Origin of the sequence: Limibacillus sp. MBR-115 (genome assembly GCF_040549425.1) — a bacterium.
Lineage (GTDB): Bacteria > Pseudomonadota > Alphaproteobacteria > Kiloniellales > CECT-8803 > Limibacillus > Limibacillus halophilus.
The window spans coordinates 1-188,150 of the sequence record NZ_JBEPTJ010000007.1 but is presented as its reverse complement, the minus strand read 5'-3'; the positions used below and the strand labels follow the sequence as shown (position 1 = coordinate 188,150).

Sequence of the window (188,150 nt, the reverse complement as noted above, 5' to 3'; positions counted from 1 at the left end):
CCGGTCTCCTGATCACCACCGAAGCGATGGTGGCGGAGAAGCCGGAGAAGAAGGAAGCCGGCGGCGGCATGCCCGACATGGGCGGCATGGGCGGCATGGGTGGCATGGGCTTCTAAAGCCTGTTACCCAAGTCTCGAAAAATGGCGAGGGGCTGTGGTGTATCACCGCGGCCCCTTTTGCTTTAACCGAACCGCCAGAGCAATGAGCCCTCGCGCTTTAGCCAGCGGCGTTGTGCCTGATGGTCCGGCACCAACTCCGAGACCAACCGCCAAAAGCTGGGTGAATGATCGTGATGGCGCAGATGGGCCACCTCGTGAGCGATAACGTAATCCAGCACCGCTTCCGGCGCCATGATCAGCCGCCAGGAGAAGGACAGAGCGCCGCTGGTTGAGCAGGACCCCCAGCGACTACGCGTATCGCGGACCGTGACCCGCGTCACCTTTTCACCGATTTTGCCCGCCAGTGCTTCCGACCTTGTACGGCATACCTTTCTTGCCTCCCCCTTGAGATAGTCGGTCAGGCGGCGTTGCAGATGCTCCGGCTTTCCGGTGACGAACACCACCTGCTCCTCACGCCATACCCCGCCGCGTGCGTCAGGACGATGCTCTATTCTATGCAGGTCTCCCAGAATGGGGATCGCCGCGCCGTGCGTGAAGGGAGTGAGAGGCGGAAGCTTATGCAGGCGCCCGGCGATCCAGCCTTCGTGCCGTTCCAGAAAATCAATTGCCGTTCGGTTGCTGGTTCCTCTGGGAATCGTAAGGGCAACGCCGCCGTCGGCGGGATCGACCCGCAAGATCAAGCGCCGGGCCCGGGTATCCCGGCGCACTTTGAGCGTCAAACGACGGCCGTCGATCTCAAGCGACTCGGGCAGGCTGGATTTCCACAACATGGCTTAACTTGAAAACCCGTGCCGGACTTGGCAAGCCCCTAAGCTTTGGCGGTCAGGCGCTTCTCCAAATCCAGCAACGCCTCTTTTCGCGGCAGGCCCCAACGGTAGCCCCCCAGACCGCCGTCGGTGCGCAAGGCGCGATGACAGGGGATCAACAGGGATACCGGGTTCGTCGCGCAGGCGCGGCCAACGGCACGTTGCCCCTGGGGCAGGCCCAGGCGCTCGGCAATCTCCCGGTAAGTTCTGGTTTCGCCCGCAGGAATTGCCAGCAATTCCTGCCAGACCCGGCGCTGAAAAGCCGTTGCCCGCAAGTCCAATGGCAGGTCCACATGTGGTAGGGAGCCCGCGAGGTATTCCAGGATGTCGTTAACTGCGGGTGCCAGCAAGGCGTCGTCCCGCTCGATCCTCGCCGCCGCCGGAAACTCGGCATGCAGTTCGCTTTCCAAGGTCCGGTCCTTACCAAAGGCCAGGAAGCAGACGCCCTTGGCCGTGGCCGCAACCAGCAGCCGCCCAAAGGGGCAGTCGGCCAGTGTGTAAACGATTTCGGCGCCCTTGCCGCCCTGTGCGTAGGATGCGGGCGTCATGCCGAGGTGCTGTGCCGCGCGCTCATAGACGCGGCTGGAGGAGCCATAGCCGGCCCCATAAGTTGCTCCGGCCACGCCCGCACCCTGGCGCAGCTCGTTGCGCAGGCGCTCGCCTCGCTTGGCGTCCTGATATTCCCGTGGGCTGATCCCCATGTGTTTCTTGAAAAGCCGTTGCAGATGCCAAGGCGACAGGGCCACGGCTTCGGCCAACTCCGCCAAGCTGACGCCCTCTTCAGTGCGCTCATCTATCAGCATCGCCGCTGCCCGTACCGCTGCCAGCCCGCGATTCTCATTCTTCATTCGCTGCTGTCCCGACATTGCCAAGGTTTCCTCGTATGATTGAAGCACAAAATCCGTACTCCATCCCATAGCGGCTTTGGCATTGAGACTTCTATCCGAAGCTTGTTCTTACACGGCTTCATTCGAAGTGCCGGAATCAGTTCTTCACGACCTCCGCCAGGGCATCGGCCATTTCCTGCGCGCTGGTGCCATGGGTGAATAGTCGAATGAAGCGGCCTTGAGGGTCGAGAAAAACGAAGGCGCTGGTATGGTCCATCAGATAGTCGCTCGCCCCTTCCTCGGTTACCTTCTTGGCATAGATGCGGTAGTCGGCGGTTACACCTGCGATCTCCTCCGAACTGCCGGTTAGGCCGACAAGGCGTGGGTGAAAGAAATCAACGTAGGTGTTCAGCACCTCGACCGTGTCGCGCTCGGGGTCAACCGTGATGAACAGGGGCTGAATGGCGGCTGCTTTCTTTGGCGCTTCCGATTCCAGGCGATCCAAAGCCTGCGTCATGACCGATAGACTGGTCGGGCAGACGTCGGGGCAGAAGGTGTAACCGAAGTAGATAAGCAGATAGCGCCCAGCATAGGTATCGTTTGTCACCCTGGCGCCGTCATCGTTGGTCAAGGTGAAGGGGCCGCCGTAGCTGCCTTGCGCACCGGTTGCGTTAGAATCGAACTGCGCCTGATTGATCGCGGGCTTGGGCTGCAGGTAGAGATACGACGCGATGCCGAGCGCCAGGATCGCCAACCCTGCTCCAAAGATGATCGCGGCCCGTGCCAAAGGATTCTGCGGCATTGTTAGTGCTCCTTCCTGAGTTATCTCAGAACTGCTTGACGCCGTTTGCGTATCCGCGAGGGTCGTGATTGGTGGTAACGACGCGCCAGGACTCGGGTCCAGTCTCCCCTTCGGCCCAGTGCTCGATTCGTGTAAGCGAACAGTTTTCGATGGTGAAACCCAAAGCCCGCTCCGGGTCTAGTCCCAAAGCCAAGGCGAGGGCGGCGCGGATCGTGCCGCCATGGGCAAACACCACGATATGTCTGCCGCTATGTTGGCGTGAAAGGTCGGTAATCGCAGCCGATACACGGTTCATGAGATCGACGAAGGATTCGCCGCCCGGCGGGCAAGTGGCGGCTGGAGCCAGCCAGAAGCGGTGGGCTTCGCGCTCAGGACGGGTACGCAGCTCATCATGGCGCAATCCCTGCCAGTCACCAAAATGCTGTTCCGCGAAGGATGCCACGACCTCAGCGACGGGCAGCGGCGAGCTGCGGTATGGAGCGACGGCTTCCATGGTGTCGCGCGTGCGCCGAAGGTTGCTCGTGATCCAGAGCGCGTCTTGCGGCAGCAACTGGGCCAGTCCTTTGAAGGGCGCAGTTTCGCTGCAGTCAGCGGGGTGATCGGTTTGTCCATAAATACGCCCGTCGTTGCAGGTAACCGGTGCATGGCGAATCCACCACCAATGTGTCGCGTTGCTCATTTCGTCTTTTTCCGTGTCTTCGTCATTGCAGCCTCACGACATAAGGACTGTCAGGCCAAGGAGCAAGGTGATCTCGCCGACCTGTTGCGTTGCGCCAAGGACGTCGCCGGTATAGCCGCCGATCTGCCGCAGGGCGAGGGTGCGCATCGCTGCCGCCGCAGTGGCCGCAAGCGACAGCAATATCAAAGCATTTCCAAACCCAGCCAAGACGAGTGTCACGAGTGCGCCAAGGATCAATGCGGCGACGACAACCCGCCTTTCGGGTTCCAGGTGGTAGGCGCCGAGGCCACTGCTGCGCGCCTGGGGTGTAACCGCCATGATACCCGGAATCAGGGCGCGCGAAGCAGCATGTGCCAGAGGCAGGGCGACCCAAGCAATGCCCGCCGGTATGAGCACGGAAAGAGCAGCAGCACGTAGGCCGATGGATAGGAACAGGGCCGCGGCGCCATAGGTGCCGGTGCGGCTGTCCTTCATGATCTCCAGCTTGCGGTCCCTTTGGAAGGCGCCTCCGAAGCCATCGGCTACGTCGGTCAAGCCGTCTTCGTGGAGGCAGCCGGTGAGCAGCATGCTCGCGCCAACCGCAAGAAGGCCGCAAACGAGAGGCGGAAGGCCCAGGGTCCAACCAAGAACTCCAGCGCCGGCAGCGATCATGCCGACGAGGCCACCGACCAGCGGCGCGGCGCGCAAGGCGCGGGTCATAGCTTCCGGCGTGATCTCACCAGGCTGCGCTAAGGGGATCCGGGTGAAGAAAATGATGGAGAGCTTCAGGTCGCAAAGCCAGTCGGATAAAAAGGCGCGTAAGGCCGCTTCGGTTTGCCGCATGTGTCCAACTTGCTCCTTACCCGTCATCCTTGAAGGGTGCCTCCTAAACATGACCGCGGGGAGTGCACCCACGTCGGAAAGGCTTGTCCTTGCGCTCTAGTGGCGAGTATCACTGGCCAGCGCCTGCGGCAAGTCATCTTCTGTCGCAGAACTTGGAGGAGACCCTATGAGTCCGAATCAACCACCCGTCAGCTTCGATGAGATACGGGCTTTGCTCAAAGAGCTGCCGGGACCCGACGAGGCGGCGGCCGATCTGGCGCTCGCCCGGCAGGAACAGTTGACGAAACCGAGTGGTTCGCTGGGGCGACTGGAGGAAATTGCCGTCTGGTTGGCGCGTTGGCAGGGGCGTGCGAGCCCGGGTATGGAGCGGCCCCGCACCGCGGTGTTTGTCGCCAATCACGGAATAGCGGCGAAGGGCGTTTCAGCCTATCCCCAGGAAGTAACGCAGCAGATGGTCCAGAATTTCGTGCACGGTGGCGCGGCTGTGAACCAGCTCTGTAGTGTCGCCGATGCCGATCTGCGGGTCTACGAGATGGCTTTGGAAAAGCCGACCGGTGATATCAGCGAAGGCCCAGCGATGCTCGAAGACGACTGCGCGCGGGCAATTGCCTATGGTTTGATGGCAGTTGAAGAGGGGTTCGATGCTATGGCGCTTGGCGAGATGGGCATCGGCAACACCACCGCGGCCTCGGCGGTTTGCCTTGCGCTGTTTGGCGGCGCGGCAGGCGACTGGGTCGGGCGCGGGACCGGCCTGGACGATGCGGGTCTAAAGCGGAAAACAGCGTTGGTGGAACAGGCTGTAGCGGTCAATCGCGACCGGTTGAGCGACCCATTGAGCATTCTTTGCGCGCTTGGCGGGCAAGAGTTGGCTGCCATCGTCGGGGCTATCCTGGCGGCACGCTTGGCGCGCACGCCGATCCTGCTTGATGGCTTCGTCAGCACGGCGGCCGCTGCGATCGTCCATAAACTGGTACCGGGCGGCCTCAATCACTGTCTGGTCGCGCATCGCTCGGCAGAACATGCCCACGGGCGTCTAGTGGAGGAATTGGGTAAAGCACCCCTTCTCGACCTCGACATGCGCTTGGGCGAAGGCTCTGGCGCGACGCTGGCGTTCCTGCTGCTGAAAGCTGCTGTCGCCTGCCACAACGGCATGGCGACTTTCGATCAAGCCGCAGTAAGCCGTCGTAGCCGTGACAACTGAGATTTGCGATGGCTGAGGACGGCATCAGGCTCGGAGAGAAGAAGCGGCAAGGCATTGTCTTGTTCGAACCCGGCGGCCCAGGCTCCAGCCGGGTGAGGCTGCGAACCCTGGTGACGATACGCTGGATCGCCGTCGCCGGGCAGGCTGTCGCCTTGGCTGCCGCGCATTGGGGCCTGGGGCTACCGCTTCCGTTGGTTCCGTCGTTACTGGTCGTTGCGGTCTCCGTCGCGCTCAACCTTCTGATCCTTGAATATCGGCCCCGCGGCCTGTGGTTGGGGGACCGGGAAGCCGCAGTCTACCTGGGATACGACCTCTTACAGCTTGCAGTGCTCCTGGCCCTGACGGGCGGCCTTACCAATCCGTTCTCGATCCTTATCATGGCGCCGATCACGGTGTCGGCCTCCTTGCTTTCGCGGGTTAGCACACTGGCTTTGGCAGGCTTGGGTCTGGTCTGTGTCACCCTGCTTGCCGTTTATTATATTCCCCTGTCATGGGACAGGTTGGGCTTGACCTTCGGACCGCTTTACTTGTGGGGCCTGTGGGCATCGCTGGTCATCACGATCCTGTTCATCGCCGCCTACGTCTATTCCATGGCATCGGAGGCGAGTCGTATGTCGGCCGCTTTGCGCGCTTCTGATCTCGCGTTGGCCAGGGAGCAGCAACTTTCAGCCGTCGGCGCGTTGGCCGCCGCCGCCGCCCATGAGCTGGGCACGCCGCTTGGCACCATCGCGGTGGTAGCCAAGGAATTGCAGAACGAGGTTGGGAAGGACAGCGCCTGGGCCGACGACCTCCGTTTACTAAAGGAAGAAAGCGATCGTTGCCGCGACATATTAGCGCAGTTGGTCGCCCGTCCGGACTCCGACGGAGGTTCTCCTTTTCACCGACTGCCGCTTGAAGGGCTGATCGAAGCGGCTGCAACACCCTACCGGTTGGAAGGAAAAAAGTTACTCGTGACTTGTAATCCGCCGACCGGGCAAACGGACCTCGATCAGCCCGAGGTGCCACGCACGGCGGTCCTGCTTCAAGGCCTCGGCTTGCTCCTTCAGAATGGCCTGCAATTCGCAGAAAGTCTGGTCGAAGTGGAAATCAGCTGGGATTCCGAGACGGTCGTGCTGATCATCCATGACGATGGACCGGGCTTCAATCCGGCGGTGCTGGAACGGCTCGGCCAGCCGTATGTCGGCGAGGGTCGGAAACGTCGCAATACAGCCTCCCAGCCCATGGGGTTGGGTATTTTTATCACGCATGCCTTGTTGGCCAGAACAGGTGCTCGTCTGCTTTTCGGCAATCATCCCGAGGGGGGAGGGATAGTTGAGATTCGCTGGGATCGTGCCACATTAGAAGAGTCGGACCAGATGGCTACGGGGAATCATGATTGATGAACGAAGATAGTTCCGCCCTTCACATTGACCTTTCCACCTCCTTCGAGACAGCGCAGGCTGGCGTCGAACGGAGCCTGCTGATCTGCGACGATGATGATCGGTTCGCGCAGCGCCTTGCCAGGGCCATGGAGCGACGCGGCTTTATCGTGAGCATTGCGACCAGCGTTTCGGAAGGTGTGCGCATTGCAAGGTATCATCCCCCCGCTTTCGCAGTTGTCGATTTGCGGCTGCAGGACGGGAGCGGGCTCGATGTGGTCCAGGCCCTTCACGACGCGCGGGAGAACGCCCGCGTTGTGGTGCTGACAGGTTACGGCAACATCGCGACCGCCGTGGCGGCCGTGAAGGTCGGCGCAGTGGATTATCTCCCGAAGCCGGCGGATGCGGACCAAGTTGAAGCAACGCTGCTGGCGGGCGAGGAGGGACTGCCGCCGCCGCCCGAGAACCCCATGAGCGCGGACCGTGTTCGTTGGGAACATATCCAGCGGGTCTACGAACTTTGCGGCCGTAACGTTTCGGAAACCGCACGCCGCTTGCGCATGCACCGACGCACGTTGCAGCGGATCCTGGCGAAGTACGCGCCGCGCGACTGAGTTCGGACTGCTGAAAAAGTGGTCACCGCAGCACCGTCGTTTTATCGTCATAATGCCGTTTTAATCTTGCGCTAGGGTGCATCCCGTCATCAACGGGAGGGACAAGTGACGCAAGCCGGCAGACCAAATCTTGCGACCGGCCTTGCGGCCGCACCGAGCGGTCGCTTGGTCTATGCCATCGGTGACTGCCATGGCTGCCTGGACCTGCTTTTATCTCTTGAGAGCAAAATCGTTGCCGACGCCTCCGGCAAGGCCAGCACGTCGAAAATCATTGTTTACCTGGGTGACTACATAGATCGCGGCCCTGATTCCGCATCGGTTCTGGATCACCTGGTCGCAGGCCCACCACCCGGGTTTGAGGCGGCCTATCTGCTCGGCAACCACGAAGAGATGCTGTTGCAGTTCCTGTACGGCAGCGAGGAGCGCGCGCTTCTTTGGCTACTTAACGGCGGCAAACAAACCCTGATCAGCTATGGTCTGGACTTAACGGGGCTGGAGGCGGAGGGTGCGCTGGAAACACTGCGTTCGGAGCTAAGAGCCAGGATACCGGGCAGCCATCTGGTGTTCCTGGAGAATCTCAAACTCACGCATGAAGAAGGTGATTTTCTTTTTGTTCATGCCGGACTGCGGCCTGGAGTCAGCCTGCCGGCACAACGCCGCGAAGACATGCTTTGGGTACGGGATGCATTCCTCAAGTCTTCACAGAATTTTGGCCGCATCGTCGTCCATGGGCATACACCGGACAACGAGCCTGTCGAGCGCCCAAACCGCATTGGGATTGATACCGGTGCGGTCTATAGCGGAACGCTGACGGCCCTGGCGCTGGAGGGGACTGCCCGGCATTACATCCAGGTTCATTCTTCCGAGATGCCGGGCACAAAGCACGGTTACCCGAAGGCGTAGGCATCCAGGGCCAGAATGGCCCGGTCATAGGAACGATGCAGGACTTCACCGTGCGTTTTTCCCGTTGGTCCTTCTCCGGCGCCCAAAGCGACATGAAGCGGCAGAAGGTGCTCTTCGGTCGGGTGATTGCGAGCGGCATGCGGAGCTTTCTCGCGGTAGTCCTCGATTGCATCGTTGTCGCCTGATGTTACCCGTTCGGCCATCCAGTCGGCGAAATCGGAAACCCAAGCGGGTACCGGTGCATCGGGGGCTTGGCCGCGAAAGCTGCCGAGGTCGTGGGTCAGACTACCTGAACCGAGAATCAGAATGCCTTCGTCGCGTAGCGGCGCCAGGAGACGTCCCAACGCACGGTGGTGGGCAGGGCCCTTGTGGGTCTGAACCGATAGCTGAGTTACCGGGATATCGGCTTCCGGATAGGCCAGAAGCAGTGGTACCCAGGCGCCGTGGTCGAGCCCGCGGCTTTCGTCCAGCGTTGTCGGAAGACCACCCGCCTTGAGCAAGTCTGCGGTCCGCTGGGCCAAGGAAGGGGAACCTGCAGCCGGATAAGTCAATTCGTAAAGCTGCCGCGGAAAGCCATAAAAATCGTGAATCGTGTCGGGTGCCGTCGCCAGGCTGACGGCGGCTTTGTCGGTTTCCCAGTGGGCTGAGATGACAAGAATACCCTCGGGCCGGGGCAGCGATGCAGCAAGACCTTCCAGGAAGCGGTGGCCGGGGGCGTCTTTCTCCACGGCCAGCATTGGTGAGCCATGCGAGACAAAGAGAGCAGGCATCGGGGTGGGTTTTAGGGGCATTTAAACGGTCCTCATCGGGCTTTACTAGCTCCCCTCATGTGGGGGTGGGTAGGCATTCAGGGCAAGCCCCTTGAACACATCAGCCCGATCAAATCCCGCCGCGCGGATCGAGGGCCTGCAACAGACGTTGCCCGGCAGTGCGCGCAAAACGCAAAGTGAGCGCTTTGCGGCGAGCGGGCGCCAGGGAAGTTTCCGGCGCCTCGCGAATGACGGCTGCTGTGTAGCGGTCGGCGATGATTAGACCCGGTTCATCGGGCAGGACATCGCGGGGGAAATCCTCGGGTACCGCGAAAAAGAACAGGTCGCAAAACTCAAGATATTCCTGCCATTTTCCGTCGCTTCGGAAGTCTGCGAGCGAGGATTTGATTTCGACAACGGCAATGCGGCCTTTTTCGTCCAGGGCCATGATATCCACCCGGCGTCCGGTTTTTAAAACGACTTCGAACAAGCAGGACCACCCCAGGTCAGTGAGCGCTCGTCCGACACCGCGCGCCAGGCGATGTCCCGGGGCCATTGCGGCAAGCTCGTTATCAACATCGTTCTCGTTCATTTCTGGTCCTGGATCACGTGGTTCGTCGCCGGCTTTGAACGAAATGCTAGCACGAAGGGCGGCAGGGTTGCGCCCCTTGGCAAGCGACTGCCATGCTATCGCCTCGACAGATCTGAGATTCCGGAGGTAGGCATGGTTAGGCGCATCACAGTAGCTCTTTTGCTGTTCCTCGTAACTTTTCCATCCGTTGCGGGCGCGCAAGGCCAGGCCATCCTGTCCTATCTCGATCGTTTCCACCCGGTCCTGGCCGCCAACGGCATGGTGGCGACGCAAGAAGCCCTGGCCAGCGAGGTCGGGCGTCAGATATTGCGTGATGGCGGCAATGCCGTCGATGCTGCCGTCGCGGTCGGGTTCGCTTTGGCAGTGACGCTGCCACGGGCGGGAAACCTAGGCGGCGGCGGTTTTATGATGATCCATCATGCCGGAACGGGCGAAACCGTAGCGCTGGATTATCGGGAAATGGCGCCGGCAGCGGCCACGCGCGACCTGTTCCTGGATGCCGAAGGTGAAGTGGACGAGAAGCGCTCCCGGTTCAGCCATCAGTCGGCAGGTGTCCCGGGTACGGTGGCTGGCATGGCGGCGGCACTGGAACGCTACGGCACGATGAGTCTTGCTCAAGTCATGACGCCCGCCATCCGCCTCGCCGCGGAGGGCATCCTGGTCAGCCAGGATTTGTCTGATTCCTTGAAGCAGTCTGCCGAGCGGCTGCAGCAGTTTCCAGCGGCCGCGAAGGTCTTCTTCAAGGCAGATGGCAGGCCCTACGAGCCCGGAGACCGCCTGATCCAGAGCGATCTTGCCCATAGTTTAAGCCTGATCGCCGAGCAGGGGCCTGAGGCCTTTTATGGCGGCGAAGTTGCCCGGCTGATCACGGCTGAAATGGAACGTCACGGCGGCCTGATCACGCCCGCGGATCTGCGTGCCTACAAGGCCATTTTCCGTGACCCTGTGCGCGGTACCTATCGGGGCTACGAGATCGCTTCCATGCCACCGCCTTCGTCGGGCGGCGTTCATCTTGTGCAGATGCTGAACATTCTGGAAGGGTACCCGATTGGCGAACTGGGCAGCAATTCAGCGCTGACAATTCACCTTATGGCCGAAGCAATGCGGCTGGCCTACGCCGACCGCAGCAAGTACTTGGGGGATCCGGACTATAGCGATGTGCCGGTTGCCGGTCTTATCTCGAAAACCTATGCGGAGTCGCTGCGGGAGACCATCGACAGCTTTAAAGCGCGGCCTTCCGAGGAGGTGTTGCCCGGAAATCCCTTGCCATACGAAAGCAACGAGACAACCCATTACTCGGTAATGGACAGGGCGGGAAACCTTGTCTCCAACACCTACACGATCAATTTCAGTTACGGCAGCGGCATCATGGTTGAGGGCACCGGCATACTGCTCAACAACGAGATGGATGATTTTTCCGCCAAACCGGGCATACCAAACGCCTATGGGCTGCTTGGCGGTGAAGCCAACGCCATAGAACCCGGAAAACGACCGTTGTCTTCGATGACGCCGACTTTGGTCTTCAAGGATGGGCGGCCCTGGTTGGCGACGGGCAGTCCGGGGGGCAGCCGTATCATCACCACGACCCTGCAAGTCCTGCTCAATGTGATCGATCACGAGATGAACATCGCCGAGGCGACGGCCGCACCGCGCGTACACCATCAGTGGTGGCCGGACGAACTGCGGGTGGAGCCAGGTCTATCCCCCGACACCATGGCGCTTTTGCGCGCGCGCGGCCATGATGTGGTCGTCAAGCCGACGATGGGATCGACGCAGTCCATCATGGTTACCGAGGACGGTATCACCGGTGCGTCCGACCCACGCCGTCCGGGTGCGTTGACAATCGGGTATTGATCATTCCAACCCGCGGCCTTGCCGTCATCGAACCAAGTTGTTAGGAACAAGATCATGCAGCAGCCGGTCCGTATCGCCCCTTCGATCCTTTCCGCCGATTTCGCCAAGCTTGGCGAAGAGGTTCGCGCGATCGATGCTGCCGGTGCCGACTACGTTCATGTCGATGTGATGGACGGGCATTTTGTTCCGAACATAACCATTGGTCCTAACGTCGTTGAAGCGTTGCGTGCCCATTCGACCAAGGTGTTTGACGTTCATCTGATGATCTCGCCGGTCGATCCATACGTTGAAGCCTTCGCCAAAGCAGGCGCCGACATCATCACCGTGCACCCAGAAGCCGGGCCGCATGTCCATCGGACGCTGCAACTTATCCGCTCGCTGGGTAAGAAAGCCGGTCTGTCGCTCAATCCCGGAACGCCCGCGGCGGCCGTGGAGCCGCTGCTCGACCTCGTGGACTTGGTTTTGGTGATGAGCGTCAATCCGGGTTTCGGCGGGCAGAAGTTCATTCCCGGTGCGTTGGATAAGCTGCGCACCTTGAGGGCTCTGATAGACGACAGCGGGCGGGCGATAGACTTGCAGGTCGATGGTGGGATCAATCCGGAAACCGCCGCTCAAGCCATCGCTGCCGGCGCTGACGTGCTAGTGGCAGGCACGGCGACATTTCAGGGTGGACCCGAAGCCTATGCAGGCAACATCGCCGCTTTGCGGGGGGCCGTCACGGGCCGCCAGAGCTAGACTCGAGGCAAGCGGTGGCCTCCATCGATCCCACAGCGGGTACGCACGAAACCCCCGACAAGAAGCGCTCGATGATTGAGAGGCGGCGCTCTCTACCGTTGTCGCATCGTTTGATGCGTTTACGCTATGCGCTGGAGCGCCTTCGCTGCCGCTTACCTCTGCCTCAAATGCCCCTGCCGGCCTGTCGCGGTACCGCGTTGGTTTTACAGCCTGGCGACAGCTGGCCCGGTGAGGCGGCGCGCGGACGCGATCTGTTGCAAGGGCAGTTTCGCTTCGCGGGTCGCACGATCGATTTACCTGAACCCCTTTGGGAGCCTGCCGGCGCAAGCGACGCGTGGCTGGCCGCGCTGCATGGCTTTTCCTGGCTGCGCGACCTGCGATCAGCGGGTGGCGACGGGGCTCGACGGCTGGCGCGTGACCTGACCCGGGACTGGTTGGAGCGTTACGGCGAACTTTGGAGCGCGCCCGCTTGGGAACCTTCGGTTCTGGCCCGGCGCATTCTCGCCTGCCTGACGCAGTACGAATACTTTGCCGCAACTGCGGAACCGGCCTTGCAGAGTGCGCTGATCGAGTCCTTGGGCCGCCAAGCGCGTTGCCTGCAGCGGCAGCTACCCGCCGGACTGGTCGGCGTTGATCTGCTGGCGGCGATAAAAGCGATATTGTTCGCGGCTTTTTGCCTACCGGGGGGCAAGGCTTTGCGGGTGCGGGGCGAAACTTTGCTGTTGCGTGAGCTGCGCCGGCAGATATCCGACGATGGCGGACAGATAGAGCGCTGCCCGTCCCGTTTAGCCGGGATGCTGCGTGATCTTATTGACCTCAGGGCGCTTTATTCCGCGGCGGAGGAGCCTGCGCCTGAGGAACTGGAGCAGGCGATGCTGCGTGTTGCGCCACTCCTGAAATCCCTGCGCCACGGTGATGGGACGCTGGCTCTTTTCAATGGCAGCCGCGAAGAGGAATCCTGGTACATCGATCTCCTGCTCCAGCGCTCGGCAATGCGGGGCAAGTCGGCCGCCTCGGCGGGTCGATCCAATGCCAGAGCCGCGCCACAGGCAGGATTCCATCGCTTGCAATCGGGCCGTAGTCTTCTGCTGGTTGATGGTGCCGCGCCGCCGCCGCCGGGCTTCGACGAGCAAGCGCACGCCGGCACGCTTTCCTTCGAGATGAGCGTCGGGCGCGAGCATTTGATTGTGAATTGCGGCGGCCATGCCAATCATACCGATCTGAACCAACTGCTGCGCGGGACCGCCGCCCATTCGACCCTTTCGATCAACGACATAAACTCCAGTGTTGTTCTGTCGGGTGGGGGCTTGGGTTATCGGCCCGGCGACGTGAGTTGCCGTCGCGAGGAGTCCGAAGGAAATGTCTGGCTCGAAATGAGTCATGACGGTTACGCCAAGCGCCTGGGTCTTTTGCACCAGCGGCGGCTTTTTCTGGCGTCTGGAGGCGATGACCTGCGCGGCGAAGATCGTGTGGCGGCTTTGCCCGGCCGGCAAAGCCGCCCGAACGCCGATACCGCCGTCTTGCGCTTTCATCTGCACCCCGACGTGGCCGCGACTCAGTTGCAGGGGGGTAACGTATTGCTCCGCCTGAAACGCGGTGGTGGTTGGCGGTTTCGGCAGACGGGCGGAGAGTTGACTTTGGAGCCGAGTCTTTACAGCGGTTCGGGTGAAGGCCCACCCCGGCAATGTGAGCAGATCGTGATCCGGGCGCCGCTCTCTGGGAAGAAGAGCGTCGTCAAATGGAGCCTGAAGCGCGAGCAGAAACCTTCATAGCTGCCCCCGCCTTTGTCTTGAATGAGCCGATCAGAAACAACCGTCCGGCATGTTCATGGAGCGCCGCGCGTTCTTGGTTTCCATCAGATAGTAACGCCCGCCCGAAAAGCGTGGGCAGTCACGTCCCAACCCGCGCCTGACAAGTACGTCTGCAAGGTCGAGGCCCCCGCGCACGTAGCAAAAACCGCGAAGCGGCTCCGGGCCCTCCTCCTGAATTAGCAGGCACCAGACGTATTCACCTTGCGTCAAACTGTGCAGCAGGTCTTGCGCCTGCCCGTGCTCCGGCCGCCCGCGGGTTGGTGGCAGGATGCCGGCAAGCTGAACCCGCCGCTCGGCGAACTGGAGCGTGTTGGCGTCGACGACGCCGGTAACCTTGCCGCTGAGTATGGGGTCGTAGGCTTCGGCCGAGAGAGAGCTGCCCGGATCAACCAGGAGCAATAAGCAAGCCAGTCCACAAGTCCGTAAGATCCGCATGGGCGCCGCGCCTCCGGTCTCCGGTTCGCTCTCGGTTGAATTATACCTTAAAAAGTAGACGCGGTCGGTAACGGCTTAGAGAGAGCCCGCCACCCGCAGCAAGACCGCGCCAACGGCTACCAGCAGAGCAGCCGCCATCCGCCGTGGGCCAAAGCCCTCGCCCAGCAGAAGCGCGCCGATCCCTGCGGCGATGACGACCGAGGTTTCCCGGAGCGCTACCACATGAGCCATGGGGGCCACGCTCATCGCCCAGATGACGATGCCGTAGGCCAAGCCGGAGATGATGCCGCCAAAAAGTCCGCGCTTCCAATAGGGGCGGAAGGCCGAGAGCTGCCACTTGCGTCGGTGCAGCGCATAGAGCGTCAGGGGAAAGTGCTCCAATGCGAAAAGCCAGGCAATATAGCTGATCGCGGTTTCCGCGCTGCGTCCGCCCATGCCGTCGACCAGGGAGTATCCGCCGATGGTAAGACCCGTCAGCAAGGCCAGATAGACCGGCCGCCGATCCCCGGCCAGAGGATCGCCGAACCGCCAGGCCAGGGAAATGAGACCGATGGACAGGATGAACAGCCCCACCATCTCCAACGGGCTCAGACTCTCGCCGACCAGCAGGAAACCGCCGACCGCCACCAACAGCGGCGCGGAGCCGCGCGCGATGGGGTAGACCTGACTGAGGTCGCCCAGCTTGTAGGCGTTGATCAGCGCCCAGTAGTAAATGCTGTGGATCGCGGTCGATGCGGCAATGAAGCCGAAGGATTCCCACGGCGGCACGGGCAGGAACGGTAAAGCCAGGGCCACGAAGGGTGCATGGGAGAAGATGACCAGCGCCTGGACGACCAGCTTGTCGCCGCCGGATTTCACGATGGCGTTCCAGGTGGCGTGCATGACCGCCGCCAACAGCACCAAAAGGTAGATTGTCGTGAGATCGATGCTTGATTCACTCATCGCCAGGGCGCTCGCGCCGTTCAGGCGGGCAAGCCGAGGAGTGCGCGGGCAAAGGCGCGCGCCTCGAAGGGCCGCAGGTCATCAGCGCTCTCACCGACGCCCACGGCGTGGACCGGCAACGCGAATTTCTCGGCCAATGCGACCAGGACGCCGCCGCGGGCGCTGCCGTCCAGCTTGGTCACCACAAGGCCGCTGACCTCCACCAGTTCCTTGAAGGTCGCAACCTGCAGCAGCGCGTTTTGCCCTGTGGTGGCGTCCAACACCAGCAACACCTCGTGCGGCGCGCTCTCGTCGATCTTCCGCAGGACACGGATCACCTTCTGTAGTTCGGCCATCAGGTCTGTCTTGTTGTGGAGCCGACCGGCCGTGTCGATCAGCAACAGGTCTGCGGCCTCTTCTCTCGCCTGTTTCAGGGCATCGAATGCCAAGCCTGCGGCGTCGGCGCCGGTCTGGCGCGCCACGACCGGACAGCCGGTCCGTTGACCCCAGATTTGCAGCTGCTCGACCGCCGCGGCGCGGAAGGTGTCCCCCGCCGCCAGGATCACGCGCTTGCCGTCCTTGCGGTAGAGCGTTGCCAGCTTGCCGATGGTCGTGGTTTTGCCCGAGCCGTTGACGCCGACCACCAGCACGACGTGCGGCTTGTGGGTGGGGTCGGGAACCAGAGGGCGGGCGACCGGCTCCAGAATCCCGGCGATCTGCTCGGCCAGGGCGCTGCGTACCTCCTCCGGGCTCACTTCCTTGTCGAAGCGGGTGCGTGCCAACTCCGCCGTCACCTTGGCGGCGGTCGCCACGCCCAGATCGCCTTGGATCAACAGCTCTTCAAGCTGTTCCAGCGCATCGTCATCGAGCTTGCGCTTGGTGAAAATGCCGGTGATGCCGTCGCCCAGCTTGCTGGAGGATCGCTTCAGTCCCGACGTTAGTTTTGAAAACCATCCGCCCTTCTTCTCGGCCCCCACTTCGCTCACGCGGCTTTCCCTTCAAGTTGCTGTCCGTTGCGGGCGGTGATGCGGGCCGCAACGATGCCGCCGACCCTTTTGCCCAGAGGGCCGGTCATCGCAACCGGCGCGAAGTGTTCGCTGCGCCCAAGACCGTCCTTTTCGATCAGCACGCTGGCCTCGCTGCCGATGCGGCTGTCGAGGAAGCGCTTCACCTGACGCTCGCCAAGTTCGCGCAAACGCAGGGCCCGCTCCTTGCGCAGCGGCTTGGCTACCTGAGGCATGCGCGCGGCGGGTGTGCCGGGGCGCTCGGAATAGGGGAAGACGTGCAGCCAGGTCACGTCGCAGGCCTCCACGATGCGCAGCGAATTGGCGAACATCGCCTCGGTTTCAGTCGGGAAACCGGCGATGATGTCGGCGCCGAAAACCACGTCCGGCCGCGCCGCGCGCGCTTCGGCGCAGACCCGCTCCACGTCGCGCGCCAGATGGCGGCGCTTCATGCGCTTCAGGATCATGTCATCGCCCGCCTGCAGCGACAGGTGGAGATGCGGCATGAAGCGCGGCTCTTCCGCCAGAAGGCGCAGGATATCCGGGTCCAACTCGACCGGATCGACCGAGGAGAGCCGCAAGCGTTTAAGGTCCGGTACGTTGGCCAACAGGCGACGGCAGAGCTGGCCGAGTGTCGGCTGGCCCGGCAGGTCCTGGCCGTAGCCGGTGATGTCGACGCCGGTGAAAACCACTTCGGCCACGCCGTTTTCCACCAGCAGCTGAATCTGCCGCACGATCTCGCCCATCGGCACCGAGCGGTTGTTGCCGCGCCCAAAGGGGATGATGCAGAAGGTGCAGCGGTGGTCGCAGCCCTGCTGCACCTGGATGAAGGCGCGGGTGTGGCCCTCGAAGCCCTCGATCAGGTGGCTCGCGGTTTCGCGCGCCTGCATGATGTCGCTGACCAGCAGCGGCTCGGTCGCTTGCGGGCCGAAGGCATCCGGCTCCAGCTTCTCCAGATTGCCCAACACCCGATCGACCTCCGGCATGGCGGCATAGCGCGCCGGGTCGATCTGGGCCGAGCAGCCGGTGACGATGATCTGCGCCTGCGGGTTCTCGCGGCGCGCGCGGCGGATCGCCTGACGCGCCTGCCGTTCTGCCTCCAGCGTCACCGCGCAGGTATTGACGATGACCGCATCGCCCAGGCCCGAGGCCTCGGCATGGCCGCGCATCACCTCGGACTCATAGGCGTTAAGGCGGCACCCGAAGGTCAGGATCTGCGTGGGATTTGCGCCCGAGGATTTTGCTGCGTTCGACGTCATGGGCCTATTCGGCTGCCCCCTTGATGGCTTTGTCGTCAGCCGCCAGCAGCGCCGGATCAAGGGTGCCTGCAAAGGCCGTGGCCGTCGGGCCGGTCATCAGCACATGGCCGTCGGCCTCGCGCCACTCCATCTCCAGCGTGCCGCCGTCCAGCAACAGGGTCGCGCGGCGGCCCGTCAGGCCGCGCCGCACGGCGGCGACCATGGCTGCGCAAGCGCCCGACCCGCAAGCCAGCGTCAGGCCCGACCCGCGTTCCCAGACTCTCAGGCGCAGGCGATCCGGACCCACGGCTTGCATCACGCCGATGTTGGCGCGCTCGGGGAACAGCGGATGAGTCTCCAGTTTCGGCCCGACCGCGGTGATGGGCAGGGTCTCGATGCCGTCCTCGACGATGAAGACCGCATGGGGGTTGCCCATGCTGACGCCGACCGGGTCGGACAGTGGCCCCTCGGCGATGCCCAGGTTCAGGGTGTCGCGTTCCTCGGCCAGCGGAATGTCGCGCCAGCCCAGCCGCGCCGGGCCCATGTCCACCGTCACCCGCTCGGGCGAGGCGGCCTCGGCGCGCAGCAAACCCGCATCGGTTTCGATGACGCTGTCGGGTCGCCCGGTCTCGCGGGCCAGCAGCAGGCCGACGCAGCGCGTGGCGTTGCCGCAGGCGCCCGAAGGCGAGGCGTCGGCGTTCAGGATGCGCATATAGAGGTCCGCCGCCCGGTCGCGCGGCGGCTCCAGCACGATCAGCTGGTCACAGCCCACGCCGCGATGGCGGTCGGCGATGGCGCGTGCCTGGGCGGGCGTCGGCTCGAAAGGCTCCTTGCGGGCATCGATGATGACGAAGTCATTGCCCAGGCCGTGCATTTTGATGAAAGGACGGCCTGTCATGGTCGCCTATATAGTGCCGAAGCCCCGACTGAGTAAATCCCCGTGTCTTCGACACCGTGGCTTTGTTAGCCCTCGTTCAACGGTGCGGGTAAGGCCGCGCATGGCCCGCTGCTAGCAGCAGACAACCCAGGTCGCGCCCATCGGGCAGCCGCGCCTGTCCGACGATACGGCCCGCATATTTGCCATGTCTGAGGGCATACAGCGCAATGTTTCCGTCACTAGTGGCCAGAAGATCGACCAGGAAATCCCGCGCCGCTTGTCCCTCGGGTTGTCTCTGCTCGGGGGCGTCGATCCCGGCCAACCGCAAAGTGACCGTCATCCGCAAGCCGGGCCAAAGCCGCGCTTCGACCTTGAGGCTATCCCCGTCGATCACTCTCAGCACCCGCGCCGGGACAGGTCCCGGCAGAACCTCCGCCGACAACGCCGTTACCATGCTGACGAGGAGGAAGGGGAGGAGAAGTGGAATCCAGAATCTCATTTTCTATGTGTATTGCAGTGGATAAATCAGCTTCAAAATGAGTATTTCATGGAAAACTATAGCTGTGAATGAAATATTCATGAGGATTCTCCATTATCACTCGGTGGAGTATAGAGTCGCCTGCCCGAAAGATGTTCCTCATGGAACTTGGAGCACTCATCGGCGCACGCATCCGCGAAACACGAAAAACCAGGGGCTTGACCCAGGAGGAATTGGCGGAGCGTATCGACAAGGCCGCCAGCACGATCTCAGAGTTCGAGCGGGGTAACATCATGCCCCACCTCTCAACTCTCTATGCAATGGCTGCCGCGCTGAACGTCGAACCGGGCGATCTCCTGCCAGCGCTCACCGATGACGATCCCGAACGGGCTAAAGCGATTGCCAGCGCTTTAGCAATTCTTCGCAATCTAGAGGGCCGATCATTCGATCAAGCAATTTCCGTTTTGAAAGTTCTTTGACAAAAAAGAGATTGTATATTTTTTCTCAATTAAGTAGACATACTTTTTTACTGAGAAATATTCAGAATACTAAGTAATTAATTTAAATCGGCTGATCGCTCTAGCTGCGTCTATTACAATTTTATCATATGGTCCGAAAGGACCAAAATAATGCTTTATCCAACCAAGTGTTACATCTTCAGCTGTCAGGCCCCCATGTTGTTTAGAACCCGAAAGAAGGAACCGCCAAAATTTAGTAAAAGACTTTTGGCTTTCGGAATTCAAAAGGCTCTGTATATCTTCAATCTTCAATTCACCTGTTTCAGCTTTCCTGAACTTACTAGGGTCCAAATGACGAAGTGCGCAAAGCGGTACATAGAGATCAGGAACCGATAGTTTAGTTCCCTTTAGAACCCTTTTGGCTAGGCTAATTTGCCCCGCCAGTCGCTCAATGGACCTCAAAGTGAGTAAGTTTTTTCGTGCAATCTTATCGAGCAACTTACGGCATTCCAGATCATCTTGGGTGTCTTCGCCCAAATTGAGATTTTGCCAAATCGCATCAATGTAGCGTGTTGCCGCGGTGTCACCGTAATCTTTTGCGCTTGGACTAGGTAATGTAATCCTCAGGTGGAAAAATTTCTCAAGATATGCACGAGCGTCAGTATCACTGCCATAGGCTCCCCTGACAGATGCTTCCAGTTGATGCATATGGGTTATAAGGAGAAAGACGACATTCTTGACGGAAAAAATATGCTTAATCTTTTCTAACATATCGAGAGAGAAATTTGGGCGGCAGCGATCTAGTTCATCGACGATAATCACTAAAGGATGTTTTCGGCGATCAGGTCCTACATCAGTCTTGTCTGTTTCGGATGAGGCAGCGGAATTTGAACCAAGTTCACTTGCAAGTCTGTGTAGATCATCCTTGAACTGATGAATCATTCTACGCTCATCAGATGCTTGTTTAAGCCGACTTTCGATAGCGTCAATTGCGCTGCGCTCTATTTCGTCACTAGCCGCTTTAATAGTGGTTTTGATCGTTTTGCTAGACTCTTCGATTAATTTTTGATCTAGGATGCCAACAGTTGCCACTTTTATTGCAGCGCCAACGCCTATAGGTGCGAGTGCGAGGGTGGCATGCACGGCAGACTTGGCGAAGTTTGAAACGAGTTTCTTGGCGCCTTTCGGCGACCTTTTTAATATCGTGTCCGCTGCAAGTTTTAGCTCAATCGTTAGTGCTAGAAACGCGTCATTGTAATGGTCGTTGGCAAACGCATCAAATTCAATCACAGGGGTGTTGCTGTTCCTCAACAACCCTGCCCATTGTTGTGCAAATGTGGATTTTCCACTTCCCCATGGGCCATCAAGAACGATGACTAGCGGACCATCACTGGATTGGACAACATTGGCTAGTTGCTGACCAAATTCTCTATAACCGAAAAGATCATTCTTATCTGTGAATCCTTCTTTTTCACCGATTTCTAGCGGGTCCGGCACCAGTTTCATTTGACGGCTCTTATAAGTAAATCCAAGGCGCTCGAATGTTTTTCAACCTAAAGCCGAGAAAAATCAACTATGTTCTCGCTCGATGGAAGGTTGGCGGAAGCAAGCTTCAGACACCACCCGCAGTAGCGGCAGATACCTCACAATTACTGCTAGTACTCGGCATCACCTTGCTATCAATCGACGAACTTCGGGAAAATGCTCTCAGGTGTGGGTAGGGTGATCGCCATGCCTTCGTCGTCCTCCAGCGTCATCCTCTCGTCTTCAAGGCGTTCCAGGACGATTTGGATGGCAACGGCAACAGTGTGGTCGGGCCACTCGCTGACAACATCGAAGTCTGGCGGCGTGAGCGTGCATTCCAGCGACGCACCCCACAGCCCGGCGCGACGATCTTCTTCCGGATACGCCTGTGGTTCCCCAATGACCAGATGAAACGGCGCACGTTCGCCATTCTCGCTAACGGTGAAGCCAGTGATTTGCACGCGGGTCATTCCTCGGGCTTCTTTTCTCTCTGTGGGCGGGTCTCTTGCCACTCCCGGTCCAGGTCGTCGAAGAAGGTTTCTAGCTCCTGGTCGATTTCCGCCTGCTCTTTGGGCGGCAGGTCATCAAAGCAGATGTAGGTAGGGTCGTAGTCGCAGGGGTGTGGTGGCTCAATGCGCTGTCCCTCGGCGTCTTCCAGAGTGGAAGCGCGGGTGCGTAGGCAAGCGCGCAACGTCGCCGCGGCCAGGGCAAGTGCGCCTTCTGCTGTTTCGTATGTGCAAGGGCATTTGAAGTCACCAAAAATTCGATAGCAGATTAAATGGCAACGAAAATCGCCGTTTTCCAGCTGCTCAGGAACGGTGGTCTGGAAGGTAAAGGAAAGGCGACGCCCAGATCGGGTCCGAACAAAGCAATCCAGATGAATCGATTTTGCGGTTGTCATAGAGACACCGGCGATGAGGATGCCACCGGCGTCATAGGCCACGCCCAAAGTCGTTCGTTTTTATGACCAGTTCGGCCACCTCCTCCTCGGAGGGCCAATCGGGTACGAAGTCCTGTGGTTTTGGCATCGGATAGCGATGTCCCGCTTCATCAAAGAGCGTTTTGCCCCGCAAGACCTCACGCAGGAAGCAACAGGCCAGTGCTAGCCTGTGTGCGTTGCTCGTCCCAATAACGCGCATCGGGATTTTCCCCGTGTAAGGCTGACAGTCAATCAAGCCATAAGCACTGACACCGTCCTCAGCGTCCGGCTGCCGCAATACAAAGCAAAAGCTATTGCGTTCGTCATTCTCATCCAGGGTGAAGCCAGTAATTTTCATTCGTCCTCGATGACCTCGTCCAGACCGACCGGTTCTTCGATTGGGAAAGTTGGGTCGAAATCTCTGGGAGATGGGAGCTCTATCTGTTGCCCCAAAGCGTCAACAAAAGGCTGCCCAATGCCTTTGAGGAAGGATTGAGCACAAAGAACTGTTGCTGCCACTGCCTCCTCTGCACAGTGGCCTTCGACGAGATAGGGTTTTGTCATTAGAGGCGAGCAAAGAAGGTCACAGCCAAACCGTTCAGCATCGATCTCGAAAGGTTCACCCGTCGTGATGGTTAAGGGGGAACGGCCATTATCCTGCCCCACCGAATAACCTTTGAACTCAAGCCTGGTAGTCATTATCCAGTTCCATCAAACATTCGACGGTTCAGGGTTTGCGGAAGTAATTGGCTTCCTTGACGATACGCGCTCTTTCTTCACGAGTTGGAAAACTAGGATCGATAGATTCTGGAGACGGCAATTGGAATGGTGCGCCAGTATTATCCTCCAATGAGATGCCAAATCTCTCTAACAGCACTTGCAGCATCATGCAGGAATTCGCGTGAGCGCTGAGGTCGCCGTCTTCATCAAATTCAATTGGTGAGGTCAAAAGCGCAGGGCACTCGATCCTGTAAAGCCTTTCGTCGGCATCGTTTGAACCGAGAGAAAAGAGCGCCATCGTGCAGTTAAAGCGCAATCCGTCTTTTTTTCTTACGCCCGTAACTTTGTATTCCATTACGATTCTCATTTGAACATTCCCCTGTTGAATGGTGGGTCCATACCCCGTTCGGCAAGGCAATCAGAGTAAACAAGCATGGCTTGTCCTCTACAGGCTCGTTTTGACCTAGTGGTTGGAAACGACTCGCATTCATCCAAAAGTTGGTCGCGTAACCTATCGCATTCTTTTATGTGTTCCGCCTTTTCTTGCCTTCTTTCCCGCTCTTCCGGTGTTTCTTCGGGAGGCACTTCTCCGTCCTCGGATTGGCTGGGCATCTGGGAGCCGGGAGCCTCTTCGGGGGTCGGATCATGGATTCTGGAAGTATTTGATGCCCTCAGGCATCGCTATCCTTATCGCGCTGAGTTGGGTTGGCTAGTTCTTCCTCGGTGGGATAGCCGGGGTCGAATTCTTGCGGCCGCGGGAGTTCTACTGGCATGTTGGATGCATCGACCAATGTACACCCCATTGTTTTTAAGCGTTTGTGGAGAATCATAATTGCGTGCGCTGCAGCTTCGGCGACGCTGTCGCCCGCGTAAATCGGCATCTTGCCAAAGAAGGCCTGATCACAAACAAGACTGACTTCCTGTAATCCATCCTCTCCAGTTCGTGGATTTGCGATAGCGATGCGACAGGGTTCATGGCTGCCAGAGCCGTCGGTAATGAAACAATCTAACCTGAAGATCGTGTTCATTTAAAAAACTCCAAATCAAAGGGTGGTTCGATGGAACTATTGCTTGTACATGCTCCTAATCGGGCTTCGGCCCGACTGAAACACCTTGCCCTCTGAACACTCGTTGCCAGCCTACGGCATGATTGATTTTCCCTATTGAATCTTTCTGTGCAACGCTCTTCCCGTTCTTCTGGCGTTTCTGTTTCTTGACCATTCTCCGGTGTTTCGGCTTCCGGTGCTTCTCCATCCTCGGATTGGCTGGGCATCTGGGTGCCGGGAGCCTCTTCGGGGTTTGGCACAGGAATGGGCGGTCGGGCTTTGGGCTTTTCAGGGTTCGGTCGGGGACGGCTGAAACCGCCGCCGCCGAAAAAGTTGGGTCCAAGTTCGGGCCAGATAATGCGATTGTCTCCAGGCTTTTCGCCCGGAGCGGCGTTTGCCTCTTGAATCGCACCGGCATCCTTCGTCCGGGGGGCCTGCTGGGTCTTGGCTTGAGTCTGGGGCGTGAGGCGGACCGGGTTGGAGGTTGGGCGCGGGCCGGTCGTGTTTCGGCCCTGGACGCGCGCGGGGTCAAAGGCCACGCTGACGCCAGCGTCGGCTTCCGGTTGGAAGGAGAAACCGCTGTCTTCAAAGGCGCGCTGCATGGCCTGGCTGCCACCCTGTTCGCCGCGCACGGCGCGCTTGGCGCTATCGAGTGCGGCGCCGGTCATGCGGAAGCCGAGATCGGCCGGACTCATGGGTTCGAATTTGCTTTTGCCGCCCGCTTCCAGAAAGCCGATCTGGGAGGGACTGATGGGGGAGAGGCGTTGCTGCTCCTCGGCGAAGAGTCCGATCTGCTCTTCTGGCCGCAGGCGCGCAACCCGGGAGGGGTCGGTTAGACGCATGGCGATCCACATTCCTTTATTTTTCAACAAGCAAGATAGGAATATAGTTGATCAACCAGGAAAAATGGTGAACAATAGGGTATTATTTTGTAACCGCGTGGTGGGCCCTGTGCTATCGGCGCGGTGCCGCCCTTTCAGGCGCGTGCCAGCCTCTCCAGCCGCCCTCTTGACCTGCCGGTCTCCCGCGCGTAAGTTCCGCGCCAATCACCGTCAGGACCATTCGTCTTTGCGGTTCCAAGGAGCCCCACCAGCCTGCGAGTTTCGCACACTGGTGCGAAACCGCTTTTGCGTTGGTCCCTGGGGAGTTTCGCACACTGGTGCGAAACCGCTTTTGCGTTGGTCCCTGGGTTTGGATGAGGAATTAAAGGCGGCCCGAGGGTCGCCCGGGAGTTGTGATGTTCGAGAGCCTGCAAGAACGCCTGAGCGGAGTCTTCGATCGCCTGACGCGCCGTGGCGCGCTGAGCGAGGAAGACGTCTCCGTCGCGCTGCGCGAGGTGCGCGTGGCGCTGCTGGAGGCCGACGTGGCGCTGCCGGTGGTCAAGGACTTCGTCGCCGCCGTCAAGGAAAAGGCGGTCGGCCAGGAAGTCTTGCGCTCGGTCACGCCGGGCCAGCAGGTCGTCAAGATCGTCCACGACGAACTGGTCGCCATGCTGGGCGGTGTGGCGGAGGACGAGGGCGCGCAGGCCGGACAGCCCTTCGAACTGCGCGGCCTGGGCCTCAACCTGAACGTGACGCCGCCCGCGTCGATCCTGATGGTGGGCCTGCAGGGCTCGGGTAAAACCACGACCACGGCCAAGATCGCCAAACGCCTTGCCGAGCGCGAGAAGAAGAAGGTCCTGATGGCCTCCCTCGACGTGCGCCGTCCGGCCGCCCAGGAACAGCTTGCGCTGCTGGGCATCCAGGCGGGCATCGCGACCTTGCCGATCGTGCCGGGCGAGACGCCGGTGAAGATCGCCAAGCGGGCGCTGCAGACCGGCGCGCTGGAAGGCTACGACGTGGTGATGCTGGACACCGCCGGGCGTCTGGCCATCGACGAGGCGCTGATGGCCGAGGTTGCGGCGGTGCGCGACGCGACCAAGCCATCGGAGACGCTGCTGGTCGCCGACGCGATGACCGGCCAGGACGCAGTCAACGTGGCCACGGCCTTCAAGGACAAGGTCGGGCTGTCGGGCATCGTGCTGACGCGGGTCGACGGCGATGCGCGCGGCGGCGCGGCGCTCTCGATGCGTGCGGTGACGGGTTGCCCGATCAAGCTGTTGGGTACCGGCGAGCAGATCGACAAGCTGGAGACCTTCCACGCCGACCGTATCGCGGGGCGTATCCTGGGCATGGGCGACGTGGTCTCGCTGGTCGAGAAGGCTGCCGAGACCATCGAACAGGACGAGGCCGAGAAGCTCGCCAAGAAGATGCAGTCGGGCAAGTTCGACTTGGACGATCTGGCCAGCCAGCTCAAGCAGTTGCTGAAGATGGGCGGGCTGTCCGGGCTGATGGGGATGTTGCCGGGCGTCGGCAAGATCAAGAACCAGATGAAGGACGCCAAGATCGACGATTCCATGATCAAGCGGCAGTTGGCGATCCTCTCCTCGATGACCAAGGAGGAGCGCCGCCGCCCCGAGATTATCAAGGCGAGCCGAAAGGTGCGCATTTCAAAGGGCGCGGGCGCCACGGTGCAGGAAGTCAACAAGCTGATGAAGCAGCACCAGGAAGCCGCGCGCATGATGAAACAGGTCAAGAAGATGGGCAAAAAGGGAATGATGCGCCACGGACTGCCGGGAATGATGCCGGGCAAGGGGCCGAAAGGCGGCGGCTTCCCGGGCTTCTAGCCCTGGGACCTGGTAAGCGCCCGAATGACGACAGCAGAAACACGCGACCAGAAGACAAGAACCACTTTTTTACAAACTGAATCGACTTAGAACGTCAACGAAAGGAACAACCATGTCTCTCAAGATTCGTCTCGCTCGCGGCGGCGCCAAGAAGCGCCCCTTCTACCACATCGTCGTGGCCGACTCGCGCTCTCCGCGCGATGGCCGCTTCATCGAGCGCGTCGGCAGCTACAACCCGATGCTGGCCAAGGATCACGCCGAGCGCGTGGTGATGAAGGAAGAGCGCATCACCTATTGGCTGGGCGTCGGCGCTCAGCCGACCGACCGGGTGGCCCGCTTCCTTTCCACCAAGGGCATGTTCGAGCGTAAGATTCCACAGCAGACCTTGAAGAGCCAAGCCAGCGCCAAGACCCTGGAGCGCCTCGCCGAGCGCGAGGAGACCAAGAAGGCCGCCGAGGAAGCCAAGCAGGCTGCTGAAGAAGAGGCCAAGCAGGCCGCCGCCGCTGCTGCCGAAGCTCCCGCCGAGGAAGCCCCGGCTGAAGAGGCTGCTGCCGAAGCTCCCGCCGAGGAGGCCCCGGCTGAAGAAGCTGCTGCCGAGGCGCCCGCCGAGGAAGAGACCAAGGCCTGAGGGTCGAGGACTCTTTAGCGGGTCGAGGTGCCGGGTATGGCTGCGCCGGAAAATAGCGCCGACAAGCGGGTCTGCCTGGGCGTCATCGTCGCCGTGCACGGGGTGCGCGGTTTGGTGAAGGTAAAACCCTTCACCGAGACGCCCGAGGCGCTGACCGCCTATGGACCCCTGGGCGATGCCGCCGGAGTGCGCTCCTGGCAGGCAACGCTCAAGGGACTCCAAAAGGGCAATGCGTTGTTGGCCTTGTCCGGCGTGGAAACTCGCGAGGCGGCTGAGGCGCTGAAGGGCTTGGAGCTCTACGTGCCCCGCGACAGCCTGCCGGAGCCCGACGAAGAGGAGGTCTTCTATCACGACGACCTCTTGGGGCTGGCGGTGGAAGACGGCGAAGGGCAGGTACTGGGGCAGGTTCTGTCGGTGCAGAACTTTGGGGCAGGCGATCTGCTGGAGGTGGGCGAACCCGGTGAACGTAGCCGCTTCATCCCCTTCACGCAGGCCGTGGTGCCGACGGTGGATATCGCGTCGGGGCGTCTGGTGGTCGACCTGCCGGAGGAAACCTGAGATTTTGCACCGTCATGGGACGGGGCCGATAATTGGGCTGGACGAAGGGGGCGCGAAAAGGCATAACACCGGCCTTCCGAGGCCCGGTGGGCCCCCGGTGGTCCCGTAGGACGCTCCTTGAAGGGCGGTCTTGCGGGTAAAGGAGCGAGGCGGATATGAGCGCTGCGGAGGTGGAACCGACAGTTCCCTGGATGGCGACAGTCCTGACGCTTTTTCCGGAAAGCTTTCCGGGGCCGCTCGGGATCAGCCTTGCGGGCAAGGCTCTGGAAGAAGGGCGCTGGAATCTGGAAGTGCTGGACATTCGCGACTTTGCGCGCGATAAGCACCGCACCGTGGATGACACGCCCTATGGCGGGGGTGCAGGCATGGTCATGCGCTCCGATGTTGTGGACGATGCGATCGAGGCGAGTTCGGCCAGTCCGGGACCGCTATTGTATCTCAGTCCGCGCGGACGCCTCCTGACGCAGGAGCGTGTTCGCGAACTGGCCTCCGGGCCGGGAGCGCGGCTTCTCTGCGGCCGCTACGAGGGTATCGATCAGCGCGTCCTGGATGCGCGTGGGGTCGAGGAGATAAGTGTCGGCGACTACATTCTCTCCGGCGGAGAGATGGCGGCGCTGGTTTTGATGGATGCCGTGGTGCGCCTCTTGCCCGGTGTGATGGGCAATGATGACAGCGCCGGCGAGGAATCCTTCGAGCGGGGACTTCTTGAGTACCCGCACTACACGAGGCCTCCGGAGTGGCGGGGGCAGACGGTGCCGGAAGTCTTACTTTCCGGGCACCATGAGAAAATCCGGCGTTGGCGTTTGGCCGAGGCGGAGGCGATTACCCGGAAACGGCGACCCGATCTTTGGGTGGCCTACCGGGCGGAACGAAAGCAAGGGGCCGACTAGGCCAGGGTTGATAAAGATTGAGCGGTATGGTCGTCGGGGTAGGTCCGTCGGATGACCCGCTGCCGCCCAGAAAGGACTAAAGTCATGAACGTGATCCAGCAGCTTGAGCAGGAGCAGATTGCCAAGCTCAGCGACGGCAAGGCGATCCCCGAGTTCACGCCGGGCGACACCGTCCGCGTCAATGTGCGCGTGGTCGAAGGCAACCGCGAGCGTGTGCAGGCCTTCGAAGGCGTCTGCATCGCCCGCAAGAACCGCGGCATCAATTCTTCCTTCACCGTGCGCAAGATTTCCTACGGCGAAGGTGTTGAGCGTGTTTTCCCGCTCTACAGCCCGCGAATTGATTCGGTTGAGTTGGTGCGCCGCGGCGACGTGCGACGTGCCAAGCTTTACTACCTGCGTGGCCGCCGTGGTAAGTCCGCCCGTATCGCCGAAGCGACGACCGGTGTGGCTGCCAAGGCCGCTCAGGCCGATCGCGAAGTCGCACAGGCCAAGAAAGAAGCCCAGAAGCAGGCTTCCGCAGCCAAGGCCGCCGCGAAGAGCTAAAAGCCCTTCCATCGGCAGACTAAGCACAAAAAAAGCCGCCGGAGCGATCTCGCCCCGGCGGCTTTTTTGCATGGGCCAGCGATTTTTGCATGGGAGGGTCCGGGCGTTGGGGTAGCCCTTCCTCTTTGCCTTTTGGCCGCTTGGCGCTATGCTCCCGCCGCTTTCGCGCGATATCTCCGATCTCGGGAGAAGTCGCGGCGTCATCATAGTTCGAGGAATCGCAACAGCCATGAGTCAGCCCAAGACCCTTTTCGACAAAATCTGGGACAGCCATCTCGTCCAGCGTGACGACGACGGAACCTGTCTCATTTACATCGATCGCCACCTGGTCCACGAAGTGACCAGCCCGCAGGCTTTCGAGGGGTTGCGGCTCGCCGGGCGCAAAGTTCGGCGGCCCGATTCCACGCTGGCGGTCGCCGATCACAATATTCCGACAAGCAATCGCGCCCAGGGCATCGAAGACGAAGAAAGTCGCATCCAGGTCGAAACGCTGGAGAAGAATTGCCGCGACTTCGGCGTCCCGTATTTCGAGGTAATGGACGTGCGCCAGGGCATCGTCCACATTATCGGGCCGGAACAGGGTTTCACGCTGCCGGGCATGACCATAGTCTGCGGTGATTCCCATACCTCGACCCACGGCGCATTCGGATCATTGGCCTTCGGCATCGGCACCTCCGAGGTGGAGCATGTGCTTGCGACCCAGACCTTGATCCAAAAGCCCGCCAAGAACATGCGAATCACCGTGCGGGGCACCCCGCCCAAAGGCACCACGGCCAAGGACCTGATCCTGGCCATTATCGGCAAGATCGGTACTGCCGGCGGTACGGGCCACGTCGTCGAGTATGCGGGCGACGCCATCATGGCCCTGTCGATGGAAGGTCGTATGACCATCTGCAACATGTCCATCGAGGCTGGTGCGCGCGCCGGTCTGATCGCTCCGGACGAGAAGACCTTCGAGTATATCAAGGGCCGCCCCATGGCGCCCAAGGGTGCGGCTTGGGAGCAAGCCGTCGCCTACTGGCGGACCCTGCCGTCAGACGCAGGCGCTGCTTATGACAAGGAAGTCGTGCTGAAGGCCGAGGATATCGTGCCGCAGGTCACCTGGGGCACCAGTCCCCAGGACGTGCTGCCGATTACCGCCAGGGTTCCCGATCCGATGGCCGAGAGCGACGAAAGTCGTCGCGGCTCGATCGAGCGCTCGCTGGAGTACATGGGCCTCAAACCGGGGCAGCCCTTGACCGACGTTACGGTCGACAAGGTCTTCATCGGATCCTGCACGAATGGTCGCATCGAAGATCTTCGCGCCGTCGCCGAAGTGGCCAAGGGCCGCAAGGTCGCTCAGGGCGTGTATGCCATGGTCGTGCCGGGTTCCGGACTGGTGAAGGATCAAGCGGAAGCCGAAGGGTTGGATACAATCCTGATCGAAGCCGGGTTCGACTGGCGCGAGCCGGGTTGCTCCATGTGTCTGGCCATGAACGCGGATAAGCTGCAGCCGGGTGAGCGTTGCGCCTCGACCTCGAACCGCAACTTCGAAGGCCGTCAGGGCCGCGGCGGGCGCACCCATCTGGTCAGCCCCGTCATGGCCGCCGCTGCCGCGATCACCGGGCATCTGGCCGACGTACGCGAGTTGCTGGATTGAACGGCGAGACCGAAAAGGAGAGATAAGAGCAATGCAAAAGTTCGATAAGATCACCGCCACCGCTGCGCCGTTGCCCATCGTCAACGTCGACACGGATATGATCATCCCCAAACAATTCCTGAAAACGATTCAGCGGACGGGCCTGAAGAAGGGTCTGTTCTATGAATTGCGGACAGATGAGAAGGGCAACCCCAAGGACTTCGTGCTGGATAAGGAGCCCTGGACCGATGCTGGCGTGCTGGTCGCCGGCGCGAACTTCGGTTGCGGCTCCTCACGTGAGCATGCGCCCTGGGCCTTGCTGGACGCCGGTATCCGCGTGGTGATTGCCGCCTCTTTTGCCGACATTTTCTACAACAACTGCTTCAAGAACGGCATCCTGCCGATTACCCTGCCGCAAGCCCAGGTCAATCAGTTGATGGCCGACGCCAACCAGGGCGCCAGCTTGTCCATCGACCTTGAGGCGCAGTCGATCACGCGTCCCAACGGCGAGACTGTTGCTTTCGAGGTCGAGCCCTTCCGCAAGCATTGCCTGCTGAACGGCCTGGATGACATCGGTCTGACCCTGCAGAAGGAGGCGGCTGTCGATCGATTCGAGGATACTCAGCGCCTGGGTGCACCCTGGCTTTATCGAGAGAGCGCCTGAACTGGATTTGGGGCGCAATCGCCCGCCGCGCGTTTTGCATACTGCACGAAAATGATTGGGAGACGAACCGAACATGGCCGCCAACAAGAAGCTATTGATCCTGCCGGGTGACGGCATCGGTCCCGAGGTGATGGGGCAGGTTCAACTGGTCATCGACTGGATGGATAAGCGTCGGGCGGTCACGTTCGATGTTGAGACGGGCCTCGTTGGTGGCGCGGCTATCGATGCCGAAGGTAGTCCCCTGGCGGATGCGACAATGGAGAAAGCATCCAATGCGGATGCCGTTCTGTTGGGCGCCGTGGGCGGCCCGAAGTGGGACGAGCTCCCCTTCGAGCAGAAGCCGGAACGGGGGTTGTTGCGGCTGCGCAAAGAAATGGAACTTTATGCCAATCTCCGCCCGGCGCTTGTGTTCGACGCCTTGGTCGAGGCATCGACCCTGAAACCCGAGGTCGTCAAGGGCCTGGATATCATGATCGTGCGCGAGTTGACCGGCGGTATTTACTTTGGCGAGCCGCGCGGCATCGAGGATCTGCCGGACGGGCAGCGCCGCGGCATCAACACCCAGGTTTACACGACCAACGAAATTCGCCGGGTGGCGGCCGTGGCCTTCGAGTTGGCGCGCAAGCGCGGCAAGCGGGTCACCTCCTGCGAGAAAGCCAACGTCATGGAGTCCGGCGTGCTCTGGCGCCAGGAAGTGCAGAAGCTGCATGACGAGTCCTTCCAGGATGTAGCACTGTCGCACATGTACGCGGACAACGCGGCCATGCAACTGGTGCGAAACCCAAAGCAGTTCGACGTGATCGTCACGGACAACCTCTTCGGCGACATTCTCTCCGACGAGGCGGCGATGCTGACCGGTTCGCTGGGTATGTTGCCCTCGGCTTCGCTGGGCGATCCCGACAAACATGGCCGTCGTCAGGCGCTCTATGAGCCGGTGCATGGCTCGGCTCCGGACATCGCGGGCCAGGATCTGGCCAATCCCATTGCCTCGCTCCTGTCCTTCGCCATGGCGCTGCGTTACACCTTTGATCTGGCGGAAGATGCCGATCTTATCGAGCAGGCGGTGCAGCGCGTGTTGGCCGGCGGCTTGCGTACGGCCGACATCATGAGCCCGGGCGCGGCCAAGGTCTCGACCGTCACGATGGGGCAGGCGATTCTGCGCCAGCTCGATCAGATGGCGGCCTAGGTAATGCAGTCAAAGGCTCGCAGGTCGAAAAAACGTTGACCGGCGAGCCTCGCGGCCTTAGTTATTCGCATCTGCTGAAGCTAAATTCGAGGGTAGAACGGTGCTTGTCGGGGTTTGTTGGAGCGTGGTGAAGGGTCAGGAAGGTGCTTACGCGCCTTGCCGTGGCGCTGTCATGCCGAAAACAACGACCACGAAAAGCAAAACCACCACCGGAAAGGCGGTGGCCTGACCGTTCTTGTGACGCCCGCGAATAGCAGCAGCACGATGAAGAACGTAGGGGCCACCGGAAACGGGAGGCCCCTTAGCTTTTTGGTGACTCAAGACCCGACGGTCTCTTTGTGTCGGTAATATCGTCAAGGTCTCTGGTCGATGCCCAGGCGCACATACTCCTGTTCCAGGCGCCCGGTCATCCAGAGGAAGAACATGCGGAAGTCGCTTAGGAGCGACCAGAGCGGGTAGGTGAAGGTGGCAGGCTTGTTGCGCTCGACGAAAGCGTGACCGATCCAGGCAAAAGTGTAGCCGCTGACGAGGGCTGCGACCAGCAGCCACCAGGTCTGGGTCGCCAGGGCAAGAAAAACCAGGCAAAGCCCCAGGGCCGTGCCGATAAAATGCAGCCTGCGGGACCGGGCGCTTTGGTGTTCTGACAGATAGTAGGGCCAGAACGCCGCATAGTTTTGAAGTTTCTCCGCCAAAGGCCATTTCCTTGTGCTGGGCGGTGGCAAGCCATTAATCAGGCGTCGAACCGTAAGGTAGGCGCAGCAATTGAAGTTTAAACCCTAGGACGAGGTGAATAGAAGACCATGGGTTACAGAGTAGCAGTCGTCGGTGCGACGGGTAACGTTGGCCGTGAAATCATTCAAACGCTGGCCGACCGTGAGTTCCCGGTCGACGAGCTCATCGCCTTGGCAAGCGAGCGGTCCGTGGGCCGCGAGGTTTCTTTCGGCGAAGACGAGGTGGTGAAGGTCCAGGATCTCGCCAAGTTCGACTTTCAGGGCGTGGATTTGGTTCTGTCCTCACCCGGTGCGAAAGTCTCCGCGGTCTATTCCCCCAAAGCCGCGGCCGCCGGCGCGGTGGTCATCGACAACACATCACATTTCCGGGTTGATCCGGACGTGCCGTTGATTGTGCCCGAGGTGAATCGGGAAGCCATCGCGGGCTATACCGCAAAAGGCATCATCGCCAACCCGAACTGTTCGACCATTCAGATGGTCGTCGCGCTAAAGCCTCTGCACGACCTCCAGCGCATTCGCCGCGTGGTGGTTTCCACTTACCAGTCCACCTCTGGCGGCGGTAAGGAATCGATGGACGAATTGTTCAATCAGACGCGCGGCATTTACATGAACGAGCCAATCCGGCCGAAGCGGTTCACCAAGCAGATCGCCTTCAATGTAATTCCGCATATCGACGTTTTCATGGACGACGGCTCGACCAAGGAAGAGTGGAAGATGACCGTCGAGACGAAGAAAATCCTCGACCCGGGCATCAAGGTGCATGCGACCTGTGTGCGCGTGCCGGTATTCGTTGGGCACGCCGAAGCCGTCAACGTCGAGTTCGAGGGGCCGGTTGACGAGGACGAAATTCGTGCAGCATTGCGTGCCGCGCCGGGCATCTCGCTGGTCGACCACAGGCAGGACGAGGGCTACGTGACACCGGTAGAATCCGCCGGATCGGACCCGGTCTACGTGAGTCGCGTGCGGATGGATCCGACAGTCGACAACGCGGTCTCCTTGTGGGTGGTTTCCGACAATCTGCGCAAGGGCGCCGCACTCAACACGGTGCAGATCGCCGAGTGCCTGGTAGAAGATTATCTGAGCTGAGGACACGGTGGCTTGTCGGACGCAGTGATCATCCGTGACGGGCGCCCCGGCGATGCCGGGGCGCTCGCCCGTTTGGCCAATGCCTTGAGTGTGCACGAGGGCCTGGGCGCTGCGGTTTTTACCGAGGCCGGCGTACGGCGTGATTTCTTTGCGGCAGACGGGCGGCTTTCCTGCATTGTGGCCGAAACGCCATCCGGCGAGGTCGTTGGGTACCTCCTGTATCAGGACCTGTACAACACCGACCGTGCCGGTTGGGGTCTCTTCATGCTGGACCTCTATGTCGATGACGGATTACGCGGGAAAGGCGTTGGGCGAGCCCTGGTCGCACGTCTTGCGGCAAAGGCTGTGAAGCGCAAGGCCGTGTCCATCTGGTGGGGCGTGATGTCGGCGAACGGCGGCGCACGGGATTTTTATCGCATCCTGGGTGCAACCGACGACGACGCACGACTGCTGGGCATCGAGGGCGGGGATCTACAGCGTCTGGCCGCCGAGGATTCTTAACCTTCCTGCTCGACGAACTTGATGGCCTGAGTTGCCAGGCGCAGAACCTGCGGCCGGTGCGGCGGGTTGGCGAGGAAGCGTGCCAATGCTGCCAACAGGGTGTCGCGCCAGGGCGCTTGTGGTGCGGCGGCGACCTCCTCTTTGATGGCGGTCGATAGCTTCACCACATGAGCCGTGACGATGGGTTCGGGATTGCCGTGATCGAACAGCGTCTTGAAGGCGCCGTCCAGGAAGGCTTTTCCGTCCTTGGGTGCCCATTCCCGCTCCAGCGGCTCATTGCTAACCGCGCCGGCGTTGCGTCCGACGAAACAGGCGAGTTGCAAAAGGACAGCAGGCCAGAGATCGGGATTGCGTTCAGCGAGGTTCCGTCCGGCGTTGGCGAAGGTTATGGCATGCGTGAAGCTGAGCCAGGTTTTTGATTCCGAGGGCTTCAGATCAACCCGCCTTTCCAAGCTGAGATCAAAATGCAGGAAGTTATAGGCCGCCGCGCCCAGTAACGCCTCGTATAGCGCGTGCGTCTTTCCCGATGATTCCAGGGCACGCCTCAGCGCTTGCTTAACGCCGAGGCCGCGAAAATCCTCTGAGGACACCGGAGTCCGACCCGCGCCGTCCCATGCCTCCAGCGCGGGCTTGTAGGCGCGAAACTCGGGGATCAAATCCTCGCGCCAAGCCTCGCATAGAGCGCGCGTCAAAAGCAGCGCCAGCGGTTCCAGGGCGTCGTGTCCCAGTCGCTCCAACAAGCGGCCGGTCTTGTAGGTATAAATCGCCGAGTGACCAAAATCGGCATAATGATGGAGCGCGGCACGGGCGAAGGCTGGTTCCATATCCGGCCAGCCAAGGCCCTGCGCCAAAGCGCCGCGGACTAAGCGACTCGCTGCCTCGTCGTTGCTGGCAAGGATTGCCTGTTCAAGGCTTGCGGCGTCGAACGGCTCTGCTTCTTGGGCAAAGGGCCGGGGTGCCTCGCTCAAACTGTCGTCGATCAGGTGATCGACGATCTCCACCAACGGGACCAGACGTTCGGCGGACGTGCGGGCGTAGTCGGCCCTCAAGGCCAGCCAGTCGTTGGCGGCGGCCTGGGCGTGAGACATGCCATAGGCAAAGCGCGGCGCCGTTTCGCGGATGGCACGGGTGACGGCTGAAAGCGGGTTGCCGCCAGCGTTCTCCAGTCGCGCAATCTCGCGGGCGATGCGACCGCGGTCACGTCGGCGAAGGGCATCCGTGAGCGCGGATAGCGCCTCGGAGATTCGTTGCTCCGCTGGTGGATCGCTGAGGTCGAGGAGAATCTCACCGCTTTCGGTTTTGACGGGATAGACGCGCACGCGATCGCCTTCCTCCGTACTCCCGTCGCGCAGGTTGAAGCGCCAGGAATGCCAGTTACAGGTCAAGCGGCAACCGGTGCCATCCGGACCGTCGTCCAGCGACCCTTCCATCAGCGGATAACCCTCGTGCGGGCAGCGGTTGCTACAGGCGAAAACTCCACTCGATGTGTGGAAGATCGCCACTTGCTTACCCTCATGGCGCAGCAGAAACCGGCCTTTTTCCTTCAGTGTTTCCAAGCTGGTTGCGCGAACCCAACTCCGCTCCATCACTCCACTCCCAACAGCGGTCCACTCGTTCATCGTTGTTAGTTTCGATCAGGCACTTGAATTATTCAAGAAAAATCTTTAGAAAATAAGAATGGCTGAAACCAACAACTATAAATCCCGCCGCCAGATCCTGGATATCCTGAAGCAGGAGGGCGAAAAGACCGCCGAGGAGCTTGGGGAGCGCTTAGGCGTGACAGCGATGGCGGTGCGCCAGCATCTCTATGACCTGGAAGCGGAAAGCCTGGTGCGGCACGAGGCCCGGCCGGCCGGCCGTGGGAGACCGCGCAAATGGTGGTGCCTCACCCCGGCGGCGGATCGCTTCTTTCCCGATGGTCATGCAGAGCTCACGACCGGTTTGCTGGGAGCCATGCGTGAAGCCTTCGGCGACGAGGGCCTGGAGCGCCTTCTGGCGGTTCGCCGCGCCGGGTTGATCGAGACCTATGCGAAGGTCGTCGCGCCACATGACGCTTTGGAGAACAGGCTGGCTGCGCTTGCGGCGGAACGTTCGCGCGAGGGCTATATGGCTGAGGTCATGCCACACCCGCAGGGCGGTTGGCTGCTGGTTGAGAACCACTGCCCAATTTGCACGGCAGCAAGTGCTTGCAGCGGGCTTTGCCGTATCGAACTCGAGGCCTTTCGCGCGGTGTTGGGCCAGAGCACCCAGGTGGCGCGCGAGGATCACATCTTGGCGGGCGCCCGACGCTGCGCTTACCGGGTTGTCGGCGACGATTGATCGCTTTCCTTCGTCCGCATCAACCGCTATCAAGTCGCTCCATGGAGAAACGGACATCATCGCCAGAAGGCCCACAGGCCCGCTATCAGCGCTGGCTTGCGGAAGGTGCTGTCAAACCGGACAGCGCGCAGGCGGCCGCCGCCGAGAAACTCCAGGCGTTACACGAGGCTTTGCAGGGTTACCGTCCGTCTTCTTCGAACGGCAAGGGTTTGCTCGCACGCTTGGGTTTTGCAAGCCGGAAGTCATCCGGCGAAGTGCCCTTGGGGCTGTATCTCTTCGGCCCGGTAGGCCGTGGCAAGTCGATGCTGATGGACCTTTTTCATGAAACCGCGCCGGTAAGGCTGAAACGCCGGGTTCATTTTCATGCCTTCATGCAGGAGGTGCACGACGAACTTTACGCCTGGCGGCAAGAGACCAAGGGACAGGAAACCGATCCCTTGCCGCGACTAGCAGCGGCACTCGCCGAACGGGTCCATCTGCTGTGTTTCGATGAATTCCACGTCGTCAACATTGCCGACGCGATGATTCTCGGCCGTTTGTTCGAGGCGCTTTTCGACGCTGGTGTCGTGGTCGTGGCCACCTCCAACTGGCCCCCGGAGAGACTCTACGAAGGGGGCCTGCAGCGTGATCGCTTCCTGCCTTTCATCGAACTGTTGCAGGAGCGTACCGATGCGTTCGATTTGGGTGAAGGGCTGGACTACCGGATTGCGCGCTTGCGCGATATGCCGACATACCACACGCCTCTGGGCGAGCGGTCGTCGGCGGCATTGGACCGCGCGTTCGAGCGCCTGACCGACGGCGCCCAGCCCCACGCCGGATCCGTCAAGGTGAAGGGGCGGGAAATCCCGGTCTCGAGGTGCGCGCGCGGCGTCGCTCGCTTCACCTTCGAGGAGTTGTGCGCCAAACCGCTAGGTGCCGGGGATTATCTATCCCTAGCGCGGCATTTTCACTCCTTCATACTGTCGGACATCCCGGCGCTTGGCCCGGACAGGCGCAACGAGGCACGGCGCTTCATGACCCTCGTCGATGCGCTTTACGAGCACCATTGCAATTTGATTGTTTCGGCAGCGGCCTTGCCGGAAAGCCTCTATCCCGAAGGCGACGGCACCTTTGAGTTCCAGCGCACCGTCAGCAGATTGCAGGAGATGCAATCCAAGGACTACATCGCCAAACCGCATCTGGCCGCGCGCGAGCGGCAACGGCCGAATGCCGATGGCTCCGCTCCCATCGAGGCCAAGCTCAATGAGGCCAAACCCACAGCCGCGACAGAGTGAAGCTCCAGACGAAGGTGATGCCGATCGCCACGATCTTGGCCAACCAGGCCGGCATGATGAGTGCCGCGAGCCAAATCGAAGCCGAAGCCAGCAAGAGCGCCGACCCGGCGGTCAAAAGATAGCGCAGGAACTGTCCTTTCATGTCGCTTTCGCCGGCGACCCGGGCGAAAGTCCAGTTGCGATTCAGTATAAAACCGACCGAAAAGGCGGCAAGCCAAGCAAGCAGATTGGCTAGCAACAGGGCGTACCCGAGTTGATAGAACAGCAAATTGAAGAGTGCGAAGTCGACCGCGGTATTGATGCAACCGACCGCGATGAAGCGTTTGGCGCGTTGCCCGTCGGCAAGTTTTTTGATCAGGGCCGTTGCGCCTTGCGTCATGGTTTGAACATCCCTCAGACTGCTGTCCGTTCCTAAACAAGAAAATGCCCGGACGCCACAAAGGAATTGGCAAAGCGCGCGCGGTCGGGGAACGATTTGCTTTTCCGCGATCCGCACCGGGGGTATGATCCCGCCATGCTTTTGTCCGTTGTCGTTCCCGCTTTTAACGAAGAAGAAGTGCTGTCGGCGTTCCACGAACGGCTGATCGCGGTTCTGGGCGCCCTGCCGAGTGAATATGAAATTCTCTACGTCAATGACGGTAGCCGTGACGCGACCCTGGAAATCTTGGGGAAAATTCGCAAACAGACACCACAGGCAGCCATCATCGATCTGTCCCGAAACTTCGGTAAGGAGGCCGCGATGACGGCCGGCTTCGATCTGGCCAAGGGCGACGCAGTGGTGGTGATCGATGCCGACCTCCAGGATCCGCCGGAGTTGATCCAGGACTTCTTCAAAGCCTGGAACGACGAAGGTTTCGATGTGGTTTACGCTCGTCGTCGGACGCGTTCGGGCGAAAGCTGGTTGAAGCGCACGACAGCGACGGCGTTCTACTGGACGATGAGCAAACTTAGCCAGGTCGAGATTCCCCGCGACACCGGCGATTTCCGCCTTATGAGCAGACGGGCGGTCGAGTCCCTCAAGCAATTGCGCGAACAGCATCGTTTCATGAAGGGACTGTTTGCCTGGGTCGGCTACCCGGCAAAGGAAATTCTCTACGACCGCGATCCGCGTTTCAAAGGTGTGACGAAGTGGAACTACCTGAAGCTCTGGAACTTCAGTCTCGAGGGTATCACCGGCTTCACCATCGCGCCGCTCAAGGTCGCGACCTATCTTGGTCTGGTGATATCCGCCGTGGCGGCCGTTTATGGCACCATCATCATCCTGCAAACCTTGATCCAAGGATCGGACGTCCCCGGCTATCCGTCCCTCATGTCGGTTATTTTGTTTCTTGGCGGCGTCCAGCTCTTCTTCCTGGGGCTGATCGGGGAATACCTGGGCCGCGTGTTCAATGAAAGCAAACGCCGACCTCTTTACATCGTGAAAGACTATCAAGCCGCCCGGTCCAGCGACTCCTGACCTGCGGTGCCGATCTTGCTTCACCGTTTCCCGGGGGAAACGTGAGGCTTGCGGGTCGTGTCGCTTTAAACCGACCCATTCGAGGCATATTGCGCCTTGCTCTTGCAGTGCAGCATGATTCGCGCTACCAACGCCCCGTCATATCTAGCAAGGGCCTGCCGGGAGTGCGTAACCGCGGCGATCTGGCGACCCGCTTACTCAAGAGGGAATAGAAAGAATGGCTCGCACCAAGATTGCCTTGATCGGCTCAGGCCAGATCGGCGGTACATTGGCTCTTCTTGCCGGCTTGAAGGAATTGGGTGATGTCGTGCTTTTCGACATCGCGGAAGGCATTCCGGACGGCAAGGCACTTGATTTGGCGCAGGCTGCGCCGGTCGAGGGCTACGATGCCAAACTCTCCGGGACCAGCGATTATGCGGGTATCGCCGGGGCGGATGTCGTTATCGTCACTGCGGGCGTGCCCCGTAAGCCCGGCATGAGCCGAGATGATCTCCTGGGTATCAACCTCAAGGTCATGGAATCCGTCGGCAAAGGGATTCGCGAAAACTGTCCCGATGCTTTCGTTATCTGCATAACGAACCCGCTGGACGCCATGGTTTGGGCGCTGCGGGAGGCTTCGGGTCTGCCGCACGCGAAGGTCGTCGGAATGGCCGGTGTGCTGGATTCCGCACGTTTCAGGCATTTCCTCGCAGACGAGATGAACGTTTCGGTCCAGGACGTATCCGCCTTCGTGCTGGGCGGTCATGGCGACACCATGGTGCCGACCGTGCGCTACACCACGGTTGCGGGCATTCCGCTGCCCGATCTGGTCAAGATGGGCTGGATCACGCAAGAGCGTGTGGACGCGATTGTCGATCGTACACGCAATGGCGGAGCGGAGATCGTCGGCCTGCTGAAGACCGGTTCGGCTTTCTACGCGCCCGCTTCTTCGGCCATCGCAATGGCGGAGAGCTATCTGCGGGACAAGAAGCGGGTTCTACCCTGCGCGGCCTACCTCTCCGGGCAATACGGCGTGGATGACCTTTACGTGGGCGTGCCGGTCGTGATCGGTGAGGGCGGTGTCGAGCGTATCGTTGAGCTTGAGTTGACGGCGGAGGAGCAGGAAATGTTCTCCAAGTCCGTCACGGCCGTTCAAGGATTGGTCGAGGCGTGTAAGAAACTTGGTTTCAAGGGCGGCGCCTAAGGCGCCGTTTCCTTGCCGTCAGCGTGTCCGGCCGGGTTCGGTTGCGCTATGGCAAGGGCTTGTTAAAGTGAGCCGTCACGGGTACGCGCGGCTGACCGGAACGCATGGCGTGCCAACAAACCTTTCGATTAACGGGAAGAGACAGGCAGCATCCCGATGAACATACATGAATATCAGGCCAAGAGCCTTTTGAAGAAGTATGGAGTGGCGGTACCGCGTGGCGGTGTGGCCTTTACCCCTGAAGAGGCCGTGAAGACAGCGACCGAGCTGGGGGGGCCGATTTGGGTCGTGAAGTCGCAGATTCATGCCGGCGGTCGTGGCGCCGGTCGCTTCAAGAACGATCCGGACGGGAAAGGCGGCGTCCGTGTCGTTAAGTCCGTTGACGAGGTGCGCGACAACGCTGGCAAGATGCTGGGCGAGGTTTTGGTCACCAAGCAGACCGGGCCGGCGGGCAAGGAGGTCAAGCGCCTCTACATCGAGGAAGGTTGCGACATCGCGCGCGAGCTTTACCTCAGCCTGTTGATTGACCGCGCCACCAGCCGCATCACCATCATGGCCTCCACCGAGGGCGGCATGGAGATCGAAGAGGTTGCTGCGGAAAATCCCGAGAAAATCCTGAAGGAAGCCATCGACCCGGCAACCGGTCTGATGCCATTCCATGCCCGTAAGATCGCATTCGGCCTGGGACTGAAGGGCAAGCAGGTGAATTCGGCGGTCAAGTTCCTGATGGCCATGTACAAGGCTTTCACCGATCTGGATGCCTCAATCGTGGAAGTCAATCCGCTGGTCATCACCGGTGACGATCAGGTGCTGGCGCTGGATGCCAAGATGAACTTCGACGACAACGCACTGTTCCGGCACGCCGATGTGGCGGAAATGCGCGACGAGGACGAAGAAGACCCGATGGAACTCGAGGCCCAGCGTCACGAGCTCAACTACATCAAGCTCGATGGCAGCATCGGCTGCATGGTCAACGGTGCGGGTCTGGCGATGGCCACGATGGACATCATCAAGCTCTACGGCGGATCACCCGCAAACTTCCTGGATGTCGGTGGCGGTGCGACCAAGGAGCGTGTCACGGCGGCCTTCAAGATCATCCTGTCGGACGAGAACGTCGAGGGCATCCTGGTGAACATCTTCGGCGGCATTATGCGCTGTGATGTGATCGCAGAGGGTGTGGTGGCGGCGGCCCGTGAGGTCAGCTTGCATGTGCCCCTGGTTGTTCGTCTGGAGGGCACCAATGTCGAACTCGGTAAGAAAATTCTGGAAGAATCCGGCCTGCCGATCGTGTCCGCCAATGATCTTGGGGACGCGGCGGACAAGGTGGTCAAGGCCGTGAAGGAGGCAGCATAATGGCGGTTCTCGTCGATAAGAACACGAAGGTTATCTGCCAGGGCTTCACCGGCGCCCAGGGGACCTTCCATTCGGAGCAAGCCATTGCCTATGGCACCAAGATGGTGGGTGGTGTGACCCCCGGCAAAGGCGGCAGCAAGCATCTTGACCTGCCGGTCTTCGACACCGTGGCGGAAGCTGTTGCCGTCACCGGCGCCAATGCCAGTGTGATCTACGTCCCGCCGCCTTTTGCAGCGGACGCCATTCTGGAAGCAGTAGATGCCGGTGTCGATTTGGCGGTCTGCATCACCGAGGGTATTCCGGTCACGGATATGGTGCGCGTTAAGCGCGCGCTGGTCGGTTCCGGAACGCGGTTGGTTGGCCCGAATTGCCCCGGTGTCATCACGCCGGACGAATGCAAGATCGGCATTATGCCGGGCCACATTCATAAGCGTGGCAAGATCGGCATCGTTTCCAGGTCCGGCACGCTGACCTACGAGGCCGTTGCTCAGACGACGGCTGCCGGATTGGGACAGTCGACCTGCATCGGCATCGGCGGCGATCCGGTCAACGGCACGAACTTCATTGACTGTCTGGAATTGTTCCTGGCGGACGAGGAAACCCAAGGCATCATCATGATCGGTGAAATCGGCGGTACGGCGGAAGAAGATGCCGCGGATTTCGTGCGCCAGTCGAAGGTCAAGAAGCCTATCGTCGGCTTCATTGCCGGTGTTACGGCGCCTCCCGGGCGACGGATGGGCCATGCGGGCGCCATCATTTCCGGCGGCAAGGGCGGCGCGGATGACAAGATTGCGGCGATGCAATCGGCCGGGTTCCTCGTTGCGGACTCGCCCGCGGCGCTTGGTCGCACTATGGTTGAGGCTATGAAGGGCTGAGTTTTCTTGATTTGGAAGCTCTGAACGGAAGCCGGAACGCAACAGCAGGAGGCGGTGCGGTCACGTCTCTACAAATGGTCTGACGCCGCTCTCGCTCTCTACTCGGGCGAAGAGCGGCGCCGGTCCCTTGGCGGGCCGCGGCGAAGTTGAAGATGGGACAAACGAACCACGACCAGACCTATTACGGACCGAATGCGCGGGAGCTGGCGGCGCTTTTCACGCAGTTCCAGCGCGACCCTTCTTCGGTCGAGCCTTCGTGGCGGGAAATCTTTTCCGAACTGACGGACGATGCAGCCGGGCTGCTGAGCAGTCTATCCGGCCAGAGTGGCAACGGTGCTGCAGCGGTTGATGCGACCGGCGAGCCCGGGCCGGAGACATTCAAGACGTCGTGCGACGGTAGCGGAAATGCGTCGGTTCAGGCGGTTGCCGCCGGAATTTCGCAAGGCCGGGAACTGACCGCCGATCACGTTCGCTCGGCAACACTCGATTCCATTCGCGCCTTGATGCTAATCCGTGCCTATCGGGTTCGCGGGCACCTTGAGGCTGATCTTGATCCATTAGGGCTTGTGGAGCGCAGCAGCCATCCTGAACTGGACCCGGCGTCCTATGGATTTACCGAGAGTGACTGGGACCGTCCGATCTTCCTGAACAATGTCCTTGGGATGGAAACCGGCACGCTTCGACAGCTTATCAAGGCCGTCCGTGCGACTTACTGCGGTAAGATCGGTGTCGAGTTCATGCATATCCAGGACCCGGACCAGAAAGCCTGGATTCAACAGCGCATCGAACAGGCCCGGAACCAGACCGACTTTACCGACAAGGGCAAGATCGCAATCCTGGAGCGGTTGGTGGCCGCCGAGATTTTCGAGCAGTTCCTGAACAAGAAATATACCGGCACGAAACGCTTTGGACTGGATGGTGGCGAGGCCATGATTCCCTGTCTTGAGCAAATTCTGAAGCGTGGCGGGCAGCTTGGCCTGAAGGAAGTGGTGCTTGGCATGCCGCACCGCGGACGGCTCAACATGCTCGCCAACTTTATGGGCAAGCCCTTCCAGGCGATCTTTTCCGAGTTTCAGGGCGGCGCGAGCCACCCCGAGCAAGTCGGTGGCTCGGGCGACGTCAAGTACCATCTCGGCACCTCGTCGGATCGCGAGTTCGACGGCAATCAGGTCCACCTGTCGCTCACCGCTAATCCATCTCATCTTGAAGCCGTGAACCCGGTCGTGGTCGGCAAAGTGCGGGCGAAGCAGGAGCAGTTGGGTGATAAGGACCGCACCCAGGTCATGGCTTTGCTGTTGCACGGCGACGCGGCCTTCGCGGGTCAGGGGTTGGTGCCGGAAACGCTGGATCTGTCAGAGCTGAAGGGCTACCGGATCGGCGGCACCATTCATTTTGTGGTCAATAACCAGATTGGCTTCACGACCAACCCGGTCAATGCGCGTTCGGGGCCTTATTGCTCCGAGGTCGCGAAGATCATTCAGGCACCCATATTCCATGTGAATGGCGACGACCCGGAAGCGGTCGTCCACGTCGCCCGTATAGCCACCGAATTCCGCCAGCAGTTCAAAAAGGATGTCGTCATCGACATGTTCTGCTACCGGCGTTTCGGGCACAACGAAGGTGACGAGCCCGCTTTCACGCAGCCGTTGATGTATCGCGCGATCAACAAGCACATGACCGTGCGGCAGATCTATGCGAAGCAGCTTATGGATGAAGGGCTGCTGAACCAAGCGGCCGCCGATAAGATGGTCACAGACTTCGAGGCAGTGCTCGAAAAGGAATTCGAGGTTGCCAACAGCTACAAGCCGAACAAGGCCGATTGGTTGGAAGGCGCCTGGGCGGGAATGAAGTCGCTCCAAGGGTTCTCGGCTCATCGCGGCCAAACGGCGGTTGAACTCGAAACCTTGCGTGAGATCGGCAAGGCGCTGACCACGGTGCCGGACGATTTCAACATCAACCGCAAGATCGCGCGCCAGCTCGATGCCAAGTGGAAGGCTATCAGCAGCGGCAAGGGCATTGACTGGGCGACGGCGGAGGCCTTGGCCTTCGGGAGTCTGCTGCTGGAAGGCGCGCCGGTTCGGCTATCCGGCCAGGATTGCAATCGCGGCACTTTCTCGCAGCGTCATGCGTCCCTGATCGATCAGGAAACAGAATTCCGCTATGTGATGATGAACCACATACGCGAGAAACAGGCCAAGGCCGAGATCGTGGACAGCCCCTTGTCCGAAGCGGCGGTGCTGGGTTTCGAATACGGCTTCTCGCTGGCCGAACCGCGGGCCCTGGTGCTCTGGGAAGCGCAGTTCGGCGACTTCGTCAACGGCGCGCAGATCATCATCGATCAGTTCATAACCTCGGGCGAAAGCAAGTGGCTGCGCATGTCCGGTATCGTCATGCTGTTGCCGCATGGCTACGAAGGTCAGGGGCCGGAGCATTCCTCCGCCCGCATGGAGCGGTTCCTGCAGCTTTGCGCGGAAGACAACATTCAGGTCGCCAACTGCACGACGCCGGCGAACTACTTCCACATCCTGCGCCGCCAGATTCAGCGCGATTTCCGCAAGCCGCTCGTCATCATGACGCCCAAGTCGCTATTGCGGCACAAGAAGTGCGTGTCGGATTTGGATATGTTTGGGCCCGGAAGTTCGTTCCACCGGGTGCTGCATGAGGACACGCCCCCGTCGAAACCAAAGAACGTCAAACAGGTTGTGCTTTGCTCCGGTAAGGTCTTTTACGATCTGCTGGAGGCTCGGGACGCCCAGAAGATCAAGGATGTCCACATCCTGCGTCTGGAGCAGATCTACCCCTTCCCTGTGGACGCCTTGGCGGAAGAGCTGGAGCCCTACAAGCACTGCGAGTTGGTCTGGTGCCAGGAGGAGCCCCGCAATATGGGCGGCTGGAACTTCGTGGCCGAATTCATCGAAGAAGTCGCGGAGCTCGTGGGCTTCAAGAATTCGCGGCCGCGCTACGCGGGGCGTCGTTCGGCGGCTTCTCCCGCGACCGGTTCGGCGAAGCGCCACGCCGCCGAGCAGGAATCTCTGGTCGAAGATGCTTTGACTATTGGCAAGGTTCGTGAGGGCCGGATCGGCACGCGACGGCGCATTGACGATGAAAAAGACAAAGGCAACGCTGCAAAGTGAAAAAAAGGGGTGCGCCGCTGCGACCCCCTCGAACTGAAAAGAGAGACGAGACATAGGCATGGCCAGTGAGATCAAGGTGCCCACATTGGGCGAGTCCGTGAGTGAGGCGACAATTGCACAATGGCTGAAGAAGCCAGGCGATGCGGTCGCCGCCGACGAGCCGATCGTGGAGCTGGAGACCGACAAGGTAACACTTGAGGTCAACGCACCAGCAGCGGGTGTCCTGGCCGAAATTCTCGCCGAAGAGGGCGCGAACGTCGAAGTGGGGGCACTTCTGGGCAGGATCGACGAAAATGCAAGCGCCGCGACGCCAAAGAAGGCCGCTGCGCAGGACAAGGCCCCCGCACCTGCGAAGAAGGAGGCCGACCCGGCCAAGGAAGAGTCTGCCTCCGTCCCGGTTGCCGCGGCGCCGGCCGTGTCTGGCGAGACCGTGGAGGTTACGGTCCCAACCTTGGGTGAGTCTGTTACCGAAGCGACCATTGCCAAGTGGCTGAAAGCCGAAGGCGAGGCAGTTGCCGCGGACGAGGCCCTGGTCGAACTGGAAACCGATAAGGTGACCCTGGAGGTCAACGCTCCCCAGGCCGGTGTCCTGAGCGCCATAAAGGCAAAGGAAGGCGATACGGTTGAGGTCGGCGCTTTGTTGGCCTCCATCTCCGCCGGTGCCGCGCCGGGTAAAAGCGAAGCGCCGGCGGCTGCGAAAGCGGCGCAGGCCGAGCCCAAGGCGGATTCCAAGGCGGACTCCAAGGCCGACTCCTCTGGGACCGCAGCGCCCGCAAAGTCCAAATCGCTTGACCCCGCCGCGTTGGCGGGTGGTGGCAAGATCACCAAGGAAGCTCTTATCCGCTACTTTGAAGAAACCACGCCTCCCAGTGCGATGACGCTGTCGCCGGCAGTTGCCAACCTGATCGCGGAAAAGGGGCTGGATCCCAACCGCATTCAGGGTACAGGGCCGCAGGGCCGGATCACCAAGGAAGACGTGCAGGATTTCCTGGATGGCAAGCAGCCGGCGCAAGCTCCCGTTCAGACGGCGCCCGAGGTTCCGGCGGCGGCTGCAGCCGCTGCACCCGCGCCGGCTCCGGCCGCCAGAGCGGCAGAGTCCAGGCAGGAGCGGGTGCGCATGCCCAAGTTGCGCCAGACCATCGCCCGGCGCTTGAAGGAAGCACAGAACACAGCGGCGATTCTGACGACTTTCAACGAAGCGGACATGGGCGCGATCATGGCCCTTCGCGCGCAACACAAGGAAGCCTTCGAGAAAAAACACGGCGTGAAGCTCGGATTCATGTCGTTCTTCGTGAAGGCGGTTGTCGCGGCGCTCAAGGACATTCCCTCGGTCAATGCGCAGATCGACGGTGAAGAGATGGTCTACAACAACTACTACGATATCGGCGTTGCGGTCTCGACTCCGAACGGCCTGATGGTTCCGGTACTGCGTGATGCCGACAGTCTGTCCTTCGCGGGCGTGGAAGCGGGTATTGCCGATCTCGGCAAGCGGGCGCGCGACGGTAAGCTCAGCATGGACGAAATGCAGGGCGGCACCTTCACCATCACCAACGGCGGCACTTTCGGGTCGCTTTTGTCGACGCCGATCTTGAACCGCCCGCAATCGGGTATTCTCGGCATGCACAAAATTCAGGAGCGGCCGATGGCGGTCAACGGCGAGGTCGTGGTGCGGCCGATGATGTACCTCGCCCATTCCTACGATCACCGGATGATCGACGGCCGCGAGGCCGTGACCTTCCTGGTCAAGGTCAAGGAAGCCCTGGAAGATCCCCAGCGCCTGTTGCTGGACCTGTAGGGGGTCACGACCGGCGAGAAGTTGATGGGCTGTCGAGGTCGACTGATATAGCCGACCGAGCGTTTGCTTTTTTTGGCCTAACGTAATTGAATGAAAATCGATACGTAAAACGGATGTGCGGCAACGTCCGGACGTTTGGGAGGGTGGAAATGTCAGAAGGCAGCAATGACCGTAGGGTCAATAAGAATTCACGCATCGTTCGGCTGAAGGTCAGCGACGGTTCGGTCATAAAGGGCCGCATTTTCCTCGATGCAGACGAGCGGGTTATCGACATGTTGAACGATGAACGTGACTTTATTCCCTTTGAGGATGAAGCCAGCGCCATTTTCTGTGTCAACAAAAACCAGATCATCGGAATTTTCGACGATCTGGACCAGACAACAGGCTCCAAGGTAAGGCAGCCGCAGCGATCCGAGCAGGCATCTGTGCCGCCGACCACGCCGCCCAGTTCCCGGTTCCGCTAATCGAATCAGCTTTCGATCAAGACCAGATAAACGGCAATGCAACTTTGTGTTTGGCGACTTGAGAGCCGGCTGCACCGGGTCCCAAGACCCGATCCATGCGTCTTTTCGCTTGCTTTCTGCGACAATTCGCTTATGTTTCGGGCCGTCATAGGACTTTGAACTGCCGACTTGTTATGCCCGCTTGGGCCGAGAGATCGCTGCAATTCCTAGACATGTTAATGCTCAAGCATATGGGATGCATGAGCGAATCACCATTAGGAGGACAGCGATGCCAACGGGCACGGTCAAATGGTTCAACAGCACCAAGGGTTTTGGTTTCATTCAGCCTGACGCAGGCGGCGCGGACGTTTTCGTCCACATTTCCGCCGTCGAGCGCGCCGGTCTGAGCGGCCTGAACGAAGGTCAGCAGATTTCTTACGAGGAGAAGACGGACCCGCGCCGCGGTAAGTCCTCCGCGGAGAACCTGAAGGCCGTCTGAGGCTTTTTGGATCGAAAAGTTAAAGGGCGTCGCTTGCGGCGCCCTTTTTCTTTGCCTGTCGCCCTGCCGCCCTTACGTCAGAGATAAATCACATAATGCTTGCGCGTTCGCGTGACGACTTCCCAGGTGCCCTTGAACCCGGGTGGAATGAAGATTGCGCTGCCTGGTTTGAGTTCCAGCATAGCGCCGTGCTCATCGGTCAGGCGTGACTGACCTTCCAGAATGATACAATACTCAGCCTCGTCGTAGTTGATCCGCCAGGTTCCAGGCTCGGCCTCCCAGATTCCGGAATAGAGCTTTCCATCGCTGCTTTCATAGTAGTTCCAGGTGCGTTGCAGCGGATCACCGGCGATTATCTTGGTCGCATCCGGGCGGCTTTCTTCGACGGCGGGCAGTTTTTGTCCATAGACCATGATGTTGGCGATCGACATGACGATTTTCCTTTTCAATCGCGTATTGCGCGCTGGCTTCACCTTGTCTCCTTCCGGGCTTTGCGGCAAGGTGCGGGGCAACTGGCCTCCAAGGATTGCCGCCCTTTATGCCATGAGGCGTCCGAAGGGGTTTCCGATTTAGGCACCTTTGACTGAGGCACAGCGCCAAGGAGCTTTCTGGGATGAGCGATAAGAGTTACGACCTTGTGGTGATCGGTGGTGGACCCGGCGGATATGTGGCTGCGATCCGCGCTGCGCAACTGGGTTTGAAGGTGGCTTGCGTGGAAAAGCGCGCGACGCTGGGCGGCACCTGTCTCAACATCGGATGTATCCCTTCCAAGGCCTTGCTGCAGGCGTCCGAGAAGTACGAGGAGGCGGCGCATGCTCTGGCATCCTTCGGCGTCAAGACGGGCAAGGTTTCACTCGATCTGAACGGTATGATGACTCACAAGGACAAGGTCGTTGAGGCCAACGTCAAGGGTGTCGAGTTCCTGTTCAAGAAGAACAAGATCGATTGGCTGAAGGGCAGCGGCCAGGTCACCGGCAAGAACGAGGTCACCATCGACGGCAAGGAGAAGATTCAGGCGAAGAATATCGCCATTGCGACGGGTTCGACCCATGTCGATCTGCCGGGCGTGAAGGTCGATGAAAAGCAGATCGTCTCTTCGACCGGTGCCTTGGAGTTGGAGTCCGTTCCCAAAACCATGGTTGTGATCGGCGGCGGGTATATTGGCCTGGAGATGGGATCGGTTTGGCAGCGCCTCGGGACGCAGGTTACCGTGGTGGAATACTTGGACAGATTGGTCCCAGGTATGGACGCCGAGGTTGCCAAGACCTTCCAGCAAGTGCTCAAGAAGCAAGGGATGGCTTTCAAGCTTGGTACAAAGGTCACGGCCGCCAAGCAGGCGAAATCCGGCGTGACCCTGACGGTCGAGCCGGCGAAGGGCGGCGCCGCGGAGCAAATCAAGGCGGAGATCGTTCTGGTCGCCATCGGGCGCAGGCCCTATGTCGATGGGTTGGGCCTGGATTCAGTTGGTGTCGAACTCGATGACCGGGGCCGCATCAAAACCGATGCGCATTGGCGTACCAACGTCGAGAGTATCTATGCCATCGGTGATGTGATCGCCGGCCCGATGCTGGCGCACAAGGCCGAGGAAGAGGGCGTGGCCTTGGCGGAAATGCTGGCAGGCGGGCCTGGGCACGTGAACTACGACACGGTGCCGGGCATCGTCTACACTTGGCCCGAAGTTGCCTCGGTCGGTAAGACCGAGGAGCAATTGAAGGAAGCTGGCGTCAAGTATCGGTCCGGCAAGTTCCCCTTTGCCGCCAATGGCCGCGCGCGGGCCATGAACGCAACCGACGGCTTCGTGAAGATTCTAGCCGATGAACGGACGGACCGGGTCCTGGGAGCCCATATCATCGGGCCGGATGCCGGTAGTCTGATCCACGAACTGGTTATGGCCATGGAATTTGGCGGATCCGCAGAGGACGTGGCGCGGGCTTTCCACGGCCATCCGACCTTGAACGAGGCGGTCAAGGAGGCGGCCCTGGCGGTCCACAAGCGACCTCTCCATATGTGATCCGCCTTTGGCGGCGAAGGTTATGGTTCGATCAAGAGGCTTCCCGCTCGTTCGCTCGTCCCTTGCACTAACGTTTGTCCTGACCATGGCCGAGGTGCTCAACCTGATCGGCAGCGCAAGCTTTCCGGCGCTCTTGCCCGAGTTCAGGTCACTCTGGAGTCTGACCAACAGCGAGGCCGGTTGGATCAGCGGCATTTACCACGTGGGCTACATTTCAGCCGTTCCGTTGCTGGTGAGCCTGACCGATCGATTGGACGCTCGCCGCATCTATCTTTTCGCCTCCGCGGTCGGCGCACTCAGTCACTTCGGTTTTGGCTTCCTGGCCGAAGGATTTTGGAGCGCGCTCGGACTGCGGGCCCTCGGGGGAATCGGGCTGGCCGGCACCTACATGGTCGGCCTGCGTTTGTTGAGCGATCGGGTAACCGGACCCAAGGCGTCCCGGTCGATCTCGATCTACACAGCGCACTTCGCAATCGGGACGGCGCTTTCGGTCCTGTTGGCCGGAGAAGCCGCTCGCTTCGGGGGGTGGCAGAGCGCTTTCTATCTGGCTGGCGCGGCCTGCCTGTCGGCTTGCCTGATGGTCGGTTTGCTAATCAGGCCGATCAAGCGGGAAAAACTAGCTGCGATCGTGCCCTTGGCCAAGCTTCTGGATCCCAGACCGTTGGTCGGGAACCGCCCGGCCTTCGGATACATCCTGGGATATGGCGGGCATGTTTGGGAGCTGTTTGGTGTGCGCAGTTGGCTGGTCGCTTTTCTGGTCGCAGCCGTGGCTTTTCAGGACCTCGCAGGCGAGGGTTGGTCGGCGACGCGACTGGCGACCTTGCTCTTCATGCTGGGTCTGCCGGCCTCTTTTTTAGGGAACGAACTGGCTCTGCGCTTTGGCCGCCGGCGCGTCATCATCGGCGCCATGGGTGCGGCGGCGGCGTTGTCCCTGTTGGTTGGATACCTGGTGGGCAGCAGTCCAATGCTTCTACTGCCGATTCTCGGGCTTTACGTATTCCTCCTGAATGTCGATTCCGGCGCCTTGACGGCCGGTGTCGTCGAATGCGCGGACCCTGGTCGGAAAGGCGCGACCATGGCATTCCACAGCTTGATGGGATTCGCCGCAGGCTCGGTCAGCCCATTGGTGTTTGGATTGATGCTGGACTGGGGCGCCCTTTGGGATGAGCCCACCTGGGCTTGGGGCCTTGCCTTTAGCAGTCTGGCATTGGGACCCCTGCTTGGAATCCTGGCGCTGGTCTTGACGGCCCGCTTGCTTCGTCCGGCGCCGCGTTAACGCAGAATTTCCTCTACGACATCGACAATGACTTGGGTGCTGCGGTCAATCAGGACGATATCGCTCCCGATGGCCACATACTCTTGGTTTTGTCGCCGTGGAAGGCGCGATAGCGCCGAGTCGGGCAACCGGGTCATGGCAATTCCTGGCGGAATCGCGCCGCCTCGCGCGATTTTCTTGCGAATGCCGGGCGGGATCGGCTTTGGCTTCTTGAATCCTTTCACATCACGGCCGCCGCCGAAGATGTCATAGAGAATGCTGCGCTCCTGGGTGCTAAGCAGGATACCGGCGGCAGTTCCAACCGCATCGGTAGTCCCGCCGTTGTTCCCGCTGCCGCCTCGGGTCGCAGGGGTGGCGATGTCTGGATCTTGCTCCAGCGGACGGCTTTTCGGCGCTATTTCGGGTTCTTGCTCCAGCGGGCGACTCTTCGGCGCTATTTCGGGTTCTTGCTCCAGCGGACGGCTTTTCGGAGCCGAGGACTCAGTCTTCTCGATCACGCGGTCACCTTTTCGGCTGCTTTGAGCACAAGCCGGTGCCGCAAGCAGTACCATGAAAACGGAAACCAGCAGTTTGCGAAGGATCATCACGCTCTCCCTTTGAGTTTTCCCGCAGGCGCGTCACACGCGACCCGCTCGGGGATGGCTTTTCCTATATACGTCCAACAGGCGCTCCGTATCTACAGAGGTATAGCGCTGTGTGGTCGAAAGCGAACTGTGGCCCAACAGCTCCTGTATCGTCCGAAGATCGCCACCGCCCGCCAGCAGATGGGTGGCAAAAGAGTGGCGCAGGGCATGCGGCGTCGCATCCGGCGGCAGTCCCAGGAATCCGCGTAGCCGCTCCAAGGTCTCTTGAACACGGCGCGCGCCCAGGGCATTGCCCCGCTTGCCGACGAACAAGGGCTCATTCGGTGACGGTTGGAAGGGGCAGCTCTCCAGATAATCACTTACGGCCGATCCAATAACGGGCAACAAGGGAACGATGCGTTCTTTCCCGCCTTTCCCACGTATCCTAAGGGCGCTTTGACCGGCAGCGGGGGCTTCGCGCCGGGTCAAGGTCAGAGCCTCGCCAATTCGCAAACCGCAGCCATAGAGGAGCAGGAATATCGCCAGGTTTCTCTTGGCAACCCAAAGCTCATCCCCTAGCTCGAACAACCCCTTGAGGCAGTCTTGCATCTCTCTATGGGTGAGGGCCTTGGGCAGGCTCTGCTTTTGACGCGGATTCCGAAGCGCTGTCACGGCCGCGTTTTCAAACAGCCCATGCCGTTTACCCCAGTTAAAGAAGGAGCGCAGACTGGAGAGTGCTCTCGCGGTCGAACTCTTGGCCAGGCCGCGTCGGCCTCTTGCGCTGAGCCAGGCCCTGAAGTCGACGGTTTTCAAGGATTCAAGATGCGCTAATGAGGGCGGGCCGCCCTCATGCAGGGTCACGAAACTAAGAAAGTCGCTTAGGTCGGACTGGTAGGCGGCGAGGCTGTGCGGCGACAATCGCCGCTCGTCCGACAACCACCGCTGCCAAGCGGCAAAGGCTTTGGCCAGGTCCGGTGCCAAGCTGAGGGCGGTGGTGTCCATGGTCAGTCCGGCAGGTCAAGCCAGGCACGAACCGTGATCTCCAGGCTGCGCGCCAGGAACTCCAGCAATTCCGAACCCTGCTGTGGATGGAAAGCGCCGACCTGACGCGCGCCGAGTGCCAATAAAGCAGGCGGCGTGACGGGTGAAATATTAAGTCGAATCAACGCGTCGGAGCGCACCAAGCCGGCCATCGGGCCGAAGACATCGATATCTCCCGCAATCTCTTCGCGCAGCAGCAAGCGCCGCTTTGGCCCGAGCAGTCGCGTCACGGTTCCCACGTCCACCCGGTGCAGACCGCGCACTTTGATCTCGCCGCCTTCGAACTCGCTGGCGTCGATATCCTCGGCCCGCCGCTCGACGCAGAGCGTCGCGACATCGATATCGAGCAGGATCGCCAAATCGTCGGTAACCGTTTCGATCAAACGCTCGAAGGTCGGGGCCGAAAGAATAGCGAGAACGGCCTCATGAATCCGCGCCTGGGCGCTCATGTTGCTGCGGCCGGTGGTGACCAGGAAATCATGGCTGTCGCGCAGGCCGCGCATCTCGCCGCGCAGCCGCTCCAACATGAAGCGATGCAGATCGAGGACAACGCCCCCTGCGGCCCCGTCGAGGCGCCGCTCGGGCGGAACCAGCGTTTCGATCAATTCCGGATGGCGGACCAGGAAATCCGGGTGTTCACGCAGATATTCCGCAACGGTCGTATCGTTTAGGTGCGTGTTGGGAGAGTCGTCCGCAGATGCGGAATCCAGCCGCTCCTCCGGCTGTTCCCCGGACGCATCTCCCGGGCCGATCTTTCCATTGCAGCCCCGCGGGGGCGGGGTTGCGTCGTCTGCGTTATGCGGCATTGGCTCCCTTACCCTTGCCGGCGCGATCCAGAATCGATTGGCCGGTCTTTTCCCAGTCCTTTAGGAAGGCATCCAAACCTTTGTCGGTCAGGGGATGCTTGAACATCGCCTTGAGAACCGCAGGCGGTAGCGTGGCTACGTGTGCGCCCATCTTCGCGGCTTCCACCACGTGCAGGGGATGCCGCACGGAGGCGACCAGCACCTCCGTTTCGATCTGCGGATAGGCGGCATAGATCTGTACGATATCGGCGATCAGCCCAAGGCCGTCCTGCGAAAGGTCATCCAACCGACCGATGAAGGGAGAAATGAAGGTTGCACCAGCCTTCGCGGCCAAGAGCGCCTGGGCCGCGGAGAAACAGAGCGTCACATTGACCATGGTTCCTTCGGCGGTCAGCACCTTGCAGGCCTTCAAACCATCGACTGTCAGGGGAACCTTGACCGTAATATTTGTCGCCAACTTGGCCAGCGCACGGCCTTCGGCGATCATCGTTTGCGAGTCGGTGCCGGTGACTTCGGCGGAAACCGGTCCGGGGACCAGGGCGCAGATCTCTTCCAGAACCTCAAAGAAATCACGACCGGATTTGGCGACCAGCGACGGGTTGGTGGTGACTCCGTCCAGCAGGCCCGTGTCCGCCAATTCGCGAATCTCGCCTACGTCCGCGGTGTCGATGAAAAACTTCATTGAGCGACCTTTCCTGGCTTGCTTTGCCCCCTGGCTTTGGCGCTTCATGCCGCCAACGCCGCAAGGGGTTGAATTCATGTGGCGCGGTGATAACCCTTCACGTAGCTCTCGGCAACCGCCTCGACTAGAGTGTAAACCATGGCCGGACAGCATGCCACTTTTCCCACGGACTCCGCCGGGAAATTCGACGATGAAGCGCTGCCCTTGGCAGCGGGGTCGCAGCGTTGCCGTGTTTTGCTCCCCTTGCCGTTGGCGGGTCCTTACGACTATCTGGCGCCCGAAGGCACCGCTTTGGCGCCGGGTGACTTGGTCTGTGTGCCTTTGGGGCGGCGCGAAAGCGTCGGAGTCGTTTGGGACCCCAGCGATCAGGACGATGGCGAGGAACTGCCCGTTGAGCGTTTGAAGGTCGTCAAGTCGCGAATCGACTTGCCGCCGATGACGCCGGATCAGCGTCGTTTTGTCGACTGGGTTGCTGCCTACACGCTGACGGCGCCGGGTGCGGTTCTGAAAATGGCCTTGTCGAGTGCCCAGGCGTTGGAACCGCCGCCGACACGCCCGGTTTACCGTCTGGTTCGGCCAGACATTGCCCAGCCGTCTGCGAGTGAGGTGAAGCTGACGCCCGCGCGCCGCCGTGTCATGGCCATCGCCGCCGACGGCATGGCCCGTTCCGCCGCCGAGTTGGCCCGCGAAGCCGCTGTCGGGACTGGTGTGGTAAAGGGGCTGGCGGCGGCAGGATTGCTAGAGCGCCTCGAAATGCCGAGCAGAATCGAGATCGATGCGCCCGATTCGGCGCGGCAGGGTCCTGTTCTTTCACAAGCGCAAGGCGAAGCAGCCGCGGCGTTGCGGGCCATGGTCGACAGTAAGGACTTCTCGGTGTCGCTGCTCGATGGCGTTACCGGTTCGGGCAAGACCGAAGTTTACATGGAAGCCGTGGCGGCGGCCCTCGCCGCCGGTCGGCAAGTGTTGGTCATGCTGCCGGAAATTGCGCTGTCGGTACAGGTTCTGGAGCGGTTCGAAGCGCGCTTCGGTGCGCCGCCCGCAACCTGGCACTCGGACATGACCCAGGCTCAGCGGCGCGATACCTGGCGCGCGGTGGCCTACGGCGAGGCGCGGGTCATCGTCGGCGCGCGCTCGGCGCTTTATCTGCCCTTCAAGGAACTGGGATTGATCGTCGTCGACGAAGAACATGAGCAAGCCTTCAAGCAGGAAGATGGCGTTGCCTACCACGCCCGCGACATGGCGGTGGTTCGCGCCAGCATTGGACGATTCCCTGCGATCCTGGTGTCGGCGACACCGTCGCTGGAAAGCGTTTTCAACGTCCAGCAAGGTCGCTACGCGGAACTGCGCCTTCCTGCGCGTCATGGTGGAGCGTCCCTGCCGGATGTGGAAGCTGTGGATTTGCGCCGCGATAAGCCGGAACGAATCCCCGAACTGGGCGCGGGATGGCTGTCGCCGTCGCTGCGCCAGGCTTTGGCCGAGACACTTGGCCGCGGCGAGCAGGCGTTGCTTTTCCTGAACCGTCGCGGCTATGCGCCGCTCACCCTTTGTCGCGCCTGCAATCACAGGCTGGAATGTCCGAACTGCACGGCTCTGCTCGTTGAGCATCGCCTTAGTGACCGGCTTGTCTGTCATCACTGCGGCTTTACGCTGCGCAGACCGAAAAATTGCCCGGCCTGTGGTGAGGCCGATTCCCTGATCGCCTGGGGACCGGGTGTCGAACGCGTGGCCGAGGAGGCGGCCTATCTTTTCCCGGAGGCGCGGCGTTCGGTTCTGTCCAGCGATACGATCTATGGACCCAAGGCGGCGGCGGAGTTCGTGCGCCGGGTCCAGGAGCATGAAATCGACCTGCTGATCGGCACCCAGATCGTCGCCAAAGGTCATCATTTTCCTCAATTGACATTGGTCGGAGTCGTGGACGCCGATCTGGGCTTGTCCGGCGGCGACCTGCGGGGCGTGGAGCGGACCTATCAACTTTTGCATCAAGTGTCCGGCCGCGCCGGGCGGGAAAGCAAGCCTGGGCGCGTGTTAATTCAGACACATGAGCCGGACCACCCGGTGATCGAGGCATTGGTATCGGGAGATCGGGATCGCTTTTTCGCGGCTGAGGCCGAATCCAGGCGTGATCTCATGATGCCGCCCTTCGGACGTCTGGCGGCTGTGATTTTGTCCAGCGGCGACCTCCAGGCCGTGGAAGAGGTCGCCAGAGCCTTAGCGCGCGCGGCGCCGAAGGCGGAGGGTATCCAGATCCTGGGCCCCAGCACGCCCCCTCTGGCTGCACTGCGTGGCCGCCACCGCCGCCGCTTCCTGGTTAAAACCCCGCGCGATCAAAGGCCTCAAAGTTACTTGCGGGACTGGCTTGGGCGCATCAAGCTGCCGAACCGGGTTCGCTTGCAAGTCGACATCGATCCCTATTCCTTCCTTTAGCGGCCGGTTGCGAGCGACAGGATGTGACAAAAGGTGCGAACAAGACGTGGGAGTCGTCTTGCAAGGGTTGGCTCGCTATGATACCTAACGCGCGCCCTGACCAGGGAAGTACGGGTTTCAGGGCATAGTCGTTTATGGGTTTCACGGCTCTTTAGGGGGACCTTCCGTTTTCCGCGGAATTACTCCGGAGCCAGTTTCTGTTTGGGGACGTCAGTTTGGCAGCCGACAACACCAGCGAAAGCGGTCTTGCGGGGCGCTATGCCGCAGCCCTTTTAGACTTGGCCGAGGAAAAGAAGGCCCTGGATGCCGTCGCAGAGGATCTGCGGGGGTTGAAGGTGCTTCTGGACAGCAGCGATGACCTGCTCCGCCTCACACGCTCTCCGCTCTACGGTCGCGAGCAGAAGGCAGCGGCGATGGCCGCGCTTCTCGACAAGGCCAAGGCGCAGGAAATCACGAAAAATTTTGTGCAAGTTGTGGCGCGAAACCGCCGCCTCTTTGCGCTCAGGGAAATGATCGACGCCTATCTGGCAGAGTTGGCGCGCCGCCGCGGGGAGGTCACCGCGAAGGTGACCTCGGCCCAGGCGCTATCCGACGCCCAGAAGGATAAACTCGTTCAGTCTTTGAAGGATGCCATCGGTGGCAAGGTGCAGGTCGACGTTACAGTCGATCCCACGTTGCTCGGTGGCCTTGTCGTTAAGGTCGGCTCTCGTATGATAGACGGGTCGCTGAAGACCAAACTCCAAAAACTTAAGGTTGCTATGAAAGGGGTTGGGTGATGGACATCCGCGCCGCTGAGATTTCTTCCATTCTGAAAGAGCAGATCGAGAACTTTGGAACCGAGGCCGATGTTGCCGAGGTCGGTGAGGTTCTTTCCGTCGGTGACGGTGTTGCTCGCGTCTACGGGCTCGATAATGTCCAGGCTGGTGAACTCGTCGAGTTCCCGGGCGGCATTAAGGGTATGGCCCTGAACCTCGAGACTGACAATGTCGGTATCGTCATCTTCGGCAGCGACCAAGCCATTAAAGAAGGCGATGTCGTCAAGCGGACCGGTACCATTGTCGACGTGCCTGTTGGCCGCGGATTGCTGGGGCGCGTCGTTGATGGACTTGGCAACCCGATTGACGGCAAGGGCGAGATCAAGACCGAAGAGCGCAGCCGCGTTGAGGTCAAGGCGCCCGGTATCATCCCGCGTAAGTCGGTGCACGAACCGGTGCAGACGGGCTTGAAGGCCATTGACGCTCTTATCCCCATCGGTCGCGGTCAGCGCGAACTGATCATCGGCGACCGCCAGACTGGCAAGACCGCCATCGCGATCGACACCTTCATCAACCAGAAGCCGCTTCACCAGGGCGATGACGAGAGCAAGAAGCTTTATTGCATCTACGTCGCGGTCGGTCAGAAGCGCTCCTCGGTCGCCAACTTGGTCAAGCAGCTCGAAGATTACGGCGCGATGGAATATTCGATCATCGTTGCCGCAACCGCATCCGATCCGGCGCCACTACAGTTCCTGGCGCCTTATGCCGGTTGTGCGATGGGCGAATACTTCCGCGATAACGGCATGCACGCCGTTATCGTTTATGACGATCTTTCCAAGCAAGCCGTCGCCTATCGTCAGATGTCCCTGTTGCTGCGCCGCCCGCCGGGCCGCGAAGCGTTCCCCGGCGACGTCTTCTACTTGCACTCCCGTTTGCTGGAGCGCGCCGCGAAGATGAACGACGAGAACGGCGCGGGTTCCTTGACGGCTCTGCCGGTCATCGAAACCCAGGCCGGTGACGTGTCGGCCTACATTCCGACCAACGTGATTTCGATCACGGACGGACAGATCTTCCTGGAGACGGATTTGTTCTACAAGGGCGTTCGCCCTGCGTTGAACGTCGGTCTTTCGGTTAGCCGCGTGGGTTCCTCGGCGCAGATCAAGGCGATGAAGAAGGTCGCCGGCAAGATTAAGCTGGAACTGGCCCAGTACCGTGAGATGGAAGCCTTCTCGCAGTTTGCCTCCGATCTCGATGCCGCGACGCAGCGTCTGCTGGCCCGTGGCTCGCGCCTGACCGAACTGTTGAAGCAGCCGCAGTACCGGCCGCTGGCGGTCGAAGAGCAGGTTGCCGTGATCTACGCAGGCGTCAACGGCTACTTGGACAAGTTGCCGCTTTCAAAGATCACCGATTTCGAGACACGGTTCCTGGCGGAGATTCGGGAAAAGGGTGCCGACATCCTTACGTCGATCCGCGATAGCCGTGACCTAAATGACGAGACCGAGGGTAAGTTGAAGGACTTCCTTGCGGAATTCGTGAAGGTTTTCGCCTGAGACGGTGAATCGACCGATTTAGCGTCCAGGGATCCAATAGCCGAGAGAGGCGAAAGTGCCCAGTCTCAAGGAGTTCAGAAATAGGATCGCCAGCGTCAAGTCGACGCAGAAGATCACGTCGGCCATGAAGATGGTGGCGGCGGCTAAGCTGCGTAAGGCGCAGGAACAAGCCGAAGCCTCCCGTCCCTATGCCGAACGCATGGCGCGTATGCTCGGGTCCTTGGCGGAAAGCGTCAAAGGTACCCCCGGCGCGCCGCCGATGCTGGCCGGAAACGGCAAGGACGATGTGCATCTCATCATCCTGGCAACGGCCGATCGGGGTCTGTGCGGTGGTTTCAACACCTCCATCGTGCGCGATGCCAGGCGACGGATCGAAAAGCTCAAGGCCGCTGGCAAGACAGTCAAGATCCTCTGTCTTGGCCGCAAGGGCCGCGATCAACTGCGCCGGGTTTATGGCGAATCGATCATCGAGACGATCGAAGACATGAACCGTCCCATGGTCAACTTCGACAAGGTCGCCGATGTCTCCGAACGCGTCACGCAGATGTTCGAGAATGGCGAGTTCGACGTTTGCTCGATCTTCTATGCACGCTTCAAGTCTGCGATGACGCAGATCGTTACCGAGCAGCAGCTCATTCCCTTCCAGGGTGATGAAGCTGATGAGAACGACAAGTCGGACGAACAAGGCGACGGCGCGGCGGCAGTCGGCGGCGCGGTCTATGAATACGAACCGAACGAAGAGCAGATTCTCAAGGAGCTGTTGCCGCGCAACCTCGCGGTACAGATCTTCAAGGCCCTGCTTGAGAACAACGCCAGCGAGCATGGCGCTCGCATGACGGCGATGGATAGTGCGACCCGCAATGCGGGCGATATGATTGATAGCCTGACCTTGCGGTACAACCGTACCCGTCAGGCAGTCATCACCAAGGAGCTGATCGAAATCATCTCCGCGAAGGAAGCGCTCTAGGGCGCGCTTTCGGAGAGTCGTAGGAGCAGAGAAAGATGGCGAAAAAACTGGTTGGCAAGGTCACGCAGGTCATGGGTCCCGTGGTCGACGTTCAGTTCGCGGGCGATTTGCCGGCAATCATGAACGCGCTCGAGACCACCAACGATGGCAAGCGTCTGGTCTTGGAAGTGGCGGCCCACCTGGGTGGAGGTGCAGTGCGTACCATCGCCATGGACGCGACTGAGGGTCTGGTCCGTGGCTTGGAGGTCACCGATACCGGTGCGCCGATCACGGTGCCGGTCGGTCCGGAGACGCTTGGACGCATCATCAACGTGATCGGCGAGCCGATCGATCAGCGTGGTGAGTTGAAGACCAAGCAGACCTCGGCAATTCACCGTGAAGCGCCGAAGTTCGAGGATCAGTCCACCGAAGCCGAGATGCTGGTGACGGGAATTAAGGTCATCGACCTGCTGGAGCCTTATGTGCGTGGCGGTAAGATTGGCCTGTTCGGCGGCGCCGGCGTGGGCAAGACCGTTCTCATCATGGAATTGATCAACAACATCGCAAAGGCGCACGGCGGTTATTCCGTGTTCGCCGGTGTGGGCGAGCGTACTCGTGAAGGTAACGACCTTTACCACGAGATGATCGAATCCGGCGTTATCAAGCTGGACGAGGAAGGCTCCAAGGCCGCCTTGGTTTACGGTCAGATGAACGAGCCGCCGGGAGCGCGTGCGCGCGTCGGTCTGACGGGTCTCACTCTGGCCGAATACTTCCGCGACGAAGAAGGCCAGGACGTGTTGTTCTTCGTGGATAACATCTTCCGCTTCACGCAGGCGGGTTCCGAGGTTTCGGCACTGCTTGGCCGTATCCCCTCAGCCGTGGGGTATCAGCCCACGCTGGCTGGTGAGATGGGCAACCTGCAGGAGCGCATCACCTCCACGAAGAAGGGCTCGATCACCTCGGTGCAGGCCATTTACGTGCCTGCTGACGACTTGACCGACCCGGCGCCGGCGACCTCCTTTGCTCACTTGGATGCAACGACGGTGTTGTCGCGGTCGATTGCCGAGTTGGGCATCTATCCCGCCGTGGATCCGCTGGATTCGACCAGCCGCATTCTCGACCCGCGCATCATCGGCGAGGAGCACTACAACGTCGCGCGCGAAGTGCAGCGGATTCTGCAGCAGTACAAGGCCTTGCAGGACATCATCGCCATTCTCGGCATGGACGAGCTTTCCGAGGAGGACAAGCTGACCGTGGCGCGGGCGCGTAAGATCCAGCGCTTCTTGTCTCAGCCCTTCCATGTGGCTGAAATCTTTACCGGAACCCCGGGCGTGCTGGTGTCGCTGGAAGATTCGATCAAGGGCTTCAAGGGCATCGTCAACGGTGACTACGATCACCTGCCCGAAGCGGCCTTCTACATGGTCGGCACCATCGAGGAAGCGCAGGAGAAGGCCAAGAAACTGGCGCAGGAAGCCGCTTAAGGCGGTTTCCTTCCAGGAACTTGGTATTGGAACGGGTCTGATAGGGAAAGATGGGCGTCATGGCCGAACAGGTTGAATTCGAGCTGGTTTCTCCGGAACGGCTGCTCATTTCAGAAGCGGTCGACATGGTCGTCGTCCCCGGCGGAGACGGTAACTTCGGCGTGCTGCCACGGCACTCGCCGTTGGTGTCGACGGTGCGTCCGGGTGTCATCGACATCTATCAGAAGGGCCAGATCGAGAAGCGTATCTTCGTTGCCGGCGGCTTTGCCGAGGTAACGCCGGAGCGTTGTACGGTGCTGGCCGAAGAGGCGGTGGCGGTCGAGGAAATCGACCGCGCGGCCACTCAGCAGGCCCTTAAGGACGCGCAAGAGGACCTGGAGGACGCGAAGGATCAGGCAGCCCGCGATCATGCAGCGCTGCGTGTCAAGGTTTTGGAAGCCAAGGTCGCGGCCACCCAAAGCTAAAAGCCGGAATTATTTGTCACATCCTTGGCGGCGCAGAGCCTTGCTATGATGGTATAGTGAAAGAGCTGGCCGTTCCGGTTCGTGGAGTCACGCCACCGGAATTGGCGCGTCGATCAGGCAGGTAATGCCTTGAAGCTTTGTAAGCGAATCACAAAATAGGTCGGTAAACCCGATCAGCCTTGAAGCGGAGCAGACCATGGGCCACTGGACTTTGGACGATATTTCCTGGCAATCCTTCGATCCCTCGAAGGTGGATCCGGAAATTCTGAAGGTTGCCAAGGCGGCGGCGCTGGTCGAGTACAACGGCGCCGATTATGCCGATTACCTCTGCAACGTTTTCGCAGACGACGACGCGTTCCAGGAGGCCGCGCGCACCTGGGCCGAGGAAGAGGTTCAGCACGGCCAGGCACTGGGCCGTTGGGCGCAGTTGGCCGATCCCAGCTTCAACTTCGAAGCGGCGTTCAAGCGCTTCGTCGACGGCTATCGGATTCCTGTCGAATCGACTGAGTCCGTGCGCGGATCGCGGTCGGGTGAGTTGGTTGCGCGCTGCATCGTCGAGGTCGGCACCTCGTCCTACTATTCGGCGCTGGGGACAGCCTGCCAGGAGCCGGTTCTGCGTGACATCTGCAAGCGGATCGCGGCGGATGAACTGCGCCACTACAAGCTCTTCTACCTGCACCTGAAGCGCTATCTCGAACGAGAGGACATCGGCAAGGCCAAGCGCCTGATGATCGCCTTACAGCGGGCGGGCGAGTCCGAGGACGACGAGCTGGCCTACGCCTACTACGCGGCAAACATGGCGGAGAATCAGCCCTATGACCGCAAGAAGGCCAGCCGGGAATACATGCGCCGGGCATACAGCTATTACCGCCCGCAGCATCTGGAGCGGGCCGCCGCGATGATGTTCAAAGCCGCCGGCCTCGATCCCCAGAGCCGCATGGTCCGCCTCTGCTCGAAAGCGGTCTACAGCTTCATGCAGTTCCGCGCCAAGCGCATGGCCGCCGGCGCGGGCGTCCTGGAGACCGAGAAAGCCGCTTAGCAACGGTTACCGGACTGGCCGGAGCCTTTCCATAAGATATTCGATGAAGCAGCGTATCTTGGGCGCCAGGTAACGCCTTTGCGCGAAGAGGGCGTAGAGCGCCTGTTCCTCGGGCTGCCAATCCTCCAGCAATCTGACAAGCCGCCCGTCCTCCAGTTCCGTGCCGATGACGAAAGCGGGTAGCAGGGCAATGCCCGCGCCTGCCAGTGCCGCCTCGCGCAGGGCGATGCTGTTGTTGACGCTGTAGGGCCCTTTGATGGCGATGCTCATGCTTTGCTCGGGTCCAATCAGGCGCCAGTTGCGGGGCGAGCTGGACAGGCTATAGACGAGGCAGGCATGGGCCTGCAGGTCCTGGGGCACAGCAGGCACACCTCTGGCGGCAAGATAGCGCGGTGACGCGCACAGCACGCGGCCCACCGGGATGATGCGCTGTGCGACCAGGCTCGAGTCCGCGAAGGTGCCGCCGCCGCGAATGGCGATGTCGTACCCCTCCTCAACCAGGTTGACCGCGCGGTCGTTCATGTCGAGATCGACCTCGATCTCGGGGTAGCGTTCAAGGAAACCGGCGATGATCGGCGCCAGGTGCAGCAGGCCGAAGGACATGGGTGCGCTGACCCGCAGCAACCCCTTGGGCACCCGGGATTGCTGGGCCGCCTCAAGATCGGCCTCTTCAATCTCCGCCAGGATGCGCAGACAGCGCTGGTAATAGGCCAGACCGGCCTCGGTCGTCCGCATGCGCCTTGTCGTGCGTTCGAGTAACCGCACGCCAAGGTGTGCCTCCAGCCCGGCAACGTTCTTGCTGACGGCCGCTTTGGACAGCCCCAGGTCGCGGGCGGCGCCGACGAAGCTCTCCAACTCCACCACCCGCCGGAAGACCCGCATAGCCGTGACGTGATCCATGATTGTTCACCAATAGTATATAAAGAAACCACAGTTTACCTACTTATTATAAAACAATCAGCTTGTTATCTCTTTGACATCGAAAAGGAGCATCTCCCTTTGACCCATCACCCGGCGTTTTAGCGCCGCAGCGAGGGAAAAACCGGTGTCATGAATAGAAATCTTGATCTAATGCTGACGGCCCTGGCGCCGGCGATCTGGGGCAGCAGCTATCTCGTCACCACTCAGTTCCTGCCCGATGGCTATCCGGTGACGGTGGCATTTCTGCGCGCGCTCCCCGCCGGATTGCTTCTGCTTCTGGTGGTTCGGCGTTTGCCGAGCGGGTGGTGGTGGCTGCGCGTGGCGATCCTGGGGGCATTGAACTTTTCAATTTTCTGGGCCCTGCTTTTCGTCGCCGCCTACCGCCTGCCGGGCGGGGTTGCCGCAACCGTCGGCGCGATCCAGCCGCTGGTTGTGGTCTTTCTGGCGCGCGGCCTGCTGGGATCGCCCATCCGCGGGCTCTCGGTATTGGCGGCGCTGTTCGGTCTGGGCGGGGTTGCGCTTTTGCTGCTGACGCCGCAAGCCGCGCTCGATCCCCTGGGTGTCGCGGCGGGGCTCGGCGGCGCTGTTTCAATGGCGGCGGGTACCGTCCTCAGCCGCAAGTGGCAGCCGCCTGTCGGTCTCCTGACCTTCACGGCCTGGCAGTTGACGGCGGGGGGATTCATTCTGCTGCCGCTGGCATTTCTACTGGAACCGGCCCTCCCGCCGCTCACCGATCGCAATGTTATGGGGCTGGCCTATCTGGGCCTGATCGGCGCCGCCTTCACCTATGCCCTCTGGTTCAGGGGCATCGCCCGGCTGGAACCTGCGGCCGTCTCGGCCCTGGGTTTCCTCAGCCCGACCACGGCCGTCGTGCTTGGCTGGCTGATTTTGGGCGAGGCGCTGACGCCTTTGCAGGGCGCTGGAATCCTCATCGTTCTGGCAAGCGTCTGGCTCAGCCAGCAGGCCGGACGTCTGCGCGTGGCGTTCCCCATCGCCAGGTGTAATCCCGGAAACAAACCTTTGGAGATTGAAACATGAAAATCGCAATCCTTGGCGCCGCCGGTGATGTTGGTGGAAGAATGGTATCGGAAGCCCTGGCACGCGGTCACACGGTTACCGGTGTCGCACGCAGCGAGGCTCAACTCGCAAAACTGGCCGACGGTGTGCTGGGTAAAAAAGCAGATGTCTGGGATAGCGAGGCCTTGGGCGAGACGCTCGCCGGGCAGGACGTTGTGGTCTCGGCCTTGCGTCCGCGCGAGGGCTTCGAGGAAGACCTCGGCCCGCTGACCGTCTCGGCGATGAGCGCGGCCAAGGAGGCGGGCATCCGTGCCTTGATCGTCGGCGGGGCGGCAAGTCTGCGGCTGCCGGACGGCAGCGGACATACCGTTTTGAGCGCGCCCGGATTTCTACCGCCCGCGGTCGAGCCGATCGCCAGGGCCTGCAACGCCCAGTATTTTCTCTGGATGGACCGGATGGGCCCTGACGATTCCTATCTTTGCCCACCGGCGATGCTGACCCCGGGCAAGCGCAGCGGCAGCTACCGGCTGGGTTCGGATTTTCTGCTGGCCGATGCTGGCGGCGAATCCTGCATATCGATGGAGGATTTCGCCGTTGCCATGATCGACGAGGCCGAAAATGCGCGGCACAAGGGGCGGCGCTTCACGGTTGCTTACTAGTCCAAAAAGCAAGGGGCGGAGCCGCCAAGTCGCGCTCCGCCCCTCTTTTACTTTGCTCAGACCCCAATCAGCCGCCGCTGCTGGCCTTCTGGTGCATGCCGTGGCCCTGATGATGCTCACAGGTCACAGCCGGGTTGAGCGGCGTGAAGACGCCATTCGGGTTCTCGCGGTAGATCCACACATGGCGGTCGTAGTGCGGCTCGAAGAAGTGGGCTTCATCCACCTCGGTGGCCGGGTCGTCCACCATCTTGTCGTAGGCGACGCCGTGGAAGCTGGGAATACTCTCCATTCCGCTCTGCTTCATGCCCTTCATGAAGACAAGGTTCTCCACCGCCACCAGTTCAAGCGAGCCGTCGGCCTGCGGCTCATAGATCAGGACCGAAGGATTGAGAAAGTCCATGTGGGTGCCGGTCCCGTCGACCCGGGAATCCGGCCCGCTGTCGAGACCCAGCAGGTCCGGGCGGAAGAAGTGGATGCCCATGGCGCCGGCTTCCGCTGGCTCACCCAGCATCTCGGCGGTCTCGCAGATGTCGCCGGGATCGCGGATGTAGCCTTCGGAAAGCGCCACGTTCACGTCCTGGAAGCGCTCGTTCGCGATGCGCACTTCCTCCAGGGTCGGCTCACCGGGACCGGGGCCGGCCAGGACGCCGCCCGCCGTCAGGCCGGAAAGGCCGACGGCAAGGGCCGCCAAGGCAAAAAGTTTCAAGAAGCCCGTGGTGCGCCACGCGCCACGTGGGTAACGTTCGTTCATGATCTTATCCTCTTTCGTGAATGCCGTAGGGGGCTCTTGTTCCCCTGATTGGAAACCGATCGAAGAGGCGTGGTTCGCTTGTATCTCCCTTGAGGAGGGCTTGCAGTTCTCGGCCCGCCTGTCTCCCGCCGCGATCGATGGCGGATAAATAGAGGCTGACCCCTTTCGCCTCCATCAGCTTTTCTAGCGTTTTAAGATGCAAAAATGCATAATACCGCATGATCGATTGGAACGACCCAGGCTTTTTCCTCGCCGTCGCGCGGGCCGGAAGCACGGCAGGCGCAGCACGTTCCCTCGGCGTCAATCAATCCACTGTCGTCCGGCGTATCGCAGCGTTGGAGAAGGAGCTGGCCCTTCGCCTCTTCTACAAGAAGCGGGACGGCTATCGCCTGACCCCCGAAGGCGAGGCCCTGCTGCCCGAGGCCGAGGCCGTCGAGGCGTCGGTGCAGGCGCTGGTTCGCCGCTCGGCGGCGCTGGAAAGCGACTTTACCGGATCCCTGCGTGTGACCACGGCCGAGGGCATGGCCATGGGCCTTGTGCCGCAGCTTCTCTACGCTTTCCACCGGGCGCACAAGGGTATCCAGGTCAACCTCTTGATCGAGGACCGTTACAGCGATCTGAGCGACGGCCATGCGGAGATCGCCCTGCGCGCCGGGCCGCCCGGCAACGGCTCCCTGATCGGCCGCAAGCTGTCGGACCAGTGCTGGGCCGTCTACGGCAGCCAGGGCTATGTGGAGACCTACGGCGCGCCTGCGACGCCCGAGGCCCTCAACGGCCACCGCCTGATCGGCTTCGAAGGGCCGATCGAGCACATCACACCGGCCCGCTGGCTGCGCGAGGTCGCCCCCGACTGCCAGATCGTCAGCCGCAGCAACAGCATCCTGGGCCTGCTGTTTTCCGCCCAGTCGGGTTTCGGCCTGGCGCTGCTGCCCTGTCAGATCGGCGACCCGGAACCGAGTCTGGTTCGCGTCATCGATCCGCAGCCGGGCCTGACCGCCGGGTTCTGGATGCTGACCCATCCGGACCTGCACAAGCAGCCCAAGGTTCGCATCTTCTTCGACTTCATGGCCAAGGAGATCGTCAAGTACCGGCCGCTGCTGCTGGGCCAGACCCGTCCGGCGCGCGAGACGGCTGCGCCGGAATTGACGCCGCCGCTCTCGGCTATCGAGGCCAACCCCTGCGAACCCGCCGACAACCCGGACCCCGACCAGCACGTTTAATCAGCACGCCTGAGCGTCGGCCTCTAGGTGAGGGGACCGATCTTCTCCCGGACCGCCGCCAGCGCCGTGATCTAGTTGATGACCGCCAGCGGCGCATGGTTGAAGGTATCATGGTGGGCCTTGGGGATGATCAGCGCTTGCCCCTCGCGGATCGGGTTGCGGTCCAGGAACACCAGCAACCGCGCCGTCTCCGCCAGCACCACCGGCTCGATCTCCCTCCGCCCGATCTCAAATATGCCGTGCCTGATGCCTGCTCAATCCACCCCTTATCGGATTTCAACCCGCGCCCGTCGATCGCCTTTCCATCCTTTCGAGATGTGGTATATTACCCCAGAGGAACCTTAAAATAATGACAGCGATGGCACCGAACGAAACACATTCTGAAGCAGCTAACAAGTTTCATTGGCTCTTCCTCCCTGGGCAGAGAAAAGAAACTCCGCTTTACGATACGAAGGTAGATGAGAGTCAACACTTTGTTGTCCTGCCAACGAAGGGTTCGATTGTTGCTGGATGGGTTCTCGTTGTACCGAAATTTCCGGTGCCGCGCATGGCTGACGTTCCCCGCGACATGCTTGATGAATTGCATGAGCTAGTGAAGCGTGTGTGTAAAAAAATCGATTCTCAGTTTGGAAGATCGTACGCATTTGAACACGGCGGACTAAAAGGCTCAACCGTCTCGTGTGGCGTTGATCAGGCGCACCTTCATATTGCTCCGTTAGACTTTGACCTCATCACAGCGGCTCAAGAAAAATCACCGGGCGGATGGACGCACGAAGCAAGTCAACTGCCTAGAGAAAGCTTCGTGAATACCGAGTACTGGTTCGCGTCTTCTGGTGACAACGCAGTATGCAAGTCAATCGACAAGCCATGCTCGCAGTTTTTTAGAAGAATTATAGCAGAGAATGTCGGGTTAGCAGATTCATGGGATTATAAAGCAAACGATTTTATCGAGAATGTATATACGACAGTAAGGGCCATGAGTGTGAATGGCTGACGAAGATGAAGAGCTTCCGGACTATGATGACGGACGCCCCACGGGAGAATGGAAAACACGCTACGTGTTTAGAGCATGGCTCCAGATTAGCGGTGAGTTCCTCCTGTTATTCTTATATCTCGCAGTCGCAAATTACTTCCTGATTGAGGCCATTACAGAAAAGCCAGCAGAGATAGCTCGTGACGGCTTCATTTACAGCACGTTGTTTGGCGTTTACGTTTCCGAAGAAAACGCCAGATGGATAGCTTTGGTCCTTGCAGGCTTCGTCGGCGGCACAGTCTTCGATCTGAAGTGGATGTATCACTCGGTAGCGAAGGGCATCTGGAATGTCGATAGATGCCTCTGGCGCATCATAGTGCCGTTCAACTCAGCCATGGTGTCACTATTTACCGGATTCCTTTTTAAATCGGGCGTTGTCCCATTCCTCAAAAACGAGAGCTTCGATAACTACTATGTTCTTTTGGGGCTTGGATTCGTCTTCGGATATTTCTCTGATAACATTCTCGCCGCGCTTCAGAATCTTGCAAAGAAGGCATTTGGCACGCTGGACGATAGTTGACGATGCTAGCTCATGCGACACCGCCGCCCGAAAGGAACTTTAAGTCCCACGAGAAGATCACCAAGCAGTATGGAGTAAAGGCCGCTGGATTGGCGTTCCTGCCACAAGCTTGGCGGCTAGAATTTGTGGCCCTTTCGGTCGATGTTCATAAACACTGGAAAGCCGGAGGAGACCTAAGAGGTCATACCGAGATAGACAGCCTACGGTTATGGCTTAAAGAACGCGCGTTCGAGCAAGTAATTCTCAGATCTAGCGGAAGCTCTGAAACACTCCAAGACAGAGGTAAATTCCGGTCACGCGTTTTAAATTGCGGTTGGACGTTTAGCATGTTGCTTTCCAACCTGCGTAAGCTCTATGAAGACGCGCAAACGGCGGACCGCAAGGCCGATCTAGGCATCGTTGTTCATCAATACATTAAAGCCGACTACGTGGGACATCTTTCGAATGAGCATCGCGTGAGCCCGACGATCAATCAGTGGGCTTATGAACTGGAGTTGCCCCAATGGGTTCCATCGAAGGGAATCAATTCGAAATTTACAACCTCTCCTGACCCATCTGCCCCCTTACGGTGCGGCAGCCAGGTTCCACATCAGCCGCTTAGATCACTGGGCCATTTCCTTGCAGAGCAGTTCTCTGAACGATGCCATCTTGAATGGCTTGTTCACGAGGGAACTTTGTACCTAATGCAAATAGACTTCGAGTGGCCTCAGCTCGACCGAGGTCTTGACCCTAAAAGGGACTTCAAACTAAGTGCTCCCGCTGATTTAAACTTGGAAGGGGCCTTGGAAATCAGGCCATACCAGATTGGCACGAGCACTAAATGGCCCAAACTACAAAACCTATCGGACTTTGATTTCGAAGATCAAGACGTGCTGTCGCCTCGGATTTACCCGCTCGAACCCAATCGTATCGCTTCCGCGGTTAGCGACGAGGCTGCTTACAAAAAACTCTCCCTAGAAATGAAGGCACTCACAGGTGATCGCCTAGTTGTCAGGACGGACTGCATAAAGGAAAGTGCCAGTAGGTTTAATCTTCCCAGAACGGATACGATCAGCGTGGAAGATGCCATCAAGTGGTGCCACTCCATTTCTTCTGATTTCGTAAAGCAGGGAGTGAAAGAAGATGAGCTTATCTTCCTTTTTCACGCATTTCTCCCTGCGAGGGCGTCCGCTTGGGCATATGCGAGGCCAGGTAATCCTGTGGTGATTGTTGATGCCCTGTGGGGGTTGCCTGATGGTTTGCAGGTGCTACCAGTGGACACTTATGAAGTTAATGTCGCGCAGAAGAAAGTTATTGGCACTAAAACGACCTTCAAACATGCCTTCTTGATTGAAGTCGAGAACGGCAATTGGGACTATCGCAACATCAAGACACGATCTGGGCGCAAGCAGGTCTTAACAAGTGCGGATAAAATTGAGATCGCTATCCGCACTGCGAGAATTGCAGACAAGCTTCAGGAAGACGCCCAGATAATGTGGTTTTGCGGTATTCCGTCTGCTTATCAAGTTGGAAGAAATTTACCCTGGTTTAGATCACGCGAAGTTCTCGACCCATCACCACGACAGGAGATTAAATACAAGCCATATCGCGTCTCGAACTCGACGGATTTAAAGAGAGTGCCGTTGGAGAGGGTGACGCTACAGCTATCGCCGGAGGCGGATCTTATTCGAGATAATGAGTTCCTAGAGTCGGTAATCGAAGTAGCTAAGGCGCGATCCTTGCCCGTTCAATTAGAGGGTTCGATACTTGGGCATGCCTATTACAGACTCAATCAAGAGAATATACCCGTTATCCTCAGAAATGCGCCAAAATACTATCGAAAGCGCAATGCGCAAGTGTTCGGAAAGATCGTTAGGGACAAGATACCAGATAGCATCGCAAAAGGCGGCGAAAGCGTCAGGGAGGCAAAGCTAGCCAAGGATGATTTACAGATTGGCTTGGCTGGAAAGTTACTAGAAGAGCTAGATGAGTTTCTGAGAGCTAAGAACAAAGATGAGAGCGCTGCCGAACTCGCAGATATATTAGAAGTGATCAAGGGCCTTGCAAATTGCTGCGGTCACTCTTGGAGCAGGATTGAGCAGATTGCGAAAGAGAAGGAAACCAAGCGTGGGGGCTTTAATGAGGGAAAGGTACTAATTGAAACCGCTTTGCCGCATCGTGACAGCCCTATTGAGCGGGAACAACAAGTTCGGATCGCTGACTTAGGTCGGGTGGAGAGCAGGGAAAATTCTGTGGAGGTGCCGCCAAGTGCGCTTGTTTCAACTTCAAAGGGCCCTGGCGTTATCTTTTCATTTCAGGGAGATACAACAAGATACCGGGTCTCGATAAGAGACGGTAAGCTACTATTGACAAGGCTTGACCCTAAATTTGAGGGTACTTATGAGAAACAACAAGAACTGTTCTGAGCAGCGACTCTCTGGGTTTGGCCGAGTGAAGTTAATCAGCGTATAGCGTGGCTTTCATTTCAGACGATGAAGAGAAAGGTCCTCAGACTGGCAATTGCAGAGCCTATGCGCTATTGCCGAAATCAGGGTCTTCGAATGCCTAATTTGGCCCTCCCATTCAAGGCTTTAGGCGTAATCTGCAGTGGAAAAATTGGCGCGCCCGAGAGGATTCGAACCTCTGACCTCTTGCTCCGGAGGCAAGCGCTCTATCCAGCTGAGCTACGGGCGCGTCGCGGGGCGGACATTACTCGAAGCGGCGGGGCGGAACAAGCCTCAAAGCTCGTCCAGAAGGCGGGCTTTTCTTTTGCGCCGCAGGCGGGAAATACCGATGCCCGACAGGATCAGGGCGAGCGCGATCCAGGCCTCGACATGCAGCCGCTCGCCCAGGAAAACCCAGGCCCAAAATACCCCGAACAGCGGCACCAGATAGGATACCTGGCTCATGAAAACGGCACCGGTGTCGCGGATCAACTGGAAGCGCAGCAGGTGGGCAAAGCCCGAGGAGACGAGGCCCAGGAACAGCACCGCCGCGATGGCGGCGATACCGGGCCGCGAGGCCAGCGGCGCCTCGAAGATGAAGGCCGCCGGAAGCAGGTAGACCGCGCCCATCAACAGCGTTGCGGAGGCACCGCTGGCGGCGGGCAGATGGCTGATCTTGCGGGTCATGACGCCCGAGGCTGCATAGCTGGCCGCCGCGCCAACGATGGCCAACTGCCCGAAGAAGGAAGCGGTGAGGCCGGTCAAGGCCTCGCCACCCACCAGGATCATGACGCCCAGCAGCCCCAGGATCATGCCCGCGACCTTGTATCCGGTGATGCGGTCGTCGTGGGTCAGGACGTGGTTGGCGAAGAGGGCGACGAAGGGACCCGCGCCCATCAGGATCGAGGCCAGCCCCGCGCCGATGAACTGTTGCCCCCAGGCGATCAGCAGGAAGGGCAGGGAGGTATTGACCGCGCCAATGACGGCGATCCAACCCCAGTCGCGGCGGCGGTGCGGCAGTTTCGTGCCGGTCGCGGCCAGCAGTATCAACAGGACCACCACGCCCAGCAGGGTGCGGCTGACCGCCAGGGTGATGGGGGCAAAGCCCTCCAGCCCCAATTTGATGCAGAGGAAGGCCGCGCCCCAGATGGCTCCCAGCGTCAAGAGTTTGGCGAAGTCGAACGCGGTCGCCTGCCGAATGGCGTTCACGAGGCCCCCTTGCCGCGCTCTCGTGCGCTGTTATCAGTGACGGAAGGCAGCGGCTGATCGGGGTCGGCGATCCAGGCGGCGATATCGGCGTAAACCCGCGCGGCCTGCAGGTCGCGCAGCAGCCAGTGCCAGCCGTCGGGGTAATCAAGGCGGCGTTGGCGTCCGGAAGCTTCGGCGGGGAGGTTGGTCCAGAAGCGGTCCAGCGAGTCGGCCGGGATGACCTGATCCTTATCACCGTAAAGCAGCAGCGTGCGCGCCGTCAGCTCGGGCGCGGCCAGCAGCGCTTCGTCCATCAGATCGACAAGCCCGCCCACGGCGTCGATCCGGGTCTTCTTGATGACCAGCGGGTCGGCGGAAAAGGCCTGGAGCAGGGGGATGTTGTCGGTCGCTTGAATCTTGAGGTCGCTGCCGGTCGCCGTCATGCCGGGGACCAGACGCCGGGCAACCCAGAGGGAGACGCGGGGGACCAGACCCATCTCGTCATAACCCCAGACGGCGGGGGCGGACAGGATGATACCCGCGACCTGCGGCGCGCCGGGGCGCGTTGTGGCGGCGATCACGACCGCGCCTCCCATACTCTCCCCAAGCAGATAGAGCGGCAGGCCAGGATGGCGCGCGGCCAAAAGCGCCGTGGCATTGCGCAGATCGGCGGCCAGACGGTCGGTCCCCGGCCACAGACCGCGATGAGGGGCTGCGCCAAAGCCGCGCTGATCGTAGGCATAGACCGCGATTCCCGCCGCCGCCAGGGCCGTGCCGGGCAGGGCGAAGGCTTCTGCATAGTCGTTCATGCCATGCAGCGCCAGAACGACGGCTTGCGGCTCGCCGACCGGCAGCCAGGCGCGCCAGGGCAGAAGCAGGCCGTCATCGGCGCGGAAAGTGCCCTCGCTCGGCGTGGCGGCCGTCAAAAGTTCGGGGGGTGGCCCTTCGCCTGCGTTGTAAGGCCCCGGCGGTGCGAACTGCGTCGTGCAGCCCGCCAGTGCAAGGGCCAGCAGCAGTGTCATCAGTAAGAAGCGAAAGGCGCTTGCGTGATCAGCCTTGAGCGCCCGCATGCGCGCCCCGCGTGAGCTGCAGGAAGATATCCTCCAGGTCGGTTTCCTCGGTCGTAACATCGACCGGTGTCAGCCCGGCGCTGCCCGCAGCCGAGAGAATTCGCGGCAGCGGACTTTCGCTGGCCCGGTACTGAAAGCGCAGCGCATGGTCGCCGACCTTCTCGACGCTGAACTCCGCAAAAGGCTTGGGCACCGCCTCGAAGCTTTCGGCGAAGGTGATGGTCAGGGTCTTGTTGTCCAGCTTGCGCAGCAGGGCCTGCGTGGTGTCGCAGGCTATAACCTCGCCATGGTTGATGATGGCGATGCGGTCGCAAAGCTCCTCGGCTTCTTCCAGGTAGTGAGTCGTCAGCAGGATCGTGACGCCGCGCCGATTAAGTTCCTTCACCTGCGCCCAAAGCTGCTGGCGCAGCTCGATATCGACGCCGGCGGTCGGCTCGTCCAGCACCAGTACGGGCGGGTTGTGAACCATCGCCTTGGCGACCATCAAGCGCCTGCGCATGCCGCCGGAAAGGGTCCGGGCATAGGCCTTGGCCTTATCAGACAGACCCAGCATCGCGAGGATCTCCAGGGTCCGGCGCTCGCGCGGCGGAACGCCATAGAGACCGGCCTGCAACTCCAGCAGCTCGAAGGGCGTGAAGAAGGGGTCGATGTTAAGCTCCTGCGGCACCACGCCAATGGCGGCGCGCGCCTGCCGTGTTTGGCGGTCGATGTCGCAGTCCCAGATGCGGGCGGTGCCGCCGGATTTGTTGACCAGTCCGGCCAGGATGTTGATGAAGGTCGACTTGCCCGCGCCGTTGGGTCCGAGCAGCCCAAAGAGGCTGCCGCGCGGAATCGTCAGGTCCACGGCCTTCAAGGCATGCTTGGCGCCTTGCTTGCCGGCGGCGGCGTATGTCTTGTCGAGGCCAACGGCCTCAACCGCGAAGTCCGGCAAGTGCGGATTTTTGTCGGCCGCGCCGACGGCGCTTGTCATCTGTTCGTCCTTTGGCATGATGGCAATGACTTAGGCCTTTCGTCCGCCCACGACAAGCGATTGATTGTTAGGCGTGACCAGTTATAGTCCCAGCCGAGTTTTCGGTTGAGTGAGGAAGCGATGGCAAATCAGATCGAGCCGCCCGAGGTTATCGAGGTACAACGCGTGCAAGTCGCCTGTGACGGCGGCGATGATGCGATGGGTCATCCCAGGGTTTACCTGAACATGGGCGACAAGGGATTCGTGGAGTGTCCCTACTGCGATCGCCGCTTCGTGCTGAAGGAAGGGGCTGACGCCTCGGCTGGCCACTGACCGGCACTCGACTTGGGAGGCAGGCTTCAGGCATGCTGCTGACATCATGAGCGCCGATTCCTCCACACCGATCAAACACCTCTATCTCGTCGATGGTTATGGGTATCTCTTCCGGGCTTTCTTCGCCATGCCCTCGATCACCCGCAAGGACGGTACGCCGACCGGGGCCGCCTATGGCTTCTGCAACATGCTGGTCAAGCTGCTGCGCGAGAGCGACGCCGATGCCATGCTGGTCACCTTCGACGCCTCGGGGCCGACGTTCCGCAACGAGATCTACCCGGAATACAAGGCCAACCGCGACGAGACGCCGGAAGACCTGATTCCGCAGTTTCCGATGGTGCGCGAGGCGGCGGCGGCTTTTGGCCTGCAAAGCCTGGAGCTGACCGGCTACGAGGCCGACGACATCATCGCCACCGTCGCCCGTCAGGCGGTCGAGCGGGGTATCGAGGTCACGGTCGTTTCCTCCGACAAGGACCTGATGCAGCTCGTCCGGCCCGGTGTCTCCATGCTCGATCCGATGAAGAACCGTCCGATCGGTCCCGACGAGGTTTTGGAGAAGTTCGGCGTCTCACCGGACAAGGTGGTGGACGTGCAGTCCCTGGCCGGAGACTCCACCGACAACGTGCCGGGCGTGCCGGGCATCGGCATCAAGACCGCCGCACAGTTGATCGGCGAGTACGGATCGCTGGAGGCGTTGCTGGAGCGCGCCGCCGAGATCAAGCAACCCAAGCGCCGCGAGAACTTGATCGCCTTTGCCGAGCAGGCGCGCATCAGCCGCCGTCTGGTGGAGCTGACCGACGCCGCGCCGGTCGAAGTCGAATGGGGTCGCCTGGCCCTGCATGAACCGGACCCGGAAACCTTGCGGGCCTTCCTGGACAAGTACGAGTTCCGCAGTCTGAAGGCCCGGCTTGCCGAGCAGTTGGAGGCGGGTGATCTGGTGCCGGACGAACGCGAGCCCGCCAAGGCAGGCGCCGTCGAGGCGTCCCGTGAGGATGGCGCCGTACCGTCGCCTGAAAGCAGCGGGCCCAGTTACGAACTTGTTTGCGACCTGGAGAGCCTGGATCGCTGGGTTGCGGAGGCGCGGGAAGCTGGGTTGGTGGCGGTTGATACCGAGACGACCGGCCTCGATCCCATGCGCGACCTGATGGTCGGCATCAGTCTCGCGATTCGGCCGGGCCGGGCCTGCTACATCCCCTTGCGGCACGGACTTCTGGAGCATGAAAGCGACCAACTGCAATTGGGTGAGGAGACGCAGCAGGCTGCACCCAAGCAGATCGCGGTCGCCGATGCCATCGCACGGTTGAAACCCCTGCTGGAGGCGCCTTCGGTGCTGAAGGTCGGGCAGAACATCAAGTTCGACATGCTGGTTTTCGCCCGCGAGGGTGTCTGGCTGCATCCCATCGATGACACGATGCTGCTGTCCTATGTGCTGGAGGGCGGTGCCCATGGGCACGGGATGGACGAGTTGGCGAACCTGCACCTGGGCCATACCACGATCAAATTCGACGAGGTCACCAAGCAAGGCCGCCAACGGATTACCTTCGATCAGGTGCCGCTGGACAAGGCGCTGGACTATGCCGCCGAGGACGCGGAGGTCACGCTGCGCCTGCATCAGGCGCTCAAGCCGCGGCTGCGCGTCGAGCGTCTGGCGACGGTCTATGAAACCCTGGATCGCCCGCTGGTGCCGGTCCTGGCGGAGATGGAACGCAGCGGCATCAAGGTAGACCGCGATATTCTGCGCCGTTTCTCCAATGACTTCGCGCAGCGGATCGAAGCGCTCGAAGAGCAAATCTATATCCTGGCCGGAAAGCGTTTCACCATCGGCTCGCCCAAGCAGCTTGGGGAAATCCTGTTCGACGAGATGGGGTTGGAGACCGGACGCAAGACCAAGGGCGGCGCGCCGGGTACCGGGGCCGAGATTCTTCAGGGTCTGGCCAACCAGGGGCATGACCTTCCCGCCCGGGTGCTGGATTGGCGGCAGCTGTCGAAACTGAAATCCACCTACACGGACGCGCTGCAGAATCAGATTCACCCGGAAACCGGCCGCGTCCACACGACTTTCAGTCAGGCGGTGGCCTCGACCGGGCGGTTGTCGTCGAACGACCCCAATCTGCAGAACATCCCGATCCGCACCGAAGAGGGGCGAAAGATCCGCACCGCCTTCATCGCGGAGACGGGCTGCAAGCTGCTGTCGGTCGACTACAGCCAGATCGAATTGCGCCTGACCGCCCATATTGCCGAGGTCGAGAGCCTGCGGCAGGCCTTCGCCGAAGGACAGGATATTCACGCCATCACCGCCAGCCAGGTCTTTGGCGTTCCCCTGGCAGAAATGACACCGGAGGTCCGCCGTCAGGCCAAGGCCATCAACTTCGGCATCATCTACGGCATCTCGCCCTTCGGGCTGGCGCAGAACCTCGGGATCGCGCAAGCCGATGCCAAGGCTTATATCGAGGCCTACTTCGAGCGCTACCCAGGCATTCGCGATTATATGGAGAGCACCAAGGCCCTGGCTCGCGAACAGGGTTATGTCACCACTCTTTTTGGGCGGCGCATCCATGTGCCGGGCATCAAGGACGGCAATCCGGCGCGCCGTAATTTTTCCGAACGGGCCGCCATCAACGCGCCGATCCAGGGAACCGCAGCCGACATCATCAAGCGCGCCATGATCCGCTTGCCTGACGCCTTGAAGGAGGCGGGGTTGGGCGCGCGCATGCTGCTGCAGGTGCATGACGAACTGTTGTTCGAAGTGGCCGAGGCGGAGATGGAAGAAACCGCAGCCCTGGTTAAACAGGTGATGGAACAGGCGCCCCAACCGGCGGTCACGCTCGACGTTCCTTTGGTAGCCGATGTAGGGATCGGCGACGACTGGGCCGCAGCGCACTGACAACAAGGAACAGCCATGACGGCAAAGACCATCGAATACTTCTATTCCGTGGCCTCGGGATACAGCTACCTGGGTGCGGGCCGGTTTTACGACCTTGCCGCGCGTTCGGGCAGACAGGTGATTCATCGCCCGGTTTATCTGCGTATCGTGTTGGAGCGGACAGGGGCGACCCAGTTCCAGGATCGCCATCCGGCACGCATCCGGCAGATGGTCGAAGACTTGGGGACGACCGGGGCCTACCACGGCATCCCCATCAATTCCGACCCCTCGCACCATTACGACAATATCGAGGTGGCGGCGGGCATGGCGGCAACCTTGATCCTGCAGGGCCGTGACCCGGCCATGCTGTCATTTTTGATGCAGCAAGCCCTGTGGCGCGACGACCGCAGTTTGGCCGATACGACCGTTCTGGACGACTTGGCGTCCCAAGCGGAGCTCGACGGTCCGGCGCTCAGGGCCGAGGCAAGGGGCGAGGCCGCGCAGGACCTCTTGCAGAAGAACTCCCTGGAGGCCGCCGAACGCGGCGTCATCGGCGCGCCAACTTATATCGTCGAGGGCCGCGCCCTCTTCGGTCAGGACCGCTTGCATCATCTGGAAGCCATCCTGGCAGAGAGACTCTAAGATAGGCTTGCTCGGCTGCTTGATGACATGACGATTTGCGGAAAATCGACTGCCGAGGCCACAAGACTGTCATGGTAGCCGTGCTAAGCAACCGGGTGTCTCGGAGCGAGTGCCGCCATTGGGCGATTGTGAGGGCGTAGGGTGCATCTGATAGCTGGACAGTTGATTGCCTTGTGTGGTCACATCCAAAACGATCGTGACAGTATTGTTACGGCAAAAAGTCACCGCACCCGCAGCCGCCTCTCCTCGTCGGGATCCCCCGGGGCCCTCGCGGTACAGAGTGACGTATTGGGAAACGCCGAATAGAAGGAGGCAAAGGATGTCTTTCAAGAAACGACTGATGACGGGTGCGCTTGCAACCCTGATGTCGGCCGCCGGTCTGGCCGGGGCCGCGAATGCCGCAACGGAGATTCAGTGGTGGCATGCTTTTACGGGCCGTCTGGGTGATCTGCTGGCCAAGCAGGTTGAGGACTACAATGCCTCGCAGTCGGACTACGTGGTCGTCGCCACTAACAAGGGCAACTATTCGGAAACCCTAAACGCCGGCATAGCCGCGTTCCGCGCAGGCGAGCAGCCGCATATCCTGCAGGTGGTAGAGGTTGGGACGGCGACGATGATGTCCGCGAAAGGCGCCATCAAGCCGGTTTACGAGGTGATGGCCGAATCCGGTCTGCCCTTCGATCCCGATGTTTATCTGCCTGCGGTCGCGGGTTACTACACCACCACCGACGGTCAGATGCTGTCGCTTCCTTACAACAGCTCAACGCCGGTCCTCTACATCAACAAGGACGCCTTGAAGACCGCAGGGTTGGACCCTGAAACCAAACCCAAGACCTGGGTCGAAGTCGAGACCGTCCTGACGGCCCTGAAGGCCGCGGGCAGCGCCTGTCCCTTGACCACGGCCTGGCAGAGCTGGGTGCATCTGGAAAACCTCAGCGCCTATCACAACGTGCCGTTTGCGACAAAGGACAACGGTTTTGCCGGTGTTGACACGGAATTGGCCTTCAACAGCCCCCTACAGGTCAAGCACATCGATACCTTGGGCCGCTGGGCCAAGGACGGACTGTTCATCTATAGCGGTCGCCGGAACGAGGGCGGCGCACGCTTCCGTTCGGGCGAATGCGCGCTCTTCACCGAGTCTTCGGCGGGTTATGCCGGCGTGAAGGCCGAGGCGCAATTCCCCTTCGCGGTCGTGAATCTGCCCTATTGGGACGATGTGGCGGGCGCACCGCAGAACACCATCATCGGCGGCGCGTCGCTTTGGGTAATGGCCGGACATGAGGGCGAGGAGTACAAGGGCGTTGCTGATTTCTTCAACTTCCTTTCCTCCGCGGAAGTTCAGGCGGATTGGCATCAGAATACAGGCTATCTGCCGATTACCACGGCGGCCTACGACCTGACCAAGTCTCAGGGCTTCTACGAGACCAACCCCGGTACCGACATCGCCATCCTGCAGATGACCGGTAAGGCGCCGACCGGCAACTCGAAGGGCCTGCGTCTGGGCAGCTTTGACCAGATTCGCGGCATTATCGACGAGGAGCTGGAAGGTGTTTGGTCCGGCAGCAAGTCGGCCCAAGAAGCCCTCGACGCCGCCGTCGAGCGCGGCAATCAGCTTCTGCGCCGCTTCGAGCAGGCCAACCGCTAACGGACAGGCGGGCATAACGGCGCGGGATAGCCACTCCGGTTTATCTCGCGCCGTCGCCTTTTCCTGTTCCACTGGTCACGGGCTGGGGACGCAATAACCGTGCAAAAGCGAGTCATTTTTCAGAACAAGGGGCTGCCTTACCTGCTGCTCTTGCCCCAACTCGTCATAACGGCGCTGTTTTTTCTCTGGCCGGCCGGACAAGCGATTTACCAGTCAGCCTTCATCCCGGACCCCTTCGGCTTGAAATCCCAGTTTGTCGGTCTGGGGAACTTCGAGTTTCTGCTGGGCGACCGCTACTATCTGGAATCCTTTCGCACGACGGCGGTTTTCAGCCTGCTGGTCGCGGCCGTCTCCATGGGGTTGGCGCTGCTGATGGCCGTCCTGGCGGACCGTGTGATCAAAGCCGCCATGGTTTACCGCACCCTTTTGATTTGGCCTTACGCCGTGGCACCGGCGATCGCGGGCGTCCTCTGGCTGTTCCTCTTCAATCCCTCCATCGGGTTCGTTGCATACTACCTCAAGCAGATGGGTTACGACTGGAACCACGTGCTCAACGGCGACGAGGCCATGGCCCTGGTGGTGGTGGCCGCTTCCTGGAAGCAGATCAGCTACAACTTTCTATTTTTCCTGGCGGGCTTGCAGGCCATACCGCGCAGCCTGCTGGAAGCCGCCGCGATTGACGGCGCGGGTGCCTGGCGGCGCTTCTGGACCATCGTCTTTCCGCTGCTGTCGCCGACCACTTTCTTCCTGCTCGTGGTTAACTTGGTGTACGCCTTCTTCGACACCTTCGGCATCATCCATACGGTGACGGCGGGCGGGCCGGAGCGCAGCACGATGATCCTCGTTTACAAGGTTTTCGCGGACGGTTTCGTCGGCCAGGACCTGGGGTCGTCGGCGGCCCAGTCGGTCATCCTGCTGTTGGTCGTGGGCCTTCTCACCGTCGTGCAGTTCCGCTTCATCGAGCGGCGCGTCCATTATTGAGGAGCGCGAGAACATGAACGGTGCGGGCATGGTGGAAAAACGGGGATGGGGACTTTGGCTGACCCACGGCCTGCTATTGCTTGGCGTTGCGCTGGTCTGCTTTCCGATCTACGTCACCCTGGTGGCCTCGACGGTCACGCAACAGGATATCGTTCAGCCGCCACTGCCTCTGATCCCCGGCAGCCATGCCATAGAGAACTACTCCAAGGCCTTATGGTCCGGTGTGAACACGCCGGTCTGGCGCATGCTGATGAACTCGACCGTCATGGCGCTTGGCATAACCGTCGGCAAGATCATCATTTCGCTGCTGTCGGCCTATGCCATCGTCTATTTCCGCTTTCCGGGGCGCAGCTTCTGTTTTTGGACGATTTTCCTGACGCTCATGCTGCCGGTCGAGGTGCGCATCGTGCCGACTTATGAGGTGGTCGCAGGCTTTGGACTTCTGAACAGTTATGCGGGGCTGACTCTACCCCTCATAGCCTCGGCGACCGCGACCTTCCTGTTCCGCCAGTTCTTCATGACGGTGCCCGATGAACTGGTCGAGGCCGCAAGGATCGACGGGGCAGGGCCCGTGCGTTTCTTCTTCGATGTGCTTTTGCCGCTTAGTCGTACAAACATTGCGGCACTCTTCGTGATCCTCTTCATCTACGGCTGGAACCAATATCTCTGGCCGCTGCTCGTCACGACCGACCCGGCCATGAACACCATCGTCATGGGCATCAAGCAAATGATCTCCTCGGGCGATGACTGGACCGAATGGCCGGTGGTGATGGCAACTGCGATCCTTGCCATGCTGCCGCCGGTAGCCGTGGTGGTTTTCATGCAACGGCTCTTCGTCAAGGGCCTTGTCGAGACGGAGAAATAAGAGGCGCCCATGGCAGAGATCAGTCTGCGAAACGTCCGCAAGAGCTATGGCTCCACCGAAGTCATCCATGGCATCGACATGGAAATTGCCGATGGCGAGCTGATCGTCATCGTCGGGCCTTCAGGCTGCGGCAAGTCCACACTGCTGCGCATGGTCGCTGGTCTGGAGCAGATCACTGGCGGAGAGATCGCCATCGGCGGACGGATCGTCAACGCCCTGGAGCCCAAGGACCGCGATATCGCCATGGTGTTCCAGAACTACGCGCTCTATCCACACATGACGGTCTTTGCCAACATGGCCTATGGCCTGAAGATCGCGGGTAAGTCGAAGGCCGATATCCAGGAGCGCGTCACCAAGGCGGCACGGCTGTTGAAGCTGGAGGAGTTGCTCGACCGCAGGCCACGTCAACTATCCGGGGGTCAGCGCCAGCGCGTTGCCATGGGCCGCGCCATTGTGCGCGATCCGTCAGCTTTCCTTTTCGACGAACCGCTTTCCAATCTGGACGCCAAGTTGCGGGTGCAGATGCGTCTGGAGATCAAGCAATTGCAGCGCCGCCTGGAAACCACGTCGCTCTATGTGACCCACGATCAGGTGGAAGCCATGACGCTGGCTGACCGCCTGATCGTCATGAACGCCGGTATCGCTGAGCAGATTGGCCGTCCTCTGGATATCTACGCGCGGCCCGAGAGCGTTTTTGTCGGCGGTTTCATCGGCTCGCCAGCCATGAATTTCCTGACCGCGCAGGTGACCGGCGACGGCCGTGGGTTGGCGTTGAGCGACGGGCCTCTACTGAACGTCCCTGAATTGGCCTTGGGCGATCACGCAGGACGTGCCGTTACCTTGGGGATCAGACCGGAAGATCTAGAGCCTGTCGGGGCGGGCACGGACGGAGCGTTCTCACTCGAGGTTGCCTTGATAGAGGAATTGGGAGCGGACAGTCTTGTCCATGGACTGCTTTCCGACGGCGGCCCGGAAGCAACCCTGACCGCCCGCTTGCCGGGTGGCCATCGGTTGACCGAGGGAGACAGCCTGACGGTCGCGCCGCGCCCACAGGCGCTGCACCTCTTCGACCATGACAGCGGCCGGCGTCTACCGAACCTCTAGCCTTTCCAGCAGCAACACTGTCGACCTGCTCTCCCTGCCCTGCTTTCGGGCGGGTGGTTGTTGATGTGACAAGTTAATACATTTTTCTTGTAGTTTTGTTGTCGTTGTTTCTTGTAGTTTGTGGGCCGTAATACCATGCGGGCTGCTGAGACTGCGGCCTTTCCCCGACAAGCGACAAGGATCGTATGACTATGAAAGAGTTTCTGGCCGCCTTCATGGCGGAGGAGGAGACGCGCCGGCAGCGGGCTGAGAAGGCCCTGGGCCAGGCGCTGGCGCAGCCCAAGCGGGCGGATGGCACGCGGGGCCGCGCGCCCGAGGTCATGCAGGCGCTCGAGCGCGGCGACGCTCTGGGTGCGGAACAGGGTAGCCCTGCCGATCTGTCCCTCAAGATGAACCGCCAGTTGCTGGACAAGGCCCGCGCGCCCCAGGACCGCATCGGCGAAGAGCAGCGCCGGGCGCTGGCCCGTGACGGCTTTGCCTTCGGGCCCCGCGGGGCTTTGCTTTTCGATCCGGCCTCTCCTCAGAGTGAGGGTCAGGAGCGCTCCAGCAACCCGCTTAACCTGACGCCGGGCCGGGGCCTGCGGGAGGGCGGCGCGCAGCGGGGTATCCTCTCGGGCCTGGCCAAGGACGCCGGTGCGCGCTTTACCCCGAACAGCCGCGAACGCCTGGCCCGCAAGACCGCCTTCCGGCAGGGACTGAGCCAGACCGACGAGGCGGAGTTCGCGGCCACCGGCAAGCTCCTGGACGAAGGCATGACGGCCTTGCGCGGCCGCAGGGCGGCCTCCAACGACGGACTGGAGCGCAAGGGTCTGGCCATCATGGAGGAAGACCTGGGCGAGATGGAAACCGACTTCGCCCGCGAGAAGCAAATCCGCGAAACCTCCGTGCCGTCGCGGTCATCGTCCCCTGACTTTGATGCCACACGCAACGAGGCACCAGCCCAGGCCGATGCGCAAGATCAGGAGAATAGGCGCAAGCCGGACCCGGAAACGGCGCTATCGACCCTGGAGGCCCTTGAGCAGGAGCGCCAGAAGGAATTGAACCGCATCCAATCTTCCGGTGCAGCCGATCCCAAGGCCTTTGGAGATGCGCGGCGACGCTTCGATGAGGCGCAGCAAGCTGTCGTAGACGATTTGGAGGAGCGCGGTCTGCGGTTGCCAGGCGATGATAACCTTCGCTCCAGCGACAAGGGACCAGACTATGCGGCGGCGGTTCTAGCGCCGCACCTGGAGCGGGCCAGCCAGAAGGAGGCAGAGGCGGCCCAGTTGGACAGCACCACGGCCTTTTTGAAGGAGGGTACCTCGGCCGACCCCAGCGCGCAGGACCGCGAGGCGCGGGGCACGCAACGCGCTGCGGCCGATGCAGCTTCGACAGCGGAAAGGATAACGAAGCTCAACGAAAATGCTCTTAAAGTCGCTGAAACTCATGAGGACCTTGGCAACTCTTCCACCGCGGCCCGCCGGGCGCGACAAAAGGCACGCGCGGTGCGCGCGGCGCTAGAGGCCGATGAGGCCAAGGGGGTTTCCGGTGATGCGTTGGAGCGTCATCGCGAAGCTTTGGGCCAGGCCGAGGCCGAGGTCAAGAGCCGTGAAGCGGCCGAAGCGGCGGCTAAGCGGCGGCATGAGAAGGCTTTGCGGCCCATCGAGAATCTGGAACTGGCGCAGAACCTGGGCGAACGCATCGAAAAGGAGGGCCTTGGCGCGGTGGTCAAGGTCTGGGAGCGGGCCGCTGAAGCAACTGTCGCCGGGGCCGCCACCAGTGCGGCCCTGGCTGCAGGCACGGGCACGGGCGTCGCGGGTGGCGCGGCGCTCGGCGGCGTGACAGCCGGTGGTGTCGAACTGATTACCGCGGCCGTGCAGCGGCATCGCTTGGCGGACCTGCCAAAGCTGTTAGAGGAGGATCCTCTGGAAGCCGCCGCCCGGATCGACGAGCTTCGCAATATCGGGCTGGGCGGGTCGCTGGCCGACATCGCCTTGGGCGGGGTCAAGTTCAAACGCAAACCCCAAGGCGGTTTCAAGATCGAAATCGACTCCGGCGGTATCGCTGAGGGCGCGGCGGGAGTCACCGCCGAGGCGGCGCTGGAGAAAAAGCAGGCCGATGATCTTCCCTGATGCGCTAACACGCTGGTGTTCCTCATCCTTCGAGACGCGCCGTTGGCGCTCCTCAGGATGAGGGCGAGCGGGAGAACTGCGACGGGTCGAAGACGCCAGCGCCAGGAGTCTTAACCTTGGCGGACGATCAGGGATCGATGAGGTCGTGATCCAGGAGGGTCTGGACGAAGCTTTCCTCGTCCATGCCCGCCTGGACGGCCGGGTGGTAGAGCAGTTTCAAGGCCGCCAGGGCGCGGGCCTGCTGCGCCGGGCTCAAGGGCGCGGCGGTCAGGTAGAAATCCGGCGTCATATGCAGCCCCAAGCCGACCAGCAGCCCCCGAAAGAGACAGTGCTCCGTCCCCGGCTCGTTCCAGAAATGCTTGGTTCTGATCTCTGTTGATTTCAGGCGGTAATCCTGAGGCACCCGGTCATCAGGAGCCTTCCTGGACCCCTTCAAACGCACCAAACTAAAGCATCCTGTTTCAAGAACCGTACTGTATTGGGATCTCCTACTGTAGAATTCGATACCGGTAGTACTCTCCTTCCAGCCGACGTAGCTGTAGATATCGCTCTCGACCGTCTTATCCTTGATGTCCTCCAGAAAGGTGATCTCCCGGAAGGGCGGCAGGTCGGGCACCGCCCGCCAGACCAGGGCGCGCAGCGGCGTCATGGAATCGACCTTTTGCGGGCGTACCTTGCCGAGAGCGGTAAAGACGATCTCGTCTTGCTCATAGCGTTGGATGCGGTCGCCGCCGGAGCGTTCGTCGACGATGCCGGTAAAGAAAAAGGACTTTAGGTCGGCCCGAGAGAGGCGCGGCAGGCGCTCCGGGGGGCGGATCGGCGGATAGTCCTCGGCCCGTCCCGGCGCCGGCTCGATCTCATCCTTTGGCCGCAGTCCCCAGGTCGGGCCAAAGGCCTCGTCGAGCGCCGCCAGACTGCGCGCCTCCTCGGCAGAGTGCCCCGCCGCCACATAGTCGGCGATGCGCGTGCGCAGGCGTCCCTCCAACCCGTAGGCTGTGGTCAGCCACAACATCAGCGGCGGAAAGCCAACCACGAAGAGTACGGCAAAGGTTCCGGCCCGGAATCCCGCCGCAAAGGGCCGGGTGAATGATAGGGAAAGCTCTCGCCCGTACCACCAGAGGTCAAAGACCATGTAGAGCAGCAACAGGCCATAGAGGACCGGCCACCAAGCCTGCAAAAAGGATATCACCAGTGCGATCATAAGGTGATTCTATTGCAACCTTATAGATCGCGCCAGACATAAGCGCACCGAGGGCGCGTGCCGGGAGCTTGGACAAGTGGACCGCCGTCCAAACGTTCCTCAACAAAGCCCTCACTGATTCTTGAAATGATACCTGTAGGGCGTCAAGCGGCGGCGTAGATTCCGGCGGCCTTCACATCCTCGTCCACGTGTGATTCGAACTGCTTGAAGTTCTCCTCGAAACGGCGCGACAGATCGCGGGCGCTCTGGTCATAGGCGTCCTTGTTCGACCAGGTGGCGCGGGGGTCAAGCACCTCGGCCGGTACGTCCGGGCAGCTTGTCGGGACCTGCAGGCCGAACTGCGGGTGGATGGTGGTCGCCACATCGGCAAGCCGGCCGTCGAGTGCGGCCCGCACCATGGCGCGGGTGTAGCTTATCTTCATGCGCTCGCCGACACCGTAAGCGCCGCCGGTCCAACCGGTGTTGACCAGCCAGCATTTGGCGCCGGTCTTGGCCATCTTCTCGCCCAGCATCTTGGCATAAACGCTGGGGTGGCGCGGCATGAAGGGGGCACCGAAACAGGTGGAGAAGGTCGCCTGCGGCTCGTTGCCGAGGCCGCGTTCCGTTCCGGCCACGCGGGCCGTATAGCCCGATAGGAAGTGATACATGGCCTGCTCGGGCGTCAAACGGGAGATCGGCGGCAGCACGCCGAACGCGTCGGCCGTCAGCATGATGATGTTGTCGGGTTGATTGCCCTGGCCCGAAAGCGTGACGTTGGGAATGAAGTCGATGGGATAGCTGGCCCGAGTGTTCTCGGTGTAGCGGTTGTCATCCAGATCGAGCTGTCCGGTCAGCGGGTCCATCACCACGTTTTCCAGGATGGTGCCGAAGCGGCTGGTGGTGGCGTGGATCTCCGGCTCGGCTTCCGACGAAAGACGAATCACCTTGGCATAGCAGCCGCCTTCGAAATTGAAAACGCCGCGATCGGACCAACCGTGCTCATCATCGCCGATCAGCGTGCGATCCGGGTCCGCCGAAAGCGTCGTCTTGCCAGTCCCGGAAAGGCCGAAGAAGATCGCCGTGTCGCCGCCGCGCCCAATGTTAGCGGAGCAGTGCATGGGGAGAACATTCTTCTCGGGGAGCAGGAAGTTGAGGATCGAGAAGATGGATTTCTTGATCTCGCCCGCGTAGCGGGTGCCGCCGATCAGGATCACCCGGTCAGTGAAATTGACGACGATGAAGGTCGAGGACGTCGTGCCGTCCGTTTCCGGATCGGCTTGCAGGTGCGGAGCGTGCAGCACCGTGAAATCGGGCGTGAAGTCCTTGAGCTGATCGTGGCCTGGGCGAATGAACATGTTGCGGGCGAAAAGCGCGTGCCAGGCATTCTCCGACACCACGCGGACCTTCAGGCGATACTCCGGATCGGCTCCTGCAAAGAGGTCCTGGACGAAGAGATCGCGGGCTTGTAGATAGGCGGCAACCTTGCCGTATAGACGACGATAGACGTTCTCGTCGGTTGCCACGTTTACCTTGCCCCACCAGATGGAACTGCGCGATTTGGCGTCCTCGACAATGAACTTGTCGTTGGGTGAGCGTCCGGTCTGATCGCCGGTCAAGGCGACGAAAGATCCGCCCTGAGCCAGATTGCCTTCGCCGCGACACAGCGCGTGCTGGACCAAGGCGGCGGCTGGAAGGTTCCAGTGCGCCGTCCGATAGTGGCCGATTCCATGAAGGTGCAGGCCATTCTGGCTGACGACGGGTCCGATATCCTTGCTGCTCACTGTCGTGGTCTCCTGAGTTACGCTTTGCCGGCTCGCGCCTATTCGCTACTGGTGCCTTTGCTCAACGGGCCAACCGGAGTTTGATCGGAGGGTGGCATCAAATTCACCCTTGGGGATTGATCCTTGGGTTATGCCCTCTGGAACTTTACCAGGCAACCATACTTATCGCTCACGGCCTCCGGTTTTCCGGAATTCTTGCCGAAAGAATACCCGCGCTTTCGAGTTCGTGCGCTCCCAACCAGTGGATACGGCCAAAGCCCGCTATCAGGTGGGCTTGTTCGATCGCCATGTTGTACAGGTGGAAATCCTTGAAATCCGCATAGGCGGCAGCGCCGCCATGACGCGCCAGGAAGACGTCGCGGGCGTCTTCCGCCAGCGCTTCGGGCACCGGCCAGAAACGGCCTAAAAGTGTTACCCGTGACGCTGAAAGCGGATCGCCCGTCGGATTGCTTTGTGTCACCAGCAGGGCGGCACGTTGGTCGGCCTGGAGATTCCTGGTGTGATCCGCAAGGTCGGATAAAAGCAAAAGCGGTCCCAAGGTCCTGTGTGCCGCCAGCAATACCAGTGACGCATAGGGCCAACCGCTGCCGTCGCGGGCCAGGCCTGTCGCCAGGCTGGCGGTGCGGGCCTGCGCAAGCAGACGGGCTACCTCCTCTGCGGGACGAAACTTTGCCTTGCCTTTGTCCGTCGGGTTCATGATCTGTCGATCTCAACGCCGCGTTATGGTCGTGGATGTGCCTAATTGGCGCCGTAATCCCATCACACTGTGGAGAATAGGAAAAGCGGGTTTATTTTTCGGGGTGAGATCATGACTATGGCGTTGGAAAGAACCAATCCCCATCTTTGGGGCAATCAAGGGGGCATGACGCTCATGCAGGCAACCATCGCGCTGGTCGATGACGACCGCAACATACTGGCATCCGTGTCCATCGCGCTGGAGGCGGAGGGCTACAAGGTCCGCACTTACAACGACGGTGCCGAGGCGCTGCGCGGAATCACCGCCAACCCGGTCGATCTGGCGATTTTGGATATCAAGATGCCTCGTATGGACGGTATGGAGCTTTTGGGCCGCTTGCGACAGGATTCCAGCCTGCCAGTCATCTTCCTGACCTCCAAGGACGAGGAGGTGGATGAGGTGTTGGGCCTGCGTATGGGGGCCGACGACTACATAAAGAAGCCCTTTTCCCAACGCTTGTTGATCGAGCGCATTCGCACCCTTCTGCGGCGCGAGAGAGCCATGCGCGAAGGCGGGGAGGCCGTTACCGAAAAGCCGATCGCCAGGGGCGATCTGGTGCTTGATCCGAGCCGCCATCTTTGCACGTGGAAGGGCGAGGCGGTGAACCTTACCGTGACGGAATTCCTGATCCTGAAAGTGCTGGCACAGCGCCCGGGGCACGTGAAGAACCGCGATCAATTGATGGACGCGGCTTATGGAGAGTCCATCTATGTGGATGACCGCACGATCGACAGTCACATCAAACGCTTGCGAAAGAAGTTCAAGGCGGCTGATGACGATTTCTCGCAGATTGAAACCCTCTATGGGGTAGGCTACCGCTATAAGGACGCCTGATTCGCGGGAGGGGCGCGCAGCGCTGACCCTTTCGCTAACGGCACAGCAACAAAGACCGCGTGGTAGCGAAGGGGAAATGCTTTTAGGTCGCCATGAATTTTGTCCCGCCCGCACAGGATAAAGACCCGGTGGAGGCGTCGCGCGACGTGAAAGGCCGGCGACCTGGCAAGCGGCGCTTCAGGCCGCGCTGGCGCTCACCTCTGACGCGCCGGATTTTGGCGTTGAATTTGCTTGTGTTGGTCATCCCGGTGTTGGGATTGATGCACCTGGACGATTATCGCAAAGGCCTGATCGCGGCCGAACTGCAGGCCCTGACGACGCAGGCCCGGGCCTACTCTTTTTCACTGGCAGGCGGCGCCGTCGTGGTGGCGGCCAACGGCGAGCAGCGCCTCGTGGCTGAACAGGCAGCCCGGATCACCCGGCTATTGCTGGGCGATTCAACCATTCGCGCCCGCATCTTCCATCGTGAAGGCGAACTCATCGCCGATTCCTTCCGTATCGCCGGTCTGAGCAGCGGTATTGAGGTGACGGAACTCCCGCCGCCGCGCCCACGCAGCGGCATCGCCGGATGGCTCAGCCGCCAGTTCGATCGCTTCATGGACCTGTTTGCCGGCCGGAGCGATCTGCCGCTGTACCGGGAGAACCGGGGCCAGACCGCCCAGGACTACGAAGAGATCGAGCGGGCCTTGCTGGGCGAGAGTACCGGTGTTGCCCGGCGCGACGGCAAGGGTGGCCTGGTTCTGTCGGTTGCCGTACCCCTGCAGCGTTACCGCCAGGTCCTGGCTGCCCTGATGCTGTCCAGCGACGGCGCCAGCATCGAGGCCGCGGTGCGCGACCGGCGAGCGGATATCCTCTGGGTCTTCGCCGTGGCAATGGCTGCAACCGTTCTGGTTTCCTTTTACCTGTCAGGCACGATCGCGCGGCCTATTCGCCAGCTGGTTGAGGCTGCGGACCAGGTGCGACGCTCCAAAAACCGGCGGGCTCAGATACCGGACTTTTCCAGACGCCGGGACGAGATCGGCGAGCTATCGGAAGCCCTGCGGGAGATGACCGAGGCGCTTTGGAACCGCATGGATGCGATCGAACGTTTCGCGGCGGACGTCTCGCACGAGATCAAGAACCCGCTGACGTCCGTGCGGAGTGCGGTGGAGACCGTTGCCCGAATCGACGATCCGACACAGCAGCGCAAGTTGATGGCGATCATCCTGGACGATGTCCAGCGCCTCGATCGGCTAATTAGCGATATTTCCGATGCTTCGCGGCTGGACGCGGAGCTAAGCCGTGCTCAGACCGAGGCTGTCGATTTGAAGCAACTCCTGAACGCGGTCTTTACCTCCTACTCTGAAACGCAAAAAGACGCGGGGCCGCGCTTCGAAATTGAGATTCAGGACGAAAAACGCGCGGGCGAGCTGACGGTTATCGGAATGGAAGGCCGACTTGGCCAGGTTTTTCGTAATCTTATGGCCAATGCCATTAGCTTCAGCCCTCCCGGCGGTCTTTTGAAACTTTCCTTACGTCGTGACGGCCAAGAAGCGGTTGTCATGGTAGAAGACGAGGGCGGCGGCATACCGGAAGGCAAGCTCGAAGCGATTTTCGACCGTTTTTACAGCGAGCGGCCAAAGGGCGAGAAGTTTGGAACACATTCCGGGCTGGGCCTTTCCATTTCCAAACAGATCGTGGAGGCGCACGGTGGGGCGATCCGGGCCAACAACCGCCTGGATTCCTCAGGGGAGGTCTGCGGAGCGTGCTTTGAGGTCCGCCTGCCTCTGGAGTAAGCTGGCCGCCGGATCATATTGGGAACGGCAGCCATGAAGGAAATCCGCTTACATGCTACCTGTCTCGCTCTGGAGGGGCGAGGTGTGTTGCTGCGTGGTCCCTCCGGGTCTGGAAAGTCGGACTTGGCGCTTCGCTTGATCGAGCAAGGCGCTCGCTTGGTTGCCGACGATCAGACCATTCTCACCAGGGAGGCCGACGTTTTGATGGCCCGCGCACCGGATAATATCGCGGGACAGTTGGAAGTGCGCGGCATCGGCATACGCCCAGTGCCAAGCCTCTCTCGGACACCTGTAGACCTTATGGTGGATCTCGTCGGGCCGGGTGCCGTCGAGCGCTTGCCCGAACCCAGTAGCGAGACCGTCTTGGACTTGCCATTACCAAGATTGGCCCTGGATCCCTTCGCGGCCTCGGCGCCGGCAAAACTGCGGGTAGCGCTTCGCAGTTTGGGTCCGGCGCAAACACCGTCGGATACCATGAAGCGGTCGGATGCTCAGGTTGTGGTTCTGGTCACGGGCCTTTCCGGGGCAGGCCGCAGCACGGCCTTGCATATTCTTGAGGACGCCGGCTTCGAGGCGATGGATAATTTGCCCACGCGACTGTTGGAGCGCGCCATCCGCGGCAGCGACGGAATGCGCCCCTTGGCCATCGGCATGGATATGCGCACACGCGATTTCATGGCGCAGCGGTTCCTTGAGACACTAGATCTGTTGATGCGCGATGCGGCAATTTCGCTGTCGCTGATTTTCCTGGAATGCGACGATGATGCGCTGATAAAGCGCTTTACCGAAACACGGCGGCGTCATCCCCTGGCCAAGGAGCGCCCGCTTGCAGACGGCATCGCCGCCGAGCGGCAGATGCTGGCGCCCTTGCGGGAGCGGGCAACCCACCATATCGATACGACCGGCTTGAAAACCGTGGATTTGGCAAGAATTCTGTCCGGTTTGCTTGATTTGGAGAGTGGTGGGGGCCTCGTGCTCCACATCACCTCCTTTTCATATCGGCAGGGCTTGCCACGTGAGGCGGATCTGGTATTCGACGTGCGGTTTCTACGTAACCCGCACTATGAAAACGGACTTCGCCATCTCAGCGGTCTGGAACCGGAAGTGGCGGCTTTTGTGGAGGGAGATCCGTCCTTCGGCGATTTCTTTGCGCGGTTGACGGACTTGATTGGCCCGCTGCTTCCACGCTACGAAGCCGAAGGCAAAAGCTATCTGACGATTGCGATTGGCTGCACAGGTGGGCAACATCGCTCAGTTGCGGTCGCGGAACGTTTGGCAGCATGGTTGTCGGTGCAAGGTCGCGCGGTATCCGTTGGGCACCGCGATTTGCCGGATGGCCGCGCCGGAATGCGGTCTGTTGAAGCCAAGGTCGGAAAGGCCTGATAGGAATTGATCCGCCGGGAAGCAAGGAAGAGAAAATAGATATGATAGGTATCGTTCTTGTCACCCATGGCCGGCTGGCCAAGGAGTTCATTTCTGCATTGGAACATGTGATCGGCAAGCAGGAGGGCGTGGCCGCGGTCTGTATCGGACCGGATGACGACATGGAGGAACGACGCGCCGAGATTCTGCAGCGCATCGCCGATGTCGATAAAGGAAAGGGGGTCGTTCTGCTGACGGATATGTTCGGTGGCACCCCGTCCAATCTTGCCATCTCGGTGATGCAGGTCGGCCAGATCGAGGTTGTTGCAGGCGTCAATCTGCCGCTTTTGATCAAGCTCGGCGAACTGCGAAAATCTAAACCACTGCAAGAGGCGGTTGCCGAAGCGCAGGAAGCAGGACGCAAGTATATTCACGTTGCTTCGCATCTGATGCCCGGCGCACAGCGTGCAAAGGCGTGATGATGCATGGCTGAGAAATCCGAGATTTGTCAGCGTGTGACGATCTGCAACCAACGGGGATTGCATGCCCGGGCTGCGGCCAAGTTCGTCAAGCTTGCAGGCAGCTACGAGGCGGAGATCGTCGTTATTAAGGACGGCACCGAGGTGCCTGGTCGCTCCATCATGGGGCTCATGATGTTGGCGGCGGCGCCGGGGACCGAGATTGAACTGAGAGGCCGGGGTGGCGATGCCGAACAGGCGGTCGTGGCACTGACCCAGCTGGTGCTTGATAGATTCAATGAGGAATAACAGAGGCGATAGACCGGAACGCGACGAGATTGTCTTCGAGGGTTTGGCGGCCTCCCCCGGAGTGGCGATCGGCTTGGCTCACTTGCGCGAAAGCCGGTCTCTGAAGGTTGTTGAGTATCTAATCGCCAAGCCGCAGGTCGCCGCCGAGATCAACCGGTTCCGTGGCGCGGTGGCAAAGGCGGGCCGACAGTTGATGAAGGTGCGCTCCAAAGCCAGCGATTTGCATGGCACTGCTGCAGAGGAACTCGGCTATCTGTTGGATGCACACCTGCAGATGCTCGATTCCTCGCGCCTGCTGAGTGGTGTGACGCAGCGTATAGAAAATGAGCGCCGCAATGCTGAATCGGCGGTATGGGTCGAGATCGAGAGCCTCGCCACCCAATTCGAAGCCATCGACGATGCTTATTTGAAGTCCCGTGCCGCCGAAGTGCGGGAGGTCGGGAACCGAATCATCCGCAATCTGGCCTCTAGCGATTTTGCGAGCTTCAGCGATCTGGAAGAAGGCAGCATTATCCTGGGTGAGGAAATCACTCCGGCCGATACCGCCCTGATGGACCCTAAACGCGTCGGCGGGTTTGCGACGCTGGTGGGCGGCACCGAAGGGCACACAGCGATCATGGCGCGTTCCCTCGGCTTGCCGGCGGTGCTTGGCTGCACCGGTTTGTTGCAGGAGGCCTGCCCGGGAGATCAGGTGATTGTCGACGGATCGCGCGGTCTCGTGATTCTCAATCCCTCGCAAGGTCGCCTGAAGGATTATCTGCGCCAACGGGAGGCCTATCGGGCCGAAGCGGTGGCGTTGATGAAGCTGCGCCACCTGGCGGCGGAGACCACAGATGGTCTGCGGGTCGTATTGCAAGCAAACCTGGAGATGCCGCGCGATGCGGCGCAGGCAGTCATGGCCGGTGCCGAGGGCGTCGGCTTGCTGCGCACAGAGTTCCTGTTCATGAATCGCGACGACTTGCCGGATGAGGAAGAGCAATACGAAACGCTGCGCGAAATCATGGAGGGGATGGGTGGACGCCCGGTAACGGTGCGCACGTTGGATGTCGGCGGAGAAAAACTTGCCTCAGCTATAAGCCGTAGGCATGGGGAAAGCGCGAACCCGGCCTTGGGATTGCGCGCCGTACGCTTGGGATTGCGCGAGCCTGAACTGATGGAAACGCAAATTGCCGCCATTCTGCGCGCCAGTGCCCATGGACCGTTGCGTATTTTGTTGCCGATGATCTCGGCACGTGAAGAAGTGGAAGCCGTGCGCATGGTGATCGGTCGTGTGGCTGATCGCCTGCGCGCGCAGGGCAGACAGCTACCCGACCGCTTGCCGCCCCTGGGTGTGATGATCGAGGTTCCCGGTGCGGCGTTGGCTGCAGACACCCTGGCCGAGGTCAGCGACTTCTTTGCCTTGGGAACCAATGATCTGACCATGTACACGCTGGCCATAGACCGGGGCGATGAGCGGCTTGCGCATCTGTACAACCCGCTGCACCCGGCTGTGCTGCGACTTCTCCAGTTCACCATCGAGGCGGCGCGCAGGGCCTCCATTCCGCTTTCAGTTTGCGGCGAGATTGCCGGTGATCCGCGTTATGCGCCTTTGCTGCTGGGACTCGGTGTGCGTGAGTTATCGATGGCCTCGGCTGCTTTGCCCAGGGTCAAAGCCCGTATCCGCGAGCTTTGCCTGACGGAGGCAGTGGATTGTGCCGCTGCGGTCATGCGTCAGCATGATAGCGGGATCATTGCTACTCTTCTCGATGGATGCGGCGCAAATCAGACCGAGCCCCTGTTGTCCGGTAAGGCCAGCTGAGCAAGGCGATTGAGCAAGACCATTTGAGCAACGGCGGCGTTTGAACGCTTGCTTGCCCTCTTGCCCTGGGACTGCGTGGCTGCTATCTCCTCTGCCGCCGAACAAATTCTCTGTTGATTAAGTGGAAGACAAGCGCATGGCCGAGTTTGCAGACTATAAGGTCAAGGACATCTCGCTGGCCGATTGGGGCCGCAAGGAAATCGCAATCGCCGAGGTCGAAATGCCTGGCCTGATGGCCTTGCGTGAAGAATTCGGCGCCAAGAAGCCGCTCGCAGGCGCACGCATCGTCGGCTGCTTGCACATGACCATTCAAACAGCGGTTCTGATCGAGACACTGCGTGCCCTGGGCGCCGAAATCCGTTGGTCATCCTGCAACATCTTCTCGACCCAGGATCACGCTGCTGCAGCCATCGCCGCTTCCGGTGTCCCGGTCTTTGCCTGGAAGGGCGAGACCGAGGAGGAGTACTGGTGGTGCGTCGAGCAAACCATTACGGGTCCGAATGGCTGGAAGCCGAATCTGATCCTCGATGACGGCGGCGATCTGACCCAGTTGATGCACAGCAAGTACCCCGAGTTGCTGGAAGATGTCCGCGGTGTTTCGGAGGAGACCACGACCGGCGTACTGAGGCTCTACGACATGGCCAAGAAGGGCACGCTTAAGGTGCCGGCCATCAACGTCAACGATTCCGTTACGAAATCTAAGTTCGACAACGTTTACGGCTGTCGCGAGAGCCTTGTCGACGGCATTCGCCGCGGCACGGACGTGATGATGGCGGGCAAGGTTGCTGTGGTGAACGGCTACGGTGATGTGGGCAAGGGCTCCGCCCAATCGCTGCGCAATGCCGGTTGCCGGGTGATGGTTACCGAGGTCGATCCGATCTGCGCGTTGCAAGCGGCTATGGAAGGCTACGACGTGGTCACGATGGACGACGCCGCCGACCGCGCCGATATTTTCGTCAGCGCCACCGGCAATCGCGATATCATCACGATCGATCACATGCGCCGCATGAAGGATCGCGCAATCGTTTGCAATATCGGGCACTTCGACAACGAGATTCAGGTCGACGGCCTGAAAAACCTGAAGTGGCACAACGTCAAACCGCAGGTCGACGAGATCGAGTTCCCGGATGGCAAGCGCATCATTCTGCTGTCCGAGGGCCGCTTGGTTAACCTGGGCAACGCCACAGGACACCCCAGCTTCGTCATGAGCGCATCCTTTACCAATCAGGTGCTGGCGCAGATGGAGCTCTGGAACAATTCCGGCTCCTATGAGAAGCAGGTCTATGTCTTGCCGCGCCACCTCGACGAAAAGGTTGCCGCCCTGCATCTGGCCAAGGTCGGCGCCAAGCTGACCAAACTGACCAAGGAGCAGGCCGATTACATCGGTGTGGCGACCGAAGGCCCCTTCAAGAGCGACGCCTACCGGTACTAAAGGCAGGCCTCAAGGCTTATAGAGTTCGGCGGGGCGGCGGCGAAGAGACGATCGTTGCCGCCTCAACCTTTCTCGAATGAGTGAATGCTGGGCACGTAGAGATATCCTGCCGGAGAAACAATGTAGGCCTCGTAAAGGCCGTGAGGTTTATGGGCAGTGCCCGCCAAAACATCGTGCCCGGCTTCGACCGCCCGTCGCTCAGCCGCATCCGGGTCCAAGTCATAGAGCCTTATCTCGATGCCCAAGCCGCGGGCGACACCGTCGCTCAAGAATCCCAGCAACGGGTGGCTGTGGTAGGTGTGATCGCCATGCAGCATCCAGTCCTGATCGGCATGGGTCATGACAGCGAAGTCCTTGTTTGCAAAGCGCGGTTTCAATGCGAATACGGTAGTTAGGAAATCCACCTCCCGGGCGACATCGGCGACCAATAGATTGAGGCCAACGCCTTTTAGGGAGCGACCATATTCGGGCGCGGGTAAAAATTCATCTCGTCGGTTTGCCATTCGCTTGTTTCTCACTAAACTGGCGCAACTTTTTGGCGCGCTACGATCACCTGAAGCTACTGTCCGGTGCCGGGGCTTTTCCGTAAAGCGCCAATTCTTCGCCTGTTTGAGGATCCATGTCTGACGGTCAATCGAAATCAGGAGGAAGATCGCAGGGAGCAACCCTGGCGATTGTGTTGACGGCGTTGGTGTCGGTGGGCCCGATCTCTACCGATCTCTATCTGCCGTCGCTGCCCAGCATGCGGTTTGATCTGGCGGCCAGCGAAGGCCAAGCACAGCTAACACTTTCAGCCTTCCTCGTGGGCTTTGCGCTCGCGCAGCTTTTCCAAGGGCCGCTCTCGGACCGCTTCGGCCGTAAGCCTGTCATGCTGGGCGGCCTGTTGGTTTATGTCCTGGCCAGCATGGCTTGCGTCTTTGCGCCGACCATTGAACTTTTGATCATGGGGCGCGTGCTGCAGGCCTTGGGGGCCTGTGTAGGGCCGGTTGTCGGGCGTGCCATTGTAAGAGACGTCTATGGCCCCAACGATGCCGCACGGGTCCTTTCCTATATTGGTTCCGCCATGGCCCTAGCGCCGGCCGTGGGGCCATTGATCGGCGGCGCAGTGCAAGAGTTCTTGGGGTGGCGCGCTAATTTCTATGCCATGCTGATCTATGGCGTCATCGCGGTGGGATTGTTGCTGTGGCTGGTACCGGAGACCAATCGCTACAAGGATCCCGACGCGACCCGGCCGGGCGCCATACTGCGTAACTATCGGACCTTGCTCCGTGAGCGGCGCTATCTCGGATATGTTTGGGTCACCGCCGCGGTGTTCGGCGGACTCTTCGCCTTCATATCCGGTAGCAGTTTTATCATTATCGAAACATTGGGCTATTCGCCCTTTGCCTTTGGACTTTGCTTTCTTGTGTTTGTCACGGGATTCATGACCGGCAGTTTGCTGTCCGGTCGCTTCAGCCGCCGCTTCGGCGTCGATCGCTTGATCCTGATTGGAACGTCGCTCAGCCTGGCGGCAGGCACGACGGGGGCGGTCTTTGCGCTTGCCGGAGTCTTGAACCTTTGGGTCATACTGGTGCCGATCTTCCCCTTCATGGTCGGCTGCGGCATGGTTTTGCCCAACGCTTTTGCCGGTGCGATCGGGCCCTATCCGCGAATGGCCGGGGCGGCCTCTGCGTTGCTTGGGTTCCTGCAGATGGTGGTGGGAGCGGCTTCCGGCGTGGCGGTCGGGCAGTTGGCCGATGGCACGGCTCGACCCATGATGGTGATGATATTCCTGGGTGCGTTGTTGGGATTCTGGGCGCGCATCGTTCTGTTGCGGGGGCCATCGGAGCCCAAGGATGTAACGTCGGGCTAAGGGCGACGACCGAGCGCCCGGATTATCCGGAGAATTGAGACTTGAACCGGCGCCATAAGCGGCCGTCGATGGACGCCAGCCCCAACCCGATGAATCCCATTCCCAGCAAGTGCTGCGGCAACAGGGTTTCGGCAAGGAAGGCCGCGCCCAGGAGGATCGCGCTCACCGGGATCAACAAGGTCACGAGTAAAAGATTGGTCGCTCCGGCGGTTGCCAGGATGCGAAAGTAAATCACGTAGGCGAGCGCCGTGGAGAGCGAGGCGATACCGAGTAAAGCGCCGATGGTGGCAAGACTGGGAAACGGCAAACTCCAGGGTTGGTCGATCAAAAGCATCACCGGTATCAGCAGAACGCTGGACGCGCAGAGTTGCCCGGTTGCGGTCGCCATGGGCGATACGCCAAGCGCCTTGAATCGGCGGCCATAGAGCCCTGCAAGAGCATAGGAAACAGCAGCTGCCAGGCAAGCCAACTGTGCCGTGACATCAAGCCCAAGGGAGCGCAGCGCATCGCCGCCGATCATCGCGGCGACACCGCCTAAGCCCAGGATTACGCTAAGCAAGCGGCCCGGTGTTATGCGCTCATCCTGGGTCAAAAACTGCGCCAGAAGGACAGTGAACAGCGGTGTTGTCGCGTTGATGATGGACGCAACGCCCGACGCTATATGCATCTGACCCCAAACAATGAGTGAAAAGGGCACGGCGTTGTTGAGGAACCCCATGCAAAGAAAAGCGCGCCACACGCGCCATTCCCGCGGAAGCGGTTGGGCGGCCACACGCATTGCCAGCAAAAGGATCACCGCTGCGAGGAACACGCGGCAAACGACGATCGTGAAGGTCGGAAGCTCCCTGACGGCGACTCCGGTAAAGAAAAACGAGCCGCCCCATAGGAGTGACAGGCCGATCAAAAGCGTCCACTCCAGGGCGCCCATGGTCCTGTTTATCGGTGAAATCGGAGATGCTGGTTTCAAATGCCGATGCCTTGGGTGTGAAAGTGCAACGAGGATACGCGGCATTCAACGTCGCACAGCCAAACTACCCGCACACTCCGATTCTTGTTTTTCCCCTCAGGCTGACGGGGCGAAACGCTCTTCCATTTCGCGACGGATTGATACGGCGTGATTCTCGCCGACCGCTTCCAAATCGGACCAACAAACGATTTCCCCGGCTTTGATATCGCGCTGCAGCGTGACGCCGTGAGCTAACCCGATGGGCAGGGCGCCGCACTTTATGCTTTCGCTGGCAGGCAGGAGCTTGCCCCATACGCAAAAACCGCCCTCGCCATCCAGCTTCTGCCCGGCCTTCAGATCGCTTTTCGCAACAGCGGCGACGTCGCCCGACCATTGACGCGTAGTCCCGGTTGGCTCGCCTCGAATCGCGACGCTGGCGACAGAGACGCCGAGTTCCAACCCTATCAGGTGATAGGGCCGATAAAGCGCGCCGTATCGCCCGCTGGGATCGGTGACGAGACCGTATTCTGAGAAACAACGCGCGGTGTAGTCGCTTGGCGCCTCGAAGACGACGTAAACACCCCAACGAAGATCGCCTATCACAGGATCGCCGTTGCGCTGGAGGCTCGAAATGACCTCGACCTGTCCTTTCTTTTCGAGGGTGCCGCCTTCACTTGCGGGGCGCAGCACAACGGGAAGTTCGTCGACGCTGCAGGGCGGGAAGGCGAGGCCGTTGCTCGGAGTTGCCAAGCCAGTCGCGTTGGCGACCGCCGCCATCTCGATGGAGGACTTGGTGCCATCCAGGAAAGAATTGAACATTTGCGGATTCATACCGCCTTGGGCTGCGCGTTCCGCAGTCAAACCATAATAAGGCCAAACGGTGTCGGGGGTGGAAGCGTGGTAGACGGGTAGGTACTTCGTGCCTTTGCCGGCGGCCACGACATTCAATCCGCAAGCGCGCGCCCAGTCGACCTGTTCGCAGATCAATGCCGGCTGGTCGCCATAGGCCATCGAGTAGACCACGCCCGCCTGCCGGCAGCGTTCCGCCAGCAAGGGGCCGGCCAGTACATCGGCCTCGACATTCACCATGACGATATGCTTGCCGTTTTCCGCGGCGCTCAAAGCATGCCGGATGCCGGCGGCAGGATTGCCGGTCGCATCGACAACAACCTCAACCGGTCCCCCGGTCAGCAGGTCATCGGAATCCTCTGTGATGAAGGTCGTACCGCTGGTTTCAGCTTCGGTAAGGCTGCGTGCGCCGTAGGCGGCGGGGTCCCATCCGGTCGACTCCAAAGCCTGCCTGGCGCGTGACGCATCCAGGTCGGCAAGGCCAATCAGATGCAGACCGGGAGTGATGCGAAGCTGGGCAAGAAACATGGAGCCGAACTTGCCGGCACCGATCATGGCGACACGTACCGGCCGACCTTCGCGTTGGCGTTCAAGAAGCAGGCTATGGAGATTCATGGGGTATCCTCGTCGGGTTCGGCGTTGAAATGACTGCGGCAGGTCGGCGCAGTATCCGGGTGCTTTGAACGCCAAGCTTGGCAATTCTCGTAAAAGGTCCTACCTCTTACACTCAAGTCAGTAGGATACTCAGGAGACCACGATGAACGAAGATATTTTCAACATGGAAGTTCGAAAATTCCTGAAGAAGGTGGGGGTGACCTCGCAGCGGGAAATAGAGCAGGCCGTGCGCGATGGCCTGGAAAACGGACGCATCACGAGTGCGGACAAAGTGAAGGTAAAGGCTGTTATCACTATTGAAGGCCTAAGCGACGGGCACGAAGTGACCGGTGAAATCGCCCTCAGCTAGTCAGGCTTTTCCGACGTCCTGTTAGCCGGGAACTTTGGCGCCTACTGCGCACCGAAGACCGGGAGTCCATTAATCAAAACGGTCCCCTCTGGCGTCAGACGAATGGCAAAGGCCGTGGCTTCCGGCACCGTGGGGGTCGGCGTTTCCGGCCCTTGGGAGTAAATCATCATCATCCCCAGCGTGCCTAAAAGCGCTTGGCCGTTCTCTTGTTTCTGAGGGTCGCCGCTCACCACCATCTCCTGCGCCAGGGCCTGGAGTTCGGATATGCCCAGAAGTTCGAACACGAACCCGCCTTCGATGAAATAGGCAGCTGCTTCCGAGAGCCGAAATTCGCCGGTTCCCGCCAGCGCCATGATCTGATTGGAGAAGGATAACTCGTTGAGGAGCAGACGTGTGCCGCTGGCGGCCATGAGCCCGGCCATCGCTTCGCCCTCGAAGCCCCCCGTACCGCTGTCGTCACCTTCGAGGCCCTGATAAGCGGCATTGATGAGCATGTTCCAAAGCGCGTCGTTCGGAATGTCCAGAATCCCCAGGGACAAAGTGAAGCGGTCCGGGACCAGACGAGAATCAAGTCCCTCGAAGTCACCACTTGGCGACACCGCTTTTATACCGAGGAACGCCATATCGAATCCGGCGCTGCCCAAACCGCCGCTGCCCGGGCCCGCGTCATAGCGCCCGCCCAACCGCATCTCGTCGAGAGAAAAACTATTGCCCTCCTTGTCGGCGACACTCAATTTCTGAAGCTTCATTTCCATATCGCCGAGCCAGGGCAGCATCGCCCGAACATCATCACCCGTCATCTGTTTGAGTGCCGCTTTTCGGTCTTTGACGATGAGTCGCAAGTTATCCGCGGTGGCGCCGAGATTGACCTGCTTGGCGTTGCTGGCGGCGGCGATGCGGCCAATGGAGAAATCTCCCTGGTCGGGAGCCTTCAATGCAATGCCCAGAACCTCGAAGCTGGCCTTTTGATCAAATATCCCTTCGGAAAGCTCAACCGAATCCAGTATCACCGAGATGCGACCGGCCCCCATGGCGCCCGGTTCGTTCAGCGGCGCGAGGCCGGCGCTGGCGAACTCGCTGTCGAGTGACAGAAAACTTAGATATCGGGCCGACCACAGGCCGTCAAAGCGAGTCAGGTTGGCCGTCATCACCGCGCCACTGCCGTCGGCGTCACGCAGGGTCATGGCGTTCGGTAGTACGAGGTCGGTCATGCGATAGAGCTGATCGCCGGCCGGAGTCATTCGAAACGTGATGTCGCCGATTTCAAAGGCGCCGCCGTTCTCGCCTTCTTCGGCCATTCGAAGGTTGCGCAATAGGACGTCATAGCCATCACCCGCAGAAGTCACCTCAAGTCCATCAAGCCGGTAGACGTCGCCTAGCTCGGCGAACGTTAAGGCATTCTGCATATTGATGAATTCCCAGATCTCGCTACGCAGGCGGTCGGCGCCGGCCGAGTCAGCCTTCGCCACACCGCCAATCAGCGCGACCACCGCAAGAATGACCCAGGCAGTAAAAATGGTGAGTCTGCGCTGTATAGCCATTGATCAGCCCCTCTGAAATTTCCCGTCTTTGTGATTATCGCACGTGATTTCGTACTAAGCCACGCACGGTTTGAAGCAACGCAAGCGTGCGGCATGGAAGAAGTCGCCGATAAACATTGCTGGAATTTTGTCTTAACGTGTCTAAAAATCACTTAACGGGCGTTTACTTGTTAAGCGCCGCTTGACGGTTTGGCGTTGGCGCATTACGAACAGTGAATACAAGATCGGTCGAAAAAATAGACCGGCGGAGACCAGGGAGGCTTGCTCAAAAAAAGTGGGCAGCAGGGCAGAGGGTTCGTGCCGAACCTTTGCGCAGGGGTCTCCAGGACAGTTGAGGTTTCGGTGGGAACGCTAATCCGTTCTCGCGCAGGGATGCTGTATTCAGTGTGAAACAGCGGCGTTCCTGGTCAGCAATACCCTCAAAGAGGTGTGCTGACGACGACTTATGGGAGAACAGTGCTGATGGTACAGGGTCCGCTCGACAGCTTTCCCAAACTGCTTATGGACAATGCCGTGCGGCTGGGTGACAGCCCGGCGTCACGCGAAAAGATCTATGGCATATGGATGTCCTGGACGTGGCGTCAGGTCGCCGAAGAGGTGCGCGAATTTGCCGCTGGCCTGCATGCCTTGGGGCTGCGACGCGGCGACCGTGTCGCGATTGTCGGTGAGAACCGACCACGGCTTTATTGGTCAATGGTAGCCGCTCATTGTCTGGGCGCAGTCCCGGTTCCGGTTTACCAGGATTCCGTCGCCGAGGAGATGCAGTATGTCCTGGAGCATGCCGAGGTCAAATTCGCTGTAGTCGAGGATCAGGAGCAAGTGGATAAACTCCTTTCCATCAAGGAGAGACTGCCGGGTCTGGACGAAATTCTTTATCAGGATGAGCGTGGATTACGGAACTACGACCACAGCCACCTGCACGGCTTCGACAAGGTAAAGCAACTTGGGCGCGATAATCGCGAGATGGATGGCGCAACGCTCGATAGCGAGATCGCTAAAGGCCGGGGCGACGACATCTGCGTGATTCTCTACACCTCCGGCACGACGGGTAAACCCAAAGGTGTCGTGCTATCGAACGACAATGTTCTGGTGACGGCCAGGGCTTCGGCTGAGTTCGATAAGCTGGGCCCGAACGAGGAAACCCTGGCCTACCTGCCGATGGCGTGGGTGGGCGACTTCATTTTTTCCATGGGCCAGGCCTATGTTTGCGGCTTTTGCGTTTCCTGCCCGGAATCGCCGGAAACTATGCTGCACGATCTGAAGGAAGTCGGCCCGACCTTCTTCTTTGCGCCGCCGCGCATTTTCGAGAACCTGCTGACCACGGTCATGATTCGCATGGAAGACGCCAGTGCGATCAAACGTCGGGTTTTTCATAGCTTTATCGAGCATGCGAAGAAAGTCGGCGGTCGCATTCTGGACCACAAGGAGGTGTCCCTGCCCGACCGGCTTTACTATGCGCTGGGAACGCTGCTGGTGTATGGCCCACTGAAGAATACATTGGGAATGAGCCGGGTGCGGATCGGCTATACCGCCGGTGAAGCGATCGGACCGGAGATTTTTCAGTTTTACCGTTCCTTGGGCATCAACTTGAAACAGCTCTACGGGCAGACCGAGGCGAGCGTGTTCATCACGCAACAACCCGACGGCGAAGTCGGCGCCGACAGCGTCGGCGTGCCAAGCCCCGGGGTCGAGGTCAAGATCGCCGAAGATGGGGAGGTGCTCTATCGTTCCCCGGGCGTATTTCTGGAGTACTACAAGAACCCCGACGCGACCCGCGAAACCAAGACTGAGGACGGTTGGGTGCATACCGGTGATGCCGGCTTCTTCGAGGAAGACACCGGGCACCTGCGCATCATCGATCGGGCGAAGGATGTGGGGAAGCTGAACGACGGCTCGCTGTTTGCGCCCAAGTACGTAGAAAACAAGCTGAAGTTTTATCCCAATGTCCTCGAGGTCGTGGCCTTCGGCCATCAACGCGACTACGTGACGGCTTTCGTCAACATCGATCTCAATGCGGTGGGAAACTGGGCCGAGCGAAACAATATTTCCTATGCTTCCTATCAGGAATTGGCTGCGCATCCGCAAGTTAACGCTGCGATCAAGGAGCATGTGGAGGAAGTCAATCGGTCGCTGGCCGGTGATCCGATGCTCTCCGGTTCACAAATTCGGCGCTTCCTCGTGCTGCACAAGGAACTCGACGCCGACGATGGCGAACTGACGCGAACCCGGAAAGTGCGGCGGCGGATCATTGCCGAGCGTTATGGCGCTTTGATCGACGCGCTCTACGACGGCTCTACGAGCGTTCATGCGGAAACCGAAGTGACCTATGAGGACGGCCGCAAGGGCAAGATATCGGGAACGGTTGCCATCGTTGATGTGGAGACCTACCCGGCCGTCTCTAAACAGGACCAGGCGGCGTAGAGAGGGAAAAGCATGAGCCAGCAGGACGTCCAGCAAGCCACGAGCCCGAACAACGCCTCGTCCCCTGTGAAGGCCGAGCGCGGCCGTGACGTGATCATGGAAGTGAGAAACATCACCCTTCGCTTTGGTGGCGTGGTGGCCATCAAGGACGTCTCGTTCGATATTCGTGAGGGAGAAGTTCGCGCGATCATCGGACCCAACGGCGCAGGCAAATCGTCGATGCTGAACGTGATCAACGGTTTCTATCATCCGCAGGAAGGTGAAGTCTGGTTTCACGGCGAGAAGCGAAAAGCCATGAAGCCACATGAAATTGCCCGGCAAGGGATTGCCCGGACGTTCCAGAACATCGCTCTTTTCAAGGGTATGACGACTCTCGACAACATTATGACCGGCCGCCTGACGAAAATGAACAAGAACATTCTCTGGCAAACTATTTGGGCCGGACCGGCGGAACGAGAAGAGTTGAAGCATCGTGAGTTCGTCGAGCACGTGATCGACTTCCTGGAGATTCAGCATATTCGCAAGACGCCCGTGGGGCGCTTGCCTTACGGCCTGCAAAAACGGGTCGAGTTGGGGCGTGCGCTGGCGGCGGAGCCGAAACTGCTGCTGCTGGATGAACCGATGGCGGGAATGAACGTCGAGGAGAAGGAGGATATGTCGCGCTTCATCCTCGACGTGAACGAAGAGTTTGGGACCACCATTGCACTGATTGAGCACGACATGGGCGTGGTGATGGATATTTCGGACCGGGTCGTGGTTCTGGATTATGGGCAAAAGATCGGTGACGGCACACCTGACGAAGTACGGAGCAATCAAGCTGTGATCGACGCCTATCTCGGCGTTTCTCACGATTGACGGGGGAATTATGATCTTTTTCATCGAAACGGTGATTTCGGGTCTGATGGCAGGGGTGATGTACGCCCTTGTTGCGTTGGGATTCGTGCTGATTTTTAAAGCCTCCGGGATTTTCAACTTCGCGCAGGGCGTTCTAGCGCTCTTTGCGGCTTTGACCCTGACCGGGATCATGGACAATTTCGGGCTTTCCGCCTGGATAGCGATTCCCTTGACGCTTGGCGTGATGGTGCTGCTGGCGATCCTCATCGAGCGCCTGGTGTTGCAGCATCTCGTTAATCAGGAACCCATCATTCTCTTCATGGCCACCATCGGCCTTGCCTACGTGCTGGAGGGAATTGGCGATATTCTCTGGGGCTCAAACGTCAAGGTGCTGGACGTGGGGCTGCCCAACGGCGCGTCCGACTGGATGCTGGATAGTTTTGATATTTACGTCGAGAAGCTGGAGGTTGCCGCTGCTGTTACCGCCACGATCCTGGTGATCGTGCTGTCGATCTTCTCTCAGTACACGCGCATCGGCCGGGCTCTCCGGGCCGTGGCGGACGATCACCAGGCCGCGCTTTCGGTCGGTATCTCGCTGCGCACCATCTGGGTCATCGTCTGGTCGATCGCGGGGTTTGTCGCCTTGGTCGCGGGCATCATGTGGGGGTCCAAATCCGGCGTGCAGTTCTCGCTGTCGCTGATTGCCCTCAAGGCTTTGCCGGTTTTGATATTGGGCGGTTTTACCTCGATCCCGGGGGCCATCGTCGGCGGCTTGATCATCGGCGTCGGCGAGAAGATTGCCGAAATCTATCTGGGGGAGGTGATGAGCGCTCTCTTCAGCCTGGACCGGAATATATTCTCCGCCATCGAGAACTGGTTTGCCTACGTGCTGGCGCTTGGTTTCCTGCTGTTCCGACCGCAGGGACTATTCGGCGAGCGCATCATTGAGCGCGTTTGAAAAAGGGAGCTTGAAACTTGCTTTACCGTGAAACCGGCGATTTCAAGACATCCTACCGGGCCGACCAGCAGATCTTTCCGATCCTGCAGGACCGCGTGGCCTTTTGGGCCGTGCTGGCCGTCGCCTTCTTCGTCGTGCCTTTGGTGATTGACGACTACTGGTCGAACGCCATCATGCTGCCGGTTCTGATTTATGCCCTTGCTGCCATCGGGCTCAATATCCTGACCGGCTATTGCGGCCAGGTATCGCTGGGCACGGGCGGCTTCATGGCTGTAGGCGCATACGCGAGCTACAAACTCATGACTGCCTTCCCGGAGCTCAATATCTTTTTCATTGTGTTGCTGTCAGGCGGCGTCACGGCCTTGGTGGGCGTGATCTTCGGTTTGCCGTCATTGCGGATCAAAGGATTCTATCTGGCGGTGGCGACCCTGGCGGCGCAGTTCTTTCTGGTCTGGCTGTTCAACAAGGTGCCCTGGTTCTACAACTACTCGGCAACGGGGCAAATCGCGGCACCCGAGCGAACCGTGTTCGGTTACGCGGTAACCGGGGCCGAGGCCGCACCCTGGGCCACCTATCTGTTCTGTCTCGTCTTCGTGACGATCCTGGGTTTTGCCGCCAAGAACATGTTGCGAGGGCGTGTTGGGCGCGCCTGGATGGCAATCCGCGACATGGACATCGCAGCAGAGATCATCGGCGTGCCGCCGCTGCGTACCAAGTTATCAGCCTTCGCTGTCAGTTCCTTTTACGTGGGTGTTGCCGGGGCACTCTATTTCGCGGTTTGGTTCGGCGCGGCCGAACCGACGGAGGCCTTTGGCATCAATCAGTCGTTTTTGGTGCTGTTCATGATCATCATCGGTGGCTTGGGATCCATGTTGGGTTCTTTCCTGGGCGCCGGTTTCATGGTCTTGATGCCAATTCTTCTAAAAACTGCGATGGTTGGCGGCCTGGGTATGCAGGCGGTGACGGCCAAGCACATCGAAATTACCTTGATCGGTGTGCTTATCATCTTCTTCCTGATCGTCGAGCCGCACGGTTTGGCGCGGCTCTGGGCGATCGCGAAGGAAAAACTGCGGCTATGGCCATTCCCCCATTGATAGGGTCATCGCTGGAGATAAAACTTAAACGATAACGGCAAAAATGCTGAAATTACGGTCATCAAACCCAAAGGGAGGAAAAAGATGAACCTCAAGAAACTGACACTAGCCATAGCGGCTGCCGCATTTGCGGCTCCGTTGATGGCCTCTTCAGCGGGTGCCGAACTGGTCATCCCGTCCTTTACCTACAGAACCGGCCCTTATGCGCCGAACGGCATCCCCTTCGCCGACGGTTATGCCGACTACTTCAACCTGCTCAACGAGCGCGACGGCGGCATCGAAGGCCAGAAGATCAAGGTCATCGAGTGCGAAACCGCCTACAACACGCAGCAGGGCGTGGAGTGTTACGAGAACACCAAGGGCGAAGGCACGCTGGTCATCCAGCCGCTGTCCACGGGCATTACCTATCAGCTTATCCCGAAGGCGACCTCGGACAAGATTCCCGTCCACTCGATGGGTTACGGTCGCACCTCGGCCGCTGACGGGACGGTCTTCCCCTATGTCTTCAACTTCCCCGGCACGTACTGGGATGCAGCTTCGATCATCGTCAAGCACATTGGCGCGACCGAGGGCAGCATGGACAACCTGAAGGGAAAGAAGATCGCACTGGTCTATCACAACTCCGCTTATGGCAAGGAGCCGATCCGTACCCTTGAGGAGCTTGCCAAGAAGCATGGTTACGAGTTGATGCTGTTGCCGGTTGACCACCCGGGTCAGGAGCAGAAGGCGACTTGGCTCCAGGTTCGTCGCGACCGTCCCGATTGGGTCGTGATGTGGGGTTGGGGTGTCATGAACCAGGTGGCTATCAAGGAAGCCGCATCCGTGCGTTTCCCCATGGATCGCTTCGTCGGTGTCTGGTGGTCGGCCTCCGAGAATGACGTGTTGCCCGCTGGTAAGGAAGCCGACGGTTACAAGGCCGTTGCTTTCCATGCGCCCGGCACGAACTTCCCGCTGTTTGCCGATTTGCAGAAGTACATTGTCGGCGCGGGCAAGGCCGCCGGTGATGGCAGCCATGTCGGCGAAGTTCTCTACAACCGAGGCATGGTTGCGGCTCTTTGGGCATCCGAGGCGATTCGGACGGCCATGAAGATCCACGGCACCATGAATGTGACGCCGGATATGGTGCGTGACGGCTACGAAGCCTTGGATGTGGACGAAGCCCGTCTGGCCGAGCTTGGCCTGCCGAACTTCACCGTTCCGGTCAAGGTCACCTGTGCGAACCATGGCGGACCCGGCTTGGGCGCGATCCAGCAGTGGGACGCCAACAGCCAGACCTGGAGCCTGATCACCGGGTATGTGCCTGCTGATCGTGAAGTGGTGGACGCCCTCATCGCCGAGGATTCTGCCGCCTTTGCCAAGGAAGCCGGCATTACGCCGCGCTCCTGCAACTAAGATGTCATTGGCGCCGCTCCTGCTTTCGGGCAGGGGCGGTTGCCACCCTGACAAAGTATCGAATCTGAACGACGACGCCTGGAGTATCGCGGATGGCTGAACAGACGGCGCAACGGAGCGAAATGCTCCTCACCCTCAACAATATCGAGGTGATCTACAATCACGTGATCCTCGTGTTGAAGGGTGTCAGCCTTTCCGTGCCCAAGGGCGGGATTACGGCGCTGTTGGGTGGTAACGGCGCCGGCAAGACGACGACCCTTAAAGCCGTATCCAACTTGTTGCGCAGCGAGCGCGGCGAGGTCACGAAGGGCACGATCGAATACCGCGGCGAGAAGGTGCAGTCGCTTTCGCCGTCCGATCTGGTCAAGCGCGGCGTCATCCAGGTCATGGAAGGTCGGCATTGCTTCGAGCATCTGACCATCGAAGAGAACCTGATGACCGGTGCTTACACGCGCCGCGACGGCGCGGCGGAGGTCCAAAAGGACCTTGAACTGGTTTACTCTTATTTTCCCCGCCTCAAGGAGCGCCGCAAATCGCAGGCAGGCTATACTTCGGGCGGCGAGCAACAGATGTGCGCCATCGGACGCGCTTTGATGTCCAGCCCGGAGACGATCCTACTGGACGAGCCTTCCATGGGGCTGGCGCCGCAGCTGGTCGAAGAGATTTTTGAGATCGTCAAGGATCTCAACGAACGCGAGGGCGTATCCTTTCTGCTGGCAGAACAAAACACCACCGTGGCGTTGCGCTATGCTCACTACGGCTACATTCTGGAATCAGGCCGTGTCGTGATGGACGGTGAGGGAGCAGCCCTGCTGGAGAATGAGGACGTCAAGGAGTTCTACCTGGGGCTTTCGACCGAAGGGCGTCGCTCCTACCGTGATGTGAAACACTATAAAAGGCGTAAGCGCTGGCTATCCTGACGTTCGGAGGTCAGTGGCGTTCTGGTCTACCGGGACGCAGCCGCCGCCGTATCGAGGGAGAGCGAATCATGACGGAATCATCCGCGTATTACGACGATCTGGAAACCCGCGACCCGGAATTGCGCGAAGCGGCCTTGCTATGGGCGGTCGCGCGGCAAATCGAGCATGCCAAACGCAACTCGCCCTTTTATGCGAACCGGCTGGCCGGTATTGATCCGCATCAGATGATTAGTCGCGATCTGCTGGCCGACGTGCCGGTCACGCGCAAGCATGAACTGATCGAGCTCCAGCTTTCCCAGCCCCCCTTCGGCGGGCTGGCAACACTGGCGGCGGGACAGGCGGGTCGCGTGTTCGCTTCGCCCGGCCCCATCCACGAGCTAGAAACCGACGATGGCGACTATTGGCGCATGGCGCGGGCCTTTCACGCGGCGGGCCTGAGGGCAGGCGATGTGCTGCACAACTGTTTTGCCTATCACCTGACGCCCGGTGGATGGATCATGGACAGCGGCGCAAGAGCATTGGGCTGCGCTGTTTTTCCAGGTGGCACGGGGAACAGCGAGTTGCAGGCCGCCGCCATCCAGCAATATCGCCCTGTCGGCTTTGCAGGGACGCCCGATTTCCTGAAAGTAATTTTGGAGAAGGGGGACGAGCAGGGGTTGGATTGCAGCAGCATCAAATGCGCATTGCTTTCCGGCGGTGCTCTCTTTCCGCAACTGCGCGAATACTACCAAGGCCGCGGCATTGCGACGTTGCAGTGCTACGCAACGGCCGATTTGGGGTTGGTAGCTTACGAGACCCTCGATTCCGAGGGTGAGCTTTGTCCCGGAATGGTGCTGGACGAAGAAATTTTTGTCGAGATACTGCGGCCGGGAACCGGTGATCCGGTTCCCGATGGTGAGGTCGGCGAAATCGTCGTTACGACCTTTAACGCCGCCTATCCCCTGATTCGTTTTGCCACCGGCGACCTCTCCGCGATCCTGGCGGGTACGAGTCCTTGTGGCCGCACGAACCGTCGCATCAAGGGCTGGATGGGCCGGGCCGACCAGACCGCGAAGGTCAAAGGCATGTTCGTTCATCCCGAACAGGTTGCCGTGATCGTTAAGCGGCATGAAGAGGTCCTTCGCGCCCGTATGGAGATCACTCGATCCGGCGACCAAGACGAGATGGTATTGAAGGTTGAGGCCGCCAAAGCGTCGGAAGGCCTGGCGGATGCCGTCACGGCCAGCCTGCAGGACGTCGCAAAAGTGAAGGGCAAGGTTTCCTTGGTGGAGCCCGGGACCCTGCCCAATGACGGCAAGGTGATCGATGACCAACGTAAGTACGATTAAGTGAGGCTGGTTTGGGTTCGAGAAAAATCACATTCTCGCCCCAATTGCGACCAAGAGCCGTCACCTTCACTCTCTACCTTGTTTAGGTAACAGAGGACTTCCCCTCTCTGTGAGCGAGGCAGCGAGCCAGCCTCTCAGCCCTCCCCCCAAGTCGGGCTGGTGCTGTCAAGAAGGCGGAACTTGGACCCCGACCCCAAGTTCCGCCTTCAGTTTTTCTTGCTTCCTTCGCCTCCCTGCGCCATGCCATGAAGTGTTGAGAACAACGACGGTCGGGGAGACGCCGAACCATGGCGCTATTTGAAGGTCATAATCTGGTGTGCGAACGCGGTGAGCGTTTGGTCTTCGCCGGATTGGACTTTGCGGTCGACCCTGGGGATGCCTTGCTCTTGACCGGACCGAATGGCAGTGGAAAGTCCAGCCTGCTGCGCCTGATGGCGGGTCTGTTGAAGCCCGTCGCCGGGGACCTCCGCTGGGAAGGCCGGGACCTTCGCACGCATCGCGAAGGCTTTCTTGAGAATTTGCAATACCTTGGCCACTTGGAAGCCGTAAAGGCGGTCCTCGATCTCCGCGAAAATCTGCGGTTCTGGGCGGGGCTGAGAGGCGTCGATCTTTCCGACACTGCGGTTTATACGACACTCCGTGCCTTTGGCCTGGAAGACCTTGCGGATTTGCCAGCAGGTTACCTTTCCGCAGGCCAGAAGCGGCGTCTTGCACTTTCAAGACTGCTGGTCGGAGAGGCTCGGCTCTGGTTGTTGGACGAACCGACGGTTGGGCTTGATCAGGCTTCGGTCGCCAGCCTGGTTGCGCAGGTGGAAAAGCATCGGTCAGAGGGGGGCTGCGTCATTGCCGCCACGCACTTGGATTTGGGGTTGAGCGCGCCACGCCATCTCGCTCTGAATCGCATTGGCGGGGTTGGCGCGGCGTGAAAGCCTTTTCCCAAATATTGTCGCGCGATTTGAGATTGGCGCTGCGCCAGCGCGGCGACGCGGCGATGGTCTTGCTCTTTTTCATCCTTATTGCCAGCCTCTTTCCTTTCGGGGTGGGACCTGAACCAAAGCTCCTGGCGCGTATCGGCGCAGGGGTCGTCTGGGTTTCCGCTCTACTTGCCATGCTGCTGTCGCTGGAGCGGTTGTTCCTCGCCGACTATGAAGATGGTTCGCTGGAATTGATGATGCTTGCCCCTTTGCCCCTGGAGGCGGTTGTTCTCGCCAAGGCGCTGGCACACTGGCTCACCAGCGGGCTCCCTCTAGTGCTCGCGGCGCCTGTGATTGGGCTTATCTACAATATCGACCAGACAGGGTACCTGCCGCTCGTCACCGCTTTACTGCTTGGCACGCCGCCCTTAAGCCTTCTCGGTGCGATCGGAGCGGCGCTAACCCTGGGCGCCCGACGCGGCGGGATTTTGATCCCCTTGCTGATCCTGCCGCTTGCCATACCGGTCTTGATCTTTGGCATCCTTGGCGTGGAGGCCGCACTGGGCGGTTTTGCCGCGCGTCCCTTCTTGCTGCTCCAGGGCGCTTTGCTGCTCGCGGCCTTGCCTCTGGCGCCGATCGCCGCCGCCGCTGCCTTGCGGCAAAGTCTGGAGTAACGGTATCTTGACTAAATCCTCCGGATGGTCTTGATCTCAAGGGCTGGCGTTCTGGCTATGATTGATTAAGTTAGAGATGTTCCTGGGGATTGGAACGCTTTGGTCGATGACCAAATATTACAATTAAAGCCCAGCAGCGACTTCGCCGATGCTGTAGAGAGCGGGTCGAACCTCAAACTTTGCTAAGGGTGCTGACCGTGGGTGTTTCGCCTTTGCGCGATACTGAGGCAGTGATCTACTGTGGGAGCGTGTAAAGAATGGGTGGCTATGCCGTATTCATCTGGGCTGCGTTGCTGATTACCGCAGCGGTGATGATCGGTCTGCTGGTCATCAGCCTGAAAGAGCAGAAAGCGGGTGAACGGAAGCTGCGCCAACTTGAGGCGCGTTTGCCGCGCAACAGTCGCGCTGTCCGAGGTCGGAAAGCCAGCGATTCCGATCAGATCTTGAATCAGAACGAAGAGACGCAGGAATGACGCGTAAAAATCGGCGCCTGATGTTTGGCGCGCTCGGTCTGAGCGCGCTGTTCGGCGCCACTGCCTTGGTACTGTTGGCGCTGCAGGAGAATATGATGTTCTTCCGCAGTCCCAGTGATCTCGCGAGCGGATCGGTCAATCTTGAGCGCGCCATCCGACTTGGCGGGCTGGTTGAGCCGGGGTCAGTGGTCAAGAGCGACGGGAATGCCGAAGTCACCTTTCGGATCACGGACGGACAGGCCAGCATCCAGGTCGATTACCGGGGCATCCTGCCCGATCTATTCCGGGAGGGGCAGGGCGTGATTGTCGAGGGTCGCATGAGCCCGAGTGGACAGTTCGCGGCCGATGAAGTTCTGGCAAAGCACGACGAGAACTATATGCCCAAGGAAGTTGCCGACGCCTTGAAAGAAGGCGGGCATTGGAAAGGTGAGGAAAGCGCGACCCAATGATCCCCGAGATTGGACATTTCGCGCTCATCATGGCGTTGGTGGTTGCACTGCTGCAAGCGGTGCTGCCGCTCTATGGAGCGCAGCGCGGAAAACCTAATCTCGTGGCCTTTGCCGGACCAGCGGCCTTGGCGCAGCTACTGCTCCTCATCATCGCCTTTGGCGCCTTGACCCAAGCCTATGTGGTTTCCGATTTCACGGTTTTGAATGTCGTGGAGAATTCGCATTCGGCCAAGCCGCTGCTTTACAAAATCTCAGGCGTTTGGGGAAACCATGAAGGCTCCATGCTGCTGTGGGTCTTGATACTGGCGTTGTTCGGTGCGTCCGTCGCGGCCTTCGGCGGTAATCTGCCGGATGGTTTAAAGGCCCGGGTACTCTCGGTTCAGGCCATGATCGCCGTTGGATTCCTGGCCTTTTCGATTTTTACCTCCAATCCTTTCGCCCGGGTGTTCCCACCACCGCTTAACGGACGCGACCTCAATCCACTGCTGCAGGATCCGGGATTGGCCTTCCATCCGCCAATGCTCTATTTGGGCTACGTCGGATTTTCCATTGCCTTTGCCTTTGCCGTCGCCGCGCTGATAGAAGGTCGCGTGGATGCGGCGTGGGCGCGTTGGGTCCGTCCTTGGACGTTGGCGGCCTGGATGTTCCTGACGGGCGGCATCGCGCTGGGGTCCTGGTGGGCCTACTACGAACTCGGTTGGGGTGGCTGGTGGTTTTGGGACCCTGTCGAGAATGCTTCCTTCATGCCCTGGTTGATGGGAACGGCCCTCCTGCACTCCGCCGTAGTCGTGGAAAAGCGCGGGGCTCTTAGAGTCTGGACGATCCTTCTTGCCATCCTCACGTTCTCGTTGAGCCTTATTGGCACCTTCATTGTGCGGTCGGGGTTGCTGACATCGGTGCATGCTTTTGCTACCGACCCGGCGCGCGGGCTTTTCATTCTCCTGCTGCTGGCGATAGCCATCGGCGGATCATTGACACTTTTTGCCTGGCGGGCGCCTGACCTCAAAAGCGGCGGTCTTTTCGCCCCGGTCAGCCGCGAAGGCGGGTTGGTCCTCAACAATCTATTGCTGGTGACGGCTTGCGGCACAGTCTTACTGGGCACGCTCTATCCGCTGTTGCTCGAGGCGGTCACAGGGGACAAGGTTTCGGTCGGTGCGCCTTTCTTCGAGGCAACCTTCGTGCCAATCATGACCCCTCTGGTTCTCCTTATGGGGCTGGGGCCGTTGCTCGCCTGGAAGCGTGCGGATCTCGCCGGGGTCTTGGGGCGTTTGAAGATGGCATTGCTCCTGACCGGCATCGTCTCGCTTTTCACGTTGTACCTCTACAGCCAAGGGCCCGTCATGGCCGTGGCTGGAATGGCCGTGGCCGCCTGGCTATTCTTTAGCACCCTGACGGAATGGGCCGAGCGTGTGCAGTTATTCCGAGCGTCTTTTGGAACCAGTTGGCGGCGTGCCGTGAACTTGCCGCGCTCTTCTTATGGAATGACGCTAGCGCATGCGGGCTTGGCGATAGCGATTGCCGGGATGGTTGCGTCCTCTGCCTGGAAACTTGAGGAAATTCGCATCCTTTACCCAGCGGAAAGCGTGACACTTGGTAGTTACAGCTACGAGTTTGTCGGGGTTACGCCGGTCCGCGGCAAGAATTATAGCGCCGAACAAGGGCGCTTTCGGGTGACACGTGACGGCGCGAAGGTCGCTGACTTGTTCCCCCAGCGGCGCATTTACGATGTGGGCAACCGCCAGACGACCGAGGCGGGAATTCATACGACCGGACTGGCCGATCTTTATAGCGTTCTGGGCGATCCTGACGGCAAGGGCGGCTGGACGGTGCGCCTCTATCACGAGCCATTGGTGCCCTGGATTTGGGCTGGGGCGTTGATCATGGTCGCGGGCGGGCTAGTATCGCTTTCCGATCGCCGGTTGCGCGTCGGCGCGCCCAGTCGATCTAAGAAGGCCATCAGATCGGCCCCCTCGGGCGCTTAAGGGAAAGAATCATGCTCTTACGTCGTATCCTCTTAATCGCTCCGCCGGTCGTTTTTGGTGCTTTGCTGAGCATATTTGCCTGGGGGTTGCTCGCTGACCGGGATGTCGGCCAGGTCCGCTCGGCCTTGATCAATAAGCCCATTCCCGAGTTCGTTCTGCCGCCGGTCGAGGGCACCGGCAAACCCGGGTTCTCCTCAAACGACCTGCGTGGAGAAGGGGTGAAGCTGGTCAATATATTCGCCTCCTGGTGCATTCCTTGTCGTGCCGAGCATGTGGTGATCACGCGACTGGCCGAGCGCGAGGGCTTGGCGGTCTACGGATTCAACTGGAAGGATAAGCCGGAGGAAGCAGCCGCATGGCTGTCGGACCTGGGCAACCCCTATCGCGCTGTCGGTGGCGATCTGGAAGGGCGAGTTGCGATCGACTGGGGAATTTCCGGAATTCCCGAGACCTTCATTATTGATGGCGACGGGACGATTCGTTACCAGCATATAGGCCCGTTGGTTGAGGCCGATATCGCCAAGAAGATCTTGCCAATCGTTCGGGAAATCGGCGGATGAAGGGCGTTGCCCTCGCTCTGCTGCTGATAACGGCGTCTATCAGCGGCGCGGCTTTTGCGGTGGAACCGGGAGAAATGCTTTCCGATCCCCAGCAAGAGGCTCGCGCGCGCGAAATATCAAAATCCATTCGCTGCGTGGTGTGCCAGAATCAAGACATCGATTCTTCCAACGCCGACTTGGCGCGCGATCTGCGGATCATGATCCGAGAGCGTATCGTAGCTGGCGACAGCAACGGCGAGGTGCGGGACTTCCTGGTCGCTCGGTATGGTGATTACGTGCTGTTGAGGCCGCCAGTCAAGCCGAGCACCTACGTGTTATGGTTTGGTCCCTTGGTCTTGTTGCTGTTGGGCGGCCTGAGCGTATGGGTATATCTTCGAGGCCATCGGCCAGTGGCCAGCGCTTGTGCGCCTTTGCCTCTTAGTGATGAGGAACGCCGTCGGGTCGATCAGATCCTTGGGCGCGGCGAAAAGGATTAAATTCCTTTTGCAAGGCCGTGCTGAGCCGTCTAAGTTTCAACTATAAAACAAAAACTACAGGCCACAGGGAGGCCGTACATAGGCATGGCGAATGGCCAGCCGGCATTGATTGTCGAAGACGTCCATAAGCGTTTCGGTGATCTGGAAGTATTGAAAGGAATTGACGTCACCGCCAACCAAGGTGACGTGATTTCCATGCTTGGGTCCAGTGGGTCCGGTAAATCCACGTTCCTGCGCTGCATCAATCTTCTGGAGACACCGGAGCAAGGACGCGTCGTCGTAGGCGGCGAAGAAATTCGCATGGGCCTGGACCGGAGAGGTCGGCCGATCGCAGCCGACTCCAAACAGGTTGACCGCATTCGCTCGAAGCTTGGCTTCGTGTTCCAGAGCTTCAACCTCTGGACACATATGACCGTGCTTCAAAACGTGATCGAGGGGCCGGTCCAGGTATTGGGTAAATCCAAGCCCGAGGCAATCGAGACCGCCAAGGAAGTTCTGAACAAAGTTGGCCTTTCCGACAAGCTTGACTATTACCCCGCGCACCTTTCCGGCGGCCAACAGCAGCGTGCCGCAATAGCCAGAGCTTTGGCGATGGAACCGGAGGTGATGCTGTTCGACGAACCGACCTCGGCATTGGATCCTGAGTTAGTTGGAGAGGTGCTGCGCGTGATGCGGCAACTCGCCGAGGAAGGGCGGACCATGATCGTGGTAACCCACGAAATGGGGTTTGCGCGGGAGGTCTCCAACAAGGTTATTTTTCTCCACCAAGGACGGGTGGAGGAGGAAGGCGCGCCCGGTCAGATGTTCACGGAACCGAAGACCGAGCGTTTTCGTCAGTTTTTATCCAGCCATCTCTAATGGTTAGGGTGGCACTTTGACTGCGAACCATCACGGAGGAAAAAAAAGCCATGAAGAAAATCGCAGTTGCAAGCGTGGCCGCGTTGGCGGCAATGACTGTTGCAGGGCAGGCAATCGCAGGGGCATGCCAAGGGATGGATGTGCGTGTAGGCACCGAAGGCGCCTACCCTCCGTTCAACTCAATTGACGATGCCGGTAATCTGGTCGGCTTTGATATAGACATTTCCAACGCCTTGTGTGAGTCGGCAGGGTTGAACTGCACCTTCATCACCCAGGATTGGGATGGCATCATTCCGGGGCTTCAGGCCAAGAAGTACGATGCGATCATTGCGTCGATGTCGATTACCCCAAAACGTATGGAAGTCGTCGACTTCACCGGCAAGTACTACAACACGCCGGCCAAATTTGTGGCGGCCAAGGACTCCAACTTCGATATTTCTCCGGACGGGTTGGCCGGGAAGGTCGTCGGTGTGCAACGTGCCACCATCCACGAGGATTTCCTGCGCGCCACTTTCCCAAAGGCCGAAGTACGTAACTACGGCACTCAGGAAGAGGCCAACGCGGACCTAGCTTCCGGTCGCCTGGACTTGGTGATGGCGGACTCCGTGGCTCTGTTGGACGGTTTTCTTGAAACCCCCGATGGTGAGGGCTTCCAGTTCGTGGGGCCTGACTACAACGATCCGAAGTTCCATGGCGAAGGCGCTGGTATTGCCGTTCGCAAGGGTGAAGACAAACTGAGAGAATGCCTGAACGAGGCCATTTCCGACATACGCGCCAAGGGCATCTATCAAAAGATCAACGAGAAGTACTTTGATTTCGACGTCTATGGCGCCGAGAGCTGACGTATGAAGTAACGTTCGGAGGCGGGTATTGCAGCCACTGCGAGCCCGCCTCCACTATTTCCGGCGTTCAAGAGGCATCATCCTGCCTGGGCGCCACGCCGTAATCTGGGAGATTAAGCAGGAGCCATGGAGGAATTCGTCCTTTCCCTGCCATTGATTGGCCCGTTATGGGAGTCGATAGACCTGTTCTATCGCAGCCGTGCCGATCAGTTGATGGAGGGCTTGAGGATCACCCTCATGACGGCGTTCTCGGCGCTCCCCTTGGCTGTTCTGCTGGGGCTGCTGGGTGCTTGGGCAAAACTATCCAACAGCAAACTGGCCAACACCGTCGGTAGCGCTTACACGGTAATCGTGCGCGGTGTACCGGAATTGGTGCTGATCATCGTCGTGTATTACGGTGTAACGCAGGGAATCCAAGACAGCATCACCGCCCTGACCGGCGAGGATATTCGCATCGACCTCAATCCCTTCGTCACCGGAACCTTGACCCTGGGGACCGTCTACGGGGCCTTTATGACAGAGGTTTTCCGCGGCGCCTTCCAGTCCCTCGACAAGGGGCAGGTGGAGGCCGCGCACGCGATCGGCATGCACCGTATCAAGACGTTCTGGCGAATTATGCTGCCCCAGGTATGGCGCTTTGCGCTGCCAGGGATCGGTAACGTCTGGCTGGTGCTTGTCAAGGCCACCGCACTGATGTCGGTTGTGCAGCTTGATGAGTTGATGCGCATGGCCGATGTGCATGGGCGTTCGACCCGCCAACCGTTCTTGTTCTTTATCACGGCAGCCTTTCTCTACCTCGCGATTACGGTGCTTTCGATCCGCTTGCAGCACTGGGCCGAGGTTTGGGCCAACCGCGGCGTGAGGAGAGAGTAATGCCCGATATCTCCTGGCTGCCGATGATCGATTGGGGAGATTATTCCGGCTGGGGTCCGCTGACCTATGAGTATCTGGGCCGTTATTCCAGAGGATTCATGGTCACGCTGGGCGTGACATTCTCGACGCTGCTTGTCGGGTTTTTCATTGCCATACCGGTCGCAGTCATGCGTCTGTCGCGCAACCCGCTGATCCGCGTGCCCACCTTTGCGTACATGTTCTTTTTTCGCGGTACGCCGCTGATCGTGCAACTTTATCTGTTCTATTATGGCTCGGGGCAGTTTCGGCCCGAACTCCAGGACATGGGCATCTGGTGGTTCTTCAGGGAGCCTCTCTACGTCAGTCTGCTGGTTTATTTGCTGAATACGACGGCTTACACCGCGGAAATCTTCCGCGGCGCCATTCAAGCAGTGCCATTTGGCGAAGTTGAAGCGGCGAAGGTCATTGGCATGTCGTCCATGAAGCGCTTCCGCCGGATTATTTTCCCCAAGGCGATTCGTATTGGTTTCCCGGCCTACACAAACGAAGTGGTGTTCCTGTTCCAGGCCGTGGTGATTATTAGCCTCGTTACCGTCATGGACCTTTTCGGGGTTGCGCGTGCGGCGCAGTCTTATTCTTATCGAATTTACGAACCACTGTTCTTCGTCGGGATTGTTTACCTGGCCTCGTCCTACGCGATCTTCTACTTCATGGGACGGGTAGAAACCATGATGATGCGTCACGTACGTGATCGCAGCGATGTCGAGGCTGCCAAGGCCCTTACAGCCAAGAAGACCTTCGCCTTGCGGTAGCTGCCTTTTCAAAGGAAAGCGGGCTGTCCATGAAAGTCAGGTTGGCGACCTTTAATTTGGAGAACCTGGATAGTGGGCCCAAGGCTTCCGCGCCGGTGGAGGCGCGCTTCTCGGTCTTGCGTCCGCAGTTGGCGCGTTTGAATGCAGACGTGCTGTGCTTCCAGGAGGTCAATGCCCAACGTATCCTGTCGGCTGATCCGCGTAGCCTGGATGCGCTCAATCAGCTTCTCGCAGATAGCCCCTACCAGAACTTTCACCGGTTGGTTACGGCCCATGATGATGGGTCTTTGCTAGATAAGCACAACCTCGTGATCATCAGCCGATGGCCGTTCCTGGAGCGCCGACAGATAAAGGAAGAGCTGTTGGAGCCGCCGCTATATCAGACACGTGTAGAGCCGGACGCTGGGGCCAAGGCTGTGGGCTGGGATCGGCCCTTGCTTGCCGGCTTGATCGAATTCCCCACGATGCAGCGGCTCTGGGTTGTGAATTTGCACCTGCGCGCGCCTCTGGCGGCAGCGTTGCCCGGCGAGAAGAGCGGCAGTTTTTCCTGGAGCAGTGTTTCAGGTTGGGCCGAAGGGTTCTTTCTTGCCAGCATGAAGCGTAACGGTCAGGCGTTGGAGGCTCGGCTTTTCGTTGAGGAGGTGCTGTCTGCCGATCCCGATGCTCTAGTGGCTGTTTGTGGCGACCTCAATGCGGAGAGCGAAGAAGTACCCTTAAGGATTCTGCGTGCGGATCTCGATGATACGGGCAATGGGGCTTTGTCCGGCAAGGTCCTGACGCCATTGGAACGCGTTCTTCCCGATTGGCGCAGATTTAGCGTCATTCATGCGGGGCGCAAAACTATGCTGGATCATATACTGGCGTCGCGCAACTTGCTGAATGCATTCAGCACAATCGAAGTGCATAACGAGGCGTTGGGTGACGAACTATCCGCTTATGCGTGCGTCGGGCAAAGCCCAGAAAGTTACCATGCGCCCTTGGTTGCCGAATTTGACATTTTAGACGCGGATTAGATGCGGAAAAAATTGGGCGGAAACCGGTGAGGGTTCCCGCCCAGGCGACGTGAAGAAGAGCAATACTATGACTGCGAAGTAAGTATGCGATGGCTTTGTCTCGACGCAAAGAGTTCTGCCGTTAAATTTTGTTAAGCTATCTATGGTTGGCTATTCGATAATCAACCATTCCGCTAATGCACTTACCGGCCACACTTTTGTTTGGGTGTCGTAGAAGGTAGAGTCATAGTGTTACGGATGGGGTTTGGGGGCCACATGAAGAGAGCTGGCGTTCGTATTCTGCTGGTGGAGGACGAAGTCGAAGTTGCGGAAACCGTCTCAGACCTTCTGACGGCTTTGGGGCATGAAGTAGCCGTTGCCAACGACGCGGAAACGGCAATCAAGCTATTGCGTGAAGTTCCACCTTTTCAGGTGCTGGTCAGCGATATTGTCATGCCCGGGTTGTCCGGCGCCGAATTGGCGATGGAGGCGCGGCGAATTGCGAAGGATATTCGCGTCGTCCTGACTTCGGGATACAGCGCCAGCGTTGTGGAATCAGCGCGCCGCGAAGTACCCGGTTGTTGTTATCTTCCAAAGCCCTACAGCATGAAGGAGCTATCGGACGTTGTCGAAGCCTGCCTTGGCAGGAGCGATCCGGTGCAGACTCAAGCGATCCCGACCGGTGGGGCATGATGCGTAGCGGCGTTGGAGCAACAATTGGCACTTTCAGTTCATCGCTGCGGATGCTGATTTTTGCGGCAATTTTACTGATGACCACAAGCGTCATTGGACCCAGTAATGCGGCTGCTCAAATCGCCAAGCCCACCGGTGATACCATCCTGGAGATTGATGGCGCAATCGGCCAGGGAAACGATGGCGACCGCGCGGTTTTCGACCTCTCGATGCTGGAAAGCTTTCCAGCGGATATCGTGCGGACGATGACTCCCTGGACGGACGGCGTGCAGGAGTTTCGAGGTGTTCGGTTGGTGAATTTGCTGCAGGCCGTCAAGGCACGGGGCACGTCGGTGGTGCTTACGGCATTGAACGAATACAGCATCACCTTGGATTTGCCGCGCTACCTTCCCTATCAACCGTTGATAGCCTACCAACACAACGGCGCGGAGATGCCGGTTTCCGAAAAAGGCCCGTTGTGGCTGGTTTTCCCGCAGGATGATAATCCGGCGATCGACCGGGCGGATGTGCATGACCTGTGGGTCTGGCAGCTTTACCGCATTACGGTCAGGTGAAGCCAATGTCTGTAACGGAGCCGGTAGAAGGTAAAGAACAACGGAATATTATAACCGAGTACATCATGCTCTTTCTTTGCGTGTTGTTACTCAGTTCGATTCCGCTCAGCTTGTTTTTGTTCTTTAAGAAGAATGTAGAGATACAGGACAGTGTCAACGAGACCCTCTGGCAGGTCTACAATATCGAGATAGAGGTCTACAAAACTTCCGCCGTCGTGCATGAAGCGATGGAAGCCGACCCGGCCAAGTTTGCTGAAATGCAAGACCAACTGGGTCTACGTTTTCAGATTCTTGTCAGTCGGGTCAGTCTTGCCGGACAGGGTCGTTACGGTGCAGCCCTGGGGCAGTTGGATCCTGACGATCAAGGCCAGGTTCGTAGATTGCAGAGCCTAGTAAAGGAGCTCTATCAGGATTACGAGCGCACCGGCACGACCCGACCATTTGTCGAGAAGCTCGAAATGGCAGTGCCGGAGATGCAGCAGCTCGCTCGTTCGATCTCAACGACACTCTATACGGAAACGAACTGGATCCGTCGAATACACGGCTCTGAAACCCAAATTATCAAGATCATCATCTATGTTTCCTCCGGCGTTGCCGGCTTGCTCACTCTGGCGGTTTTCCTCACGCTTCGAAAGGAAAGCAGCCTCATAGCGCGGATGCTGCGGTTGGAAAAACGCGGACGGCAGGAAGCGCAGCGTCGGGCAGAAGCCGATGCCAAGGCCCATCAGATGTTGTTGCTTTTGTTGGAGGCGGAACGGGATTCGCGGCGCGAGGCCCTACGGCGCTCGGTTGCCGACCGCAAGGCACAGCAAATGCTGGCTGAGATGGAAAAGGCGCGATCTCTTAGTATTCTGACGGGCGGCGTGGCTCACGAGTTTAACAACCTCCTGATGGTGATCCATGGCAATGCCGAGCTAATGGGGATGTCAGGGGATGAAGAGGCCCGCAGAAACCGCCTGGTTACGCGCATCCTAAGTGCAGCCAAACAAGGAGCGAATCTCAGTCGGCAGCTTTTGGCCTACGCACGCCAACAGGAATTGGATATCGATGATTTTGCTATCGCCGACCTGATCAAGCGCAGCATCGAATTCTCCCGACCGGCGATCAAGGGAAAGGCGCAAATCATTGTCGAGGATTCTGATCCGGACTTGCTTGTCGCTGTCGATGGCGAACAGTTCAAGGGCGTGATGCTGAACCTGTTACTCAACGCGGCCGAGGCGATGCCTCAGGGGGGCGAGATTCGGATCGGCGCGCAGGCGACCACACAAAAACGCCAGGAGGGGCGCGAAACGAACCTGATCCCGGGAGAGTATGTTCTGGTGGAAGTATCGGATCAGGGCACCGGCATGACCGAAGAGGTTATCAAAAGGGCGTTCGACCCATTCTATACGACCAAGGAAGCCGGTCGTGGAACCGGTCTTGGCCTGAGCATGGTAATTGGGTTCGTTCGTCAGTCAGGCGGCGATTGCTGGATTGAGAGCGAGGAAGGAAGGGGCACGAAAATCTTCTTGCTGCTGCCAACGCCTCAGGTCGCGGAAGAGTATCACCGGCATCAGCTTGCCGCCGAGCGAGAAAAGATTAGTCAGGGGTCGGAAGATCAACAATCCGATACAGGCGATAATGCCCTATTTGGTTAGTTTGTAGCCCACGCCACGGATCGTCTTTATGCCGTTGTAACGTGGATTGAGGCCATGCATCTTGTTACGAATCCGGCAGAGATAAACGTCTAAACTACGATCGACACCATCCCAATTCCGACCACTTAGATAAAGATACATCTCGTCTCTTGGAATGACCCGGTTCGGGTTATTTGCAAGGTAGCCGAGGATCGCGGCTTCCTTTTCCGTCAGGTCGATCGTGTTGTCCTTGAAACTCAAGGTGCCGACTAGACTATTGAGCGTGAAGCCATCGAGACGCTGTTCATCCGGCAGGCTGGACCCACTCGCCTCGGTGCGCCGCAAATTACTGCGAATTCGGGCCGATAACTCGGCGAGATCGAAGGGCTTTACAATATAGTCGTCAGCGCCGGCGTCGAGGCCGGTGACGCGATCTTTCACCGCGCCGCGACCCGTAACCAGGATAACCGGCCGATCACAACTGGCACGGACTCTGCGGGTCAGCTCGATGCCGTCCAGATCGGGCAAGGTCAGGTCGATGAGAAAGAGCTCGGGCAAACCCTCGATAATGGCGGAGAGCAGAGCTTGCCCGCGCGCGAAGGAACGCACGGAAAAACCCTCACGGCCAAGGAAATGCGTGATCAGTTCTACGATGTCGGGATCGTCCTCGACGATCCAAATGCACGCACGCGGCCCAACCATTTCCGTTCACTTATTGTTGTATCGGTCAGTCATTCTAAACGCGACTTGTTAAAAAATACAAAAAGAACTGAGAAGGCTTTGGCTGAGCTTTCTAACCCTGTACGACAAGCGCTGTCTTTTGGTGTTCACGGCGTCATGTTAGCGTTGCCATAGACGGTTAGAGGTTAGAGACGGGGAGACAAGGACTCCATGAAAACCATTTATTCCGAGGATCACAGGCTGCATCACGCGCGACTTGAGCTGATCGATGGAACATTGAAGCCCGCTGTCGAAATGCCGTCGCGGGCCGATACCGTGTTGGCCAGGGTTAGAGAAGTGGGTCTTGGCTCTGTCGACGCGCCAACACGACATCCGAGAACTGCAATCGAGAGGGTTCACGCTCCGGCCTATGTGGCCTTTCTCGAACAAGCTTGGTCCCTTTGGACCGCGACCGGACGCGCGCATGATGCACTACCCCTGAACTGGCCAATCCGCGGATTTCGAGGGCGGGAGCCTGAGGCCATCGACGGCAAGCTTTCCTATTACTCGTTTGATGCAGGTTCACCAATCACGGCGGGCACCTGGCAGGCGGCAATCAGTGCCGTGGACGTCGCCTTGACAGGGGTCGATGTGCTGAATGCTGGCGCGCGTAGCGTTTTCTCCCTTTGTCGGCCGCCGGGCCATCACGCGGCTGCTGACTACTATGGTGGGTACTGCTTCCTGAACAATGCGGCTATTGCCGCGCAGGCCTTACGCGATCAGGGCGCCGCGCGGGTCGCGATCCTAGACGTGGACTATCACCATGGAAACGGAACACAGAGTATTTTCTATGAGCGCCCCGACGTGTATTTCCTGTCGATCCACGGCGATCCTTTGCAGGAGTTTCCCTACTTTCTGGGGTATGCGGATGAGTTGGGAGAGGCGAGCGGACAAGGGTTCAACCGCAACTATCCACTGCGGTGGGGGAGCGGGTTTGATCTTTGGTCCGCTGCCTTGAAAGATGCGTGCAAGGTAATCTCGGACTACCGGGCCGATGCTCTGGTTGTATCCTTGGGCGTGGACACCTTCGAGAAAGATCCGATTTCGCAGTTTAAGCTCAAGAGCCCGGACTACCTGGATATTGGACGGACCATCGCGGCGTTGAAGCTGCCGACCCTCTTTGCCATGGAAGGCGGTTATGCCGTGGCGGAGATCGGCGTCAATGCTGTCAATGTCCTGAGCGGTTTCGATGAGGCAGCCGGCTAACGCCGCAAAAGATAACCCCCGGGGGCGACCCGGGGGTTATCATTGGTGGAGCCGAGGGGAGTCGAACCCCTGACCTTCTCATTGCGAACGAGACGCTCTCCCAACTGAGCTACGGCCCCTTGCGTGGGCTCCGCCATCCGCTCTCTTACGAGAGGGGGCGAGGCGCGGGCGAATATGGGGGGACGCAACGCGCCTGTCAAGCGGATCGCGGGGCCGGCGGCGAGCAACCGGTGGTACGGCCCAAAAGGCAACTGAATTACGCCACCAGTCGCTTTCTCGACCCTTGCCGCCATCTCTCTAGCTCGCTAGCTTTAGACGGGGCTGCAGACCCCGAGATAAAAGGAGGCGAAGAAGGCATGCGCGTGGTTCTAGATCCGCTGATCAGCGTACTTTTGATGGCGATCGACATATACATCTGGATGATTATTGCTAGCGCGATTCTTTCCTGGCTCGTCGCGTTCAATGTCTTGAACCGGCAGAATCAATTCGTCAATTCGATAGGCGTTTTTCTCTGGCGCATCACTGAACCAGCGCTAAAACCGATTCGCCGCATCATCCCGGCTTTTGGTGGGATCGATATCACGCCGGTCATCTTGATCTTGATCCTGATTTTCCTTCAACGGCTTCTATTCAACGTGCTCGTATCCTTGTGAGAAAGCCCTACCGTGATACCGCCGACGGGGTGATGCTCTGGGTCAGGCTTCAGCCGGGCGCGCGGCAAACGGCGTTGGGTGGATTACGCGAGGATGCTGCGGGTCAGGTCTGGTGGGAGATCAAAGTCACTGCGCCGCCGGAAGATGGAAAGGCCAATGCGGCGCTGATTAAGCTGTTGGCGAAAACTCTTCGGCAACCCAAGCGCGCCATTGAGATTGTTACGGGTCAATCTGCACGCGAGAAGACACTGCGCGTGCAAGGAGATATCAAAGATATCCAAACGATTGCCACAGCTTTCTTTGCAGAGCAGCCGGTGTCGGAATAGCTCTTGTGAGAGACGCTTTCGGACAGGCGCGCCAAACAAAGCGCACTACCTTCCAGGCAGGCATTGAACAACCAAAGATGAAACCGGGGAAAAGATGAGCAGTAGCAATGTTATCGACGGGAAAGCTTTTGCCGCCGGCCTTCGCGGACGGGTGGCCGAAAAGGTCGCTGAATTAAAGAGCCAGAAGGGTGTCGTGCCCGGACTTGCGGTTGTGCTGGTTGGTGAAGACCCTGCCAGTCAGGTTTATGTGCGCAACAAGGCCAAGCAAACGCTTGAAGCAGGCATGCAGTCTTTTGAGCATAAACTGCCGGATACGACGACGCAGGACGATCTGTTGGCACTGGTTGCCCAACTGAACGCCGACCCCCAGGTTCACGGCATCCTGGTTCAACTTCCCCTACCCAAGCAGATCGACGCTAATGCCGTCATTGGCTCGATCGAACCGGCAAAAGACGTGGACGGATTCAATGTCGTTAACGCAGGTCGTTTGATGACCGGAGCCGGCAAGCCGATGGTTCCCTGTACGCCGCTGGGGTGCCTGCTGCTTTTGCAGGACAGGCTCGGAAAGGATCTGTCGGGCAAGCGGGCCGTCGTGGTCGGGCGTTCCAATATTGTGGGCAAGCCCATGGCTCAACTTCTTTTGGGCGCCAACGCCACGGTGACGATAGCCCATTCGCGCACAGCCGATTTGCCCGGGGAGTGCCGCAACGCTGATATTTTGATTGCCGCTGTCGGGCGGCCCGAGATGATCAAGGGCGACTGGGTAAAGCCCGGAGCAACGGTTATCGACGTGGGTATCAATCGCATAGAAACGCCAGATGGCAAGACCCGTCTCGTGGGCGATGTGGCTTATTCCGAAGCAGCCGAGGTCGCGGGGGCCATCACGCCGGTGCCGGGCGGTGTCGGTCCCATGACAATCGCGGTGTTGCTTGCAAACTGCGTTACGTCGGCCTACCGTGCCGCAGGCCTCGACGATCCGGCCCTTTAGGCGTCGTCGTCTGCGGGGGCATCGGCTTCCGGTACAATCAAATCGGGACGAGGCAAGGTAAGCCGGATCAATCCTTTGATCGGTTTGTTCGGGTTGGCCGGTTTGCCCTTGCGCAGAATGACGATGCGCCCTTCACGCGCCAAATGGAGCGCCTGTTGCCCCACGGCAGGCAAATAGCGCCGCCAGAGGTCAGGCCGGTCCTTCGGTCGCCGACGCGGCTCGGCGAAAGCACGCGCGACGTCTCCCGGTGTGATGCTGTCACCAGGAGCGGCAGCCTCTAGCAGACTGAGGATCGTGCAAGCGACGGGATCGTCCTGCTTTTCTGTGATGTCATTGCTCATAAGCACTTACTAGCACGCCCGATTGCGCTTGACGAGAGCCTGGACGCAAGCGTGATCGCCGCTGATAATGCCAGCCATCATGACAGGGTCATTGGAGTCGGTATTTTTGGCAACGCTTGCGTTCGTTGGGGGACACTTCCTCTTCTCGGCGCAGCCCTTGCGTGGATTGTTGGTCGATCGCCTCGGGCAGAGCGGATTCCTGGCTGCGGCGAGCGTCCTGCACGCGAGCACCTTCATATGGCTGTTGCTGGCTTATCGTAGTGCCCCTTTCGACCCGATTTGGGAGCCACCGCGTTTCCTCCTCCATCTACCAGCCCTGATCATGGTTCCGGCAGTCTTTCTCGTTGTTACCGGTTTGACGACACGGAGCGCCACCGCGGTAGGGGGTGATGCCGTCGAGGTATCCGACCCGACGGTTCTCAACAGTGGCATCCTGCGGATTACCCGGCACCCCTTCCTCTGGGGGACCAGTCTTTGGGCATTGGCTCATCTGCTTGTAAACGGCGACGGCGCGTCGATCCTGCTGATGGGGGGAGTTCTTGTGCTGTCCCTGGGCGGCATGCTGCATATCGACCGCAAGCGAGAGGCCGAGATGGGGGCTGCTTGGGGTCCGATCCGCATGACGACCAGTCTGATACCCTTTGCTGCACTGATGACCGGGCGTTGTTCCATGGACTGGCGCGGGATCGGTTGGTGGCGCAGCCTCCTGTCATTGGTGGTCTATGCCGCGCTGCTGGCACTGCATAGCACGGTTATGGGCGTCTCGCCGCTACCGCTTTAGAATCTCATTTTCCTTGCAGAGGGGACATGCAAAAAGGACAATAGTTCTGTCCTTTTTTAGATTGGTACTGTCCGACCTATGGAAAAGAAACCGGACCAGCAGCCGTTGATAAGCGAATTCGGGGATGCCATGGCAGTGGCCCTCCCGCTGATCGCCAGCGTACTCCCTTTTGCGCTGCTTTGGGGCACTTTGGCCCAGCAAGCCGGACTCAGCGCCTTGGAAACCGGCCTGATGTCCGGTTTGGTCTTTGCCGGCAGCGCACAGTTTGTGGCGACGGGAATCTGGACGACACCTCCGGCGGTTGCAACGCTTGTGCTGGCGGTTTTCATCGTCAACCTGCGCCATGTATTGATGGGCGCGGCCCTGGCTCCGGCGATCCGCTCCTGGGGCGGCTGGCGCAGTCATCTGGCGTTGTTCTTTATGGCCGACGAAGTTTGGGCGCTTGCCCTTCAGCGGCGGGCGCAACGCGGACTGACGCCCGGTTTCTATTTCTCCGTGGGGTTCGTTTTCTATCTCTGCTGGGTGGCCAGCACGCAGCTCGGCTATCGCGCAGGGAGCTGGATTCCCGACCCCGCCGCCTATGGCTTCGATTTCGCCTTTGCCGCGGTGTTCCTTTGCCTCGTGCGCAGTTTCTACGTGAGTTGGCGGAGCCTGCTGCCCTGGGTGGCGAGCGCGGCTGCTGCGTCCCTGTCTTACAGTTTCATAGAGGGTGTGTGGTACATCCTGCTGGGGGGGCTGGCCGGGGCCTTGGTGGGCCTGCTTCTTCCGCCGCCACGCCCGGCTCATCCGGAGACCGTGTTATGACACTGGATTGGTTGACCTTCGCGGCGATTGCCGGCATGGCGGCGGCAACCTATTTGACCCGCGTCTTGGGCTTCTGGATGGTTGCGCGCCTGTCGTTGAAGGGCCGCGGTGCGGCGGCATTGGAGGCTGTGCCGGGGTCGGTCCTGATTGCCGTCATTGCGCCAACGGTTTTGCTTCAGGGGCCGGCCGAGGTGCTCGCAGCCGTCATCACGCTCGGCCTGGCATGGCGCATGCCGATCCTTGTCGCGGTGATTGGCGGTGTTGCCTCGGTGGTCGCCCTACGTTGGCTGCTCGGCTAGCCTGTCGGTCAACTCTGCTGGCGGTTGAGCAGGCGTAGCCGCAAAGCGTTCAGTTTGATGAAACCTTCCGCGTCGCGCTGGTCATAGACCTGATCGTCCTCGAAGGTCACGTGCTCCATCGAGTAGAGACTATCCGGCGACTTTCTGCCCTGGACGATAACATTGCCTTTGTAGAGCTTCAGACGCACCGTGCCGTTGACCTTGGCCTGACTCTCGTCGATCAGGGCTTGCAGCATGCGCCGTTCGGGGCTGAACCAGAAGCCGTTGTAGATCAACTCGGCATAGCGCGGCATCAGCTCATCCTTCAGATGCATCGCGCCGCGGTCGAGGGTAATGGATTCGATCGCCCGATGGGCCTGCAGCAGGATCGTGCCGCCGGGCGTCTCGTAAACGCCGCGCGATTTCATGCCGACGAAGCGGCCTTCCACCAAATCCAGGCGTCCGATGCCGTTGTCGCCCGCCAATTTGTTGAGGCGGGTCAGCAGGGCTGCTGGCGACAAGGCCTCGCCATCGACGGCGACCGGGTCGCCCTTTTCGAAATCAACGGTGATGATCGTCGGCTCGTCCGGTGCGTCCTCCGGAGAGACGCTGCGCGAAAAGACGTACTCCTCCGGCGCTTCCCAGGGGTCTTCCAGCACTTTGCCTTCGGCGGAGATGTGCAACAGGTTCGCATCGACCGAGAAGGGCGCCTCGCCGCGCTTATCCTTGGCGATGGGAATCTGGTGCTTCTCGGCGAACTCGATCAGCTTGGTGCGGCTGGTCAGGTCCCACTCGCGCCAGGGCGCGATGACCTTGATGTCGGGGTTGAGCGCATAGTAACCCAGTTCGAAACGAACCTGATCGTTGCCCTTGCCGGTTGCCCCGTGGCAGACGGCGTCCGCGCCGACCTCGCGGGCGATTTCGATCTGCCGTTTGGCGATCAGCGGTCGCGCGATCGAGGTGCCCAGCAGGTAAAGCCCTTCGTACACGGCATTCGCGCGGAACATCGGGAAGACATAATCTTTCACAAAGGTTTCGCGCAGGTCTTCGATGAAGATATGTTTCGGGTTGATACCGAGCATCTCGGCTTTCTTGCGGGCCGGCTCAAGCTCTTCGCCCTGACCGAGATCAGCAGTGAAGGTCACCACCTCGCATCGGTAGGTCTCCTGCAACCATTTCAGGATCACAGAAGTATCGAGTCCGCCTGAGTAGGCGAGGACGACGCGCTTGATTTCGCTCATGGGACACCTTCACAACATCTTGGGTTTGGACGGCCCGTCTCGGGCCGTGACCGCGCGGCGGCGAGTATAGGCAAAAGGCGTTCTCATACAAGAGGGCGTTCCGTCGCCATTGCGCAAGGGTCATGGGTCTTACAAGGCCAATGGTTTGCTGATCGGGTCGGTAGCCGCCTTATCGCGCCTCTGCGTCAGCTTTTTGGCGCGAATCAGAGAGACAGGCTTCTCGTCTGTGCCGCAGTTTGGGGCAGCGACCAAATTGAGACACGAGGGCAGAAAAGATGCCAGGACCCATGCGGGATGCGGGGAGCCGGACCAGAGGGTTTTCGGCGGCGGAACTTGCGCTTTACGAGGCGCAAGGATTTTTCGCCCCCCTGACGCTTATGGAGCCTGCCGCCATGGCGGCGCACAGGGCAGCGCTAGAGATGGCGGAGGCGCGGCTGGGCCCTCTGCATTACAAGACCAAGCCCTATCTGATCTGCGGCTCCGCCAACGAGTTGGCGCGTGATCCGACACTGCTGGATGCGGTTGAAGCACTCATCGGGCCGGACATCCTGTTGTGGGACAGCGCCTATGTGATCAAGGAGCCCCATAGCCGGGGCAAGGTCTCCTGGCATCAGGATCTGACCTATTGGGGCCTGGATAGCGACAAGTTGGTGACCGCCTGGATCGCGATCAGCGACGCCACGCCGGAAAACGGCTGCATGATGATGCTGCCCGGATCACATAAGAGCGGTCGGCAGGCACACCGTGATACCTACTCGGACGACAACATCCTGCACCGCGGTCAGACCGTGGATAAGGAAATCCGTGAGGACGACATTGTTCATGCGTCTCTCATCGCGGGCCAGGCTTCCCTGCACCATGGCTGGACCCTGCATGCATCCCAACCTAACCGAAGCGATAGGCGCCGGATTGGCCTGACACTGCAATACGCGGCTACATCGGTTCGGCAAACGGTTATCGACAACGAGACGGCGACACTGGTGCGTGGCGAGGACCGCTTCCATCACTTTGAAGAAGAACCGCGCTTCGTTGGGGACTTCAATCCGGGAATGTTGGCCTATCGCGAAGAACTGGAGCGCCGTAAGCACGCTGTCTACGATGCGGATAGCCCGACGTGAGCGTTGACGCGCCCACCCTGGGTTTCGACCGGGAACGCATCATCGGATTGTCGCTCGTGATGCTGGCGGGCACCTTCTGGAGCACCTCCGGCATGTTTGTGCGTTCCATGGAGGAAGTGGACGCTTGGCAGCTGCTGTTCTACCGGTCGATTTCAGTGGTTGTTGCCGCGGGACTCTACTTTGCCTGGCGCCAGCGTGGCCGCAGCTTCGCTGTTCTGCGCAACGAGGCGCGTCTCTCCCTGATCGGCGGGTTCTTTCTGGCCGTGGCCTCTGCCGGCTTCGTCTTTGCGCTGTTTTACACCACCGTGGCCAACGCGGTCTTCATGCTGGCCGCCGGTCCCTTCATGACGGCGATCCTGGCTTGGTTCATTCTCAAGGAGCCAATCCGCAAGGCAACCTGGATCACCATGTGCATCGCCGGGTTCGGGGTCGCCTACATGGTGCAAGGCGGCGTGGAGGCCGGTCGTTGGCTGGGCAACGTCACCGCGCTGATATCGGTTGCCGGGTTTGCCTGCTATGCGGTCACGCTCCGTCAGGCGTCCTCCAGGGACAGCAAGCGCGAGACCATGCCGGTTGTAATCGTGGGCGGCTTGATGACTGCGCTTTTCGGTGCCGTGATGTTGGAAAGCTTTTCCGTCAATTTGCACGACCTGCTGCTCTGCCTGTTGATGGGGGTCGTACAGATCGTTTTGGGCATGGTGCTGTTCTTGAAGGGAGCGTCCAGGGTCTCGGCCGCCGAGTTGTCGCTCTTATCCCTGACCGAGGTCGTGCTCAGCCCTGGTTGGGTCTGGATGTTTTACGGGGAGGTGCCGGAAACCACGACGGCCATCGGCGGCGGGCTTGTCATGGTCGCCGTGCTGTTGCGTGCTGTCTCCGGTTTGCGGCGTCGGCCCACCTGGCGGTCCGTGTGAAAGTTTCAGGTCTCGGCCGGAACCGCCGCCGCCGCCAAAGCGGCATCGCGTTCGGTTTTCTTCAGCCGTTGGCTCTCGCTCTTGAGCTGTCCGCAGGCGGCGAAGATATCCTGGCCCCGGGGTTGACGCACGGGTGCTGAGAGATTTCCGGCTGCCAGAATATCGGCAAAGCGGTTGATGCGCTCGCTCGTCGAGCATTCGAACTGCACGCCCGGCCAAGGGTTGAAGGGAATCAGGTTCACCTTCGCCGGGATGTCTTTGAGGATACGGATAAGCTGACGCGCATCCGCATCGCTATCGTTGACGTCCTTTAGCATCACATACTCGAAAGTGATGCGCCGGGCATTATGGATACCGGGATAGTCTCGACAGGCCTGCAAAAGTTCGGCGATCGGGTACTTCTTGTTGATCGGCACGATGTGGTCCCGGATCTCGTCGTTGACCGCGTGCAGCGACACTGCAAGGTTGACGCCTAACTCCTCGCCGCAGCGCTTCATCATCGGCACGACACCGGCCGTCGAGAGCGTGATTTTGCGCTTGGAGATGCCCAGTCCCTCGCCATCCATGATAATCTTGAGAGCTTTGGCGACGTTGTCAAAATTGTAGAGAGGCTCGCCCATTCCCATCATCACCAGGTTGGTGATTTGGCGGCCTTCCCGGCTGGCGGGCCATTCGTCGAAGCTGTCCTTGGCCAGGATTACCTGGCCGACGATTTCGGTTGCCGAAAGGTTGCGTACCAGCCGCTGCGTGCCCGTATGGCAAAAGCGGCAGGTCAGGGTGCAGCCGACCTGGCTTGAAACGCAAAGGGTGCCACGATCGCTTTCGGGAATGTGGACACTCTCGACTTCCTGGCCATCGGGGAAGCGCAGCAGCCATTTCTGCGTACCGTCACTCGACTTCTGGTGCAGCTTCACGCCTGGCCGACCAACCTCGAACCGCTCCGTCAGCTTCTCCCGGAAGCCCTTGGAGAGCGAGGTCATTTGGGCGAAGTCCGTTTCGCCCCGGTCATAGATCCAGTGCCAGAGCTGTTTGGCGCGGAAGGCAGGCTCACCCAAGCCAGTGATGGTCTCGGTCAACTCCTCGCGGGAAAGACCAAGCAGCAACGGCCGCCCGTCGGTTATGGCGGGCGGTGGGGCAAAGGCTTGTGTGTGTGCGCTTCCAGTCATGGGCGCCTAGATAAGCCTGCGAAGGCTCCTCGGCAAGGGAATCCTTGTTAAGACCCTTTACGGACAGGCTTTGGAAATGGCGTCATAAGCCGCCGTGAAACCCTTCAGGGAGTAAGTATCCTTGGTCTTGGTGCCGCGCGAGGATACGCCCTGGACGACCATGTCCAGCCCAGCCTTCATGGCGGTCACCATGGCCTTATCCGTCTCGCTATCGCGCGCCCAGGCATTGCCTTCCTGGGTAAAGAGCGCAAAGGAGCGGTTCTCCACCGTCACGGTCACATCGGAGCCATCTTGGTAGGTATAGCCTGCTTCAATAGATACGACGTCGCGGGTCTCCCGCGCAGGCCGGTGGGTCACCATGGCCGAGATATTTCCACGGCGGGTGTAGTTGCCCTCCGCCTTTGCCGGCGTTGCGGACATGAAGCAAATCTTTTGACCGCCCGATTCATAGGTGTAGGCGGTCCATTGCTGGAAGCTGCCAAGTTGCTCAACGGCTTGGGCCGAAACATTTTCCGTGCTGAAACCCAAGATCAAGAGCCCTAGGGCCGCTCCGAGCAAGGAGCGGGCCGTCATCCTGTCGACCAAGCATCCGTGATTGTCTTTTGCCGCTGGTGTCGATGTGATCTGCACTGCTGGTCCCTCTCGTTTCTCAACTGTCGCGCTGCCATGGCACACTCTTCCCGGCGAGCCTAGCGTTTGTCGACTTCCAGCGGAAGTCCGCCGCAACCCCCGCCGATAATCTTCATGTCTTCCTGCGCCGAAGCACAGGACCCCCGCTTACATGGGGCGGTTTGTCTCCGGGCCCACCTAGGCTTCCGACCGCACGCGGGGCGAAGCGCCCGAGCGATCGCATCCGATCATACATCACGATGGCCCCTGCAACGCCGACATTGACACAGAATTTTGTCGGTATTTTGACAACCTGATCACAGCGTTCAATCAATTCCGGGCTGAGCGAACCGCGTTCCGGGCCCAGGACATAGGCGGCGTTGTGCGGGTGGTGAAAGGATGGCAGGTCGACCGCATCGTCGGTGAGTTCCACGCCAACCAATCGGCATTCGCGCGGCAAAGTCAGGGACTCCACGGTGGGGAAGGTATAGAGGGGCAGATTCTTGGCAGCGTCGGATGTGTCGGAAAGCTTCACTTCCTTCGGATTGAAGTCCGGGTTGATGGTGAAAAAGAAACTGGCTCCGAAGGCATGCGCCGAACGCATCAGGCTACCCAAGTTCATGGGTTTGCTGATCTGCTGCACGCCGAATCCAAAATACCCTCTCATGACCCGAGGGAACTTGCACCGCGCCGCGCCGCAAGGCAAGGTCTGGACAAATCATTTACCGCATACAGGACGGCCTTCATGCTTGAACATGGGAAGGATACGACAGGTGAAAGCTCTTCGTCGGGCAAAGCCGAGGCCAATCCGTTGCTGGTTGAACTGACGCGTGGCGATATGGTCGAAAGCGTTCACCGGGCCCGCTACGCGGTGGTCGACAACGAGGGGCGGGTTGTACTACAGGCCGGCGACATAGAGGCACCAATCTATGCCCGTTCCGCCATCAAATCCCTTCAGGCTATCCCGCTGATCGAGACAGGGGCGGCCGAGGCATTTGGTTTGGGCGACGCGGAAATTTCAATGGCCTGCGCCAGTCACGACGGGGAGCCACGTCATGTTGAAACCGTACTGGCCTGGCTGGAGCGTATCGGTTGCGGTGTCGAGGCCCTCGAATGTGGTGCGCATCAGCCCTACGATCCCGCGTCGATGGAGTCATTGTTGCGGAGCGGAAACGCCCCGACCGCTGCGCATAACAATTGCTCGGGCAAGCATAGCGGCTTCTTGACCACCGCCCGCCACAAGGGAGAGGCGACCAAGGGTTACATCCGCCGCGATCATCCCGTACAGCAGCGCATTCTGGGTGTTCTGGAAGCCATGACCGGGCTCGATCTGTCGCGCGCACCTATGGGCATCGACGGTTGCGGTATTCCGGTAATCGCGATGCCATTGGGCAATATCGCCCTGGCCATGGCGCGGCTTGGCAGCCCGGACGATCAACCGGACCGCCGTCAGGAAGCTTGCGCGCGCATTCGCAGGGCGATTGCCAACGAGCCAATCATGATGGGTGGGACGCGGCGGTTCGATAGTCGGATTATCGCCGCCGTCGGGGGGCGCGCCATCGTCAAGACCGGGGCCGAAGGCGTCTACTGCGGGACGGTGCCTGATCTGGCACTGGGTTTCGCCGTCAAGGTGGATGATGGGGCGGGGCGGGCCAGCGAGATTGTCGCTGGCGCCCTTCTGCGCCGTCTGGGTGTTATCGACGATCAGCAGGCCGAGGCGCTTTCGGAGTTGTTGCGGCCGGCCATATTAAATCGAGCCGGTCGCGATGTTGGCGTAATTCGTACCGCCAGCGCGGCCCGCTTCTGAGGTGTAATAGCCAGCGGATGAGAGGTTGAAGAATGCGCGCAGTTATCTGTGACTCTTGGGGTGAGCCGGAGTCTCTTAAGGTTGGTCAACTTCCGGAGCCCCGACCAGGGGCCGGCGATGTTTTGATCCGCGTGGCGGCGGCCGGGTTGAACTTTGCGGATACCTTGATGATCGCGGGCAAGTACCAAGAGAAACCGCCGTTTCCATTCAGTCCAGGCCTGGAAGTAGCAGGCGAGGTTCTGGAAGTTGGCGAGGGTGTGTCTGGGACAAAGCCCGGTGATCGGGTTTTGGCGGTCGTTGATCACGGTGGATTTGCGGAGCAGGCCATCGCCCGCGAAAGCGATGTTTTCAAAATTCCCGATAGGCTCGACTTCCAATCGGCGGCAGGCTTTCCCATCACCTATGGAACGGCGCATGGCGCACTGGTCTGGCGGGCCGGTTTGAAGGCGGGAGAGACGCTGTTGGTGCATGGTGCTGCCGGCGGGGTCGGCTTGGCATCGGTTGAAGTCGGCAAGGCCCTGGGGGCACGGGTGATCGCATCGGCCGGTGGTGCGGACCGGTGTCGTCTCGCCGAGGCCCACGGCGCGGACGCCTCCATCGACTATCGAACTGACGACCTTCGTGCCGCCGTGAAGGATATGACCGAAGGGCGCGGTGTGGATGTGGTTTTCGACCCCGTCGGCGGAGATATCTTCGATGCCTCCCTGCGCTGTCTGGCATGGTCCGGCCGATTGCTCACCATCGGGTTTGCAGCCGGACGGGTACCGCAGGCGGCCGCAAACATTCTGTTGGTGAAAAATATTTCGGTGGTTGGTTGCTATTGGGGCTCTTACCGCAAACAGGCGCCGGAAATGCTGCGCGACGAGTTCGCCGAGCTGTTTGGCTGGTACGATGCGGGCCTGCTGAAGCCGCATGTGTCGCACGCACTGCCCCTGGAAAAAATCGCAGAAGCAATGCAGTTGCTATTGTCGCGTCGCTCTACCGGAAAGGTCGTCTTGACGACCGACGCTTGAGCGCCAACGTCAATCGGGCCATCAACCCTGGTCTCGCAGGTAGTAGAGCAGGTCCAATGGTGGCGGCATGAGTCCTGCATCCTTGAGCAGGGCGTGCGCCTGCCCTCTGTGGTGGGTCTGGTGGTTGAAGATATGGGATAGCACCTGGTGCAAGGGGTTGCGCATCTGCCCGCCGGTGATGGTGTGGTAGGTAAGATCGGCAGCCAGCGCTTCGTCGGTCATGGCGGCAACCCGTGCCTCGATAGCCGCGTCCTCCTGCTCCCTTGCGGCGCGAAGCTCCGCAAAATCCTCGTAAAGGATACCGTCAAGCTGCGTGTGGCGTCCTGGACGGCCTAATACACGGTCGAACCATAGTTGGTCGACCAGCAACAGATGATTGAGCGTGCCGAGCAGGGAGCCAAAGTAAGCCGCAGGTCGTGGTAGGCGCTTTGCCTCATCGCTCAGGGTTGCCGTCGCCTCATAGAGGCGCCGATTGGCCCACGTGTTGTAGCGGGAAAAAGTCTGAAAATGAGATTTCATGGTTTTATCTCTTTGTAATATCTCATCTTGTAGCGATTAACAGAAAATAGATTAAAATTATTACACATGACAACATATATATCTGATATTTTTCCTTAAAATTATAAAACGTACGAAATATCATTTATAAAACAAGTATATAAATAATTAACGCAGAATCAGTTCAAGTCTATCAAGCGCCTTCGACAAGAGGTTGTGAGAAGACGCATAACAAAGGCGCATGTGCCCCTCGCCGCCCGGCCCGAAAGCAGAGCCTGGCGCCAACCCGACACCGGTTTCGGATAAAATCCTCTTGGCGAAGGACAAACTGTCCTCTACTCCGTCAATGCGAAAGAACGCATAGAAAGAGGCGGTTGGGCGCGATAGCGTGACGCGCTCCATTGCCGCCAGCCGCTGGAACACCATCTCGCCGCCCTGGCGGCAACGGTCGACCATGGAGCGCGCGAAGGTCTCGCCCTGGGGCGTCAACGCCGCCAAGGCGCCATGCTGAAGGAATGCCTGCGACCCGGAGGTCGAAAACTCGATCAACTGATCGACGATCTTTCCGAAGGCAGGCGGCGTGATCAGCCATCCCAAGCGCCAGCCGGTCATGGCCCAGGCCTTAGAGAAGGAGTTTATGTGAATCACCGGGTCGTCCGGTTCCGCCAGCTGAAGGAAAGACGGTGCAACCGAGCGGTCGTAAACGAAGCGGGCGTAAACCTCATCGGCCAGCAGCCAGATACCGCGGGATCGGCAAAAATCGAGTATCTCGCGCTGCTGATCGGCTTCTATCATCCAACCGGTTGGATTGCCTGGCGAATTTACGAACAATGCGCGCGTGCGGTCGGTGACCAGGGAAAAAAGCTTCTCCAGATCCAGCGTGAATCCGCCTTCCGGTTTCGGATCGAGGGTGGCAAAGCGAACTTCGGCATGCTGCACCTGCGCTGCCTTGACCACATTCGGCCAGCTCGGCGCGACCACGATGAGGTTATCGCCTGGTTCGAACAATGCCTGACAGATCAACGTGATACCGTGCATTCCCGAGGCCGTCACGCTGACGCGGTCGGCCGACATGGGGATTCCGTACAGTCCGGCAGTGTAGTCGGCGATGCCCTGGCGTAACTCGGGAATGCCACGCTTGTGAGTGTAGAAAGTCTTGCCGGCCTGAAGAGCCGCATAGGCTGCGTCGGAAATGAAAGCCGGGGTTGCTTGGTCACTTTCTCCCACCCAAAGCGGGATCACGTCGTCCATCCCAAAGCCTAGTTCCCAGAGCTGAACGATCCTGGAAGGCTCCATGGCGGCGACATCATGACGGACAAAAGCGGGGAACCGCTTTTCCTCGCTCGGCATGGAACCCTTGATATCAGCCATCTACGGACCTGCTGCTTTTGTTTGAACTCTAAGACCGGCTCCGTGCTTGCCGGATCGCGCCGCGCGGGCCGGCGCGGCGACTGCCGCCTTCCTCATCGAAAAGCTCCGCCAGCTTCTCCATCAAGGTTCCGCCTAGCTGCTCTGCATCCACGATCGTCACGGCGCGCCGGTAATAGCGCGTGACGTCGTGACCAATGCCGATTGCGATAACCTCAACCGGTGAACGCGTTTCCATGTAGTCGATGACTTCACGCAGGTGCTTTTCCAGGTAGTTGCCCGGGTTGACGGACAGCGTCGAGTCGTCGACCGGCGCACCATCCGAAATCACCATGAGAATCTTGCGTTGCTCGCTGCGACCGAGCAGGCGATTGTGCGCCCAAAGCAGTGCCTCACCGTCAATGTTCTCCTTGAGGATGCCTTCCCGCAGCATCAGCCCCAGATTCTTGCGTGCCCTGCGCCATGGAGCGTCGGCACTCTTGTAAACAATATGCCGTAGATCATTCAAACGGCCGGCATTGGCAGGCTTGCCCGCTGCAATCCAACGCTCCCGCGATTGGCCGCCTTTCCACATGCGCGTCGTGAAGCCCAGAATTTCGACTTTCACCCCGCAACGTTCAAGGGTGCGTGCCAGGATGTCTGCGCTGACGGCGGCTACCGAGATGGGTCGGCCCCGCATGGAGCCGGAATTGTCGATCAACAACGAGACGACCGTGTCTCGGAAATCAGTCTCCAGTTCCCGTTTGAAGGAAAGCGGCATGGTCGGGTCGACCACGATACGCGCCAAGCGGGCTGTATCGAGCAGCCCTTCCTCGATATTGAATTCCCAGGCGCGGGTCTGCTTTGCCATTAGGCGGCGCTGGAGCCGGTTCGCAAGGCGGGAAATGACACCTTGCAGATGGGCAAGCTGCTGGTCCAGCAACATGCGCAGGCGCGCCAGTTCATCAGGGTCGCAAAGGTCTTCTGCCTCGACCACCTCGTCGAACTCCGTGGTGAAGGCCCGGTAGGGCGCCTCCGCCGGGGCGTTGCGACGGTCGTCGAACTCCGGCGGGGTACCGGGACGACCGGGATCCTCTTCACTGTCACCCGCCATCATCTCACCGTCGGCATCCGCGCTCGCGTCGTCGCTGTCGGCGTCGTCTGCTTCGCCTTCTTGCTCCTGCATGGCATCGAAGGCATCGCTGGACTGCTGGTCGCCGCTCTGTCCTTCGCTGTCCTGCTCATTCTGCTGTTGATCGTCGGTTTCGCTATCCTGGTCGGGGTCATCGGGGTCGGATTCGCTGTTGCCGAGGTCGAAGTCGAGATCCTCGATAAGTTGGCGCGCCATCCGTGCAAAGGCAGCCTGATCTTCGGCGAGTTCAGCCATTTGCTTTAGATCGCCCATTGCCTTTGCGTCGAAAAGTGGACGCCAGAGATCAACGATCGGCCGTGCTGCGGGCGGCGGCTTCTCGCCCGTCATGGCCTCACGGGCCAGCAGGCTGACAACCTCGGAGATCGGCGCGTCCTCGCGTTCGGTGATGTGGTCGTATCCGCGTGTCCGACAGCGGTCCTGCAGCATAGCGCCAAGGTTGGCGTTAACCCCGGCCATGCGACGCGCGCCCAAGGCCTCGCAGCGGGTCTGCTCGACCGCGTTGAAAATCTCCCGGGCGATCTGACTGCTGGGCGCAAGGCGCGCATGGTTTTTGGCGTCGTGGTAACGCTGCCGCAGGGCGATGGCATCAGCCTCTCCCCGCGTCAGGGCGACGTCCTCTGCCGAAAGGTCACGCCCGGGCATCGGAACACGCGCCTCGTTGCCCTGAAGGCCCTGGGCATGAGGCGCGAAGGCAACTTGCAACTCTGCATTGCGGGCGATTGCGCGCAAAGTTGCTCCGGTCGCCCGGCGAAAGCGTTCTATTGGTGCTTCACCGCCGCCGGACTTGTTGCTGGGTTTTTGATTGCCGCTCAAGGGGCTATTGCTCCTGCTGCCCGCATGCGTCAGGCGAGGTTGGCGTGCACGCCGCTCTCGGGCAGTTCACTGCCAAAGCAACGCTGGTAATACTCAGCCACCACCGGGCGCTCAACTTCGTCACACTTGTTCAGGAAAGTGACCCTGAAGCCGAAGCCGACGTCGCCGAAAATCTGCGCGTTCTCGGCCCAGGTGATAACGGTCCTGGGGCTCATCACCGTGGAGATGTCGCCGTTGATGAAGCCACTGCGTGTCAGATCGGCCAATGCGACCATGGCAGAGGCCGTCTCGCGACCTTCCTTGGTATCCAGGCTGGGAACTTTCGAGAGCGTGATGGCGACCTCTTCGTCGTGCGCCAGATAGTTCAGCGTTGCGACGATGTTCCAACGGTCCATCTGTGCTTGGTTAATCTGCTGGATACCGTGATATAGGCCTGTCGTGTCGCCCAGCCCCACCGTGTTAGCGGTGGAGAAAAGTCGAAATGCCGGATGCGGTTTGATGACGCGGTTTTGGTCGAGCAGTGTAAGCTTGCCCTCGACTTCCAGCACGCGCTGAATGACGAACATGACGTCGGGCCGTCCCGCATCGTACTCGTCGAACACCAGCGCCGCCGGGTGTTGCAACGCCCAGGGCAACAGGCCTTCGCGGAACTCAGTTACCTGCTTGCCGTCGCGCAATACGATGGCGTCCTTACCAACCAGGTCGATGCGGCTGATATGGCTATCGAGGTTGATGCGGATGCAGGGCCAATTCAGCCGCGCCGCGACCTGCTCGATATGCGTCGATTTCCCGGTGCCATGATACCCCTGGATCATGACGCGGCGGTTATAAGCAAAGCCCGCCAGGATCGCCAGGGTGGTATCGCGGTCGAAGCGGTAGTTGTCATCCACGTCCGGACAGTAGTCGTTGCGCTGGCTGAAGGCCGGCACTTGCATTTCACTGTCCAGTCCAAAGGTCTGGCGCACCGAAAGCGTAATATCGGGTCCCTCAGTGGGCATCGTGGTGTTTTGGGCCTGTGTATCGGAAGGCATATTTTCCTGCTTTCACTTCTCTATCATCGTCATCGTTTCCATGCCGCCGGGACGGGGCAAAATCCTTCTTGCCAGGGAATAGCGCTCTTGGCCTCAGGAATAAATAGCTTTCAAGTGACCATAGGCCTGAATGATGATCTTCAGGCGCTCTTCGGCCGCCTTGTCACCGCCGTTCGCATCCGGGTGGTGTTCCTTTACCAGCCTACGATAGCTCTGGCGAATCTCCTCAAAGGTTACGGGCGGGCGAAGCTTGAGAACAGCCAGTGCCCGTGTTTCCTCAGTACTGGCCGGTTTGCTGGGCGGGTCGGCGTCTTCGTGCTCGAAAAAGCCGAAGGGATCGTTTGCCGCGTTGCCCTTGCTAAAGCCGGCATTGTCGTAATGCCGATGACTGCGGCCCGAGAAAGGCCAGCTTGGACGCTGCCAGACTGTGTCCGCGCGAGTCATGCGTTCGATCGTGCCCTCATCCAATCCGGCAAAGAAGTTCCAGGCACGGTTATAGCTACGCACGTGATCCAGACAAAACCAGTAGTACTGGTCCAAATGGTCGCGACTTATGGGCGCGCGATAGATTCCCTCTCCTTCGCAGCCGTGGGCGTCGCAGAGCTTCATCTGCTGCTGGGCCTTGCGGAACGGCCTGAAAAGGTGCTCTGACTGATTGCGTGACATAGCCCCCCAAGTATGGTGGGCGGACCGCTTTCAGGCAAGGCATGCCGCACGTTGCAAAGCAGGCATGCGTGAGCCGGAAGGCTGTCGGACAGTGGAAAACCAGCAACGGGAGAAAATGGTCGTGTTGTCCTACGCAGAACGAATTGAAGTTAAGCTGACCGAGGCCCTGTCGCCGCTACGGCTGTTGGTGCGCGACGACTCGGATCAACACCGCGGTCATGGAGGTTATCGAGAGGGTGGGGAAACGCATTTCCATGTCGAGATCGTTTCCCAGGCGTTTGATGGCCTTTCGCGCGTCGCGCGCCAGCGAAAGGTGTACGAACTGCTTGAGAGTGAATTGTCCGAACGCGTTCATGCACTTGAGCTGGTGACAAAAACACCTGCCGAGGCGGCCGCCGCAAAGGCCTGAAGATCGTCCGTTTTAGAAAATCTAGGGTTGCATACCTTAGATAAATCACTACTCTATCCAGAAATGCTGGATGGGGGATTATGGCATCTAATCAAAAGGGGGGCAGGCTTGGAGCGTCGGTCGCGGCCACCTCCAAACCGAGCACGCTGATCAACCGGAATGTGACGATCAAGGGGCGCAGAACGTCGCTGCGACTGGAGGCGATGATGTGGGATGCCCTGCAGGAGATTGCTATCCGCGAGCGTAGCTCACTCCACTTGCTTTGCGAAAAAATCGATAGCACACGCTCCGAATCTTCGCTTACCGCAGGGGTTCGGGTTTTCATACTTGGGTATTTTCGAATCGCCGCAACCGAGGCCGGACATGCAGGTGTCGGCCACGGAGGCCTTAAAGCCCCGGCGCGACCGGGAACCAAGACGTCATCCAGCGAAGGGAGCCAAGCCTAGTTTGTGATACCGGGCGGCTTTAGGAAGCTTTGGGCGAATCTTCGCCAGAGCTTGAGTCTGAGCCTGACTCCGGACCTTCATAGAATTCCGGCCAGGTATCCCTGACAACCGGGCTCGTGGGTGCGTAGGCATGGCACGTGCCTAACAAGGCGGGTCGCGATGGCGGGGCTCCCGCCGCACGGCGCTCTGCCGACTTGCGCGCCAGGGCGGGCCACATAGTCTGGTAGGCCGCCGTCGCCATGGCCCCCAGCATTTCCACCAGATGCGTGCAACCCTCGGTGCCGCCGAGCTGTTTCTTGACGGCCATCCGCCAGCCTGCGCCGATCTGCAGGCCGATGGCTTTCTTGAAGTTCGGCGTGATCTGGGGGCAGATACCGTAGGGGCCGGAGTCAGTGACGGCTTCGATATCGCGCACCACCATATCGATATCCAAGGTCAGACGAATCCACATATCGTGAATTGGTTCTCCAGCCTCGATCCGGCCGCGAAAAGCGTTTGGAAATCCGTAGGTTTTGCTGTCCGTCATATGGCCCTCTATGTCGAACAGGCCGTCTTCTCGCTCGTAGCCCTGAAAGCGATATTGCCGCGTGTGCTTCTGTTCGCGGGCGACCTTGGCGGGTGGGAGAGGCATCTATCACGCTCCAATTCAAACTGTGACTTTATGCGGATTACTTCGCTGCCGCGTCCATTCTCTCTTCCGTCCGGGCCGGTCCGTCCTCGCCGCCGTCATCAGCAGGCGTTATCAGCGCGCGTGTCACTTGATTGCGCTTGCGGCCTTTAATGGCAAAGCGAAGGCCATGGAACAGGAAGACCTGACCGACTTCGGGAATGCGCCTGGCTTCATGCAGGATGAGACCGGCGATGGTCGTTGCCTCTTCGTCGGGAAGACGCCATTCGAACATGCGGTTTAAGTCGCGGATCGTAACCGTGCCCTCGACTTCGATCGAGCCGTCTTTCAGGCGTCGGACGCCTTCAACCTTGATATCGTGCTCGTCGGATATCTCGCCGACAATCTCCTCGAGAATGTCTTCAAGGGTGACGATTCCCAGCACTTCACCATACTCGTCGACGACGATGGCGAAGTGCTCATGCCGTGTTCGAAAGGCCTCCAGCTGACTTAGTAGGTCCGTGGTGTCCGGAATGAACCAGGGCTTGTTCGCTATGCCGGCGATATCCAGGCTGTTCTTGTCATCCCGCTCGGCTTCGGTGTCGCCCGCCATCAGGCTTTCCAACGGCGCAGGATGGGCACGGACAGCTCGGAACAACTCCTTGGCATGCAATACACCGACGATGTTGTCCTGGTTCTCGCGATAGAGCGGAATACGGGTATAGGGAGCGGCGAGCACCTGCTCGATGAGTTTTGCTGGTGGCAGGTCCGCGTCCAGCGCGACGATGTTGCGGCGATGCGTCATGACCTCGGAAACTTCGAGGTCGGCCAAATCCAGAATAGAGCGTAACATTTGCCGTTCGGCGCGAACTTCGTCGCTGGGGCCGTGATGTAGCTCGATGGCGCCGCGCAGTTCCTCTTCACGTACTTCGTCAGTGAGATGGGTGTCGACGTGGGCGCGGAATATCCACAGGGTCAAACGGACCAGAGCTTGCACGGCGCGCACCGGCGGGCTCAGCACCGCCACGACAAGCCGCAAAGGGCCGGCGGCAGCCAGCGCCACATTGTCGGCATGATGAATGGCATAGGTTTTCGGCAGCACCTCCGCGAAAATCAGGATCAATGCCGTCATTCCCAAGGTCGCATAGGCCACACCAGCATCACCGAACAGACGAATCAAAGCCGAGGTCGCCAAGGCGGAGGCCAGGATGTTGACCAAATTGTTGCCGAGCAGGATGGAGCCAATCAGCCGCTCCTTGCGCGCCCAAAGTTCATTGACGGTTTTCGCCCGCTCGTCGCCCTGTTGTTCCAGGTTATGCATGCGCGGCCGCGAAGCCGCCGTGATGGAGGTCTCCGATCCGGAAAAGAATGCCGATATCAGCAACAGGCCGATGATCGATAGCAGCGTCAGAATTATGTCGGTTTCCATAAATTTATCTCAGCGCCTTGGCAGGTACTTGGCGTCCATCGGATCAGGCCGCCAGCGTCATGGTCATGAAGTCCTGCAAATCGCTTGCGTTCACTTCAGAGGTAATGAAAGCCTTGCCGATGCCCCGCGCAAGGATGAATGTCATCCGCCCGTCCCGCACTTTCTTGTCGCGGGTCATATGCTCGATCAGTGCGGCCGGGGCAAAAAACTGTCCCGGCACCTGGCTGGGGTCGGTCGGTAAGCCTAGTGAAGCTGTGTGGCGCCGCAGTCTTTCTGCATCTTCAGCCGGACAAAGCCCCAGACGTACAGAAAAATCGAAAGCCATCATCATGCCAATGGCCACGGCTTCACCGTGAAGCAAGCGGTCGCCATATCCCGTTTCCGCCTCCAAGGCGTGCCCGAAGGTATGGCCCAGATTAAGCAGCGCCCGCTGGCCGTTTTCCCGTTCGTCGGCAGCCACGATCCGCGCTTTGGCCGCGCAACTGGTATGGACCGCTTTCAGCCGTGCGACCGGGTCGCCGTCGATAACGGCATGCCCATGGGTTTCCAACCAGTGAAAGAACGCGGGATCGTCGATTAATCCGTACTTGACGACCTCCGCATAGCCGGCCAGGAGTTCACGACGTGGCAAGGTGGACAGCGCCTCGGTGTCGGCCAAAACCAGCCGCGGCTGGTGGAACGCGCCGATCAGGTTCTTGCCGTGCGGGCTGTTCACGCCGGTTTTTCCGCCGACCGAGCTATCGACCTGCGCCAACAAGGTTGTGGGAACCTGTACAAAATCTATGCCGCGCAACAGAACCGCTGCGGCGAATCCCGTGAGGTCACCGATCACGCCACCGCCCAATGCTATTAAAAGCGAATGACGGTCGACCTTCTTTTCGAGCAGATCATTCGTCAACTTTTCAAGCTGGGTGAGACTCTTGGTCCGCTCCCCAGCCGGCAGGACAAGCGCTTCGACCTTGATGCCGTTATGATCCAAAGACGCAGTCAGGGCATCCAGGTGATAGCGTGCCACGGTCTCGTCGGTGATCACGAAACAGCGCTTGTGCCCCAGTTGCGCGATCTCGGCCCCGGCCAAGCCAAGCACGTCTTGACCGATCAGTATGTCATAGGCGCGCGGACCCAAGTCGAGCCGCAGTCGTTTGTGCCGTCGGTCTGACGACAATGGCGTGTCGAAGGTCGGCGGCGTCATGAGCCAACCTCGAAACGCGCATCCTTGTGTCCCATACGCGCGCTGTCGTTATGGCGCTCAAGATAGGATTTCAAGCCTTCTAGTGCGAGCTTCACTGTTTCCTCCGGCGGACCATTCTGTGAATCCACCACGATCTCGGCCTCGTTGTAAGTGGGGTAACGCTTCTGGATCAAGTTCCGCAAGATTTGGCGCGGGTTGCCTTTGTTCAAGAGCGGACGGTGATTTCGCTTTGCCGTTCTGCGCACCAGCAAGTCCAAGTCGGCGCGCAGCCAGATGGAAATGCCACATTCTTTCACCTTTTCACGGGTGTGTGGATCCATGAAGGCGCCACCACCGGTCGCCAGAACAATAGGAGGACCATCCAGCAGGCGGGCTATGACCCGGCGCTCTCCCTCGCGGAATTCTTCCTCACCACGCGTTTCGAATATGTCGGCAATCGAGCAACCGGCAGCCTTCTCAATCTCGTTGTCCGCATCGACGAAGGGTAGCCCGAGCTTCTGCGCCAGTTTGCGCCCTATGCAGCTTTTTCCAGCCCCCATCAGGCCGACCAGGACCAAACTCCTGTCGATCTCCAAGGCGGCGGTTTCATTTCCGCCGTTGCCGTTATCCTCTGCAATCATCCTGTCCATCGTTCCTGTCGTCATCTCTGCGCTATCGGCTTGCTCCATCGCCATTGCCGGGTCAACGGCCGAAAGCTAGAGTGCCGCAAAGTCGCCATAGTCGGAACCTAGCATAAACAGGTGCTACAAGCGCAAGGAACGTCGCTGTTCCCTTCAACGCCAGAGTCTTTGCGTAAGCCTGGTGAAGACGTGCAGAATAGGGCTGGGCGCGGGTGTCGGACCGGGCGAGCGTCGGGGAAAGAAGTTAGAAAGAAAAGCGGAAGGTCGCATGCGAAAAATCGGTATCATTCTGGTACTCATTCTCCTCATCGGCGGGATCGGCGGTGCAGTTCTTGCGACATGGGACATGCCGCCGCCGACCCAGCGCATGGAGAAAGTCATACCGAATGAGCGGTTGCCGCGATAATTGCATGCACGAAGTAATGCGTATTCTGACATCGCATCGCTGTTTGCTTCTTGCGGCAAGCCTCTTGCTGATGACGGAAGCTGCGCAAGCCCAGCAAAGCAACGGTCCCATACGCTTGATGCCGCCGGCGACAGGCAGCGGTCTGCAGCCCGACGGCGATTCCCCATCAGTACCGTCACTTGATGGCGGCCAAACCGATGGAAGCCAAAGCGGCGGGTTCACAGGCGCACTCGCGCCTTCCAGCGGGTTCGCACCGTTAGTACCATCTCAAACAGTATCTCCCAGCACCCCTAGGCGAGGCATTCAAATCGAATCCCTCGCACGCCCGAGCCTGGAAACCATAGGCCCCCTAGAGCCGCAGGACGGTGGGTTTGGCTACGATCTGTGGGAAGGTTCGCACCGTGGCATCGTGCTTGGTTTGATTCGGCAATTGCCCAATGATATCCGCTCCCATTGGGGCGAGGGCATGGCGCGGCGTCTTCTTTTGACCAATGCAGAAGGCCCGCAAGCCGGTCCGGAAGCGACGGATTCGGCACTGCTGCGTGCGCGCATCCGACGGTTGATTGCGTTAGGGCATATCGCGGATGCAGGGGCGCTGATCGAACTGGTCGCGGGGCCTTTGCAGGAGACGGTTATCGCCCGAGAAAAGGCGGAGGTGCTGCTCTATCTTGGCCGCTACGATGAAGCCTGCAATACGGCGCGCGGCCGTGTGGAACGCGCCATGGCGGTTGCGACCTCTGAAGCCGCAGCCGAAAACGACCCGGAGTTTTGGCAGAAAACTTTGGTTTTTTGCAATATTCGCGCGGGTGAAATAGCGCCGGCGCAGCTTGGTCTGCAATTGATGCAGGAGCTAGGCGGCGATCCCGAAGGCGCTTTCCTGGCACTTGGTCAGCGCATGCTAGATGGCGTTGGGCACTTTCCCGATTTACTCCCGGCGAAAGCTCCTGAGTTGGCCATGGCGGATCAACTTGGTGAAGCTTTGCCGGAAGGAATGCTCGACCTGAAGGATCCCAAGATCGCCGTGGCGTCGCTGCGCCTCAAGGGGCTATCGGCTAACGAGCGCGTTTTGGCTGCCGAAACGGCCGCAGCCAACGCGGCTTTGGATGGTGATAACCTGCGTGAAGCCTACCGTACCGTTTCCTTCACGCAGCAACAGATATCCACGGCGCTGAGCTTGGCTGGAAGCCAGCCGGGCGGTCTTGATCGGGCACTACTCCTGCAGGCCGCCGAGGCGGCGGCGCAACCGTCCTTGCGCGCCGAACTGGTGTTGGTCGCGCTGGAGGAAGGCAGAGCCGACGGACTTTATTACGTAACCGCACAGGCTTTTGCCCCATCGATCCTGTCCCTGGAGCCGGAACCGGACCTGCTTTGGTTCGCCGGTTCCGCCGGACGCGCGCTTTATGCGCTCGGCAAGTACGAAGGCGCCAACGCTTGGTTCGACCTGGCTCGGCGCGAGTCAATGATCAGCCCGCAGGCACAGGCGTCCCTGACGACGCTTTGGCCTTATGCGCGGCTGGCTGGGTTTAGCGCATCGGATTGGGATGGCAGCCTTGCTGCCTGGGGCCTGGCGCGTAATGAATCGAAAGAGCATATCGCCGACCTCCAGACCTTACTGGCGAGTGCTTTCGAGGCGCTGGGTCAGGCGGAGATGTCCGATCTGTCGCGCCAGCTCGCCAATTACCCCAGCGGGACTTGGCCGGAGCCCAACAACAATACGCTGTTGGCGCTGCGAGACGCCGCCGACGGCAACCGAAGGGGTGAGGCGATTTTGTTGAGTCTGATCACCTTGGCGCCCAAGGGGACGCAGCACCTTCATCCGCGTAAGCTGGAAGCAATCTGCTCGGCCCTCATTCGACTGGGTTACCCGGAGGAGGCGCGCCACTTGGCAATCGAAGCCGCAGTGCGCGCCGGAATCTGATGTCGGCAGAGGATTCCGGGCGCGCGGATGCCGGCGGGGCAGGCCATTTGCAGGGCAGCGCGCGTGACATCGATAGCTTCCTGGAGATGCTTGAGGCCGAACGTGGAGCCTCTCTCAATACGCAGGAATCCTACCGCCGAGATCTTGAAAAAGTGGCGGTTTTCCTTGGCGGCAAAAGGATATCGTTGCGGCAGGCCGCAGCCGAGGACTTGCGGGCTTTCCTGGGTAGGCAGAAGGATGCGGGAATGGCGGCCAGGACCGTTGCGCGCCGCCTTTCTACGATCCGTCAATTCTATCTCTTTCTCTATACCGAGAGTTGGCGCAGCGACAATCCCGCTTCCGATTTAGACAGCCCGCGGCAGGGCAGATCGCTGCCCAAAATTCTCTCTGAAAAGGAGGTGGATGCGCTGCTGGAGGCAGCGCGCCGGAAGGAGGGCTTCGAGGGCGCGCGACTCGTCGCCTTGTTGGAGTTGCTTTACGCCACCGGCATGCGCGTTTCCGAATTGGTCGCCTTGCCACAGGCCGCAGCCGCCCGCGATCCGCAGGTCCTGACCGTACGGGGCAAGGGTGACAAAGAACGCATTGTGCCGCTAAGCGAGGCGGCGCGCGGCGCTTTGAAGGATTACTTGGCAGCGCGCGCGGACATCTTGCCGAAAGGGAAGTCCTCGCCCTGGCTGTTTTTCTCCCGCAGCAGCAGTGGCCATTTGACGCGTCACCGGGTTGCCCAGCTCCTGAAGGCTCTGGCTGTTGACGCGAATATCGAGCCGACAAAGGTATCGCCACACGTTTTGCGCCATGCCTTTGCCAGTCATTTATTGGCGCATGGCGCTGATCTCCGCTCGGTTCAACAGATGCTCGGGCATGCCGATATTTCGACCACGCAAATCTACACCCATGTCCTGGATGAGCGTCTGCGGCGGTTAGTCGATGACCATCACCCACTTGCGAAGGGCTTGCTGGACCCCTCCTAGTCTTGCTATTGCCTGAGGATCAGTTTTTTGCGGCGCAGCAATTAGCGGTCGTCCAGGATGTATTGGGAGGGACTTGATGAGCTTTACCATCGTCGAACAGGCTCCGGCGCGATTGAACCGCAGCGAACTTGCGGTTCCCGGTAGCAACCCCAAACTTTTCGAGAAGGCAGCGGCCTCCGCCGTGGATGTGGTGTTCCTCGATTTGGAGGACGCCGTGGCGCCGGACGAGAAGGTGCAGGCCCGCCGCAACGTGATCGCCGCGGTCAACGATGTAGACTGGGGCAACAAGACCCTCTCGGTGCGGATCAACGGGCTCGATACCCACTACATGTACCGTGATGTCGTCGACCTTCTGGAACAGGCCGGTGATCGTCTCGATCTAATCATGATCCCGAAAGTCGGCACCGCGCAGGATGTCTATGCGCTGGATATGCTGGCGACCCAGATCGAAGCGGCAAAGGGTCGGAAGAAGCGCATCGGTTTCGAACTTATCATCGAAACGGCATTGGGCATGCAGAACATCCATGAGATCGCCGCAGCCTCAAAGCGCAACGAGAGCCTGCATTTCGGTGTCGCTGACTACGCGGCCTCGACAAAGGCGCGCACCACCGGGATCGGCGGACCGAATCCAAGTTACGGCGTTCTGACAGACGCGGAAACCGATGGGGCGCCGCGCGATTATCACTGGGGTGATATGTGGCATTACGCTATCGCCCGCATGGTGGTTGCGGCGCGTGCTAATGGCTTGCGCCCCATCGATGGTCCTTTCGGTGATTACTCGGATGCCGATGGTTACAAGGCGCAGGCGCGCCGCGCCGCTGTTTTGGGCTGTGAAGGTAAGTGGGCCATTCACCCCAGCCAAATCGGTCTGGCCAACGAGGTCTTTAGCCCCTCGGAGCAGGAAGTCACCAAGGCCAAGCGTATTCTGGAGGCCATGGCGCAGGCCCAGAAAGACGGCAAGGGCGCCGTCTCTCTGGATGGTAGGCTCATCGACATCGCGTCGATCAAGCAGGCGGAGGTAATGGTCAAAACCGCCGAGCAGATCGCCGGCCAGGGCCAGGCAAAAGGCTAGCGGGCGACTTCCACCGCATAGCTGTCGAGGGCCGGGCTGTTGCGGATAACGCCCTGATCTTGCAGGAAAGCTGCGAAGGCCTCATAGCGACTGCGGTCGAGCGCGGCGGGCCGCAAGGCAAAGCGCGGCAGCGTATCGGCCCAGGCGCGACGGTTCAGTTCATCATCCAGTTCCGGGCGGTACTCCAGGAACGCGGCCCAACTGTCTGCCGGATGATTGATCAAGTAGGTGGTGCCGCGCTCCACCGCCCGTAGAAAAGCCGCAAGCTTGGCATCGCCCAGGGTGTCGTTCTTGGCAACGACGATCAATTCGTCATAGGCAGGTACGCCGTGCTCCTCGATGAAGAAAGCGCGGCCCTTGTGGCCTTCCAGATCGAGGTGATTTAGCTCGAAGTTCCTGTAGGCGCCGATGACGGCATCGACCTGCCCCGATAGCAAGGCAGGACTGAGCGAGAAGTTGACGTTGATCAACTCCACGTCGTCCAATCCCAATCCAACCTGCTTAAGCATGGCACCGAGCAACGCGTCTTCGAAGCCGCCGACCGAGTAACCGATCTTGCGTCCTTTCAGATCTCCAATGGTTTTGATCGGCCCGTCTTCCAGCGCCAGAAGGGTGTTCAGCGGGGTTGCCACCAGCGTTGCAATGCGTGTAAGCGGCAGCCCTTCGCCAACCAGGATATGAAGCTGCGGTTGATAGGAAACGGCGACCTCCGCCTGTCCGGCGGCGACCAGCTTGGGTGGGTCGTTGGGATCGGCTGGCTCAATTAGGTCGACTGCCAACCCTTCCTCGGCGAAGAAGCCTTTTTGCAGGGCAACGACCAACGGCGCATGATCGGGATTCAAGAACCAATCGAGTAGAACGGTAAAAGGCTCGGCCGCGCGGGTTGGTGCGGCGAGCAGCAAAGACAGGGCAATACCCAGGGCCGGGATGATTTTTCGAAACATGACAACGGACCTCCTTGTCGTCTAAGTGGCGGCGCGGAGATCCGGGGTGCTTAAGAGCAGGAGCGGTTTGCCGTCCGTGGATGGTGTGGCGGCTTCTATTCCATTCCCTGCGCCGGCATGACCCGGATCAGGTTCTAAGGGTCAGGGACGAAAAATCCCAATCTCAGCCCGCTGTCACGGACACCCCTAGGAACGCCCCAAGAAGTGACCGTCCCAGCGCCCGCTGTCAAGCCACAGATATTGCCTAGGCCTTTTGCTACCTCTATGAAGCAGGTTACGCTTCGCTTTCCATAAAAGCCTGTGGTAGAACGGCCCGCCATGCAGACATACCTTGATTTTGAACAGCCCATCGCCGAGCTCGAAGGCAAGATCCATGAGCTCCGTCACCTCTCCAACCACGATGACGTAAACATCGCGGAGGAGATTTCACGCTTGCAGCAGAAGGCCGACCGCCTGCTGACGCAAACCTATGCGAAATTAACGCCCTGGCAAAAAACCCAAGTCGCGCGCCACCCGGATCGGCCGCACGCGAATGATTACATCGCGCACTTGCTCGAGGATTTCGTGCCGCTGGCAGGCGACCGCCTGTATGGTGAGGACCATGCGGTAATCGGCGGGATTGGTCGCTTTAAGGGGCGCAGCGTGTTGGCGATCGGTACTGAAAAGGGTCATGACACCACCAGCCGCGTGAAGCGTAATTTTGGGATGGCCCGTCCTGAAGGCTACCGCAAGGCGCAACGCCTGATGCAGATGGCCGAGCGCTTTGACTTGCCGGTGATCACTTTTGTGGATACCGCCGGCGCCTATCCGGGGCAGGGGGCCGAAGAACGAGGTCAGGCAGAGGCTATCGCCCGGTCAATCGAGGTGGGTCTGAACATTCGTGTGCCTTTCGTTGCCGTGGTGATAGGCGAAGGTGGATCCGGCGGCGCCATAGCGCTGGCGGCAGCGAATCGGGTTCTTATGCTGGAGCATGCAATCTATTCCGTCATCTCGCCGGAGGGCTGCGCATCAATTCTGTGGCGGAGTGGCGACGAGGCGAAATCCGCGGCCGAGGCTCTGAAGCTGACGGCACAGGACCTCAAGAAGCTTGCCGTCATTGATGCGGTGATCGAGGAGCCACTTGGCGGGTCTCACCGTTTCCGAGACGAGGCGATGCGCCGGGTGGGCGATAGTGTCTGGGAACAGATTGAAAGCCTGAAGGGGTTGGACGGTGATGCGCTGCGCCAGGATCGCCGGGAGAAGTTCCTTGCCATGGGGCAAAAGGGCTTGAGCTAGGCTTTAATTATCCGGCCAGCCGGCTGGAATCCTGCTTGAAGTCTGGCGACGTTTGGACAGTTTCTCCTCCAGCGGTTTCAACCAGCCGATTTGGTGGATGCGGCGGCCAAAAAATGCGGCGCCCTGCATGGTGTAGTGGCCATAGTCATAGAAGGCTTTGTGTCCCTCGTCCGTCGCGCCGAAGCAGATTTTCAGCGAAAAATCACAGAGGTAATCCTCTTTCTTCAAGAGGGTGAAGTCATAGGTCTGGGCCAAATCGGCGATCTCACGATTGATCTCATCGACCTCCGCCGGCGCCCGGGCCTTGTTGCGCTCCAGAAAGTAGCGCTGATTCACGGTCTCGAAGAAGCCAGTGTTTGCTTTTCCGTTATCTGCGCTCGCTTGCCATAGGAGTGAGTCATAGAGGGTCTTTGTGCCATCCCAAAAGAACTCAACCGTATTGTTGGCGACTACGAGGATCTTGTCGTCCAAAAGCGCGCGTTTAGCGAGGGACTCCAGACCCTCAATGTCGCTCAAACCCCCGGCCTTTCGACGCTTCCTCAAGTATCTCGTCGAAACGAAAATCACATCGGCTTTGCGATAGGCGGCGCTCCTGAAGAAGTTGCCCGCCTGTTTGCTATGTTGGTGGAAGTCGGCGAGCTGCATGGGATACCGGGAAAATCCAAGCTCCGTGAACAAGCCCGCATTGGTCATGAACACGTTGTACAAGTCCTTACTGTGAGAATTTCCTACGATTAGAACTTTGGTGGCTCGGTCCGGCGGTTCGAATTTTGCGCGCCGCTTTATCGCGTCCACCAGGATCCAGGTTTCGTCGAGCAGTTTGTCGTTATCCGGCTCGTAGTCGGCGAGGAGCGACTTCAAGTGTGCGTATCTTCCAAACTCCCCCTCCTTCAAATCGACGGTTGAGGCGATTCCGCTAAGAAGCATCGCGGTCAACGCCATCGAACCGATGGCCTTTTTCCGCCCGAAGCGCTGTCGGTCGCGAAACGGCTGTTCGATGAATCTGTAAGAGAGCAACGCCAGGACGAATGTCAGTGCAATAGCTATCAGTTTATCGTTCAAGCTGAAGTAAACGAGAGAAATTCGCGAGAATGAGAAGATCGGATAATGCCAGAGGTAGAGTGAGTAGGAGATGAGCCCGATGCCGACGAGAAGCCGCGTGGAGAGGAGTCGGCCAGCGAGGTCCAAGGCGCCGGCATAGCGAATAACCAGAACGGTCCCGATGACAGGCAGAAAGGTCGCCAAACCCGGGTGCTGCGTTTCCTCGTCCAGGGTGCCAAACGCGAAGACAATGAGCAAAAGGCCGGCGGTTGAGAAGGCAGCACTCGAGGGCGGAAGTTCCCGGGCGCCCTTTTTTATCTCTGAGTATGCCAAGAGCGCTCCGGCGAGAAGCTCCCACGCCCGGCTCGGCAGCATGAAGAAGGCCAAACTTGGATCGCTGCGGCTGACCCATGCCATGATCGACAGGCTTGCGGCCGCGAGCAGAATCAAGGCCGCCGGAGCGCGCTTTCGTAGATATCGTTCGGATATTACCAGGAGAAACGGAAACGTAAGGTAGAACTGCTCTTCAACACTGAGAGACCATGTGTGGAGAAGCGGTTTCAGAAGGCTTGTGTCAGCGCCATACCCGGTCGTTGAGAAATAGAAAAAGATGTTTGATCCGAAAAAGACGGACGAAAGCATCGACCGAGCGTATTCGGTCAGCGCCGTGGGCAACAGCGTGAACCAAGCGAACGGCAACGCGACCAGCATTGTCATAAAGAGCATGGGAAGTATGCGCCGGGCTCTTCGCTCGAAGAAACGGCCGTAGTCGAAGCGGCCGCATTGCCGTATTTCCAATAAAATCAGCTTGGTAATCAGATACCCGCTGATAACGAAGAAAACATCGACGCCAAGAAAGCCTCCGCTAAACCATGTGAGGCCATAAGCATGAATCTCCGCGTGGTAAAGAATGACCGCAACAACGGCAAGCGCCCTCAACCCGTCGATTTCAGGTCTGTAGGCGATCTTCATTCAAGCGATCCAGATTGCCGGTCCAGCCGGCTGAAACGAAAAATAAACAAAGCTTTCCCGATAAATGGGGCCAGGGCTCCCATCGTTCAGTGATTGGTTGGTGATCCGGTCGTTACGGATACCCTGAGAAAAGCATTTTGTTGTGTATTAATTTGTACAGAAAGGTCCGGTCATTCGCCGCGCCGCCCGAAGGACGCCAGAGGACGTTCAATTTCCTTTCGTCGGATCACGTCGGGTCAGCGGCCCGCCTGTTCCGACAGGTGAAGCGGGTGCAAACTAGAGTTTCCCGTGGCAGTGCTTGTACTTCTTGCCGGATCCGCAAGGACAGGCCGCATTGCGTGCCACACGGCCCCAGGTTCCCGGATCATTCGGATTGACCTTGGCAGCGGCTTGGCGCGTCTCGACGGTTGCCTGCCCGGCAAGGTTGCCCTGACCCTGAGCGGCAGCTTCCTGCCGTCCCTGTTCTGCAAAGGCCGGGTCTTGACGACCCTCATGCAACTCCCGCGGACGCTCTTGGGGTGCCAGACTTTCCGGCGCTTCGTTGCTGCGCACTTCCAGATGGCTAAGCACGGCGGTCACGGTCTGGCGCACTTCGTCCAGCATCGCCCCGAACATGTCGAAGGCCTCCCGCTTGTACTCGTTCAGCGGGTCGCGTTGGCCATAGGCACGCAGGCCAATGCCGTGCCGCAGATGGTCAAGGCCCAGCAGGTGATCCTTCCACTGTTGGTCAAGAACCTGCAGGAGGATCGATTTCTCCGCCATACGCATGATTTCCGGGCCGAAGTTGGCGGCTTTTTCGGCCATTCGGCTGTCGCTGGCCTTGATGATACGTTCCAGTATCTCCGGTTCGGCAATGCCTTCTTCCTTGGCCCACTCCTGAACGGGTAGATCGAGGCCGGTCAAGCGGCGCAGATTCACATGCAGGCCGTCCAGGTCCCACTGCTCCGGCAGGGAACCGGTCGGAATTGCGGTGCTTACCGCTTCCTCCAACGTCTCGTAGCGCATATCGCGGACGGTATCTTGTACCGTTTCGGCCTGCATGAGTTCCTTGCGCTGTTCGTAAACGACCTTGCGTTGATCGTTCATGACATCGTCGAACTTCAGCAGGTTCTTTCGGATCTCGAAATTGCGTTGTTCAACCTTCTGCTGGGCTTTCTCCAGGGCTTTGTTCACCCAGGAGTGGATGATCGGTTCGCCTTCCTCCAGGCCCAGGCGTTGCAGCATGCCGTCCATACGTTCCGACCCGAAAATACGCATCAGGTCGTCTTCGAGGGACAGGAAGAAGCTGGAGGCGCCAGGATCGCCCTGGCGGCCCGAACGGCCGCGAAGCTGATTGTCGATGCGACGGCTTTCATGGCGTTCGGTACCGATCACATAGAGGCCGCCGGCCGTATGCACGATCTCCCGGTTATGGGCGATCTCGGCCTTGATCTCCGCGATCTTCGCCGCTCGTGCGGCTTCGTCCTCGATGCCGGCAGCCTCCTGAGCGATACGCATGTCCAGGTTGCCGCCGAGCTGAATGTCGGTGCCGCGGCCGGCCATGTTGGTTGCGATCGTGACCGCACCAGGTCCACCGGCCTGGGCGACGATGAAGGCTTCTTGCTCGTGATAACGGGCATTCAGGACTTGATGGGGAATCTTCGCTTTCTTAAGCATCTCCGAGAGCATCTCGGACTTTTCAATGGACACCGTTCCGACCAGAACCGGCTGTTGGCGCTCCTGGCACTCGCCGATCAACTTGATGATGGCCTCATGCTTCTCCCGTGCGGTTCGATAAACCTCGTCGTCGTTGTCCTTGCGGACGACGGGGACGTTGGTCGGCATTTCAACGACTTCCAGCTTGTAGATTTCCTGGAATTCCTCAGCCTCGGTCATGGCCGTACCGGTCATGCCGCCCAGTTTCGGATAAAGCCGGAAATAATTCTGGAACGTAATCGACGCGAGGGTTTGGTTTTCCTTTTGGATCGTAACGCCTTCCTTGGCTTCCAGAGCCTGGTGCAGGCCTTCGGAAAAGCGGCGTCCCTCCATCATGCGGCCGGTAAACTCATCGATGATGATAACTTTATCGTCCTTGATGATGTAATCGGTGTCGCGCTCGAACAGGGCGTGCGCGCGCAAGGCTTGGTTGGAGTGGTGCAGCAGGCTGACATTGTGTGTATCGAAAAGAGACCCCTCCTTCAGGAGGCCGCATTCCATCAACAGCGCTTCGATCCGTTCCTGGCCGACTTCGGTGAAGGCCACGGACCTGGCCTTCTCATCCTTCTCGTAGTCGGTTTCCGGGTCCAGTTTCGGGATCAGCTTATCGACGCTGGCATAAAGCTCCGAGGAGTCTTCAGCCGGGCCGGAGATGATCAGCGGCGTTCGCGCTTCGTCGATCAGGATCGAATCAACCTCGTCGACAATCGCGAAGTTGAACTCGCGCTGAACCATATCTTCCAATCGGAACTTCATATTGTCCCGGAGATAATCAAAGCCGAATTCGTTGTTCGTGCCGTAGGTGATGTCGCAAGCGTACGCTTCGCGCCGCGCGGCATTGTCCATGTTCGGGACGATGCAGCCAACCGTCAGGCCCAAAAAGCGGTAGATCTGCCCCATCCATTCGGAATCACGTCTGGCGAGATAGTCGTTGACCGTCACCACATGGACGCCTTTACCGCCGATGGCGTTTAGGTAAACCGCCAGCGTTGCGACCAGAGTCTTGCCTTCGCCGGTTTTCATCTCGGCAATCATGCCGCGGTGAAGGATGATGCCGCCCATGAGCTGCACGTCAAAGTGCCGCTGGCCCAGCGTTCTCTTGGCAGCTTCTCTAACGGTGGCAAAGGCCTCCACAAGCAGATTGTCGAGCTTCTCGCCCTTGTCGAGGCGCTCCCTGAACTGAGGCGTGCGAGCCCGCAGTTCTTCATCGCTCAGCTTTTCTATTTCCGGCTCAAGGGCGTTGATTTCCTTGACCAGAGGGTGGAGCAATTTGACGTAGCGATCGTTGGCGCTTCCGAACAACCGCTTGGCGATGGCGCCGATCATGGATATGAAACCTCACGAGGCGAGAAAAATAACTGGCGTAAGCATGGTGCTTCGCCGCGCAACAGACATAGGCAACACACTACGGCCTGTCAACGACGAGGGGCATTACACTTTGCCTTTAAAGCGCCTTAAAGCTGGGCTTGCCGCTGGCGAGTGCTCTCTGCATAGTGTCGGCTCGCAGATCAAGCGCTGGATGCCCTATGGGCTGTTCGGCTGATCAAGACCGCATTTTTATCCTGTATGGGGACAAAGGAAATCCTGATGACTCACTCTACAAATCGCCGCGCGGCCTATTCCCTGGCGGTATTTTTCGCAGCGGCGTTTCTGGTCGTGCAGCCCTTGCGTGCGCAGCAGGACAGCGCGGCGGCGCCGACGGCCGACTCCGTCGTAGCCACGGTGAATGGCGAAGACCTGACGCATGGTGAGGTTGTCGCCGCGGCTGAATCCCTCGGACCGCAGTACATGGCAAATCTCGATTCTGTGTATCAGATATTGGTGGAACGGCTGATTGACCTGCGCTTGGTGCAACAGGCTGCGCTCAAGGCCGGTCTGGAAGATGATGCCGAAGTCGCAGAGCGGGTTGAGAGCCTGCGTCAGCAGGTCGTGCGGGACGTTTTCTTGGAGCGCGCGCTCAATGAGGCCGTGACAGAAGCGGCTCTGCAGGATCGTTACGCTGCTTTCCTTGAGCAGAATCCGCCGCAGACCGAGGCCAAGGCCCGCCACATCCTTGTTGAAACCGAAGAAGATGCAAAGGCGATCATCGTCGAGTTGGATGGCGGTGCGGACTTTGCCGCCCTTGCACGTGAGCGTTCGACCGGACCGAGCGGCGCAGAGGGTGGTGATCTGGGTTACTTCACGGCAGACGTGATGGTGCCGGAGTTCTCACAGGCGGCCTTCGCGCTTGAGCCGGGCAGCTACACCAAGACACCGATCCAGACTCAATTCGGTTGGCATGTGATCCTCGTGGAAGACAAGCGTGATACGCCGCCGCCGAGCTTCGAGGAGTTGCGCACGCAGCTTTCCAACGAATTGCGTCAGGAAGCGGCTCGCAAGTTGGTAGAAGACCTTCGTGGAACTGCCGATATCGTTCTCACCAAAAAGGAAGAGGCTGCGCCGGAAACCGGCGAATCCGATTCCAGCGACGGGTCCGAGACCGCACCGGTCTCGAACAACTGAACGTCTGGCAGGTCGACGCCGGAGCGAAGCTTTGTCCAGGGTCGCTGGCCGACCCTGGATGATCCGGCAGATCCGGTTTTACGAGTGGGGGAGTGGCATGGCTTTGCAAGTATCGCCCTTGGCGCCGGAATCCTTTCCGGATTTGCCGATTATTGCCGGAGTATCCTTGGCTACGGCGCGTTGTGGAATCAAATACAAGGACCGGACGGACACCTGTTTGATCGAGTTGGCTGAAGGCAGCAGCATCGCAGGGGTCTTGACGCGCTCGCTGACGGCCTCGGCGCCGGTTGAGTGGTGCCGGGAAAACCTGAAACGGGGCTCGGGTCGGGCGATCCTGATCAATGCGGGCAACTCCAATGCCTTCACGGGGGCCGTGGGTGTGGCCTCGGTGAAACGCTGCGTGACGGTTGCCGCAGAAGTGCTCGGATGCAGCGAGGCTGAAATCTTTGTCGCCTCAACCGGCGTCATTGGCGAGCCGCTCCCCGACGAAAAAATCACCGCGATGTTGCCGAACCTGCACGCCGGCCAAAACGACGATGGATGGGCTGACGCTGCCGCGGCTATCATGACCACCGATACCTATCCAAAGGGCGCGACCTGTAAAGCCGTGGTCGACGGCGTGACCGTGACCATCAATGGTATTGCCAAGGGCTCCGGCATGATTGCGCCGGACATGGCGACCATGCTGGCGTTCGTCGTCACCGATCTTGCGGTGTCGGCGCCGGTGCTGCAGGCCCTGTTGTCGGCGGGGTCGGATCGGTCTTTCAATTGCATTACCGTTGATGGCGACACCTCCACCAGCGATACCCTGTTGCTGGCGGCCACGGGGCGGGCGGAGAATCGTCGAATCGAAAAGGTCGACGACCCGGCGCTGGAACCCTTCCGCAAAGCGTTGGACGGCCTGCTGATTGATCTTGCCCAGCAGGTAGTACGGGATGGTGAAGGTGCGGAAAAGTTCGTGACTATTGCCGTCACTGGTGCCGACAGCGATGCGGCGGCGCGGCGCATCGGGTTGGCTATCGGTAATTCACCACTGGTAAAAACCGCGATCGCCGGCGAGGACGCCAACTGGGGCCGTATCGTCATGGCTGTCGGCAAAGCGGGCGAGAAAGCGGATCGGGATCGTCTGGCGATCTCGATCGGTGGGGTCGCGGTGGCGCACAACGGGCTGCGGGTTCCCGATTACGACGAAGCACCGGTGGCGGCCCACATGAAGGGGCAAAACATCGATATTGCGGTTGATGTCGGTGTGGGTGAGGGCGAGGCCACGGTTTGGACCTGCGATCTGACCCATCGCTATATCGACATCAACGCCGATTACCGATCCTAAAACGCCGTGGACCACCAGCCATGATTGAACGAGAACCCGATAGTGGCTGTTGGCAGGCTGATGAGCGCAGCAACACCGCTAAACCCTTGGTTTTGGTGGCCGCGGCGGCATTGATCGATGTCGATGGCCGGGTGCTTCTTGCGCAACGGCCCGAGGGCAAATCCATGGCGGGCCTATGGGAGTTTCCGGGCGGCAAGCTGCATGATGGAGAGAGCCCGGAACAGGCCTTGATTCGCGAGCTCCACGAGGAACTGGGAATTGATACCAGGGCATCCTGTTTGGCCGCCGTCGCCTGCGCATCCCACGCTTATGACAGCTTCCATTTGCTGATGCCGCTTTATGCCTGCCGTACCTGGAGGGGAACGCCGCGCGGTAAGGAAGGTCAATCACTGGCCTGGGTACGACCGGTTCGTCTAGGCGACTATCCGATGCCTCCTGCGGATGAGCCACTTGTCGCCATCCTACGGGACCTGCTTTAGACAGTCGATTCTAGGTCGGGTCGCCTGAGGCTTTCAAAGGCTCCAAGCGATAGAGAAGATGCGGCAGGTTTACATGGGTGATGCTCTTTTCGAAGGTCATCCCCAGTTTTTCCATGATCCGCCTGGAGCCGAGGTTATTGGACAACGTGAAAGCCACAACGCTGCGCAAACCCAGCGCGTCAACACCGTGGTCAAGTACGGCGCGGGCCATCTCGAACCCGAAACCTTGTCTCCAGCAATCACTCGTCACGGCATAGAGCAGTTCGCTCTCGGCCATGCCCTCGACCAGGTAGTGGCGCAAGCCGCAATAGCCGACAAACCGCTCATCCTGTCGTTGCCGGAAAAACCAGATGCCAAATCCGTGGGCCTCCCAATGCGCAAGTGCACGATTGAGGCTGGCTTTCGATGTCTCCAAGGAGTGAGGTTCACCCATAGCCGAAAGTGTCTTCATGACCAGGGGGTCGCTATGGAGTTGTCTCAAGTCGGTGATGTGTGCCTGTCGGACAGGCAAGCCCTGAAGCCGTTCGGTGATAATTTCCGTCATTTCTTGTCTCGTCCCGGCTGCGCTTTGACGCCGGTTTTCTGCTCGCTTGAACCTAGGGCGGCGGCGAGGCGCGCCTTTGCGCTGCCTGGGCGGAGCGGTTGGGGTTGAGAGGCCGCAGGTGCCCAGGCAGTCAGGAAGAATACTTGAAAGCTCGCGGGAATTCGACCGTCGGCGCGCTGGTAATGCTCCTGATATAACTCGGCCGCACGCTGCAGCGTCGCTCTTCGGGTGAGGGTACGGCGTTGTAGCATCACGGCATTACTCTCCCCCATGCCGCGCAGGTCGTCCATCAGCTTCAGGGCGTGTGGGTAGTCGACGACGATTGTCTCCTGATCGGCAACAGGCAATGCAAAACCGGCCCGTTGCAGCAAGGCCGCGGCATCCGCCAGATCGAGTTGCGGCGACAGCCGGGGGCTAAGGCCGCCTTCGATTTGCATCTCGGCTTCCATCAGACTGTGTCGCAGTTCCTGCAGCGTGTCGCCGCCCAGCAAAGCCGCCAGAAAAAGTCCATCCGGTTTCAAGCTATGGCGAATCTGCATCAGACAGCCGGGCAGGTCGTTGACCCAGTGCAGATTCATCAAACTGAGAACCAGGTCGAAACTGCTGCGACCGAAGGGCAAAAACTCCTCATCGAGCACGACACCGGGTCGCCGCGGCGCGGATGCGCGCTCGACCATTGCTCCGGAAAGATCGCCTTGAGCCAGCCATTGCACGCCGCCGCGCCCCTGTAGCCTTTGTCCGAGCAGGCCATTGCGGCATCCAAGGTCCAAAGCGATGGGAAACTCCCTGCGAATATCTTCAAGCCGTTCCAATAGCCGCTCACCGACTTCCTGGAGTAGAAAGTCGTAGCCCGACAGACCTGCCGCCGCCCTTTCGCGATGTAGGCGCAGGAGATTTCGATCGAAAGGCTTCAAGGTTTCATCCATCAGCGGCAATATGGCAGAGCAACCTTTTGGCGCAAGGGCCCAATTGCGTATGACTGAACAAGCCGTCAAGCTGTTTCGGCAGGGGATAAGGGGGGGTATAGAAGCGGCGGGTCGCGCGGTTGACCTCTTGCTGCCACCTCGCTGTTTTTCCTGTGGCGTTCTGGTAACGCAACAAGGGTTGTTGTGCCATCACTGCTGGTCCGAACTTGATTTTGTCACCGATCCGCAGTGTTTCTCCTGTGGCCTACCCTTTGAATACGACCTCGGTCCAAAAACCCGTTGTGCCGCCTGCCTGGCACAGCCGCCTAGCTTCCACCGGGCAAGGGCATTGCTGCGCTATGATGCGGCGGCACGGCGGCTGTTGCTGCCTTTCAAGCACGCGGACCGGACGGCAGCAGCACCGCATTTTGCGGCCTGGATGGCGCGTGCCGCCCCTGAACTTCTGGCAGATTGCGATCTCGTTGCCCCGGTGCCATTGCACTGGCGGCGTCTATGGCGCCGACGGTACAATCAGGCTGCGCTGTTGGCACAAGCCCTGGCTGCGCAGGCTGGGGTGCCTTGTGTGCCGGATCTGTTGGTCCGGACACGGGCCACGGCGTCACAGGGTCATCTGTCACGTAGTGGACGCGGGCGTAACGTTGCGGGAGCCTTTGCGCTCAAGGAGCGCTATGCGGCAAACATTGAGGGTGCGCGGGTTCTGTTGGTGGATGACGTGCTGACGACTGGGGCCACGCTGGAGGCATGCACCAACTCTTTAATCCGGGTTGGGGCCGGTCGCGTTGACGTTCTTGTGATGGCACGCGTGGTGAGGTGACAAGCTTGTTTCCCCTTCCTATTTATTGAGGCAGATTTTTGTAACAGACGCCTCAACAGGGCGTGGTGAACCAGCAAGAGGAAGCGATGCCGAAGATTGAGATTTATTCCAGCATGTTGTGTCCCTACTGCCACAGGGCAAAGCAGTTGCTGAAGGCCAAGGGCGCGGCCTTCGAGGAAATTGATGTTTTCCTGAAACCCAGTGCGCGCCAGGCCATGACCGAACGTGCGGGAGGGCGCACCTCGGTTCCGCAGATTTTTATTGACGGAAAGCACGTGGGCGGTTGCGATGAAATCTATGCCCTGGATCGAAAGGGCGAACTGGATCCGTTGTTGAGCGGGAGCGCGTGAGCAATGCCATTCAAGGCAGCCTGTATTCAGATCAATGCCGGGCGTGAGATCGCGCCTAATATCGAGATGGTATCCGACTTGATCCGTCAGGCCGCCGACCAGGGCGCGGAACTCATCGTGACGCCCGAAAACACGACGATGATAGAGCCAGACAAAGAAGCACAGCGCGCCAAAACACCGCGAGAAGCTGATCACCCGGCGGTCGCTGCCTTTGCGGATTTGGCGCGGGAGCGCGGAATCTGGCTTGTGATCGGATCAATGTCGATGGCCTTGGATGACGGCCGAGCGGCCAACCGGTCGTTTCTCTTTGCGCCCGACGGCAACATCGCCGCCCGATATGATAAGATTCACATGTTCGATGTCGATGTACCTGACGGGCAAACCTATCGGGAATCGGCTAATTTCAGGCCGGGCGAACAAGGCGTGGTCGCCGACTTGCCTTGGGGCAAACTCGGCATGACGATCTGCTACGACCTGCGCTTTGCCTATCTGTACCGAGCACTGGCCAAAGCCGGCGCGGGTATTCTCACGGTACCGGCAGCCTTTACTCAGTTTACCGGTAAAGCGCACTGGCACATTTTGCTCCGCGCGCGCGCCATTGAAACGGGTTGCTTCGTTCTTGCGCCGGCCCAGACAGGGGAACATGCCGGCGGTCGCCATACCTACGGCCATTCCCTGATCGTTGCGCCTTGGGGCGAGATTTTGGCCGATGCCGGGGAAGCACCGGGCATTATCTATGCCGATATCGATATGCAGCGGGTTCGGGACGCCCGCCGCATGATTCCGGCGCTTGAGCACGACCGTACTTTCAAACTTCCCGAGGAAACCCGCGCCGTGGGCGAGTGATCCTTCTTTTTGGGTTAGGCTTTCTGGCCGGTCGCTTTTCTGGCGGCCAATCTCTGCCGACAGGCCGGTCGCGGGCTGGTTTCCTCCAAGTCCTCATAAGCCAGGACGCGCATGCCCGCATTCGCTGCCAGTTGCAGCAGTTCGCCGGGACGCAGAAGGTAATCCGGGTTGGCCGGACGTCCGTATTTCTCGTTACCCTCGGCAAAGGTTTCGTAAAGAAGCAAGCCCGCGGGTTTCACCGCTGCGACAATTGCCGGCATCACAGGCCGATACAAATAGTTCGTCACGATAACGGCTGAAAACTGCCGCCCACCTAGCGGCCAGGGAGCGCCGTCCTCCAGATCAGCGCCGATGGCTTCCAGTCCTGGATGTGCTGCAAGCTCGCCAAGCTTGGCAGGATCAATGTCCAGAGCGACAACGCCGTGGCCCCGCTCCAGCATCACCTTGCTATGGCGTCCACTGCCGCAGGCAAGGTCGAGAACACTGCCCCCCGGTTCGATCAAGTCCGCGAAACGGCAAATCCAGGGAGAGGGTGCAATGTCAGACTCGGTGCTTGCTGTCGGGAGGTCTGGCGCTCGCATCTTTCTGTTTCCCTTGCTTTTTCTTGCTTGCGTTTCAGCGCAGCATCGCCCATTTCTCAGGTATTGCAGTTTGATTGCAAGAGGCTAGGCACCCCTGAGGCGACATCAGGTAGCCTTGGGTGGCACCTACAGGACAAATAGGACCATGATTGTATTTGACCTGACCTGTCCAGACGAGCACGTCTTCGAGGCGTGGTTCTCCTCCAGCGCTGCTTATGAAGAACAGCGTAAGGCGGATGCTGTCGCCTGTCCGACCTGTGGGTCGCGGGAAATCGGCAAAGCCTTGATGGCCCCAAGTCTTGGCGCATCGGTTGGACAGGAACGCCGTAGCGACGATAAGGCTAAGCAGCAGACCGCACACCAGGCTGTGCGCCAAGCGCTGCAGAAGCTTCAGGAAGCCGTTCAGAAGAACTGCGACTACGTCGGACCTCAGTTTCCCGAGGAAGCCCGCAAGATATTTTACGGCGAGGCCGATCAGCGGAATATTTACGGCGAGGCTTCGTTGGAGGAAGCGGAGGACCTGGTGGAAGAGGGTATCGACGTTCAGGCGATACCCTGGATCGCTCCTGAGAACTGAGGAATCAGTCCTCACGCACCGCATAAAGCAGGTAGTTGACGTCCAGATCGTTGCGGTCCAGACGCCAAGAATCGCTCAAGGGGTTGTAAACCAGTCCGGTCACTTCCCTGATTTCCACGCCATTCGGGCGCAAGTGTTCCGCCAACTCTGAGGGTTTGAGAAAACGCCGCCAGTCGTGCGTGCCGCGAGGAACCCATCGCAGCAGGTATTCGGCCCCGACAATGGCCATCATGAACGACTTCGGAGTCCTGTTGAGCGTTGAAAGCAATAAAGCTCCGCCCGGTTTCGCCAACCCGGCGGCGGCACCGAGGAAGGCGCCGACATCCTGCACATGCTCAACCACCTCCATGGATACCACGGCATCGAACTGGGCCCCGTCGGCCAGTAGCGCTTCTGCGGTGGTTACCCGGTAGTCGATGGACAATCCTCCGGCCGCTGCGTGCGCTCTTGCGGCTTGAATGCCGTCGGCGGCGGCATCGATGGCCGTCACGGAAGCACCCATTCTGGCCAAGGGCTCGGAAAGCAGCCCACCTCCGCAACCGAGATCAAGCAGCCTTAACCCGCTTAGAGGTTTGGAGGTGAGGGGCGCCCGGTCGAAATGTGCGGCGAGTCGGTCACGGATGAACTCCAAGCGCGTCGGGTTCAAACGATGCAAGGGCCGGAAGTTCCCTTTAGGGTCCCACCAGGCTTCGGCCTGTGCCGCGAACTTTTCGATTTCCTGCGTATCGACGCTGGCGGCGCTTTTTGTTGTCGTCATGGAGAAATAATTCCCTGCTAAAGTCCGGGCGGCCTTGCATTTTAGCCGCTCCATTGAGTATGGATAGCCCCGCGTGCGCCGACAAGCGAAGCCTGTCATGGTGCGGCAAGGTTGCAAGGCTCCAGTGACGGCAGAGCAGGACAGTAGGTCATGGCCCGGATTGTCATGAAATTCGGCGGTACCTCGGTGGCGGATCTTGATCGAATCGCCAACGTGGCGCAGCGCGTCAAACGCGAAGTTGATTCCGGTAATGAGGTGGCGGTGGTCGTATCGGCCATGGCCGGTGAAACAAACCGCCTGGTCAATCTGTGCGAAACCGCTTCCAATCTGTTCGATCTTCGGGAATACGACGTCGTGGTTTCGACCGGCGAGCAGGTAACGGTTGGATTGCTTGCCATCACCTTGCAGTCGATGGGTGTATCGGCGCGGTCCTGGCTTGGTTGGCAGATACCGCTGTGCACCGACATGGCCCACGGCAGCGCGCGCATTCAATCGATCGATACACAGGACATGATCCGGCGATTCGGCGAGGGTCAGGTGGCTGTGGTCGCAGGTTTTCAGGGTGTTGACCCGCAAGGCCGGATCACGACTCTTGGTCGTGGCGGCTCGGACACTTCGGCGGTGGCGCTGGCCGCCGCCCTCAAGGCTGATCGCTGCGATATTTATACCGATGTCGATGGGGTCTACACGACGGATCCGCGAATCGTTGCCAGGGCTCGTAAGCTCGATAAGATTACTTATGAAGAAATGCTGGAGATGGCCTCCCAGGGCGCCAAGGTCTTGCAGACCCGCTCTGTCGAATTGGCCATGAAGGAAGGCGTGCGCGTCCAGGTGCTTTCCAGCTTCAAGGACACGCCTGGCACCCTGGTGGTGGATGAGGACGAGATCGTGGAACAGGAAATGGTAAGCGGCATTGCCTACAGCCGGGATGAGGCAAAGATCACTTTGCGGGAAGTGCCGGATCGCCCGGGTATCGCGGCGTCGATTTTCGGACCGCTGACCGATGCATCGATCAACGTGGACATGATCGTCCAAAATATCTCGGCGACAGGCGAGAAAACCGATCTCACCTTCACCGTCAATAAGACCGACCTGAACCGCGCCGTCGAAGTGCTGCGCAGCCAGAGCCAAACCATTGGCTACAGTGATCTGCTGGCGGACCGCGACGTGGTCAAAGTTTCGGTAATCGGCGTCGGCATGCGCAGCCATGCCGGTGTCGCTCAGACGATGTTCAAGGCCTTGGCTGACAAGGGCATCAACATCCAGGTGATTTCGACGTCCGAGATCAAGGTTAGTGTCCTGGTTGCGGAGGAGTACACCGAACTCGCCCTTCGAAGCCTTCATACGGCCTACGGACTGGACGCGGCCTGATCGGGCGATGACCCCCCCGGAGCCCCCAAGGAGCGCGCCACAGTCCCTAGACTGGGCCGGTTCCAGGCGCTTGCTTCGCCTTCTACGGGATGCGATGAAAAGCGGCGGGTTGGTCCAATCTCGCCTGGACCGGGTCGTCAAGCTGATTGCCGCGAACATGGTTGCCGAGGTTTGCTCGATTTACGCCATGCGCGCCGGTGAGGTACTTGAACTTTACGCCACCGAAGGACTGCGGCCTGAAGCCGTACACAGCACCCGGTTGCGACTGGGTGAAGGCCTTGTCGGGCAAATTGCCCTGACCGCCGAGCCTCTGGCTCTTTCCGACGCCCAGCAGCACGCGAACTTCGCCTATCGCCCGGAAACCGGGGAAGAGCTTTACCACTCGTTCTGCGGAGTGCCGATTCAACTCGGCGCGCGTGTTTTGGGTGTTCTGGTTGTGCAGAACCGGACCCAGCGAAGCTATGGCGAGGAAGAGATAGAAACGCTGGAAACGGTGGCCATGGTCCTGGCAGAGTTGCTCGGGAGCGGCGAGGTCATCACCTTGGAGGAAGGCCGCAGTGTCGAAGGCTCCGCCTTGCTCCCTGTTCGGATCGGCGGTTTGGTGCTGAACGAAGGCATGGCCATGGGGCGGGCCGTCCTGCACCAATGGGGCATAGTGATCAACCAAGTTGTGGCCGAGGACCCCGAGGCCGAAATTGCGCGCCTCGATGAAGCCGTGGGGGACATGCGCCGCGCCGTGGATCGCATGCTGGCGCGGATGGACAAGAATCTCGACGACGAGCAGGGCGAGGTTATGGAGAGCTATCGCATGTTCGCGCACGATCGCGGTTGGTTGGAGCGTATCCGTGACGTAATCAACAGCGGTTTGACGGCCGAGGCGGCGGTGGAGCGGATCAAGAACGATACGCATCAGCGCATGATGAAGGTGCGTGACCCTTACATTCGTGAGCGCCTCGCCGATTTGGAGGACCTTGCCTACAGATTGCTTCAGCACTTGTCCGGGACGGAAGGGTCTTCGCGGAACCTGCCGGACGAAACGATCCTGATTGCTCGCACCCTGGGGCCGGCCGAACTTTTGGATTATGACCGCAAGCGTTTGCGCGCGGTGGTCTTGGAGGAGGGGAGCAAAACCGCACATGTCGCGATCGTTGCACGCGCACTCGGCCTGCCGACGATTGGCCGTTGTGAAGGAGCACTAAGCCGTATCCGGGCTGGAGACTCGGTGATCGTCGATGGACAGAACGGCCAAGTGTTTGCCCGCCCCAACCAGGGTATCAAACAAACTTTCAAGGCATCGCTGGCCTTGCAGGAAAAGCGCAAAGCCGAAATGGCGGCGGTGCGCAACCTGCCGGCCGTCAGCCAAGATTCGGTGACGGTCGAACTATTGATGAATGCCGGACTGCTAATCGATTTGCCGCACCTGGACGAGTGCGGTGCCACAGGTATCGGTCTCTACCGCACCGAGATTCCTTTCATGGTCCGCGATGCTTTTCCAGGCGTTGAGGATCAACAAGCCCTCTACAGCAAGGTGTTCGAACAAACGGGGTCACGGCCGGTGACTTTCCGCACGCTTGATGTCGGGGGTGACAAACCCTTGCCCTATCTGACCATGGAGAAGGAAGAGAACCCGGCTATGGGATGGCGCGCCTTGCGCATGACACTCGACCGGCCGGTGATGCTAAGGCTCCAACTGCAGGCGTTGATTCGTGCAGCCAAAGGCCGAGAGCTGCGAATCATGTTCCCGATGGTTACCGATATCTCGGAGTTTGATAAAGCGCGTGGAATGGTCGAGCGGGAGTTGGCACGCGAAATCGCGCGTGGCACCGCAGCGCCAAGCGCGATCAAGCTCGGCGCGATGCTGGAGGTTCCTGCCTTGCTGTGGCAACTGGACAAGCTGTTGCCTTCGATCGATTTCCTGTCCATCGGTAGCAATGATCTCTTCCAGTTCGTGTTTGCCGCCGACCGGGGAAATCCGAGTTTGACCCGGCGCTTCGACAGCCTTTCTCCGCCAATGCTCAGGCTGCTGAGCGACCTGACCGCTCAAGCAAACGCTGCGAATGTGCCCGTGACTCTTTGCGGGGAAATGGCTGGGCACCCCTTGGAGGCCCTGGCTTTGATCGGTTGCGGAATCAGGCGTCTGTCGATGAGTGCGGGCTCGATCGCACCTGTCAAGCAGACCGTCCGCGCATTGAATGTCGCCGAGGTGACGGATCTGGTGCAGCATCTTGCAGGCTTGCGAACACGAAGCGTACGTGGTGTCTTGCGTGCCTATGCGTTGGATCGCGGCATACCCTTCTGATCTGGCTGCGGGTTTCCCTGCATCCGCGCCGGCAGGCCGCAAAAGCTTTTAAGAAGTTTGCCGTAAGCCCAATCGCTTTGCTAGAAACAGGAAGAAGTAGTCGGACAAGCCGGTCCACTGCCTTGAAGGAAGCTTTTCATTCCCATGTCGAACCTTGATGACGAATTTGAGCAACATCAGTTGGACGATGAAGCCTTGCCCGAGGTCCGTCCCACGGTAGGACGGTTGCTCCGCGAAACACGGGAATCCTACGAACTGGACCAGCAGGATGTGGCCGGAGCGCTTCGTATCCGTTCCGTTTATGTCGCCGCGATGGAAGAAGGCCGTTACGACGATTTGCCCGGCGAAGCCTACGCCATCGGTTTTGTGCGGACCTATGCGGACTATCTGAGGCTGGACAGCGCGGAGGTCGTGAAGCGTTTCAAGGCCGAATTCGCCGGTTTGGAACGCCGGTCTCTACGATTCCCCACGCCGCCACGAGAAGGTCATATCCCCGGCGGGGCCTTGATCCTGATTGCCTTGGTCCTGATTGCCTTGGGATATGGCGCATGGAGTTACTTTGGTCAGGAAGAGCGCAGCTTCGCCGACAGCGTGGAAGCCGTTCCCGAGGAACTTAAACCATTGGTCGATCCTGTGCCGGAGGTGCAAAGCGATCCGACGATAAATACCCAATCACAAAGCGAAATGAGGGTTGAGCCCAATGCCGGGCCGCGTCTTGAACAACAGCCTGCAGCCGAGACGGCGATGACGCCCGAGGTGCCGTCGCTGGTTGAAATACCTACGCCCACCGATCTGCCGGAACAAGCACCGCAAGACGCCTTGCCGGCGCCGGCGGAACAACCTGCAGGGAGTGTGACCGAGGAGACTTCAGCCGCGGGATCGGCTTTACCACTTGCCCAATCGCCTGCCCCGGAACCGTCATCGGACGTGGCAGTGGCGCCGCCGCCAATACCGGCGCAAAGCCTTCAGAACACCACGGCGGATAGCGAGGGCCGCACCCTTGGGGCGACGGACGTCGCTAGCCGCGTTGTGTTGGTGGCGAGCAGCGACGCTTGGGTGCAAATTCGAGAAGCCGACGGGTCTCTATTAATGACGCGCATTTTGCAAGCGGGTGATCGCTACCGGGTCCCGGATCGCCCCGGTTTGTTGCTGGATGTCGGAAATGCCGGTGGAGTGACCGTAGAGCTGGACGGCGCAACCCTGTCGCCACTGGGCGATCTAGGCCGTGTGCTGCGCAAGATTTCACTCGACCCCGAAGCTTTGCGAAACCGTCTCGCGCAGTAGGAAAGAGCAGCACAGCCTTGAAACTGCCGCCGCTTCGGCGCATGTTCCGGGTGCAAGCGGACATGCATCTGCGGCACGAGTTTCCTTTGTAGAAGAGAAGCGTCTAGAGTTGACGATGAACCATCGCCCCTACCGCCACATTGAACGCCGCAAGTCGCGGCAGGTTTACGTCGGCAAGGTGCCGGTGGGCGGCGATGCGCCGATCACCGTGCAATCCATGACCAATACGCTAACGGCCGATGCGGGGGCGACCATTGCGCAAATTCGCGCGCTTGAGGTCGCGGGCGCGGATATCGTTCGGGTGTCCTGCCCCGACGAGGCCTCGACCAAGGCCTTGCGGAGCATTGTGGACGAGGTAACGGTCCCCATCGTCGCAGACATCCATTTTCACTATAAACGCGCGATCGAGGCGGCGGAGGCAGGTGCTGCCTGCCTGCGCATCAACCCAGGCAATATCGGCTCGGCGGCGCGGGTACGCGAGGTGGTGCGTGCGGCCAAGGACCATGGCTGCTCGATCCGCATTGGCGTCAATGCGGGCTCGTTGGAGCGCGAGTTGCTTGAGCGATTTGGCGAACCCTGTCCGGAAGCCATGGTTGAAAGCGCACTCAATCACATCCGGATCCTGGAAGACAATGACTTTCAGGAGATCAAGATTTCCTGCAAGGCCTCGGATGTATTCCTGGCGGTGGCGGCGTATCAGCAGTTGGCAGACGCCTGTGATTACCCGCTGCATATTGGTATCACCGAGGCTGGCGGGCTACGGAGCGGCACCGTAAAATCCTCGATCGGACTTGGGAACCTGCTGTGGGCGGGCATTGGCGATACGATCCGCGTGTCCCTCTCGGCTGATCCGGTGGAAGAGGTCAAGGTCGGTTTCGATATTCTCAAGGCGCTGGGATTACGCCACCGCGGCGTCAATGTGATTTCCTGTCCGTCTTGCGCGCGCCAGCAGTTCGACGTGATCAAGACCGTTGAGGTTCTTGAAAAGCGCCTGGCGCACATCACCACACCAATGACGCTTTCTGTGATCGGCTGCGTGGTGAACGGTCCAGGTGAAGCGACCATGACCGATATCGGCTTTACCGGGGGCGGACGCGGAACCCATCAGGTTTATGTGGCCGGTCTACCCGATCACCGTTTGAAAGATGGAGATATTGTCGACCATCTGGTGGAGATGGTAGAGCAGAAGGCCGCCGAGATAGAAGCGCAGCGAGCGAGCAAAGAGGCCGAGGGATCGGCCGGCGATGCCCCCGCGTAGCTGCATCCTAGCCGTAAGCAGAGGGAGATCACCGCCGTGTTGCAGCCGATCCGGGGGACTCGCGATCTTTTGCCCGAGGACATGCGCAGACATCGCGCGGTGGTCGAGCGCGCCCAGGAGATGGCCGAGCGCTATGGTTTTCTGGAAATGGCGACGCCAATTTTCGAGGACACAACGGTCTTCAAGCGCACGCTGGGCGACACCTCCGATATCGTTACCAAGGAGATGTACACCTTCTCAATGAAGGATGGCGAAGAGATCACGCTGCGGCCTGAAAACACCGCCGGTGTCGTGCGCGCAGTGCTTTCCAACGGATTGCGCCAGGACCTGCCGCTCAAATATTTCTACGCAGGGCCGATGTTCCGTCACGAGCGCCCGCAGAAGGGCCGTTACCGGCAGTTTCATCAAATCGGGGTGGAATTGATCGGCGTTCCCGAACCGCTCGCCGATGTCGAGGTGATCGCGACAGGACAGGCGATTCTCGACTCCCTGGGTTTGCAAGGGCGCACGACTTTGGAAATCAACACGTTGGGCGACCCTGAAAGCCGTAAGGCCTACCGGGCGGCTTTGGTGGAATACTTCAGCGCCCACCTCGACCGACTTTCGGAGGATAGCCGCGATCGTTTGGGTCGAAATCCTCTGCGTATCCTCGATTCCAAGGATGAAGGCGACCGCCGGTTGGTTGAAGGTGCGCCGTTGTTCGGGGAGTTCCTGAATCAAGAGAGCCAGGATTTCTTCGCACAAGTTCTCGCTGGAATCACAGCCCTCGGTATCTCCTACAAACTCAATCCCAGGCTGGTGCGCGGGCTTGATTACTACACACATACGGCCTTCGAGTTCACCACCACCGAATTGGGTGCGCAAAGCGCGGTCATGGCCGGGGGGCGCTACGACGGACTGATGGAGATGATGGGAGGGCCAGAAATCCCCGGTATTGGCTGGGCCGCAGGGATCGAGCGTCTTTCCATGCTGGTGGCGGACGTGGCACCGGCCCCTCGTCCCATCGCCGTGATACCTTTGGGATCCGAGGCCGAGGCGAAGGCACTGGTCCTTTCGGATCGTCTGAGACGGTCGGGTTTACAGGTCGACCTCGGTTACTCCGGGAACATGAAGAAGCGCATGAAGCGGGCGAACAAGATTCAAGCGCGCGCAGCTGTCATTCTGGGCGAGGACGAGTTGGCGCAGTCGGCCGCGGCGGTGCGCGACTTAGATAGCGGTGAGCAGCAGCTCGTTTCCCTGGACAAGCTGGCCGATCACCTCGCTCGTTTCCGCTAGCCGGCCGGGTGCCACCTGTGGCCGGCTCACGGCATAGCAAAGACTTGCTGCTGATCGGAATCGATTACCGATCCGCGCCGGAGGTCCTGCGTGATCGCCTGTTCCAGGATGAGATTTCAACGGAAGAGGGGCTTGGCGCTTTAGCTGCGGCGGGGCTCAAGGCCGCGGTTCTGATCGCCACTTGCGAGCGGATCGACGTGATCCTGCCCGCGGAGCAACGAGAAGACGAACAGGCGGCGCGGCGTTGGCTAGCCTCGCTCGCCGGTGCCGAATCGCGCCGTCTTGGCGATTCCCTATACCGCTTGTCGGGAGAGGAGGCCTTGCTCCATCTCTGGCGTATCGCCGCTTCGCTCGAAAGTGCAATGCCCGGTGAGCCGCAGGTTCTGGGACAGGTTCGTAAGGCCGAGCGTCTGGCCGAGGAGGCCGGACTTCTTTCGCCACCCCTTGTGGAAGCATTTCAGGCAGCATTTGCCGCAGCCAAGCGGGTGCGCAGGGAAACGGCACTGGGCGAGCGTGCCGTAACCATGGCGTCCGCCGCTTTGCAGGTCGCGCGCGACCTACATGGCAAACTGGACTCTTGCCGTCTGCTGCTGCTCGGATTGGGCGAGGGGCTAGAGCTTTTCGTCGGTCCCTTCCAATCTGTAGGCGTTCAGCAAGTGCTGGTTTGCCACCCAAACGGGCCGCGCGCCGATGCGGCAGCCCTGCGATTGGGCGCCCATGCCCGCCGTTGGGAAGAAAGGGAGCAGGCGCTGGCGGAAGCGGAGATCGTCATCACAGGCATGGCCTCCGCACATTACAGTCTGGAGCCGGATTTGCTGCGCCGTGTCATAAAGGCAAGGCGACACAGGCCGATATTGGTCATCGACGGAGGTGTGCCCGGCGATGTCAATCCAAGTGCTGGAGAGTTGGAGGATATTTTCCTTTATGATTTCGACGATCTGGAAGGCCTGGCTTTGGCAGGACAATCCCGTCGACGTCTGGCGTTTGAGGATGCAAAAACGATCTTGGCGGAAGAGTTGGAGCGGTGGCGTCTCCGGCTCTCGGGTCGCGAAACGGCGGCTCTGCTGCGCGAGGCGGAGATAGGGCTGCGCGCCCTGGAAGCTGATGCCCTATCGGCGGGAGAGGGCTCGGCCGTCAGCCTGCTGCGGCAGCAGCTGTTGGAGCGACTGACTGCGATGGCGCGTGGGCTTGGTCGCCAACAGCCCGAGGAACGCGCCGCGCTCGAACGCTTGATCAAAGGTCTGTTCAGCGCCAGATACGACGACGAGAAGGAGTAGCAAGCGTGAGTCTTGAACAATCTTTGTCCCGCTTGGAAGAGCGATACCGAGATATCCAGCAGGAAATTGCAGGCCACGCAAATCCTGGATCGGCTGAATACACGCAGCTTTTGCGTGAGCTATCTGAAATGGAGCCGGTGATCGCCAAGGCGGCTGAATGGCAGTCCGGGGTTAAGGAGTTCGCGGAACTAGAGCAGATGATCGAAGATCGTTCCACCGACAGCGAGATGCGCGAATTGGCCCGCGAAGAGTACTACGCCCTCAAGGAGCGGCTTCCGATGTTGGAGCGCGAGGTGCAGTTGCTTTTGATTCCGAAAGACGCCGATGATGAGCGTAACGCCATTTTGGAGATTCGGCCCGGCACAGGCGGCGACGAGGCGTCCCTTTTTGCGGCCGATCTGTTGCGAATGTATCAGCGCTACGCGGAACTCCAGGGCTGGCGGTTTGAGCCCATCGATGTCTCCGAAACCGACGTCGGCGGCGTCAAGGAAGCAAGTGTGGCCGTTTCCGGACGCGGGGTTTTCGCACGGTTGAAGTTTGAATCCGGCGTACATCGCGTGCAGCGCATTCCCACGACCGAATCCGGCGGCCGCATTCATACCTCTGCCGCGACCGTTGCAGTCCTTCCAGAGGTGGAAGAGGTGGATATCGCGGTTGCTGAAAAAGATCTTCGGATCGATGTCTACCGTTCCAGCGGCCCAGGCGGACAGTCGGTGAACACAACGGACAGCGCCGTTCGCATCACGCATCTGCCGACCGGACTTGTGGTGATCTGCCAGGACGAAAAGAGCCAGCACAAGAATAAGGCCAAGGCGATGAAGGTGTTGCGCGCCAGGCTCTATGAGCAAAAGCGGCAAAAACTCGAGGCTGAACGCGCCGCCGAAAGGCGCACGCAGGTCGGAAGCGGTGATCGGTCCGAACGTATTCGGACCTATAATTTCCCGCAGAACCGGATCAGCGATCACCGTATCAACCTGACACTCTATAAGCTGGACAAGGTGGTCGTTGGAGAGGCCCTGGACGAGGTGATCGACGCCTTGATCACCGAAGACCAAGCAGCGCGGCTGGCAGCGGTCGAGGAAGCATGACGGCGGGGCGGTCAGGCTGCGCAACGGCGGGGGCGTTGCTGTCGGCTGCGACCATACGTTTGTCCGCAGCCGGGATTGAGGCTGCCCGGAGAGAAGCCCGCTTGCTGTTGGCGCAGGCGTTGAGTTGCGACCCGCAAAAGCTTTTCCAAGAACCCGGGTATTCGGTCAACGGTAAAGATCAGCAGGTGTTTGAGACACTGGTGTCGCGCCGTTTAGCCGGGGTTCCTTTGTCTCGCTTGCGAGGCTGGCGCGAATTCTGGAGTCTGCGATTCAAACTGTCTGCTGAAACGCTGGACCCGCGGGCCGATAGCGAAACCTTAATTGAAGCAGCGCTGGCGCGGATCAAGAATCACGATGAGCCGCAAGAGTTTCTTGACTTGGGAACCGGTTCTGGATGCCTGCTCTTGGCACTTTTGAGCGAGTATCCCAACGCCTGGGGACTGGGTATTGACCTCAGTTACGATGCCGCAGCTACTGCTTCCGAGAATGCACGTTCCCTCGGATTGGGCGACCGAGCGGCATTTCTTTGTGGTGACTGGGCCGCTTCCCTGGTGTGCGACGGCGCCCGCAGATTCGATCTGGTCGTTTCCAACCCCCCTTATATCAATGCCCTTGAATTCGATCATCTGGCGCCGGAGGTTCGCTTGCATGATCCTTGTTTGGCGCTTGCCGGCGGCGACGACGGACTCGCCTGTTACCGTATCCTGATCCCGCAAGTGTTGCATCTGGTCAAAGAGGGTGGGCTTCTTTTATTGGAAATCGGCAGCATGCAAGCGCAAGCCGTTGTAGGCCTCCTTTCCGCTTCTGGATGGACGAAGATATCGGTCTTGAAGGACCTCGCAGGTTTGGATCGTTGTATAGCGGCATGCAGATAAAGGTGCTCTAAGGCAAAAAAAGGCTTGGAAAGGGTGACGGCGGCCACTAATGTAGCTTCTGTCAGAGCCCTGTGGCTCGGCGCTTCATAAAGCAAGTGCCTTCGTGTCTCCTAAAAACATCGAGCTCCGTCCAATGACGGAATGGGCGAGTGTTTTTAGCGAGGTACGTAAATGACTTCTGTCCCGATGAACAAATAAAGATTGCAATGAGACCAGGTTCCAATGCACGGCGGCCTCGTGGCCGTCCTCACCGTCGCCAGGGTGGCGGTGGAGTTCCCAACAAGAACCAGAATTTCGACAGCAACGGCCCAGACGGGCGCGTGCGCGGTAACGCTCATCAGGTGTACGAGAAGTATATCGGGTTAGCGCGCGACGCGCAGACGGCGGGGGACCGGATACTTTCGGAATCGCACCTGCAGCATGCGGAGCACTACTTTCGGATCGTGAACGATTCGATGGATCCGCATGACGAGAACCGGCGCAGGATCAACGGGCATGATGGCCAGGACGGGCATCAGGGTCGCCATGGCGGTAATGATGGGTCTCACGATGCAGATCAGCAAAGCGATCAGCCACATGCTGCCGATTCCAATGAGTCCGGAGGACTATCGGATCAGCAGGAGCATGCCAGCGATGGCAATCGCCAGGACGATCACGCGCCTCGTCGTAGAGGGCGTCGCCCCGGTAGCCGGGATACCAGACCCGAAAGCCGGGACCGCGATACCCAGGCCTCGCCACTTCCGGTAACCGATGTAGTTCCTGCTACGGCTCCTTCCGAAGCATCTGCATCTGCGGCGGAGGGTGATGGGCCTCAGCCCCAGGCAGAGCCTCAGCCCAAACGCCGCGGTCGGCCGCGCAAAGTGCGTAGCGACGAATCCGTTGAGACCTCCGGTTCATCGACTACCGAACCAGTCGAGTCTTGAACCTCTGCCTTGCCTTTTTTTGAAGGCGGTTGAAACCGATTGGTTATATCGGGAGAATCAGGGCAGCCGTTCGACGGTATCGCCGACGCCCAGTTTGCCGCCTCGGATGATCCGGGCGTAAACGCCCATCTCGCTATGACTAAACCCGCGAGCCAGTCCTTTCAGGACCATAAGATCGCGTCTTCCGCTTTCCGGGTTGACCTCGGTTGCCGCGCAGCGCCCGATGGGCGTCATGACATGAACTTCAACATCGCCAATGCGCAGCCGCTTACCGAGCCAACTGCGCTCCTCCCAGGCGGCTAAGCCCGCAATCAGGAGATTAGCGCGGAACCTGCGTGGGTCCGCCGGTTGGCCCAATACTCTTTCCAGGTCCGATACCGACGCGAGATTGACAAGCGAGACCACGGGCTCCTCGACATCGGTAAAGCCATGCTCGTGGCGTTCCTGGAGTTTGACCGGACCCCGTCCGCTTTCCGCCAGATAGGCCGTCAGGAACTGTTCTAGAATCATTCTGCCCAATGGTTCGGTGACGTTGCCCTGCGCGACCCGTCGGCCCCCTCGCAGGATCGACATGACCCCACTGTCCACGTCGAAAGTAACCCGCAATTGGGCCAGTTTCTCGTCGCGCATCAAATTGAAAAAGCTGTTCTTGCTAGCCCAACGGCCATCGATTACCTGATTACGGCTGCCGTAGGAGATGGCAAAGCGACGGTCATGTGGAAGCAGGCAATCGGCAGCTACGGGGACTTCCTGCAACGCTTGGCCATCCAGGCTTTTGACCGGGTAACGCCAAATTTGCTCGAGCGTGGCGTTCATTGAGGGCTTCTCCCACCCAAACGGGCTATGAACAAGACGATCAAGAAGCCGCTTTTGATGAGCCTTGTCAACTTTGTGCCGGGCCAAGTTTGCGGCAACCGCCTTGCACGGGCCCGGGTCGCTCCCATATCTGAATTAGCAATCCTCTTCGGATCGCACTTGCGGTGGATCAATGCGCAGACGGGGCTCTTAGAGCACGTTTGGGTTTCATGGAGGAAGATAAATGAACTTGGAACACTACACCGAGCGTTCGCGCGGATTCGTTCAGGCCGCCCAGGGCTTGGCGCTCCGGCAAAACCATCAACAACTTACACCCCTGCATCTTCTGAAAGTCCTTTTGGACGACAAGGAAGGGTTAGCGGCGAACCTAATCCGTAAGGCTGGCGGGGATCCCGCGCGCGCCTTGAGCGGTGTTGATGCGGAATTAAAGAAAGTACCGGCCGTGGAAGGTAGCGCGGCGGGGCAAGTATACTTGACTCCCGAGCTCGCGCGCGTCTTCCAGCAAGCGGAGCAAATTGCCGAGAAGGCCGGCGATTCCTACGTGACCGCGGAGCGGTTGCTGCTGGCATTGGCCATGCCAAATGCCGGCAAGGCCGCGGATATTTTGAAAGCCGCGACGATTACGCCGCAAGCTTTGAATCAGGCAGTTGAGGAGTTACGCAAGGGGCGAACGGCGCAATCGGCTAACGCTGAAGAAGGGTATGATGCACTCAAGAAGTACACACGCGATCTGACGGCTGTGGCCCGTGAGGGCAAGCTTGATCCGGTAATCGGCCGTGACGAAGAGATCCGGCGGACGGTTCAGGTGTTGTCCCGGCGGACCAAGAACAATCCCGTTCTGATCGGCGAGCCCGGCGTTGGCAAAACAGCGATCGTAGAAGGCTTGGCGCAGCGTATCGTCGCCGGCGACATCCCCGAAACGTTGCGCAACAAGAAGCTCTTGTCACTGGATCTCGGGGCGCTGGTAGCCGGGGCGAAGTTCCGCGGCGAGTTTGAAGAGCGGTTGAAGGCGGTCTTGCAAGAGATCGCCGATGCCGAGGGCCAGGTCGTGGTCTTCATCGACGAACTTCACACGCTGGTGGGCGCTGGTAAGGCCGATGGCGCAATGGACGCGTCCAACATGTTGAAGCCCGCGCTGGCGCGGGGTGACCTGCATTGTGTCGGGGCGACCACGCTCGACGAGTATCGGCAGCACATAGAAAAGGACGCAGCACTCGCGCGGCGCTTTCAGCCGGTTTTTGTTGCGGAGCCCAATGTCGAGGACACGGTGTCCATTCTGCGGGGCCTGAAGGAGAAGTATGAGCTTCATCACGGCGTGCGGATCACCGATGCTGCCATCGTTGCCGCGGCGACGCTGTCAAACCGCTATATCACGGACCGGTTTCTTCCGGACAAAGCCATCGACCTGATCGACGAGGCGGCGAGCAAGCTGCGGATCGAGGTTGATTCAAAGCCGGAAGCCATCGACGAGCTTGATCGACGGCTGGTGCAGTTGAAGATCGAGCAGGCGGCCCTGAAAAAGGAAAGTGACGAGGCTTCCAAGGACCGCCTTGGTAAGTTGGAAAAGGAAATCGCTGAACTGGACCAGCGTTCGTCCGAAATGACCGGCCAGTGGCAGGCGGAAAAGGATAAGTTGGGCGCTCAGCAGCGGCTTAAAGAGCAGCTTGATCAGGCGCGTGCGGAATTGGAGATTGCCCAGCGTGAGGGCAAGCTCGATCGTGCATCTGAGTTGAAGTATGGCACGCTGCCTGATTTGGAGCGCAAGCTTCAAGAGGCCGTTTCGGTCGGTGGGCATCACATGCTGAAGGAAGAAGTGACGGATTCCGATGTTGCTGGGATCGTGTCCCGTTGGACTGGAATTCCCGTCGATAAGATGCTTGAGGGTGAGCGCGACAAGTTGCTGCGGATGGAGGATGCCCTGCACGGCCGGGTGGTCGGGCAGGAAGAGGCCGTCACCGCCGTTTCCAATGCGGTACGTCGGGCCCGTGCGGGATTGCAGGACCCCAATCGTCCCATCGGTTCTTTCCTGTTCTTGGGGCCAACCGGCGTCGGCAAGACGGAGTTGACCAAGGCCCTGGCCAACTTTCTTTTCGATGACGAGACGGCAATGGTGCGGCTGGACATGTCGGAGTACATGGAAAAACACGCGGTTTCGCGCATCATCGGAGCGCCGCCGGGATACGTCGGTTACGAACAGGGCGGTGCCCTGACCGAGGCGGTGCGGCGCAGGCCCTATCAGGTGATCCTTTTCGACGAAATCGAAAAGGCGCATCCGGATGTCTTCAACGTGCTGCTTCAGGTGCTCGATGACGGGCGATTGACGGACGGCCAGGGTCGCACGGTCGATTTCCGCAACACCCTGATTGTCATGACCTCCAACCTGGGTTCGGAGATTCTTGCTGCACAGCCCGAGGGACAGGAGGCCGAAGCGGTCCGCGATCAGGTTATGGAGGTGGTGCGCAGCGCCTTCCGGCCGGAGTTCTTGAACCGGCTGGATGAAGTTCTGCTGTTCCATCGGCTCCAGCGGTCGCAGATGGCCGGGATCGTCGATATCCAACTGGGGCATCTGCGCCGTCTGCTGGAAGACCGTAAGATGCGCCTGGAACTTGACGAGTCCGCCCGCCACTGGCTGGCTGAGGCAGGTTATGATGCCGTCTATGGGGCACGCCCCTTGAAGCGGGTCATCCAGCACCGCCTCCAGAACCCGCTGGCGTCATTGATCCTGGAAGGGCAGATAGGCGACGGCCAAACCATAAAGGTTTCGGTTGAACAGGATCACTTGGTCATCAACGGCCGAGCGGTGGCAGCCGAGGCCGCCTGACGGAGCGCAGGTGCCGTGAAAGAAAAACCCCCGTGCGGATCTCCGCGCGGGGGTTTCTCCATATAAGGTTCCGGGAGTATCGATTCAGGTCCGGTTTACCCTTGCGGAATGATGCCGCAAGCAACACGCCCGCCACCGCCGCCCAATGGCTTGGGTTCATCGCGGAAATTGTCGCCGCTCTCATGGATCATGAGGGACCTTCCGAGCACGTCGGCGACCTTCAGGCGCGGCGCAACCAGGGTATGTTTGGTTGCCGTGGCGCCGTCTTCGGAAATCTGTACGAAGAGAATCGGCAAGTCGCCAAGATGACCTTCACCGGAAGGACCACCATGGGTTCCCGTGCCTGCCGGGTCGAAGTGTCCGCCGGCAGCCAAACCGGCGACCATCGCGCCATCTTTGTCGGCTGCATCGCAACTGGGGTTCTCATGTATGTGAAACCCATGAGGTCCTGGAGCGAGCTTATCTGAAAGATTGATCTTCAAAAGCAGGCCGTTGTCGCTATCCGACAGGGTCACGGTGCCGATAGCGTTACCAACGCCCATACCGCTTATGAGGTGCATTTCGACAGCCACCTCATTGGCGTTGGCAGATTGGAGACAAGCAGAAATGATCGCAAGGCCGGTAGCCGTAGCGAAGAACGCGTTCTTCAACATTTTCTGAAAAGTCCTCTATAAGCGCTGCAACACTTTGCCGCGCAGGCGCGCATTATAGTGCGAGCCGCACCTTATTAAAAGCGGCTTATAAAGGAGTCTGGGTTCCGTTCAGCAACCGTCATTTGCGCCGATGCGTACCGGTTCGTGAGTCTGTGGAGTAACGGCTTTTAGCGTTGTCTCTGTGACGCAATCGTCGGACTGCTTTTGCGCAAGTTGTGGGGCTGCACGGCGAAGCTCGGCCAGCTCACGCTCCATGCCCTGGCGCTGCACTTCGAAGCGCGCCAACTCGCTGCCCTTCAGCTCTCTTCCGGTCGGGAGGTCGATGGAACGCGGATTTACCTGCTTGCCATCGACTAACACTTCATAGTGCAAATGCGGACCAGTGGAGCGTCCGGTGGTGCCAACATAACCGATGATCTGTCCCTGTTCGACGCGCGCGCCCTGTCGGACACCGCGTGCGAATCCATTCAAATGTGCATAGGCCGTTTCGTAACGGCTATTGTGCCGAATTCGAATGTAGTTGCCATAGCCGCCGTTGCGGCCAGCCTTTAGCACCTTGCCGTTACCGGCCGCGTAGATCGGTGTGCCTCTGGGGGCGGCGAAATCCGACCCGGTATGCATCTTGCTATAGCCCAGGATCGGATGCTTGCGCATGCCGTAGCCGGAGGACAGGCGGGCGCCGTCGATTGGTGTGCGCATGAGGGCGCGCCGCACGGATTTTCCTTCCTCATTGAAGTAATCCGTCTCGCCATCGGTCGCGGTATAGCGATAGTAGCGACGCTCCTTGCCCGATAGCGTCAGGCGGGCAAATCGCACCGGACCGGTTTTCGCCAACTGTCCGGTTTCCTCGAAAAAACCGTCATAGAGAACTTCGAAGGAATCTTCAGGTTGGATGTCGCGTTGGAAGTCGACGTCAAAGCTGAAGATTCTTATCAGTTCGATCATGGAGCCAAGAGGCACGCCCGAATCGATAGCCGCCTGGTACAGGCTGGTATCGATAACGCCGCGATGCCATTCGGGTGTTTCTTCGAAGCTGCGGGTCGTGGCCAGCGCGGTAAACTGCCCCTCGCCGTCGCGGTCGACGACCACGTCGGTTTCGATATCGGGCCGTAGTTGCAGACTCATGAGCCGAATCGCTTCGCCTTCATCGGCGACGGCCAATTGAATCTCCTGGCCAACCCGTAATTTTCTGGGGCTGAAAACATCGGATAGCACGTCGATGGCTTCATAGGCCTCGCGACGTTCGATCCCCATCTTGGTCAAGAGCCCCATCAAGGTATCGCCGCTGGAAACCGTCAGCACCTCGTGCTTGAGGATATCATCCGCCGAATCGACAGTACCGGCGGTTTCCGAATTGCCGTCTGCTTCGCCCGGCGCAGCCTTGGCCATTGGATCAGCGAACAGGTAGTTGCTCTCCGGTAGTGTCGCTTCGAAGTCCTTCCCCGGCTGCGCGGTGGATGCAATGGATTCAGGGGTTGATGTCGTGGATTCCGAGGTCGCCAACTCAGGAGTTGCGGGCTCTGGGGTCGCAGACTCTGGGGTCGCAGACTCTGGGGCTGCTGTTTCGGGAATCGATGCTAGCTGGGCCGGGGCCGCTTGGACTGCGTTGTCCTCGGCGCCGACTGGGCTGCTCTCAAGCTTCAAAGGCTGGCGGGATGCGGTTTCCTGGCCAACCGGACGTAGTGTCACGGAAAGCGGGATCTCGATGGTGCCGATCGGGGCTTGGCGCTCGACGGCCGCTGAATAGGCTGAATAAGCGAGGATCGGAAGCAACAAGGCTGTAGTACCAACCGCGATTCGCTTGATGACGCGGCTACGGCTTTGATCGCCCGGAACCATACGCTGACCCCCCTGGGAATGGCTGTCTTGTAAAAAGCTGTCCGTCGGTTGCGACTCTTGACCTCCACCTAAAGGCAGTGATTTCGCAAACGCGCCTTGTAAGATGCTGAATCGTAGGACTCTTGTCAAATAAAAGCCCTATGTCGCATTGGGCTATTCCTGGTGATCCCGCGGTTCCCTATGCATTATTGTCCCGGTGATGAGGGCCGTTAAGAAAGGTTTTGTAAAAAAACCGCAAAAGAGGTTTGACAGGGCAATCTGAGCCGCCTATATACCCCCTCGACACGGGCCGAGGCGCTCACCACCGTGTGGGTGTCGCAACCGTGTTTTTTGTGGCCTAGGTCGCAGAAAGCCGGATTGAATTGAGTTCGGTTTTGTTCATTGACATTGTGGATATGAGATAAGGAAGGGATACGCGGGCGGCGGCTTTGCGGTTGCTGTTTTGTGCTGTTTTTCTTTGG

Annotated in this window: 185 protein-coding genes, 2 tRNA genes, 1 pseudogene and 1 riboswitch; of the genes and pseudogenes, 118 read left to right on the top strand and 70 right to left on the bottom strand. The window is 59.8% G+C overall.

Features of this window, described 5'->3' with window-relative positions; genetic code table 11:
- Window positions 1–181: 181 nt before the first annotated feature.
- The 5 genes from ABIE63_RS14660 to cobS (ABIE63_RS14640) all read right to left on the bottom strand — a co-directional run bounded on the left by ABIE63_RS14660 (window position 182) and on the right by cobS (ABIE63_RS14640) (window position 4,082).
- Window positions 182–889 carry a SprT family zinc-dependent metalloprotease gene (locus ABIE63_RS14660; RefSeq protein WP_354505323.1) on the bottom strand — a complete coding sequence of 236 codons (708 nt, stop codon included), beginning with the start codon at window positions 887–889 and terminating at the stop codon, window positions 182–184.
- Window positions 890–927: 38 nt separating this feature from the next.
- Window positions 928–1,791: a methylated-DNA--[protein]-cysteine S-methyltransferase gene (locus ABIE63_RS14655; RefSeq protein WP_354505320.1), complete on the bottom strand. Its 864-nt coding sequence runs from the start codon at window positions 1,789–1,791 to the stop codon at window positions 928–930.
- A 118-nt stretch (window positions 1,792–1,909) separates the two neighbouring features.
- Complete coding sequence (locus ABIE63_RS14650) at window positions 1,910–2,554, bottom strand: SCO family protein (RefSeq protein ID WP_354505318.1); 645 nt, start codon at window positions 2,552–2,554, stop codon at window positions 1,910–1,912.
- 25 nt (window positions 2,555–2,579) lie between these two features.
- Window positions 2,580–3,233 carry a histidine phosphatase family protein gene (locus ABIE63_RS14645; protein WP_354505316.1) on the bottom strand — a complete coding sequence of 218 codons (654 nt, stop codon included), beginning with the start codon at window positions 3,231–3,233 and terminating at the stop codon, window positions 2,580–2,582.
- A gap of 33 nt (window positions 3,234–3,266) precedes the next feature.
- On the bottom strand, window positions 3,267–4,082 hold the full coding sequence (gene cobS / locus ABIE63_RS14640; protein ID WP_354505314.1) for an adenosylcobinamide-GDP ribazoletransferase: 816 nt from the start codon (window positions 4,080–4,082) through the stop codon (window positions 3,267–3,269).
- A 139-nt stretch (window positions 4,083–4,221) separates the two neighbouring features.
- On the opposite strand from cobS (ABIE63_RS14640), the gene cobT (ABIE63_RS14635) reads away from it, so the two are divergent.
- The 4 genes from cobT (ABIE63_RS14635) to ABIE63_RS14620 all read left to right on the top strand — a co-directional run bounded on the left by cobT (ABIE63_RS14635) (window position 4,222) and on the right by ABIE63_RS14620 (window position 8,131).
- On the top strand, window positions 4,222–5,256 hold the full coding sequence (gene cobT, locus ABIE63_RS14635; RefSeq protein ID WP_354505312.1) for a nicotinate-nucleotide--dimethylbenzimidazole phosphoribosyltransferase: 1,035 nt from the start codon (window positions 4,222–4,224) through the stop codon (window positions 5,254–5,256).
- A gap of 8 nt (window positions 5,257–5,264) precedes the next feature.
- Window positions 5,265–6,635: an ActS/PrrB/RegB family redox-sensitive histidine kinase gene (locus ABIE63_RS14630; protein ID WP_354505310.1), complete on the top strand. Its 1,371-nt coding sequence runs from the start codon at window positions 5,265–5,267 to the stop codon at window positions 6,633–6,635.
- Complete coding sequence (locus tag ABIE63_RS14625; RefSeq protein WP_354505308.1) at window positions 6,635–7,228, top strand: ActR/PrrA/RegA family redox response regulator transcription factor; 594 nt, start codon at window positions 6,635–6,637, stop codon at window positions 7,226–7,228. Before ABIE63_RS14630 ends, ABIE63_RS14625 begins: the two co-directional genes overlap by 1 nt.
- Before the next feature lie 105 nt (window positions 7,229–7,333).
- Complete coding sequence (locus ABIE63_RS14620; RefSeq protein ID WP_354505306.1) at window positions 7,334–8,131, top strand: metallophosphoesterase family protein; 798 nt, start codon at window positions 7,334–7,336, stop codon at window positions 8,129–8,131.
- On the opposite strand, the gene ABIE63_RS14615 is transcribed toward ABIE63_RS14620, so the two are convergent.
- Both ABIE63_RS14615 and ABIE63_RS14610 read right to left on the bottom strand, forming a co-directional pair.
- On the bottom strand, window positions 8,116–8,922 hold the full coding sequence (locus ABIE63_RS14615; protein WP_354505304.1) for a class III extradiol ring-cleavage dioxygenase: 807 nt from the start codon (window positions 8,920–8,922) through the stop codon (window positions 8,116–8,118). The two genes, ABIE63_RS14620 and ABIE63_RS14615, sit on opposite strands and share 16 nt — an antisense overlap.
- 88 nt (window positions 8,923–9,010) lie before the next feature.
- Window positions 9,011–9,472, bottom strand: coding sequence for an MmcB family DNA repair protein (locus ABIE63_RS14610; protein WP_354505302.1), 462 nt, complete (start codon window positions 9,470–9,472; stop codon window positions 9,011–9,013).
- A 132-nt stretch (window positions 9,473–9,604) separates the two neighbouring features.
- Here ABIE63_RS14610 and ggt point away from each other — a divergent pair, with 132 nt between their 5' ends.
- From ggt to ABIE63_RS14595, 3 genes are read left to right on the top strand one after another with little or no spacing between them, the layout of a single operon-like run.
- Window positions 9,605–11,326 (top strand): gamma-glutamyltransferase, encoded by a 1,722-nt coding sequence (ggt, locus tag ABIE63_RS14605; protein ID WP_354505300.1) that lies wholly within the window; start codon window positions 9,605–9,607, stop codon window positions 11,324–11,326.
- A 54-nt stretch (window positions 11,327–11,380) separates the two neighbouring features.
- The gene (gene rpe / locus ABIE63_RS14600; protein WP_354505298.1) at window positions 11,381–12,061 is read left to right on the top strand and encodes a ribulose-phosphate 3-epimerase; all 681 of its coding nucleotides are present in this window, start codon (window positions 11,381–11,383) and stop codon (window positions 12,059–12,061) included.
- Window positions 12,062–12,075: 14 nt separating this feature from the next.
- Window positions 12,076–13,833, top strand: coding sequence for a heparinase II/III family protein (locus tag ABIE63_RS14595; RefSeq protein WP_354505296.1), 1,758 nt, complete (start codon window positions 12,076–12,078; stop codon window positions 13,831–13,833).
- 30 nt (window positions 13,834–13,863) lie between these two features.
- Here ABIE63_RS14595 and ABIE63_RS14590 read toward each other — a convergent pair whose 3' ends face one another.
- The 6 genes from ABIE63_RS14590 to ABIE63_RS14565 form a co-directional block, all read right to left on the bottom strand.
- Window positions 13,864–14,307 carry a hypothetical protein gene (locus tag ABIE63_RS14590; protein ID WP_354505294.1) on the bottom strand — a complete coding sequence of 148 codons (444 nt, stop codon included), beginning with the start codon at window positions 14,305–14,307 and terminating at the stop codon, window positions 13,864–13,866.
- A gap of 75 nt (window positions 14,308–14,382) precedes the next feature.
- Window positions 14,383–15,249, bottom strand: coding sequence for an EamA family transporter (locus tag ABIE63_RS14585; protein ID WP_354505292.1), 867 nt, complete (start codon window positions 15,247–15,249; stop codon window positions 14,383–14,385).
- Window positions 15,250–15,269: 20 nt separating this feature from the next.
- Window positions 15,270–16,214, bottom strand: coding sequence for a signal recognition particle-docking protein FtsY (gene ftsY, locus ABIE63_RS14580; protein WP_354505290.1), 945 nt, complete (start codon window positions 16,212–16,214; stop codon window positions 15,270–15,272).
- Entirely contained in the window at window positions 16,211–17,491 is a 1,281-nt protein-coding gene (gene mtaB, locus ABIE63_RS14575) for a tRNA (N(6)-L-threonylcarbamoyladenosine(37)-C(2))-methylthiotransferase MtaB (RefSeq protein ID WP_354505288.1), read from the bottom strand. The genes ftsY and mtaB overlap by 4 nt, the downstream gene beginning before the upstream one ends.
- 4 nt (window positions 17,492–17,495) lie before the next feature.
- On the bottom strand, window positions 17,496–18,368 hold the full coding sequence (gene dapF / locus ABIE63_RS14570; protein ID WP_354505286.1) for a diaminopimelate epimerase: 873 nt from the start codon (window positions 18,366–18,368) through the stop codon (window positions 17,496–17,498).
- A 76-nt stretch (window positions 18,369–18,444) separates the two neighbouring features.
- Window positions 18,445–18,846 (bottom strand): thermonuclease family protein, encoded by a 402-nt coding sequence (locus tag ABIE63_RS14565; RefSeq protein WP_354505284.1) that lies wholly within the window; start codon window positions 18,844–18,846, stop codon window positions 18,445–18,447.
- Window positions 18,847–18,986: 140 nt separating this feature from the next.
- On the opposite strand from ABIE63_RS14565, the gene ABIE63_RS14560 reads away from it, so the two are divergent.
- The gene (locus ABIE63_RS14560) at window positions 18,987–19,304 is read left to right on the top strand and encodes a helix-turn-helix transcriptional regulator (protein ID WP_354505282.1); all 318 of its coding nucleotides are present in this window, start codon (window positions 18,987–18,989) and stop codon (window positions 19,302–19,304) included.
- Window positions 19,305–19,373: 69 nt separating this feature from the next.
- Here ABIE63_RS14560 and ABIE63_RS14555 read toward each other — a convergent pair whose 3' ends face one another.
- From ABIE63_RS14555 to ABIE63_RS14520, 8 genes are all read right to left on the bottom strand, one after another.
- A complete protein-coding gene (locus tag ABIE63_RS14555; protein ID WP_354505280.1) occupies window positions 19,374–20,789 on the bottom strand; it encodes a P-loop NTPase fold protein in 1,416 nt (471 codons plus the stop codon).
- 173 nt (window positions 20,790–20,962) lie between these two features.
- Entirely contained in the window at window positions 20,963–21,277 is a 315-nt protein-coding gene (locus ABIE63_RS14550; protein ID WP_183417283.1) for a hypothetical protein, read from the bottom strand.
- Window positions 21,274–21,750: a hypothetical protein gene (locus tag ABIE63_RS14545; protein WP_354505278.1), complete on the bottom strand. Its 477-nt coding sequence runs from the start codon at window positions 21,748–21,750 to the stop codon at window positions 21,274–21,276. Before ABIE63_RS14545 ends, ABIE63_RS14550 begins: the two co-directional genes overlap by 4 nt.
- Window positions 21,740–22,084, bottom strand: coding sequence for a hypothetical protein (locus ABIE63_RS14540; protein ID WP_354505276.1), 345 nt, complete (start codon window positions 22,082–22,084; stop codon window positions 21,740–21,742). The genes ABIE63_RS14545 and ABIE63_RS14540 overlap by 11 nt, the downstream gene beginning before the upstream one ends.
- Window positions 22,081–22,425, bottom strand: coding sequence for a hypothetical protein (locus ABIE63_RS14535; RefSeq protein ID WP_354505274.1), 345 nt, complete (start codon window positions 22,423–22,425; stop codon window positions 22,081–22,083). The genes ABIE63_RS14540 and ABIE63_RS14535 overlap by 4 nt, the downstream gene beginning before the upstream one ends.
- A 28-nt stretch (window positions 22,426–22,453) precedes the next feature.
- Window positions 22,454–22,801, bottom strand: coding sequence for a hypothetical protein (locus ABIE63_RS14530; RefSeq protein ID WP_354505272.1), 348 nt, complete (start codon window positions 22,799–22,801; stop codon window positions 22,454–22,456).
- A 316-nt stretch (window positions 22,802–23,117) separates the two neighbouring features.
- The gene (locus ABIE63_RS14525) at window positions 23,118–23,474 is read right to left on the bottom strand and encodes a hypothetical protein (protein ID WP_354505270.1); all 357 of its coding nucleotides are present in this window, start codon (window positions 23,472–23,474) and stop codon (window positions 23,118–23,120) included.
- On the bottom strand, window positions 23,471–24,334 hold the full coding sequence (locus ABIE63_RS14520; protein WP_354505268.1) for a hypothetical protein: 864 nt from the start codon (window positions 24,332–24,334) through the stop codon (window positions 23,471–23,473). Before ABIE63_RS14520 ends, ABIE63_RS14525 begins: the two co-directional genes overlap by 4 nt.
- A 395-nt stretch (window positions 24,335–24,729) precedes the next feature.
- On the opposite strand from ABIE63_RS14520, the gene ffh reads away from it, so the two are divergent.
- The 8 genes and pseudogenes from ffh (at window position 24,730) to leuB (ending at window position 32,244) form a co-directional block, all read left to right on the top strand.
- Window positions 24,730–26,157, top strand: coding sequence for a signal recognition particle protein (gene ffh, locus ABIE63_RS14515; RefSeq protein ID WP_354505267.1), 1,428 nt, complete (start codon window positions 24,730–24,732; stop codon window positions 26,155–26,157).
- A 112-nt stretch (window positions 26,158–26,269) separates the two neighbouring features.
- Window positions 26,270–26,635: pseudogene (rpsP, locus tag ABIE63_RS14510) on the top strand (30S ribosomal protein S16); the annotation flags it as partial.
- A 186-nt stretch (window positions 26,636–26,821) separates the two neighbouring features.
- The gene (gene rimM / locus ABIE63_RS14505) at window positions 26,822–27,343 is read left to right on the top strand and encodes a ribosome maturation factor RimM (protein ID WP_354505338.1); all 522 of its coding nucleotides are present in this window, start codon (window positions 26,822–26,824) and stop codon (window positions 27,341–27,343) included.
- A 155-nt stretch (window positions 27,344–27,498) separates the two neighbouring features.
- Window positions 27,499–28,233, top strand: a complete 735-nt coding sequence (trmD, locus tag ABIE63_RS14500) for a tRNA (guanosine(37)-N1)-methyltransferase TrmD (RefSeq protein ID WP_354505265.1) — start codon at window positions 27,499–27,501, stop codon at window positions 28,231–28,233.
- Between the two features lie 84 nt (window positions 28,234–28,317).
- Window positions 28,318–28,776: a 50S ribosomal protein L19 gene (gene rplS / locus ABIE63_RS14495; RefSeq protein WP_183417276.1), complete on the top strand. Its 459-nt coding sequence runs from the start codon at window positions 28,318–28,320 to the stop codon at window positions 28,774–28,776.
- Window positions 28,777–29,005: 229 nt separating this feature from the next.
- Window positions 29,006–30,415, top strand: coding sequence for a 3-isopropylmalate dehydratase large subunit (gene leuC, locus ABIE63_RS14490; protein WP_354505263.1), 1,410 nt, complete (start codon window positions 29,006–29,008; stop codon window positions 30,413–30,415).
- Between the two features lie 31 nt (window positions 30,416–30,446).
- A complete protein-coding gene (leuD, locus tag ABIE63_RS14485) occupies window positions 30,447–31,058 on the top strand; it encodes a 3-isopropylmalate dehydratase small subunit (RefSeq protein WP_354505261.1) in 612 nt (203 codons plus the stop codon).
- A gap of 73 nt (window positions 31,059–31,131) precedes the next feature.
- Entirely contained in the window at window positions 31,132–32,244 is a 1,113-nt protein-coding gene (leuB, locus tag ABIE63_RS14480; protein WP_354505259.1) for a 3-isopropylmalate dehydrogenase, read from the top strand.
- 147 nt (window positions 32,245–32,391) lie between these two features.
- On the opposite strand, the gene ABIE63_RS14475 is transcribed toward leuB, so the two are convergent.
- Both ABIE63_RS14475 and ABIE63_RS14470 read right to left on the bottom strand, forming a co-directional pair.
- Window positions 32,392–32,565 carry a hypothetical protein gene (locus tag ABIE63_RS14475; protein ID WP_354505257.1) on the bottom strand — a complete coding sequence of 58 codons (174 nt, stop codon included), beginning with the start codon at window positions 32,563–32,565 and terminating at the stop codon, window positions 32,392–32,394.
- Window positions 32,566–32,597: 32 nt separating this feature from the next.
- Entirely contained in the window at window positions 32,598–32,936 is a 339-nt protein-coding gene (locus ABIE63_RS14470; protein WP_354505255.1) for a DUF962 domain-containing protein, read from the bottom strand.
- 108 nt (window positions 32,937–33,044) lie between these two features.
- Between ABIE63_RS14470 and ABIE63_RS14465 the strand changes: the two genes are divergently transcribed.
- Window positions 33,045–34,061 carry an aspartate-semialdehyde dehydrogenase gene (locus ABIE63_RS14465; protein ID WP_183417271.1) on the top strand — a complete coding sequence of 339 codons (1,017 nt, stop codon included), beginning with the start codon at window positions 33,045–33,047 and terminating at the stop codon, window positions 34,059–34,061.
- Between the two features lie 12 nt (window positions 34,062–34,073).
- On the top strand, window positions 34,074–34,562 hold the full coding sequence (locus tag ABIE63_RS14460) for a GNAT family N-acetyltransferase (RefSeq protein WP_183417270.1): 489 nt from the start codon (window positions 34,074–34,076) through the stop codon (window positions 34,560–34,562).
- On the opposite strand, the gene ABIE63_RS14455 is transcribed toward ABIE63_RS14460, so the two are convergent.
- Window positions 34,559–36,181 (bottom strand): Rieske (2Fe-2S) protein, encoded by a 1,623-nt coding sequence (locus tag ABIE63_RS14455; RefSeq protein WP_354505252.1) that lies wholly within the window; start codon window positions 36,179–36,181, stop codon window positions 34,559–34,561. The genes ABIE63_RS14460 and ABIE63_RS14455 overlap by 4 nt on opposite strands.
- 58 nt (window positions 36,182–36,239) lie before the next feature.
- On the opposite strand from ABIE63_RS14455, the gene ABIE63_RS14450 reads away from it, so the two are divergent.
- Window positions 36,240–36,881, top strand: coding sequence for a metalloregulator ArsR/SmtB family transcription factor (locus ABIE63_RS14450; protein WP_354505250.1), 642 nt, complete (start codon window positions 36,240–36,242; stop codon window positions 36,879–36,881).
- 41 nt (window positions 36,882–36,922) lie between these two features.
- Entirely contained in the window at window positions 36,923–38,155 is a 1,233-nt protein-coding gene (zapE, locus tag ABIE63_RS14445; protein ID WP_354505248.1) for a cell division protein ZapE, read from the top strand.
- Here zapE and ABIE63_RS14440 read toward each other — a convergent pair.
- Complete coding sequence (locus tag ABIE63_RS14440) at window positions 38,121–38,534, bottom strand: GtrA family protein (RefSeq protein WP_354505246.1); 414 nt, start codon at window positions 38,532–38,534, stop codon at window positions 38,121–38,123. The genes zapE and ABIE63_RS14440 overlap by 35 nt on opposite strands.
- Window positions 38,535–38,669: 135 nt before the next feature.
- Here ABIE63_RS14440 and ABIE63_RS14435 point away from each other — a divergent pair, with 135 nt between their 5' ends.
- The 8 genes from ABIE63_RS14435 to ABIE63_RS14400 all read left to right on the top strand — a co-directional run bounded on the left by ABIE63_RS14435 (window position 38,670) and on the right by ABIE63_RS14400 (window position 48,893).
- Complete coding sequence (locus ABIE63_RS14435) at window positions 38,670–39,611, top strand: glycosyltransferase family 2 protein (RefSeq protein WP_354505244.1); 942 nt, start codon at window positions 38,670–38,672, stop codon at window positions 39,609–39,611.
- A gap of 217 nt (window positions 39,612–39,828) precedes the next feature.
- Entirely contained in the window at window positions 39,829–40,794 is a 966-nt protein-coding gene (mdh, locus tag ABIE63_RS14430; RefSeq protein ID WP_183417264.1) for a malate dehydrogenase, read from the top strand.
- 156 nt (window positions 40,795–40,950) lie between these two features.
- The gene (sucC, locus tag ABIE63_RS14425) at window positions 40,951–42,147 is read left to right on the top strand and encodes an ADP-forming succinate--CoA ligase subunit beta (RefSeq protein ID WP_354505242.1); all 1,197 of its coding nucleotides are present in this window, start codon (window positions 40,951–40,953) and stop codon (window positions 42,145–42,147) included.
- The gene (sucD, locus tag ABIE63_RS14420; RefSeq protein WP_183417262.1) at window positions 42,147–43,022 is read left to right on the top strand and encodes a succinate--CoA ligase subunit alpha; all 876 of its coding nucleotides are present in this window, start codon (window positions 42,147–42,149) and stop codon (window positions 43,020–43,022) included. Before sucC ends, sucD begins: the two co-directional genes overlap by 1 nt.
- A gap of 152 nt (window positions 43,023–43,174) precedes the next feature.
- Window positions 43,175–46,156: a 2-oxoglutarate dehydrogenase E1 component gene (locus ABIE63_RS14415; protein ID WP_354505240.1), complete on the top strand. Its 2,982-nt coding sequence runs from the start codon at window positions 43,175–43,177 to the stop codon at window positions 46,154–46,156.
- Between the two features lie 58 nt (window positions 46,157–46,214).
- Window positions 46,215–47,951, top strand: coding sequence for a 2-oxoglutarate dehydrogenase complex dihydrolipoyllysine-residue succinyltransferase (gene odhB, locus ABIE63_RS14410; RefSeq protein ID WP_354505238.1), 1,737 nt, complete (start codon window positions 46,215–46,217; stop codon window positions 47,949–47,951).
- A gap of 149 nt (window positions 47,952–48,100) precedes the next feature.
- Complete coding sequence (locus ABIE63_RS14405) at window positions 48,101–48,415, top strand: hypothetical protein (RefSeq protein WP_183417259.1); 315 nt, start codon at window positions 48,101–48,103, stop codon at window positions 48,413–48,415.
- Window positions 48,416–48,683: 268 nt separating this feature from the next.
- On the top strand, window positions 48,684–48,893 hold the full coding sequence (locus ABIE63_RS14400) for a cold-shock protein (RefSeq protein ID WP_183417258.1): 210 nt from the start codon (window positions 48,684–48,686) through the stop codon (window positions 48,891–48,893).
- A 77-nt stretch (window positions 48,894–48,970) separates the two neighbouring features.
- On the opposite strand, the gene ABIE63_RS14395 is transcribed toward ABIE63_RS14400, so the two are convergent.
- Complete coding sequence (locus ABIE63_RS14395) at window positions 48,971–49,324, bottom strand: cupin domain-containing protein (RefSeq protein ID WP_354505235.1); 354 nt, start codon at window positions 49,322–49,324, stop codon at window positions 48,971–48,973.
- Between the two features lie 182 nt (window positions 49,325–49,506).
- Between ABIE63_RS14395 and lpdA the strand changes: the two genes are divergently transcribed.
- Both lpdA and ABIE63_RS14385 read left to right on the top strand, forming a co-directional pair.
- Window positions 49,507–50,904 (top strand): dihydrolipoyl dehydrogenase, encoded by a 1,398-nt coding sequence (gene lpdA, locus ABIE63_RS14390; protein WP_354505233.1) that lies wholly within the window; start codon window positions 49,507–49,509, stop codon window positions 50,902–50,904.
- Between the two features lie 22 nt (window positions 50,905–50,926).
- Window positions 50,927–52,180 (top strand): MFS transporter, encoded by a 1,254-nt coding sequence (locus ABIE63_RS14385; RefSeq protein WP_354505231.1) that lies wholly within the window; start codon window positions 50,927–50,929, stop codon window positions 52,178–52,180.
- Here the strand turns inward: ABIE63_RS14385 and ABIE63_RS14380 are convergent.
- The 4 genes from ABIE63_RS14380 to fsa are packed head-to-tail and all read right to left on the bottom strand — an operon-like array spanning window position 52,177 to window position 55,272.
- Window positions 52,177–52,764: a hypothetical protein gene (locus tag ABIE63_RS14380; RefSeq protein ID WP_354505229.1), complete on the bottom strand. Its 588-nt coding sequence runs from the start codon at window positions 52,762–52,764 to the stop codon at window positions 52,177–52,179. The genes ABIE63_RS14385 and ABIE63_RS14380 overlap by 4 nt on opposite strands.
- 33 nt (window positions 52,765–52,797) lie before the next feature.
- Window positions 52,798–53,745: a tyrosine recombinase XerC gene (locus ABIE63_RS14375; protein WP_354505227.1), complete on the bottom strand. Its 948-nt coding sequence runs from the start codon at window positions 53,743–53,745 to the stop codon at window positions 52,798–52,800.
- Window positions 53,746–53,747: 2 nt separating this feature from the next.
- Window positions 53,748–54,590 carry a DUF484 family protein gene (locus ABIE63_RS14370; RefSeq protein ID WP_354505225.1) on the bottom strand — a complete coding sequence of 281 codons (843 nt, stop codon included), beginning with the start codon at window positions 54,588–54,590 and terminating at the stop codon, window positions 53,748–53,750.
- Window positions 54,580–55,272 (bottom strand): fructose-6-phosphate aldolase, encoded by a 693-nt coding sequence (gene fsa, locus ABIE63_RS14365; protein WP_354505223.1) that lies wholly within the window; start codon window positions 55,270–55,272, stop codon window positions 54,580–54,582. Before fsa ends, ABIE63_RS14370 begins: the two co-directional genes overlap by 11 nt.
- Before the next feature lie 138 nt (window positions 55,273–55,410).
- Between fsa and ABIE63_RS14360 the strand changes: the two genes are divergently transcribed.
- The 7 genes from ABIE63_RS14360 (at window position 55,411) to ABIE63_RS14330 (ending at window position 63,931) form a co-directional block, all read left to right on the top strand.
- Entirely contained in the window at window positions 55,411–57,696 is a 2,286-nt protein-coding gene (locus ABIE63_RS14360; RefSeq protein WP_354505221.1) for a primosomal protein N', read from the top strand.
- Window positions 57,697–57,911: 215 nt separating this feature from the next.
- Complete coding sequence (locus ABIE63_RS14355) at window positions 57,912–58,472, top strand: F0F1 ATP synthase subunit delta (protein WP_183417251.1); 561 nt, start codon at window positions 57,912–57,914, stop codon at window positions 58,470–58,472.
- Window positions 58,472–60,001 carry a F0F1 ATP synthase subunit alpha gene (gene atpA / locus ABIE63_RS14350; RefSeq protein ID WP_354505219.1) on the top strand — a complete coding sequence of 510 codons (1,530 nt, stop codon included), beginning with the start codon at window positions 58,472–58,474 and terminating at the stop codon, window positions 59,999–60,001. Before ABIE63_RS14355 ends, atpA begins: the two co-directional genes overlap by 1 nt.
- Before the next feature lie 55 nt (window positions 60,002–60,056).
- The gene (locus ABIE63_RS14345) at window positions 60,057–60,968 is read left to right on the top strand and encodes a F0F1 ATP synthase subunit gamma (protein ID WP_354505217.1); all 912 of its coding nucleotides are present in this window, start codon (window positions 60,057–60,059) and stop codon (window positions 60,966–60,968) included.
- Between the two features lie 35 nt (window positions 60,969–61,003).
- Entirely contained in the window at window positions 61,004–62,428 is a 1,425-nt protein-coding gene (atpD, locus tag ABIE63_RS14340) for a F0F1 ATP synthase subunit beta (RefSeq protein ID WP_183417248.1), read from the top strand.
- A gap of 59 nt (window positions 62,429–62,487) precedes the next feature.
- Window positions 62,488–62,892, top strand: a complete 405-nt coding sequence (locus ABIE63_RS14335; RefSeq protein ID WP_183417247.1) for a F0F1 ATP synthase subunit epsilon — start codon at window positions 62,488–62,490, stop codon at window positions 62,890–62,892.
- Between the two features lie 196 nt (window positions 62,893–63,088).
- Complete coding sequence (locus tag ABIE63_RS14330; protein WP_354505214.1) at window positions 63,089–63,931, top strand: ferritin-like domain-containing protein; 843 nt, start codon at window positions 63,089–63,091, stop codon at window positions 63,929–63,931.
- Window positions 63,932–63,937: 6 nt separating this feature from the next.
- On the opposite strand, the gene ABIE63_RS14325 is transcribed toward ABIE63_RS14330, so the two are convergent.
- On the bottom strand, window positions 63,938–64,831 hold the full coding sequence (locus ABIE63_RS14325; protein WP_354505212.1) for a LysR substrate-binding domain-containing protein: 894 nt from the start codon (window positions 64,829–64,831) through the stop codon (window positions 63,938–63,940).
- A 150-nt stretch (window positions 64,832–64,981) separates the two neighbouring features.
- Here ABIE63_RS14325 and ABIE63_RS14320 point away from each other — a divergent pair, with 150 nt between their 5' ends.
- Both ABIE63_RS14320 and ABIE63_RS14315 read left to right on the top strand, forming a co-directional pair.
- Window positions 64,982–65,890 (top strand): EamA family transporter, encoded by a 909-nt coding sequence (locus ABIE63_RS14320; protein WP_354505210.1) that lies wholly within the window; start codon window positions 64,982–64,984, stop codon window positions 65,888–65,890.
- Window positions 65,887–66,528 (top strand): NAD(P)H-binding protein, encoded by a 642-nt coding sequence (locus ABIE63_RS14315; RefSeq protein ID WP_354505208.1) that lies wholly within the window; start codon window positions 65,887–65,889, stop codon window positions 66,526–66,528. The genes ABIE63_RS14320 and ABIE63_RS14315 overlap by 4 nt, the downstream gene beginning before the upstream one ends.
- Before the next feature lie 67 nt (window positions 66,529–66,595).
- Here the strand turns inward: ABIE63_RS14315 and ABIE63_RS14310 are convergent, their stop codons facing one another.
- Entirely contained in the window at window positions 66,596–67,279 is a 684-nt protein-coding gene (locus ABIE63_RS14310; protein ID WP_221205905.1) for a hypothetical protein, read from the bottom strand.
- Between the two features lie 218 nt (window positions 67,280–67,497).
- Here ABIE63_RS14310 and ABIE63_RS14305 point away from each other — a divergent pair, with 218 nt between their 5' ends.
- On the top strand, window positions 67,498–68,499 hold the full coding sequence (locus ABIE63_RS14305; RefSeq protein ID WP_354505206.1) for a LysR family transcriptional regulator: 1,002 nt from the start codon (window positions 67,498–67,500) through the stop codon (window positions 68,497–68,499).
- Window positions 68,500–68,570: 71 nt separating this feature from the next.
- Here ABIE63_RS14305 and ABIE63_RS14300 read toward each other — a convergent pair whose 3' ends face one another.
- Window positions 68,571–68,711 carry an HIT domain-containing protein gene (locus ABIE63_RS14300; RefSeq protein WP_354505335.1) on the bottom strand — a complete coding sequence of 47 codons (141 nt, stop codon included), beginning with the start codon at window positions 68,709–68,711 and terminating at the stop codon, window positions 68,571–68,573.
- 137 nt (window positions 68,712–68,848) lie between these two features.
- Here ABIE63_RS14300 and ABIE63_RS14295 point away from each other — a divergent pair, with 137 nt between their 5' ends.
- The 3 genes from ABIE63_RS14295 (at window position 68,849) to ABIE63_RS14285 (ending at window position 72,457) form a co-directional block, all read left to right on the top strand.
- Window positions 68,849–69,493 carry an HIT domain-containing protein gene (locus tag ABIE63_RS14295; RefSeq protein WP_354505204.1) on the top strand — a complete coding sequence of 215 codons (645 nt, stop codon included), beginning with the start codon at window positions 68,849–68,851 and terminating at the stop codon, window positions 69,491–69,493.
- On the top strand, window positions 69,486–70,052 hold the full coding sequence (locus ABIE63_RS14290; protein ID WP_354505202.1) for a hypothetical protein: 567 nt from the start codon (window positions 69,486–69,488) through the stop codon (window positions 70,050–70,052). Before ABIE63_RS14295 ends, ABIE63_RS14290 begins: the two co-directional genes overlap by 8 nt.
- 326 nt (window positions 70,053–70,378) lie before the next feature.
- Window positions 70,379–72,457, top strand: a complete 2,079-nt coding sequence (locus ABIE63_RS14285) for a nucleoside triphosphate pyrophosphohydrolase (protein ID WP_354505200.1) — start codon at window positions 70,379–70,381, stop codon at window positions 72,455–72,457.
- A gap of 191 nt (window positions 72,458–72,648) precedes the next feature.
- Here the strand turns inward: ABIE63_RS14285 and ABIE63_RS14280 are convergent.
- The 4 genes from ABIE63_RS14280 to ABIE63_RS14265 form a co-directional block, all read right to left on the bottom strand.
- Window positions 72,649–72,725: transfer RNA gene (locus ABIE63_RS14280), tRNA-Arg, on the bottom strand.
- Window positions 72,726–72,769: 44 nt separating this feature from the next.
- Window positions 72,770–73,684 (bottom strand): DMT family transporter, encoded by a 915-nt coding sequence (locus tag ABIE63_RS14275; RefSeq protein WP_354505198.1) that lies wholly within the window; start codon window positions 73,682–73,684, stop codon window positions 72,770–72,772.
- Window positions 73,681–74,733: a lysophospholipase gene (locus ABIE63_RS14270; RefSeq protein WP_354505196.1), complete on the bottom strand. Its 1,053-nt coding sequence runs from the start codon at window positions 74,731–74,733 to the stop codon at window positions 73,681–73,683. The genes ABIE63_RS14275 and ABIE63_RS14270 overlap by 4 nt, the downstream gene beginning before the upstream one ends.
- Window positions 74,714–75,703, bottom strand: a complete 990-nt coding sequence (locus ABIE63_RS14265; protein ID WP_354505194.1) for an ABC transporter ATP-binding protein — start codon at window positions 75,701–75,703, stop codon at window positions 74,714–74,716. The genes ABIE63_RS14270 and ABIE63_RS14265 overlap by 20 nt, the downstream gene beginning before the upstream one ends.
- Before the next feature lie 120 nt (window positions 75,704–75,823).
- Between ABIE63_RS14265 and ABIE63_RS14260 the strand changes: the two genes are divergently transcribed.
- The 8 genes from ABIE63_RS14260 to ABIE63_RS14225 all read left to right on the top strand — a co-directional run bounded on the left by ABIE63_RS14260 (window position 75,824) and on the right by ABIE63_RS14225 (window position 86,226).
- A complete protein-coding gene (locus tag ABIE63_RS14260) occupies window positions 75,824–76,015 on the top strand; it encodes a zinc-finger domain-containing protein (RefSeq protein WP_354505192.1) in 192 nt (63 codons plus the stop codon).
- 46 nt (window positions 76,016–76,061) lie between these two features.
- Window positions 76,062–78,899: a DNA polymerase I gene (polA, locus tag ABIE63_RS14255; RefSeq protein ID WP_354505190.1), complete on the top strand. Its 2,838-nt coding sequence runs from the start codon at window positions 76,062–76,064 to the stop codon at window positions 78,897–78,899.
- Between the two features lie 15 nt (window positions 78,900–78,914).
- Window positions 78,915–79,520, top strand: coding sequence for a DsbA family protein (locus ABIE63_RS14250; protein WP_354505188.1), 606 nt, complete (start codon window positions 78,915–78,917; stop codon window positions 79,518–79,520).
- 319 nt (window positions 79,521–79,839) lie between these two features.
- The gene (gene ugpB / locus ABIE63_RS14245; protein WP_354505186.1) at window positions 79,840–81,165 is read left to right on the top strand and encodes a sn-glycerol-3-phosphate ABC transporter substrate-binding protein UgpB; all 1,326 of its coding nucleotides are present in this window, start codon (window positions 79,840–79,842) and stop codon (window positions 81,163–81,165) included.
- 99 nt (window positions 81,166–81,264) lie between these two features.
- A complete protein-coding gene (ugpA, locus tag ABIE63_RS14240; protein WP_354505184.1) occupies window positions 81,265–82,146 on the top strand; it encodes a sn-glycerol-3-phosphate ABC transporter permease UgpA in 882 nt (293 codons plus the stop codon).
- 13 nt (window positions 82,147–82,159) lie between these two features.
- Window positions 82,160–83,011 carry a sn-glycerol-3-phosphate ABC transporter permease UgpE gene (gene ugpE, locus ABIE63_RS14235; RefSeq protein ID WP_354505183.1) on the top strand — a complete coding sequence of 284 codons (852 nt, stop codon included), beginning with the start codon at window positions 82,160–82,162 and terminating at the stop codon, window positions 83,009–83,011.
- A 9-nt stretch (window positions 83,012–83,020) separates the two neighbouring features.
- Entirely contained in the window at window positions 83,021–84,115 is a 1,095-nt protein-coding gene (locus ABIE63_RS14230) for a sn-glycerol-3-phosphate import ATP-binding protein UgpC (protein ID WP_354505181.1), read from the top strand.
- A gap of 191 nt (window positions 84,116–84,306) precedes the next feature.
- Complete coding sequence (locus ABIE63_RS14225; protein WP_354505179.1) at window positions 84,307–86,226, top strand: hypothetical protein; 1,920 nt, start codon at window positions 84,307–84,309, stop codon at window positions 86,224–86,226.
- A gap of 127 nt (window positions 86,227–86,353) precedes the next feature.
- On the opposite strand, the gene ABIE63_RS14220 is transcribed toward ABIE63_RS14225, so the two are convergent.
- From ABIE63_RS14220 to ABIE63_RS14210, 3 genes are all read right to left on the bottom strand, one after another.
- The gene (locus ABIE63_RS14220) at window positions 86,354–87,427 is read right to left on the bottom strand and encodes a hypothetical protein (protein WP_354505177.1); all 1,074 of its coding nucleotides are present in this window, start codon (window positions 87,425–87,427) and stop codon (window positions 86,354–86,356) included.
- Window positions 87,428–87,570: 143 nt separating this feature from the next.
- A complete protein-coding gene (locus tag ABIE63_RS14215) occupies window positions 87,571–89,187 on the bottom strand; it encodes a phosphoenolpyruvate carboxykinase (RefSeq protein WP_354505175.1) in 1,617 nt (538 codons plus the stop codon).
- 169 nt (window positions 89,188–89,356) lie between these two features.
- Window positions 89,357–89,884 (bottom strand): pyridoxamine 5'-phosphate oxidase family protein, encoded by a 528-nt coding sequence (locus ABIE63_RS14210; protein WP_354505173.1) that lies wholly within the window; start codon window positions 89,882–89,884, stop codon window positions 89,357–89,359.
- 174 nt (window positions 89,885–90,058) lie between these two features.
- Between ABIE63_RS14210 and ABIE63_RS14205 the strand changes: the two genes are divergently transcribed.
- From ABIE63_RS14205 to ahcY, 7 genes are all read left to right on the top strand, one after another.
- Window positions 90,059–90,757, top strand: coding sequence for a response regulator transcription factor (locus ABIE63_RS14205; RefSeq protein WP_354505332.1), 699 nt, complete (start codon window positions 90,059–90,061; stop codon window positions 90,755–90,757).
- Window positions 90,758–90,849: 92 nt separating this feature from the next.
- Window positions 90,850–92,532 carry a stimulus-sensing domain-containing protein gene (locus tag ABIE63_RS14200; RefSeq protein WP_354505171.1) on the top strand — a complete coding sequence of 561 codons (1,683 nt, stop codon included), beginning with the start codon at window positions 90,850–90,852 and terminating at the stop codon, window positions 92,530–92,532.
- Window positions 92,533–92,565: 33 nt separating this feature from the next.
- On the top strand, window positions 92,566–93,915 hold the full coding sequence (gene rapZ, locus ABIE63_RS14195) for an RNase adapter RapZ (RefSeq protein WP_354505169.1): 1,350 nt from the start codon (window positions 92,566–92,568) through the stop codon (window positions 93,913–93,915).
- Window positions 93,916–93,956: 41 nt separating this feature from the next.
- A complete protein-coding gene (locus tag ABIE63_RS14190; RefSeq protein WP_183417225.1) occupies window positions 93,957–94,373 on the top strand; it encodes a PTS sugar transporter subunit IIA in 417 nt (138 codons plus the stop codon).
- A 6-nt stretch (window positions 94,374–94,379) separates the two neighbouring features.
- On the top strand, window positions 94,380–94,661 hold the full coding sequence (locus tag ABIE63_RS14185) for an HPr family phosphocarrier protein (RefSeq protein WP_183417224.1): 282 nt from the start codon (window positions 94,380–94,382) through the stop codon (window positions 94,659–94,661).
- Entirely contained in the window at window positions 94,651–96,459 is a 1,809-nt protein-coding gene (gene ptsP, locus ABIE63_RS14180) for a phosphoenolpyruvate--protein phosphotransferase (protein ID WP_354505166.1), read from the top strand. Before ABIE63_RS14185 ends, ptsP (ABIE63_RS14180) begins: the two co-directional genes overlap by 11 nt.
- 136 nt (window positions 96,460–96,595) lie before the next feature.
- On the top strand, window positions 96,596–97,891 hold the full coding sequence (gene ahcY / locus ABIE63_RS14175; RefSeq protein WP_183417222.1) for an adenosylhomocysteinase: 1,296 nt from the start codon (window positions 96,596–96,598) through the stop codon (window positions 97,889–97,891).
- Between the two features lie 62 nt (window positions 97,892–97,953).
- On the opposite strand, the gene ABIE63_RS14170 is transcribed toward ahcY, so the two are convergent.
- Complete coding sequence (locus ABIE63_RS14170) at window positions 97,954–98,394, bottom strand: hypothetical protein (protein WP_354505164.1); 441 nt, start codon at window positions 98,392–98,394, stop codon at window positions 97,954–97,956.
- A gap of 116 nt (window positions 98,395–98,510) precedes the next feature.
- On the opposite strand from ABIE63_RS14170, the gene ABIE63_RS14165 reads away from it, so the two are divergent.
- On the top strand, window positions 98,511–99,743 hold the full coding sequence (locus tag ABIE63_RS14165; protein WP_354505162.1) for a multidrug effflux MFS transporter: 1,233 nt from the start codon (window positions 98,511–98,513) through the stop codon (window positions 99,741–99,743).
- Window positions 99,744–99,765: 22 nt separating this feature from the next.
- Here the strand turns inward: ABIE63_RS14165 and ABIE63_RS14160 are convergent, their stop codons facing one another.
- Window positions 99,766–100,710, bottom strand: coding sequence for a DMT family transporter (locus ABIE63_RS14160; RefSeq protein ID WP_354505160.1), 945 nt, complete (start codon window positions 100,708–100,710; stop codon window positions 99,766–99,768).
- A 96-nt stretch (window positions 100,711–100,806) separates the two neighbouring features.
- Window positions 100,807–102,153 (bottom strand): NAD(P)H-dependent oxidoreductase, encoded by a 1,347-nt coding sequence (locus ABIE63_RS14155; protein ID WP_183417219.1) that lies wholly within the window; start codon window positions 102,151–102,153, stop codon window positions 100,807–100,809.
- Window positions 102,154–102,295: 142 nt separating this feature from the next.
- Here ABIE63_RS14155 and ABIE63_RS14150 point away from each other — a divergent pair, with 142 nt between their 5' ends.
- Entirely contained in the window at window positions 102,296–102,502 is a 207-nt protein-coding gene (locus ABIE63_RS14150; RefSeq protein ID WP_354505157.1) for a DUF6494 family protein, read from the top strand.
- 41 nt (window positions 102,503–102,543) lie between these two features.
- On the opposite strand, the gene ABIE63_RS14145 is transcribed toward ABIE63_RS14150, so the two are convergent.
- On the bottom strand, window positions 102,544–104,043 hold the full coding sequence (locus ABIE63_RS14145) for a hypothetical protein (protein ID WP_354505155.1): 1,500 nt from the start codon (window positions 104,041–104,043) through the stop codon (window positions 102,544–102,546).
- A gap of 462 nt (window positions 104,044–104,505) precedes the next feature.
- Here ABIE63_RS14145 and ABIE63_RS14140 point away from each other — a divergent pair, with 462 nt between their 5' ends.
- The 22 genes from ABIE63_RS14140 (at window position 104,506) to ABIE63_RS14035 (ending at window position 125,758) form a co-directional block, all read left to right on the top strand.
- On the top strand, window positions 104,506–106,464 hold the full coding sequence (locus ABIE63_RS14140; protein WP_354505153.1) for an AMP-binding protein: 1,959 nt from the start codon (window positions 104,506–104,508) through the stop codon (window positions 106,462–106,464).
- A 12-nt stretch (window positions 106,465–106,476) separates the two neighbouring features.
- Window positions 106,477–107,319: an ABC transporter ATP-binding protein gene (locus ABIE63_RS14135; protein ID WP_354505151.1), complete on the top strand. Its 843-nt coding sequence runs from the start codon at window positions 106,477–106,479 to the stop codon at window positions 107,317–107,319.
- Between the two features lie 10 nt (window positions 107,320–107,329).
- Window positions 107,330–108,256, top strand: coding sequence for a branched-chain amino acid ABC transporter permease (locus ABIE63_RS14130; protein WP_183417214.1), 927 nt, complete (start codon window positions 107,330–107,332; stop codon window positions 108,254–108,256).
- Window positions 108,257–108,273: 17 nt separating this feature from the next.
- The gene (locus tag ABIE63_RS14125) at window positions 108,274–109,350 is read left to right on the top strand and encodes a branched-chain amino acid ABC transporter permease (protein ID WP_183417213.1); all 1,077 of its coding nucleotides are present in this window, start codon (window positions 108,274–108,276) and stop codon (window positions 109,348–109,350) included.
- Between the two features lie 84 nt (window positions 109,351–109,434).
- On the top strand, window positions 109,435–110,742 hold the full coding sequence (locus ABIE63_RS14120; protein WP_354505148.1) for an ABC transporter substrate-binding protein: 1,308 nt from the start codon (window positions 109,435–109,437) through the stop codon (window positions 110,740–110,742).
- Window positions 110,743–110,834: 92 nt separating this feature from the next.
- Complete coding sequence (locus ABIE63_RS14115; RefSeq protein WP_354505146.1) at window positions 110,835–111,662, top strand: ABC transporter ATP-binding protein; 828 nt, start codon at window positions 110,835–110,837, stop codon at window positions 111,660–111,662.
- 68 nt (window positions 111,663–111,730) lie between these two features.
- The gene (locus tag ABIE63_RS14110; RefSeq protein ID WP_354505144.1) at window positions 111,731–112,990 is read left to right on the top strand and encodes an AMP-binding protein; all 1,260 of its coding nucleotides are present in this window, start codon (window positions 111,731–111,733) and stop codon (window positions 112,988–112,990) included.
- Between the two features lie 287 nt (window positions 112,991–113,277).
- A complete protein-coding gene (gene ccmA / locus ABIE63_RS14105; protein WP_354505142.1) occupies window positions 113,278–113,916 on the top strand; it encodes a heme ABC exporter ATP-binding protein CcmA in 639 nt (212 codons plus the stop codon).
- Window positions 113,913–114,578 carry a heme exporter protein CcmB gene (ccmB, locus tag ABIE63_RS14100; protein WP_354505140.1) on the top strand — a complete coding sequence of 222 codons (666 nt, stop codon included), beginning with the start codon at window positions 113,913–113,915 and terminating at the stop codon, window positions 114,576–114,578. The genes ccmA and ccmB overlap by 4 nt, the downstream gene beginning before the upstream one ends.
- A gap of 257 nt (window positions 114,579–114,835) precedes the next feature.
- Window positions 114,836–115,051 (top strand): heme exporter protein CcmD, encoded by a 216-nt coding sequence (gene ccmD, locus ABIE63_RS14095; RefSeq protein WP_354505138.1) that lies wholly within the window; start codon window positions 114,836–114,838, stop codon window positions 115,049–115,051.
- A complete protein-coding gene (gene ccmE / locus ABIE63_RS14090) occupies window positions 115,048–115,500 on the top strand; it encodes a cytochrome c maturation protein CcmE (protein WP_183417206.1) in 453 nt (150 codons plus the stop codon). The genes ccmD and ccmE overlap by 4 nt, the downstream gene beginning before the upstream one ends.
- Window positions 115,497–117,482, top strand: a complete 1,986-nt coding sequence (locus ABIE63_RS14085) for a heme lyase CcmF/NrfE family subunit (protein ID WP_354505135.1) — start codon at window positions 115,497–115,499, stop codon at window positions 117,480–117,482. Before ccmE ends, ABIE63_RS14085 begins: the two co-directional genes overlap by 4 nt.
- Before the next feature lie 11 nt (window positions 117,483–117,493).
- Complete coding sequence (locus ABIE63_RS14080) at window positions 117,494–118,042, top strand: DsbE family thiol:disulfide interchange protein (protein WP_183417204.1); 549 nt, start codon at window positions 117,494–117,496, stop codon at window positions 118,040–118,042.
- Complete coding sequence (locus tag ABIE63_RS14075) at window positions 118,039–118,518, top strand: cytochrome c-type biogenesis protein (RefSeq protein ID WP_354505133.1); 480 nt, start codon at window positions 118,039–118,041, stop codon at window positions 118,516–118,518. Before ABIE63_RS14080 ends, ABIE63_RS14075 begins: the two co-directional genes overlap by 4 nt.
- Before the next feature lie 84 nt (window positions 118,519–118,602).
- Window positions 118,603–119,376: an ABC transporter ATP-binding protein gene (locus tag ABIE63_RS14070; RefSeq protein ID WP_183417202.1), complete on the top strand. Its 774-nt coding sequence runs from the start codon at window positions 118,603–118,605 to the stop codon at window positions 119,374–119,376.
- A 50-nt stretch (window positions 119,377–119,426) separates the two neighbouring features.
- A complete protein-coding gene (locus ABIE63_RS14065; protein WP_183417201.1) occupies window positions 119,427–120,218 on the top strand; it encodes an ABC transporter substrate-binding protein in 792 nt (263 codons plus the stop codon).
- A gap of 126 nt (window positions 120,219–120,344) precedes the next feature.
- Window positions 120,345–121,091, top strand: a complete 747-nt coding sequence (locus ABIE63_RS14060; protein WP_183417200.1) for an ABC transporter permease — start codon at window positions 120,345–120,347, stop codon at window positions 121,089–121,091.
- On the top strand, window positions 121,091–121,882 hold the full coding sequence (locus ABIE63_RS14055) for an ABC transporter permease subunit (protein WP_354505130.1): 792 nt from the start codon (window positions 121,091–121,093) through the stop codon (window positions 121,880–121,882). The genes ABIE63_RS14060 and ABIE63_RS14055 overlap by 1 nt, the downstream gene beginning before the upstream one ends.
- Before the next feature lie 29 nt (window positions 121,883–121,911).
- A complete protein-coding gene (locus tag ABIE63_RS14050) occupies window positions 121,912–122,895 on the top strand; it encodes an endonuclease/exonuclease/phosphatase family protein (protein ID WP_354505128.1) in 984 nt (327 codons plus the stop codon).
- Between the two features lie 255 nt (window positions 122,896–123,150).
- The gene (locus ABIE63_RS14045) at window positions 123,151–123,567 is read left to right on the top strand and encodes a response regulator (RefSeq protein WP_183417197.1); all 417 of its coding nucleotides are present in this window, start codon (window positions 123,151–123,153) and stop codon (window positions 123,565–123,567) included.
- Window positions 123,568–123,644: 77 nt separating this feature from the next.
- Window positions 123,645–124,121, top strand: coding sequence for a molybdopterin-dependent oxidoreductase (locus ABIE63_RS14040; protein WP_354505125.1), 477 nt, complete (start codon window positions 123,645–123,647; stop codon window positions 124,119–124,121).
- A 5-nt stretch (window positions 124,122–124,126) separates the two neighbouring features.
- Complete coding sequence (locus ABIE63_RS14035) at window positions 124,127–125,758, top strand: ATP-binding protein (RefSeq protein ID WP_354505123.1); 1,632 nt, start codon at window positions 124,127–124,129, stop codon at window positions 125,756–125,758.
- Here the strand turns inward: ABIE63_RS14035 and ABIE63_RS14030 are convergent.
- Window positions 125,747–126,439: a response regulator transcription factor gene (locus tag ABIE63_RS14030; protein WP_354505121.1), complete on the bottom strand. Its 693-nt coding sequence runs from the start codon at window positions 126,437–126,439 to the stop codon at window positions 125,747–125,749. The genes ABIE63_RS14035 and ABIE63_RS14030 overlap by 12 nt on opposite strands.
- A gap of 189 nt (window positions 126,440–126,628) precedes the next feature.
- On the opposite strand from ABIE63_RS14030, the gene ABIE63_RS14025 reads away from it, so the two are divergent.
- The gene (locus ABIE63_RS14025) at window positions 126,629–127,663 is read left to right on the top strand and encodes a histone deacetylase family protein (RefSeq protein ID WP_354505119.1); all 1,035 of its coding nucleotides are present in this window, start codon (window positions 126,629–126,631) and stop codon (window positions 127,661–127,663) included.
- A gap of 43 nt (window positions 127,664–127,706) precedes the next feature.
- Here the strand turns inward: ABIE63_RS14025 and ABIE63_RS14020 are convergent.
- Window positions 127,707–127,782 (bottom strand) — tRNA-Ala (locus ABIE63_RS14020).
- Window positions 127,783–128,019: 237 nt separating this feature from the next.
- Here ABIE63_RS14020 and ABIE63_RS14015 point away from each other — a divergent pair.
- The 3 genes from ABIE63_RS14015 (at window position 128,020) to folD (ending at window position 129,630) form a co-directional block, all read left to right on the top strand.
- Window positions 128,020–128,316 (top strand): YggT family protein, encoded by a 297-nt coding sequence (locus tag ABIE63_RS14015; RefSeq protein WP_183417192.1) that lies wholly within the window; start codon window positions 128,020–128,022, stop codon window positions 128,314–128,316.
- The gene (locus ABIE63_RS14010) at window positions 128,313–128,642 is read left to right on the top strand and encodes a DUF167 domain-containing protein (protein WP_354505116.1); all 330 of its coding nucleotides are present in this window, start codon (window positions 128,313–128,315) and stop codon (window positions 128,640–128,642) included. Before ABIE63_RS14015 ends, ABIE63_RS14010 begins: the two co-directional genes overlap by 4 nt.
- Window positions 128,643–128,736: 94 nt before the next feature.
- Window positions 128,737–129,630 (top strand): bifunctional methylenetetrahydrofolate dehydrogenase/methenyltetrahydrofolate cyclohydrolase FolD, encoded by an 894-nt coding sequence (gene folD, locus ABIE63_RS14005; protein ID WP_354505114.1) that lies wholly within the window; start codon window positions 128,737–128,739, stop codon window positions 129,628–129,630.
- On the opposite strand, the gene ABIE63_RS14000 is transcribed toward folD, so the two are convergent.
- Window positions 129,627–129,971, bottom strand: a complete 345-nt coding sequence (locus ABIE63_RS14000; RefSeq protein ID WP_183417190.1) for a DUF3253 domain-containing protein — start codon at window positions 129,969–129,971, stop codon at window positions 129,627–129,629. The two genes, folD and ABIE63_RS14000, sit on opposite strands and share 4 nt — an antisense overlap.
- Before the next feature lie 67 nt (window positions 129,972–130,038).
- Here ABIE63_RS14000 and ABIE63_RS13995 point away from each other — a divergent pair, with 67 nt between their 5' ends.
- The 3 genes from ABIE63_RS13995 to ABIE63_RS13985 all read left to right on the top strand — a co-directional run bounded on the left by ABIE63_RS13995 (window position 130,039) and on the right by ABIE63_RS13985 (window position 131,855).
- Window positions 130,039–130,752, top strand: a complete 714-nt coding sequence (locus ABIE63_RS13995) for an NnrU family protein (protein ID WP_354505112.1) — start codon at window positions 130,039–130,041, stop codon at window positions 130,750–130,752.
- A 129-nt stretch (window positions 130,753–130,881) separates the two neighbouring features.
- Window positions 130,882–131,556 carry an AzlC family ABC transporter permease gene (locus ABIE63_RS13990; RefSeq protein WP_354505110.1) on the top strand — a complete coding sequence of 225 codons (675 nt, stop codon included), beginning with the start codon at window positions 130,882–130,884 and terminating at the stop codon, window positions 131,554–131,556.
- The gene (locus ABIE63_RS13985; RefSeq protein WP_183417187.1) at window positions 131,553–131,855 is read left to right on the top strand and encodes an AzlD family protein; all 303 of its coding nucleotides are present in this window, start codon (window positions 131,553–131,555) and stop codon (window positions 131,853–131,855) included. Before ABIE63_RS13990 ends, ABIE63_RS13985 begins: the two co-directional genes overlap by 4 nt.
- An 8-nt stretch (window positions 131,856–131,863) precedes the next feature.
- Here ABIE63_RS13985 and ABIE63_RS13980 read toward each other — a convergent pair whose 3' ends face one another.
- Window positions 131,864–133,075 (bottom strand): argininosuccinate synthase, encoded by a 1,212-nt coding sequence (locus ABIE63_RS13980; RefSeq protein WP_354505108.1) that lies wholly within the window; start codon window positions 133,073–133,075, stop codon window positions 131,864–131,866.
- Between the two features lie 275 nt (window positions 133,076–133,350).
- Here ABIE63_RS13980 and ABIE63_RS13975 point away from each other — a divergent pair, with 275 nt between their 5' ends.
- Together ABIE63_RS13975 and ABIE63_RS13970 are read left to right on the top strand one after the other, a co-directional pair.
- Window positions 133,351–134,193: a phytanoyl-CoA dioxygenase family protein gene (locus ABIE63_RS13975; protein ID WP_183417185.1), complete on the top strand. Its 843-nt coding sequence runs from the start codon at window positions 133,351–133,353 to the stop codon at window positions 134,191–134,193.
- The gene (locus tag ABIE63_RS13970; RefSeq protein WP_183417184.1) at window positions 134,190–135,104 is read left to right on the top strand and encodes a DMT family transporter; all 915 of its coding nucleotides are present in this window, start codon (window positions 134,190–134,192) and stop codon (window positions 135,102–135,104) included. Before ABIE63_RS13975 ends, ABIE63_RS13970 begins: the two co-directional genes overlap by 4 nt.
- Before the next feature lie 5 nt (window positions 135,105–135,109).
- Here the strand turns inward: ABIE63_RS13970 and rlmN are convergent, their stop codons facing one another.
- The 3 genes from rlmN to ABIE63_RS13955 form a co-directional block, all read right to left on the bottom strand.
- Complete coding sequence (gene rlmN / locus ABIE63_RS13965) at window positions 135,110–136,270, bottom strand: 23S rRNA (adenine(2503)-C(2))-methyltransferase RlmN (RefSeq protein WP_354505106.1); 1,161 nt, start codon at window positions 136,268–136,270, stop codon at window positions 135,110–135,112.
- Between the two features lie 57 nt (window positions 136,271–136,327).
- Complete coding sequence (locus ABIE63_RS13960; RefSeq protein ID WP_354505104.1) at window positions 136,328–136,900, bottom strand: invasion associated locus B family protein; 573 nt, start codon at window positions 136,898–136,900, stop codon at window positions 136,328–136,330.
- A gap of 112 nt (window positions 136,901–137,012) precedes the next feature.
- Window positions 137,013–137,546 (bottom strand): RNA methyltransferase, encoded by a 534-nt coding sequence (locus ABIE63_RS13955; protein ID WP_354505102.1) that lies wholly within the window; start codon window positions 137,544–137,546, stop codon window positions 137,013–137,015.
- Between the two features lie 78 nt (window positions 137,547–137,624).
- Here ABIE63_RS13955 and ABIE63_RS13950 point away from each other — a divergent pair, with 78 nt between their 5' ends.
- The gene (locus ABIE63_RS13950; RefSeq protein ID WP_354505100.1) at window positions 137,625–138,686 is read left to right on the top strand and encodes an asparaginase; all 1,062 of its coding nucleotides are present in this window, start codon (window positions 137,625–137,627) and stop codon (window positions 138,684–138,686) included.
- 32 nt (window positions 138,687–138,718) lie between these two features.
- The gene (locus ABIE63_RS13945; protein ID WP_354505099.1) at window positions 138,719–139,699 is read left to right on the top strand and encodes an NADPH:quinone oxidoreductase family protein; all 981 of its coding nucleotides are present in this window, start codon (window positions 138,719–138,721) and stop codon (window positions 139,697–139,699) included.
- A gap of 21 nt (window positions 139,700–139,720) precedes the next feature.
- Here ABIE63_RS13945 and ABIE63_RS13940 read toward each other — a convergent pair whose 3' ends face one another.
- The 5 genes from ABIE63_RS13940 to ABIE63_RS13920 all read right to left on the bottom strand — a co-directional run bounded on the left by ABIE63_RS13940 (window position 139,721) and on the right by ABIE63_RS13920 (window position 145,207).
- A complete protein-coding gene (locus ABIE63_RS13940) occupies window positions 139,721–140,218 on the bottom strand; it encodes a DinB family protein (RefSeq protein ID WP_354505098.1) in 498 nt (165 codons plus the stop codon).
- A 147-nt stretch (window positions 140,219–140,365) separates the two neighbouring features.
- The gene (locus ABIE63_RS13935; RefSeq protein ID WP_354505097.1) at window positions 140,366–141,568 is read right to left on the bottom strand and encodes a pyridoxal phosphate-dependent aminotransferase; all 1,203 of its coding nucleotides are present in this window, start codon (window positions 141,566–141,568) and stop codon (window positions 140,366–140,368) included.
- 28 nt (window positions 141,569–141,596) lie between these two features.
- Window positions 141,597–143,510 carry a cobaltochelatase subunit CobT gene (cobT, locus tag ABIE63_RS13930; RefSeq protein WP_183417177.1) on the bottom strand — a complete coding sequence of 638 codons (1,914 nt, stop codon included), beginning with the start codon at window positions 143,508–143,510 and terminating at the stop codon, window positions 141,597–141,599.
- Window positions 143,511–143,539: 29 nt separating this feature from the next.
- A complete protein-coding gene (gene cobS / locus ABIE63_RS13925; protein WP_183417176.1) occupies window positions 143,540–144,541 on the bottom strand; it encodes a cobaltochelatase subunit CobS in 1,002 nt (333 codons plus the stop codon).
- A 93-nt stretch (window positions 144,542–144,634) separates the two neighbouring features.
- Window positions 144,635–145,207 carry a J domain-containing protein gene (locus ABIE63_RS13920; RefSeq protein ID WP_354505096.1) on the bottom strand — a complete coding sequence of 191 codons (573 nt, stop codon included), beginning with the start codon at window positions 145,205–145,207 and terminating at the stop codon, window positions 144,635–144,637.
- A gap of 64 nt (window positions 145,208–145,271) precedes the next feature.
- On the opposite strand from ABIE63_RS13920, the gene ABIE63_RS13915 reads away from it, so the two are divergent.
- Both ABIE63_RS13915 and ABIE63_RS13910 read left to right on the top strand, forming a co-directional pair.
- On the top strand, window positions 145,272–145,616 hold the full coding sequence (locus ABIE63_RS13915; RefSeq protein ID WP_354505095.1) for a BolA family protein: 345 nt from the start codon (window positions 145,272–145,274) through the stop codon (window positions 145,614–145,616).
- Window positions 145,617–145,696: 80 nt separating this feature from the next.
- The gene (locus tag ABIE63_RS13910; RefSeq protein WP_354505094.1) at window positions 145,697–146,062 is read left to right on the top strand and encodes a ribbon-helix-helix domain-containing protein; all 366 of its coding nucleotides are present in this window, start codon (window positions 145,697–145,699) and stop codon (window positions 146,060–146,062) included.
- Between the two features lie 19 nt (window positions 146,063–146,081).
- Here ABIE63_RS13910 and ABIE63_RS13905 read toward each other — a convergent pair whose 3' ends face one another.
- The 4 genes from ABIE63_RS13905 to ABIE63_RS13890 are packed head-to-tail and all read right to left on the bottom strand — an operon-like array spanning window position 146,082 to window position 149,910.
- Complete coding sequence (locus ABIE63_RS13905; protein ID WP_354505093.1) at window positions 146,082–146,693, bottom strand: DUF2889 domain-containing protein; 612 nt, start codon at window positions 146,691–146,693, stop codon at window positions 146,082–146,084.
- A gap of 37 nt (window positions 146,694–146,730) precedes the next feature.
- Complete coding sequence (locus tag ABIE63_RS13900) at window positions 146,731–148,098, bottom strand: HlyC/CorC family transporter (RefSeq protein ID WP_354505092.1); 1,368 nt, start codon at window positions 148,096–148,098, stop codon at window positions 146,731–146,733.
- Between the two features lie 43 nt (window positions 148,099–148,141).
- Window positions 148,142–149,290 (bottom strand): 3-dehydroquinate synthase, encoded by a 1,149-nt coding sequence (aroB, locus tag ABIE63_RS13895; protein WP_354505091.1) that lies wholly within the window; start codon window positions 149,288–149,290, stop codon window positions 148,142–148,144.
- Window positions 149,287–149,910, bottom strand: coding sequence for a shikimate kinase (locus tag ABIE63_RS13890; protein WP_354505090.1), 624 nt, complete (start codon window positions 149,908–149,910; stop codon window positions 149,287–149,289). Before ABIE63_RS13890 ends, aroB begins: the two co-directional genes overlap by 4 nt.
- A 268-nt stretch (window positions 149,911–150,178) precedes the next feature.
- Between ABIE63_RS13890 and ABIE63_RS13885 the strand changes: the two genes are divergently transcribed.
- From ABIE63_RS13885 to ABIE63_RS13870, 4 genes are all read left to right on the top strand, one after another.
- Window positions 150,179–150,316: a hypothetical protein gene (locus tag ABIE63_RS13885; RefSeq protein WP_183417169.1), complete on the top strand. Its 138-nt coding sequence runs from the start codon at window positions 150,179–150,181 to the stop codon at window positions 150,314–150,316.
- A 4-nt stretch (window positions 150,317–150,320) separates the two neighbouring features.
- Window positions 150,321–152,234, top strand: coding sequence for a hypothetical protein (locus ABIE63_RS13880; protein WP_354505089.1), 1,914 nt, complete (start codon window positions 150,321–150,323; stop codon window positions 152,232–152,234).
- Window positions 152,234–153,205: a site-specific tyrosine recombinase XerD gene (xerD, locus tag ABIE63_RS13875; protein ID WP_354505088.1), complete on the top strand. Its 972-nt coding sequence runs from the start codon at window positions 152,234–152,236 to the stop codon at window positions 153,203–153,205. The genes ABIE63_RS13880 and xerD overlap by 1 nt, the downstream gene beginning before the upstream one ends.
- 76 nt (window positions 153,206–153,281) lie before the next feature.
- Entirely contained in the window at window positions 153,282–154,277 is a 996-nt protein-coding gene (locus tag ABIE63_RS13870; RefSeq protein ID WP_354505087.1) for a CoA ester lyase, read from the top strand.
- Here ABIE63_RS13870 and ABIE63_RS13865 read toward each other — a convergent pair.
- Window positions 154,274–155,221 carry an ABC transporter substrate-binding protein gene (locus ABIE63_RS13865; protein ID WP_354505086.1) on the bottom strand — a complete coding sequence of 316 codons (948 nt, stop codon included), beginning with the start codon at window positions 155,219–155,221 and terminating at the stop codon, window positions 154,274–154,276. The genes ABIE63_RS13870 and ABIE63_RS13865 overlap by 4 nt on opposite strands.
- A gap of 86 nt (window positions 155,222–155,307) precedes the next feature.
- Window positions 155,308–155,419, bottom strand: a riboswitch (TPP riboswitch).
- 120 nt (window positions 155,420–155,539) lie between these two features.
- Between ABIE63_RS13865 and ABIE63_RS13860 the strand changes: the two genes are divergently transcribed.
- Window positions 155,540–156,496, top strand: coding sequence for an acetyl-CoA carboxylase carboxyltransferase subunit alpha (locus tag ABIE63_RS13860; protein ID WP_354505085.1), 957 nt, complete (start codon window positions 155,540–155,542; stop codon window positions 156,494–156,496).
- A 3-nt stretch (window positions 156,497–156,499) separates the two neighbouring features.
- Here the strand turns inward: ABIE63_RS13860 and ABIE63_RS13855 are convergent, their stop codons facing one another.
- Both ABIE63_RS13855 and secA read right to left on the bottom strand, forming a co-directional pair.
- The gene (locus ABIE63_RS13855) at window positions 156,500–158,509 is read right to left on the bottom strand and encodes an acyltransferase family protein (RefSeq protein ID WP_354505084.1); all 2,010 of its coding nucleotides are present in this window, start codon (window positions 158,507–158,509) and stop codon (window positions 156,500–156,502) included.
- Window positions 158,510–158,785: 276 nt separating this feature from the next.
- On the bottom strand, window positions 158,786–161,530 hold the full coding sequence (gene secA / locus ABIE63_RS13850) for a preprotein translocase subunit SecA (protein ID WP_354505083.1): 2,745 nt from the start codon (window positions 161,528–161,530) through the stop codon (window positions 158,786–158,788).
- Between secA and ABIE63_RS13845 the strand changes: the two genes are divergently transcribed.
- The 4 genes from ABIE63_RS13845 (at window position 161,529) to ABIE63_RS13830 (ending at window position 164,515) form a co-directional block, all read left to right on the top strand.
- Complete coding sequence (locus ABIE63_RS13845; RefSeq protein WP_354505082.1) at window positions 161,529–161,747, top strand: hypothetical protein; 219 nt, start codon at window positions 161,529–161,531, stop codon at window positions 161,745–161,747. The two genes, secA and ABIE63_RS13845, sit on opposite strands and share 2 nt — an antisense overlap.
- A gap of 44 nt (window positions 161,748–161,791) precedes the next feature.
- Window positions 161,792–162,706 (top strand): peptidylprolyl isomerase, encoded by a 915-nt coding sequence (locus tag ABIE63_RS13840; RefSeq protein WP_354505081.1) that lies wholly within the window; start codon window positions 161,792–161,794, stop codon window positions 162,704–162,706.
- A gap of 97 nt (window positions 162,707–162,803) precedes the next feature.
- Entirely contained in the window at window positions 162,804–164,036 is a 1,233-nt protein-coding gene (argJ, locus tag ABIE63_RS13835) for a bifunctional glutamate N-acetyltransferase/amino-acid acetyltransferase ArgJ (RefSeq protein ID WP_354505080.1), read from the top strand.
- 20 nt (window positions 164,037–164,056) lie between these two features.
- Complete coding sequence (locus ABIE63_RS13830; protein WP_183417158.1) at window positions 164,057–164,515, top strand: (deoxy)nucleoside triphosphate pyrophosphohydrolase; 459 nt, start codon at window positions 164,057–164,059, stop codon at window positions 164,513–164,515.
- A 10-nt stretch (window positions 164,516–164,525) separates the two neighbouring features.
- Here ABIE63_RS13830 and ABIE63_RS13825 read toward each other — a convergent pair whose 3' ends face one another.
- Window positions 164,526–165,059 (bottom strand): GNAT family N-acetyltransferase, encoded by a 534-nt coding sequence (locus tag ABIE63_RS13825; protein WP_354505079.1) that lies wholly within the window; start codon window positions 165,057–165,059, stop codon window positions 164,526–164,528.
- On the bottom strand, window positions 165,056–165,985 hold the full coding sequence (locus tag ABIE63_RS13820; protein ID WP_354505329.1) for a methyltransferase domain-containing protein: 930 nt from the start codon (window positions 165,983–165,985) through the stop codon (window positions 165,056–165,058). Before ABIE63_RS13820 ends, ABIE63_RS13825 begins: the two co-directional genes overlap by 4 nt.
- 49 nt (window positions 165,986–166,034) lie before the next feature.
- Here ABIE63_RS13820 and ABIE63_RS13815 point away from each other — a divergent pair, with 49 nt between their 5' ends.
- The 3 genes from ABIE63_RS13815 to ABIE63_RS13805 all read left to right on the top strand — a co-directional run bounded on the left by ABIE63_RS13815 (window position 166,035) and on the right by ABIE63_RS13805 (window position 167,995).
- Window positions 166,035–166,799, top strand: coding sequence for a ComF family protein (locus tag ABIE63_RS13815; RefSeq protein WP_354505078.1), 765 nt, complete (start codon window positions 166,035–166,037; stop codon window positions 166,797–166,799).
- 86 nt (window positions 166,800–166,885) lie between these two features.
- Entirely contained in the window at window positions 166,886–167,149 is a 264-nt protein-coding gene (gene grxC, locus ABIE63_RS13810; protein ID WP_183417155.1) for a glutaredoxin 3, read from the top strand.
- 3 nt (window positions 167,150–167,152) lie between these two features.
- Window positions 167,153–167,995, top strand: coding sequence for a carbon-nitrogen hydrolase family protein (locus ABIE63_RS13805; protein WP_354505077.1), 843 nt, complete (start codon window positions 167,153–167,155; stop codon window positions 167,993–167,995).
- A gap of 14 nt (window positions 167,996–168,009) precedes the next feature.
- Here the strand turns inward: ABIE63_RS13805 and ABIE63_RS13800 are convergent, their stop codons facing one another.
- Window positions 168,010–168,576 (bottom strand): class I SAM-dependent methyltransferase, encoded by a 567-nt coding sequence (locus ABIE63_RS13800; RefSeq protein WP_354505076.1) that lies wholly within the window; start codon window positions 168,574–168,576, stop codon window positions 168,010–168,012.
- A gap of 145 nt (window positions 168,577–168,721) precedes the next feature.
- Between ABIE63_RS13800 and ABIE63_RS13795 the strand changes: the two genes are divergently transcribed.
- A complete protein-coding gene (locus ABIE63_RS13795; RefSeq protein ID WP_354505075.1) occupies window positions 168,722–169,153 on the top strand; it encodes a DUF1178 family protein in 432 nt (143 codons plus the stop codon).
- Window positions 169,154–169,157: 4 nt separating this feature from the next.
- Here ABIE63_RS13795 and ubiG read toward each other — a convergent pair whose 3' ends face one another.
- Window positions 169,158–169,910 carry a bifunctional 2-polyprenyl-6-hydroxyphenol methylase/3-demethylubiquinol 3-O-methyltransferase UbiG gene (ubiG, locus tag ABIE63_RS13790; protein ID WP_183417151.1) on the bottom strand — a complete coding sequence of 251 codons (753 nt, stop codon included), beginning with the start codon at window positions 169,908–169,910 and terminating at the stop codon, window positions 169,158–169,160.
- A gap of 150 nt (window positions 169,911–170,060) precedes the next feature.
- Here ubiG and ABIE63_RS13785 point away from each other — a divergent pair, with 150 nt between their 5' ends.
- The 9 genes from ABIE63_RS13785 to ABIE63_RS13745 all read left to right on the top strand — a co-directional run bounded on the left by ABIE63_RS13785 (window position 170,061) and on the right by ABIE63_RS13745 (window position 181,560).
- Window positions 170,061–171,281: an aspartate kinase gene (locus ABIE63_RS13785; RefSeq protein ID WP_183417150.1), complete on the top strand. Its 1,221-nt coding sequence runs from the start codon at window positions 170,061–170,063 to the stop codon at window positions 171,279–171,281.
- 94 nt (window positions 171,282–171,375) lie between these two features.
- Window positions 171,376–173,580, top strand: a complete 2,205-nt coding sequence (ptsP, locus tag ABIE63_RS13780) for a phosphoenolpyruvate--protein phosphotransferase (RefSeq protein ID WP_354505074.1) — start codon at window positions 171,376–171,378, stop codon at window positions 173,578–173,580.
- 144 nt (window positions 173,581–173,724) lie between these two features.
- On the top strand, window positions 173,725–174,864 hold the full coding sequence (locus ABIE63_RS13775) for a RodZ domain-containing protein (protein WP_354505073.1): 1,140 nt from the start codon (window positions 173,725–173,727) through the stop codon (window positions 174,862–174,864).
- 115 nt (window positions 174,865–174,979) lie between these two features.
- On the top strand, window positions 174,980–176,122 hold the full coding sequence (ispG, locus tag ABIE63_RS13770) for a flavodoxin-dependent (E)-4-hydroxy-3-methylbut-2-enyl-diphosphate synthase (RefSeq protein WP_354505072.1): 1,143 nt from the start codon (window positions 174,980–174,982) through the stop codon (window positions 176,120–176,122).
- Between the two features lie 27 nt (window positions 176,123–176,149).
- Complete coding sequence (gene hisS / locus ABIE63_RS13765) at window positions 176,150–177,397, top strand: histidine--tRNA ligase (RefSeq protein ID WP_354505326.1); 1,248 nt, start codon at window positions 176,150–176,152, stop codon at window positions 177,395–177,397.
- Between the two features lie 17 nt (window positions 177,398–177,414).
- On the top strand, window positions 177,415–178,674 hold the full coding sequence (gene hemA / locus ABIE63_RS13760; RefSeq protein ID WP_354505071.1) for a glutamyl-tRNA reductase: 1,260 nt from the start codon (window positions 177,415–177,417) through the stop codon (window positions 178,672–178,674).
- A gap of 5 nt (window positions 178,675–178,679) precedes the next feature.
- A complete protein-coding gene (prfA, locus tag ABIE63_RS13755) occupies window positions 178,680–179,762 on the top strand; it encodes a peptide chain release factor 1 (RefSeq protein WP_354505070.1) in 1,083 nt (360 codons plus the stop codon).
- On the top strand, window positions 179,759–180,637 hold the full coding sequence (prmC, locus tag ABIE63_RS13750) for a peptide chain release factor N(5)-glutamine methyltransferase (protein ID WP_354505069.1): 879 nt from the start codon (window positions 179,759–179,761) through the stop codon (window positions 180,635–180,637). Before prfA ends, prmC begins: the two co-directional genes overlap by 4 nt.
- 206 nt (window positions 180,638–180,843) lie before the next feature.
- A complete protein-coding gene (locus ABIE63_RS13745; protein ID WP_354505068.1) occupies window positions 180,844–181,560 on the top strand; it encodes a DUF4167 domain-containing protein in 717 nt (238 codons plus the stop codon).
- Between the two features lie 57 nt (window positions 181,561–181,617).
- Here ABIE63_RS13745 and ABIE63_RS13740 read toward each other — a convergent pair whose 3' ends face one another.
- Window positions 181,618–182,376 carry an MOSC domain-containing protein gene (locus tag ABIE63_RS13740; RefSeq protein ID WP_354505067.1) on the bottom strand — a complete coding sequence of 253 codons (759 nt, stop codon included), beginning with the start codon at window positions 182,374–182,376 and terminating at the stop codon, window positions 181,618–181,620.
- Between the two features lie 223 nt (window positions 182,377–182,599).
- Between ABIE63_RS13740 and clpB the strand changes: the two genes are divergently transcribed.
- Window positions 182,600–185,197, top strand: coding sequence for an ATP-dependent chaperone ClpB (gene clpB / locus ABIE63_RS13735; RefSeq protein WP_354505066.1), 2,598 nt, complete (start codon window positions 182,600–182,602; stop codon window positions 185,195–185,197).
- Between the two features lie 95 nt (window positions 185,198–185,292).
- Here clpB and sodC read toward each other — a convergent pair whose 3' ends face one another.
- Together sodC and ABIE63_RS13725 are read right to left on the bottom strand one after the other, a co-directional pair.
- The gene (gene sodC, locus ABIE63_RS13730) at window positions 185,293–185,850 is read right to left on the bottom strand and encodes a superoxide dismutase [Cu-Zn] SodC (protein WP_354505065.1); all 558 of its coding nucleotides are present in this window, start codon (window positions 185,848–185,850) and stop codon (window positions 185,293–185,295) included.
- Between the two features lie 108 nt (window positions 185,851–185,958).
- On the bottom strand, window positions 185,959–187,689 hold the full coding sequence (locus ABIE63_RS13725; protein ID WP_354505064.1) for a peptidoglycan DD-metalloendopeptidase family protein: 1,731 nt from the start codon (window positions 187,687–187,689) through the stop codon (window positions 185,959–185,961).
- Window positions 187,690–188,150: the final 461 nt, after the last annotated feature.

Bases quoted from the DNA above. Each gene is read 5' to 3' on its own strand.
- ABIE63_RS14295 (WP_354505204.1), top strand. From the start codon at position 68,849: ATGACAGCGATGGCACCGAACGAAACACATTCTGAAGCAGCTAACAAG.
- ffh (WP_354505267.1), top strand. From the start codon at position 24,730: ATGTTCGAGAGCCTGCAAGAACGCCTGAGCGGAGTCTTCGATCGCCTG.
- ABIE63_RS14380 (WP_354505229.1), bottom strand. From the start codon at position 52,764: ATGATCCTTCGCAAACTGCTGGTTTCCGTTTTCATGGTACTGCTTGCG.
- ABIE63_RS14465 (WP_183417271.1), top strand. From the start codon at position 33,045: ATGGGTTACAGAGTAGCAGTCGTCGGTGCGACGGGTAACGTTGGCCGT.
- ABIE63_RS13940 (WP_354505098.1), bottom strand. From the start codon at position 140,218: ATGAAATCTCATTTTCAGACTTTTTCCCGCTACAACACGTGGGCCAAT.
- ABIE63_RS13870 (WP_354505087.1), top strand. From the start codon at position 153,282: ATGAGCTTTACCATCGTCGAACAGGCTCCGGCGCGATTGAACCGCAGC.
- ABIE63_RS13910 (WP_354505094.1), top strand. From the start codon at position 145,697: ATGGCATCTAATCAAAAGGGGGGCAGGCTTGGAGCGTCGGTCGCGGCC.
- ABIE63_RS13915 (WP_354505095.1), top strand. From the start codon at position 145,272: ATGCGTGAGCCGGAAGGCTGTCGGACAGTGGAAAACCAGCAACGGGAG.
- ABIE63_RS14250 (WP_354505188.1), top strand. From the start codon at position 78,915: ATGACGGCAAAGACCATCGAATACTTCTATTCCGTGGCCTCGGGATAC.
- ABIE63_RS14520 (WP_354505268.1), bottom strand. From the start codon at position 24,334: ATGCGTCTAACCGACCCCTCCCGGGTTGCGCGCCTGCGGCCAGAAGAG.
- ABIE63_RS14385 (WP_354505231.1), top strand. From the start codon at position 50,927: ATGGTTCGATCAAGAGGCTTCCCGCTCGTTCGCTCGTCCCTTGCACTA.
- ABIE63_RS14185 (WP_183417224.1), top strand. From the start codon at position 94,380: ATGGCTGAGAAATCCGAGATTTGTCAGCGTGTGACGATCTGCAACCAA.
- ABIE63_RS14555 (WP_354505280.1), bottom strand. From the start codon at position 20,789: ATGAAACTGGTGCCGGACCCGCTAGAAATCGGTGAAAAAGAAGGATTC.
- ABIE63_RS14225 (WP_354505179.1), top strand. From the start codon at position 84,307: ATGAAAGAGTTTCTGGCCGCCTTCATGGCGGAGGAGGAGACGCGCCGG.
- prmC (WP_354505069.1), top strand. From the start codon at position 179,759: ATGACGGCGGGGCGGTCAGGCTGCGCAACGGCGGGGGCGTTGCTGTCG.
- ABIE63_RS13800 (WP_354505076.1), bottom strand. From the start codon at position 168,576: ATGCGAGCGCCAGACCTCCCGACAGCAAGCACCGAGTCTGACATTGCA.
- ABIE63_RS14165 (WP_354505162.1), top strand. From the start codon at position 98,511: ATGTCTGACGGTCAATCGAAATCAGGAGGAAGATCGCAGGGAGCAACC.
- ccmA (WP_354505142.1), top strand. From the start codon at position 113,278: ATGGCGCTATTTGAAGGTCATAATCTGGTGTGCGAACGCGGTGAGCGT.
- ABIE63_RS14030 (WP_354505121.1), bottom strand. From the start codon at position 126,439: ATGGTTGGGCCGCGTGCGTGCATTTGGATCGTCGAGGACGATCCCGAC.
- ABIE63_RS13885 (WP_183417169.1), top strand. From the start codon at position 150,179: ATGCGAAAAATCGGTATCATTCTGGTACTCATTCTCCTCATCGGCGGG.
- ABIE63_RS13985 (WP_183417187.1), top strand. From the start codon at position 131,553: ATGACACTGGATTGGTTGACCTTCGCGGCGATTGCCGGCATGGCGGCG.
- ABIE63_RS14170 (WP_354505164.1), bottom strand. From the start codon at position 98,394: ATGGCAAACCGACGAGATGAATTTTTACCCGCGCCCGAATATGGTCGC.
- ABIE63_RS14290 (WP_354505202.1), top strand. From the start codon at position 69,486: ATGGCTGACGAAGATGAAGAGCTTCCGGACTATGATGACGGACGCCCC.
- cobS (WP_183417176.1), bottom strand. From the start codon at position 144,541: ATGCCTTCCGATACACAGGCCCAAAACACCACGATGCCCACTGAGGGA.
- ABIE63_RS14115 (WP_354505146.1), top strand. From the start codon at position 110,835: ATGGCTGAACAGACGGCGCAACGGAGCGAAATGCTCCTCACCCTCAAC.
- leuD (WP_354505261.1), top strand. From the start codon at position 30,447: ATGCAAAAGTTCGATAAGATCACCGCCACCGCTGCGCCGTTGCCCATC.
- ccmE (WP_183417206.1), top strand. From the start codon at position 115,048: ATGACGCGTAAAAATCGGCGCCTGATGTTTGGCGCGCTCGGTCTGAGC.
- ABIE63_RS14650 (WP_354505318.1), bottom strand. From the start codon at position 2,554: ATGCCGCAGAATCCTTTGGCACGGGCCGCGATCATCTTTGGAGCAGGG.
- ABIE63_RS13920 (WP_354505096.1), bottom strand. From the start codon at position 145,207: ATGTCACGCAATCAGTCAGAGCACCTTTTCAGGCCGTTCCGCAAGGCC.
- ABIE63_RS14015 (WP_183417192.1), top strand. From the start codon at position 128,020: ATGCGCGTGGTTCTAGATCCGCTGATCAGCGTACTTTTGATGGCGATC.
- ABIE63_RS13980 (WP_354505108.1), bottom strand. From the start codon at position 133,075: ATGAGCGAAATCAAGCGCGTCGTCCTCGCCTACTCAGGCGGACTCGAT.
- ABIE63_RS14220 (WP_354505177.1), bottom strand. From the start codon at position 87,427: ATGATCGCACTGGTGATATCCTTTTTGCAGGCTTGGTGGCCGGTCCTC.
- sodC (WP_354505065.1), bottom strand. From the start codon at position 185,850: ATGTTGAAGAACGCGTTCTTCGCTACGGCTACCGGCCTTGCGATCATT.
- ABIE63_RS14145 (WP_354505155.1), bottom strand. From the start codon at position 104,043: ATGGCTATACAGCGCAGACTCACCATTTTTACTGCCTGGGTCATTCTT.
- ABIE63_RS14395 (WP_354505235.1), bottom strand. From the start codon at position 49,324: ATGTCGATCGCCAACATCATGGTCTATGGACAAAAACTGCCCGCCGTC.
- ABIE63_RS14045 (WP_183417197.1), top strand. From the start codon at position 123,151: ATGAAGAGAGCTGGCGTTCGTATTCTGCTGGTGGAGGACGAAGTCGAA.
- atpD (WP_183417248.1), top strand. From the start codon at position 61,004: ATGGCGAAAAAACTGGTTGGCAAGGTCACGCAGGTCATGGGTCCCGTG.
- dapF (WP_354505286.1), bottom strand. From the start codon at position 18,368: ATGACAGGCCGTCCTTTCATCAAAATGCACGGCCTGGGCAATGACTTC.
- ABIE63_RS14035 (WP_354505123.1), top strand. From the start codon at position 124,127: ATGTCTGTAACGGAGCCGGTAGAAGGTAAAGAACAACGGAATATTATA.
- ABIE63_RS14415 (WP_354505240.1), top strand. From the start codon at position 43,175: ATGGGACAAACGAACCACGACCAGACCTATTACGGACCGAATGCGCGG.
- cobT (WP_354505312.1), top strand. From the start codon at position 4,222: ATGAGTCCGAATCAACCACCCGTCAGCTTCGATGAGATACGGGCTTTG.
- ABIE63_RS14335 (WP_183417247.1), top strand. From the start codon at position 62,488: ATGGCCGAACAGGTTGAATTCGAGCTGGTTTCTCCGGAACGGCTGCTC.
- ABIE63_RS14260 (WP_354505192.1), top strand. From the start codon at position 75,824: ATGGCAAATCAGATCGAGCCGCCCGAGGTTATCGAGGTACAACGCGTG.
- ABIE63_RS14135 (WP_354505151.1), top strand. From the start codon at position 106,477: ATGAGCCAGCAGGACGTCCAGCAAGCCACGAGCCCGAACAACGCCTCG.
- grxC (WP_183417155.1), top strand. From the start codon at position 166,886: ATGCCGAAGATTGAGATTTATTCCAGCATGTTGTGTCCCTACTGCCAC.
- ABIE63_RS14075 (WP_354505133.1), top strand. From the start codon at position 118,039: ATGAAGGGCGTTGCCCTCGCTCTGCTGCTGATAACGGCGTCTATCAGC.
- ABIE63_RS14270 (WP_354505196.1), bottom strand. From the start codon at position 74,733: ATGCGGGCGCTCAAGGCTGATCACGCAAGCGCCTTTCGCTTCTTACTG.
- ABIE63_RS14040 (WP_354505125.1), top strand. From the start codon at position 123,645: ATGACCACAAGCGTCATTGGACCCAGTAATGCGGCTGCTCAAATCGCC.
- ABIE63_RS14055 (WP_354505130.1), top strand. From the start codon at position 121,091: ATGCCCGATATCTCCTGGCTGCCGATGATCGATTGGGGAGATTATTCC.
- trmD (WP_354505265.1), top strand. From the start codon at position 27,499: ATGAGCGCTGCGGAGGTGGAACCGACAGTTCCCTGGATGGCGACAGTC.
- ABIE63_RS14025 (WP_354505119.1), top strand. From the start codon at position 126,629: ATGAAAACCATTTATTCCGAGGATCACAGGCTGCATCACGCGCGACTT.
- zapE (WP_354505248.1), top strand. From the start codon at position 36,923: ATGGAGAAACGGACATCATCGCCAGAAGGCCCACAGGCCCGCTATCAG.
- ABIE63_RS14645 (WP_354505316.1), bottom strand. From the start codon at position 3,233: ATGAGCAACGCGACACATTGGTGGTGGATTCGCCATGCACCGGTTACC.
- ABIE63_RS13805 (WP_354505077.1), top strand. From the start codon at position 167,153: ATGCCATTCAAGGCAGCCTGTATTCAGATCAATGCCGGGCGTGAGATC.
- ABIE63_RS14540 (WP_354505276.1), bottom strand. From the start codon at position 22,084: ATGAAAATTACTGGCTTCACCCTGGATGAGAATGACGAACGCAATAGC.
- ABIE63_RS13795 (WP_354505075.1), top strand. From the start codon at position 168,722: ATGATTGTATTTGACCTGACCTGTCCAGACGAGCACGTCTTCGAGGCG.
- ispG (WP_354505072.1), top strand. From the start codon at position 174,980: ATGAACCATCGCCCCTACCGCCACATTGAACGCCGCAAGTCGCGGCAG.
- rpe (WP_354505298.1), top strand. From the start codon at position 11,381: ATGCAGCAGCCGGTCCGTATCGCCCCTTCGATCCTTTCCGCCGATTTC.
- ABIE63_RS14110 (WP_354505144.1), top strand. From the start codon at position 111,731: ATGACGGAATCATCCGCGTATTACGACGATCTGGAAACCCGCGACCCG.
- ccmD (WP_354505138.1), top strand. From the start codon at position 114,836: ATGGGTGGCTATGCCGTATTCATCTGGGCTGCGTTGCTGATTACCGCA.
- ABIE63_RS13935 (WP_354505097.1), bottom strand. From the start codon at position 141,568: ATGGCTGATATCAAGGGTTCCATGCCGAGCGAGGAAAAGCGGTTCCCC.
- ABIE63_RS14400 (WP_183417258.1), top strand. From the start codon at position 48,684: ATGCCAACGGGCACGGTCAAATGGTTCAACAGCACCAAGGGTTTTGGT.
- ABIE63_RS14155 (WP_183417219.1), bottom strand. From the start codon at position 102,153: ATGAATCTCCATAGCCTGCTTCTTGAACGCCAACGCGAAGGTCGGCCG.
- ABIE63_RS13775 (WP_354505073.1), top strand. From the start codon at position 173,725: ATGTCGAACCTTGATGACGAATTTGAGCAACATCAGTTGGACGATGAA.
- aroB (WP_354505091.1), bottom strand. From the start codon at position 149,290: ATGACGCCGCCGACCTTCGACACGCCATTGTCGTCAGACCGACGGCAC.
- ABIE63_RS13825 (WP_354505079.1), bottom strand. From the start codon at position 165,059: ATGACGGAAATTATCACCGAACGGCTTCAGGGCTTGCCTGTCCGACAG.
- cobS (WP_354505314.1), bottom strand. From the start codon at position 4,082: ATGACGGGTAAGGAGCAAGTTGGACACATGCGGCAAACCGAAGCGGCC.
- polA (WP_354505190.1), top strand. From the start codon at position 76,062: ATGAGCGCCGATTCCTCCACACCGATCAAACACCTCTATCTCGTCGAT.
- ABIE63_RS13950 (WP_354505100.1), top strand. From the start codon at position 137,625: ATGCTTGAACATGGGAAGGATACGACAGGTGAAAGCTCTTCGTCGGGC.
- rapZ (WP_354505169.1), top strand. From the start codon at position 92,566: ATGAAGGAAATCCGCTTACATGCTACCTGTCTCGCTCTGGAGGGGCGA.
- sucC (WP_354505242.1), top strand. From the start codon at position 40,951: ATGAACATACATGAATATCAGGCCAAGAGCCTTTTGAAGAAGTATGGA.
- ABIE63_RS14050 (WP_354505128.1), top strand. From the start codon at position 121,912: ATGAAAGTCAGGTTGGCGACCTTTAATTTGGAGAACCTGGATAGTGGG.
- ahcY (WP_183417222.1), top strand. From the start codon at position 96,596: ATGGCCGAGTTTGCAGACTATAAGGTCAAGGACATCTCGCTGGCCGAT.
- ABIE63_RS13840 (WP_354505081.1), top strand. From the start codon at position 161,792: ATGACTCACTCTACAAATCGCCGCGCGGCCTATTCCCTGGCGGTATTT.
- ABIE63_RS14120 (WP_354505148.1), top strand. From the start codon at position 109,435: ATGAACCTCAAGAAACTGACACTAGCCATAGCGGCTGCCGCATTTGCG.
- ABIE63_RS14525 (WP_354505270.1), bottom strand. From the start codon at position 23,474: ATGAACACGATCTTCAGGTTAGATTGTTTCATTACCGACGGCTCTGGC.
- ABIE63_RS14315 (WP_354505208.1), top strand. From the start codon at position 65,887: ATGAAAATCGCAATCCTTGGCGCCGCCGGTGATGTTGGTGGAAGAATG.
- ABIE63_RS14450 (WP_354505250.1), top strand. From the start codon at position 36,240: ATGGCTGAAACCAACAACTATAAATCCCGCCGCCAGATCCTGGATATC.
- ABIE63_RS14405 (WP_183417259.1), top strand. From the start codon at position 48,101: ATGTCAGAAGGCAGCAATGACCGTAGGGTCAATAAGAATTCACGCATC.
- ugpE (WP_354505183.1), top strand. From the start codon at position 82,160: ATGAACGGTGCGGGCATGGTGGAAAAACGGGGATGGGGACTTTGGCTG.
- ABIE63_RS14200 (WP_354505171.1), top strand. From the start codon at position 90,850: ATGAATTTTGTCCCGCCCGCACAGGATAAAGACCCGGTGGAGGCGTCG.
- ABIE63_RS14370 (WP_354505225.1), bottom strand. From the start codon at position 54,590: ATGCCGCATAACGCAGACGACGCAACCCCGCCCCCGCGGGGCTGCAAT.
- argJ (WP_354505080.1), top strand. From the start codon at position 162,804: ATGGCTTTGCAAGTATCGCCCTTGGCGCCGGAATCCTTTCCGGATTTG.
- ABIE63_RS14590 (WP_354505294.1), bottom strand. From the start codon at position 14,307: ATGCGGATCTTACGGACTTGTGGACTGGCTTGCTTATTGCTCCTGGTT.
- ABIE63_RS14305 (WP_354505206.1), top strand. From the start codon at position 67,498: ATGATCGATTGGAACGACCCAGGCTTTTTCCTCGCCGTCGCGCGGGCC.
- ABIE63_RS14440 (WP_354505246.1), bottom strand. From the start codon at position 38,534: ATGACGCAAGGCGCAACGGCCCTGATCAAAAAACTTGCCGACGGGCAA.
- ABIE63_RS13745 (WP_354505068.1), top strand. From the start codon at position 180,844: ATGAGACCAGGTTCCAATGCACGGCGGCCTCGTGGCCGTCCTCACCGT.
- ABIE63_RS14610 (WP_354505302.1), bottom strand. From the start codon at position 9,472: ATGAACGAGAACGATGTTGATAACGAGCTTGCCGCAATGGCCCCGGGA.
- ABIE63_RS13995 (WP_354505112.1), top strand. From the start codon at position 130,039: ATGCCAGCCATCATGACAGGGTCATTGGAGTCGGTATTTTTGGCAACG.
- ABIE63_RS14535 (WP_354505274.1), bottom strand. From the start codon at position 22,425: ATGACTACCAGGCTTGAGTTCAAAGGTTATTCGGTGGGGCAGGATAAT.
- ABIE63_RS13740 (WP_354505067.1), bottom strand. From the start codon at position 182,376: ATGAACGCCACGCTCGAGCAAATTTGGCGTTACCCGGTCAAAAGCCTG.
- ABIE63_RS14625 (WP_354505308.1), top strand. From the start codon at position 6,635: ATGAACGAAGATAGTTCCGCCCTTCACATTGACCTTTCCACCTCCTTC.
- ABIE63_RS14530 (WP_354505272.1), bottom strand. From the start codon at position 22,801: ATGGAATACAAAGTTACGGGCGTAAGAAAAAAAGACGGATTGCGCTTT.
- rimM (WP_354505338.1), top strand. From the start codon at position 26,822: ATGGCTGCGCCGGAAAATAGCGCCGACAAGCGGGTCTGCCTGGGCGTC.
- ABIE63_RS13975 (WP_183417185.1), top strand. From the start codon at position 133,351: ATGCCAGGACCCATGCGGGATGCGGGGAGCCGGACCAGAGGGTTTTCG.
- ABIE63_RS14330 (WP_354505214.1), top strand. From the start codon at position 63,089: ATGGGCCACTGGACTTTGGACGATATTTCCTGGCAATCCTTCGATCCC.
- ggt (WP_354505300.1), top strand. From the start codon at position 9,605: ATGGTTAGGCGCATCACAGTAGCTCTTTTGCTGTTCCTCGTAACTTTT.
- ABIE63_RS13890 (WP_354505090.1), bottom strand. From the start codon at position 149,910: ATGATTGCAGAGGATAACGGCAACGGCGGAAATGAAACCGCCGCCTTG.
- ABIE63_RS14630 (WP_354505310.1), top strand. From the start codon at position 5,265: ATGGCTGAGGACGGCATCAGGCTCGGAGAGAAGAAGCGGCAAGGCATT.
- lpdA (WP_354505233.1), top strand. From the start codon at position 49,507: ATGAGCGATAAGAGTTACGACCTTGTGGTGATCGGTGGTGGACCCGGC.
- ABIE63_RS14435 (WP_354505244.1), top strand. From the start codon at position 38,670: ATGCTTTTGTCCGTTGTCGTTCCCGCTTTTAACGAAGAAGAAGTGCTG.
- ABIE63_RS14210 (WP_354505173.1), bottom strand. From the start codon at position 89,884: ATGAACCCGACGGACAAAGGCAAGGCAAAGTTTCGTCCCGCAGAGGAG.
- ABIE63_RS13880 (WP_354505089.1), top strand. From the start codon at position 150,321: ATGCACGAAGTAATGCGTATTCTGACATCGCATCGCTGTTTGCTTCTT.
- ugpB (WP_354505186.1), top strand. From the start codon at position 79,840: ATGTCTTTCAAGAAACGACTGATGACGGGTGCGCTTGCAACCCTGATG.
- ABIE63_RS14130 (WP_183417214.1), top strand. From the start codon at position 107,330: ATGATCTTTTTCATCGAAACGGTGATTTCGGGTCTGATGGCAGGGGTG.
- ABIE63_RS14615 (WP_354505304.1), bottom strand. From the start codon at position 8,922: ATGCCCCTAAAACCCACCCCGATGCCTGCTCTCTTTGTCTCGCATGGC.
- ABIE63_RS13945 (WP_354505099.1), top strand. From the start codon at position 138,719: ATGCGCGCAGTTATCTGTGACTCTTGGGGTGAGCCGGAGTCTCTTAAG.
- leuB (WP_354505259.1), top strand. From the start codon at position 31,132: ATGGCCGCCAACAAGAAGCTATTGATCCTGCCGGGTGACGGCATCGGT.
- ABIE63_RS14060 (WP_183417200.1), top strand. From the start codon at position 120,345: ATGGAGGAATTCGTCCTTTCCCTGCCATTGATTGGCCCGTTATGGGAG.
- ptsP (WP_354505074.1), top strand. From the start codon at position 171,376: ATGAAAAGCGGCGGGTTGGTCCAATCTCGCCTGGACCGGGTCGTCAAG.
- secA (WP_354505083.1), bottom strand. From the start codon at position 161,530: ATGATCGGCGCCATCGCCAAGCGGTTGTTCGGAAGCGCCAACGATCGC.
- ubiG (WP_183417151.1), bottom strand. From the start codon at position 169,910: ATGACGACAACAAAAAGCGCCGCCAGCGTCGATACGCAGGAAATCGAA.
- clpB (WP_354505066.1), top strand. From the start codon at position 182,600: ATGAACTTGGAACACTACACCGAGCGTTCGCGCGGATTCGTTCAGGCC.
- ABIE63_RS13955 (WP_354505102.1), bottom strand. From the start codon at position 137,546: ATGAGAGGGTATTTTGGATTCGGCGTGCAGCAGATCAGCAAACCCATG.
- atpA (WP_354505219.1), top strand. From the start codon at position 58,472: ATGGACATCCGCGCCGCTGAGATTTCTTCCATTCTGAAAGAGCAGATC.
- leuC (WP_354505263.1), top strand. From the start codon at position 29,006: ATGAGTCAGCCCAAGACCCTTTTCGACAAAATCTGGGACAGCCATCTC.
- ABIE63_RS13820 (WP_354505329.1), bottom strand. From the start codon at position 165,985: ATGGATGAAACCTTGAAGCCTTTCGATCGAAATCTCCTGCGCCTACAT.
- mdh (WP_183417264.1), top strand. From the start codon at position 39,829: ATGGCTCGCACCAAGATTGCCTTGATCGGCTCAGGCCAGATCGGCGGT.
- ABIE63_RS14085 (WP_354505135.1), top strand. From the start codon at position 115,497: ATGATCCCCGAGATTGGACATTTCGCGCTCATCATGGCGTTGGTGGTT.
- ABIE63_RS14000 (WP_183417190.1), bottom strand. From the start codon at position 129,971: ATGAGCAATGACATCACAGAAAAGCAGGACGATCCCGTCGCTTGCACG.
- ABIE63_RS14070 (WP_183417202.1), top strand. From the start codon at position 118,603: ATGGCGAATGGCCAGCCGGCATTGATTGTCGAAGACGTCCATAAGCGT.
- ABIE63_RS13725 (WP_354505064.1), bottom strand. From the start codon at position 187,689: ATGGTTCCGGGCGATCAAAGCCGTAGCCGCGTCATCAAGCGAATCGCG.
- ABIE63_RS13905 (WP_354505093.1), bottom strand. From the start codon at position 146,693: ATGCCTCTCCCACCCGCCAAGGTCGCCCGCGAACAGAAGCACACGCGG.
- ABIE63_RS13860 (WP_354505085.1), top strand. From the start codon at position 155,540: ATGCAGACATACCTTGATTTTGAACAGCCCATCGCCGAGCTCGAAGGC.
- fsa (WP_354505223.1), bottom strand. From the start codon at position 55,272: ATGAAGTTTTTCATCGACACCGCGGACGTAGGCGAGATTCGCGAATTG.
- ABIE63_RS14325 (WP_354505212.1), bottom strand. From the start codon at position 64,831: ATGGATCACGTCACGGCTATGCGGGTCTTCCGGCGGGTGGTGGAGTTG.
- ABIE63_RS14455 (WP_354505252.1), bottom strand. From the start codon at position 36,181: ATGAACGAGTGGACCGCTGTTGGGAGTGGAGTGATGGAGCGGAGTTGG.
- ABIE63_RS14150 (WP_354505157.1), top strand. From the start codon at position 102,296: ATGAACGAAGATATTTTCAACATGGAAGTTCGAAAATTCCTGAAGAAG.
- ptsP (WP_354505166.1), top strand. From the start codon at position 94,651: ATGAGGAATAACAGAGGCGATAGACCGGAACGCGACGAGATTGTCTTC.
- ABIE63_RS14205 (WP_354505332.1), top strand. From the start codon at position 90,059: ATGCAGGCAACCATCGCGCTGGTCGATGACGACCGCAACATACTGGCA.
- ABIE63_RS14080 (WP_183417204.1), top strand. From the start codon at position 117,494: ATGCTCTTACGTCGTATCCTCTTAATCGCTCCGCCGGTCGTTTTTGGT.
- ABIE63_RS14190 (WP_183417225.1), top strand. From the start codon at position 93,957: ATGATAGGTATCGTTCTTGTCACCCATGGCCGGCTGGCCAAGGAGTTC.
- ABIE63_RS14140 (WP_354505153.1), top strand. From the start codon at position 104,506: ATGGTACAGGGTCCGCTCGACAGCTTTCCCAAACTGCTTATGGACAAT.
- ABIE63_RS14065 (WP_183417201.1), top strand. From the start codon at position 119,427: ATGAAGAAAATCGCAGTTGCAAGCGTGGCCGCGTTGGCGGCAATGACT.
- ABIE63_RS14310 (WP_221205905.1), bottom strand. From the start codon at position 67,279: ATGAACGAACGTTACCCACGTGGCGCGTGGCGCACCACGGGCTTCTTG.
- ABIE63_RS14320 (WP_354505210.1), top strand. From the start codon at position 64,982: ATGAATAGAAATCTTGATCTAATGCTGACGGCCCTGGCGCCGGCGATC.
- rplS (WP_183417276.1), top strand. From the start codon at position 28,318: ATGAACGTGATCCAGCAGCTTGAGCAGGAGCAGATTGCCAAGCTCAGC.
- ABIE63_RS13815 (WP_354505078.1), top strand. From the start codon at position 166,035: ATGACTGAACAAGCCGTCAAGCTGTTTCGGCAGGGGATAAGGGGGGGT.
- odhB (WP_354505238.1), top strand. From the start codon at position 46,215: ATGGCCAGTGAGATCAAGGTGCCCACATTGGGCGAGTCCGTGAGTGAG.
- ABIE63_RS14230 (WP_354505181.1), top strand. From the start codon at position 83,021: ATGGCAGAGATCAGTCTGCGAAACGTCCGCAAGAGCTATGGCTCCACC.
- xerD (WP_354505088.1), top strand. From the start codon at position 152,234: ATGTCGGCAGAGGATTCCGGGCGCGCGGATGCCGGCGGGGCAGGCCAT.
- sucD (WP_183417262.1), top strand. From the start codon at position 42,147: ATGGCGGTTCTCGTCGATAAGAACACGAAGGTTATCTGCCAGGGCTTC.
- ABIE63_RS14660 (WP_354505323.1), bottom strand. From the start codon at position 889: ATGTTGTGGAAATCCAGCCTGCCCGAGTCGCTTGAGATCGACGGCCGT.
- ABIE63_RS14265 (WP_354505194.1), bottom strand. From the start codon at position 75,703: ATGACAAGCGCCGTCGGCGCGGCCGACAAAAATCCGCACTTGCCGGAC.
- mtaB (WP_354505288.1), bottom strand. From the start codon at position 17,491: ATGACGTCGAACGCAGCAAAATCCTCGGGCGCAAATCCCACGCAGATC.
- ABIE63_RS13845 (WP_354505082.1), top strand. From the start codon at position 161,529: ATGGATATGAAACCTCACGAGGCGAGAAAAATAACTGGCGTAAGCATG.
- ABIE63_RS14560 (WP_354505282.1), top strand. From the start codon at position 18,987: ATGGAACTTGGAGCACTCATCGGCGCACGCATCCGCGAAACACGAAAA.
- ABIE63_RS13990 (WP_354505110.1), top strand. From the start codon at position 130,882: ATGGCAGTGGCCCTCCCGCTGATCGCCAGCGTACTCCCTTTTGCGCTG.
- ABIE63_RS14360 (WP_354505221.1), top strand. From the start codon at position 55,411: ATGGCCGGACAGCATGCCACTTTTCCCACGGACTCCGCCGGGAAATTC.
- ABIE63_RS14565 (WP_354505284.1), bottom strand. From the start codon at position 18,846: ATGAGATTCTGGATTCCACTTCTCCTCCCCTTCCTCCTCGTCAGCATG.
- ABIE63_RS13865 (WP_354505086.1), bottom strand. From the start codon at position 155,221: ATGTTTCGAAAAATCATCCCGGCCCTGGGTATTGCCCTGTCTTTGCTG.
- ABIE63_RS13830 (WP_183417158.1), top strand. From the start codon at position 164,057: ATGATTGAACGAGAACCCGATAGTGGCTGTTGGCAGGCTGATGAGCGC.
- ABIE63_RS14285 (WP_354505200.1), top strand. From the start codon at position 70,379: ATGTTGCTTTCCAACCTGCGTAAGCTCTATGAAGACGCGCAAACGGCG.
- folD (WP_354505114.1), top strand. From the start codon at position 128,737: ATGAGCAGTAGCAATGTTATCGACGGGAAAGCTTTTGCCGCCGGCCTT.
- ABIE63_RS13855 (WP_354505084.1), bottom strand. From the start codon at position 158,509: ATGAAGATCGCCTACAGACCTGAAATCGACGGGTTGAGGGCGCTTGCC.
- rlmN (WP_354505106.1), bottom strand. From the start codon at position 136,270: ATGACTGGAAGCGCACACACACAAGCCTTTGCCCCACCGCCCGCCATA.
- ABIE63_RS14375 (WP_354505227.1), bottom strand. From the start codon at position 53,745: ATGGACACCACCGCCCTCAGCTTGGCACCGGACCTGGCCAAAGCCTTT.
- ABIE63_RS14655 (WP_354505320.1), bottom strand. From the start codon at position 1,791: ATGTCGGGACAGCAGCGAATGAAGAATGAGAATCGCGGGCTGGCAGCG.
- ABIE63_RS13785 (WP_183417150.1), top strand. From the start codon at position 170,061: ATGGCCCGGATTGTCATGAAATTCGGCGGTACCTCGGTGGCGGATCTT.
- ABIE63_RS14550 (WP_183417283.1), bottom strand. From the start codon at position 21,277: ATGACCCGCGTGCAAATCACTGGCTTCACCGTTAGCGAGAATGGCGAA.
- ABIE63_RS14585 (WP_354505292.1), bottom strand. From the start codon at position 15,249: ATGAGTGAATCAAGCATCGATCTCACGACAATCTACCTTTTGGTGCTG.
- ABIE63_RS13900 (WP_354505092.1), bottom strand. From the start codon at position 148,098: ATGGAAACCGACATAATTCTGACGCTGCTATCGATCATCGGCCTGTTG.